At 61.4% G+C, this 218,147-nt stretch carries 230 protein-coding genes, 2 tRNA genes and 1 pseudogene (2 of these 233 only partly in view); 115 read left to right on the forward strand and 118 right to left on the reverse strand.

What is annotated here, in order from left to right; all coding sequences use genetic code 11:
* Positions 1–8, reverse strand: the 5' portion of a protein-coding gene (locus tag ABIE28_RS18890; RefSeq protein ID WP_354065630.1) for a TetR/AcrR family transcriptional regulator. It extends 556 nt beyond the left edge of the window; the window shows 8 of its 564 coding nt (coding positions 1–8); it begins with the start codon at positions 6–8; the stop codon falls past the left edge of the window.
* A gap of 60 nt (positions 9–68) precedes the next feature.
* Between ABIE28_RS18890 and ABIE28_RS18895 the strand changes: the two genes are divergently transcribed.
* Entirely contained in the window at positions 69–521 is a 453-nt protein-coding gene (locus ABIE28_RS18895) for a DUF2214 family protein (RefSeq protein WP_354065631.1), read from the forward strand.
* 197 nt (positions 522–718) lie between these two features.
* Here the strand turns inward: ABIE28_RS18895 and nth are convergent, their stop codons facing one another.
* Positions 719–1,408 (reverse strand): endonuclease III, encoded by a 690-nt coding sequence (nth, locus tag ABIE28_RS18900; RefSeq protein WP_354065633.1) that lies wholly within the window; start codon positions 1,406–1,408, stop codon positions 719–721.
* Between the two features lie 49 nt (positions 1,409–1,457).
* Here nth and ABIE28_RS18905 point away from each other — a divergent pair, with 49 nt between their 5' ends.
* From ABIE28_RS18905 to ABIE28_RS18915, 3 genes are all read left to right on the forward strand, one after another.
* Positions 1,458–1,943, forward strand: a complete 486-nt coding sequence (locus tag ABIE28_RS18905) for a DUF2244 domain-containing protein (RefSeq protein ID WP_354065635.1) — start codon at positions 1,458–1,460, stop codon at positions 1,941–1,943.
* Between the two features lie 72 nt (positions 1,944–2,015).
* Positions 2,016–2,885, forward strand: coding sequence for a methylated-DNA--[protein]-cysteine S-methyltransferase (locus tag ABIE28_RS18910; RefSeq protein ID WP_354065637.1), 870 nt, complete (start codon positions 2,016–2,018; stop codon positions 2,883–2,885).
* A 363-nt stretch (positions 2,886–3,248) separates the two neighbouring features.
* Positions 3,249–4,310, forward strand: a complete 1,062-nt coding sequence (locus ABIE28_RS18915) for an AI-2E family transporter (RefSeq protein ID WP_354065639.1) — start codon at positions 3,249–3,251, stop codon at positions 4,308–4,310.
* On the opposite strand, the gene ABIE28_RS18920 is transcribed toward ABIE28_RS18915, so the two are convergent.
* The 3 genes from ABIE28_RS18920 to dapB are packed head-to-tail and all read right to left on the reverse strand — an operon-like array spanning position 4,283 to position 6,177.
* Positions 4,283–4,897, reverse strand: coding sequence for a 2,3-bisphosphoglycerate-dependent phosphoglycerate mutase (locus ABIE28_RS18920; RefSeq protein ID WP_354065640.1), 615 nt, complete (start codon positions 4,895–4,897; stop codon positions 4,283–4,285). The two genes, ABIE28_RS18915 and ABIE28_RS18920, sit on opposite strands and share 28 nt — an antisense overlap.
* Positions 4,898–4,899: 2 nt before the next feature.
* Positions 4,900–5,346, reverse strand: coding sequence for an EVE domain-containing protein (locus tag ABIE28_RS18925; RefSeq protein ID WP_354065642.1), 447 nt, complete (start codon positions 5,344–5,346; stop codon positions 4,900–4,902).
* 3 nt (positions 5,347–5,349) lie between these two features.
* Entirely contained in the window at positions 5,350–6,177 is an 828-nt protein-coding gene (gene dapB / locus ABIE28_RS18930; protein ID WP_354065644.1) for a 4-hydroxy-tetrahydrodipicolinate reductase, read from the reverse strand.
* Positions 6,178–6,347: 170 nt separating this feature from the next.
* On the opposite strand from dapB, the gene ABIE28_RS18935 reads away from it, so the two are divergent.
* Entirely contained in the window at positions 6,348–6,698 is a 351-nt protein-coding gene (locus tag ABIE28_RS18935; protein ID WP_354065646.1) for a VOC family protein, read from the forward strand.
* Positions 6,699–6,738: 40 nt separating this feature from the next.
* On the opposite strand, the gene coaA is transcribed toward ABIE28_RS18935, so the two are convergent.
* From coaA to hisB, 8 genes are all read right to left on the reverse strand, one after another.
* Complete coding sequence (gene coaA / locus ABIE28_RS18940; RefSeq protein ID WP_354065648.1) at positions 6,739–7,689, reverse strand: type I pantothenate kinase; 951 nt, start codon at positions 7,687–7,689, stop codon at positions 6,739–6,741.
* A complete protein-coding gene (locus tag ABIE28_RS18945; RefSeq protein ID WP_354065650.1) occupies positions 7,689–8,006 on the reverse strand; it encodes a phosphoribosyl-ATP diphosphatase in 318 nt (105 codons plus the stop codon). The genes coaA and ABIE28_RS18945 overlap by 1 nt, the downstream gene beginning before the upstream one ends.
* A 116-nt stretch (positions 8,007–8,122) precedes the next feature.
* Positions 8,123–8,920, reverse strand: a complete 798-nt coding sequence (gene hisF, locus ABIE28_RS18950) for an imidazole glycerol phosphate synthase subunit HisF (RefSeq protein ID WP_354065652.1) — start codon at positions 8,918–8,920, stop codon at positions 8,123–8,125.
* Complete coding sequence (locus tag ABIE28_RS18955; protein WP_354065654.1) at positions 8,917–9,252, reverse strand: hypothetical protein; 336 nt, start codon at positions 9,250–9,252, stop codon at positions 8,917–8,919. Before ABIE28_RS18955 ends, hisF begins: the two co-directional genes overlap by 4 nt.
* Entirely contained in the window at positions 9,249–9,980 is a 732-nt protein-coding gene (gene hisA, locus ABIE28_RS18960; protein ID WP_354065655.1) for a 1-(5-phosphoribosyl)-5-[(5-phosphoribosylamino)methylideneamino]imidazole-4-carboxamide isomerase, read from the reverse strand. The genes ABIE28_RS18955 and hisA overlap by 4 nt, the downstream gene beginning before the upstream one ends.
* On the reverse strand, positions 9,977–10,615 hold the full coding sequence (hisH, locus tag ABIE28_RS18965; RefSeq protein ID WP_354065657.1) for an imidazole glycerol phosphate synthase subunit HisH: 639 nt from the start codon (positions 10,613–10,615) through the stop codon (positions 9,977–9,979). Before hisH ends, hisA begins: the two co-directional genes overlap by 4 nt.
* Positions 10,612–10,959, reverse strand: coding sequence for a DUF2628 domain-containing protein (locus ABIE28_RS18970; protein WP_354065659.1), 348 nt, complete (start codon positions 10,957–10,959; stop codon positions 10,612–10,614). The genes hisH and ABIE28_RS18970 overlap by 4 nt, the downstream gene beginning before the upstream one ends.
* A gap of 210 nt (positions 10,960–11,169) precedes the next feature.
* Entirely contained in the window at positions 11,170–11,757 is a 588-nt protein-coding gene (hisB, locus tag ABIE28_RS18975) for an imidazoleglycerol-phosphate dehydratase HisB (RefSeq protein WP_354065661.1), read from the reverse strand.
* A 281-nt stretch (positions 11,758–12,038) separates the two neighbouring features.
* Here hisB and hslV point away from each other — a divergent pair, with 281 nt between their 5' ends.
* Positions 12,039–12,596, forward strand: a complete 558-nt coding sequence (gene hslV / locus ABIE28_RS18980; RefSeq protein ID WP_354065662.1) for an ATP-dependent protease subunit HslV — start codon at positions 12,039–12,041, stop codon at positions 12,594–12,596.
* A 69-nt stretch (positions 12,597–12,665) separates the two neighbouring features.
* The gene (hslU, locus tag ABIE28_RS18985; protein ID WP_354065663.1) at positions 12,666–13,976 is read left to right on the forward strand and encodes an ATP-dependent protease ATPase subunit HslU; all 1,311 of its coding nucleotides are present in this window, start codon (positions 12,666–12,668) and stop codon (positions 13,974–13,976) included.
* 138 nt (positions 13,977–14,114) lie between these two features.
* Here hslU and ABIE28_RS18990 read toward each other — a convergent pair whose 3' ends face one another.
* Genes ABIE28_RS18990 through ABIE28_RS19000 form a run of 3 tightly spaced genes read right to left on the reverse strand, consistent with a single transcriptional unit; the run spans position 14,115 to position 15,820 of the window.
* Complete coding sequence (locus tag ABIE28_RS18990; protein ID WP_354065665.1) at positions 14,115–14,483, reverse strand: helix-turn-helix domain-containing protein; 369 nt, start codon at positions 14,481–14,483, stop codon at positions 14,115–14,117.
* The gene (locus ABIE28_RS18995) at positions 14,480–15,070 is read right to left on the reverse strand and encodes a Smr/MutS family protein (protein ID WP_354065667.1); all 591 of its coding nucleotides are present in this window, start codon (positions 15,068–15,070) and stop codon (positions 14,480–14,482) included. The genes ABIE28_RS18990 and ABIE28_RS18995 overlap by 4 nt, the downstream gene beginning before the upstream one ends.
* Before the next feature lie 30 nt (positions 15,071–15,100).
* Positions 15,101–15,820 carry a Tim44/TimA family putative adaptor protein gene (locus ABIE28_RS19000; RefSeq protein WP_354065669.1) on the reverse strand — a complete coding sequence of 240 codons (720 nt, stop codon included), beginning with the start codon at positions 15,818–15,820 and terminating at the stop codon, positions 15,101–15,103.
* A gap of 164 nt (positions 15,821–15,984) precedes the next feature.
* Here ABIE28_RS19000 and ABIE28_RS19005 point away from each other — a divergent pair, with 164 nt between their 5' ends.
* Both ABIE28_RS19005 and secB read left to right on the forward strand, forming a co-directional pair.
* The gene (locus ABIE28_RS19005) at positions 15,985–16,437 is read left to right on the forward strand and encodes an FxsA family protein (protein WP_354065671.1); all 453 of its coding nucleotides are present in this window, start codon (positions 15,985–15,987) and stop codon (positions 16,435–16,437) included.
* Positions 16,438–16,504: 67 nt separating this feature from the next.
* Entirely contained in the window at positions 16,505–17,014 is a 510-nt protein-coding gene (secB, locus tag ABIE28_RS19010; protein ID WP_354065673.1) for a protein-export chaperone SecB, read from the forward strand.
* Between the two features lie 48 nt (positions 17,015–17,062).
* Here the strand turns inward: secB and dnaQ are convergent, their stop codons facing one another.
* Genes dnaQ through ABIE28_RS19030 form a run of 4 tightly spaced genes read right to left on the reverse strand, consistent with a single transcriptional unit; the run spans position 17,063 to position 19,795 of the window.
* Complete coding sequence (gene dnaQ / locus ABIE28_RS19015; RefSeq protein WP_354065675.1) at positions 17,063–17,779, reverse strand: DNA polymerase III subunit epsilon; 717 nt, start codon at positions 17,777–17,779, stop codon at positions 17,063–17,065.
* Positions 17,776–18,372, reverse strand: coding sequence for a dephospho-CoA kinase (coaE, locus tag ABIE28_RS19020; RefSeq protein ID WP_354065677.1), 597 nt, complete (start codon positions 18,370–18,372; stop codon positions 17,776–17,778). The genes dnaQ and coaE overlap by 4 nt, the downstream gene beginning before the upstream one ends.
* A 2-nt stretch (positions 18,373–18,374) precedes the next feature.
* Positions 18,375–19,205, reverse strand: coding sequence for a shikimate dehydrogenase (locus ABIE28_RS19025; protein WP_354065679.1), 831 nt, complete (start codon positions 19,203–19,205; stop codon positions 18,375–18,377).
* Positions 19,202–19,795, reverse strand: a complete 594-nt coding sequence (locus ABIE28_RS19030; RefSeq protein WP_502913443.1) for a Maf family protein — start codon at positions 19,793–19,795, stop codon at positions 19,202–19,204. The genes ABIE28_RS19025 and ABIE28_RS19030 overlap by 4 nt, the downstream gene beginning before the upstream one ends.
* A gap of 442 nt (positions 19,796–20,237) precedes the next feature.
* Between ABIE28_RS19030 and hemE the strand changes: the two genes are divergently transcribed.
* The 8 genes from hemE to ABIE28_RS19070 all read left to right on the forward strand — a co-directional run bounded on the left by hemE (position 20,238) and on the right by ABIE28_RS19070 (position 28,892).
* Positions 20,238–21,263 (forward strand): uroporphyrinogen decarboxylase, encoded by a 1,026-nt coding sequence (gene hemE, locus ABIE28_RS19035; protein ID WP_354065680.1) that lies wholly within the window; start codon positions 20,238–20,240, stop codon positions 21,261–21,263.
* A 29-nt stretch (positions 21,264–21,292) separates the two neighbouring features.
* Positions 21,293–21,721 carry a protoporphyrinogen oxidase HemJ gene (gene hemJ, locus ABIE28_RS19040; RefSeq protein ID WP_354065682.1) on the forward strand — a complete coding sequence of 143 codons (429 nt, stop codon included), beginning with the start codon at positions 21,293–21,295 and terminating at the stop codon, positions 21,719–21,721.
* A gap of 240 nt (positions 21,722–21,961) precedes the next feature.
* A complete protein-coding gene (gene rho / locus ABIE28_RS19045) occupies positions 21,962–23,227 on the forward strand; it encodes a transcription termination factor Rho (protein WP_354065684.1) in 1,266 nt (421 codons plus the stop codon).
* 75 nt (positions 23,228–23,302) lie between these two features.
* Positions 23,303–24,589: a tRNA uridine-5-carboxymethylaminomethyl(34) synthesis GTPase MnmE gene (mnmE, locus tag ABIE28_RS19050; protein WP_354065686.1), complete on the forward strand. Its 1,287-nt coding sequence runs from the start codon at positions 23,303–23,305 to the stop codon at positions 24,587–24,589.
* 83 nt (positions 24,590–24,672) lie between these two features.
* Positions 24,673–26,535, forward strand: a complete 1,863-nt coding sequence (mnmG, locus tag ABIE28_RS19055; RefSeq protein WP_354065688.1) for a tRNA uridine-5-carboxymethylaminomethyl(34) synthesis enzyme MnmG — start codon at positions 24,673–24,675, stop codon at positions 26,533–26,535.
* Positions 26,535–27,182: a 16S rRNA (guanine(527)-N(7))-methyltransferase RsmG gene (gene rsmG, locus ABIE28_RS19060; protein WP_354065689.1), complete on the forward strand. Its 648-nt coding sequence runs from the start codon at positions 26,535–26,537 to the stop codon at positions 27,180–27,182. Before mnmG ends, rsmG begins: the two co-directional genes overlap by 1 nt.
* A gap of 24 nt (positions 27,183–27,206) precedes the next feature.
* Positions 27,207–28,007, forward strand: a complete 801-nt coding sequence (locus tag ABIE28_RS19065; protein WP_354065691.1) for a ParA family protein — start codon at positions 27,207–27,209, stop codon at positions 28,005–28,007.
* 9 nt (positions 28,008–28,016) lie between these two features.
* Positions 28,017–28,892, forward strand: coding sequence for a ParB/RepB/Spo0J family partition protein (locus ABIE28_RS19070; protein ID WP_354065693.1), 876 nt, complete (start codon positions 28,017–28,019; stop codon positions 28,890–28,892).
* An 85-nt stretch (positions 28,893–28,977) separates the two neighbouring features.
* On the opposite strand, the gene holA is transcribed toward ABIE28_RS19070, so the two are convergent.
* The 3 genes from holA to leuS are packed head-to-tail and all read right to left on the reverse strand — an operon-like array spanning position 28,978 to position 33,111.
* On the reverse strand, positions 28,978–30,000 hold the full coding sequence (gene holA, locus ABIE28_RS19075; RefSeq protein WP_354065695.1) for a DNA polymerase III subunit delta: 1,023 nt from the start codon (positions 29,998–30,000) through the stop codon (positions 28,978–28,980).
* Positions 30,000–30,506 carry a hypothetical protein gene (locus ABIE28_RS19080; protein ID WP_354065697.1) on the reverse strand — a complete coding sequence of 169 codons (507 nt, stop codon included), beginning with the start codon at positions 30,504–30,506 and terminating at the stop codon, positions 30,000–30,002. The genes holA and ABIE28_RS19080 overlap by 1 nt, the downstream gene beginning before the upstream one ends.
* Entirely contained in the window at positions 30,493–33,111 is a 2,619-nt protein-coding gene (gene leuS, locus ABIE28_RS19085) for a leucine--tRNA ligase (RefSeq protein WP_354065699.1), read from the reverse strand. Before leuS ends, ABIE28_RS19080 begins: the two co-directional genes overlap by 14 nt.
* Before the next feature lie 132 nt (positions 33,112–33,243).
* On the opposite strand from leuS, the gene ABIE28_RS19090 reads away from it, so the two are divergent.
* The 3 genes from ABIE28_RS19090 to ABIE28_RS19100 all read left to right on the forward strand — a co-directional run bounded on the left by ABIE28_RS19090 (position 33,244) and on the right by ABIE28_RS19100 (position 35,352).
* Positions 33,244–33,921, forward strand: a complete 678-nt coding sequence (locus ABIE28_RS19090) for a YggS family pyridoxal phosphate-dependent enzyme (RefSeq protein WP_354065701.1) — start codon at positions 33,244–33,246, stop codon at positions 33,919–33,921.
* A gap of 163 nt (positions 33,922–34,084) precedes the next feature.
* Entirely contained in the window at positions 34,085–34,768 is a 684-nt protein-coding gene (locus tag ABIE28_RS19095) for a response regulator transcription factor (RefSeq protein ID WP_354065703.1), read from the forward strand.
* 125 nt (positions 34,769–34,893) lie between these two features.
* On the forward strand, positions 34,894–35,352 hold the full coding sequence (locus ABIE28_RS19100; protein ID WP_354065705.1) for a cyclic nucleotide-binding domain-containing protein: 459 nt from the start codon (positions 34,894–34,896) through the stop codon (positions 35,350–35,352).
* A gap of 148 nt (positions 35,353–35,500) precedes the next feature.
* On the opposite strand, the gene ABIE28_RS19105 is transcribed toward ABIE28_RS19100, so the two are convergent.
* From ABIE28_RS19105 to rimM, 4 genes are all read right to left on the reverse strand, one after another.
* Positions 35,501–36,313, reverse strand: a complete 813-nt coding sequence (locus ABIE28_RS19105; RefSeq protein WP_354065707.1) for an exodeoxyribonuclease III — start codon at positions 36,311–36,313, stop codon at positions 35,501–35,503.
* A 316-nt stretch (positions 36,314–36,629) separates the two neighbouring features.
* Complete coding sequence (gene rplS, locus ABIE28_RS19110; RefSeq protein ID WP_354065709.1) at positions 36,630–37,181, reverse strand: 50S ribosomal protein L19; 552 nt, start codon at positions 37,179–37,181, stop codon at positions 36,630–36,632.
* A gap of 189 nt (positions 37,182–37,370) precedes the next feature.
* The gene (trmD, locus tag ABIE28_RS19115; RefSeq protein WP_354065711.1) at positions 37,371–38,063 is read right to left on the reverse strand and encodes a tRNA (guanosine(37)-N1)-methyltransferase TrmD; all 693 of its coding nucleotides are present in this window, start codon (positions 38,061–38,063) and stop codon (positions 37,371–37,373) included.
* Positions 38,060–38,596 (reverse strand): ribosome maturation factor RimM, encoded by a 537-nt coding sequence (gene rimM, locus ABIE28_RS19120; protein ID WP_354065713.1) that lies wholly within the window; start codon positions 38,594–38,596, stop codon positions 38,060–38,062. The genes trmD and rimM overlap by 4 nt, the downstream gene beginning before the upstream one ends.
* Before the next feature lie 115 nt (positions 38,597–38,711).
* On the opposite strand from rimM, the gene ABIE28_RS19125 reads away from it, so the two are divergent.
* The gene (locus ABIE28_RS19125; RefSeq protein WP_354065715.1) at positions 38,712–39,011 is read left to right on the forward strand and encodes a hypothetical protein; all 300 of its coding nucleotides are present in this window, start codon (positions 38,712–38,714) and stop codon (positions 39,009–39,011) included.
* Between the two features lie 37 nt (positions 39,012–39,048).
* On the opposite strand, the gene ABIE28_RS19130 is transcribed toward ABIE28_RS19125, so the two are convergent.
* The 3 genes from ABIE28_RS19130 to leuC all read right to left on the reverse strand — a co-directional run bounded on the left by ABIE28_RS19130 (position 39,049) and on the right by leuC (position 41,369).
* Positions 39,049–39,357 carry a hypothetical protein gene (locus tag ABIE28_RS19130; protein WP_354065717.1) on the reverse strand — a complete coding sequence of 103 codons (309 nt, stop codon included), beginning with the start codon at positions 39,355–39,357 and terminating at the stop codon, positions 39,049–39,051.
* 156 nt (positions 39,358–39,513) lie between these two features.
* The gene (locus ABIE28_RS19135) at positions 39,514–39,972 is read right to left on the reverse strand and encodes a metallopeptidase family protein (protein WP_354065719.1); all 459 of its coding nucleotides are present in this window, start codon (positions 39,970–39,972) and stop codon (positions 39,514–39,516) included.
* Entirely contained in the window at positions 39,963–41,369 is a 1,407-nt protein-coding gene (leuC, locus tag ABIE28_RS19140; RefSeq protein ID WP_354065721.1) for a 3-isopropylmalate dehydratase large subunit, read from the reverse strand. The genes ABIE28_RS19135 and leuC overlap by 10 nt, the downstream gene beginning before the upstream one ends.
* A gap of 218 nt (positions 41,370–41,587) precedes the next feature.
* Here leuC and ABIE28_RS19145 point away from each other — a divergent pair, with 218 nt between their 5' ends.
* Together ABIE28_RS19145 and ABIE28_RS19150 are read left to right on the forward strand one after the other, a co-directional pair.
* Complete coding sequence (locus tag ABIE28_RS19145) at positions 41,588–42,901, forward strand: lipopolysaccharide biosynthesis protein (protein ID WP_354065723.1); 1,314 nt, start codon at positions 41,588–41,590, stop codon at positions 42,899–42,901.
* 119 nt (positions 42,902–43,020) lie between these two features.
* Positions 43,021–44,187 carry a carboxylate--amine ligase gene (locus ABIE28_RS19150; RefSeq protein ID WP_354065724.1) on the forward strand — a complete coding sequence of 389 codons (1,167 nt, stop codon included), beginning with the start codon at positions 43,021–43,023 and terminating at the stop codon, positions 44,185–44,187.
* A 60-nt stretch (positions 44,188–44,247) separates the two neighbouring features.
* Here ABIE28_RS19150 and purH read toward each other — a convergent pair whose 3' ends face one another.
* The 4 genes from purH to htpX all read right to left on the reverse strand — a co-directional run bounded on the left by purH (position 44,248) and on the right by htpX (position 50,186).
* Entirely contained in the window at positions 44,248–45,834 is a 1,587-nt protein-coding gene (gene purH, locus ABIE28_RS19155; RefSeq protein ID WP_354065726.1) for a bifunctional phosphoribosylaminoimidazolecarboxamide formyltransferase/IMP cyclohydrolase, read from the reverse strand.
* Between the two features lie 214 nt (positions 45,835–46,048).
* Positions 46,049–47,647 carry a heparinase II/III family protein gene (locus ABIE28_RS19160; protein WP_354065728.1) on the reverse strand — a complete coding sequence of 533 codons (1,599 nt, stop codon included), beginning with the start codon at positions 47,645–47,647 and terminating at the stop codon, positions 46,049–46,051.
* 244 nt (positions 47,648–47,891) lie between these two features.
* The gene (locus ABIE28_RS19165) at positions 47,892–49,193 is read right to left on the reverse strand and encodes an RsmB/NOP family class I SAM-dependent RNA methyltransferase (RefSeq protein ID WP_354065730.1); all 1,302 of its coding nucleotides are present in this window, start codon (positions 49,191–49,193) and stop codon (positions 47,892–47,894) included.
* Between the two features lie 9 nt (positions 49,194–49,202).
* The gene (gene htpX, locus ABIE28_RS19170) at positions 49,203–50,186 is read right to left on the reverse strand and encodes a zinc metalloprotease HtpX (protein ID WP_354065732.1); all 984 of its coding nucleotides are present in this window, start codon (positions 50,184–50,186) and stop codon (positions 49,203–49,205) included.
* Positions 50,187–50,283: 97 nt separating this feature from the next.
* Between htpX and ABIE28_RS19175 the strand changes: the two genes are divergently transcribed.
* Entirely contained in the window at positions 50,284–50,484 is a 201-nt protein-coding gene (locus tag ABIE28_RS19175; RefSeq protein WP_354065734.1) for a DUF1674 domain-containing protein, read from the forward strand.
* A 14-nt stretch (positions 50,485–50,498) separates the two neighbouring features.
* Here ABIE28_RS19175 and ABIE28_RS19180 read toward each other — a convergent pair whose 3' ends face one another.
* The 7 genes from ABIE28_RS19180 to ccmA form a co-directional block, all read right to left on the reverse strand.
* On the reverse strand, positions 50,499–50,960 hold the full coding sequence (locus ABIE28_RS19180) for an SRPBCC family protein (RefSeq protein ID WP_354065736.1): 462 nt from the start codon (positions 50,958–50,960) through the stop codon (positions 50,499–50,501).
* A 38-nt stretch (positions 50,961–50,998) separates the two neighbouring features.
* Positions 50,999–51,145: a Flp family type IVb pilin gene (locus ABIE28_RS19185; RefSeq protein ID WP_354065738.1), complete on the reverse strand. Its 147-nt coding sequence runs from the start codon at positions 51,143–51,145 to the stop codon at positions 50,999–51,001.
* A 68-nt stretch (positions 51,146–51,213) separates the two neighbouring features.
* Entirely contained in the window at positions 51,214–51,747 is a 534-nt protein-coding gene (locus tag ABIE28_RS19190) for a DsbE family thiol:disulfide interchange protein (RefSeq protein WP_354065740.1), read from the reverse strand.
* Entirely contained in the window at positions 51,747–51,908 is a 162-nt protein-coding gene (gene ccmD / locus ABIE28_RS19195; protein ID WP_354065742.1) for a heme exporter protein CcmD, read from the reverse strand. The genes ABIE28_RS19190 and ccmD overlap by 1 nt, the downstream gene beginning before the upstream one ends.
* A complete protein-coding gene (locus ABIE28_RS19200; protein ID WP_354065744.1) occupies positions 51,905–52,666 on the reverse strand; it encodes a heme ABC transporter permease in 762 nt (253 codons plus the stop codon). Before ABIE28_RS19200 ends, ccmD begins: the two co-directional genes overlap by 4 nt.
* A gap of 118 nt (positions 52,667–52,784) precedes the next feature.
* The gene (gene ccmB / locus ABIE28_RS19205; protein ID WP_354065746.1) at positions 52,785–53,438 is read right to left on the reverse strand and encodes a heme exporter protein CcmB; all 654 of its coding nucleotides are present in this window, start codon (positions 53,436–53,438) and stop codon (positions 52,785–52,787) included.
* Entirely contained in the window at positions 53,435–54,070 is a 636-nt protein-coding gene (gene ccmA / locus ABIE28_RS19210; protein ID WP_354065748.1) for a heme ABC exporter ATP-binding protein CcmA, read from the reverse strand. The genes ccmB and ccmA overlap by 4 nt, the downstream gene beginning before the upstream one ends.
* A gap of 169 nt (positions 54,071–54,239) precedes the next feature.
* On the opposite strand from ccmA, the gene acnA reads away from it, so the two are divergent.
* From acnA to ABIE28_RS19235, 5 genes are all read left to right on the forward strand, one after another.
* The gene (gene acnA, locus ABIE28_RS19215; RefSeq protein WP_354065750.1) at positions 54,240–56,912 is read left to right on the forward strand and encodes an aconitate hydratase AcnA; all 2,673 of its coding nucleotides are present in this window, start codon (positions 54,240–54,242) and stop codon (positions 56,910–56,912) included.
* 118 nt (positions 56,913–57,030) lie between these two features.
* On the forward strand, positions 57,031–57,411 hold the full coding sequence (locus ABIE28_RS19220; RefSeq protein WP_354065752.1) for a VOC family protein: 381 nt from the start codon (positions 57,031–57,033) through the stop codon (positions 57,409–57,411).
* Between the two features lie 97 nt (positions 57,412–57,508).
* Positions 57,509–58,246: a DUF1223 domain-containing protein gene (locus tag ABIE28_RS19225; RefSeq protein ID WP_354065754.1), complete on the forward strand. Its 738-nt coding sequence runs from the start codon at positions 57,509–57,511 to the stop codon at positions 58,244–58,246.
* 260 nt (positions 58,247–58,506) lie between these two features.
* Complete coding sequence (locus ABIE28_RS19230; protein ID WP_502913413.1) at positions 58,507–58,917, forward strand: DUF2794 domain-containing protein; 411 nt, start codon at positions 58,507–58,509, stop codon at positions 58,915–58,917.
* Positions 58,918–58,932: 15 nt separating this feature from the next.
* Positions 58,933–59,394 carry a GNAT family N-acetyltransferase gene (locus ABIE28_RS19235; protein WP_354065756.1) on the forward strand — a complete coding sequence of 154 codons (462 nt, stop codon included), beginning with the start codon at positions 58,933–58,935 and terminating at the stop codon, positions 59,392–59,394.
* Here the strand turns inward: ABIE28_RS19235 and ABIE28_RS19240 are convergent.
* Entirely contained in the window at positions 59,391–59,891 is a 501-nt protein-coding gene (locus ABIE28_RS19240) for a GNAT family N-acetyltransferase (RefSeq protein ID WP_354065758.1), read from the reverse strand. The genes ABIE28_RS19235 and ABIE28_RS19240 overlap by 4 nt on opposite strands.
* A 101-nt stretch (positions 59,892–59,992) precedes the next feature.
* Complete coding sequence (locus ABIE28_RS19245; protein WP_354065760.1) at positions 59,993–60,763, reverse strand: Bax inhibitor-1/YccA family protein; 771 nt, start codon at positions 60,761–60,763, stop codon at positions 59,993–59,995.
* 204 nt (positions 60,764–60,967) lie between these two features.
* Here ABIE28_RS19245 and thpR point away from each other — a divergent pair, with 204 nt between their 5' ends.
* The 4 genes from thpR to rlmN all read left to right on the forward strand — a co-directional run bounded on the left by thpR (position 60,968) and on the right by rlmN (position 64,300).
* Positions 60,968–61,507, forward strand: a complete 540-nt coding sequence (gene thpR / locus ABIE28_RS19250; protein ID WP_354065762.1) for an RNA 2',3'-cyclic phosphodiesterase — start codon at positions 60,968–60,970, stop codon at positions 61,505–61,507.
* 218 nt (positions 61,508–61,725) lie between these two features.
* A complete protein-coding gene (locus tag ABIE28_RS19255; RefSeq protein ID WP_354065764.1) occupies positions 61,726–62,247 on the forward strand; it encodes an invasion associated locus B family protein in 522 nt (173 codons plus the stop codon).
* An 88-nt stretch (positions 62,248–62,335) separates the two neighbouring features.
* The gene (locus tag ABIE28_RS19260) at positions 62,336–62,839 is read left to right on the forward strand and encodes an invasion associated locus B family protein (RefSeq protein ID WP_354065766.1); all 504 of its coding nucleotides are present in this window, start codon (positions 62,336–62,338) and stop codon (positions 62,837–62,839) included.
* 255 nt (positions 62,840–63,094) lie between these two features.
* Entirely contained in the window at positions 63,095–64,300 is a 1,206-nt protein-coding gene (gene rlmN / locus ABIE28_RS19265; protein WP_354065768.1) for a dual-specificity RNA methyltransferase RlmN, read from the forward strand.
* Between the two features lie 190 nt (positions 64,301–64,490).
* Here rlmN and ABIE28_RS19270 read toward each other — a convergent pair whose 3' ends face one another.
* From ABIE28_RS19270 to ABIE28_RS19280, 3 genes are read right to left on the reverse strand one after another with little or no spacing between them, the layout of a single operon-like run.
* A complete protein-coding gene (locus ABIE28_RS19270; protein WP_354065770.1) occupies positions 64,491–64,649 on the reverse strand; it encodes a YqaE/Pmp3 family membrane protein in 159 nt (52 codons plus the stop codon).
* A gap of 52 nt (positions 64,650–64,701) precedes the next feature.
* Positions 64,702–65,346 (reverse strand): LysE family translocator, encoded by a 645-nt coding sequence (locus tag ABIE28_RS19275; RefSeq protein WP_354065772.1) that lies wholly within the window; start codon positions 65,344–65,346, stop codon positions 64,702–64,704.
* Positions 65,347–65,371: 25 nt separating this feature from the next.
* A complete protein-coding gene (locus tag ABIE28_RS19280) occupies positions 65,372–65,836 on the reverse strand; it encodes an Lrp/AsnC family transcriptional regulator (RefSeq protein WP_354065774.1) in 465 nt (154 codons plus the stop codon).
* Between the two features lie 130 nt (positions 65,837–65,966).
* Here ABIE28_RS19280 and ABIE28_RS19285 point away from each other — a divergent pair, with 130 nt between their 5' ends.
* The 11 genes from ABIE28_RS19285 to ABIE28_RS19335 all read left to right on the forward strand — a co-directional run bounded on the left by ABIE28_RS19285 (position 65,967) and on the right by ABIE28_RS19335 (position 78,592).
* Positions 65,967–67,190, forward strand: a complete 1,224-nt coding sequence (locus tag ABIE28_RS19285; RefSeq protein WP_354065776.1) for an argininosuccinate synthase — start codon at positions 65,967–65,969, stop codon at positions 67,188–67,190.
* A gap of 130 nt (positions 67,191–67,320) precedes the next feature.
* On the forward strand, positions 67,321–69,450 hold the full coding sequence (locus ABIE28_RS19290) for a putative bifunctional diguanylate cyclase/phosphodiesterase (protein WP_354065778.1): 2,130 nt from the start codon (positions 67,321–67,323) through the stop codon (positions 69,448–69,450).
* Positions 69,451–69,582: 132 nt separating this feature from the next.
* A complete protein-coding gene (locus tag ABIE28_RS19295) occupies positions 69,583–70,239 on the forward strand; it encodes a ferritin-like domain-containing protein (RefSeq protein ID WP_354065780.1) in 657 nt (218 codons plus the stop codon).
* Positions 70,240–70,250: 11 nt separating this feature from the next.
* Positions 70,251–70,910: a ferritin-like domain-containing protein gene (locus tag ABIE28_RS19300; RefSeq protein ID WP_354065782.1), complete on the forward strand. Its 660-nt coding sequence runs from the start codon at positions 70,251–70,253 to the stop codon at positions 70,908–70,910.
* Positions 70,911–71,241: 331 nt separating this feature from the next.
* Complete coding sequence (gene typA / locus ABIE28_RS19305; protein WP_354065784.1) at positions 71,242–73,056, forward strand: translational GTPase TypA; 1,815 nt, start codon at positions 71,242–71,244, stop codon at positions 73,054–73,056.
* A 92-nt stretch (positions 73,057–73,148) separates the two neighbouring features.
* Positions 73,149–73,757, forward strand: a complete 609-nt coding sequence (locus tag ABIE28_RS19310; protein WP_354065786.1) for a DedA family protein — start codon at positions 73,149–73,151, stop codon at positions 73,755–73,757.
* Between the two features lie 438 nt (positions 73,758–74,195).
* The gene (locus ABIE28_RS19315) at positions 74,196–74,486 is read left to right on the forward strand and encodes a YggT family protein (RefSeq protein ID WP_354065788.1); all 291 of its coding nucleotides are present in this window, start codon (positions 74,196–74,198) and stop codon (positions 74,484–74,486) included.
* Positions 74,487–74,498: 12 nt separating this feature from the next.
* Positions 74,499–74,792: a DUF167 family protein gene (locus ABIE28_RS19320; protein ID WP_354065790.1), complete on the forward strand. Its 294-nt coding sequence runs from the start codon at positions 74,499–74,501 to the stop codon at positions 74,790–74,792.
* Positions 74,793–74,840: 48 nt separating this feature from the next.
* Positions 74,841–75,413 carry a TetR/AcrR family transcriptional regulator gene (locus ABIE28_RS19325; RefSeq protein WP_354065792.1) on the forward strand — a complete coding sequence of 191 codons (573 nt, stop codon included), beginning with the start codon at positions 74,841–74,843 and terminating at the stop codon, positions 75,411–75,413.
* A gap of 76 nt (positions 75,414–75,489) precedes the next feature.
* Positions 75,490–76,275: an SDR family NAD(P)-dependent oxidoreductase gene (locus tag ABIE28_RS19330; RefSeq protein WP_354065794.1), complete on the forward strand. Its 786-nt coding sequence runs from the start codon at positions 75,490–75,492 to the stop codon at positions 76,273–76,275.
* A 172-nt stretch (positions 76,276–76,447) separates the two neighbouring features.
* On the forward strand, positions 76,448–78,592 hold the full coding sequence (locus tag ABIE28_RS19335) for a sodium-translocating pyrophosphatase (RefSeq protein ID WP_354065796.1): 2,145 nt from the start codon (positions 76,448–76,450) through the stop codon (positions 78,590–78,592).
* A 130-nt stretch (positions 78,593–78,722) separates the two neighbouring features.
* Here ABIE28_RS19335 and ABIE28_RS19340 read toward each other — a convergent pair whose 3' ends face one another.
* The 3 genes and pseudogenes from ABIE28_RS19340 to ABIE28_RS19345 form a co-directional block, all read right to left on the reverse strand.
* The gene (locus ABIE28_RS19340) at positions 78,723–79,232 is read right to left on the reverse strand and encodes a DUF8757 domain-containing protein (RefSeq protein WP_354065798.1); all 510 of its coding nucleotides are present in this window, start codon (positions 79,230–79,232) and stop codon (positions 78,723–78,725) included.
* A gap of 24 nt (positions 79,233–79,256) precedes the next feature.
* Positions 79,257–79,505 (reverse strand): annotated as a pseudogene (locus tag ABIE28_RS21170) (DUF8758 domain-containing protein); the annotation flags it as partial.
* Positions 79,429–79,935, reverse strand: coding sequence for a DUF488 domain-containing protein (locus tag ABIE28_RS19345; RefSeq protein ID WP_354065800.1), 507 nt, complete (start codon positions 79,933–79,935; stop codon positions 79,429–79,431). The gene ABIE28_RS19345 and the pseudogene ABIE28_RS21170, both read right to left, overlap by 77 nt.
* 460 nt (positions 79,936–80,395) lie before the next feature.
* Between ABIE28_RS19345 and ABIE28_RS19350 the strand changes: the two genes are divergently transcribed.
* Positions 80,396–81,202: an ion transporter gene (locus ABIE28_RS19350; protein ID WP_354065802.1), complete on the forward strand. Its 807-nt coding sequence runs from the start codon at positions 80,396–80,398 to the stop codon at positions 81,200–81,202.
* A 418-nt stretch (positions 81,203–81,620) separates the two neighbouring features.
* Entirely contained in the window at positions 81,621–82,172 is a 552-nt protein-coding gene (locus ABIE28_RS19355) for a dihydrofolate reductase family protein (protein ID WP_354065804.1), read from the forward strand.
* Positions 82,173–82,175: 3 nt separating this feature from the next.
* On the opposite strand, the gene ABIE28_RS19360 is transcribed toward ABIE28_RS19355, so the two are convergent.
* Positions 82,176–82,628: a MarR family winged helix-turn-helix transcriptional regulator gene (locus ABIE28_RS19360; protein ID WP_354065806.1), complete on the reverse strand. Its 453-nt coding sequence runs from the start codon at positions 82,626–82,628 to the stop codon at positions 82,176–82,178.
* Positions 82,629–82,701: 73 nt separating this feature from the next.
* On the opposite strand from ABIE28_RS19360, the gene ABIE28_RS19365 reads away from it, so the two are divergent.
* Positions 82,702–83,238 carry a cytochrome b gene (locus ABIE28_RS19365; RefSeq protein ID WP_354065808.1) on the forward strand — a complete coding sequence of 179 codons (537 nt, stop codon included), beginning with the start codon at positions 82,702–82,704 and terminating at the stop codon, positions 83,236–83,238.
* Here ABIE28_RS19365 and ABIE28_RS19370 read toward each other — a convergent pair.
* From ABIE28_RS19370 to ppa, 3 genes are all read right to left on the reverse strand, one after another.
* Positions 83,235–83,420 (reverse strand): hypothetical protein, encoded by a 186-nt coding sequence (locus tag ABIE28_RS19370; RefSeq protein ID WP_354065809.1) that lies wholly within the window; start codon positions 83,418–83,420, stop codon positions 83,235–83,237. The genes ABIE28_RS19365 and ABIE28_RS19370 overlap by 4 nt on opposite strands.
* Before the next feature lie 69 nt (positions 83,421–83,489).
* The gene (locus tag ABIE28_RS19375; protein ID WP_354065811.1) at positions 83,490–84,860 is read right to left on the reverse strand and encodes a serine hydrolase; all 1,371 of its coding nucleotides are present in this window, start codon (positions 84,858–84,860) and stop codon (positions 83,490–83,492) included.
* A gap of 106 nt (positions 84,861–84,966) precedes the next feature.
* The gene (gene ppa, locus ABIE28_RS19380) at positions 84,967–85,500 is read right to left on the reverse strand and encodes an inorganic diphosphatase (RefSeq protein ID WP_354065813.1); all 534 of its coding nucleotides are present in this window, start codon (positions 85,498–85,500) and stop codon (positions 84,967–84,969) included.
* Positions 85,501–85,645: 145 nt separating this feature from the next.
* On the opposite strand from ppa, the gene ABIE28_RS19385 reads away from it, so the two are divergent.
* The gene (locus ABIE28_RS19385) at positions 85,646–86,188 is read left to right on the forward strand and encodes a hypothetical protein (RefSeq protein WP_354065815.1); all 543 of its coding nucleotides are present in this window, start codon (positions 85,646–85,648) and stop codon (positions 86,186–86,188) included.
* A 12-nt stretch (positions 86,189–86,200) separates the two neighbouring features.
* Here ABIE28_RS19385 and ABIE28_RS19390 read toward each other — a convergent pair whose 3' ends face one another.
* Complete coding sequence (locus ABIE28_RS19390) at positions 86,201–86,641, reverse strand: tellurite resistance TerB family protein (protein WP_354065816.1); 441 nt, start codon at positions 86,639–86,641, stop codon at positions 86,201–86,203.
* A gap of 245 nt (positions 86,642–86,886) precedes the next feature.
* On the opposite strand from ABIE28_RS19390, the gene ABIE28_RS19395 reads away from it, so the two are divergent.
* From ABIE28_RS19395 to ABIE28_RS19405, 3 genes are read left to right on the forward strand one after another with little or no spacing between them, the layout of a single operon-like run.
* A complete protein-coding gene (locus ABIE28_RS19395) occupies positions 86,887–87,687 on the forward strand; it encodes an ImuA family protein (RefSeq protein WP_354065818.1) in 801 nt (266 codons plus the stop codon).
* Complete coding sequence (locus tag ABIE28_RS19400; protein WP_354065820.1) at positions 87,578–89,242, forward strand: Y-family DNA polymerase; 1,665 nt, start codon at positions 87,578–87,580, stop codon at positions 89,240–89,242. The genes ABIE28_RS19395 and ABIE28_RS19400 overlap by 110 nt, the downstream gene beginning before the upstream one ends.
* Entirely contained in the window at positions 89,239–92,691 is a 3,453-nt protein-coding gene (locus ABIE28_RS19405) for an error-prone DNA polymerase (protein ID WP_354065822.1), read from the forward strand. Before ABIE28_RS19400 ends, ABIE28_RS19405 begins: the two co-directional genes overlap by 4 nt.
* Positions 92,692–92,704: 13 nt before the next feature.
* On the opposite strand, the gene ABIE28_RS19410 is transcribed toward ABIE28_RS19405, so the two are convergent.
* The gene (locus tag ABIE28_RS19410) at positions 92,705–92,995 is read right to left on the reverse strand and encodes a 4a-hydroxytetrahydrobiopterin dehydratase (protein WP_354065823.1); all 291 of its coding nucleotides are present in this window, start codon (positions 92,993–92,995) and stop codon (positions 92,705–92,707) included.
* Between the two features lie 250 nt (positions 92,996–93,245).
* Here ABIE28_RS19410 and ABIE28_RS19415 point away from each other — a divergent pair, with 250 nt between their 5' ends.
* Positions 93,246–95,528: a putative bifunctional diguanylate cyclase/phosphodiesterase gene (locus ABIE28_RS19415; protein ID WP_354065825.1), complete on the forward strand. Its 2,283-nt coding sequence runs from the start codon at positions 93,246–93,248 to the stop codon at positions 95,526–95,528.
* A 144-nt stretch (positions 95,529–95,672) separates the two neighbouring features.
* Entirely contained in the window at positions 95,673–96,428 is a 756-nt protein-coding gene (locus ABIE28_RS19420; RefSeq protein WP_354065827.1) for an N-acyl amino acid synthase FeeM domain-containing protein, read from the forward strand.
* Here the strand turns inward: ABIE28_RS19420 and ABIE28_RS19425 are convergent.
* From ABIE28_RS19425 to hemC, 6 genes are all read right to left on the reverse strand, one after another.
* Positions 96,422–96,613, reverse strand: a complete 192-nt coding sequence (locus ABIE28_RS19425; protein WP_354065829.1) for a hypothetical protein — start codon at positions 96,611–96,613, stop codon at positions 96,422–96,424. The two genes, ABIE28_RS19420 and ABIE28_RS19425, sit on opposite strands and share 7 nt — an antisense overlap.
* Positions 96,614–96,713: 100 nt before the next feature.
* Positions 96,714–96,789: transfer RNA gene (locus ABIE28_RS19430), tRNA-Thr, on the reverse strand.
* A gap of 13 nt (positions 96,790–96,802) precedes the next feature.
* A complete protein-coding gene (locus tag ABIE28_RS19435) occupies positions 96,803–98,170 on the reverse strand; it encodes a heme biosynthesis protein HemY (RefSeq protein WP_354065831.1) in 1,368 nt (455 codons plus the stop codon).
* A complete protein-coding gene (locus ABIE28_RS19440; RefSeq protein ID WP_354065833.1) occupies positions 98,167–99,447 on the reverse strand; it encodes a COG4223 family protein in 1,281 nt (426 codons plus the stop codon). Before ABIE28_RS19440 ends, ABIE28_RS19435 begins: the two co-directional genes overlap by 4 nt.
* Positions 99,448–99,476: 29 nt before the next feature.
* Positions 99,477–100,217 carry a uroporphyrinogen-III synthase gene (locus tag ABIE28_RS19445; protein WP_354065835.1) on the reverse strand — a complete coding sequence of 247 codons (741 nt, stop codon included), beginning with the start codon at positions 100,215–100,217 and terminating at the stop codon, positions 99,477–99,479.
* Positions 100,199–101,143 (reverse strand): hydroxymethylbilane synthase, encoded by a 945-nt coding sequence (hemC, locus tag ABIE28_RS19450; RefSeq protein ID WP_354065837.1) that lies wholly within the window; start codon positions 101,141–101,143, stop codon positions 100,199–100,201. The genes ABIE28_RS19445 and hemC overlap by 19 nt, the downstream gene beginning before the upstream one ends.
* Before the next feature lie 134 nt (positions 101,144–101,277).
* Between hemC and tsaD the strand changes: the two genes are divergently transcribed.
* The 5 genes from tsaD (at position 101,278) to ABIE28_RS19475 (ending at position 104,689) form a co-directional block, all read left to right on the forward strand.
* Positions 101,278–102,333, forward strand: a complete 1,056-nt coding sequence (tsaD, locus tag ABIE28_RS19455; protein ID WP_354066485.1) for a tRNA (adenosine(37)-N6)-threonylcarbamoyltransferase complex transferase subunit TsaD — start codon at positions 101,278–101,280, stop codon at positions 102,331–102,333.
* On the forward strand, positions 102,323–103,309 hold the full coding sequence (locus ABIE28_RS19460; RefSeq protein ID WP_354065839.1) for an NAD(P)H-dependent glycerol-3-phosphate dehydrogenase: 987 nt from the start codon (positions 102,323–102,325) through the stop codon (positions 103,307–103,309). Before tsaD ends, ABIE28_RS19460 begins: the two co-directional genes overlap by 11 nt.
* Positions 103,310–103,313: 4 nt before the next feature.
* Complete coding sequence (locus tag ABIE28_RS19465) at positions 103,314–103,607, forward strand: YciI family protein (RefSeq protein ID WP_354065841.1); 294 nt, start codon at positions 103,314–103,316, stop codon at positions 103,605–103,607.
* A 5-nt stretch (positions 103,608–103,612) separates the two neighbouring features.
* The gene (locus ABIE28_RS19470) at positions 103,613–104,047 is read left to right on the forward strand and encodes an EVE domain-containing protein (protein ID WP_354065843.1); all 435 of its coding nucleotides are present in this window, start codon (positions 103,613–103,615) and stop codon (positions 104,045–104,047) included.
* Positions 104,048–104,284: 237 nt separating this feature from the next.
* On the forward strand, positions 104,285–104,689 hold the full coding sequence (locus ABIE28_RS19475) for a DUF1761 domain-containing protein (protein WP_354065845.1): 405 nt from the start codon (positions 104,285–104,287) through the stop codon (positions 104,687–104,689).
* Between the two features lie 47 nt (positions 104,690–104,736).
* Here ABIE28_RS19475 and ABIE28_RS19480 read toward each other — a convergent pair whose 3' ends face one another.
* From ABIE28_RS19480 to dapF, 4 genes are all read right to left on the reverse strand, one after another.
* Complete coding sequence (locus tag ABIE28_RS19480; RefSeq protein WP_354065847.1) at positions 104,737–105,357, reverse strand: septation protein A; 621 nt, start codon at positions 105,355–105,357, stop codon at positions 104,737–104,739.
* Between the two features lie 91 nt (positions 105,358–105,448).
* Positions 105,449–106,711, reverse strand: coding sequence for a signal recognition particle-docking protein FtsY (gene ftsY / locus ABIE28_RS19485; RefSeq protein ID WP_354065849.1), 1,263 nt, complete (start codon positions 106,709–106,711; stop codon positions 105,449–105,451).
* Positions 106,712–106,862: 151 nt separating this feature from the next.
* Entirely contained in the window at positions 106,863–108,128 is a 1,266-nt protein-coding gene (gene mtaB, locus ABIE28_RS19490) for a tRNA (N(6)-L-threonylcarbamoyladenosine(37)-C(2))-methylthiotransferase MtaB (RefSeq protein WP_354065851.1), read from the reverse strand.
* Positions 108,128–108,979 (reverse strand): diaminopimelate epimerase, encoded by an 852-nt coding sequence (gene dapF / locus ABIE28_RS19495; protein ID WP_354066486.1) that lies wholly within the window; start codon positions 108,977–108,979, stop codon positions 108,128–108,130. The genes mtaB and dapF overlap by 1 nt, the downstream gene beginning before the upstream one ends.
* A gap of 207 nt (positions 108,980–109,186) precedes the next feature.
* Here dapF and ABIE28_RS19500 point away from each other — a divergent pair, with 207 nt between their 5' ends.
* The 4 genes from ABIE28_RS19500 to rpsP all read left to right on the forward strand — a co-directional run bounded on the left by ABIE28_RS19500 (position 109,187) and on the right by rpsP (position 112,534).
* Entirely contained in the window at positions 109,187–109,582 is a 396-nt protein-coding gene (locus tag ABIE28_RS19500) for a (R)-mandelonitrile lyase (RefSeq protein ID WP_354065853.1), read from the forward strand.
* Between the two features lie 15 nt (positions 109,583–109,597).
* Positions 109,598–110,281, forward strand: coding sequence for a dihydrofolate reductase family protein (locus ABIE28_RS19505; protein WP_354065855.1), 684 nt, complete (start codon positions 109,598–109,600; stop codon positions 110,279–110,281).
* A gap of 243 nt (positions 110,282–110,524) precedes the next feature.
* Positions 110,525–112,108: a signal recognition particle protein gene (gene ffh / locus ABIE28_RS19510; protein ID WP_354065857.1), complete on the forward strand. Its 1,584-nt coding sequence runs from the start codon at positions 110,525–110,527 to the stop codon at positions 112,106–112,108.
* Positions 112,109–112,138: 30 nt separating this feature from the next.
* Complete coding sequence (rpsP, locus tag ABIE28_RS19515; protein ID WP_354065859.1) at positions 112,139–112,534, forward strand: 30S ribosomal protein S16; 396 nt, start codon at positions 112,139–112,141, stop codon at positions 112,532–112,534.
* Between the two features lie 291 nt (positions 112,535–112,825).
* Here the strand turns inward: rpsP and leuB are convergent, their stop codons facing one another.
* Positions 112,826–113,926 (reverse strand): 3-isopropylmalate dehydrogenase, encoded by a 1,101-nt coding sequence (gene leuB, locus ABIE28_RS19520; protein WP_354065860.1) that lies wholly within the window; start codon positions 113,924–113,926, stop codon positions 112,826–112,828.
* 205 nt (positions 113,927–114,131) lie between these two features.
* Here leuB and ABIE28_RS19525 point away from each other — a divergent pair, with 205 nt between their 5' ends.
* Positions 114,132–117,401 (forward strand): S41 family peptidase, encoded by a 3,270-nt coding sequence (locus tag ABIE28_RS19525; protein WP_354065862.1) that lies wholly within the window; start codon positions 114,132–114,134, stop codon positions 117,399–117,401.
* An 84-nt stretch (positions 117,402–117,485) separates the two neighbouring features.
* Here the strand turns inward: ABIE28_RS19525 and ABIE28_RS19530 are convergent, their stop codons facing one another.
* The gene (locus ABIE28_RS19530) at positions 117,486–118,751 is read right to left on the reverse strand and encodes a Glu/Leu/Phe/Val family dehydrogenase (protein WP_354065864.1); all 1,266 of its coding nucleotides are present in this window, start codon (positions 118,749–118,751) and stop codon (positions 117,486–117,488) included.
* A gap of 186 nt (positions 118,752–118,937) precedes the next feature.
* Here ABIE28_RS19530 and ABIE28_RS19535 point away from each other — a divergent pair, with 186 nt between their 5' ends.
* On the forward strand, positions 118,938–119,321 hold the full coding sequence (locus ABIE28_RS19535; RefSeq protein WP_354065867.1) for a GreA/GreB family elongation factor: 384 nt from the start codon (positions 118,938–118,940) through the stop codon (positions 119,319–119,321).
* 4 nt (positions 119,322–119,325) lie between these two features.
* Here ABIE28_RS19535 and ABIE28_RS19540 read toward each other — a convergent pair whose 3' ends face one another.
* The 5 genes from ABIE28_RS19540 to deoD all read right to left on the reverse strand — a co-directional run bounded on the left by ABIE28_RS19540 (position 119,326) and on the right by deoD (position 123,535).
* Positions 119,326–119,964: a CPBP family glutamic-type intramembrane protease gene (locus ABIE28_RS19540; protein WP_354065869.1), complete on the reverse strand. Its 639-nt coding sequence runs from the start codon at positions 119,962–119,964 to the stop codon at positions 119,326–119,328.
* A gap of 74 nt (positions 119,965–120,038) precedes the next feature.
* Complete coding sequence (locus ABIE28_RS19545) at positions 120,039–120,344, reverse strand: hypothetical protein (RefSeq protein ID WP_354065871.1); 306 nt, start codon at positions 120,342–120,344, stop codon at positions 120,039–120,041.
* 72 nt (positions 120,345–120,416) lie between these two features.
* Positions 120,417–121,235, reverse strand: coding sequence for a COG3904 family protein (locus ABIE28_RS19550; protein ID WP_354065873.1), 819 nt, complete (start codon positions 121,233–121,235; stop codon positions 120,417–120,419).
* Entirely contained in the window at positions 121,232–122,596 is a 1,365-nt protein-coding gene (locus tag ABIE28_RS19555; RefSeq protein ID WP_354065875.1) for a hypothetical protein, read from the reverse strand. The genes ABIE28_RS19550 and ABIE28_RS19555 overlap by 4 nt, the downstream gene beginning before the upstream one ends.
* Before the next feature lie 228 nt (positions 122,597–122,824).
* On the reverse strand, positions 122,825–123,535 hold the full coding sequence (deoD, locus tag ABIE28_RS19560) for a purine-nucleoside phosphorylase (RefSeq protein WP_354065877.1): 711 nt from the start codon (positions 123,533–123,535) through the stop codon (positions 122,825–122,827).
* Between the two features lie 173 nt (positions 123,536–123,708).
* Between deoD and argC the strand changes: the two genes are divergently transcribed.
* The 4 genes from argC (at position 123,709) to ABIE28_RS19580 (ending at position 126,468) form a co-directional block, all read left to right on the forward strand.
* The gene (gene argC, locus ABIE28_RS19565; RefSeq protein ID WP_354065879.1) at positions 123,709–124,659 is read left to right on the forward strand and encodes an N-acetyl-gamma-glutamyl-phosphate reductase; all 951 of its coding nucleotides are present in this window, start codon (positions 123,709–123,711) and stop codon (positions 124,657–124,659) included.
* A 374-nt stretch (positions 124,660–125,033) separates the two neighbouring features.
* On the forward strand, positions 125,034–125,639 hold the full coding sequence (leuD, locus tag ABIE28_RS19570) for a 3-isopropylmalate dehydratase small subunit (RefSeq protein ID WP_354065881.1): 606 nt from the start codon (positions 125,034–125,036) through the stop codon (positions 125,637–125,639).
* A gap of 5 nt (positions 125,640–125,644) precedes the next feature.
* Positions 125,645–126,073, forward strand: a complete 429-nt coding sequence (locus ABIE28_RS19575) for a GNAT family N-acetyltransferase (RefSeq protein WP_354065883.1) — start codon at positions 125,645–125,647, stop codon at positions 126,071–126,073.
* A 5-nt stretch (positions 126,074–126,078) separates the two neighbouring features.
* Positions 126,079–126,468 carry a RidA family protein gene (locus tag ABIE28_RS19580; protein WP_354065885.1) on the forward strand — a complete coding sequence of 130 codons (390 nt, stop codon included), beginning with the start codon at positions 126,079–126,081 and terminating at the stop codon, positions 126,466–126,468.
* A gap of 127 nt (positions 126,469–126,595) precedes the next feature.
* On the opposite strand, the gene ABIE28_RS19585 is transcribed toward ABIE28_RS19580, so the two are convergent.
* Positions 126,596–127,606 carry an LLM class flavin-dependent oxidoreductase gene (locus ABIE28_RS19585; protein WP_354065887.1) on the reverse strand — a complete coding sequence of 337 codons (1,011 nt, stop codon included), beginning with the start codon at positions 127,604–127,606 and terminating at the stop codon, positions 126,596–126,598.
* A 157-nt stretch (positions 127,607–127,763) separates the two neighbouring features.
* Here ABIE28_RS19585 and ABIE28_RS19590 point away from each other — a divergent pair, with 157 nt between their 5' ends.
* Positions 127,764–128,327, forward strand: a complete 564-nt coding sequence (locus ABIE28_RS19590; protein ID WP_354065889.1) for a hypothetical protein — start codon at positions 127,764–127,766, stop codon at positions 128,325–128,327.
* 8 nt (positions 128,328–128,335) lie between these two features.
* A complete protein-coding gene (locus ABIE28_RS19595; protein WP_354065891.1) occupies positions 128,336–128,698 on the forward strand; it encodes a glyoxalase superfamily protein in 363 nt (120 codons plus the stop codon).
* Between the two features lie 45 nt (positions 128,699–128,743).
* Here the strand turns inward: ABIE28_RS19595 and ABIE28_RS19600 are convergent, their stop codons facing one another.
* Together ABIE28_RS19600 and ABIE28_RS19605 are read right to left on the reverse strand one after the other, a co-directional pair.
* Entirely contained in the window at positions 128,744–129,934 is a 1,191-nt protein-coding gene (locus ABIE28_RS19600; RefSeq protein ID WP_354065893.1) for a BaiN/RdsA family NAD(P)/FAD-dependent oxidoreductase, read from the reverse strand.
* 183 nt (positions 129,935–130,117) lie between these two features.
* Complete coding sequence (locus tag ABIE28_RS19605; protein ID WP_354065895.1) at positions 130,118–131,206, reverse strand: hypothetical protein; 1,089 nt, start codon at positions 131,204–131,206, stop codon at positions 130,118–130,120.
* A 408-nt stretch (positions 131,207–131,614) separates the two neighbouring features.
* Between ABIE28_RS19605 and ABIE28_RS19610 the strand changes: the two genes are divergently transcribed.
* From ABIE28_RS19610 to ABIE28_RS19620, 3 genes are all read left to right on the forward strand, one after another.
* Entirely contained in the window at positions 131,615–132,664 is a 1,050-nt protein-coding gene (locus ABIE28_RS19610) for an aspartate-semialdehyde dehydrogenase (RefSeq protein ID WP_354065897.1), read from the forward strand.
* Positions 132,665–132,933: 269 nt separating this feature from the next.
* Positions 132,934–133,809 (forward strand): EamA family transporter, encoded by an 876-nt coding sequence (locus ABIE28_RS19615; protein WP_354065899.1) that lies wholly within the window; start codon positions 132,934–132,936, stop codon positions 133,807–133,809.
* Entirely contained in the window at positions 133,809–134,690 is an 882-nt protein-coding gene (locus ABIE28_RS19620; RefSeq protein WP_354065901.1) for an EamA family transporter, read from the forward strand. Before ABIE28_RS19615 ends, ABIE28_RS19620 begins: the two co-directional genes overlap by 1 nt.
* A gap of 66 nt (positions 134,691–134,756) precedes the next feature.
* Here the strand turns inward: ABIE28_RS19620 and ABIE28_RS19625 are convergent, their stop codons facing one another.
* The 3 genes from ABIE28_RS19625 to ABIE28_RS19635 all read right to left on the reverse strand — a co-directional run bounded on the left by ABIE28_RS19625 (position 134,757) and on the right by ABIE28_RS19635 (position 136,451).
* Complete coding sequence (locus ABIE28_RS19625) at positions 134,757–135,077, reverse strand: EF-hand domain-containing protein (protein WP_354065903.1); 321 nt, start codon at positions 135,075–135,077, stop codon at positions 134,757–134,759.
* A 105-nt stretch (positions 135,078–135,182) separates the two neighbouring features.
* Positions 135,183–135,422: an EF-hand domain-containing protein gene (locus tag ABIE28_RS19630; protein WP_354065905.1), complete on the reverse strand. Its 240-nt coding sequence runs from the start codon at positions 135,420–135,422 to the stop codon at positions 135,183–135,185.
* Positions 135,423–135,809: 387 nt separating this feature from the next.
* Positions 135,810–136,451 carry a carbonic anhydrase gene (locus ABIE28_RS19635; RefSeq protein ID WP_354065907.1) on the reverse strand — a complete coding sequence of 214 codons (642 nt, stop codon included), beginning with the start codon at positions 136,449–136,451 and terminating at the stop codon, positions 135,810–135,812.
* A gap of 72 nt (positions 136,452–136,523) precedes the next feature.
* Between ABIE28_RS19635 and ABIE28_RS19640 the strand changes: the two genes are divergently transcribed.
* Positions 136,524–136,730, forward strand: coding sequence for a DUF1737 domain-containing protein (locus tag ABIE28_RS19640; protein ID WP_354065909.1), 207 nt, complete (start codon positions 136,524–136,526; stop codon positions 136,728–136,730).
* Positions 136,731–136,735: 5 nt separating this feature from the next.
* A complete protein-coding gene (locus tag ABIE28_RS19645; RefSeq protein WP_354065911.1) occupies positions 136,736–137,128 on the forward strand; it encodes an ester cyclase in 393 nt (130 codons plus the stop codon).
* Between the two features lie 161 nt (positions 137,129–137,289).
* Here ABIE28_RS19645 and ABIE28_RS19650 read toward each other — a convergent pair whose 3' ends face one another.
* The gene (locus ABIE28_RS19650; protein ID WP_354065913.1) at positions 137,290–137,871 is read right to left on the reverse strand and encodes an NUDIX domain-containing protein; all 582 of its coding nucleotides are present in this window, start codon (positions 137,869–137,871) and stop codon (positions 137,290–137,292) included.
* Positions 137,872–137,982: 111 nt separating this feature from the next.
* Between ABIE28_RS19650 and ABIE28_RS19655 the strand changes: the two genes are divergently transcribed.
* The 6 genes from ABIE28_RS19655 (at position 137,983) to ABIE28_RS19680 (ending at position 142,816) form a co-directional block, all read left to right on the forward strand.
* The gene (locus ABIE28_RS19655) at positions 137,983–138,345 is read left to right on the forward strand and encodes a hypothetical protein (protein ID WP_354065915.1); all 363 of its coding nucleotides are present in this window, start codon (positions 137,983–137,985) and stop codon (positions 138,343–138,345) included.
* Positions 138,346–139,102: 757 nt separating this feature from the next.
* Positions 139,103–139,489 carry a succinate dehydrogenase, cytochrome b556 subunit gene (gene sdhC / locus ABIE28_RS19660; RefSeq protein ID WP_354065917.1) on the forward strand — a complete coding sequence of 129 codons (387 nt, stop codon included), beginning with the start codon at positions 139,103–139,105 and terminating at the stop codon, positions 139,487–139,489.
* A complete protein-coding gene (gene sdhD / locus ABIE28_RS19665; RefSeq protein ID WP_354065919.1) occupies positions 139,477–139,881 on the forward strand; it encodes a succinate dehydrogenase, hydrophobic membrane anchor protein in 405 nt (134 codons plus the stop codon). The genes sdhC and sdhD overlap by 13 nt, the downstream gene beginning before the upstream one ends.
* Positions 139,882–139,886: 5 nt before the next feature.
* Positions 139,887–141,698, forward strand: coding sequence for a succinate dehydrogenase flavoprotein subunit (gene sdhA, locus ABIE28_RS19670; protein WP_354065921.1), 1,812 nt, complete (start codon positions 139,887–139,889; stop codon positions 141,696–141,698).
* Positions 141,698–141,988, forward strand: a complete 291-nt coding sequence (locus ABIE28_RS19675) for a hypothetical protein (RefSeq protein ID WP_354065923.1) — start codon at positions 141,698–141,700, stop codon at positions 141,986–141,988. Before sdhA ends, ABIE28_RS19675 begins: the two co-directional genes overlap by 1 nt.
* Positions 141,989–142,033: 45 nt before the next feature.
* Complete coding sequence (locus tag ABIE28_RS19680) at positions 142,034–142,816, forward strand: succinate dehydrogenase iron-sulfur subunit (protein ID WP_354065925.1); 783 nt, start codon at positions 142,034–142,036, stop codon at positions 142,814–142,816.
* Between the two features lie 632 nt (positions 142,817–143,448).
* Here ABIE28_RS19680 and ABIE28_RS19685 read toward each other — a convergent pair.
* From ABIE28_RS19685 to ABIE28_RS19695, 3 genes are all read right to left on the reverse strand, one after another.
* Positions 143,449–145,008 (reverse strand): hypothetical protein, encoded by a 1,560-nt coding sequence (locus ABIE28_RS19685; protein WP_354065927.1) that lies wholly within the window; start codon positions 145,006–145,008, stop codon positions 143,449–143,451.
* Between the two features lie 87 nt (positions 145,009–145,095).
* Positions 145,096–146,037 (reverse strand): DMT family transporter, encoded by a 942-nt coding sequence (locus ABIE28_RS19690; protein WP_354065929.1) that lies wholly within the window; start codon positions 146,035–146,037, stop codon positions 145,096–145,098.
* A gap of 254 nt (positions 146,038–146,291) precedes the next feature.
* Entirely contained in the window at positions 146,292–147,221 is a 930-nt protein-coding gene (locus ABIE28_RS19695) for a tyrosine recombinase XerC (RefSeq protein ID WP_354065930.1), read from the reverse strand.
* A gap of 103 nt (positions 147,222–147,324) precedes the next feature.
* Between ABIE28_RS19695 and ABIE28_RS19700 the strand changes: the two genes are divergently transcribed.
* Positions 147,325–149,493, forward strand: a complete 2,169-nt coding sequence (locus ABIE28_RS19700) for a primosomal protein N' (protein WP_354065932.1) — start codon at positions 147,325–147,327, stop codon at positions 149,491–149,493.
* Between the two features lie 55 nt (positions 149,494–149,548).
* On the opposite strand, the gene ABIE28_RS19705 is transcribed toward ABIE28_RS19700, so the two are convergent.
* Positions 149,549–152,137, reverse strand: coding sequence for a calcium-binding protein (locus tag ABIE28_RS19705; protein ID WP_354065934.1), 2,589 nt, complete (start codon positions 152,135–152,137; stop codon positions 149,549–149,551).
* A 402-nt stretch (positions 152,138–152,539) separates the two neighbouring features.
* Between ABIE28_RS19705 and ABIE28_RS19710 the strand changes: the two genes are divergently transcribed.
* The 6 genes from ABIE28_RS19710 to ABIE28_RS19735 all read left to right on the forward strand — a co-directional run bounded on the left by ABIE28_RS19710 (position 152,540) and on the right by ABIE28_RS19735 (position 159,909).
* A complete protein-coding gene (locus tag ABIE28_RS19710; RefSeq protein ID WP_354065936.1) occupies positions 152,540–153,100 on the forward strand; it encodes a F0F1 ATP synthase subunit delta in 561 nt (186 codons plus the stop codon).
* Entirely contained in the window at positions 153,100–154,635 is a 1,536-nt protein-coding gene (gene atpA / locus ABIE28_RS19715) for a F0F1 ATP synthase subunit alpha (RefSeq protein ID WP_354065937.1), read from the forward strand. Before ABIE28_RS19710 ends, atpA begins: the two co-directional genes overlap by 1 nt.
* 23 nt (positions 154,636–154,658) lie before the next feature.
* Entirely contained in the window at positions 154,659–155,546 is an 888-nt protein-coding gene (locus tag ABIE28_RS19720; protein ID WP_354065939.1) for a F0F1 ATP synthase subunit gamma, read from the forward strand.
* Positions 155,547–155,570: 24 nt separating this feature from the next.
* Complete coding sequence (gene atpD / locus ABIE28_RS19725; RefSeq protein WP_354065941.1) at positions 155,571–157,010, forward strand: F0F1 ATP synthase subunit beta; 1,440 nt, start codon at positions 155,571–155,573, stop codon at positions 157,008–157,010.
* Positions 157,011–157,096: 86 nt separating this feature from the next.
* On the forward strand, positions 157,097–157,522 hold the full coding sequence (locus ABIE28_RS19730; protein ID WP_354065943.1) for a F0F1 ATP synthase subunit epsilon: 426 nt from the start codon (positions 157,097–157,099) through the stop codon (positions 157,520–157,522).
* Positions 157,523–157,737: 215 nt separating this feature from the next.
* Complete coding sequence (locus ABIE28_RS19735) at positions 157,738–159,909, forward strand: methyl-accepting chemotaxis protein (RefSeq protein WP_354065945.1); 2,172 nt, start codon at positions 157,738–157,740, stop codon at positions 159,907–159,909.
* Positions 159,910–159,914: 5 nt separating this feature from the next.
* Here ABIE28_RS19735 and ABIE28_RS19740 read toward each other — a convergent pair whose 3' ends face one another.
* The 18 genes from ABIE28_RS19740 to ABIE28_RS19825 all read right to left on the reverse strand — a co-directional run bounded on the left by ABIE28_RS19740 (position 159,915) and on the right by ABIE28_RS19825 (position 174,846).
* Complete coding sequence (locus tag ABIE28_RS19740; protein ID WP_354065947.1) at positions 159,915–160,601, reverse strand: aspartate/glutamate racemase family protein; 687 nt, start codon at positions 160,599–160,601, stop codon at positions 159,915–159,917.
* Complete coding sequence (locus tag ABIE28_RS19745) at positions 160,598–161,134, reverse strand: RNA pyrophosphohydrolase (RefSeq protein WP_354065949.1); 537 nt, start codon at positions 161,132–161,134, stop codon at positions 160,598–160,600. Before ABIE28_RS19745 ends, ABIE28_RS19740 begins: the two co-directional genes overlap by 4 nt.
* A 10-nt stretch (positions 161,135–161,144) precedes the next feature.
* The gene (locus ABIE28_RS19750) at positions 161,145–162,269 is read right to left on the reverse strand and encodes a divergent polysaccharide deacetylase family protein (protein WP_354065950.1); all 1,125 of its coding nucleotides are present in this window, start codon (positions 162,267–162,269) and stop codon (positions 161,145–161,147) included.
* A gap of 87 nt (positions 162,270–162,356) precedes the next feature.
* Positions 162,357–163,784: a S41 family peptidase gene (locus ABIE28_RS19755; protein WP_354065952.1), complete on the reverse strand. Its 1,428-nt coding sequence runs from the start codon at positions 163,782–163,784 to the stop codon at positions 162,357–162,359.
* A gap of 7 nt (positions 163,785–163,791) precedes the next feature.
* Positions 163,792–165,138: a murein hydrolase activator EnvC family protein gene (locus ABIE28_RS19760; protein WP_354065954.1), complete on the reverse strand. Its 1,347-nt coding sequence runs from the start codon at positions 165,136–165,138 to the stop codon at positions 163,792–163,794.
* Positions 165,139–165,245: 107 nt separating this feature from the next.
* A complete protein-coding gene (rlmH, locus tag ABIE28_RS19765; RefSeq protein WP_354065956.1) occupies positions 165,246–165,728 on the reverse strand; it encodes a 23S rRNA (pseudouridine(1915)-N(3))-methyltransferase RlmH in 483 nt (160 codons plus the stop codon).
* Positions 165,729–165,733: 5 nt separating this feature from the next.
* Positions 165,734–166,129 carry a ribosome silencing factor gene (gene rsfS, locus ABIE28_RS19770; protein WP_354065958.1) on the reverse strand — a complete coding sequence of 132 codons (396 nt, stop codon included), beginning with the start codon at positions 166,127–166,129 and terminating at the stop codon, positions 165,734–165,736.
* A gap of 177 nt (positions 166,130–166,306) precedes the next feature.
* Positions 166,307–166,948 carry a nicotinate-nucleotide adenylyltransferase gene (locus tag ABIE28_RS19775; protein WP_354065959.1) on the reverse strand — a complete coding sequence of 214 codons (642 nt, stop codon included), beginning with the start codon at positions 166,946–166,948 and terminating at the stop codon, positions 166,307–166,309.
* A gap of 5 nt (positions 166,949–166,953) precedes the next feature.
* On the reverse strand, positions 166,954–168,234 hold the full coding sequence (locus tag ABIE28_RS19780) for a glutamate-5-semialdehyde dehydrogenase (RefSeq protein WP_354065961.1): 1,281 nt from the start codon (positions 168,232–168,234) through the stop codon (positions 166,954–166,956).
* Positions 168,221–169,360, reverse strand: a complete 1,140-nt coding sequence (gene proB / locus ABIE28_RS19785) for a glutamate 5-kinase (protein ID WP_354065963.1) — start codon at positions 169,358–169,360, stop codon at positions 168,221–168,223. The genes ABIE28_RS19780 and proB overlap by 14 nt, the downstream gene beginning before the upstream one ends.
* Before the next feature lie 150 nt (positions 169,361–169,510).
* On the reverse strand, positions 169,511–170,554 hold the full coding sequence (gene obgE / locus ABIE28_RS19790; protein WP_354065964.1) for a GTPase ObgE: 1,044 nt from the start codon (positions 170,552–170,554) through the stop codon (positions 169,511–169,513).
* Positions 170,551–171,141, reverse strand: a complete 591-nt coding sequence (locus ABIE28_RS19795) for a GNAT family N-acetyltransferase (protein ID WP_354065966.1) — start codon at positions 171,139–171,141, stop codon at positions 170,551–170,553. The genes obgE and ABIE28_RS19795 overlap by 4 nt, the downstream gene beginning before the upstream one ends.
* Positions 171,138–171,656 carry a GNAT family N-acetyltransferase gene (locus tag ABIE28_RS19800; protein WP_354065967.1) on the reverse strand — a complete coding sequence of 173 codons (519 nt, stop codon included), beginning with the start codon at positions 171,654–171,656 and terminating at the stop codon, positions 171,138–171,140. Before ABIE28_RS19800 ends, ABIE28_RS19795 begins: the two co-directional genes overlap by 4 nt.
* On the reverse strand, positions 171,653–172,183 hold the full coding sequence (locus ABIE28_RS19805; protein ID WP_354065968.1) for a GNAT family N-acetyltransferase: 531 nt from the start codon (positions 172,181–172,183) through the stop codon (positions 171,653–171,655). The genes ABIE28_RS19800 and ABIE28_RS19805 overlap by 4 nt, the downstream gene beginning before the upstream one ends.
* A 123-nt stretch (positions 172,184–172,306) precedes the next feature.
* On the reverse strand, positions 172,307–172,573 hold the full coding sequence (gene rpmA, locus ABIE28_RS19810; RefSeq protein ID WP_354065970.1) for a 50S ribosomal protein L27: 267 nt from the start codon (positions 172,571–172,573) through the stop codon (positions 172,307–172,309).
* 14 nt (positions 172,574–172,587) lie between these two features.
* On the reverse strand, positions 172,588–173,310 hold the full coding sequence (locus ABIE28_RS19815; RefSeq protein ID WP_354065972.1) for a 50S ribosomal protein L21: 723 nt from the start codon (positions 173,308–173,310) through the stop codon (positions 172,588–172,590).
* A gap of 228 nt (positions 173,311–173,538) precedes the next feature.
* Positions 173,539–174,312 carry an MBL fold metallo-hydrolase gene (locus ABIE28_RS19820; RefSeq protein WP_354065974.1) on the reverse strand — a complete coding sequence of 258 codons (774 nt, stop codon included), beginning with the start codon at positions 174,310–174,312 and terminating at the stop codon, positions 173,539–173,541.
* Between the two features lie 84 nt (positions 174,313–174,396).
* Positions 174,397–174,846, reverse strand: a complete 450-nt coding sequence (locus ABIE28_RS19825) for a gamma-glutamylcyclotransferase family protein (protein ID WP_354065976.1) — start codon at positions 174,844–174,846, stop codon at positions 174,397–174,399.
* A gap of 107 nt (positions 174,847–174,953) precedes the next feature.
* On the opposite strand from ABIE28_RS19825, the gene ABIE28_RS19830 reads away from it, so the two are divergent.
* A tRNA-Ser gene (locus tag ABIE28_RS19830) sits at positions 174,954–175,043 on the forward strand.
* A gap of 154 nt (positions 175,044–175,197) precedes the next feature.
* Positions 175,198–176,400, forward strand: coding sequence for an MFS transporter (locus ABIE28_RS19835; RefSeq protein WP_354065978.1), 1,203 nt, complete (start codon positions 175,198–175,200; stop codon positions 176,398–176,400).
* A 129-nt stretch (positions 176,401–176,529) separates the two neighbouring features.
* Here ABIE28_RS19835 and ABIE28_RS19840 read toward each other — a convergent pair whose 3' ends face one another.
* From ABIE28_RS19840 to ABIE28_RS19850, 3 genes are all read right to left on the reverse strand, one after another.
* Positions 176,530–177,237: an orotate phosphoribosyltransferase gene (locus ABIE28_RS19840; protein ID WP_354065980.1), complete on the reverse strand. Its 708-nt coding sequence runs from the start codon at positions 177,235–177,237 to the stop codon at positions 176,530–176,532.
* A 219-nt stretch (positions 177,238–177,456) separates the two neighbouring features.
* Positions 177,457–178,344 carry a helix-turn-helix domain-containing protein gene (locus tag ABIE28_RS19845; RefSeq protein ID WP_354065982.1) on the reverse strand — a complete coding sequence of 296 codons (888 nt, stop codon included), beginning with the start codon at positions 178,342–178,344 and terminating at the stop codon, positions 177,457–177,459.
* 84 nt (positions 178,345–178,428) lie between these two features.
* Positions 178,429–178,752, reverse strand: coding sequence for a hypothetical protein (locus ABIE28_RS19850; RefSeq protein ID WP_354065984.1), 324 nt, complete (start codon positions 178,750–178,752; stop codon positions 178,429–178,431).
* Positions 178,753–179,134: 382 nt separating this feature from the next.
* Here ABIE28_RS19850 and ABIE28_RS19855 point away from each other — a divergent pair, with 382 nt between their 5' ends.
* The 21 genes from ABIE28_RS19855 (at position 179,135) to ABIE28_RS19955 (ending at position 200,482) form a co-directional block, all read left to right on the forward strand.
* Complete coding sequence (locus ABIE28_RS19855) at positions 179,135–179,980, forward strand: dihydroorotate dehydrogenase electron transfer subunit (protein ID WP_354065986.1); 846 nt, start codon at positions 179,135–179,137, stop codon at positions 179,978–179,980.
* Positions 179,974–180,915, forward strand: a complete 942-nt coding sequence (locus tag ABIE28_RS19860) for a dihydroorotate dehydrogenase (RefSeq protein WP_354065988.1) — start codon at positions 179,974–179,976, stop codon at positions 180,913–180,915. The genes ABIE28_RS19855 and ABIE28_RS19860 overlap by 7 nt, the downstream gene beginning before the upstream one ends.
* Positions 180,912–182,207: a hydantoinase/carbamoylase family amidase gene (locus tag ABIE28_RS19865; RefSeq protein ID WP_354065990.1), complete on the forward strand. Its 1,296-nt coding sequence runs from the start codon at positions 180,912–180,914 to the stop codon at positions 182,205–182,207. The genes ABIE28_RS19860 and ABIE28_RS19865 overlap by 4 nt, the downstream gene beginning before the upstream one ends.
* Positions 182,204–183,262 (forward strand): dihydroorotase, encoded by a 1,059-nt coding sequence (gene pyrC, locus ABIE28_RS19870; protein ID WP_354065992.1) that lies wholly within the window; start codon positions 182,204–182,206, stop codon positions 183,260–183,262. The genes ABIE28_RS19865 and pyrC overlap by 4 nt, the downstream gene beginning before the upstream one ends.
* A 243-nt stretch (positions 183,263–183,505) precedes the next feature.
* Positions 183,506–184,255, forward strand: coding sequence for an ABC transporter ATP-binding protein (locus ABIE28_RS19875; RefSeq protein WP_354065994.1), 750 nt, complete (start codon positions 183,506–183,508; stop codon positions 184,253–184,255).
* Positions 184,252–185,004 (forward strand): ABC transporter permease, encoded by a 753-nt coding sequence (locus ABIE28_RS19880; protein ID WP_354065996.1) that lies wholly within the window; start codon positions 184,252–184,254, stop codon positions 185,002–185,004. Before ABIE28_RS19875 ends, ABIE28_RS19880 begins: the two co-directional genes overlap by 4 nt.
* A complete protein-coding gene (locus ABIE28_RS19885) occupies positions 184,995–185,774 on the forward strand; it encodes a nucleoside phosphorylase (protein ID WP_354065998.1) in 780 nt (259 codons plus the stop codon). Before ABIE28_RS19880 ends, ABIE28_RS19885 begins: the two co-directional genes overlap by 10 nt.
* A 31-nt stretch (positions 185,775–185,805) precedes the next feature.
* A complete protein-coding gene (locus tag ABIE28_RS19890) occupies positions 185,806–186,813 on the forward strand; it encodes an ABC transporter substrate-binding protein (protein ID WP_354066000.1) in 1,008 nt (335 codons plus the stop codon).
* A gap of 57 nt (positions 186,814–186,870) precedes the next feature.
* A complete protein-coding gene (locus ABIE28_RS19895) occupies positions 186,871–187,638 on the forward strand; it encodes an ABC transporter permease (protein ID WP_354066002.1) in 768 nt (255 codons plus the stop codon).
* 411 nt (positions 187,639–188,049) lie between these two features.
* On the forward strand, positions 188,050–189,582 hold the full coding sequence (locus ABIE28_RS19900; RefSeq protein ID WP_354066004.1) for an ABC transporter substrate-binding protein: 1,533 nt from the start codon (positions 188,050–188,052) through the stop codon (positions 189,580–189,582).
* A gap of 8 nt (positions 189,583–189,590) precedes the next feature.
* Positions 189,591–190,919 carry an LLM class flavin-dependent oxidoreductase gene (locus ABIE28_RS19905; protein ID WP_354066006.1) on the forward strand — a complete coding sequence of 443 codons (1,329 nt, stop codon included), beginning with the start codon at positions 189,591–189,593 and terminating at the stop codon, positions 190,917–190,919.
* Positions 190,920–191,951, forward strand: a complete 1,032-nt coding sequence (locus tag ABIE28_RS19910; RefSeq protein WP_354066008.1) for an ABC transporter permease — start codon at positions 190,920–190,922, stop codon at positions 191,949–191,951.
* The gene (locus ABIE28_RS19915) at positions 191,951–192,892 is read left to right on the forward strand and encodes an ABC transporter permease (protein WP_354066010.1); all 942 of its coding nucleotides are present in this window, start codon (positions 191,951–191,953) and stop codon (positions 192,890–192,892) included. The genes ABIE28_RS19910 and ABIE28_RS19915 overlap by 1 nt, the downstream gene beginning before the upstream one ends.
* Positions 192,892–194,616 (forward strand): ABC transporter ATP-binding protein, encoded by a 1,725-nt coding sequence (locus ABIE28_RS19920; RefSeq protein ID WP_354066012.1) that lies wholly within the window; start codon positions 192,892–192,894, stop codon positions 194,614–194,616. The genes ABIE28_RS19915 and ABIE28_RS19920 overlap by 1 nt, the downstream gene beginning before the upstream one ends.
* The gene (locus ABIE28_RS19925) at positions 194,616–194,810 is read left to right on the forward strand and encodes a hypothetical protein (protein WP_354066014.1); all 195 of its coding nucleotides are present in this window, start codon (positions 194,616–194,618) and stop codon (positions 194,808–194,810) included. Before ABIE28_RS19920 ends, ABIE28_RS19925 begins: the two co-directional genes overlap by 1 nt.
* A gap of 25 nt (positions 194,811–194,835) precedes the next feature.
* The gene (locus ABIE28_RS19930) at positions 194,836–195,195 is read left to right on the forward strand and encodes a rhodanese-like domain-containing protein (RefSeq protein ID WP_354066016.1); all 360 of its coding nucleotides are present in this window, start codon (positions 194,836–194,838) and stop codon (positions 195,193–195,195) included.
* Positions 195,196–195,249: 54 nt separating this feature from the next.
* Positions 195,250–196,590, forward strand: a complete 1,341-nt coding sequence (locus tag ABIE28_RS19935; RefSeq protein WP_354066018.1) for an NtaA/DmoA family FMN-dependent monooxygenase — start codon at positions 195,250–195,252, stop codon at positions 196,588–196,590.
* Between the two features lie 6 nt (positions 196,591–196,596).
* Positions 196,597–197,817, forward strand: coding sequence for an acyl-CoA dehydrogenase family protein (locus ABIE28_RS19940; RefSeq protein ID WP_354066019.1), 1,221 nt, complete (start codon positions 196,597–196,599; stop codon positions 197,815–197,817).
* Positions 197,818–197,829: 12 nt separating this feature from the next.
* Positions 197,830–198,669, forward strand: a complete 840-nt coding sequence (locus ABIE28_RS19945) for an isocitrate lyase/PEP mutase family protein (RefSeq protein ID WP_354066021.1) — start codon at positions 197,830–197,832, stop codon at positions 198,667–198,669.
* 23 nt (positions 198,670–198,692) lie between these two features.
* Positions 198,693–199,088, forward strand: a complete 396-nt coding sequence (locus tag ABIE28_RS19950; protein WP_354066023.1) for a rhodanese-like domain-containing protein — start codon at positions 198,693–198,695, stop codon at positions 199,086–199,088.
* Positions 199,089–199,093: 5 nt separating this feature from the next.
* The gene (locus ABIE28_RS19955; RefSeq protein ID WP_354066025.1) at positions 199,094–200,482 is read left to right on the forward strand and encodes an NAD(P)-binding domain-containing protein; all 1,389 of its coding nucleotides are present in this window, start codon (positions 199,094–199,096) and stop codon (positions 200,480–200,482) included.
* 38 nt (positions 200,483–200,520) lie between these two features.
* On the opposite strand, the gene ABIE28_RS19960 is transcribed toward ABIE28_RS19955, so the two are convergent.
* A complete protein-coding gene (locus ABIE28_RS19960; RefSeq protein ID WP_354066027.1) occupies positions 200,521–200,970 on the reverse strand; it encodes an RrF2 family transcriptional regulator in 450 nt (149 codons plus the stop codon).
* 251 nt (positions 200,971–201,221) lie between these two features.
* Here ABIE28_RS19960 and ABIE28_RS19965 point away from each other — a divergent pair, with 251 nt between their 5' ends.
* On the forward strand, positions 201,222–201,674 hold the full coding sequence (locus ABIE28_RS19965) for a c-type cytochrome (RefSeq protein WP_354066029.1): 453 nt from the start codon (positions 201,222–201,224) through the stop codon (positions 201,672–201,674).
* Between the two features lie 40 nt (positions 201,675–201,714).
* A complete protein-coding gene (locus tag ABIE28_RS19970) occupies positions 201,715–202,335 on the forward strand; it encodes a site-2 protease family protein (RefSeq protein ID WP_354066031.1) in 621 nt (206 codons plus the stop codon).
* Here ABIE28_RS19970 and ABIE28_RS19975 read toward each other — a convergent pair.
* The 6 genes from ABIE28_RS19975 to murB all read right to left on the reverse strand — a co-directional run bounded on the left by ABIE28_RS19975 (position 202,332) and on the right by murB (position 208,974).
* Positions 202,332–203,126: a substrate-binding periplasmic protein gene (locus tag ABIE28_RS19975; RefSeq protein WP_354066033.1), complete on the reverse strand. Its 795-nt coding sequence runs from the start codon at positions 203,124–203,126 to the stop codon at positions 202,332–202,334. The two genes, ABIE28_RS19970 and ABIE28_RS19975, sit on opposite strands and share 4 nt — an antisense overlap.
* Before the next feature lie 7 nt (positions 203,127–203,133).
* On the reverse strand, positions 203,134–203,982 hold the full coding sequence (locus ABIE28_RS19980; protein ID WP_354066035.1) for an ABC transporter permease: 849 nt from the start codon (positions 203,980–203,982) through the stop codon (positions 203,134–203,136).
* Positions 203,979–204,980 (reverse strand): ABC transporter ATP-binding protein, encoded by a 1,002-nt coding sequence (locus ABIE28_RS19985; RefSeq protein WP_354066037.1) that lies wholly within the window; start codon positions 204,978–204,980, stop codon positions 203,979–203,981. The genes ABIE28_RS19980 and ABIE28_RS19985 overlap by 4 nt, the downstream gene beginning before the upstream one ends.
* On the reverse strand, positions 204,977–205,837 hold the full coding sequence (locus ABIE28_RS19990) for a substrate-binding periplasmic protein (protein ID WP_354066039.1): 861 nt from the start codon (positions 205,835–205,837) through the stop codon (positions 204,977–204,979). The genes ABIE28_RS19985 and ABIE28_RS19990 overlap by 4 nt, the downstream gene beginning before the upstream one ends.
* A 78-nt stretch (positions 205,838–205,915) precedes the next feature.
* Positions 205,916–207,670 (reverse strand): pyrroloquinoline quinone-dependent dehydrogenase, encoded by a 1,755-nt coding sequence (locus tag ABIE28_RS19995; RefSeq protein ID WP_354066041.1) that lies wholly within the window; start codon positions 207,668–207,670, stop codon positions 205,916–205,918.
* A gap of 317 nt (positions 207,671–207,987) precedes the next feature.
* Complete coding sequence (gene murB / locus ABIE28_RS20000) at positions 207,988–208,974, reverse strand: UDP-N-acetylmuramate dehydrogenase (protein WP_354066043.1); 987 nt, start codon at positions 208,972–208,974, stop codon at positions 207,988–207,990.
* Positions 208,975–209,189: 215 nt separating this feature from the next.
* On the opposite strand from murB, the gene ABIE28_RS20005 reads away from it, so the two are divergent.
* The gene (locus tag ABIE28_RS20005) at positions 209,190–211,298 is read left to right on the forward strand and encodes a mechanosensitive ion channel domain-containing protein (RefSeq protein ID WP_354066045.1); all 2,109 of its coding nucleotides are present in this window, start codon (positions 209,190–209,192) and stop codon (positions 211,296–211,298) included.
* A gap of 16 nt (positions 211,299–211,314) precedes the next feature.
* Here the strand turns inward: ABIE28_RS20005 and ABIE28_RS20010 are convergent, their stop codons facing one another.
* Complete coding sequence (locus ABIE28_RS20010; RefSeq protein WP_354066047.1) at positions 211,315–212,163, reverse strand: division plane positioning ATPase MipZ; 849 nt, start codon at positions 212,161–212,163, stop codon at positions 211,315–211,317.
* A 90-nt stretch (positions 212,164–212,253) separates the two neighbouring features.
* On the reverse strand, positions 212,254–213,435 hold the full coding sequence (locus ABIE28_RS20015) for an MFS transporter (protein WP_354066049.1): 1,182 nt from the start codon (positions 213,433–213,435) through the stop codon (positions 212,254–212,256).
* Positions 213,436–213,552: 117 nt separating this feature from the next.
* Here ABIE28_RS20015 and ABIE28_RS20020 point away from each other — a divergent pair, with 117 nt between their 5' ends.
* Complete coding sequence (locus ABIE28_RS20020; RefSeq protein WP_354066051.1) at positions 213,553–213,906, forward strand: ArsR/SmtB family transcription factor; 354 nt, start codon at positions 213,553–213,555, stop codon at positions 213,904–213,906.
* A 20-nt stretch (positions 213,907–213,926) separates the two neighbouring features.
* Here the strand turns inward: ABIE28_RS20020 and ABIE28_RS20025 are convergent, their stop codons facing one another.
* The 5 genes in view from ABIE28_RS20025 to ABIE28_RS20045 are tightly spaced (at most 23 nt apart) and all read right to left on the reverse strand, a layout consistent with a single transcriptional unit that may run on beyond the window.
* Positions 213,927–214,277, reverse strand: coding sequence for a RidA family protein (locus ABIE28_RS20025; RefSeq protein ID WP_354066053.1), 351 nt, complete (start codon positions 214,275–214,277; stop codon positions 213,927–213,929).
* A gap of 12 nt (positions 214,278–214,289) precedes the next feature.
* Entirely contained in the window at positions 214,290–215,345 is a 1,056-nt protein-coding gene (locus tag ABIE28_RS20030) for an ABC transporter ATP-binding protein (protein ID WP_354066055.1), read from the reverse strand.
* A gap of 23 nt (positions 215,346–215,368) precedes the next feature.
* Positions 215,369–216,115, reverse strand: coding sequence for an SDR family NAD(P)-dependent oxidoreductase (locus tag ABIE28_RS20035; protein WP_354066056.1), 747 nt, complete (start codon positions 216,113–216,115; stop codon positions 215,369–215,371).
* Positions 216,112–217,041: an amidohydrolase family protein gene (locus ABIE28_RS20040; RefSeq protein WP_354066058.1), complete on the reverse strand. Its 930-nt coding sequence runs from the start codon at positions 217,039–217,041 to the stop codon at positions 216,112–216,114. The genes ABIE28_RS20035 and ABIE28_RS20040 overlap by 4 nt, the downstream gene beginning before the upstream one ends.
* On the reverse strand, positions 217,041–218,147 hold the 3' portion of the coding sequence (locus ABIE28_RS20045) for a hypothetical protein (RefSeq protein WP_354066060.1). It continues 495 nt past the right edge of the window; the window shows 1,107 of its 1,602 coding nt (coding positions 496–1,602); its start codon lies off the right edge, out of view; it ends in the stop codon at positions 217,041–217,043. Before ABIE28_RS20045 ends, ABIE28_RS20040 begins: the two co-directional genes overlap by 1 nt.

Here is a 218,147-nt window from a genome sequence, read left to right on the forward strand (position 1 = left end):
GTTGACATCGATTACTTCTGATTCAATATATGTGAACGACGATAACATATCGTTCGGAGGGCTCGCAAATGGATATCGACCTGCTTTTGGCCATTGGGCACCATCTTACAGTGTTTACATTGGTGGGCCTGTTCGCCGCCGAATTCGCGCTGCTGCGGCCCGGGATCAGTCTCGGACTTGTTCGGCAGCTTGGCAGGATCGACACGGCCTATGGGATTGCCGCCGGAGCAGTGATCGTCGTTGGTGTGCTGCGCGTGATCTATGGATCGGCCGGCTGGCAATACTACGTCGGCAACCATGCCTTCTGGGGCAAGATGGTGGCCATTCTGATCGTGGGCCTGTTGAGCATTCCACCCACTATCGCGTTCCGGCGCTGGATCAAGGCGGGGCAGGGCGACGCGGGCTATGTCGTGCCGGTCGGCGAGATCAAGGCCAATCGCCGCTATGTGCATTTGCAGGCGGGGGTGTTGCTGTTCGTGCCGATCTTTGCGGCGATGATGGCGCGGGGGTATGGCAGCTAGAGGCGTGGTGAAGGAAGAATACCCCCACCCGGCCTCCCCCTGAAAAGGGGGAGGAGGTCGATCGAGTTTGGGGAGCGCCCTGAGACCTCATCCTGAGCCTGTCGAAGGACGAGGTCGGGTGAGTGGAGCGATCTATTAGCGCGATCTATTCCTCCCCCTGTCAGGGGGAGGTTAGGTGGGGGTATCCCCGCAAAAACTTAAACATGCTTGGCCAGCGGCTTGTTCGGCGGCGGGCTTTTGGGCTCGAAATTGCACCATTGGGCGATCTCGCAGCGCCAGCATTCGGGCTTGCGGGCCTTGCAGACATAGCGACCGTGCAGGATCAGCCAGTGATGCGCGTGCAGCATATATTTCTGGGGCACGACCTTGGTCAGCTTGAGCTCGACCTCGAGCGGGGTCTTGCCGATGGCCATGCCGGTGCGGTTGCCGACGCGAAACAGATGGGTGTCCACTGCGATGGCTGGCTGCTTGAACCAGATATTGAGCACCACATTGGCGGTCTTGCGGCCGACGCCGGGCAGGGCCTCAAGCGCCTCGCGATTATCGGGAACTTCGCCGCCATGCAGGTCGATCAGCATCTGGCTGAGCGTAAAGACGTTCTTGGCCTTGCCGCGATAGAGCCCGATGGTCTTGACCAATTCAGTGATGCGCTCGACGCCCAGCGCCACCATGGCCTGGGGCGTTGAGGCGAGGCGGAACAGTTCCTTGGTCGCCTTGTTGACGCCGACGTCGGTGGCCTGGGCCGACAGCACCACCGCCACCAGCAGGGTAAAGGCGTTGACGTAGTCGAGTTCGCCCTTGGGCTCGGGTTCGATTTCGTGGAAGCGGTCGAAAATGGCGTCGATGGCGGGCCTGGTCAGGGCCTTCACTTTTTTCACAGTGGCCATTCTCTCATCCCCGATTCTGCGCCTATAGTCAGTGTCTGAGAGTTTTGCCATGCCGATGCAAGCCACAACCACGATCCCATTGTTTTCCGCAGCGCTGAAGCCTGACCGATCGCCGCGCCTTGCTGGCGGCTGGATCACGCTGACGCTGGCAGCGATCGTCGCCATGCCGTTTGCCATCGTCGTGCCCGACACACTGCTGCCGATTGCGGTGGCCTTCATTGTCGGGACGGCGAGCCTGACCATGCTGTCGGTGCGGCAGTCGCGGCTGCAGCGGCTCACCCAGCATGTAACGCTGTGGGCGGATCAGCTCGAAATCGCTTCGATCGATGCCAAGGGCGCGCGGACGCTGCGGCGGTTCGATCCAAAGGCGGTACGGCTGGTGCTGCGGCGCAACGAGAACGAGCAGGCCACCGCCATGCATTTGCGCGCCGGCAAGGAAGACATGGAAATCGGCGGCTTCCTCAAGCCCGAGGATCGCTCGAGCTTTGCCAAGGCCTTCGGCACCGCCCTGCGCAAGGCGCGGCAGGCCGCCTGAGCACGGTCAAAACCGGGTCGCTTGCCCCAGTCACACGCCCTACATAGTCATCCATAACGCAATGGGTGACCCATGAACCAGATGACCGCCATGACCCCCGCGACCGATTACGAAACCATCCAGGCCGCCATTCGCTATCTATCCGAGAACGGCCCCGATGTCGCGGACCTGCCCGCCTTTTCGCGCGCGCTCGGCATGAACGAGCGCCAGCTGACCGATCTGTTCCGCCGCTGGTGTGGCCTCAGCCCCAAAAGCTTTGCGCAAGCGGTGGCGCTCGACCATGCCAAGTCGCTGCTGCGGAGCAAGGAGAGCGTGCTCGACACCACCTATGAGGTAGGCCTGAGCTCAACCTCGCGGCTGCACGATCTGTTCGTGACCTATGAAGCCATGCCCCCCGGCGTGTTCCGCGCCGGCGGCGAAGGGCTCGACATGTTCTGGGGCACCGCGCCATCGCCGTTCGGCACCGCCGTGGTGACGGCCACCGAATATGGCATGTCGGGTCTAGGCTTTGCCGATGACCAGACCAGCGTTGAGCAGGCCTTCGAAGACCTGGCCAATCGCTGGCCCAATGCCCGGTTCAGGCGAGACGACGCCCGCGTCGCCCCGATGATCGCCGAGGCGTTCGATCCGGCGCGCTGGTCGGCAGACCGGCCGGTGCGGGTGGTGCTGATCGGGACCGACTTTGAGGTCAAGGTCTGGGAGACGCTGCTCAAGATTCCGGTCGGGCAGGCGACGACCTATCAAAGCGTCGCCAACCATATCGGCCGGCCGACAGCCTCGCGGGCCGTGGGCGCGGCGGTGGGCAAGAACCCGATTTCATTCGTGGTGCCGTGTCATCGCGTGGTCGGCAGCACTGGCGCATTGACCGGATACCACTGGGGCGTGCCACGCAAGCGGGCGATATTGGGCTGGGAAGCCGGGGTGATTTCGGCGGCGCATTGAGGGGGGGCTTCTTCACCTCGCCCCTGAGGGGAGAGGGGGCTGCGTAGCAGCGGGTGAGGGGTTCGGGGGTTGGCGGGGGCAGAGTGGGTGGACGAGCACTGAACCCCTCACCCTGGCCCTCTCCCCTCAGGGGAGAGGGGACTGGTCCGGTGCGTGGGGGAGATGGTGCCTCACCGTTCCAACTCGCACGGCATATGTCCTCATGCCATTCGAGCGTAGCTCTCATGGCCTTCGCGACTAAAATCGCTCCACTGGAGCGATTTTGCCTTTGGCACGTCTCGAAGTTTCACGTGAATCCGCCGCGCGGGGTGGAACAATCACCTCGGGCGTGGCTTAGTCACCCAGGAAACACTGGGGGCGTCCATGCCGGTTACTACGCGGTCGATCATCATCGGGATTTTTCTTGTCGCGGCGCTGATCCTCGCCTGGCACCTGTCGCACATCCTTTTGGTGATCTTTGCCGGCATCCTGATTGCCTGCGTGCTCGACTCTGCCGTGCGGGCATTGGGGCGCATCTTGCCCGCGCCGCGCCCGGTGCTGCTGACCCTTGTCAGTTTTGCCATTTTGATCGCCATCGGCGTCGCGCTGTCGTTTGGCGGTTTCGGGCTGTGGCGGAGTCTCCAGGATCTGTGGCGGGTCCTCGTCAGCGAGGCGACGCGGCTTTACAATCAGCTTGTCGACATGGAGCTGGTCAACGAGGTCAATCGCAGCGACTTCGAAGCCATGCTGCGCAATATGCTGCCCGACCCCGGTGGCCTGCTCAATCAAGCGGGCTCGATCTTTGGCAGCACGATTGGCGTGATCGGCGATGTGGTGATCATCGTCTTCCTCGGGCTGTTCTTTGCCATCAACCCGGTTGGCTATCGCGATGGCTTCCTTCTGCTGATCCCCACCGCGCAGCGGCCCCGCATTCTCAATGCGCTCGGCGCTTCGGGCGAAGCTTTGCGCGGCTGGATGGTGACGCAGCTGGCCATGATGGTGCTGATCGGCTCGCTGGTCGGGCTGCTACTCTGGGCGCTGGGCGTGCCCAATGCGTTCGTGCTGGCGCTGCTCGCCGGCGCGCTGAACTTCATTCCGTTTCTGGGGCCGATCTTTTCGGCTGTGCCGGTGCTGCTGACGCTGGCCGCACAGGACACGCAAGTGCTGCTGATCGGCGCGATCGGGTTGTTCCTGATCCAGAACCTTGAAGGCTATATCCTGACGCCCATGCTGCAGCAGCGCATCATCAAGCTGTCACCGGCCTGGTCGCTGAGTGTGATGGCGGTATTGGGGAGCCTGTTCGGGCTGATGGGCGTCGCGCTGGCGACACCCATTTTTGCGGTGATCCGCACCATGGTCCTCAAACTCTATGTCGAGCCAAGGGACGAAAAGCCGATCCTGTTGGGACCGGCTGAGGATCAGAGTTCGATACGCGCTTCGAGCTGACCGTCGGCGCCAATGTTGTAGATGGTTGGCTGTCCGGTGCCGATTTCGCGCTTGAGGATTTCGTCGGGGGTCAGGCCTTCAATGGCCATGACCAGCGCGCGCAGGGAATTGCCGTGGGCGGCGATCAACACGGTCTTGCCGTCCTTGAGCAGCGGCACGATCTCGGCCTGGTAATAGGGCAGGGTGCGGGCTGCGGTGTCCTTGAGGCTTTCGCCGCCGGGAGGGGGAACGTCGAACGAGCGGCGCCAGATCAGCACCTGCTCTTCGCCCCACTTCTCGCGCGCGTCGTCCTTGTTCAGGCCCGACAGGTCGCCATAGTCGCGTTCGTTGAGCGCGATATTGCGGGTGATGGTGACGTTGAGAATGCCCATCTCTTCGAGCATCAGGTCGAGCGTGTGCTGGGCGCGGCGGAGCGACGAGGTGTAATAGAGATCGGGAACGATGCCCTTGGCCTTGAGCGCCTTGCCGGTGGCACGGGCTTCGCCAATGCCCTTTTCGGTCAGGTCCGGATTGCGCCAGCCGGTAAAGAGGTTCTTGAGGTTCCACTCGCTTTCGCCGTGGCGCACGAGGATCAGGGTACCGGTCATTGCTAGTCTCCGAGATTAAATTGGCTGCCGACATCCATGGCATCGGCGATACGGGAAAAGTCGGCTGCCGTTACCTTGAACAGCGACTTGCGGAAATACATGCCCCAATGGGCCGCGTCCGTGACGAAATCGAACTGCGGCAACAGCAGGTAGATATCGGCCTCCTGCGAGGGCAGGTAATGCGCCTTGCGCATCCAGGCCTCGGTGGCGCCCATCATGGCATTGGGTTCGGGCGGGCTATCGGCCACGGTGCCGATGGCGGTGAAGCGGCGCACCGCGTCCTTGCCGCCCAGCGTTTCGGTTGGTGAGTAATAGGCGAACCAGTCGCCGGGCCGCAGTTGCTTGACCGCTGAATGCTTGCCATGGGCGAACATGACAAAGCCGTCCGCCTGCCCAACCATCACATGGGCGCGGGCCGCAACGCCGATCCAGCAGGTCGGCGCGGCCATCGATCAGAGCCCCAGAACGTCGGTCATGGCGTAAAGGCCGGCCGGTTGGGCAGCGGCCCAGAGCGCAGCGCGGGCGGCGCCATTGGCGTAGATGGTGCGATCCTGCGCCCGGTGATTGAGTTCGATGCGCTCGGACTGGCCGGCGAGAATGACCATATGGTCACCGATGACATTGCCACCGCGCAGGGTGGCAAAACCAATGGTGCCGGCTTCACGCGGGCCGGTATGGCCGTCGCGGACGCGCACCGAGTGATCCTTGAGCGCGATATCGCGGCCCTTGGCGGCGGCTTCGCCCAGCATCAGCGCGGTGCCGGAAGGCGCATCGACCTTCTTGTTGTGGTGCATTTCCAAAATTTCGATGTCGTAATCGGCCAGCGCCGCAGCGGCCTTTTCGACGAGATTGGCCAGCACCACCATGCCCATCGAGAAATTGCCCGACTTGACGATGCGCGCGCCGTTCTCGCCAGCCCTGGCAATCGCTGCATCATCGGCTTCCGAACAACCGGTGGTGCCAATGATATGGACGAGGCCCCGCGCGGCGGCCTTTTGTGCCAGAGCGACGCTGGCGGCCGGGGCGGTAAAATCGATGATGGCGTCGGCGCCGACCAAAGCGGCGTCGATATCGTCGGTGATCGGAACGCCCAAGGCTTCGATGCCGGCAAATAACCCGGCATCAAGACCGATGGCGGGCGTGCCCGGACGGTCGACGGCGGCGTGCAGTTTGGCGACGGCGCCATGCAGTTCGAGGCCCGACAATGCGGCCACGGCGCGGATATTGGCGGCGCCCATGCGGCCACCAGCGCCAGCAACCACAACCTTTAATGCCGTCATGCCGTCTCTCCCGATCGCAAGGCTCGTCCAGTCCGGCGCACCGGACCACAGCGCGAATGCGGGCGCTGCATGCCCGGCTATAGCAGTGCCCCGACAAAACGCCAACAGCACTGCCCCATTGCTGTCACCGTGCTAAGGTTGTGCTTGGCAGAAGCAGAAGGACAAGTGATTTGACCATCACCAACGCGCTCGCCGGTGTCGCGGTGGAAAGCATCGACAACGCCCTCGATTTTTACGAGGCGATCTTCGGGCGGACCGCCGATGCGCGACCGATGAACGACGTCGCAGAATGGAAGCTGACAGGAGGCGGCTGGGTCCAGGTGTTTACCGATGCCGACCGGGCCGGGGCTTCATCCATCACCCTGATCGTCGATGATCTGGCCGAGGAACTGGGCCGGCTGGCGCTGCTGGGCTACAAACCCGTGGCCAAGGCGATGGGCGATTTCTTCAAGACCGCCAAATTCCGCGACCAGGATGGTAATCAGGTGATCTTGAGCCAGCCACAGGCCGGGACGTATTAGGGCAGCTTCACCTCTCCTTTTGGGGGAGAGGTGAAGAAAGCTACACCCGGCGCAGTTGGACCTTCTCGATCATGTGGCTCTTGCCCTTTTTGAGCACCAGATCAGCGCGGCCGCGGGTGGGGAGGACGTTTTCGAGCAGGTTGGGCAGGTTGATGGTCTTCCAGATCTGGCGGCCATAGTCGCCGGCTTCGGCTTCGCTCATTTCGGCAAAACGGCGGAAGAACGAGCTGGGATCGCGGAAGGCGGTGTCGCGGAGGCGGAAGAAGCGCTCCATGTACCAGGCTTCGAGATCGGCATTGTCGGCATCGATAAAGATCGAAAAATCGATGAAGTCCGACGCGAACAGGATCGGCTTGCCATCACGCGGCAATTCGCCGGGCTGGAGGATATTGAGCCCCTCAACGATCAGAATGTCGGGGCGGTCGATGGTGACCTCCCCGCCTTCCACCACGTCATAGACCAGGTGCGAATAAACCGGGACCTTGACCTGACCCTTGCCCGATTTGATGTCGGCGAGGAAGTTGACGAACCGACCGCGATCGTAGCTTTCGGGAAAACCCTTGCGGTTCATGATGCCGCGCTCGGTCAGCACGGCATTGGGATGGAGGAACCCGTCTGTGGTGACCAGATCGACCTTGGGGCTCGACACCCAGCGCTGCAGCAGCGCCTGAAGGATACGCGCGGTTGTCGATTTACCCACCGCGACCGATCCGGCGACGCCGATGATGAAGGGCACCTTCTGGTCGGGGGTTTCGAGAAAACGCGTCGAGACGTTGTGGAGGCCCTGGATGGCCTCGACATAAAAACTCAGCAGGCGCGTCAGCGGCAGATAGATCTCTTCGGCTTCTTCGAGCGAGATCGGATCGGATAGCGTGCGCAGCCGGGCGATGTCTTCGCGCGACAGGGTCATCTTCTCGTCGGCGCGCAGGGCACCCCATTGCGCCTTGGTGAAGTGGTGGTAGGGCGCAAGGACCGGGGGACGCTTAGCCATCAATTGGTTTCCTTGCGGGCAGCCTTTTCGGCGAGACCGGATTGGCCCGTGCGGGCGTCGAGTTCGGCCATGATCTCGCTCAGGGGCACATTGGCGGCCTTGAGCACGACCAGAAGGTGAAACAGCACGTCAGCCGATTCCTTGACCAGCTCGGCCCGGTTGCCGGTGACCGCGGCGATCACCGCTTCGGTGGCTTCTTCGCCGAGCTTTTGCGCGCATTTTTCCATGCCACGGGCAATCAGCTTGGCCGTGTAGCTGTCCTCGGGCGAGGCAGCGGCGCGGGTCGCGATACGGGCTTCGAGGTCTTCGAGGGTCATCGGATATTCCTTAAGCTCGACATCGCGTTTACCCGCTGTGTCATTCCCGCGAAAGCGGGAATCTCATGGGTGCAACCAAAGGGGGATTCCCGCCTGCGCGGGAATGACATTGTGGCCTAGGCCACCGCGTCCATCCGCACGGCGACACCATGGTCGCGCAGATATTGCTTGGCCTGGGGGATGGTGAAGGTGCCGAAGTGGAAGATCGAGGCGGCCAGCACAGCGCTGGCATGGCCTTCGATGACGCCATCGACCAGATCCTGCAGCGAGCCGACGCCGCCCGAAGCGATCACCGGCACTTCCACCGCATCGGCAATGGCGCGGGTCAGCTTGAGGTCAAAGCCGGACTTGGTGCCGTCGCGATCCATCGAGGTGACCAGCAATTCGCCGGCACCGCGCTCGACCATGCGGGCGGCAAACTCCACCGCGTCTAGGCCCGATGGCTTGCGACCGCCATGGGTGAAAATCTCCCAGTCGGAACGGTTATCGCCACCCACGCCCTGGGTCAGGCGCTGCTTAGCGTCGACCGAAACGACAATGCATTGATTGCCGAACTTGTCGGCGGCCCGCGAGATAAAATCGGGATCGCTGACGGCAGCCGAATTGATCGCGACCTTGTCGGCGCCCGCCAACAGCAGCTTGCGGATGTCTTCGATGGTGCGAACACCACCGCCCACCGTCACCGGCATGAAGCAATGTTCCGCAGTACGCGCCACGACGTCAAAAATGGTGTCGCGGCCTTCGTGGCTCGCGGCGATATCGAGGAAGGTCAGTTCGTCGGCGCCGGCCGCATCATAGGCCATGGCGGCGGCCACGGGATCACCGGCATCGATCAGATCGACGAACTGCACGCCCTTGACCACGCGACCGTCCTTGACGTCGAGGCAGGGAATGAGACGGGTCTTGAGGGTCATTGCAGTGCATCCTTGGCCTGACCATTCCGCCAGGCGAGAAAGTGGATAATCAGCATTATGAGCGCGACGATTGCTGCGCCACCGCCCAGTGGCAGCGTGAGCAGAGCCAGCCACCCAAGGACGAACATGAAGGACAGCGCACCGCCCCAATCCGATCCCATGATGAGGCACGGCTGGCTCTGCGCCTCATTGAGTGTGCAGCCATTGGCATCCGCCAAAAAGGACGCAGCCAATACGGAGAGCAGTGGCAGCAGCGTCAACAGCAATAGGACGGCAAGGATCCACCCATAGCGGGCCCAGGGGAAGGGGCGCGGGGGGATCGCCGCACTCATGCGGCCGACCGCAGCAAAGCGAGTGCTTCACGTGAATCAATGCGGCCGTCATAGAGTGCGCGACCGGAAATGGCGCCTTCGAGCACGGCGGCGTCAGGCTGGGTCAGGCGTTCGATATCGGCCATGGAGGCCAGTCCGCCCGAGGCGATCACCGGGATCGAGGTGGTGCGAGCCAGTTCGAGCGTGGAATCCCAGTTGATGCCAGCGAGGATGCCGTCGCGGTCGATGTCGGTATAGATGATGGCCGCAACTCCGGCGCCTTCAAAGCGCTTGGCCAGCTCGATGATCGAGAGCTCGGAGGTTTCCGCCCAGCCTTCGACCGCCACCATGCCCTTGCGCGCATCGATGCCGACGGCGACCTGACCGGGCCACTTCTGGGCCGCTTCCTTGACCAGCGCCGGATCGCGCACCGCGACCGTGCCGAGAATGACGCGGGCAAGGCCCTTGGCCAGCCAGCTTTCGATATGGCCGAGATTGCGGATACCGCCGCCCAGTTGCACCGGAAACTTCACCGTCTTGAGGATGGATTCGACCGCTGCGCCATTGACGCTCTCGCCGGCGAAGGCGCCGTTGAGGTCGACGACGTGCAGATATTGAAAACCCTGATCCTCGAACGATTTGGCCTGCGCGGCGGGATCATCGTTAAAGACGGTTGCCTGCTCCATGTCGCCCAGCTTGAGGCGCACGCATTGTCCGTCTTTGAGGTCGATGGCGGGGAAGAGGATCATGGGGTCCAGCTCAGAAAGTTTTCGATCAGCTTGAGGCCCAGCGCCTGGCTTTTTTCCGGGTGGAACTGGGTGCCGAAAATGTTGTCGCGGCCGACGCAGGCGGTCACCTGCCCACCATAATCGGTGGTGGCAAGCAGCGTGTCCGGGGTGTCTGTCACGAGATGATAGGAGTGCACGAAATAGGCGTGCAGCCCGTCGGGAATGCCGGCGAGCAGAGCATGGGGGCGGGTGGCCGAAATGGTGTTCCAGCCCATATGCGGGATCTTGAGATTGGCATCGCTTGGCGTCAGGCGCACCACCGCGCCGGGAATCCAGCCCAGGCCTTGGGTCACAGTCTTTTCGCGGCCTTCGCTGGCCAGCAATTGCATGCCGACGCAGACGCCAAGGAATGGCGTGCCACCGCGAATGACGCGTTCCTCGAGCACATCCACCATGCCGGGCACGGCATCGAGGCCCGCCTTGCAGTCGGCAAAAGCGCCGACGCCGGGCAGCATGATGCGGTCAGCCTTACGGACCTGTTGCGGGTCGGCGGTGACCAGGATTTCGGTATTGGTGCCTTCGGCGACGCGGCGGAAGGCATTGGCGGCGGAGGCCAGATTGCCAGCGCCGTAATCGATGATGGTCACGACGCTCATCGCAACGCCTCCAATTGAGCCAGATCGGCAGTGGCCGCAACGCGCTCGCCGCGATAGGTCCAGCCGCGCCAGGTCAGGGCATGACGGCGGAGCCCTGCGGCGGCAAAGCCGAGCCAGATGGCAGCGACGACATAGAGCAGGAACGCCGTGTCACCGCCGATAAAGTTTGACAGGACCACCAGCGCCACCACCTTGAGCAGCCAGGCGACCAGTTCCAGCCACAGGCCATGCACGACCAGAAAAACCGGCGGCAGCAACGCGGCGAGCCAGGAGAAAGCCTCCGGCACGGCAGCGGGCAGGTCGGGCCTGCCGGGCTTGGAATCGAAAATGGCGTAAAGGGTCATGGCGGCGTCCTTGCCGGTACGGACCAAAGATAGGGTGCGTTTAGAGGAATTTTAACGCGGGTGGAAGGGCAAGTGCCACGCCCCCGTGGTTCGAGGGTCGCTCCGCTCCCACCTCACCATGAGGACTACTGAAACACCACGTTGGAAGTAGCCCTCATGGTGAGGTGCGCATTCTTCATGCGCCTCGAACCACGAGGGCGTCGCACGATGCTAAAGCGTACCCTTGGTGCTGGGCACGCGATCGGCCTGGCGCGGATCGATTTCGACCGCCTCACGCAGGGCACGGGCCACCGCCTTGAACATCGACTCCGCCAGATGGTGGTTGTTGTCGGTGTAGAAATTTTCGATGTGCAGCGTGATGCCGGCATTCATCGTGAAAGCCTGGAAGAATTCGCGGAACAGTTCGGTGTCCATCTCGCCCACCTTGTCGCGCGAAAATTCGGCGCGGAAGACGAGGAACGGGCGGCCGGACACGTCGAGCGCGGCGCGGGTCAGCGTGCCGTCCATCGGCAGGTCGCAGGAGGCGTAGCGGCGGATGCCTTTTTTGTCGCCGAGTGCTTTCTGGATCGCCTGGCCCAAAGCGATGCCGACATCTTCCGCCGTGTGGTGGAAATCGATGTGCAGGTCGCCCTTGCAGGTCACGTCCATGTCGATCAGCGAGTGGCGGCTGAGCTGATCCAGCATGTGATCGAAAAAGCCGATGCCCGTCGCCATTGTGTGCGCACCGGTGCCATCGAGGTTGATCGAGACATTGATCTCGGTCTCGTTGGTCTTGCGGGCAATGGTGGCGGTACGCATGGCAAAGGTCTCCGACGTTCGGGGCTGCGTAGCAGATAGACACGATGGCGTGAAGATTGCGTTGCTGCCGCTTCACCTCGCCCCTCAGGGGAGAGGTCGGCGCGCAGCGCCGGGTGAGGGGTGCGATGTTGGTACATCGCGTGATGCTTCAACATCGCACCCCTCACCCTAACCCTCTCCCCTGAGGGGCGAGGGGACGCAGACTGATGGATCAGTTGCCACGCATTGCAATCGGGGCTGCGTGTCCTAAATATCACTCAACAGTTCTGGAGTACCTCCCTATGAGTGATAGCAATTTCCCCGGGTGGCACGGGACGACGATCGTCTCCGTGCGCAAGGGCAACAAGGTTGTGGTGGCTGGCGATGGCCAGGTGTCCATGGGCCCCACCGTGATGAAGCATACCGCCAAAAAGGTTCGGCGCCTGGCTGGTGGCAAGGTGATCGGCGGCTTTGCCGGTTCGACCGCCGATGCGTTTACGCTGTTCGAGCGGCTCGAAGCCAAGCTTGAGCAATATCCCGACCAGCTGATGCGCGCTGCCGTCGAACTCGCCAAGGACTGGCGCACCGACCGCTATCTGCGCAAGCTCGAAGCCATGATGATCGTGGCCGACAAGACCGATACGCTGGTTCTGACCGGCACCGGCGACGTGCTGACCCCTGACCACGGCGTCATCGCCATCGGCTCGGGCGGCAATTATGCGCACTCCGCGGCGCTGGCCCTGCATCAGGCGACCGAACTCGACGCCGAGGATATCGCGCGCCGCGCCATGAAGATCGCCGAAGAAATCTGCGTCTACACCAATGGCAATGTCACGCTCGAAACCATCGAGCTCGGCTAATTACTGGCGCTGGCCCGTCTGGGCGGCGCGCATGGGTCGGCTCCTGAGCGGCCCGGAAAGTGACGAACAATGACCGAAACCAATTTTTCCCCGCGCGAGATCGTTTCCGAACTCGACCGCAATATTGTCGGCCAGCACGATGCCAAGCGCGCCGTCGCCGTGGCGCTGCGCAATCGCTGGCGCCGCCAGCAGCTTGGCCCCGAAATGCGTCGGGAAGTGACGCCCAAGAACATCTTGATGATCGGGCCCACCGGCGTCGGCAAGACCGAAATCGCCCGCCGTCTGGCGCGTCTGGCGCAGGCCCCGTTCATCAAGGTGGAAGCGACCAAGTTTACCGAAGTGGGCTATGTCGGCCGCGACGTCGAACAGATCATTCGTGACCTGGTTGAAGCCGGCATCGCCGTGCTGCGCGACAAGCGCCGCGCCGATGTGCAGGCGCAGGCACATGCCAATGCCGAAAACCGCGTGCTCGACGCGCTGGTCGGCACCTCGGCGACGCCATCGACGCGTGACAGCTTCCGCAAAAAGCTGCGCAATAACGAGATCGATGACAACGAAATCGAGATCGAAATGACGCCGTCGACCAATACCGGCGGCTTTGAAATCCCCGGCATGCCCAATGGCGGCATCGGCATGATCAACCTTTCCGACATGTTCAAGTCCGCGATGGGCGGCCGTGGCGTCAAGCGCAAGATCAAGGTCAAGGATGCCTATGAGCCGCTGATCGCCGAAGAGGCCGACAAGCTGCTCGATCAGGAGCAGCTCAAGACCGAAGCCATCGAGCTGGTGGAAAACCACGGCATCGTCTTCATCGACGAAATCGACAAGGTCGCCCATCGCGAAGGCGGGGCATCAGGCGGTCCATCACGCGAAGGCGTGCAGCGTGATTTGCTGCCACTGATCGAAGGCACCACGGTTTCGACCAAGTATGGTCCGGTAAAAACCGACCACATCCTGTTCATCGCCTCGGGCGCCTTCCATGTCAGCAAGCCAAGCGACCTGCTGCCCGAACTCCAGGGCCGCCTGCCGATCCGCGTCGAGCTCAAGGCCCTGACGCGCGAGGATTTCATCCGCATCCTGAACGACACCGAGGCGAGCCTGATCAAGCAGTATGTGGCGCTGATGAGCACGGAAGGGGTGACGCTCGACTTCACCCAGGACGCCATCGAGGCCATTGCCGACGCTGCGGTCAAGGTGAACAACTCGGTCGAAAATATCGGCGCGCGGCGCCTGCAGACGGTGATGGAGCGGCTGGTGGAAGATATCAGCTTCGAAGCCCCCGACAAGCAGGGCCAGACGATCGAAATCAACGCCGCGTTCGTCGCCGAAAAGGTCGGCGTGCTGGCGCAGGATACCGATCTCAGCAAGTTCGTGTTGTAGAGAGCAAGAATACCCCCACCTAACCTCCCCCTGAAAAGGGGGAGAAATTCTATCGGGGCTTTCAACGATCTGGCCAGAAGCTGGATCAGTCCCTCCCCCTATCAGGGGGAGGCTAGGTGGGGGTATCCGGCAAGAACCCTACCGCCGCTTGCCCGACCGTCGCACCAGTTCATCGCGCAAGAACCGCAAATCCTCGGCATCGAGCTTGCCGATATCGACCGCCAGCCGGTTGGTCAGTTCGGTCGCCTCGGGCACCAGACCGCCGGTGTCGATCGTCACCTTGGGGTCGCTCATTTCGGCCAGGCGCTGCAGTTCTTCGGCTTCGTCCCAGATGACGTTAAAGAACGTGATCATGCGATGCAGCAGAAACCCCGTCGGTTTGCCGCGTTTTCCGTGTTCGAGCGCGGACAAGTAAGCGCTCGACACATTGAGCGCTGCGGCCATGTCCTTGAGGGAAATGCCCCGTTCCTCGCGCAACTGGCGAATTTTGGCGCCCAAGGGTGTCATGCGCGGCGCAGGCGCACGTACCACGCCCCCTCGCCACCATGGCCACGCGCCGCAACGCTCCAGCCAGACACCAGCATGGACAGCGATGGCTCATTGAGCCAGATCGGCAGCATGGTGCGCAGCACGCCGCGCTCGGTCATGGCCGCCACATAATCGTTGTCGGTCTTGATTCCCTTGCCGGTGATGACCAGCACGGTGCGGTCGCCCCGACTATAGCGAGAATGGATGAAGTGATGCAGGGCGCCGCGCGCTTCGGTCTGGGTCATGCCGTGCAAATCGATGCGGCCATCGATCTCGATGCGACCACGACCGACCTTTTTGCGAATCGCGGGATCGACCGCCTTTTCGGGCAGAGTGGCCGAGGGCAGGGGCGCCTGATAGGGCGGCAGGAAAGACGGGCGCGGTGGTTTGCGCTTGGGCGGTGGAGATTTGCTCACCGCCACGGGCGCGGGGTCCTCGGCCGGCAGGGGCAGGGGGACACCCCCCATTTTCAGGAGGCCCTTGCGGCGGAGGGGATCGACCGTCGAGGCGACGGCCGTCCAAAGATGGAAGTCGTGCGGAAGGCGTCTGGGATCACGCTTGGACATGGAATTGGACGCCGAACCGCCGGTTGTCGATCAGTCGAGCTGGCTGGTCGTGACAACCTTCCAGTTCGGATCGCGCGACTTGGGATTGCGGGCAAAAGTCCATTCGTCGGCAACGGTCTGCACCTGGTCGGCATTGCCTTCGACGAGATTTCCGTCCTTGTCGCGGGTGGCCGAAACCACTTCGGCATGGAAGCGGACGGTGACGAGCACGTTCTTCTTGTCGTATTCGGCGTCGGAATATTCGACCTTTGGCAGGCCGACAAAGGTGAAATCGACCGTCTGGCCGGCGGCTTCACGATCGGCAATGGCGCGCTGGAAGCCGTCGAACACGTCTTTTTCGAGCAGGTTCTTGAGCGTCGTCCGATCGCCGGCGGCATAGGCCGTCACGATCATCTCGTAAGCCTGCTTGGCGCCATCTAGGAAGGACTTTGGCGTAAAGGTCGGGTCGGCCTCGACCACTGACTTGAAACCGGCTGCCAGTTCGGCATTGCCCTTGGCAAACTGTTCGATCTCGGCCTCGGTCTTGCGGCTGCGGCGCTCTTCATCGAGATCAGGCGCGGCGGTGCCACGCGGGCGCATCGGCACGACCGTATCATCGGCAACCGTTGTCGTATCGTTGGCAGGCTTGCTGCGGTCCACTGGCGGACGTTCCGTACCGGTGCGGGTGCCGAGCACCGAGCGAAGACGGAACAGCACGAAGACTGCCACAGCAATCACGATGAGGGTGGGCAGATCGAAGAATTCATCCATGGGCTATGCACCTTACCTGAGCGCGTCACATAAAAATCGACGCGGCGACGCTCGTTGAGCGCGTCATTTGGCCTATATATAAGCAAAGCCTCACCCCAAAACCAGTTCACGATGGGGCGAGAGGCCGTTTTTGCCGCAGAGGCGTTAAGAAGGAAACCCAGACCATGGCACGATTTTTCGCTGTTGGCCTGCTTGTTCTGACAATTACCGAGATCGCGCTCTTTATAAAAGTGGGTCAGTGGATCGGTGTATTTCCCACGCTGGCGCTGATTATTCTGGCGGCAATCGCCGGAATGATGCTGCTGCGCCTGCAGGGTTTGGCCGTGCTCAGCCAGTTGCGCAACAATATGAGCAGCGGCCGCATGCCCGGGCGCACCATTGCCGACACGATGATGATCGGGCTGGCCGGCATGCTGCTGATCATTCCCGGATTCTTGAGCGATGCGGTGGCGCTGGCCCTGTTGCTGCCGCCGGTGCGCAACTGGATTTATGGCGGGCTGGCCCGTCGGGTGAAGGTTGTGGAAACCGCGACCTATCGCAACACGACGCGCGGCGATGATCCGCGGCTCAATGATGGCACGATCGACCTCGACGAGGACGACTACCGCCCGCGCTAACCTTGTCGCTCAGGCCCAAAGATGGTAGCCACCCGGCAACAATATCTCCGCAAAGGACCATAAGCATATGGCTGATGAAACTCAGGGCGGCGCTGCCCCCCAGGCTGCAAACCCACCCTCGATGAACCTCGTGGGCCAGTATGTCCGCGATCTGAGCTTTGAGAATCCGGGCGCACCGGCTTCCATCATGGCTGGCGGCGGCAATCCTGCGTTCAACGTCTCGATCTCGGTCGGCGTCAAGAAGCAGGCCGACGACCTTTATGCGGTCGAGCTGACCCTCAATGCCAAGGCTAATCGCGAAGACGCCGTGCTGTTCAATGTCGAGCTGGTTTATGGCGGCGTGTTCCGTCTCAAGAACATTCCAGAAGCCCAGCTCAGCCAGCTGCTAATGATCGAATGCCCGCGCCTGATTTTCCCATTCGCGCGTCAGGTTCTCGCCAGCGTCACCCAGCAGGGCGGCTTCCCGCCACTGATGATGGAGCCGGTGGATTTCTCGGCCATCTATCGCCAGAATCTGGCAGCGCTCGCCGCCAAGGGCCAGCCAGCACCAGCAGCCGATCCAGAGAAGCTGAACTGATCGATTGGTCAGATGATTTTGAAAAACCCCGGCATTGTCCGGGGTTTTTTATTGCGCAGCGACGCTGTCCGTTTCGGCATACTGCGCCCAGACCGATTCATTGCCCAGCGTCGCGACCAGCGCTTCGTGCGCAGCGAGTTCCTCGGCGGTGACGCGTGAGGGCAATGGGCTGGGGCGGAGCGCGACCTGGATGCGGGCGGCAATGGCGTCGGCGCCGGAAACGCGGGTTTCGGAGATTAGCGCCAGGCTCACCTGCTTGCCGCCGATCAGCTCGAGATAAACTTCGGCCAGGATCTCGCTATCGAGCAGCGCGCCGTGCAGCGTGCGGCGGGAATTGTCGATGCCATAGTGCTTGCAGAGCGCATCGAGGCTGACGCGGGCGCCGGGGTGTTTTTCGCGCGCCACCATGACCGTATCGATCACACTATTGCTCAGCCGTGACTGGCCGGCCTTTTCGAGCTCGGCATTGAGAAAGCCCATATCGAATGGCGCGTTGTGGATGACCAGCGTCGCATCGCCGATAAACTCGCGGAATTCATTGGCGACGGCACCAAACAGCGGCTTGTCGGACAGGAATTCTTCGCTCAGCCCGTGCACGCGGAACGCTTCCTCGGGCATCGAGCGCTGCGGGTTGATATAGACGTGATAGTTGCGGCCCGACGGAATGTGATTGATCAGCTCGACGCAGCCGATTTCGACCAGTCGGTCACCCTGGGACGGGGAGAGGCCGGTGGTTTCGGTATCGAGGACGATCTCACGGTTCAACTTTTTGGCCCTCTGGCTTTGATGCTGGCGACGAGCGCTGCGACCATCGCGATGGTTTTCTCGACGGGCATGCCCGTATCGAACAGATAGGTGGCCCTAGTCTTCTTGTCGGCCTGCGGCATCTGGCGGGCAAGGATGGTGTCGAGCTTATCCCCGCTCATTGCGGGCCGGGCGAGGGCGCGCTGGCGCTGGATGGCCTCGTCGACCCAGGTCACGGCAATGGCGTCAAACCCATAGTCGTAGCCGCTTTCAAACAGCAGCGGCACTTCGACGACCGCCAAAGGCTGACCACTGGCTTCGGCATCATCAAGAAATCTGGCGATCTGGGCGCGAACCAGCGGATGTACCACCGCTTCGAGGCGCTTAAAGCCGGATGGATCAGCCGCAAGTTTTTCAGACAGCAGGCCGCGGTCGATAACGCCATTGCGGGTGACGCCGGGAAACAGCGCTTCGACCGGCGCCGCGGCATCGGTGGAATAGAGATCGGCGACGGCCTGATCGGCGGAATAGACCGGGACGCCAAGGTCCGAAAAAGCCTTGAGGACCGTAGATTTGCCGGTGGCGATGGAGCCGGTGACGCCAATCCGCCACATGCTCAATGCCCCAGTGTCGCTTCGATGCGCGCCCGCAGTTCGGGCGTCACGGTTGGCCGCGTGCCAAACCAGGCTTCAAATCCGGGCACCGCCTGATGCAGCAACATGCCCAGACCGTCGACGGTTTTAAGGCCATGGGCCTCGGCGTCAGCCAGCAATGGCGTCAGAAGAGGGGTATAAACGATATCGGTCACCAGCGCCGTGGCAGGAAGGCGATTGAAATCGAGCCAGTCAAAGCGTGAGCCATGCATGCCGATGGCGCTGGTATTGACCACGAGGCTGGCCTGCGGCGCGAGCGTATCGAAAGCTGCAAAGTCATGCGCCTCGAACGGCCCCTCAATGCTATCGACCAGCGTCTTGGCATTGGCCAGTGTGCGATTGAGGACATGCACTTTGCCAAACTTGCGCGCCCGCAGCGCGACGAGGATGGCCCGCGCCGCACCGCCGGCGCCGATGACGATGGCATCGCCGGCATTGTCGGACCAGCCGGCCGCTGCTGCATCGAGATTGCCCAGAAAACCGAGATAGTCAGTATTGCTGCCCGCTATCTTGCCGTCGCGTAAGACCAGCGTATTGACCGCACCAATCGTTTTCGCCAGCGGATCGACGCTGTCGCAGAGCGCAAACACCGCTTCCTTGTGCGGAATGGTGACATTGCCGCCGGCGAACTCGCCGCTGCGCAACCGCTCGAAAAACGCCGGTAGCTCACCCGGGGCGACGTCGATGGCTTCGTAGCTGCCGTCGATCTGGTGTTCGGCCAACCATTGGCCATGGATCAAAGGCGAGCGGGAGTGGTTGATCGGATGTCCGATCACAAAGGCTTTGGTGGTCACGTCAGGGTCTCGGGCGCGACAGTGCTCAGGGCGGCGAGCAAAGCCAGCAGCGGCAGGCCCAGAATGGAAAAGTAGTCGCCGCTCACGGTTTCAAACAGCCGGATCGACGGCCCTTCAAGGCGATAACCGCCCACGGAATCAAGGATCGCATCGCCTTCGCGGTTGAGTACATCGTCGCGCTCGGCCTCGGAAAACTCGCGCATGGTGAGTTCCGCCGTCTGGATATCGGACCACAGCAAGATGTCGTCGCGCACCAAAGCGACGGCAGCGTGCAGGCGGTGGGTCTTGCCGCGCAGATAGTCGAGCTGCTGGGCAGCGGCTGCCCGGTCGACCGGCTTGTGCAAAAGTTCGGCGCCCAGACTCAGCGTCTGGTCGGCGCCGATCACAATGGCGCCGGGATTGGCCGCAGCGACCGCCGCAGCCTTCTTTTGGGCGAGCAATAATGCGACGTCGCGACCATCGCCGCCGGCCTCGATTGCGGCCGTTTCGAGGGCCCTCTCATCGATGGCTGCAGGGGTGACGGAAAACACCAGTCCGGCCTGCTCTAGCAGGGCTTTGCGGGTGTTACTCTGGCTGGCTAGGATCAACATGATGATGATGTTTTCCACACTGTCATCCACAGCTCAAGCCCAAGCTGTGATAATGACTCATGACTTTGGGCTTAGGCTCGACTTGTTCGACTTGGTTATCAAAACGTTAACAGTTCAGCCCGGACCCCGAGCCGTTCAGGGCTATGGATAGCTCTGGGGATAACCTCCAAATGCGTCAATCTCGTTGCCAAGCGTTTTTGCACAGCAGGATTCGAATCGTTGACTCGGGAGTCGTCTGGTTAAGGCTTCGTTAACCATTGTGGCGCGACACCGGAGCGAGGCGGGCCGATCGTTCGTTAACAGAGCATTTACCATTGTACTGCGCGCTTGTGCCGCCGCATGCCCAATTGTGGATGGCCGTGAATTGGCTCAAAACACCGCCATGATAATACTAATACGAAGTAAGAAAGACTCTTTAGGGGTTTTGGAAGGGAAGTAAGACGTGACCCACAAGCCCTTGCTGGCAACCGTTCTTGGCCAACGCCAGGAGCGTCCTCCGATCTGGATTATGCGCCAGGCTGGACGCTATCTGCCCGAGTATCGGGAAGTGCGCAGCCATACCAAAAACTTCCTCGAGCTTTGCTATACGCCAGACCTCGCCACGGAAGTCACGCTGCAGCCACTGCGTCGGTTCGATCTCGACGCAGCGATCCTGTTCTCCGACATTCTGGTCGTGCCAGATGCCTTGGGTCAGAACGTGCGCTTCGAGCAGGGCGAAGGTCCGGTCCTCGATCCCGTTTCAGCTCAAACCATCGCGGCGCTCAAGCCTGAGCGGGCTTTGGAGCATTTGGCACCAGTGCTGGAGACCGTCCGGCGGCTAGGAGCAGCCCTGGCGCCTGAAAAGACGCTGATCGGCTTCTGTGGCTCTCCCTGGACAGTGGCGACCTATATGATCGGTGGTCGTGGCTCGACTGATCAGGCGGCGGCGCGTTTGTTTGCTTTACGGCATCCCGAGGCCTTTGAAGCGCTGATCGATATTCTGGTCGCGACCAGCGTGGATTATCTGGTGGCGCAGTTTGAAGCGGGTGCCGATGTGGTGCAGCTGTTTGAAAGCTGGGCGCTCAATCTGGATGATGTCGCTTTTGAGGAAAGGGTGATCGGCCCCAATCGCCGGATTGTCGAGGGCGTGCGGGCCCGGGTACCCAATGCGCCGATCATCGGCTTCCCGCGTGGTGCCGCCGGTAATCTCGCGCGTTACGCCGCCCGGACCGGGGTCAATGCGCTAGGTCTTGATTATGCAACGCCGCTCGATTTTGCGGTCAAGCATTTGCCGAATACGCTGCCGGTGCAAGGCAATCTTGATCCGCTGCGGCTGGTGGCCGGTGGCGATCAGCTCGATGCCCGCGTCGATAGCATCATCGAGGCGTTCTCGGACCGGCCGCATATCTTCAATCTGGGCCATGGCATTGTGCCGGAAACCCCGATCGAGCATGTGGCGCGGCTGGTTGATCGCGTCAAAAACGGCTAAGGCCGCATTGGACTGTTGAGGAGTTCAAAATGTACGAATGGGTCAAGGCGTTTCACGTCATTTCGGTGATCGCCTGGATGGCCGGCATGATGTATCTGCCGCGGCTGTTTGTGTATCACGCGCAGTCCGAGGTGGGTTCGGACAAGTCCGAGACCTTCAAGGTGATGGAGCGTCGGCTCTATCGCGGCATCATCACCCCGGCGATGATTGCCACCTGGATCTTTGGTCTGTGGCTGGCTTTCGGTTTCGGGATTGTCGATTTTTCGATGGGCTGGATGTGGCTTAAAGCTGTGATGGTTCTGGCGCTGACCGGTATTCACGGCTGGTATGGCGGCCTGTTGCGCGCTTTCCAGCAGGACCGAAACACCAAGCCGCACACGTTCTTTCGGGCGATCAACGAGATTCCTTTCGTGCTCGCCATCGTCATCGTCATCGCGGTGATCGTTAAGCCATTCTGACCAAATCAATTATGACCTAGCAAATCGCGCTCCGGCGCGATTTGTGCTTTCCAACTGGTGGACGTTTCACGTGAATCCGTTCGGGATCGGGCGTTTCTGGCTTGAAAATGCCCCCGGATCACGCTACATGGCATTCAACGCATCCCAAATATCAAGCCGACCTCCCCGGTCGCTGCGCGGTGCCTACCCCTCCCAAAATAGACTAGCCGTCCAGATTTCCCTCAAGGGTTTATCCGCTACATGCAGAATATGAAGCTCAGCGAGCTCAAGGCCAAATCCCCGGCCGAATTGCTGGTGTTCGCCGAAGAACACGAGGTCGAGAATGCCTCGACCATGCGCAAACAGGAATTGATGTTTGCGATCCTCAAGGAACTGGCCGCCCAGGAAGTGGACATCACCGGCGAAGGCGTCGTTGAAGTTCTGCCGGACGGTTTTGGTTTCCTACGGTCCCCGGACGCAAACTACCTGCCCGGTCCCGATGACATTTATGTCAGCCCATCCCAGATTCGTCGCTTCGGTCTGCGGACCGGCGACACGGTCGAAGGCCAGATCCGGTCTCCCAAGGATGGCGAGCGCTACTTCGCGCTGCTCAAAGTAAACACGATTAACTTCGAAGATCCCGAGGCGGTTCGCCACAAGGTCAACTTCGATAACCTGACCCCGCTTTATCCTGAAGAACGGCTCCGCATGGAGTTGCCCGACCCGACCCTCAAGGATCGTTCGGCCCGTCTGCTCGATCTGGTTGCCCCACTGGGCAAGGGTCAGCGCGCTCTGATTGTTGCGCCACCACGTACCGGTAAGACGGTACTGTTGCAAAATATTGCACAATCGATCGCCACCAATCATCCCGAATGCTATCTGATCGTCCTGCTGATCGACGAGCGTCCGGAAGAAGTGACCGACATGCAGCGCTCGGTGCGTGGCGAAGTCATCTCCTCGACCTTTGACGAACCGGCATCGCGCCACGTTCAGGTCGCCGAAATGGTGATCGAAAAGGCCAAGCGCCTGGTCGAACACAAGCGCGACGTCGTGATTCTGCTCGATTCGATCACCCGCCTCGGCCGCGCGTACAACACTGTCGTGCCAAGCTCCGGCAAGGTTCTCACGGGTGGTGTGGATGCCAACGCGCTGCAGCGCCCGAAGCGTTTCTTCGGTGCTGCCCGTAACATCGAAGACGGCGGTTCGCTGACCATCATTTCGACGGCGCTGATCGATACCGGTTCGCGCATGGACGAAGTGATCTTTGAAGAGTTCAAGGGTACCGGTAACTCGGAAATCATCCTTGATCGCAAGGTCGCCGACAAGCGCATCTTCCCGGCGCTGGACATCACCAAGTCGGGTACCCGCAAGGAAGAGCTGCTGGTCGATCCCGATATTCTCAAGAAGATGTACGTGCTGCGCCGTATCCTCAATCCAATGGGGACGATCGACGCGATGGAGTTCCTGGTCGACAAGGTTCGTCAGACCAAGACAAATTCCGATTTCTTCGACTCGATGAACACCTAACACTCGTCGTATGATGTATTAAAAGAGCGGCATGCTGAAAGGCGTGTCGCTCTTTGCTTTATCGGGGGCTCCTGAATGACCGACACAATCGTAGCGCTGTCCTCCGGTGCACCGCCCTCCGGCGTCGCGGTCATCCGCCTCTCTGGCCCCAAAACGGCGGAACTGATCCGTGCTGTCAGCGGTCGCCTGCCGGAACCCCGCAAGCTGACACTACGCGCTATCGGCGCTGACAGTATGCTCGACCGCGGCCTCGTCGCCTGGTTCCCCGGTCCCCATAGTTTTACCGGTGAAGACTGTGCCGAATTACAGGTGCATGGCTCCCCCGCCGGCGTTCGCGCCATTCTCAAACTGCTGACGGAGCAGGGCGCCCGCCTGGCCGAAGCCGGCGAATTCACCCGCCGCGCCTTTGAGAACGGCAAGCTCGATCTGGTCGAAATCGAAGGCCTTGGTGATCTGCTCGATGCCGAAACCGAAAACCAGCGCCGCCAGGCTTTGGCCCGATTTGAGGGCGGGCTGTCGCAACGCATCGACGCCTGGCGAGATCAACTGCTCGACCTTCGCGCCGAGATCGAAGCGCGCCTCGACTTTTCTGATGAAGGCGACGTTGCTGACGAGTTGCCGCCAAGCTTTGGTACCAGCCTTCTATCCCTGAAGGCTGACATCACCGAAGCCCTGGCATCGGTGGAACACGGCCGCATCGTCCGCGAAGGCATCCGCGTCGCGCTGGCGGGTCCACCCAATGCCGGAAAATCCAGCCTAATCAATGCCTTGGCAAAGTCCGATATCGCCATCGTCACCGACGAAGCGGGAACCACGCGCGACGTGCGCGAAGTCCCGCTCGATATCGGTGGCCAGCTCTATATCCTGCTCGACCTCGCCGGCCTGCGCAGCACCGACAGCAAGGCGGAAGCCGAAGGCATTCGCCGCGCGCGGCAAGCTATCGAGCAAGCTGACATTACGCTCTGGCTGTCAGCCCCAGACATTGCCGCCACTGGAGACGAGGTTTCATCGGCCAACGCTATCCGTGTCGGCACCAAGGCCGACCTTTGTACCGTTGAAGGCGTCGACATCACCGTCTCTGCACAATCTGGCGCTGGACTACACGTGCTATTCGAGCGACTTGAAACCATCGGTCAAACTCTCGTCACGGGCGAACCATCCCTGCTGAGCAGAGAGCGCGATCGGCTCGCACTGGACGCAGCTATTTCCGCGCTCGATGCATCGCTCACACAGCTACCGACGCCGGAACTCGCCGCCGAAAGCCTCCGCATTGCATCGCAATCACTGGAGCGGCTGGTCGGGCGGCTGGATGCAGAGCGCGTGCTGGATCGGCTGTTCGCGAGTTTCTGCATCGGAAAATGATTCACGTGAAACACTCACGTGATGCCAGGTGAATTGATTCACGTGAAACATTGGCCTATTGAGCGCGACTGGAGAAAATGACCATGAGCGATTATGCCGTCATCGTTGTAGGAGGTGGCCACGCCGGCTGTGAAGCTGCGGCCGCCTCTGCGCGCCTGGGCGTTCCAACCGCTCTGATCACCCACAAGTTTGCCACCATCGGCGAGATGAGCTGCAACCCGGCTATCGGTGGTTTGGGCAAGGGCCATCTCGTTCGCGAGATCGATGCGCTTGATGGCCTGATGGGCCGCGTCGCCGATCAGGCCGGTATCCAGTTCCGCGTCCTCAACCGCCGCAAGGGTCCCGCAGTGCGCGGACCCCGTGCTCAGGCAGACCGCAAGTTCTATCGTAAGGCTATGCAAGCAGCGATTACATCGCAGGCCAATCTCGACGTCATCGAGGGGGAAGTCGACGATATCGAAGTGACCAACGGTGTTGTCAGTGGCGTCGTCCTGCTCGACGGTCGTCGCTTCGGCACCAAGGCTGTGGTTCTGACCACCGGTACATTTCTGCGTGGCCTCATCCATAGCGGCGATACAACGACGCCCGCCGGGCGCGTTGGCGAAAAGCCGGTACTTGGCCTATCGACGCGACTCGAAGCTCTGGGCCTTAGCCTGGGTCGCCTCAAGACAGGCACACCAGCCCGCCTCGACGCGGCCAGCATCGATTTCTCGGTTCTCGACGAGCAGCCCGGGGATAATCCGCCCGAGGCTTTTTCGGCATTGACCAAGGCGATCACCACGCCGCAGGTCTCTTGCCATCTGACCCGGACCACGGCCGAAACGCACCGCATCATCTCGGACAACCTGCATCGCTCGGCGATGTATTCCGGCCGTATCCAAAGCCGCGGCCCGCGCTATTGCCCGTCCATCGAGGACAAGGTCGTCCGTTTCGCCGACCGTGATAGTCACCAGATTTTCCTTGAGCCCGAAGGGCTTGATGATACGACGATCTATCCAAACGGCCTATCGACGTCCTTGCCAGCCGAGGTGCAGCAGGCGTTTCTCGAGTCCATGCCAGGTCTGGAAAATGTCCGCATTGTCCGGCCCGGCTATGCCATCGAGTATGACTATGTCGATCCCCGCGAACTGCGCCCAACGCTCGAAGTCAAGCGCCAGCCCGGTCTCTACCTGGCGGGGCAGATCAACGGGACGACCGGCTACGAGGAAGCGGGTGCCCAGGGTCTGCTCGCCGGTGCCAACGCTGCCCTGGCCGCCAATGGGGAGGACCCAATGGTTCTGTCTCGCACCGAGAGCTATCTCGGTGTGATGGTCGATGATCTGGTGACACGCGGCGTCTCAGAGCCCTATCGCATGTTTACATCGCGAGCAGAGTTCCGCCTGCACCTGCGCGCCGACAATGCCGATCAGCGCCTTACGGCGCTTGGCCAGAAGTTTGGTCTGGTCGGCGAAGAACGCGCCGACATGTTTGAGCAGAAGGCCGCGGCACTGGCGGCGGGCCGCACTCTGCTCACCAGCTTGAGTGCTTCGCCCAACGCCGCGCGTAAGGTCGGCATTGCCGTTAACGAGGACGGGAAGTCGCGTTCAGCCTTCGATCTACTGTCCTATCCCGATGTAAACGCTGCTGACGTCACCAAGCTTTGGCCGGAAGTCGGGAACATCGAACCAGCGATCATCGAGCAGTTGATGGTTGATGCGCAGTACGCCGTCTATCTGGATCGTCAGAAGAACGACATCGAGACCGTGCGTCGGGATGAGCAGAAGCCGATTCCGGACGCCATGGACTATGATTCCATTCCGGGTCTTTCCATGGAGCTACGGCAGAAGCTGCAGCAGTACCGCCCACAGACTATTGCCCAGGCGCAAGCCATGGACGGCATGACGCCTGCGGCAATCACCCTTCTCCTGGCGGTGATCCGTCGTGGCGAAATGCGCAAGGCCAGTTAATGAGCGAAACCGACATTATTGCCCGCTATGCGGAGCATTTTACCCGACCACTGGCCGACGTTGCTGCCGATCTGGAATCCTATGCTCAGCTGTTGCGCAAGTGGCAGGCGGTACAGAATCTTGTTTCACGTGAAACACTGGATGACGTCTGGACACGTCACTTTGCCGACAGCCTGCAGGTACTATCGCTCTTGAAGCAGGGCGATCATGCCTTTCTAGACTTCGGGAGTGGCGGGGGATTGCCGGCCTTGCCGCTGGCGATCGCGCTCAAAAGCCCGAATCACCATTTTACGCTGATTGAGCCAAACGGCCGAAAGGTCAGCTTCTTGCGGACGGTTGCCCGAGAACTCGGGCTGATTGTCACCGTGGAAGGTCGCCGCAGCGACCAGATTGATTCACGTGAAACACCGGCGCCAGATGTCATTACCTCCCGTGCACTGGCCTCTTTGCCCCAGCTTTGCAGCTGGATGAAGCCGTTTTTCGCGCCCCAGACGCGTGCCATCCTGCATAAAGGCAGGGAACATGTTGAAGAACTCGCCGAAACGAGTACGCATTGGGACTACGACGTGCTAATAACTGAAAGTGACACTGATCCTAGCGGTGTCCTGCTCACGCTCACAAATTTGAGTGCGAAAACAGTTAGTTAGCGGCGAACGAGCTGGAGGCCTAAATTGGCGCCCCGTATCCTGACACTGGCCAATCAAAAAGGCGGCGTGGGTAAGACCACGACTGCAATCAATCTGGCAACGGCGCTGGCCGCTATTGGCGAGCGCGTGCTGATTGTCGACCTCGATCCGCAGGGCAATGCCTCGACGGGTCTCGGAATCTCGCGCACAGACCGCGAAGTCTCGTCCTATGACCTGCTGGTCGGCGAGGCGACGGTTGCGCAGGCCGCGATCATGACCAGCGTGCCCAATGTGGCTATTGTTCCATCGACCATGGATTTGCTGGGCGTTGAGCTGACTATTGCCGGGCATGCCGACCGCGCGTTCAAGCTGCGCGATGCCTTCAAAAAGCTCAATGATCTGACAATCAATGAGCGCCCGGTGAGTTATATTCTCATCGACTGCCCGCCGTCGCTCAACTTGCTGACCATCAACTCGCTGGTTGCCGCCGATGCGGTTCTGGTGCCGTTGCAGTGCGAGTTCTTTGCGCTGGAAGGCCTCAGCCAGCTGTTGCAGACCATCGAGCAGATCCGCTCGACGCTCAATCCGCGTCTGTCGATCCAGGGCGTGGTGATGACGATGTTCGACAAGCGCAACAATCTGAGCGAACAGGTTCTGCATGATGTACGCAGCGAAATGGGAGATCTGGTCTATGACACGGTGATCCCGCGCAATGTGCGGCTCAGCGAGGCGCCATCCTATGGAAAGCCGGCGCTGCTTTATGATTTGAAATGTGCCGGCAGCCAGGCCTATCTGCGGCTGGCTACCGAAGTGATCCGCCGCGAGCGGCAGCTCAACGCGGCATAGGAGCCCGAGATGAACGACAAGCCCACACGTCTAGGCCGCGGTCTGGCGGCGCTCATTGGGGATATGGCGACCGTTGAGGGCGCCCGCGTCACTGAATCGGGTGGCGTCAAAAAGCTGCCAGTTGAATTTATCATTGCCAACCGAGCCAACCCGCGCCGTACATTCGATCCGGATCAGCTCGAAGAGCTGACCAATTCGATCCGCGAGAAGGGCGTGATGTCGCCGCTTCTGGTTCGTCCGAGCGAAGATCCTAATATTTTCGAGCTGATCGCTGGTGAACGCCGCTGGCGCGCGGCCCAGAAAGCTGGGCTGCATGATGTGCCGGTTATCGTGCGCGATGTGGACGACAAGGAAGCGCTCGAGCTCGCCATTATCGAAAACGTGCAGCGCGCCGATCTTAATCCTCTTGAAGAAGCAATGGGTTACGGCCAGCTGATCGAACAGTTTGACTATACCCAGCAGGACCTGGCGCAGGTCATCGGCAAGAGCCGTTCGCATGTCGCCAATACGCTGCGCCTGCTGCGTCTGCCTGAAGATGTACGCGGCATGGTGGCCAGCGGTACGCTGACGGCCGGTCACGCCCGTACGCTGATTACGGCTGAGGACCCAGCGACGTTGGCGCATCAGATTGTGGCCGGTGGCCTGTCCGTGCGTGAGGCTGAGGCTCTGAGCCAGCAGCGCGATATCGCCGGCACCAAGAAGCCAAGCGTGCCGCATGCCGATCGCGATGCCGATACGGTGGCGCTGGAGCGCCGTTTGTCCGACGCTTTGGGGCTTTCGGTGTCATTGGCGCATGGCGATCGCGGCGGAAAGCTGGAAATTCGCTACAAAACGCTGGAACAGCTTGATGGCATCTGCCTCAAGCTGACGGGCTATGCGAACTAGCTAAAATCGCAAATAGTTTCACGTGAAACTGCGACAGAATTGAAAAGGGCGCTCCATTGGGCGCCCTTTTTGTTTTTCCGGATGCCTAGTGCGTCGCCGCCATCATGCAGATGGCGAGGAGGGCGCGCCGCAGCGTGGGTCCGGCCAGGCCAGGGCGGCGGCGGCTGTCAGCGGTTGCCTGCAGAATGCGTTCGCAAGCCATGGCCAGGCGGTCGTCGGACCAGATGCGCAATTGCTGTTCGAGTGCCGAGGTGCGCGAAAAGTGTGGCTTGGGGCGTAGGCCGTCGAGGACCATGCGGGGGCTCTTGCCGGTATCGACTTCGGCACGCCAGCGGCGCAGATTGGCGAAATGGATGGTGCACATGGCAAGCAGGCGCTGCGGGTCGACGGCGGAGGACAGGGCGCGGTTGAGCGCCAGTTCCAGCTTTTCGGCGTGGCCACCGCCCGTCGCATCCAAAATGGCGTCGATAACCAGCATGCCATTGTCGGCACAGAGCAAAATGACGTCTTCGCGGGTCAGTTCCTTGCTCTTGGCGGCGTAGAGAGACAGCTTCTCCAGCTCGCGGCGCGTGATTTCGCGGTCATTACCGAGGATCTCACGCAGGGTGACGACGACATCGGCCTCGACGCGGATGCCCTGCTGGTTGAACGTCTCGCGAATAAGAGCCTGTAGCGTCTCATCACTGTCCGGGTAGCAGGGCAGGGCCCGGCCGAGCTTTGCGGCCTCCACGAGGGCCCGCAGGGCATCCTTGGGGGTGAGATTGCCGGCCTCGAGCACGATGGTGGCCCCACCGGGGTTATCGCGCAGCTCGGTGAGCGTCATGACCAGTGATTTGCCGGCGCCCCGCACGCGAACGATACGTTTGCCGCCAAACAGCGACATGGTGCGGGCCTCGACCGCGAGGATGGATGGGTCTGCGTCCACTTCGGAGCCATCCAGCACGACGATACTGGCCGATTCCGGGTCGTTGCCGCTCAGCTGGCGAATCAGGCGCTGGGCGGTTTCGCGGACCAGGCCAGCGTCTGGACCATAGGCGAGGAAAATGCCTTCGGTGAGGTCGGGACGCGCCAAAAAGCGCGCCACTTCATGCGCTTTAAGGGCTGTCATCAGCGGCTGAGCGACGCCAGAATAGCCAGACGCAGGGATTCCGCGGCAGCTTTTGCGGCCCGCTCGGCGGCGTCGGTCCGGGCAACATTGTTGGCCAGGACCTGGCTACTGGTGGTGTACTGCGCCGTCGCAAAGTGGCTCAAACGCACTGGTTCCACAGTGCGGCCGTCGCGATAGGTGACCACCAAAGTGGCCGTCACCGTCAGCTCGGTCAGCTTGTTGGGATTGTTCGTCCTGGACATGAGCGGCCGGTCGGTCGAAACGCTGACCGATACCCGCGCCAGCGGTGCGGTTTCGGAGTCGGACGAGCCGAACCTTAGGGCTAGTTCCTGATACACCACCTGTTCAAGCCGGCTATTGGGCTTTGCATAGGCGAAGTTCAGTAGGGGTTGCTCCGCCAGAGCGCCGCTATAGACCGGCGAAAAGCTGCAGGCGCCCAGCGCGAGGCTGGCCCCCAGCAGCATTGCGCCGAGTGCGGCGGGACGAGCGAGCCTAGACCACGACATTGACGATCCTGTCTGGAACAATAACGATCTTCTTGGGTGCCTTGCCGTCCAGAATGCGGGTGATCTCGTCCATTGACAAGACAAGTTTCTCGACCTCGGCGGCAGGCATGCCCTTTGCCACGGTGACTTCGCCGCGGCGCTTGCCGTTGATCTGGATCGGCAGGGTGACGGTATCGTCGACCAGCAGCGACGCATCGACTGCTGGCCATGGTGCGTCAGCCACGAGCCCGCTTCTGCCGAGCTCCACCCAGCAGGTTTCGGCCAGATGGGGCATCATCGGTGCCAAAAGCTGGATCAGGCGCTCCACGCCCTCTTCCAGCGCGCCCAGACGGGCGGCGGGAGCGGCGGCGGCGATGCCGGCAGAGCGAACCAGCGCGTTGGTCAGCTCATAGATCTGGGCCACGGCGCGGTTAAAGCGCAGGCCTTCGATATCGGCACCGACCGAATGGACGGCGCGATGCACGATCTTGCGTAGCGCAAGGCCTTCGGCGTCGTCGGAAGTGCGAACAATTCCAGAAGACTGTTTAATGATCTCGATGGTTTCGCCAAGCAGCCGCCAGACGCGCTGCTGGAAGCGGCTGGCGCCTTCGACACCGGCCTCGGTCCACTGGAAATCGCGTTCCGGTGGGGAGTCCGACAGCATGAACCAGCGCGCGGTATCGGCGCCATAGGTCGCGACGATCTCGTCGGGATCGACCACGTTCTTCTTGGATTTGCTCATCTTTTCGATCGAGCCGATGGTGATCGGCGCGCCCGAATTGATGTGCTTGCCGGTGCGCTCGTCGCCCGTGGTGTCAAACAGCACTTCGGTGGGGTTCACCCACTCGCCGGCTTCCGACTTGTAGGTTTCGTGCGTCACCATGCCTTGGGTGAAGAGGCCCTTGAACGGCTCGTCGAGTCCGACATGGCCGGTCGCCTTCATGGCGCGGGTGAAATAGCGCGAATAGAGCAGGTGCAGGATCGCATGCTCGACGCCGCCGATATACTGATCCACCGGCAGCCAGCGATTGGCGACTTCGGGAATGGTCGGGGTGTCGGCCTGCGGCGCGGTAAAGCGGGCAAAATACCAGGACGAATCAACGAACGTGTCCATGGTGTCGGTTTCACGACGCGCTTCGCCGCCGCATTGCGGGCAGTTCACGTGCTTCCAGGTCGGATGGTGGTCCAGCGCATTGCCGGGCTTGTCGAAGGAAACGTCATCGGGCAGCACGACGGGCAAGTCCTTTTTGGGCACTGGAATGGTGCCGCAGACCTCGCAATGGATCACCGGGATCGGCGCGCCCCAATAGCGCTGGCGCGATACGCCCCAGTCGCGCAGGCGATAGTTGATTTCGACCTTGCCCTGGGGCTGGCCATCAACGCTGCGGGCGGCGAAATGCTCGCCAATGGCTTTCTTGGCGGCATCGACGGTCAGGCCATCAAGGAACCCCGAATTGTAGATGGTGCCGGGCTCGGTGCCCGCTTCGGTGCCAACGGCATAGCTTGCCGCGTCGGCGCCGGTGGGCAGCACGACGGGAATGACGGCCAGGTCATATTTGCGGGCAAAGTCCAGATCGCGCTGGTCATGCGCCGGGCACCCGAAAATGGCGCCGGTGCCGTAATCCATCAGCACGAAATTGGCGACATAGACGGGCAGGGTGGCGCCCTCGATCACCGGATGCTTCACGTGAAGCCCGGTGAACACGCCCTTTTTATCGGCCTTTTCCAGCGTTTCGGTCGCCGTGCCCTGACGATGGCATTCGGCGATGAACTCGGTCAGCTCGGGATTGCCGGCCGCCAGCTGAGTGGTCAGCGGATGGTCAGCCGACAGCGCCAGGAACGACGCACCGAAAATGGTGTCGGGCCGGGTGGTGAAGACTTCAAGGCTGGTGGTGTTGGTCTTGTCAGACGCAATCACTTCAAACAGCAGCCGCAGGCCTTCGGACTTGCCGATCCAGTTGCGCTGCATGACGCGCACTTTTTCCGGCCATTCGGTCAGCCCGTCCAGACCGTCCAGCAGCTCTTCGGCCATGTCGGAAATCTTGAAGAACCACTGCGTCAGCTCGCGCTGTTCCACAGGCGCGCCTGAGCGCCAGCCCTTGCCGTCGATGACCTGCTCATTGGCCAGAACGGTCATATCGACCGGGTCCCAATTGACCTTGGACTGCTTGCGCGTGACGAGGCCCGCTTCCATCATGTCGATGAACATCGACTGCTGGTGCTTGTAGTATTCGGGCTCGCAGGTGGCGATTTCGCGCGTCCAGTCGATGGCAAGGCCCATGGATTTGAGCTGCGTCCGCATGGTGGCGATATTGGCGCGCGTCCAGGTGCCCGGATGGGTCTTGCGCTCGATGGCGGCGTTTTCAGCGGGCAGGCCGAAGGCGTCCCACCCCATGGGGTGGAGCACATTCTTGCCCTTGGCGCGATAATAGCGCGCCACGACGTCGCCCATCGAGTAATTCCGCACATGGCCCATGTGGATACGGCCAGACGGATAGGGGAACATCTCTAGGACGTAGTAGGGCTCGCGCGGATCATCATTGCTGCTGACAAAGCTCTGGCGTTCGTCCCAGACCTTCTGCCATTTCGGTTCCATTTCGCGCGGATTGTAGCGTTCGCCGCTCACTGTATTCGTCCCTTGGATTGATTTGCCGCAGACCTGCGCAAAACTGGCGCGCTGCTTGCGTTTGTGGGGTTTTTTAGCTACCGGACCATCACCAGAAATCCCCCCCAAGGTCAACAAGAACAGGGCGAAAGCATGGACTCCGGCGCCATCAGCAGACTTGCCGCCATCCGCGAGCGCATTTTGAGCGCTCATGCCCGGTTTGGCGCGCCACCCGAAAGCGTTGAACTGGTGGCGGTCTCCAAGACCTTTGCCGCCGACGAAATCGTGCCGTTTCTCGAAGCAGGGCAACGCGTGTTTGGCGAGAACCGCGTGCAGGAAGCCAATGATAAGTGGCCGGGGCTGCGCGAGCGCTTCCCGGACGTCAAACTGCATCTGATCGGGCCGCTGCAGACCAACAAGGCGCGCGAAGCCGTGGCGCTGTTTGACGTGATCGAGACGGTCGATCGCGACAAGCTGGCGGGTGTGCTGGCGGCCGAGATGGCGCGGGCAGGGCGGCCTCTGCCGTGCTTTGTGCAGGTCAATATTGGCCTTGAGGACCAAAAGGCTGGGATTGCCCCGGCCGAGACCGTGGCCTTTGTTGAACGCTGCCGCACAGAGCATGGTCTGGAGATTGTCGGCCTGATGTGCATTCCGCCCGATGGCGTGCCGCCGGGGCCCTATTTTGCCCATCTGGCAACGCTTGGCCGGGCGGCGGGTGTGCAAAACCTTTCGATGGGCATGAGCGGCGATTTTGAGACCGGCATTGCCATGGGGGCGACCCATGTGCGGGTTGGCTCGGCGCTATTTGGACATCGGCCAGCGCAGGTCTAATCAAACGCTGCGATAAATTGCCACTGATGGCCCGCTAGACTGCAACTTCTGGTGCCGTTTCTTCGTTCCTACACGAAATAACGCCGATGTGATTGGCTGGTCAAAAACAGGTCGCAATATTGTGACCGTTGGGCAGGTCGACGCAAAAAGACCGGAGAAAACAATGAACAAGCGACGCATCCTGCTGGTGGACGACGACGCGGACCTCCGCCAAACGCTGGTCGAACAGCTCGAAACGCATCGTGAGTTTGAGATTCTGCAGGCTGGTACGGCCAATGACGCCCTCAAGGCGACGCGGGAAAACAATATCGATCTGATGATCCTTGATGTCGGCCTGCCGGATATGGATGGCCGCGAGGCGGTCAAAGTGTTGCGCACCGAGGGCTATAAAAGCCCGATCCTGATGCTGACCGGCCATGACAGCGACGCGGACCAGATCCGCGGGCTTGATTCGGGCGCCAATGACTATCTCACCAAGCCGTTCCGCTTTCCGGTTCTGCTCGCGCGCATCAATGCGGCACTGCGCCAGCATGATCAGAGCGAGGACGTGGTCTTTACCATCGGCCAGTACAGCTTCCAGCCATCGGCCAAGGTCCTTGAGGCCAATGATGGCAACAAGGTTCGCTTGACCGACAAGGAGACCTCGATCCTCAAATACCTCTATCGCCAGGGTCCAAAGACCATCACGCGCGATGTGCTGCTCAAAGAGGTCTGGGGCTACAATAACCGGGTGACCACCCACACGCTCGAAACCCATATCTATCGCCTGCGCCAGAAGATCGAACGCGATCCCTCCAATGCGCGTCTGCTGGTGACGGAAGAGGGCGGCTATCGCCTCGTACCGTGAAAGCGGTGGATGGCGGCCGCGCTCGCCCCATTCCATACAAAATCGAGTACAATTGCTTTTGAAATGCCCTATAGGATGATGTGGCTCCGCTTCGGCGGGGCCAATGCGCATCCGGATTGGGGTATATGATCAGGGACGATGCGGCCGAGGCGCTGGCGCAGGCCGAATTCTTCGATATCTGCGACGACGAGCAAAAGCGCATGTTGGCTTTTGCCGGCGATTTGCGCCGTTTCGAGCCCGACGACGTGGTCTATCAGGCCGGCGACGTCCCGCTGGGCGCATTTGTCTTGACCGAAGGCACGCTCAAGGCCCGCCCGGAAGGCGCCGGGGGCGGCAAGCCCTATGCGGTGTCGGAACCCGGTAGCGTGGTGTCAGCCATGGCGCTGATCCTGGCCAAACCCCGCCCAATCACCATTACCGCCGTCACCCAATGCACCGCGCTGTTCGTGCCGCGCAGCGCGTTCCTCAAGCTGGTGCAGCAATCGCCCGAATTGGCGCAGCGCGCCGTGTCGCGGATCGAGCAGCAGCTCGGCAACTATCTCGGCGCCCTCGAACCCTCGCGCCGCCGGATGAAATCTGACTGATTTTCGGCACCCTCTTCACCTCTCCCTCTGGGGGAGAGGTCGACCCCCTTGGGTCGGGTGAGGGGGCCTTTTCTAGATGCGGTGCTGGGCAAGGCCCCCTCACCCGTCGCTGCGCTCCGACCTCTCCCCAAGGGAGAGGTAAGCAAGATCAAACCCCAGCAAACCGTGCAATCACCGGGACGTGGTCGCTCGGCTTTTCGGCCCAGCCGCGATAGGGCTTGAGGATCTCGGCGCCGATGCAATGCTCGGCGATGTCGGCCGTGGACCAGATATGGTCCAGTCGGCGGCCCTTATTGGCATTTTCCCAGTCCGCGCTGCGATAGCTCCACCAGGAATAGAGCTTCTGGTCATAGGGCACGTGCTTGCGCACCAGATCGGTCCAGCCATGGCCGCCATTGAGGATGGCGTCGAGCGCTTCGGTTTCGACGGGGGTATGGCTGACGATCTTGAGCAGCTGCTTGTGGCTCCAGACGTCGTTTTCATGCGGCGCGATGTTGAAATCGCCGGCAATCAGATGCCCGCGCTGAAAGATGGGGTCGTTGAACCAGGTGGTCAGCTCGGACAGGAACCCCAGCTTGTGCTTGAATTTGGGGTTGATCGCCGGATCGGGCTCATCGCCACCAGCAGGGATATAGAAATCGTGCAGCGTCACCGGGCCGTGGCCGAAATCGGTCAGCGCCGAGACGTGGCGCGATTCCGGGATCTCGCAGAACACCCGGCTCGACACATCGGTCAGCGGGAATTTCGAAACGATGGCGACGCCATGATAGCCCTTCTGGCCATGCACCGCCTGATGGGGATAACCGGCCTCGGTAAAGGCGTTGCGCGGGAACTGGTCGTCCGTGCACTTGATCTCCTGAAACATGATCACGTCTGGCGTGTGCTGGGCGATGAAGTCGAGCACCATCGGCAGGCGCAGGCGGATCGAATTGATGTTCCAGGTGACGATCGAAACGGACATGTGGGACTCGGCTAGCGGGCAGGGGCTTTCTTATCGCGGAGCCGGCCGAACACGTAAAGCCGGAAATGGCACGCTCAATGCTAACAATGTGCTGACCAATTGAGGGGGATTGCGGTGCCGCGCCCTCGTGGTTCGAGGGTCGCGGCGCTCCCACCTCACCATGAGGGCTGCTCTTGGCGCGGTGTTCCAGTAGGCCCTCATGGTGAGGTGCTTTGCCCTTCGCAAAGCCTCGAACCACGAGGGCGTTTCACGTGAATCAGCCAACAAAAAACCCGGCCTTGCGACCGGGTTTTTCAAATTCAAATTGGACCAGGGCTTATTCAGCCTTGGGTGCCTCTTCGGCAGCGCTGGCCTGGGCAGCGGCGGCAGCAGCTGCTGCGGCTTCCGCGTCCTTGGCTGCCTGCTCGATGGCGAATGCCTCGGCTGCTGCAACCTTCTCGGCTTCGCGGGCTTCCTTGGCAGCGATTGCTGCGGAGCGTTCGCCAGCTTCGATCTTCTTGGTGCGCGAGTTGGTCGATTCGAAAATACGAGCCGATTTACCGCGACGATCGCGCAGGTAGTACAGCTTGGCGCGACGAACCTTACCGCGCTTGAGAACTTCGACCGATGCCACGTTTGGCGAGTAAAGGGGGAACACGCGTTCCACGCCTTCGCCATACGAGATCTTGCGGACGGTGAAGCTGGTGGTGATGCCGCCGCCATTGATGGCGATAACAACGCCTTCATAAGCCTGCAGACGTTCCTTGGCGCCTTCAGTGATCTTTACCCAGACCTTGATGGTGTCGCCGTGGGTGAATTCTGGCAGTTCGCGCTTGGCGGTGATCGCTGCGACCTGTTCGGCGCCGATCTGTTCGATGATGTTGGTCATGTCGATTCCGTTCTGAATCTTTTCAAAGGAGCGTTTATTCGACCCGTGAGGGTCGATCGCCCGGTCTTGGTTGGTAACGGAGGTTGGTCGTCTTTTTATTGGTGCGAGCCGGGTCCGATTAGCCCAACGTCGCGATAGTGGCGCGGCTATAGGCGAAAACGGCCCAAGAGTCTAGCGTTTCGGACACTTTTATGACTTTGGCGGCCCAAGTAGATCCGGGCGTCGTGTCCTGGTCAGCCCCAAACTCTGTTCGACGCGCCATTTGCCGATCTTGCCATGGTCGCCCGAGGTCAGCACTGCGGGGATGTCGACACCCTCAAAACTCTGCGGGCGGGTATATTGGGGGTATTCCAGCAACCCGTTCTCAAAGCTTTCGTCGGCATGGCTGTCGGCGCCGCCGAGCACGCCTGGGATCAGCCGTACAATGGCTTCCAGCAGCACCATGGCGGCAACTTCGCCACCGGCTAGCACATAGTCGCCAATCGAGATTTCCTCGAGCCCACGGCCGTCTATGACGCGCTGGTCGATGCCTTCAAAGCGACCGCATACGATCACCGCGCCGGGGCCGAGTGCGAGCTCGCGGGCCCGGGCCTGCGTTAGTGGCTTGCCGCGCGGCGACATCAGGATGCGGGGGCGGGGATCGCCATCGGGCGAAACCGTGTCGATAGCCTTGGCCAAAATGTCGGGCTTGAGCACCATGCCGGCGCCGCCACCCGATGGGGTATCGTCTACCGTGCGATGGCGGTCGGTCGCAAAATCGCGCAACTGCGTCGTTTCAAGCGACCAAAGGCCGTCGGCAAGTCCCCGGCCCAGCACCGAAGCCCCAAGAGGCCCGGGAAACAGGTCGGGAAACAGCGTGATGATGGATGCCGAAAAACTCAATTGGGCTCTTCTTCATCTTCGGGCGCATCGAGTGGCACCACGATGATGAGATAGCCTTCGTCGATCTTGATGGTCGGCACGACGGCCTTGGAGAATGGATAGAGGAACGTGTCGCCGCTTTGCGGATCACGGATTTCGATCAGGTCGCCGGCGCCAAAGTTTGGAATGGCCGACACCTTGCCGATTGTGATGCCGTTTTCCAGCCGCGCATCGAGCCCGATCAGGTCGGTGTGATAGAAATCGTCCTCGTCGTCGATCTCTGGCAACTTGCTGCGATCGACGAACAGGCTGACGCCGTTGAGCTGCTCGGCAGCGGAACGATCGTTGATGCCCTCGATGTGAGCAACGACTACATTTTTCTGCAATCGCGGCTTGATCAGCTTGATGGTCAGGCCCGGACGATCGGTTGCCAATGGACCATAGGTGCCAATCGCCAGCGGGTCCTGGGTGTGTGTGGTGATCCGGACACCGCCCTTGATGCCATGGGCGGCCCCGATCTGGCCGACAAAAATAGAATTGGTCTTGTTGTTCATGCTTGCTCCGGCGCTGGCAGCGGTTCTTAGCAGGCCGTTGCGCCGTTGGGAATTGCGACGGAACCAAGTGTGCGCTGGCGCGCTTGTTCTGCCACAGCAATTTGGAGCGTTACAGATGGCCAAGACTCTTACCGACCGCGAAGACATCCGCCAGTGGGCCGAAGCGCGTGGGGGCAATCCCATGTTGATGGATACCCCGGACGGCACCGGCTCGCGGACGCTGTTGCAGCTGACCTTTGGCCAGCACGCGATCAATACCGATGGCAATGAAGGCCCGGATCGGCTTGGCGGTTTCCAGCTGGTGAGCTGGGACGAATGGTTCGCGGCGCTTGATGAAAACAAGCTGGCGGTCGTCGTATCGGACGATCCGGCCGGCGGTAGTGAAGCAGAATTTGAATTTGTGGCGCGCGATTAGCGCGCTCTGCCACTACCAACCGGCCCCGGAACGACGATCACTGTGGAGTGGCCAGAGAATTCAGCCCATTTTCATAGAGACGCATGGTGGTTTCGATGTCTTCGATATGCATGGTCAGGCCCTGCTCGACAGCTTCATACTGACGGCGAAGCAGGTCACGGCGCGATAGCAGGTCGAAGCGTTCGCTTTCCAGTTCCTTGACGGCAAGGTCGATCCGGTCGCGATGCGAAGCCAGGCGCTGCACCATGGGCGCCGCCTGCTTTGCGGCGTCCTGCATCACGGCTTCCATCTGTTCGAGTTCTGGCTGCACGATCTTGAGGGCAGTCTTTGACCGCATGTTGGTCATTTCAACGAGCTCCATATCTTTACTTGTTGCTGTTCAACGCTCGGAGGGCTGAGAAGTTGAGCAAGGATATGAAGATTTAGCGTATTAAGGGGAAATCCCAAGATTTACCCAATGTTTACCTTAACATTTCAAATGCTAGGCACCTCGGGAACCATATCAATTCTGGGGCTTTTGCGGGTCCTGCCGACTATTAGCGTCAGCGGCGCGCTCGATCTCTTCCATGTCGTCGTCGGAAAAGCCGAAGTGATGGCCCAGTTCATGGATGAGCACATGGGTCACAACTTCGCCCAGCGTATTGTCATCATGCTCGGCCCAATAGTCTAAAATCGCGCGGCGATAAAGAAAGACTGTATTGGGCAATTGGCCGGTATGGGGCACGGCGCCGTCTTCGGTCAGGCCAATGCCGGTGAATAGCCCCATCAACTCGAAGGGGCTCTCCATGCCGAAATGGGCGAGGATGTCGTCCTCGGCAAATTCGGCGACCGAGCAGGTCACGTCAGCCGCCAGCGATTTGAATGGTTCAGGCAGCTCGCTCAGCGCCTGGCTGGCCAGCGCTTCAAGATCGTCGAGGGTGGGCGCGAACCGCGCCCCCCAATCTGGCTGGCTTACTGCCACTCGCGGATGTCGACGAAGTGGCCGGCAATTGCGGCGGCTGCGGCCATGGCAGGGGACACCAGATGGGTGCGGCCCTTAAAGCCCTGGCGGCCTTCGAAATTGCGGTTGGAGGTGGAAGCGCAGCGTTCCTGCGGCTTGAGCTTGTCCGGGTTCATGGCCAGGCACATCGAGCAACCGGGCTCGCGCCATTCAAAACCGGCATCGAGGAAAATCTTGTGCAGGCCTTCGGCTTCCGCCTGATCCTTGACCAGACCCGAGCCGGGCACGACCATGGCGTCAACGCCCGCAGCAACCTTGCGATCCCCGATCACCGCAGCGGCAGCGCGCAGATCTTCGATACGACCATTGGTGCACGAGCCGATGAACACGCGTTCCACCGTGATGTCGGTGATGTTGGTGCCGGGCTTGAGGCCCATATAGTCGAGCGCCCGCCACTTGGAAGCACGCTTGTTTTCGTCCTGGATGTCGTCTGGGTTCGGCACGACGCCGGTGACCGAGATGACGTCTTCAGGCGAAGAACCCCAGCTGACGATTGGCGGGAGCTTGGCTGCATCGAGGATGACGACCTTGTCGTAGACCGCGCCTTCGTCGGTATAGAGGGTCTTCCAGTAATCGACGGCCATATCCCAGGCCTGGCCCTTTGGCGCGCGATTGCGGCCTTCGACATAGTCGAACGTGGTCTGGTCGGGGGCGATCAGGCCGGCGCGGGCGCCGCCTTCAATGGTCATGTTGCAGACCGTCATGCGGCCTTCCATCGACAGCGAGCGGATCGCTTCGCCAGCAAATTCGATGACGTGGCCATTGCCGCCGGCAGTGCCGATTTCGCCGATGATGGCGAGGATGATGTCCTTGGCGGTGACGTGCGGTGGCAGCTGGCCGTCAACACGCACCAGCATGTTCTTGGCCTTCTGCTGGATCAGCGTCTGGGTGGCCAGAACGTGTTCCACTTCCGAGGTGCCGATACCATGCGCCAGCGCGCCGAAGGCGCCATGGGTCGAGGTGTGGCTATCGCCGCAAACGATAGTCATGCCTGGCAGGGTAAAGCCCTGCTCGGGGCCAACGATGTGCACGATGCCCTGACGCTTGTCGAAGGGGTCGAAATATTCGATGCCGAATTCGCTGGTATTCTCGGCCAGTGCAGCGATCTGGATCGCGCTTTCTGGGTCGGGATTGGGCAGCGAACGGTCGGTGGTGGGTACGTTATGATCGACAACGGCCAGCGTGCGCTCAGGATGGCGCACCTTGCGGTTGTTCATGCGAAGACCTTCAAAGGCCTGCGGGCTCGTCACTTCATGGACCAGATGACGGTCGATATAGAGCAGCGAGGTACCATCCTCGTTGTTCTGTACCAGATGGTCATCCCAGATCTTGTCGTAGAGCGTGCGGGCCTTGGTCATAGCGGTATTCCGGCAGGGGAAGTTTGGAGTGGTTCTAAGCCGCAAATGGGCTGAGGGTCAAGTATTACCGTACTCGCCGGTACGGTTGAACTGAAATCGTCTTGTACCGTCCTAGGGTAATCCGGGCGGGCGCACTTAAACAAATTCTAACTGCTCGCCGCGCAGGATCGTTTCGATCCGCCATCGGGACTGCGGACGCGTTTTTTCCGGAGATGGGTGTGGCTTCCTTAGGTCGGATGATCGCGCCGCTGATTGGCCTGATGGGGGCACGACTGGCGGGCGCGGGCTTTGGCTTTTTGAGCCAGCTGGTGCTGGCGCGCGCCTTTCCGCCCGATCAGGTGGGCGTGGCATTTCTCGCCATCAGCGTCACCACCTTCATGAGTCTGGTCATCACCGGCGGCTATCACACCATCGGGTTGACCTATCTGGCGCGGTTTCAGGCTTTTGGCCGTCCGGGGCTGATCGCCTCGTTTCTGGCGGCAGCGCGCAAGGACATGATCATTCTCGCTATGATTGCGGTGATCGTCGCCAGTGGCTTGTGGTTCATTCCGGCCGATCCGGGGCTGGTGGCGGCCGGGTTCTGGGGCACGATTGCTGCGGTGCCGCTGGCAGCGATCCGTCTCAACAATAGTGCGGCCAATGCACAGCGCCGCTTTGCACTCTCTTACGCGCCCGACTTTGTGTTCCGCTCGGCGCTGCTGCTGGCGCTGGTGGGGCTTTTGGTGCTGTTCGGGCTGACGCAATCGACCTGGCCGGTGCTGGTGGCGCTGCCCGTGATCGCTTTGATCGTGGCCATCGGGCAGGCCATGCTGCTGGGTGCCGACAATGCCTGGCCGCTGCAGCCGCAACCGGTCAATCGCGATATGCGCGTATTCTATCGCCGCCGCGCCATTGCCATGCTGGCGGTGACCATTGCCGGCGGGGCAACGGCCGATCTCGTCGTGATGATCGGCGGGCTGTTCCTTGAGGCGGGTGACCTCGCCGTGCTGGGCGTCGCCATCCGCATCGCGGCCCTGGTGGGCTTTTTCGCCATGGCCTCACAACAATTCGTGCTGCGCGATCTGGTGACAGCGCGCAGCTCGCAGGAGCAAGGCGCGGTGGACATTCTGCTGTGGCGCACCAATCTGGCCGGGGCGGGTACCATGCTGGTGGCGATCATCGGTACGGCGGTGCTGGGGCCTTGGATCCTGTCGCTGTTCGGGCCGCACTATGCCGCTGCCTATTGGCCGATGCTGGTGTTCTTGCTCAGCCAGGCGGTGCGGGTTTTGGGCGGCATGAACGCGCAATTGCTGGCGCTGAGCGGTCATCAGGTGCGCAGCGCCGTGCTGTGCATTCTGGCCATCGCTGCTCTGGTGGTTGGCGCGCTGCTGCTGGCGCCGTTCTGGGGCATTATGGGCATTGCCTGGGCAACGCTCGCCGCCGAACTGTTCTGGGCTGTGGGACTGGGCGTACTGACCCAGCGATTGGAGGGGCGCAGGGGCGACTTTCTCGCGGGGTTGTTCACACATCAACTATTAATCCCAAGGCGCTAGTGTTTCGCTGGGCGCCGACTATGAGCGCGATATGGGTGGCGTAGCGTGGTTGAAGCTGGTCGGCAGCATGGCGTTTTGGCAGGCGGGATTGCTCTCGTTGGCAAGGGTCAGGCTTAGCCATGGCGACCGACCATTCCATCGCCGGCGTCATCGTGCTGGGCGGCAATTATGGCAGCCTCGCCGTCATACGCAGCCTCGGCCGGCAGGGTGTGTCGGTGGCCTTTCTGGGCGACAAGCTCACGGTCGCCGCCAATTCGCGTTACATCACCCATTTCTCGCCATGGGCGGGCGTGCAGGAAGCCGATCCGGTCAGCGCGCTGCTCAGCTTTGCGCAGAGCCATGGCCTCAAAAACTGGCTGATCTGCCCCTGCGCCGATTTTGAAGTGCAGTTGGTCGCCGAAAACGCCGAAGTACTCGGCAAGCAATTCATCCTCCAGACCATGGATTGGCCATCGCTGCGGGCGCTCAATGACAAGGGCGAGCTTTACGAGCTGGCCGAACGGCTGGGGCTCGATTATCCGCGCGTCTATGCCTCCGATGCGGCGCCCGATGGGCTGACCTATCCGGTAGTGCTCAAACCCAGTTCGACCCAGACCATCAACGCGCTGACCCGCGACAAGGCGTGGCGCGCCAATACTGCCGAAGAGTTTGCCCATAAGCAGGCCGAGGCGACCCGCCTGATGGGCAGCCATGGCTTTGTGGTGCAGCAGCTCATTCCGGGCGATGGCACGACGCAGCTGTCATACGCCGGGTTGTGGGATCATGGCCGCGAAATCTGCCAGATGACGGCGCTGCGCCTGCGCCAGTTGCCGATCCAGTTCGGCACCGCGCCCTATGTGCAAAGCAAAGAACTGCCGCGCGCCACGAGCGAAGCGCGGCGACTGCTCTCGGCGGTGGGCTACCACGGGCTGGTCGAGGTCGAGTTCAAGCACGACCATCGCGACGACAAGCTCAAGCTGCTCGACGTCAATACCCGGGTCTGGGCATGGATCGGGTTGGGCGAAGCCACGGGTGTGGATTTTCCATATCTGGCGGCGCGGCTGGCGGTGGGCGATGCAGTCCCCTCAGACATCACCCCGCATTACGGCGCGTCCTGGAGACGGGCTGTGCCCAATATCCTCTCGAGCGTGCAGGGCTTGCTGCAGCAGGGACAACCGGGTCTCTCGGCGGGCCGGTCGATCTTTGGTACGGCGCATCCGGCGGTCTTTGCGACCGACGACATGATGCCGGCGATCAGCGAAGTGCCAATGCAGGCAGTGCGCCGGTTCAAGGGTCACAGTCACTAGAAAAAAGCCCTCATGGTGCCGCGCACCACAAGGGCTTTTGTGTCTCGAGTGATCGTAGATTTAGTGGCGGAAGTGCCGCATGCCGGTCATCACCATGGCAATTCCGGCCGCGTCGGCTGCCGCAATCACTTCGTCATCGCGCATCGAACCACCGGGCTGAATAACGGCGGTGGCACCCGCTGCGACGAGGGCTTCAAGACCATCGGCGAAGGGGAAAAACGCGTCGGAGGCGGCGACCGAGCCCTGCGTCAGTGCGCCTTCAATGCCAGCAGCCTTGGCCGCGTCGATCGACTTGCGGTGGGCGGTGAGGGCTGAATCAACGCGGCTCATCTGGCCAGCACCGATGCCGACCGTCGCGCCGGCCTTTACATAGACGATGGCGTTGGATTTGACGTGCTTGGCGACCTTGGCCGCGAGGCGCAGGTCGGCCATTTCGGCGTCGGTCGGCTGGCGCTTGGTCACGACCTTAAGCTCGCAATCGTCGACATTGCGGTTGTCGCGGCTCTGCACGAGCAGGCCACCAGCCACCGACTTGACCACAAGGCCATCTGCCTTGGCATCGGCCAGACCACCGGTCAGCAACAGGCGCAGGTTTTTCTTCGCCGCAATAATGTCCTGGGCTTCCTGCGTCGCCGAAGGCGCCACGATCACTTCGGTGAACACCTTGACGATTTCGGTCGCGGTGGCCGCGTCGATTTCACGATTGGTGGCGACGATGCCGCCAAAGGCCGAGACCGGATCGGTGCGCAGCGCGTGCTGATAGGCGGTCAGAAGATCGCCACCAACGGCAACGCCGCAAGGGTTGGCGTGCTTGATGATGGCAACGGCCGCGACTTCATTGGCATCGAATTCCGAGACCAGCTCGAAGGCCGCGTCGGTGTCGTTGATGTTGTTGTAGCTCAGGGTCTTGCCCTGCACCTGGGTGGCGGTGGCGACGCCACGGCGGTCGTCGCCATTGGCGTAAAAGCCCGCCCATTGATGCGGGTTTTCGCCATAGCGCATGACTTCGCGCAGGGTGCCGGCAAAGCTGCGATAGGGGATTTCGGGATAGTCGATGGCCTTGGCAAACCAGGTCGAGATGGCGCTGTCATAGGCTGCCGTGCGGGCATAGGCCTTGGCCGCAAGCTTCTGGCGCAGCTCGAACGGCACGCCGCCGGTGGTAGCGATGGCTTCAAGGATTGCCGGATAATCGGCAGGATCGACGACGACCGTCACATAGGCGTGGTTCTTGGCGGCGGAGCGCACCATGGCCGGGCCACCGATGTCGATGTTTTCGATGATCTCGTCATAGGACGCGCCCGAGGCGACGGTCTTTTCAAACGGGTAGAGGTTGACGGCGACCAGATCGATGGCGCCGATCTGGTGCTCATCCATGGACGCGGCGTGGTCGGCCTTGTCGCGCACGGCCAACAGGCCGCCATGCACCTTGGGGTGGAGCGTCTTGACCCGACCGTCCATCATTTCAGGGAACCCGGTCAGGTCGGCGATGTCGCGCACGGGCAGGCCGGCATCGCTGATCAGCCTATGCGTGCCGCCGGTGGACACCAGCTCGACGCCCGCCGCGCTCAGTCCCTTGGCAAACTCGGCCATGCCGGATTTGTCGAATACCGAAAGCAGCGCCCGCCCGACCTTGACTGTCTTGCTCATGAGATATGTCGCCCTGTGATGAGATTTCCGCGCTCGCTAGCACGAAGCGGGGGTGGAGCCAACCGGATATGTCGGTATGAGCACCATGCTTGTTTTGCCGCTGGCGCTTCCCTCGGACTTGATCCGAGGGCCTGTCGCCGCTTGTGCCGTGCTGACAGTGACCCTCGGGTCAAGCCCGAGGGAAGCGCAGGGGCATATATAGGCAGGTGGTGAGCTAAGCCTGCTCCAGCGTAAAGATCCACGCCACTTCAGCATCCGCCACAGCATCAGTCTCCAGCACCAGCTGGCGGGTTTTCTGCAGGCCGACATAGGCGGACTGGCGCACGCTTTCTTCATCGCGCAGGCTCGCGCCTTCCCAAAGGAAGCTCCACACCGCGCCATTGGGCAGCACCAGCCGCACGATGCCGTCACCCCTATTGCGGCGCACCATGATGCCGGGCGCCAGATGGAAGCGGATCGACAGCAGACCGGAGGGCGTGCCCTTGCCGACCACGCGGTCCTGTCCGACCAGCGTCGTGCCGCCCGACAGCAGGGTAATGTGGCGATCAAGTTCGACGCCGTGGCGCTTGGCATAGCCATCGGTGGCCATGGTCAGGTGATTGTCGGTGGGGTCCAGCGTCATATTCGACACTTTGGCACCCTTGGCGTCTTCGGCGTCGATGGTTGGCGCCGAGTGGGCCACGCCCTGGCGGAACAGGGCTTTGCTATCGGGCAGGTCGGACGGAGCCGGACCGCAATTGCCGACGATCAGTTCGCTGCCATGCGAAAATTCAAAGGCCAGTGCGCCAGCGTGGATGTCGCCGGCAAATTCGGGTTCGGGCAACAGCCCCGAATCAGCGATCACCACGCCATCGCCTTCGCGCAAAATGCCGTAGCCGCCGAGCAGGCGCGAGCGGCGTTTGCGGTTGGGACCATTGGACTGAATGGCGATCAACACGTCATGCGGCAGCTGGCCGCCGCCATTAAAGTAGCCCGGCTCGCCGCTCGAAAGGGTAAGCGCATCGAGGCTTTCATGCATGCGGTCGATCTGGGCGGCCAGTTCATTGGCGGCTTCCGATTTCACCGTTCCTGCCACACGGCGGACGCTGATCAGATCAACGATCAGCTGCAGCTGCAGCTTTGGATTGCGCGACAGGTGAAGACCATCGCGGTCGATCTGGGTGGCCAACAGCTTGTTGAGCTGTTCGACGCGCAGCGGCACATCGGCGCGCTCGTCCTGATCGCAATATTCGGCACCGAGCAGCGCGATGGAGGCAAACAGCGCGTCGGCGGGATCGCGCGCCAAACGGCCGCGCACCTTCAAACTCTGGATTTGTGCGCCGAGCACACGCTGGATGGTGCGGCCTTCCTGAACGCTGGCGCCATCGAGCAGCAGCGGCAGATGGCGCAGCCAGTTCAGCACGCGTTGCGCGCAGAGGCCCGGCGCCCAGCTTTCATGGTCGAACTGGCCTTCGCGGCCAATCCAGTCGAGCACCAGCATGCGGGCGAACTGGCGTTCACCGGCGTCGCGCACGTCGCGGAAATGACGCAGCCAGGAAAAGCCATGCAGGTTCAGCCACCAGTCGAGATGATCGACATCGAGGCTGAAGGGCGAAGCGCCGCCGGTTTCGACCAGCTTTGAGGCCAGCAGGTAGCGGCCCGACATCATGTCGCGCACCGCTTCGCGGTCGGCGGGGCGGAATTCGGGGAGTTCACCGGCAAAGGCATTGTCCGCCAGACTACGCCAGCTCCAGCGCAGAATGGGCAGGGTCACCATGGCATCGGCAAAGCCCAAGGCGGCACGACGCAGGGCACTGGGCAAACGGGGCGCCATCAGCACTCCCGCACCTGCTGCGCGCTAAACGCCAGCTTCACATCGTTCGTGCCCGTCAACGACCCATACCTCGTTCGGCGCTGTCCCCCGATAGCGCTCGATCTTACACTTAAAATTGAAGTCCGTCAGAAGACTTCGGTGACTGCAAAAAGCCTTACGTGATTTGGGTCATCCAAATCGCGGAATTTAGGCTTCTTGTCACAAGGACTTGGGGATAAGCCGGGCGCTGGCCTTTGCGCGAGTCTTAGCGGCGACGGAAACGCGCCACGAAGAACCCATCCATGCCGCCGTCCCGACCGCCTGGCGCCATGCCCGGATGGGTGCGCACCAGACCGCGATCGGTCACGGCAATCTCAAGACCGGGCAATTCGTCCTTGCTGACGGGCCAGAGTTCGAGCCCCGGCAGGGTGTCGAGTGCCCACTGCACCTGCTGCTCGCCTTCGGCTGGCTCGAGCGAGCAGACGCAATAAACCAGCGCGCCACCCACTTCGAGGCAACGGAAGGCATTGGTGATCAGCGCCCGCTGCAGCCGCACGCGGCCGGCGACGTCGCCCACCGAGCGATGCCAGATGACCTCTGGATGGCGGCGGAAGGTGCCGGTGGCCGAGCAGGGCGCATCAAGCAGCACGCCGTCATAGGGCGAATTGGGCGCGAAAGTGCCAGCGTCAGCGACGATGGTTTCGGCCTGATAGTTGAGCCGGGTCAGGTTCTCTTTGAGCCGGGTCATGCGGTTGGCGTCGCTATCGAGCGCCGTCACCAGATAGCCGGCCTTGACCAGCTGGGCGGTCTTGCCGCCGGGTGCGGCACACAGATCGAGCACGCGGCCACCAGCCTTGGCGCCGAGCAGGCGTGCCGGAATAGCCGACGCTGCGTCCTGCACCCACCACTGGCCTTCGGCAAAGCCGGGCAGGGCGTCGACCGGCCGGTCGCGCTGTTCGATGCGCACGGTGTCGGCAATCACGGTTTCGGCGCCCAGCGCGTCCTTGAGGTCGGCATCGTCGGCCTTGAGCGTCAAATCGAGCGGCGCGCCGTCCAACAAAGCGGTGGAAAAGCCGTTGATGGCGTCCTCGCCATAGGCCTCAAGCCAGGTGTCGCCAAAGGTGTCGGGAATCAGCAGGTCATCGCTGAGCATGCCGAACTTGGCCGAATTGGCCTGCGCGCTGCGCAGCACGGCGTTGACCAGACCCGACAGATGCCGTGCCTTGGGATCGCGTTTGACGGCTTCCACCGCGAGGAACAGCGCCGAATGGGCACCGATCTCAGGCATGAAGACCAGCTGCGCCAGCGACAAGCGCAGCACGGCTTCAAAGGTACCGGATTTGCCCGGCATACCCTTTTCGAGCAGCGCGTGAATGATGAAATTGAGCTGGCCCTGGCGGCGCAGAGCGGTGGTGATCAGCCGGTTGGCCAGCGCACGGTCGCGCCCATCCGCCAGATCGGCAGCGGTCAAAGGAACGAAGTTATCGCCGGCCAGGACGGCCTTGAGCCGTTGAGCCGCAACGAGGCGGAGCTTGAGCCCCGCCGGATCAGGTTTGTTATGCGCCACGCTTGTTCTTTATCCCCAGGGACCGCGTTGTCCGCCGTCATCGTCGGTCCGTCCGACGGTCGGCACGCGCCAGCCGCCGCCATTGGCGCGACCGGTATTGGTCGGCGCAGGGCGAGGCTGAGGCCTGCGGCCCTTATCGTCCACCTGCATTAAAGCTGCAAGCTTGCGCAGCGCTTCGATGCGATTGCCGGTGTCGGGATGGGTGGAAAAGAGGTTGTCCATCCGCGCGCCCGACAGCGGATTGATGATGTACATATGCGCCATGGCCGGGTTGCGCTCGGCGCCGACATTGACGGTGCGGCCTGCAATACCGGCGATTTTCTGCAAAGCCGAGGCCAAGGCCAGCGGATCGCCGGAGATTTCGGCGCCGCCCTTGTCGGCTTCGTATTCACGCGTACGGCTGACCGCCATCTGCACCACCATGGCAGCGACCGGGGCGAGAAAAACCATCAGCAGCGAACCAATGCCGCCCAGCGGATTGTCGCGATTATTGCCGCCGCCAAAGAACAGGCCGAACTGCGCCAGCGCCGAAATGGCACCGGCAAAGGTCGCCGTGATGGTCATGGTCAGCGTGTCGTGATTGCGGATATGGGCCAGCTCGTGCGCCACTACCGCCGCGACTTCGCGGGTTTCGAGCTGCTGCAACAGGCCGGTCGATACCGCAACAGCAGCGTTTTGCGGATTGCGGCCGGTGGCAAAGGCATTGGGCTGGTCGGACTGGATCACATAGACGGCGGGGGTCGGCAGGCCAGCCTTGCGCGACAGGATATCGACCATTTCATAGAGTTCGGGAAAGCGGCTGCGCTCGACGGGCACGGCATTTTGCATGCGCAGCACCATCTTGTCGGAATTCCAGTAGCTGAAGGCGTTGGTGCCCAGCGCAAAGATGAAGGCGATCATCATGCCGCCCGTGCCGCCGATGAAATAGCCGACCGCCATGAACAGCGCCGTGAGCGCTGCGAGCAGGACAGTGGTCCGAACAGTATTGAACATCTTGAGCCCTTGGGTTCGCGTTCCTAAGCAATTATGTTGTGTGCCCAAGGGTTCCATGCAAGCGGCATGGGCAAATCGTCATTTCGGATTTCTTGCAATGAGCGACGACATTCCACAAGAGGCGCCAAAGCCGCCTCTCACCGAAGCTGCCAAGCGCGCCCTCGCCGAGGCCGAAGCGCGCCGCCGCGAGATCGACGCCAAGGGCGCTTTCGCGCCGAAGGAACAGGGCGGCCGCGGTGGGCTGGAGCCCGGCCGCTACGGCGACTGGGAAATCAAAGGGCTGACCAGCGATTTCTAGGGGGGGGCCCCAATCTATCGCGCGGCTAACCGCGCTAAGTTTTCCAGAGATGCGGTCATGCCATCGGCGTGATCCTTGGCGCTGATACCTTCGGGCACATTCTCCGCAATGATCTCGACCACTGTGCCGCCTACGGCGGGCGTCAGTACCCAGTGCATGGTCATCGTGCCGGCAAAATCCGGATCATCCGATTCGAAATCGACCGCCTGTGTCACGCGTTGATTAGGCACCAGATCAATTAACTGTGCCTCCACGATATCCTGATTGTCGCCGCTCTTGCCCGTAATCGCGGTGTCGTCATAGCGCAGCGACATGCGGTAGTGGCCGCCGGGGCGTGCGTCGAAGCTGAGCATTTCGCCGGTCATGCCGGTGGGCGGAAGCCACTTTATCAGCGCGTCGGCAGACACCATCGCGCGATAGATCAGTTCGGGAGAAGCCTCGATGAGGCGGCTGGCTCTGTCGGTGCGACGGGACATGCTGCAAGTGTCCCTGACGGTCAGGCCCGAGTCAAAGCCTAAAACCCCACCACATCGCCGAGGCTATAGCCGGCGGCGGAGACGGCGACCGTCATGGCGACGGTGAGGATGGCGGCGATCAGGCCGTATTCAACCGGGGTAACACCAGCTTCGTCAGAACAAAAACGCAGTACAAGATTGAGCATGGAGACTTCCGGCACTTGATAACGGAAGCGACACTGCCTGACCGTAGCTGAACGAAATCTGAACAGTGTCAGCGACGTGCGGCCGCAATGGCGGGCAGCAGTTCGGCCTCAAGCGATTTGGCGTCGAGCGGGCCGACATGCTTGAAGGTGATGATGCCTTGCGCGTTCACCACGAAGGTTTCCGGCACGCCATAGACGCCCCAGTCGATCGACACGCGACGGTCGCGATCCATGCCGACGGCGTCATAGGGATTGCCCAGTTCGGCCAGGAAAGCCCGCGCATTTTCGGGCGCATCAGCCTGATTGATGCCAAACAGCCGCACGCCGGTGACGTCCTTGAGAGCGGTCAGCAGCGGGTGTTCGGCACGGCAGGGAATGCACCAGCTGGCAAACACATTGACCACAGTGACTTCGCCACTCAGGGTTGCCGTATCAAAGCCCGGCACGCCCAGTTCCGGCACCGGCGCCATGGCAAAGCTTGGCGCGGGTTTATCGATCAGCACCGAGCGCACCAGACCCGGATCGCGGTCGAGCGACATGGCAAACACGGCCACGAGGCCCACGAGCAGAATCAGCGGCAGGGCAAACAGCAGATAGCGCATCAGCTGGCGGACCGGCGCGGATCGCGCGCTTCGAGTTCACTAAGCTTCTTGCCCGTGTTGCGGGCATCGAGCAGCGTCCAGGCGATCAGGCCACCAACGGCAATAGCAACGCCGAGATAGGCCCAGATGATGAAAACGGCATGCGGCCCGAGGTCGATCATGCTGACGCTCCCTGTGCCAGACGGCGCTGCATGGTCATGACGCGACGGCGCTTGATCTCGGTATGCATGGCCTTGAGCTGCAGCGTGACGAACAGGACTGTAAACGCGAAAAACATCACGAAAAGTGGCGTCAGGATCGAGCCTGGCATGGTCGGGCCATCAGCGCGGAAGACGCTGGCGGGCTGGTGCAGGGTGCTCCACCAATCTACCGAGAACTTGATGATCGGAATATTGACCGCGCCGACAAGCGTGAACACCGCGATGACGCGGGCGGCGCGCAGCTGGTCGTCAAAGGCGCGCCATAGCGCGATAATGCCGAGATAGATGAACAGCAGGACCAGGGTCGAGGTCATGCGGCCGTCCCATTCCCAGAACGTGCCCCAGGTCGGGCGACCCCAGAGTGAACCGGTGAACAGGGCCAGCGCGGTGAACAGCGCGCCCAGGGGAGCAGCCGCCTTCATCGAGACGTCGGCCAGCGGATGGCGCCAGACCAGTGTGCCAATCGCCGAGATCGACATGGTGACGTAAACGAACTGGCTCAGCCAGGCATTGGGCACGTGGACATACATGATGCGCACGGTGTCGCCCATCTGGTAGTCCTGCGGCGAATTGAAAAAGGCAAACCACAGCCCGACCGCAAACAGCACGGCTGTCAGGATGGTCAGGGGCCATAACAGGGGTTTGGTCCAGGCAACGAACTGCCCCGGATGCGCGATCCGGTTCCACCAGCTCTGTTTGGGTGCGGTGTCTATGCTCATATGTTTAGGTAGACCTCATCCTGAGCCTGTCGAAGGACGAGGTCGTGGCACGCAGGCCTCCACTCGCCCGACCTCGTGGTTCGACAAGCTCACCATGAGGTCTCGGGGCAGTCATGCTCTAATCTTCAGCCGAGCTTATCGCAAGGGCGGCGGCGAAGGGAGCCAGTGCGACCGACATGAGGCTCAATGCCGCAAGAAACAGCAAAGCGGCGTTCGATTGGGTCGCGGTGATGCTGCCCACGCCAAAGATCAGCACCGGAATCGAGAGCGGCGCGATCAGGATTGGGGCGATCAGTCCGCCCCGGCGAATGGCCACGGTCACTGCCGCGCCCACGGCGCCAAAGGCCGCCAAAGCGGGGGTCCCCAACAGCAGCGACAGCAGGGTGCGCCAGAAGGTTGCCATATCCATCGCCAGCAGCACGGCGAGCAGGGGGCTGGCGACAATGAGCGGCAAAGCGGCGATCAGCCAATGGGCGATCAATTTTGCGGCAACCACGGCGCTGAGCGGCAGATCGGCATGGCGCAGCAGCACCAGCGAGCCATCCTCGTGGTCGGGGCGGAACAGGCGGTCGAGCCCGAGCAGCATGGCGAGAAACGCCGCGATCCAGACAATGCCCGGCGCAATGCGGGCCAATAGCGCCTGATCGGGCCCCACGGCAAAGGGGACGATGGCGCCGACGATGACAAAGAACAGCACCAGCGTCAGCACGTCGCCGCCGCCGCGCAGCGTCAGTTGCAGTTCGCGCATCAGCATGGCCCGGAACGCGGTCATGACCTTTCCCCCAGAACAAGGGTCTTGATGCGGTTCGGGTCGGGTAAGGTGATCGGGTCATGCGTCGCCGCCAGCACCAGCCCGCCCATATCGAGATGCCGGTCGATCAGCCGCGTGACCAGTTCATGACCCTCCACATCTAGCGCTGCGGTGGGTTCATCGAGCAGCCAGAGGGGGCGATAGCTGACCAAGAGCCGCGCCAGAGCGAGGCGACGGGATTGGCCCGCCGACAGATAGCCCGCATCAAGCGTTGCCAAGGGGCCAAGACCCACTTCGGCCAGCGCTTCAGCCACCGACATGCCGGTCGAACCGTTGACCTCGGCCCAGAAGGCCAGGTTTTCCGACACGCTCAGGCGCGGCTTGATGGCGTTGCGGTGGCCGCAAAAATGCAGTTGTGGTCCAGCATCGTCCTCGACGCCTTCGAGCGCAAACGATCCGGTCAGCGGGGCGACGATGCCCGCCAGCGTCAGCAGGAGCGTCGTCTTGCCGGTTCCATTGGGTCCGCGCAGCAAAAGGCATTGCCCTGAGGCCACCGAAAAGCTCAGATCAAGGCCCAAATCCATACCACCACGCCCATGGCTCAGGCCTTGGGCGCGCAGGAGAAGCGGTGGAAAGACTTGCCTATGCGTCATGGCCCCATCTCGTAGTGAACCAGTGGTCGGGCTGGCAAGCCCAATCGCAACCTTCTATATGTCCTTGTAGTTTGGAGTCATTCCAGCAAAGGCGGCGCTGTTGAGCGGTGAGTGGGACTTTGTCCCGGGCCGGCGCGCCTGCCGCAACCGACACAAAAGGGCGGAACCTATGACCTCGGTAAACAGCTTCAAGTCGAAATCGACCCTGACGGTGGGCAGCAAGACCTACACTTACTATTCCATCGCAGAGGCGGAAAAGAACGGCCTCAAGGGCGTTTCGGCGCTGCCGTCGTCGATGAAAGTGGTGCTGGAAAACCTGCTGCGCTTTGAAGACAACCGAACCGTCACCAAAGCCGATATCGAGGCGGTGGCGACGTGGCTTGTGACTCGCACCTCCGAACACGAAATTTCCTACCGCCCAGCCCGCGTGCTGATGCAGGATTTTACCGGAGTGCCCGCCGTGGTCGATCTCGCCGCGATGCGCGACGCGACCGCCAAGCTCGGTGCCGATCCGCAAAAGATCAATCCGCTGGTGCCGGTCGATCTGGTCATCGATCACTCGGTGATGGTCGATAGCTTTGGTACGGCCGCCGCCTTCGGGCAGAACGTCGAGCTCGAATATGAGCGTAATGGCGAGCGCTATGAATTTTTGCGCTGGGGCCAGTCTGCTTTCGATAATTTCCGCGTCGTGCCCCCCGGCACCGGCATTTGCCACCAGGTGAACCTGGAATATCTGGCTCAGACCGTCTGGACCAAGGACGAGGACGGCGAAACCGTTGCTTACCCCGATACGCTGGTGGGCACCGACTCGCACACGACCATGGTCAACGGCATGGCCGTGCTCGGCTGGGGCGTGGGCGGCATCGAAGCCGAGGCGGCGATGCTCGGCCAGCCCGTCACCATGCTGATCCCCGAAGTCGTTGGCTTCAAGATGACCGGTCGCATCAATGAAGGCATTACCGCCACCGATCTGGTGCTGACGGTCACCGAAATGCTGCGCAAGAAGGGCGTGGTCGGCAAGTTCGTCGAATTTTACGGCCCCGGTCTCGACTATCTCAGCCTCGAAGATCAGGCGACCATCGGCAATATGGCGCCCGAATATGGCGCCACCTGCGGCTATTTCCCGGTCGATGCCGATACGCTCAAATATCTGACCACATCGGGCCGCAGCCCGGAGCGCGTGGCGCTGGTTGAGGCCTATTCGAGGGCGCAGGGCATGTTCCGCGAGACTAATTCGCCCGATCCAGTGTTCACCTCGACGCTTGAGCTCGACCTCTCGACCGTCGTGCCATCCATCTCCGGTCCAAAGCGTCCGCAGGACCGCATCGAACTGGCTTCGGCCAAGTCAAAATTCATTGAACTGCTGCCCAAGGAATTCGGCAAGGCCGACGATCCGGCCGTCGCCGTCGATGGTCAGGACTATACCCTGACCCATGGCGATGTCGTCGTGGCCGCCATCACGTCCTGCACCAACACGTCCAACCCCTCCGTGCTGGTCGCGGCAGGTCTGCTCGCCCGCAAGGCGCGGGCGCTGGGTCTCAATCGCAAGCCATGGGTCAAGACCTCGCTGGCGCCCGGTTCGCAGGTTGTGACCGACTATCTCGATAGCGCTGGGCTTTCGGCAGATCTTGATGCTGTCGGCTTCAACCTTGTCGGTTATGGCTGCACCACCTGCATCGGCAATTCCGGTCCGCTGCCGGCCGAGATTTCCAAGGCCGTGCAGGCTGGTGATCTGGTCGCGACGTCGGTTCTGTCGGGCAACCGCAACTTTGAAGGCCGCATCAATCCGGACGTGAAGGCAAACTTCCTCGCCTCACCGCCGCTGGTTGTCGCCTATGCGCTGGCCGGGTCGGTCAAGGTCGACATCACCACCGAGCCGCTCGGCATCGGCAGCAATGGCCAGCCGGTCTATCTCAAGGATATCTGGCCGACCAATCAGGAAGTCGCCGAGATCGTGCGCACGCATGTGACCAAGGAGATGTTCCAGGGGCGCTATTCGGACGTCTTCAAGGGCGACACGCACTGGCAGAACATCGCCATCGAAGGCGGCGAGACCTATGGCTGGAATTCGAGCTCAACCTATGTGCAGAACCCGCCATACTTTGAAGGCATGACCATGGAGCCAAAGCCGGTGACCAATGTCGTCGGGGCCAAGGTTCTGGCACTGTTCCTTGATTCGATCACCACCGACCACATTTCACCGGCCGGTTCGTTCAAGGCCTCGACGCCCGCCGGCAAATATCTCGAGGAACGCCAGGTCGCGCCACGCGATTTCAACTCCTATGGCGCCCGTCGCGGCAATCATGAAGTGATGATGCGCGGCACCTTCGCCAATATCCGCATCAAGAACCAGATGCTGCCCGGCGTTGAAGGCGGCTACACCAAGGGTCCCGATGGGTCGCAGATGGCGATCTACGATGCCGCCATGGCCTATCAGGCTGCCGGCACGCCGCTGGTGATCTTTGCCGGCAAGGAATATGGCACCGGCTCCTCGCGTGACTGGGCGGCCAAGGGCACGAACCTGCTCGGTGTGCGCGCCGTCATCGCCCAGTCGTTCGAGCGTATTCACCGCTCCAATCTGGTCGGCATGGGCGTCATTCCGCTGCAGTTCAAGGATGGCGAAAGCTGGCAGACACTGGGCCTTGATGGGTCGGAAACCGTCGACATCGAAGGCGTCACCGAGATCGCGCCGCGCGCCAAGGTCAACGTCAAGATCACCAAAGCCGATGGCTCGGTGCTCAATGTCGAAACGCTTTGCCGCATCGATACCGCCAATGAGCTCGACTACTACAAGCATGGCGGCATTTTGCAGTATGTGCTGCGCAGCCTCGTCGCGGCATAGGTCCAAAGATGATTTGAAATGGCGGCCTGCGGGTCGCCATTTTCGTTTCGGCCACGGCTCCTGACACGCTTTGGCGTGTCCGGATGCGACCAAGGCCGCTCAATGCGAAAGGCTTTCCATGCTCGATCATATCGTTCTGACCGTTTCTGATCTTGAGCGGTCCAAGAAGTTTTACGAACTGACGCTCGCGCCGCTGGGCATTGCGCATGGCGTCGATTATTCGGGTCCACATGGCCATGCCGATATGGTGGGCTTTGGCAGCCAGCGCCGGATGTATTTCTGGCTCAAGCAAGGCGAGGCCAAGTCGAGCGCCGTGCATTTCGCCTTTGTCGCCGAAACAGCCAAAGCATTGCAGGCTTTTTACGATGCGGGGCTTGCCGCAGGCGGTCGCGACAATGGCGCGCCGGGGCCGCGCGACAAGTATGATCCGCGCTATCACGCCGCCTATGTGCTTGATCCTGATGGCTATAATCTTGAGGCGGTGTTTCGCGACTATTGAGGCCTTGTCGCCGCGATAGGACATTGTGCCCATAATTTGGGCCTCTCACCCTCTTTTGACTGGCGAGTGTCTGTGATCGCGGCTTACAACCTTGGCCATGACGATCAGACCTCTCCTCGGCCCGGTTCTGGGCATTGTCACGCTCGCGCTGCTGGCCCTGCCGGCTGGGGCCGACACGTCGCAAACCCGTCCCAAGGCGGTGGTGGAACTGTTCACCAGCCAGGGCTGCGCCTCATGCCCACCGGCCGACGCCCTGCTGACTAGCCTTGCTTCGAAGGGTGATATCGTCGCACTGGCCTATCACGTCGACTATTGGGACTATGTGGGCTGGGAAGACACCTTTGGTGACCCGACCTATTCGGATCGCCAGCGCGCCTATGCCAAGGGCTGGGGCTCGACCCGCATCTATACGCCGCAAATGGTGGTCAATGGCGCCGAAGGCGTCGTCGGCTCGCGGCGCGACGAGGTGCATGACGCGCTTGATGGCGTCAGCCTGCCGCTCGACGTGACGATCACCCAAAGTGGGGACATGCTCAAGATCGACGTGCCGGCCAACCGGGCGCTCGGCAATGCGGTGATCTGGATGGTCAGCTATCTCGACCGCGCCGATGTCGCCGTCGAGAAGGGCGAAAATGCCGGCAAATCCATGGTCTATACGCAGGTCGTGACCGGCCGTCAGGCGCTGGGCATGTGGGAAGCCTCCACCGGCGCCAATCTCAAATTGCCCCTGCCTGCCGTGCTCAATGACGGCAGCACCGGTATTGCCATTCTCGTGCAAAAAGAGCGCAACGGCCTGCCGGGTCCAATCCTGGGCGCTGCCACCTTCGAGCGATAGGCCAAAAAAATCCCGTCCTTGGGGGCAAGAACGGGAGTGACTGACTGGTCAACTAGATAGGGTTGGCTGGCACCCGGACGTCTGGGTTTGGGGGCTCGGTCGGCCCGGATGCCAGCCCTGGAGGCAATGGTTGTAGGGTGACCCTGCATTCGGGCGGGCTCAGGGAAAAACTGTGACCAAATTGGGGTATTTGCATTTCCCCGAACCGGCCTTGCATAAGCCGCCAATTCCCGCAATCATGACAGTCGTTTGACACCACGTTGTCCTGGAGTGACCCCAAGTTGCAGGGCCGCACGCCGAATGACCGGACGGTAAGTCTCTCGCTGGTGCAAGCCAGTGACGCTTCAGCGAGCCCGGCGCAGAGCAAAGTTCCCGCCATTGTCGCCTTCGATCGCAAGGAACTGGCGCTGATTCTCAATGTCTATGGTCGCAAGGTCGGGCTGGGCGAGTGGCGCGATTACGCCATGGATTTTTTGCGCGAACGGGCGGTGTTTTCCATCTATGCGCGCGTCTCCGAACGCCCGCTCTATATCGTTGAAAAGACCCCCAAGCTGCGCAACAAGCAGGGGCAATATGCGGTGACCAACCAGCAGGGCCGTATCCTTAAACGCGGGCATGACCTCGCTCTGGTGCTGCGCGTGCTCGATCCGCAACTGGCAATCGTTGGGTGATGCTTGGCTGATACGATGCTAGTCCGTCCCGCCAGGCGCGATGACGTCGCGGCCATGAGCCGGGTGCTCAGTGCGTCCATTACGCAATTGTGTGCCGCCGACCATCACGATGATCCCGACGCCTTGGCCGCCTGGACCCGCAACAAGAGCGTCGAGGGCGTCACCGCGATGCTCGACAATCCAAACCTTGAAATGCAGGTGGTCGAGCGCGACGGCGCTGTCATCGCAGTAGGCGCAGTCACCCATGATGGCAGCGTGGCGCTCAACTACGTATCGCCACAAGCGCGCTTTACGGGCGCCAGCACGCTGCTGCTGACCCAGCTTGAAGCCTCGCTCAAGGCACTGGGTCATGCCGAAGGGCGCCTTGAAGGCACCCAGACGGCGATGGACTTTTACCTCCGCCGCGGCTGGCTGCCCGATGGCCCACAAGCCGTCGGCCGCAAGGTCAACGGCTACCCGATGCGTAAGGTGCTCTAAAGCGTCAGCTGCATGTGGACGATATCGAGCCAGCGGTCGAACTTGAGGCCGAGTGCGTTGTAATAGCCGACCTTGTGGAAGCCGAGGCGTTCGTGCAGCACGACCGAATTGGCGTTCTCGGCGGTGATGACGCCGATCATCTGCTTAAAGCCCTTGGCGCGGGCCTGGGTGATGATTTCGCCCAGCAGCACCTTGCCCAGGCCTTTGCCGACCGCGTCCTTGTGGAGATACAGCGTTTCCTCGCAGGTGAAACGATAGGCCGGGCGCGGGCGGAACACCGAGGCATAGCCATAGCCCAGCACGCTGCCATCAGCGCCTTCCACCACGATTGTGGGGTGGTCCAGATCGAGCATGGTGCCGAACTTTTCCGCCAGCTTGTGTTCGCTGGCCAGTTCGGTGTCGAAGGTGGCCGTCGAGTGCAGCACGTAGTGATTGTAGATGGCGGTGATGGCGGGGACGTCGGCCCAGCGGAAGGGGCGCATTTGATAGTCGGTCACGGCAGCAATCCAGGCAAAAGAAAAGACCGCAGCCTTTGTAGGCTGCGGTCCGAATATTCGTCCAACCAAATTGCTTGATCCTGCGATCAAGCGAACATGGCTTACTCGCGGTTGCCGAACAGGCGGAGCAGCATCATGAACAGGTTGATGAAGTCGAGGTAGAGGCTCAGTGCGCCCATGATGGCGCCCTTGGCGAGCACGTCAGCGCCGTGCGACTCCGAGTAGCCTTCCTTGATCTTCTGGGTGTCGTAGGCGGTCAGGCCCACAAAGATCAGCACGCCAACAGCCGAGATGATCCATTCCATCATCGAGGACTGCAGGAAGATGTTGACCACCGAAGCGATGATCAGGCCGATCAGGCCCATGAACAGAAAGCTGCCGATCTGGGTCAGGTCACGCTTGGTGGTGTAGCCGTAAAGGCTCATGGCACCAAAGGTCGCGGCGGTGATGAAGAACACCTTGGCGATCGACGCGTCGGTATAAACCAGGAAGATCGAGCTCAGCGACAGGCCCATGATGGCTGCGAAGGCCCAGAAGGTGGCCTGTGCGGCTGGCACGGAAAGCTTGTTGATGCCAAAGCTCAGCACCAGCACGAAGGCCAGCGGAGCAAGCATGACAACCCACTGCAGCGGGCTTGCGAACAGCAGGTAACCCCACTGGGTGACATACTGGCCATTGGCCAGCTGGCCCACGGCGGCGGCAGGATCGGTGGTGATGGCGGCAGCAGCGGCAAAGTATGCCGCAACGCCGGTCACGATCAGACCGATGCCCATGTAATTGTAAACGCGCAGCATGTAGCTGCGAAGGCCCTCGTCGATGGCCAAGGCCGAGCCGGCCCGCGCACCGAGGGTCTGACGGTCATATTCAGCCATAGTCGGTTTCCTTTCCCAATTGGAATGCGGCTCTAGCACCGCCGGTGGGCATTGGTTTGCCACTTGCCGGTCAATATGGATGCGAGCACAAGTGTTTACAAGACTTCATGCCGCACTGCGACGAATCGACTGGCCGGCCAAGGCCACTGTGCTAGGCTCAAAGGCGAATCGCGTCACTGAATCCTTGCAGAAGAGGAGGGCCTCATGCCCCGGCTCTTTACCGGCCTCGAAATTCCGGCCGATGTTGGATTTGCGCTTTCCCTCAAGCGCGGTGGGTTGACTGGGGCGCGCTGGATCGACCCCGAAAACTATCACATTACATTGAGATTTATCGGCGATGTGGACCACCATGTGGCCGACGATGTGGCCGATAGCCTTGACCGCTTGTCGAGTTCGCTGCGCTTTTCGGTGCGGCTGACTGGCCTCGGCAGCTTTGGCGGCGACAAGCCGCGTTCGCTCTATGCCGGGGTCGAGCCGAGCGAGGCTTTGACGCGGTTACAGGCCGCGCAGGAGCGCGTGCTGCAACGGGCGGGCCTGCCAGCCGAGGGGCGCAAATTTGTGCCCCATGTCACCCTGGCGCGGCTGCGCGGGGCAGGGCCGGAAGAGGTGGCGCGGTTCCTCTCGGAAGCGGGGCGATTCGAGCCTTTGGCCTTCCAGGTCGGGCGGTTCGTGCTGTTCTCGAGCAAGGATTCGGTGGGGGGCGGTCCCTATGTGGTGGAACAGAGTTATCCGTTGGTTGCCTGATCACAGTCACGCAAGTGTTAGCTGATTGTTAACCCCAACGGCGCAAACCGGAGGTAACGGGGCTGCGTTCGCCAAATTCCCGCCGCGATTGCCTCGCTATTGATGCAAATACGGTTGGATGTGGCGGCATTTGACATCTTGGTAACCATGTTCGGGGCAGACTTCGCGGGCAGCCTCCTCCAAACCCGGGACCTTCAAGAATGGGGAAGACTTTGGCAATGACGACGAAAACCGGTGGCCTTGCAGTTGGGCTCGCGGTCGGCGCGATCATGATTATGGCACCCGTTGCGCAAGCGCAGCAGGCGACAGAACTCGGCACTTTCAATGCATGGACAGCCTGGCGGGCCACCGACGCCTCGGGCGTGATCTGCTATGTGTCGGCCACGCCGCAGAAAAGCGAGCCAGCTGGCGCCAATCGCGATCCGATCCACTTCATGATCATCCACCGCAAGGGGATGGGTACCAAGAATGAAGTGCAGACCATTATCGGTTATCCCTATAACACCACCAATGCAGGCGCGAGCGCGTCTGTCGATGGTCGATCCTATCCCATGGTCACCGAAGGGTCGGCTGCATGGCTGGCGTCGACCGGCGATGAGAGCGGGTTCGTGACGGCATTCAAGGCCGGCAGCAGCCTTGTGATCAAGGGCACCAGCCAACGCGGCACCAATACGACTGACACTTATTCGCTCTCGGGCGCCACTGCGGCGGTCAACGCCATCGACGCGGCCTGCAAGTGATTTTTGGGTTGCCCCAATCGGGCGATCAGCCATATCTGGGTGGAGGGTCCGCGCGGCCCTTCGCCCTTTGCCGTTTCGAGAGGCCCTGATGTTCAAGTCCGCCGTGGCGCTTTCCCTTGTCGCCAGCCTGAGCTTTACCGCCGTCGCCCACGCGCAGCAGGTGCGGCTATTGGGTGAGCATCGTGCCTGGTCCAGCTATGCGGCCAACGACGCGAACGGCGCCGTTTGCTTTGCCATGGTCAAGCCCGATACCGTGACGCCACGGCCCGATGGCTATACCCAGGCCTATATCTACATCACCAACCGCCCGGCCGAGCGCGTGACCACCGAGTTCAACCTCGTCGCCGGTTTCACCTTCCAGCCCGACAGCATGGCGACGATCAATGTCAGCGGAAAAGTGTTCAACCTGTTCACCCAGAACGACGCCGCATGGCTCGACGACACCAGCCAGGCCTCAGCGCTGGCCAGCGCCATCCGCGCTGGCTCGTCCATGGTCGTCGAAGGCACCACCTCGGCCGGCATCAAGGTGACGCAGAATTACTCGCTCTCGGGCGCCACTGCCGCCCAGCAGTCGGCTGGTTCGGGCTGTTAAGCGTTTCGCATCCGCGATCGGTCCCCTCGCCCCTCAGGGGAGAGGGCTAGGGTGAGGGGTGAAGGCCCCTCGGCTTAAGCACCACGTCTGAACCCCTCACCCGGCGCTGACGCGCCGACCTCTCCCCTCAGGGCGAGGTGAAGGGCGCTCCGCACCTGGCGCACATCGGCCTCCCGCTAGCGTGACTTTGCCTAAACTCTCCCCATATGCTATTGGCCGCGCCACTCCCGCAGTTTCCGGACCTTTCGCCACGCCATGAGCATTGCGCTGAACCTTGACCATTCGACCGCCCTTCGCCCTGCTGCGACCAGCCGGCCGTCGCTGATCGGCCTCAGCAAGCCACAGCTGGCCGAGGCGCTGACCACAGCCGGTATCGCTTCCGACAAAGAGGCGCGCATGCGCGCCAACCAGTTGTGGAACTGGCTCTATGTCAATGGCACCACCGATTTCGAGCGCATGACCAATGTGGCCAAGCCCGTGCGTCAGCGGCTCAGCGATACGTTCAATCTCGACCGCCCGGAAATCGTCACCGAACAGGTGTCGACCGATGGCACGCGCAAATGGCTGTTCCGCTTCCGCGATCCGGCAAATCCGAACTACCCGCCGGTTGAAGTCGAAACCGTCTATATTCCCGAGCAGGATCGCGGCACGCTCTGCGTCTCTTCCCAGGTTGGTTGCACGCTGACCTGCTCGTTCTGCCATACCGGCACGCAAAAGCTGGTCCGCAACCTGACGGCTGGCGAAATTCTTGGCCAGATCCTGATGGCGCGCGAGCGTCTCGGTGATTTCCCCGGCGGTTCGCGTCCCGACGATGGCGGCCTTGTGCCGGCCGAGGGCACCCGCGCCATCACCAATATCGTGATGATGGGCATGGGCGAGCCGCTCTATAACTATGACAACGTCAAGCAGGCGCTGCTGATCGCTTCGGCTGGCGACGGCATGAGCCTGTCCAAGCGCCGCATCACGCTCTCGACTTCGGGCGTCGTGCCCTTCATCGAGCCGACTGGTCGCGAGATCGACGTCATGCTGGCCATTTCGCTGCATGCCACCAACAATGATCTGCGCGACGTGCTGGTGCCGATCAACAAGAAGTGGCCGCTCGAGGAATTGCTCGAAGCCTGCCGCACCTATCCGGGCGTGTCGAACGCCCGCCGCATCACTTTTGAATATGTGATGCTCGACGGCATCAATGACAGCGATGCCGAAGCGCGCGAACTGGTGCGGTTGCTGGCTGGCATTCCGGCCAAGATCAACCTCATCCCGTTCAACCCCTGGCCCGGCGCCAACTATGGCACCTCGCCGTCGTCGCGCATCGAACGCTTTGCCGACATCGTCAACAAGGCCGGCTATGCCAGCCCCGTCCGCACCCCCCGCGGCCGCGATATCTTCGCCGCCTGCGGCCAGCTCAAGAGCGAAAGCGAACGCCTGAGCAAGAAAGACCGCGAAGCACTGGCTGGGTAGGATTGTTCCCTCTTTTCACCTCGCCCCTCAGGGGAGAGGTCGACGCGTCAGCGTCGGGTGAGGGGTGCAGTGCTTCAGCATCCACCCCCCATCAGCATGGCAATGATGCCAAGCTGAGAGATATCGCGCCTTGTGACCCCTCACCCTAGCCCTCTCCTCTGAGGGGCGAGGGGACCTGTTCGGTGGCATCCTACTTCCGCGTGATCACCCAGACAGCGTGGATCAGGCCCGGAAAATACCCCAGCAGGGTCAGCAGGATATTGAGCCAGAATTGCAGGCCCAGGCCGACCTGCAGGAAAACGCCAACTGGCGGGATGATCACCGACAAGATGATGCGAACGACGTCCATGGATTGCCCCTTGTTTTAGAGCGAGGCAAACGAATGGATCGGCGAAACGTTCCTACTTGCGACCTTCGGCCAGCAGAATAGTTGCCGCGAACGCCAAGAACACCGCAGCAAAGCTCCAGTTGAGCGCTTTGGCCACCCATTTGTTTGTCTGCAGCGTTTTGGTCAGCCATTCGGCGAAGAGCACGATGCCGATGACAATCGGCAGCGAGATCAGCACGAATTCAAAGCCGAGGAAGACCAGCTTGCTGGCGGCGGCCGGATCGTCGGCCGAAACGAACTGGGGCAGGAAGGTCACGAAAAACAGCGCGACCTTGGGATTGGTCAGGTTGATGCCCAGCCCGGTCATGTAGCTTTGCGCAAAGCTGGGCTGTTTGCCGCCGGCCTTGGGCACCAGCATGCTGCCGCTATCGCGGATCGCCTGAATGGCCAGCCAGATCAGGTAGAGCGCGCCAACGATCTTGAGGGCCCAGAAGGCAGCAGGGGCGGCAACGATCAGCACCGAAATACCAAAGGCCACCAGCATCGTGTGGACCGCAATGCCGGTCAGCGCGCCCAGCACCGTCGCAAAGCCATGGCTGCGCCCCCAGTTGATGGTGCGCGAGATAAACAGCGCCATATCGGGGCCCGGGGTGATCGCCAGCACCAGCGCGGCGACGGCAAAGGTCAGCATAACCGACAGATCGGGAAGAAAGGCCATAGTCTACTCCAGCGCGATCGTCCGCCTAAATCGGCAGCTCGTTGCTTTTCTTGATGGTTTCCATCGGCACATCCGTCTTGACGCTTTGCACGCTGGGAATGCGGGTCAGGTGGTCGGACTGGAAGCGCCAATAGGCATGCAGATCTGCTGTAACAACTCGCATGATCGCGTCGCATTCGCCAGTGGTCAGATAGCACTCGACCACCTCGGGGAATTTGCGCACGGTTTCGGCAAATTGCTGGGTAATGGCGGCGTCCTGCGTCTTGAACCAGACGCGCACGAACACCGTCAGCCCCAGCCCGACAAGCGGGCCGTTGAGCACGGCGACATATTGGCCAATGACGCCGCTTTCTTCGAGCAGCTTTACCCGACGCAGGCAGGGGGAGGGGGAGAGCCCCACTTCATTGGCCAGCTCAACGTTGGAGATGCGGCCATTGCGCTGCAGGGAGCGCAAGATACGGCGGTCAATGGCATCCAGTGTTTCTGGCATGAAGTGCGGCCTATCAATAAACTATTGGCATATTCTGCCAGAAAGTTCCGCCAATGTGAAGGAATCGCAAGATTGTTGCGTGGCGTCTGGCTTATCCTGTCGGCATACTAGTTCTGGGGACTTAAATCTCGTGGCAAAAGACATCAAGAAGGTCGTGCTGGCCTATTCGGGCGGGCTCGACACCTCGATCATTCTCAAGTGGTTGCAGGAAACCTACAATTGCGAAGTGGTGACCTTCACCGCCGATCTGGGGCAGGGCGAAGAGCTCGAGCCCGCGCGCAAGAAGGCCGAAATGTTCGGCATCAAGGATATCCGCATCGAGGACCTGCGCGAAGAGTTCGTGCGCGACTTCGTGTTCCCGATGTTCCGCGCCAATACGGTATATGAAGGCCAGTACCTGCTCGGCACCTCGATTGCCCGTCCACTGATCGCCAAGCGTCTGGTCGAAATCGCCCAGGAAACCGGCGCCGATGCCATTTCCCATGGCGCGACCGGCAAGGGCAATGACCAGGTTCGGTTCGAACTGACCGCCAATGCGCTCGATCCCTCGATCAAGGTCATCGCGCCATGGCGCGAATGGGACCTGCGCAGCCGCACCCAGCTGCTCGACTATGCCGAGCGCAACCAGATCCCGATTGCCAAGGACAAGCGCGGCGAAGCCCCGTTCTCGGTCGACGCAAACCTGCTGCACACCTCGTCGGAGGGCATGGTGCTGGAAGATCCAGCCGTGCCGGCGCCAGACTATGTCGCGCAGCGCACGGTCAATCCGGAAGACGCACCAAACGAAGCCGAAATCATCGTCATCGGTTTTGAAAAGGGTGACCCGGTCTCGATCAATGGCGAAAAGCTGTCGCCCGCCGAATTGCTGACCAAGCTCAACGAGCTGGGCGGCAAGCATGGCGTCGGCCGTCTCGATCTGGTTGAAAACCGGTTCGTCGGCATGAAGTCGCGCGGTCTTTACGAGACCCCCGGTGGCTCGATCATTCTGGTCGCCCATCGCGGCATCGAATCGATCACGCTCGACCGTGGTGAAGCTCACCTCAAGGATGAGCTGATGCCAAAGTATGCCGAGCTGATCTATAATGGCTTCTGGTTCTCGCCAGAGCGCGAAATGCTGCAGGCCCTGATCGACAAGAGCCAGGAATATGTGACCGGCGACGTGACGGTGAAGCTCTATAAGGGCAGCGCCAATGTCATCGCCCGTAGCTCGCCATACTCGCTCTATTCGATGGATCTGGTGACCTTCGAAGAAGGCGCAGTCGCCTACGACCATAAGGACGCCGAGGGCTTCATCCGCCTCAATGGTCTGCGTCTCAAGACCTGGGCGGCCCGTAACGCCAAGGCACGCGGCTAAATCTGGCGAATTCGTGGTGGGCGGCAGTCACTTGTTGCCCATCACCCATCCCGCTTAAATACTCGTTAACGGGTAACGTCTAGCGTTCGCTCCAGCGTCGTGCCCAAGCATTGGTACTGGAGAAGAACGAGTGCGCGCAGAAGACGCCGTTAGCGTTGGAGAGTTGGCCGAGGCCGTGCTGCTCGATGCTGCGCTCGAAAACATCCCTTATGGCTTTTGTGTTTGGTCCCCCCAGTTCCGACTGGTGATGTGGAACAAAAACTGGCGCGACATCTATGGCTTCACCCTCGAAGACGTACGCCGGGGCATGACGCTCGAAGACGTGGTGCAGCTGTCCCACAAGCTGGGCAACCACGCGTCGCAGGATGCCAGCGCCTTTTACGAGAGCTATACCAGCGAGCTGCTGGCCAATCGCGATGGCGAGCGGGCGCGCAGCCGCGAAGTGGTGCATGGCGGGCGGACCATTGAAACCGCCAATATCTATTCCGACAGCCTTGGCTGGGTGGTCACCCACGAGGACATTACCGACGAGATCAAGCGCACCGAGGTCGTTCAGAAGCGCAAGCTGGAGCTGGAACGGCAAAACATCCGGCTCGACGCCGCCGTCAATAATATCAGCCAGGGCCTGTGCATGATGGACGCCAAGGGGCGGTTGGTCATCTGCAACGAGCCCTATGCGCGGATTTACAATCTTCCGCTCAACCTGCTCAAGCCCGGCACCCAGCTCGAACGCATCCTTGGCCATCTGTTTGATGAGGGTATGAGCGCTGGCGGCACACGCGAGGAGTATATCGCCTGGCGTCGCGACGTGATCTCACGCCGCGAATATGGCAAGACCGTCCATGAGTTGGGCAATCGTACCATCATGATGCAGCACCATCCCATGAAGGATGGCGGCTGGGTCTCGACCCATGAAGACATTACCGAGCAGCGCCAGAACGAAGCGCGCATCCGCCACCTGGCGCGGCACGATGCGCTGACCGACCTGCCCAACCGTATCGAATTTCTGGAGCAGATGGCCAAAACCGAAGCTGGGCTCAGCCGCGGCGAAAAGGCGGCCGTGCTCTATATCGACCTCGACCACTTCAAGGCGGTCAACGATACGCTGGGCCATGCGGTGGGTGACGAGGTCATCAAGCAGGCCTCGGCCCGCCTATGGGGCACGACGCGCGAGACTGATGTTCTGGCGCGGTTGGGTGGTGACGAATTTGCGCTCCTGATGCGGCCTATTGAATCGGCCAGCGATGCCGCCAAGATTGCCGATCGCATCATCAAGTCGATCGGTACACCAATGGTGATTGGTGGCCAGCAGATCGAAATCGGCGCCAGCGTCGGCATCGCGGTGGGGCCGGGCGACGGGGTCAAGACCGATACCCTGGTCAAAAATGCCGATCTGGCGCTCTACAAGGCCAAGAGCGAAGGCCGCTCAACCTACCATTTCTTTGAATCGGGCATGGATGCAGAACTCCAGCAACGCCGCTCGATTGAAGCTGGCTTGCGGCTGGCGCTGCAGCGCAATGAACTGCGCCTGATGTATCAGCCGCTGCTGGGACTGGACGAAAACCGCGTCACCTGTGTCGAGGCGCTGCTGCGCTGGGATCACGAGGGGCGCACCATTTCGCCCACCGAATTTATCCCCATCGCCGAAGAAACCGGGCTGATCGTTGCCATCGGCGAATGGGTGCTGCACGAAGCGATCCGCACCGCCGCGACCTGGCCGGGCGATGTCCGCGTGGCGGTCAACCTCTCCTCGTTGCAGTTCAAGAGCCGCGAACTGCTCAGCGCCGTCAAAACCGCGCTCGCCGATGCCCGCCTGCCGGCAACGCGGCTGGAACTGGAAATCACCGAGTCGCTGCTGCTGGCCGAAAACGACGCCAATCTGCAGGTGCTGCACGAATTGCGCGCCATTGGCGTACGCATCTCGCTCGATGACTTCGGCACCGGCTATTCATCGCTGAGCTATCTGCGAAGCTTCCCCTTCGACAAGATCAAGATTGACCGCTCCTTCATGCGCGATCTGACCAGCCGGGTGGATAGCCAGGCTATCATCAAGGCCGTCATTGGTCTGGGTCAGTCGCTGGGCATGTCGACGACCGCCGAGGGCGTCGAAACCCAAGAACAGCTCGATATGGTGCGGGCGCAGGGCGCTTCGGAAGTGCAGGGGTTCCTGTTCTCGCCGCCGCTGCCACCAGCGGCTCTGGCGCATCTGCTGCATTCCGATGCCGTCAAATCGCACCTCAACCAGAAAAAAGCCTCCTGACGCGGGCGTACGGTTCTGGCGCGGGTTTAGTTTCGCGCACATTGTCACATAAGCCTCTGTTCTGACCGAAACCTGCCGGCGGGCGATCCCGTAGCTTTGCTTAGTTGCACAGCTCCACGGGAGAATTCGACCATGACCAGCACGTTCAGCCTATCCCGGCGTCACCTGCTAAAATGGACTGGCGCTGGCGCCACCATTGCCGTTGCAGGCTCGCTTCTGCCCAATTTCGGTATTTCGGCGGCGCTTGGTGCCGAACTCGGCGACGGCGATATCGGCGTTCTCAATTACGCCTATGCGCTCGAGCAGCTGGAGGCGGCTTTCTACACGCAGGTGCTGAAAACCCCCTTCAACCGCATGGAGCCCAATGATCAGGTCATCCTGACGCAAATCCGCGACCACGAGATCGCCCATCGCGACTTCCTCAAGAAGGCCCTTGGCCGCAATGCCATCCCCGGCCTTGAAGTCGATTTCTCGGCCGTCAACTTCTCCAGCCGCAGCAGCGTGCTGGGCACGGCCGATGTGTTCGAAAACCTTGGCGTCGCCGCCTATAATGGCGCCGGCCAGCTGATTTCCAACCCCGCCTATCTGGTTGCCGCCGGCTCGATTGTGTCAATCGAAGCGCGCCATGCTGCCGCCATTGCCGATCTGATCCGGCCTTACAGCGCCGAGTCCGTCGGTCGCGGCAATGTCGATGCCAAGGGCCTCGATGGCGCTTTGCTGCCGTCCAAGGTGCTCAAGGCCGCCGCGCCGTTCATCGTGACGCCCGTCACCGCTGCAACCCTGCCGTAAGGATCGTCATCATGACCAACCAGAACCCCATTCTGCACGATATCGAACCCGAACTGGCCGATACCATCGTGGCCAGCCGTCGCGACATCTTCACCAAATACGCCAAGGCCGCCGGTATTCTGACCAGCGCGCCGCTGGTGCTGGCGCTGGCCTCCAACCAGGCCTTTGGCCAGTCGCTGCCCAAAAAGATCGAGGATGTGCTCAATTTCGCGCTGACCCTCGAATATCTTGAAGCCGCGTTCTATGCGCAGGGCAACAAGGCGCGTGGCCTGATCCCGTCGAAATATCGCACTGTGTTCAAGACCATCGGCCAGCACGAAGACGCCCATGTCAAACTGCTCAAGGGCGTGCTCGGTTCGGCAGCGGTCGCGGCGCCTGCCGTCGATTTTACCGCCGGTGGCAAATATGCCGACGTGTTCTCCAACTTCGACACGTTCCTGGCCCTCAGCCAGACGTTCGAAGATCTGGGTGTGGCTGCTTACAAGGGCCAGGCCGGCAATCTGATCGGCTCGGGCGAAATCCTCACCGTGGCGCTGCAGATCCATTCGGTCGAAGCCCGCCACGCTGCCGAAGTCCGCCGCATCGGCCTCAAGATCGGCTGGGACAGTGCCTTTGACAAGCCACTGAGCAAGAGCGCCGTGCTCGCTGCCGCGACGCCGTTCCTCGCCTGATCCCTCTAATCGACCTGTGGTTCGCCTCCCAGGTTGTGTGTGTGATCGCCGCGTTCTCTCCGGGGACGCGGCGATTGCGTTTTTTTGCTAATCGTGGGTATTTCGGCGCGCCAGCGAGTAACCAAACGCGACACAATCGTGGCTTTGCAACCCACCTCTGCGTCTCGGGCGCTTGTCGATTTGGCTTTGATGCTGTAATAGCCGCGCAAATGCGCCAGCCTGCCCCTATTGCGGCTGGCGTTCATGTTTCCGCATGATTTCAGCCAAGCCGCGCTCCGAACCACTTCCGGGGCCTTTTTTTGGGATCATGCCACCAGAGGCACTATCCCTTATGTCCTTGCGCAATATCGCCATTATCGCCCACGTTGACCACGGCAAGACCACGCTGATCGACGTGCTGCTCAAGCAGTCCGGCTCCTTCCGTGAAAATGAACGCGTTGAAGAACGCGCCATGGACAGCAACGATATCGAGCGCGAGCGCGGCATCACCATTCTGGCCAAGGTCACGTCGCTGCTTTGGAAAGACACCCGCATCAATATCGTCGACACCCCCGGCCACGCCGACTTCGGCGGTGAAGTCGAGCGCATCCTGTCGATGGTTGACGGTGTGGTTCTGCTGGTCGACGCGGCCGAAGGCCCGATGCCTCAGACCAAGTTCGTGCTTGGTAAGGCTTTGGCCCAGGGCCTTCGTCCCATCGTTGCGATTAACAAGATCGACAAGTCCGACGAGCGTCACCTCGAAGTTCTCGAAGAAATCTTTGACCTGTTCATCGCGCTCGACGCGACCCCGGAACAGCTCGACTTCCCAGTGCTGTACGGCGCTGCCAAGCTCGGCTGGATGGCCAATGAGCCCGATGGCGCGCGCGAAAGCCTGGCACCACTGCTGGACAAGGTCATCGAGCACGTTCCAGAGCCAAAGGTCGAAACCGGCCCGTTCCGCATGCTGGTCACCACCATCGAGCGCAATCCTTTCCTCGGTCGTATTCTGACCGGCCGCATTTTCTCCGGTTCGGTCAAGGCCGGCGAAGCGATCCACACGCTCAACCGTGATGGCAAGATCGTCGAAAAGGGCCGCGTCTCCAAGGTTCTGGCCTTCCGTGGCCTTGAGCGTACCCCGATTGACGAAGGCGTGGCGGGCGACATCGTCGCTATTGCAGGTCTTGAAACCACCACTGTGGCCGACACCATTTCGGTGCCACAGAACATGACCCCAATCCCATCCAAGCCGATTGATCCGCCAACCCTGTCGGTGACCTTCCGCATCAATGACGGCCCGCTGGCCGGTCGCGAAGGCGACAAGGTGCAGTCGCGCGTTATCCGTGAACGCCTGATGCGCGAAGCCGAAGGCAACGTCGCCATCAAGGTGACGCCAGGCGACGACAACGACTCCTATGACGTGGCTGGCCGTGGCGAATTGCAGCTCGCGGTTCTGATCGAAAACATGCGCCGCGAAGGCTTTGAGCTCACCATCGGTCGTCCGAAGGTGCTGTTCAAGGAAGAGAACGGCGTCAAGCTCGAGCCAATCGAAGAAGTCATCATCGACGTTGATGACGAGCACACCGGCGCGGTCGTGCAGAAGCTGACCGAGCGCAAGGGTGAACTCACCGACATGCGCCCGTCCGGCGTTGGCCGTACCCGTATCCGCCTGCTCGTGCCAACCCGTTCGCTAATCGGCTACCAGGCTGAACTGCTGAGCGATACGCGCGGCACCGCCATCTTCAACCGTCTGTTCCACGACTTTGCCCCGTTCAAGGGTGAGCTGGCCAGCCGTCGTACCGGCGTTCTGATCTCGAACGGCACCGGCCAGTCCGTTGCTTTCGCGCTGTGGAACCTGGAAGATCGCGGCCCGATCATGATCGACGCTGGCGTCGACATCTATGAAGGCATGATCATCGGCGAGCACAGCCGCGAAAACGACCTTGAAGTGAACGCGCTCAAGGGCAAGCAGCTGACCAACATCCGCACCACGTCCAAGGACGAAGCGGTTCGCCTGACCACGCCAAAGAAGCTGACCCTCGAGCAGTCGATCGGCTACATCGCCGATGACGAGTATGTGGAAGTGACCCCCAAGTCGATCCGCCTGCGCAAGATGTGGCTCGATCCAAATGATCGCAAGCGCATGAGCCGCGCCTCGAAGTCCGCATAATATCAAAGGGCCCCACGGAAACGTCGGGGCCCTTACTCTTTGTTGGGGTTTGATCGCCATGTTGCCGACAAACGCACAAGGAGAATGACCGCATGACTGATTGGATTATCCAGACCATTTCCGAACTCGGCTATCTGGGTATCTTTCTCGTCATGCTGGCGGAATCGATTTTCCCCCCGATCCCGTCCGAGCTGATCATCCCGTTTGCCGGCTATGCCGCCGCCAATGGTGATCTCAACCTCTTCGGCGTGCTGGCTGCCGCCACCATCGGCGCCGTAGTGGGCATGTTGCCTTGGTATTATGCCGGTCGCCTGTTCGGGCTCGACCGTGTCCGCTACCTCGCCGACCGCTTTGGTCGCGTCATGGCTTTCAATGCCGACGAAATCGACCTGGCCGTCGGCTGGTTCACCCGTTTCGGGCCCATCATCGTGCTGTTCGGCCGCCTGATCCCGCTGATCCGCACGCTGATTTCCATTCCGGCAGGCCTGTCGCGCATGAGCCTGCCCGTGTTCCTCGCCGCCTCGACCACCGGCGCCCTGATCTGGAACATCTTCCTCACCATGGCCGGCTATATCCTTCACGAACACTACGAGATGATCGAAGTCGTGCTCGACCCGCTGAGCTATATCGTTCTGGGCTTGGTCATCGTGCTCTACCTGCTCAAGGTCGCGTTCTGGAAGCCGAGCAAGGCCAAGGTTTGATCGCCTCTTTTTCACCTCGCCCCTGAGGGGAGAGGTCGACGCGAAGCGGCGGGTGAGGGGTTCAATGCTGGTGGCGACACCGAGACTCCCACAAGCTCTGAACCCCTCACCCTGACCCTCTCCCCTCAGGGGAGAGGGGACGACGGAGCCGATGCTCGTCTCGCAAAATGCAACGCCCCTCGCATTCTGCGATGCAGCCCAGCCTCGCAAAACGCGAAAATTCACGACACCTTAATCTCTGCCGCCCGATTTCCGGCACACCCCCACTTGGCACGGCAGTTGCAATGATGTCGGTGTCCGGAGTTTGTATTGCGTCCCGGATGTCAGTCATTGGGGCCTCGTTCCGTGCGACCGGAGCGGGGCCCTCATGTCTATAGGCCGCCCTTGCCGCCGGGCGCGTCAGCCATTAGATAAATCAGCGCAAATAGGGAGACTGCAATGAAGGCCGTACTCGACGTGATCATGGTCATCCTCCAGCTCTATTGGTGGGTTCTGCTGATCATGATCATCATGAGCTGGCTGATCTCGTTCAATGTGATTAACACGCGCAACCAGTTCGTTGCCGCCGTGTGGCGCATCGTCAATCAGTTGACCGAGCCGCTGCTCAATCCGATCCGCCGGGTCATGCCGAATTTCTCGGGGCTCGATATTTCGCCGATCATCCTGTTCCTGGGAATCTTCTTTATCCAGCAGCTCATCGTGCGCTATGGCTATGCCTACATGCCTTAAGGTATTGGCAGCATGAGCGCCTGCTATGGGCTCAGCCCCACGGGGCTGAGCCTTTTTGTTCGGGTCACCCCCAATGCGGGCCGCGATGTCATCGAGGGCGTTGAAACCCGCGACGATGGCACTGCCGTGCTGCGGCTGCGCGTCAAGGCGGTGCCCGACAAGGGGAAGGCCAATGCGGCGGTGGTGGCGCTGCTGGCCAAGGCGCTGGGCGTGCCCAAATCGGCGGTCAGCGTCGTCAGCGGCGAAACCGCCCGGCTCAAAACCATCGCCATTGTCGGCGAACCGGATCTGACGATCTTACAGTGACGGCCGGGATCTCTTATATGATGGGTAGCATCATTGAGGAGCCTTGCCATGAAAGTGTCCCGCGAACAGGCCAGCAAGAACCGCGCCCATGTCGTTGACGTGGCCGGCGAGCAGTTCCGCGCGCATGGCTTTGACGGCATTGGCGTTGCCGATCTGATGAAGGCGGCCGGCCTCACCCATGGCGGGTTCTACGCCAATTTCGGCTCCAAGGATGATCTGGCGGCAGAGGCGGCGACCCATGCGCTGCTCCAGACCACCGAACGCCTCAAGGCGCGGGTGACCGACGCGCCGCAACCGCTCGATGATCTCGTCGATGTCTATCTGTCGGCCACCCATCGCGATGACCTTGCCGATGGCTGCGTGCTGGCGGCGCTGGCCAGCGATGCAGCGCGCGGCAGCGACAAGCTCAAGGCCAGCTTTGAGGGCGGGGTGGAAGGCTATCTCGACCTGCTGCTGCCAATGATGTCGGGCACAACCGAGGCCGACCGCCGCGAACAGGCCATGGGCGCGCTGTCGACGCTGATCGGTGGGCTGATCCTGTCGCGCACGGTGGTCACCCCGGAACTCTCAAAAGACCTGCTTGCAGCAGCTGGAAAAGCCGCCCGAACAAATTCGCGCTGAGACCTTGCCGTTATAAATTACGATCATCATATAAACAAAGCGGGACGCGAGCCCGCTCTGATTTATGGAGTGTATGATGACGTCCCCCCTTCTCCCCGGCACAGCATTGGTCACCGGCGCATCGTCCGGCATTGGCGCGGTCTATGCCGAAAAGCTGGCCCAGCGCGGCTATGATCTGGTGCTGGTTGGCCGCAACGCCGCCAACCTGACGCTGCTGGCCGAAAGCCTCACCGCCCAGACCGACCGTCGCGTCGATGTGCTGGTGGCCGATCTGGCCGATAGCGCCGGCATTGCTGCCGTCGAAGCGCGGTTGCGCGACGATGCGAGCCTGACGCTGTTGGTCAACAATGCCGGCCTTGCCGCCAACGGTCCGCTGACTGAAGTTGCTGCCGACGCCCTCACCGATATGCTGACCGTCAATGTCGTGGCGCTGACCCGGCTGGCCGCGGCCGCTGGGGCCGCCTTTTCTGCCCGCAAGCGCGGTGGCATCATCAATCTCGCCTCGGCCATGGCGTTCCTCGATACGCCGCGCACCGCCGCTTATGGCGCGTCCAAGGCCTATGTGCTCAATCTCACCCTGTCGCTCGATCTCGAACTGTCGCCAAACGGCGTGCAGGTGCAGGCCGTGTTGCCCGGCTATACGCGCACGCCGATGATTGCCGGTGGTGCCAATCTGCCGCCCGAAGCCGTCATGGAAACCGCCGATCTGGTCGATGCGGCCCTGACCGGGTTTGACCGCCGCGAACTCGTGACCATTCCCTCGCTCGAAGCGGTTTCGGCCTATGACACATGGGCCAGTGCGCGCACAGCGCTACAGCCATTCCTCTCGCTGGCCCGTCCGGCAGCCCGCTACGCCGCCTGAAACACCTCTGCCCCCTCCTGCGACAAAACAACGCATTTTCCATTGCTTAACCAGGCAATCGCGCTAATCTCGGCGCTGGAGGGGGCTCCGACGAGAGCAGCCCGCGACGGGTTGGAGGAGACCCGCCACGGTTTGCGTGGATCCCCTGGAGGCAATCTAGAGGGACTATTCTATGACTTTGGCACTTTGGCTGATCGTCGTGTGTGGCGGTCTGTCTATCGTTTATGGCGTGATCACCACGCGGCAATTGCTGGCGGCTGATGCCGGCTCGGCGCGGATGCAGGAGATTTCGGCGGCGGTGCGTGAGGGTGCATCGGCCTATCTCAAGCGGCAATACACCACGATCGCCATCGTGGGCGTCGTGATCCTGATCGCGGCCTATTTCCTGCTCGGCATTTATGCCGCCATCGGCTTCCTGCTCGGCGCGGTGCTGAGTGGCGCGGCCGGCTTTATCGGCATGAACGTGTCGGTGCGGGCCAATGTCCGCGTGGCACAGGCGGCCATCGGCTCGCTCGCCAGGGGGCTCGATCTGGCCTTCAAGTCGGGCGCGGTCACCGGCATGCTGGTGGCGGGGCTGGGCCTGCTCGGCGTCACGCTCTATTTCATCGTGCTGACCCAGTTCCTCGGCTTTGCCCCCACCAGCCGCACCGTGATCGATGCGCTGGTAGCGCTGTCGTTTGGCGCCTCGCTGATCTCGATCTTTGCCCGTCTCGGCGGCGGCATCTTCACCAAGGGTGCCGATGTCGGCGGCGATATGGTGGGCAAGGTCGAAGCCGGTATTCCCGAAGACGATCCGCGTAACCCGGCCACTATTGCCGATAACGTGGGCGACAATGTCGGCGACTGTGCCGGCATGGCGGCTGATCTGTTTGAAACCTATGTGGTCACCATCGTTGCCACCATGGTGCTGGCCGCCATCATCCTGCCCGAACAGTTCAAGCTGATCGGCATGGTGCTGCCGCTGGCCATTGGCGGCGCCTGCGTCGTCACCTCGATCATCGGCACCTATTTCGTCAAGCTCGGCGCCTCCAACAACATCATGGGCGCGCTCTACAAGGGCATTATCGCCACCGGCGTGCTGTCGCTGATCGTGCTGCTGCCGGTGCTGTGGCTGGTGTTTGGCGATCTCAATGTCGTCATTGCGGCCACCGACAAGACGTTTACCCCATGGAGCCTGTTCTGGTGCGGCGCAGCGGGTCTGGTGATTACCGGGCTGATCATCGTCATCACCGAATATTACACCGGCACCAATCGGCGCCCGGTCAATTCCATCGCCGAAGCCTCGGTCACCGGCCATGGCACCAACGTCATCCAGGGCCTCGCCGTCTCGCTGGAATCGACAGCCCTGCCGGCTCTGGTCATCATTGCCGGCATTATCGTCACCTATAATCTGGCGGGCCTGTTCGGCATCGCCTTTGCCGTGGCGACCATGCTGGCGCTTGCCGGTATCGTCGTGGCGCTCGACGCGTTCGGTCCCGTCACCGACAATGCCGGCGGCATTGCCGAAATGGCCGGGCTCGATGCATCGGTGCGGCACAATACCGACGCGCTCGACGCGGTGGGCAATACCACCAAGGCCGTCACCAAGGGCTATGCCATCGGTTCGGCGGGTCTGGGCGCATTGGTGCTGTTTGCCGCCTATACGCAGGACCTGATCTACTTTGCCAACCTGCCCGACGCTCCGGCCATCTTTAAGGGCATGGGCACGCTCACCTTCTCGCTGGCCGACCCTTATGTCGTGGTGGGTCTGCTGTTTGGTGGCCTGCTGCCGTTCCTCTTTGGTGGCATGTCGATGACCGCCGTGGGCCGCGCTGCCCAGTCAGTGGTGGTCGAGGTTCGTCGTCAGTTCAAGGCCGATCCCGGCATTATGGCCGGCACGTCCAAGCCCGACTATGCGCGGGCCGTCGATATGCTGACCAAGGCTGCCATTCGCGAAATGATCGTGCCTTCGCTGCTGCCGGTGCTGTCGCCCATCGTGGTGTTCTTCCTGATCAACTGGATCGCCGGTCCCGCCGCAGGCTTTTCGGCGCTCGGCGCCATGCTGATGGGCGTCATCGTCACCGGGCTGTTTGTCGCCATCTCGATGACCGCCGGCGGCGGCGCCTGGGATAACGCCAAAAAGAGCTTTGAAGATGGTTTCACCGACAGCCACGGCGTCGTCCACCACAAGGGCAGCGACGCCCACAAAGCCTCCGTCACCGGCGACACCGTCGGCGACCCCTACAAGGACACGGCAGGCCCTGCCGTGAACCCCATGATCAAGATCACCAATATCGTGGCGCTGCTGCTCTTGGCGGTATTGGCGCACCTCGGTTAACGCGGCATCCCTTCCTTCACCTCTCCCTTCGGGGGAGAGGTCGGCGCGCAGCGCCGGGTGAGGGGGCCTTGGTCGGTCGAAAAACAAGAAGGCCCGGAGCAAACTCCGGGCCTTTCTTCAATTCAACAGATCAAAAATTAAAAGCCTCTTGCTCAGTTGCATCCACTCTCAGAACGCCAAGTAGCTGCCACGTTTGGGGTCTTTTAGCCTGATTTCCGACCGCGAATAACATCCCACGCTGCGGGTACTCCACATTGAATGTGTGGTCCATCCAATCGAGTACCTCCGCTTCTGACATGCCGCGTTTCCGGCCAGCAAAATACATAGCGTGCGCTTCCCAATCACCGTTTGAAAAGTTGTGCGCGCTGTCTGCGTCTTGGAATTTGAACCGAAATTCGTACGGTGTTGGTTCGAGGGCCGCTAGGTCTTCGTCGAAGAAAGAAGTCTGAGCAGCCGCAAGTTTGTAAGATGCGCGCTCTTCTTCCAGTTGATCGACGGTCTTCTTCTTATAGATAAATTTTGGAAGTTTCGGGCGGACCAGCGCTAACGAATTACCTCTCGCCGCCGCCTGCTCGACCGAAGGCATAACAAGTGGATTTAATAGCTTGGAGCGTTCCGACTTAGGCATCTCTTTGCCCACAGAAATGCTGTCCTCATATACGCGACAGCTCTCGCGCCTATTGTCGTGAGGTGGAGGTCCATAGCTGAAATCTACAAAATCCCATCTCTTGAACGCATTTCCTTCTTTCAGATGTCTAAACCGAACTGGGTATAGTCGCTTAAAATAGCCTTCGGGAGTTACACCAGCGCAACAGACCGTCTCGCCGTGCTTGGCGCTACGCTGCGGCAACGCCTTCACGAGTATGGTAACTCGGCATTTTTGCAGCGTTCCGGATGTATCGCTGGGGATCATCTGCAAACAAATGAAGAGTTTCGAAATCTTGCATAGCTTGCGCAACCAGCGATCGGTGGCATGTTTTTGGATCGCGTTCGAAGCATAGCAAGCACGTAGGCTTTTCTCCAGCAGCAACTACCAAAAGCTCAAGTGCCGCCCTTGCGGCAGTTGAATTTAGATGAGTTGAGTATATCGAACGAAATTCATCAAACAAGCCAGCTCGAGCTGCTTCTCTGCCTGGCTTTGGATCGCCAAGATCGACGTAGTGAATGTATTCAATACCTTCGGCTTCGAGCCTCGCTGAAAGCGATTTTTTGGAGAAACCCTTTTTCCGGGAGAGGGCGATCGCTCTGACATCAGCAAGCCGGCGCACGCCCACTGCTTTGAGGGTCGCAACGAACTGATCTATGTCGGTTCCTTCGTATCCCACAGTGTAAACGACGCTCATAATAGTCCCCAGTACTGTACTTCTGTAGGCGGCCCGAAGGCGCAAAAAATCTGCAAATCAAAATTTGACAAGCGAACGTAAGAAAGTGGTCTCATAAAAGAAACCTCTGTTACTGGTGCATATGCAAATTGCATAAGAATGGAACATCTATGCCACTGCTACGTGCCAAGCCAGTGCCTCACGTGGGCTTGGCCGCTCGGGCCGCAACATCCAGACCGTGGATGACCTTCAGCATGGATTCCGGCCTGCGCCGGAATGACCCGGTGGGGAAATGGACCTTAGGAGTTCACCTCAGGGCGCTCCATTGGAGCGATTTGCCCTGCGGAATGGCTGCAAGCCCGCAACGGGGCGACGGGAGCCCGTGGTTTGCTCCAGAACCTCCCCACCCCCCCAAAAACACGCCGGTTGACGAATCCCCTGCTTTGCCCTTTGCCTCCCCGCAACAGCAGGGGGCCGGTCTATGCGTCAGAAACTCGTGGGAATCTTGAGTTCAAGCCAGTGGGAGCGGGTGATCATTGGGGTGATCCTGGTCAATTCCATCGTGCTGGGGCTTGAGACCGATGCGGGGATGGTGGCGCGGTTCGGGCCGTTGCTGAAGGCGCTGGATATGGCGATCCTGGGCATTTTCGTCGTCGAGATCACCCTGCGCATCTATGCCTTCGGGCCGCGCTTCTTCCGCGATCCGTGGAGCCTGTTTGATCTCAGCATTGTGGTCGTGGCGCTCATTCCCGCCTCGGGGCCGTTCCAGGTGCTGCGCGCCTTGCGGATTTTGCGCATCCTGCGGCTGATTTCGGTGATGCCGTCGCTGCGCCGGGTGGTGGGCGGGTTGATCGCCGCGCTGCCGGGCATGGGCTCGATCATGGTGTTGATGCTGATGCTGTTTTACGTGGCGGCGGTGATGGCCACGAACCTGTTTGGCGCCAGCCATCCGGACTGGTTCGGCAGTCTTTCAGCCTCGTTTTATACGCTGTTCCAGATGATGACGCTCGATTCCTGGTCGTCGGGGATCGTGCGGCCGATCATGGAAACCTATCCGTTGGCCTGGCTGTTTTTCATCCCGTTCCTGCTGCTCTCGACCTATGCGGTGCTCAACCTGTTTATCGGTGTCATCGTTTCGGCCATGCAGGAGGAGACCGAGGCCACAGCTTCCGCCGACCGGCAGGCGCTGCAGAATGAAAGTGCGCTGGTGCTGGGCGAGCTCAAGGCGTTGCGCGGCGATGTTGCGGCGCTGCGGGCGCAGCTGGAGCAGCCGCCGCGCCAGAACTAAAATACGATCTTATCCTCGCGGGCAAAAGCTGCTCCATACTGGCCCCCATCTTTCCGGGATACGAGCGGCGCTGCAGCGACCGGTGTCCGGCAAGACTGCCGGGAGGGGGAAGGTCGCGCTTCGCCCTGGGCTGTGTGGATGCGCGTTGGGGCATGGGCTACGGCCGATGCCCGGCGGCAATCCGCCTTCCGAGTAAAGACCCGGCGCCCCGAGGCGGTTTGCGTCTCACTTTTTTATCTTACCAGAGGCGAAAGCCGCCTCGGGGCTCCGCTCGTTGTCACCCGGAAGCCATTGGCTCACCGGGCATTCAGCATGGGCGAAACAAAATTGTTGCGCCGCAATGTCGAACACTTCCCCTGCCATTCGTCGTGTTGTCAGATGGCCCGCGCGCCGCGGTCGAAATATTTGGGAGAAGCCTATGCGTAATGTCACAGCCGGACTGTTCTATTCGATTGATGGCGTTGCCGAAGCGCCCAACGAGTTTCAATACGACAGTTTTGACGCCGAATTGGGTGCGCTGCTCGGCGCCACCATGGCCGATGTCGATACGGTGCTGATGGGCCGCGTCGGTTATGAGCAGTGGGCGAGCTATTGGCCCAATGCCACCCAGGACGGCGATTTCGCGGGCTTCATCAATAATGTGCCCAAATTTGTCGCCTCCGACACGCTGAGCGGGCCACTGGCCTGGAGCAATGCCACTTTGATCGATGGTGATCTGACCAGCTTTGTGACCGATCTCAAGGCGCAGCAGGGCGGCACGATTGCGGCCATGGGCGGCATGTCGCTGGTGCGCCAATTGCTGCTGGCCGGGCTGATGGATGAGATGACGCTGATCATTCACCCTGTGATTGGCGGCAGGGGACGGCACCTGTTCCTGCCCGATGATCCGCGCACCCGGCTGGTGCTCAAATCCAGCCAGCAGACCAGCAAGGGCAATATCGTGGCCACCTACGCCAAGCGCCCCGACTGAGGTCTAGCGGTGGTGGGCGGCGTCCTCATGGGACTGCAACCCGTCGATCACGCGCTGCATCAGGCGCAAGAACTGGGCGCGCTCGCCAAGCTGTAGCGGGGCGAGCGCCAGAGCGTTGATGCCGGCCACGACCGCCTCGACCGTTGCCACCTTGCCCAGGGCCAGCGGCGTCAGCGCCACCAGCGCGCTGCGCTTGTCCTCGGGCGCGGTGCGGCGGGTTATCATGCCGTCGCGTTCCATGCGCTTGAGGGTTGCGGCCATGGTGGGTTGTTCGACGGCGGCGCGATGCGCCAGCTCTTTTTGTGTCATGCTGCTGCCATCGGCCAGGGCAAAGATTACCGGCATATAGGCGGGCGCAATGCCACTCGGCGTCAGGCGCCGCTCCAGTTGGTGGGTGAACAGGCGGGCCGCCCAGTTGGTCATGTAGCCGGCGGAAGTCTCGCGCGTCAGGGCCATATACATAGCTTGCTATTTAAATAGATAGTGTGCTATTTATATGACTTCGGAAGCTGTACCGCAAGGAGTCGCCATGTCGCTCAAAAGCAGTTCAACCCGTTATGGTAGCGTCGCCATCACCATCCACTGGCTGACCGCTTTGGCGATCCTGGGCATGTTGATCAGCGGGCTGTCCGCCGGCAATACGAGTGATCCACAGACCGAATTTGCGCTGCTACGCGGCCATGCCGTGATGGGCAGCGTGATCGGGGTGCTGACGCTGTTCCGCATCATCTGGTGGGTGTTTATCGACCGCCGCCCCGCCGATCAGGTGGGCATGTCGCGCGCACAGGCGCTGGCGTCCCATGTGGTGCATTACGGGCTTTACGTGGTCGTTTTGGTGCTGGTGTCGAGCGGTCTTGCCACGGTGATTTCGACCGGAGCCAATCTGCAGCTGTTTGGCGCAGCGCCGTTGCCGCTGCCCAATTTTGAGCTGGCGCCGCCCTTCACGGTCCATGCCATTCTGGCCTGGCTGCTGATCGTGTTGTTGATCGGCCATATCGGCGCGGCGCTTTATCACCAGTTCGTCAAGCGGGATCGCCTGCTGGCCCGCATGGGATGGGGTCGCTAATTCTGGTGGCGATAGGTCCACCACAGTGTGGCGATCCCCGCCAGACCGACCAAGATGCCGATATAGAGCCACTGGCTCTGCCCGGACATGGCGCTGCCCGCCATCACATTGGCGCCCTGCAGGGTCCACAGCACGCCAAAGCCCAGCAGGACGAGGCCGACGATCATCAGCAAGATTTTCATGATCACTCTCCCGAGTTGAAAGGAGAGGCTGCGCCCGGTCAGGCCCGGGCGCAAATCACGAAAGCGGTGTCAGCGCTTGCTGCCGGGAATGTCGAGACCGTTCTGATGCAGCACAAGGCCGGTGGCCGCGCCATCGGGGCCTGTCTCGAAGGTCAGCTGCGCATCGACCACCTTGTAGAAAAATTCGGTGTCGCTTTCGGGGAAGACTTCAAACGGGTCCTGCCCGGTCAGCTGGGCAAACAGCTTGTTATCCTCAGTGGTGATTTCCATGGTAAATTCGGGGCCAAGCACATAAGTGCCGGCATAGTTCTGGAGCAGCGCCGGATCGATTTCGACGGCGACGCGCGGCGCCGGGATTTGCGCCATCGGCAGGCTTGGGTCGAGGATGTGCATGCCGATATCCTCGATGCCGAAATTGCCCGAGACGTTGGACAAAACGACCACGGCATTTTTGCTGGCCGGGTCATAGCCGGTGAAGCTGCGATAGCCGTTGGTTTGGCCGTTGTGCCAGATGATGGCATCGTCGCCGCCCTGCGCGATGATCCAGCCCAGTCCGATCTTGCCGCCGGGGCTATCGGTGGGACGCGTACGTTCCAGCATTTTGGCAAAGGCGGGCGCGAGGTCGGTCTGGGTGGCGCCGCTGGCGGCGGCGATGAATTTACCCAGATCGGCGGCCGAGCTGCGGATCGCCCCGGTCGGCGCAAAGACATCAAAATCCCAGTTGCTGACGGCATTGCGCTCGGCGTCGTGGCCCGGTGTCAGCCGATCCTCCAGACCGGGTGGCGTGCCGACCGCTGACTCCGTCATGCCGAGGGGCGCAAATATCCGCTGCTCCACCAGTTCGGCATAAGGCTTGCCGGTCACATGCTCCAGCGCTTGCCCAAGCAGGCCAAAGCCGAGATTGGAATACTGGAACTTCTCCCCGATCGGCCGGGTCAGCTTATAATCGGCCAGAAAGGCATAGAGTGCCTTGGCGTCATAGTTTTTGTAGGGGTTGTCGAGACTGTCGGGCAGGTCGGTGGGAATGGCGGGCAGACCCGAACTATGGGTGGCCAGATCAAATGCGGTGATCTGCTTGCCGTCGTATTCGGGCAGCACGGTGCCTTCGGGCAGATACTGCACGATGGGCGCATCGAGGTCGACGCTGCCATCAAGCGCCAGTTGCGCCAGAATGAGGGTGGTAAAAAGCTTGGTGATCGAGCCCGCTTCAAAAATGGTGTGCTCGTCGATCTTGCGGGGATCGTCCAGCCCAAAGCTGCCGCTTGAGACAAAGCGGGTCTGGCCGTTTTCGATAATGGCGGTGGCAATGCCGACGCTCTGCTCATCGCGGACGATGCGGTCGTCCAAAATCTGCTGGATGGTGGCGTCGTCGAGGCGGTCCTGAGCGTGGGTCATGGTGGGGACCATCAGCAGGGCCAGGGCGGCAAGGGCGAATCTCATAAGGCCTCCGTCATCGGTTGGCCGATCGTGGCGGCCCGATGCGGCGAGGATGAGGCAGGCGCCGCGCGCTGCCCGGATGAACGGGCAGGGCGCGACGCAGATTGGCTTACTTGGACTTGTTGTGCAGTTCGATGGAGTCGAGAATCACCTTCTTGGCGTCCTCATAGCCGCCGACATGGGAAATCTTGGCCCACTTGCCGGGCTCGAGATCCTTGTAGTGGGTGAAGAAGTGCTTGACGCGTTCGACCTGGATTTCCTGCATGTCGCCGATGTCCTTGATGGCATCATACATGCGGGTCAGCTTCTGGACGGGCACGGCAAGGATCTTTTCGTCCTGGCCACCATCGTCTTCCATAAACAGCACGCCGACCGGGCGGCAGCGCACCACGGCGCCGGGCACCAGTGGACGCGAGTTCATCACGATGACGTCGAGCGGGTCGCCGTCGCCGCACAGCGTATGGGGCACGAAGCCGTAATTGCCGGGGTAACGCATCGGCGTATAGAGGAAGCGGTCGACGAAAAGCGCGCCCGATGCCTTGTCGATTTCGTACTTGATCGGCTCGCCGCCCATCGGAACTTCGATGATGACATTGAGGTCGTCGGGTGGGTTCTTACCGGTTGGGATGGCGTCGATGTTCATTTTGGCTGTAAATCTCGTTCATCGGGGGAGACGATAAAGTGGCTGCGTTGTGCCCAACACCGGCCGCAAAGGCAAGCCAGTTTCCCATTTTGCTGCCGATCTGGCTTTGCGATCAGAACGGTTCACCCTTGCGGAGAAATGCCGGATGAAACTGTTGCTCGCCGCTTCCATCGCCGTTCTTGGCCTCGCGACCCCCGCCTATGCCGCCTTTAACAGCGCCTATACCGACATCAATCTCGATGAGTGCCTGGTGCTCGACGCCGACGATTTCGGCGTCGTCTGGGCCTGTCCGGGCTATAAGGGCTATCCCCTGATGGTGACCGAAGGCGACCTGCGCTACTCGCTGATCTATGGTTTTGGCGCCAAAATGGGCGATGGCCAGACGCTGTCGCCGTTCAACACTATCGGGGCAAAGCTGGAATGGCGGCTGTCCAATGCGCTGGGCCGCTGGATGCCGGTGGCGACCATTGTGCGCTATCACACCGCCGATCCTGAAACGGGCGAGGACAAGGGGAAGGTGCTGGTCGTCACGCAACTGGTCGAGGGCAATACCTGCCACATCGCCTATGTGGACGCGGTAGCCAATGCCGATGCCAATGTGCTGGCGCGCGAGGCGGCCGATAAATCCGGCACGTTCGACTGCGACAAGGACGAGATCGAAACGATTGGAAAATTCACCGCCTGGTAGCAGCGGGGCGGATCAGGCCTTTTCGGCCTTGCCGATCTGATTGCGCAAAATGGTGCGGTCACGGCTCGAGACGCCAATCAGTTCGGCAATGCGCCAGACCAGATTGTCTTCAAGCTCGTGATTGTTCTTGTCGGCAAACACCACCAGCCACATCATGCGGATGATTTCGATACGGTCATCCATTTCGAGCTGGGTGATCGACGAGGTGAATTTGTAAAAATCCACCGCCTCGGCATCGCGCAGCGCCGCTTCCTTGATCAGCTTGTCCACGGACGGCTCGTCCATGTCATAATGATCCATCAGCGCGGTTTTGATCGCCTGGCGTTCTTCATCCTTCATCTGCCCGTCGACGGCGGCCAGATGCACCAGCAGCGCAGCGACGGCCAGCTTGGGGTCGTTGTTGGACAGGGCGGTTTCTGGCTTGTTGAACAGGCGGGTAATGGCCTCGAACATGGCGCAAGCCTCCTTGCTGGAGCGGGTTGAACGGCGATGAGGTGCACGCCGGAAGGCAAGCCATCCAGCGTTAGCAGCCTGCCCGATTTCCGTGAATGGGCTGTGACCCCTGTCACGCGGTCTTGACCGGGCTTGATGCGGAAGGGTCACACAAGGACGGATGGGGACACAACAAAAAGGACTCGACTCCGGGAACATCAGGAGTCATCATGTTCCTGTTTTGTTCACATCAGAAGGTGGTGCGCATGTCCGCCCCCGACCGCCTCCAGCGCATCGCCGCGCTGCGCGACACCATTGCCGATATCGAGCGCAAACCCGCGCTGGCCGAGGCACGGGTGGTGGTGGAGGCCGAGGACGGACGCTTTCCCAAACTGGCCGGTGGCCTGCTGCAGGAAGTGTTCACCGATGACCGGCGCAATACCGGGGCAAGCCTTGGTTTTGCTCTGGCGCAGATGGGAGGGTTGCTGACGCAAAGGCGTATTGCGGTGATCTATCTGCAGCTGGCCGACGAGGCGCAAAAGCTCGGTCTGCCCTATGGGCCGGGTCTTGGCCATTTCGGCATTGATCCCGGCGCGATGGTGCTGGTGCGTCCGGCCAACATGGCCGAACTGCTCTGGGCCGCCGAGGAGGCCATTGCTTGTCGGGCGGTGGCCGGCGTGGTCGCCGACATTGCCGGGCACCAGAAGCTGCTCGATTTTACCGCCAGCCGACGCCTCAGCCTCAGGGCTGCTGAGGCCGGCAGTTCGATATTTCTGCTGCGCTACGGCACGCAACGACAAAGCAGCGCGGCGCAGTTGCGCTGGCATCTGCTGCCGGGGCGCAGTGGACGAAAACAATATGATGATCGGGCACCCGGCCCGGCGCGCTGGCAGGTGCGGCTCGAACGCGGATCGCTTGTCAGACAGCATGCCGAATGGGTGCTCGGATGGACTGAAAATGGATTTTCAAACTTCACTCCTCGACATGGGCAACCGGTCCGACCGGCCACGCCGCTTTCTGGTGCTATTCCTGCCAACCTGGCCCACCGACTACCTGAAACGGGTTGATCCAACGCTTGCCGCCCCCTTGGCGCTTTACGAAAAAATCAAGGGCGGCCTCAGGATCGTTGCACTGGATAGCCAATCCGGTCAGGCCGGGGTCAGGCTTGGTCAAAGTCTGGCCGATGCGCGGGCTCTGGTGCCGGCGCTGGTCGCCAAGGAGATCAATCGCCCGCAGCTTGAGGCCGGCTTTGCCGATTTCGTCGACTGGCATTCCAATGCCAGCCCCATGGTCGCGGTGATGGAGGATGTCGGCCGGTTTGGCGACCTTGTGCTCGATATAACCGGGGTGGATCACCTGTTTGGCGGCGAGGCGCCGATGCTGCGCCTGTTGCTGACGCGGTTGCGCCTGCTGGGCTATACCGTGTCTGGCGCCATTGCACCGACGATTGGTGCGGCCTGGGCGATCAGCCACTTTGCCCGCAGCCAGGTGGTTGCGCCGGACGGCCTTGCCACATTGCTCGATACACTGCCGGTCGCGGCCCTTCGGCTCAATGAGCAACAGGTGGCGACACTGGCCCAAATGGGGCTGACGAGCATCGGGCAATTGCGTCAGCGGCCGCGCAAGCCGCTACAGGCCCGGTTCGGGCTATCGCTGCTGACCCGCATCGATCAGGCCTATGGTGCCATCAAAGAGCGGATGACGCCGCGCCTGCCGATAGCCGAATATCATGTCGAGCGCCGCTTTGCCGACCCGATCGGGCTGATCGACGATGTACTGGCCTGCGCCAATGATCTTGCTATTCAACTGAGCTATCGGCTTGAGGCGGAGGGCAAGGGCGCACAGGCCTTTCACCTGTTCCTCTATCGCGTCGACCACAAGGTCATGTCGCTGTCGGTCAATTCGGCCCGGGTGACGCGCGATCCCCATCACATAGCAAAGCTGTTCGCCCATCGGGCCGAGCGGCTTTCGGGCGAATATGATGCGGGTTTTGGCATAGACATGATCCGGCTGGCAGCCAGTTCCATTGACGGGCTCAATGCTAGCCAACTTGGTGCCTTTACCGACGAGGAGGGCACCGAGGATCTCGATCAGCTCAATGATCGCATGGCCAGTCGTCTGGGTCCCATGGCGGTGTTGCGCACCCAGATGGTGGCCAGCCAGATGCCGGAGCGTGCGGCGCGACTGGTTCCAACTCAGGCCGGCAATCCGGTTATGGCGCCTATACGGCCGCTTGTCCGCCCGCTGCGGCTGCTGCCCTCGCCGGAATATGTTGCGATCAGTGCCGAAGTGCCCGATGGCCTGCCCGCGTCGATGATCTGGCGTCGCCAGCACTATCGGCTGGTCAAGGGCGAGGGGCCGGAACGGCTCGAAGCGGAGTGGTGGCGCTTTGCGGAGCGGCTGGAACTGGTGCGCCCACCCCTACCCAAGACACCTGAACCCGGTGATAAACCGGTCACCCCGCCTTATCTGCCCGACCTGCCCTTGCATGAGCCGGAGGGACGCGTGCGCGACTATTATCGCGTCGAAGACGAGGACGGTCGCCGTTTCTGGGTGTTTCGCTTGGGATTTTACGGCGGCGAGACAATGCCAAGCTGGTACCTGCATGGGTTTTTCGCATGAGCCAGGTCATCGCTCTGCCGCGGAACCGTTCTGTCTCCGTGCCGCCCAGGCCGGTGGCCGATTATGTTGAGCTGATCGGCACCAGCAATTTTTCCTTCCTGCGCGGAGCATCTCACCCCGAAGAGCTGGTTTCGGCAGCGATCCATCTGGGCATGGCCGCTTTTGGGCTGTGTGACCGCAATAGCTTTGCCGGCGTGGTGCGTGGTTATGTGGCGGCGCGCGATCACGAGAAGCGCCCCGACCATTTCCGTTATCTCGTCGGTGTTCGGCTTTGCTTTGTCGATGGCACGCCCGATATCATCGCCTATCCGACAAATCGCGTCGCCTATGGACGGCTGTGCAAGCTTTTGACCGTCGGCAATCAGCGCGGCGAAAAGGGCAAGCCGGTGCTGCATTTCGCTGATCTGTTTGGCGCGGGCAGTGCTTCATTGGGTGAGCAAGGGCCGCCGGAGAACTACGCCCAGGGCCAGCTTTTCATCCTGATGCCCGATGAAACAGATTGGGGCCTGACCGAGAAAACTCTCGATCAGCTCAGCCGTGCAGTTCCCGGGCAGGTGTGGGTTGCTGGCACGCCGCGTCTCGACGGGCAGGATCGCGCAAGGCTCAACCGCGTGGCGGCCCTCGCCCGACGGCATCAGGCCCAGATGATCGCCAGCAATGACGTGCTCTATCACGAGCCAAGTCGGCGTATTCTCGCGGATGTGGTCACCTGTATCCGCGAACACACGACTTTGGAGGAAGCTGGCTGGCTGTTGTCGGCCAATGCCGAACGCCATCTCAAGCTGCCGTCCGAAATGGTGCGGCTGTTCGCCGAACATCCCGATGCCATCGCCCAGACCCGACTGTTTGCCGACCGGATCGGATTTTCACTCGGCCAACTCGAATACAACTATCCCGAGGAAACCATCGGCAATGGGGAAACCGCCCAACAGACGCTGGAGCGCCTGACATGGGCGGGTGCCGCCATGCGTTTTCCCGAAGGGCTGCCGCCGGGTACCGGCGAACAGATTCTTGATGAACTCAAACTCATCGATGAAAAGGGCTATGCCGCCTATTTCCTGACCGTGCAGGATATTGTGCGCCATGCCCGCTACGACCTTGGCATTTTGTGTCAGGGGCGCGGGTCGGCGGCCAATTCCACGGTCTGCTATTGCCTCGAAATCACCGAGGTCGATCCGCGCAAAGCGACGTTGGTGTTTGGCCGTTTCATCTCCACCGAACGCGATGAGCCACCCGATATCGACGTCGATTTCGAGCACGAACGGCGCGAGGAGGTGATGCAATATGTCTACAAAAAGTATGGCGGAAAGCGCACGGGCCTGACCGCCAACGTCATCTCCTACCGCTCCAAAAGTGCCATCCGCGAAGCGGCCAAGGTGTTTGGTGTGTCCGACGATACGGTCGCCGCCTTCAACCAGCTGCATTGGGGCTGGGGCTCGGGTGTCGATCTGGCCAAGGTCAGGACGCTGGGGCTGAACCCGGATGATCCGGTGCTGGCGCAGATGTTTGAGGTGGTCAAAGTGTTGCGCGGTTTTCCGCGGCATCTGTCCCAGCATGTAGGCGGCTTTGTCATCACCCGGGATTCGCTCGAAAGCCTCGTGCCGATCAGCAAATCGGCCATGGATAGCCGCACCATCATCGAGTGGAACAAGGACGATATCGACGCGCTCAAGATCCTCAAGGTCGATGTGCTGGCACTGGGCATGCTGACCTGCCTGCAGCGCGCCTTTGGCCTTTTGGACAAGCACTATGGTCGCAAGGTCAAATTGGCCGAGCTGCAAAACGAGGAATACAAACACTCCGAACGGGCCAAGCCTGTCTATGAGATGACCCATAGGGCCGATACGATCGGGGTATTCCAGATCGAAAGCCGGGCGCAGATGACCATGCTGCCCCGCCTCAAGCCCAAGGAATTTTACGATCTCGTCATCGAAGTCGCCATCGTTCGGCCCGGTCCGATCCAGGGCGGCATGGTGCATCCCTATCTCAGGCGCCGCGAGGGCAAGGAGCCTTGGCAAGCCGATCCCGATGACCCGCTAGACCAAGTCCTGAAAAAGACCTTGGGCATTCCGCTGTTTCAGGAACAGGCGATGCAGATGGCGATCAAGGGCGCTGGTTTTACCGCCGGCGAAGCAGATCACCTGCGCCGCGCCATGGCGGCTTGGCGGCGCACTGGCAAGATCGGAGTTTTCCGCGACAAGTTCATCAATGGCATGATGAACAATCCGCGGGCCTATAGCCGCGAATTTGCCGAGCGCTGCTTTTCGCAGATCGAGGGTTTTGCCGAATATGGCTTTCCCGAGAGCCACGCGGCGAGCTTTGCCCTGCTGGTCTATGCGTCCTGCTGGGTCAAATGCCACTACCCGGACGTCTTTGTCTGCGCGCTGCTCAATTCGCAACCCATGGGCTTTTATGCGCCAAGCCAGTTGGTGCGAGACGCCACCGAGCATGGCGTCAAGGTGCTGCCGGCCGACATCAATGTGTCCGAAGAGGACTGCGCGCTGGAGGAAACTGATCATGTCGCCGCCGACCATATCTGGCCGCGACATGCCGCAATGGCCACCGATATCCATACACAGAAGGCGCTGCGTCTAGGCCTACGCATGGTTGAGGGACTGCCCAAGAAGGATAGCGAAAAAATCGTTGCCCAGCGCGGCACGGGCTACACTTCGGTGCGCGATTTGTGGCTCAGAACCGGTGTGCCGGTGGCCAGCCTTGAAAAGCTGGCGCGGGCCGACGCCTTTTCCTCGCTCGGTCTTAATCGGCGTGAAGCGTTGTGGGCGGTCAAAGGCCTGATCGGCACCTATGGCGCCGATACGCTGCCACTATTCGAGAATAGCGGGCCGGTCGAGACGGCGCTCGATCAGTCCGCCGACTTACCGCTGATGGCGCCGGGCGAAGAGGTGATCCACGATTATGCCACCATGTCGCTGTCGCTCAAGGGGCACCCGGTGCAGTTCCTGCGCCCCATGCTCAATGCACGCGGCACGACACGCAGTGCCAATCTGGACACGGTCGATCCCGACGTGCGTATTGAAGTGGCCGGATTGGTGCTGGTGCGGCAACGGCCGGGCACGGCCAGCGGGGTGATTTTCGTCACGCTGGAAGACGAAACCGGCGTTGCCAATATCGTGGTCTGGCCAAAACTGTTCGAAAACGACCAGCTGCGCAAAACCCTGCTGTCGAGCCGCATGCTGGCGATCAAGGGCAAGGTGCAGCGCGAGGGATTGGTCATCCATGTCATTGCCGAAGACATGGTCGATCTCACCCCTGACCTGCTCGAACTCTCCCACGGCCAAGATATCGGCGATGCGGTGGTTGCCCGAGCCGATGAAGGTAAGTCGGGGCCACCTGAAGGACATAGCCGCGACCGCAGCGTGTTGCGCGAGATCGAAATGGCGCGCCGTCGCGCTTATGCCGCTTTGCCGGGAGGGCGGAATTTTCACTGATCGGGAGGTGGGCCTACGCCAGGATGGCGTCGATGGTTTTGGCCAATGCAGTGTCCTTGGCGGTGATGCCGCCGGCGTCGTGGGTGGAGAGGCAGATGGTGACGCTGTTGTAACTGTTGGACCAATCGGGGTGGTGGCCGGCCTTTTCGGCGGCCAGTGCGACGCGGCTCATGAAGGCGAAGGCTTCGGAAAAATCCTTGAACTTGAAGACGTGCTCGATGGCGCCCCTCGTCTCGTCCAGCACCCAACCATTGAGGTGTTCCAGGGCCTCGTCCAGTTCCTTGCGGTTCAATTTGGTGACCATGGCGTCCTCCTGTTGTGTTGCTGGCATTCAGAAAATTATCCGTCACTGTTAGGGAGATAAAGCGACACCAACATGGCAAGTTTCGTTGCGCATTATCCACGCCCTTGCCGTTAAGCGCATATTTACCCTGCTCCTAGGAATAAAGCCCGAACAGCACGCTAATGCGCCTCGGCAAGGCGTTCTTAATTCCTGACTGGTTCTGATAGGAGCGAATAAGGGGACGTGTGTGTTTACCTCGGCGCGAACTACAATGCCGGCGATCGACTATGTATCGATCATCCGTTCGGTCTATAGCGACCGGCGTGCGCTGCTGGCTGCCGCTTTTGGCACGGCTTTCGCCGCAGGCCTGTCTGCCTACAAGACCGATTCGCTGCCCCTATGGATCATCGCCGTCGCCTTCGTGCTCGTTGGACTGTTGCGTTACGCCACCGCCCGCGCCTTTCTCCGCGCCGCAATCGATAGTGACGATGCCGATGCCGCCGAACACTGGGAACACCGTGCGGTGTTTAATGGTGCCATTGCTGGCGTCGTTTATGGCGCCTGGTGCTTTATCTCGATGGTGTTCGTGCGCGATCCGTTCGTCGAACTGACCGCCGCAACCCTGACCACGGCCGCTATGGTGGGCTTGGTCGCGCGCAATTTCGGGCTCGACCGTCTAGTCACCATCCAGATGGCGCTGGTCATGCTGCCGCTCTCGGCCGGCTATGCGCTGCATGGCGATTTCTACCACATCATTCTGGCGCTGCTGCTGGGCATCATGCTCACCAGCTTTCGCAAGCTGGCCGCCGATACGCGCTCGATCTTGCTCAGCGCTGTGCATGGTCGGGTCGAAGCATCGCGCCTTGCCACCGAACTCGATATGGCGTTGACCACGCTTGAGCATGGCCTTTGCATGCTCGATGAACGCGGCGTTATTTCGATTGCCAATGAGCGGGCCGTGCGTCTGTTCACGTTGCTGGGCGTCAACGAGCTCGTCGGCATGCAATTCTCCGGCGTGCTCGGTACTCTGGGCGCCAATGGTCATCTGCCGCGCACCTCGGTCGACCGCCTGCTCGACATGGTCGCACAGGGCAATTCGGGCAAAGTCCTGCTCTGCCTTGCCGCCGGTACCTATTACGAAGTCACTGTCAGCACGCGCCTTGAACGCAGCGTGCTGCTGTTTGAAGACATCAGCGATCGCATTGCTTCCGAAGAGCGCATCAATTTCATGGCGCGCCACGATACGCTGACCGGCCTGCCCAATCGGACCTATTTCACCGAGCTGGCGACCGAAGACATGGATGCGCGCCGCTTTGCCAATGCGCCGGAGCGTCTCGTTTCACTGCTGCTGATCGACATCGACGACTTCAAGCACGTCAACGACACGTTCGGCCATATCGTGGGCGACGAGTTGCTGATGAAGGTCTCCAAGCGCCTGCGTCAGGCGCTGCCACCAGAAGCCGTTCTGGCGCGACTGGGTGGCGATGAATTTGTCATCTATCGCGGTGCCGTGGGCGATGTGAACCATGCCGAAGCCGATGCGGCTGCGGTCCTCAAGGCGTTCACCAACCCGTTCCTGCTCGATGGGCTGACGCTCACCGCCACGATCAGCGTGGGTCTGGCGACCAGCACCATCGCCAAGGAAAGTCTTGACGATCTGATGACCAAGGCCGATCTGGCGCTCTATTCGGCCAAGGGCGAGGGCAAGGCGCGCAGCCAGGTGTTCCACGCCCAGATGGACATCGACTATCACTATCGCCAGCGGCTCAAGGCCGATCTGCGCGAGGCGGTCCGGCTTGGTGCGCTGACACTGGCCTTCCAGCCGCTGCTCGATATCAACAGTCGCAAGGTCGAGACCTGTGAAGCGCTGGCGCGCTGGAACCACCCTGAACTGGGGATGATCCCGCCCTCGACCTTCATTCCGCTCGCCGAAGAGATGGGGCTGATTTCCGACATCACCGCCTGGGTTATCGACCGCGCTGCTGCCCAGTGCAGCCAGTGGCCGGGCGATGTGGGCGTGGCCGTCAATATTTCGGCGCGCGACTTCCGGGCCATCGATCTGTGCCGACTGGTCGATCTGGCGCTCAAGAACTCCAATCTCGATCCATCGCGCTTTGAGATCGAAGTCACAGAAACCGCTGTCATTGAAGAGCGCGAGATTGCCCATCGCGTGCTGACCAGCCTGGCCGCCAAGGGCGTGGCCATTGCGCTCGATGACTTTGGCACTGGCTATTCGTCGCTGAGCTATCTCAATGCGCTGCCGTTCACCAAGCTCAAGATCGACCGCTCGTTTGTCTCCGAGATCGCCACCGATTCGCGGGCGCTGCGACTGTTGACCAATGTGGCTCGCCTTGGCCGCGATCTGGATCTGACCGTGATCGCCGAGGGCGTTGAAACCGAGGCACAGCTTAACGCCATGCTGGAGCACACCCAGGTGCAGCAGGTGCAGGGCTATTTCTTCAGCCGGCCGCTGACCGAACGCGACATTGGCGAGCTGATTTCGCGGCTAAATGCCGGGCAGGTGGTGCCCCATGCAAAACGTCGGCATGGTTAACGCCCCTTAAGATATTCCGCGTACTGGGAATTTCCCCCTAGGCAATACACCTAAACCGCGCTGCGACAGCGCGCCGCGTCATTTTCCTGATTCAGTTATGGCTAACGAAAGGTTAACATGGCTCCCACGACGGGGGCATTGGTAATGAGTGCGGCTAGCCAATCGAACGGTGCGACTTCACGCTTCGCACTAACACTTATCGATCTTCTCGATCGGGTTCAGTATCGACGCGTATCCGTCGATGAGCAGCTCGACCCGGTCTATCGCCTGCGTTACGAGGCTTATCGGCGCGAGGATTTTATTCCGATCAACTCGCAGGAGATCACGCGGGACGCCTATGACGCGGCGGAGAACTGCTACTGCTTTGGCGTCTATATCGACGACAAACTGGTCAGCTCGATTCGCCTGCATTTCGTCACGCCCGAACAGCGCACCTCGCCGAGCCTGACCATCTGGCCCGATGTACTGGGGGGAATTCTGGACAAGGGTGAGACCTATCTCGATCCAAGCCGCTTTACCGCCGACCGCGATGCGACCCTGGCCTTCCCGGCCTTGCCCTATCTGACATTGCGCACGGGCGTGATGGCGAGCGAATATTTCGGGGCGACCTATTGCCTGTCATCGGTCCGCCCGGAGCATGCGCCATTCTACAAGCGCGTGTTCGGCTCTACTCAGTTGGCCGGCGAAGGTACCTGGGGCGAGCTGGCTTTCCCGGTCTGCCTCTACGCCACCTATTTGCCAGTGACGCTGCCGCGCATTATCGAGCGCTATCCGTTTTTCATGTCGACCCCTGAAGAGCGCGAGAGCCTTTTCGGCACGCAGGCCAGCGCCGTGCAAGCCATCGCCCCCACAGCCCGGCAGGCCCATCGCCTGCGCCTCGTCGGAGCCGAAGGCTACTGATCGTCGCCTTCGTCCTCGTCGTCGTCTTCAAAGCACTGCCAGAAAAAGCGGTTCAGCTGCTCGTCGGCAGCGGACTGTTCGGCGCGCGCCCTAATCAGCTCAGCCTTTTGGACCGCGTATTTCTGGCGATCGGCCGGGGACAGGCTCTTGGCGGTCGTGTCGTGACTGCGGAAATCGATTGGCATGCTGTTCCACACAAATGGCGTTCACGGCAGGGTTGTCTACTGCCCCAAGCCTGATGATGCTCGTTATGCAAGAAAACGACAGCAATTTCAGGGGGAGGAATGGTGCCGCATAGGTGACTCGAACACCTGACCCCATCATTACGAATGATGTGCTCTACCAACTGAGCTAATGCGGCAACGGGTGGCCTTTTACGTCGGCTTTATGGCCGGTGCAAGAGGCAACGGAAGCTCTGCTGGCAATTGAGTGCTCGGAGCCTGTTCCGCTAGCCGTCCGGTGACGGTCACCGGCACTTTCCATTCAAAGGCGTCGAGCTTGCCGGTGATGGGGGAAATGGGCTCCCATTCGTCGCTCACGAGGCCATCCGCGGTCCATGCCGGGTCGCGCGGGGCGCGGACGGCGCGGGCCAGCCATTCGCGCGACTTGCCCTGATCGCCGCTCTGGCCTTCCTCGATTTCGGCCATCAGGCTGGCAACGCCCTGCGTCGCATCGGCCCCGGCAAAGGGGATAAGCGCGCTGCGGGCAGCCGGCCAATCATAGGCGTCGATGGCGGCGCGGGCCAAAGCCATGCCGGCGGCGCGGTGCGGCGGTGGCGTATCAATGATTTCGCCCATGCGCTTGAGCCGGTCGACAGCCGATGCGCCGGGCTGGGCGTGAGCATAGAGTGCGGCAATGTCGGGATGGCCGGTGGCGCGCCAGATGCGGCGCAGCAGGCTCATCGCCTTGCGGGTTTCGCCACGATTGATGTGGATGCGCGCGGCGATCAGGGCGGCCGGCACGAAGTCTGGCAAAAGCTTGAGAGCTGTCAGCGCATGGTCGAGCGCGGTCAGCGGATTGCTGTTCTCGGCTTCGCGAGCCCGGGCGGTTTCGATTACCGCCTGACGACGACGCTTGCGGGCGCGGTCCTCGCGGCTGGTGGCATTTTCCACGTTGACCATGGCTACGGCCTCGGCCCATTGGCCGCGTCGGGTCAGGTCATCGAACACCGCATTGGCGGCCCATGCGGTCTGTGGCGCCAGCGCCAAGGCCTTGCGGGCAAAAGTCAGCGCCGCGTCGGGGCGGTTCTGCACATTGGCCTGATCGTAAAGGCCGGTGAGGGCGGCGACGGCGGTCTTTTCGCTGGCGATCAGGGCGCGGTAATGTTCGCGGGCAGCGGGCATGTCACCCAGCGCCAGATCGGCACGTGCTTCGAGCAGACGCGCTGCGGTATTGGTTGGCAGGCGGGCCTGTGCGTCACGGGCCAGCGAACGGGCGCGGGCAGGGTCGCCAGCCTGCAGCGCCACAAAGGCGTCCGAAAGCGCTTCGACGCCCTGTTCGCGACGGCGTTCACGGCTGCGACGTGCCATGTGCCGCGGCGCAGAAATGACCCGGCGGACGATGGCCCAGATGGCGATGACCACGATGGCGATCAGGATGAAGATAAAGATCGCGGCGCCGAGGCTGGGCTGCATGCGATAGCCGGCCGCTTCGAGCGTCAGGGTGCCGGGCAGGGAAATCAGCCAGGCAGCGAGTGCGGTCACAACCAGGCTGCCAACAATCCAGGAGGCGAGTCTGATCATCGGGCGGCCTCACCGGAAAGGGCGCTGTTGCGCAGGCTGTCGAGGAAGCGCGTGGCATCGGCCTGCGTCTTGACGAGGCTTTGCAGGTCACCCCCAGCGCTGATCATCGGCGCGGGCAGGGACGCGAAGAGGCTCTCGGCGGTCACGAAATCGCGGCGGGCAATGGCGCCGTCGAGACGCGACATGATGGCTTCCGGGGTATCGCCCTCGATTTCGCCGGTCGGGCGCAGGGCGATGGCCGAGCGGAACCAGTCGAGCGCACCATCCTGCCACTGGGCCTGCGGATCGGCCGGGCGACCGGCCAGCATGGCGGGCAGCGCATCGGCAAAGCGGCTGGCAATAACGTCGGGGCGGGTGAGGCCGGTCTCGGCGGCATTAGCGATGGCGGTGGGAATGGTCGCACTCGGCACTGCAGCGCGCAGCGCACCCAGTTCGGTGCCATAGGGACGACCGGTGGCGAAGGCGGTTTCAAAGCCGGAGAGAATCAGCGGGAGCTGCAGCACGGCGCCAATGTCGGTGGGCTGCGCGGCGAGCGTGGCCGTTGTCTCGGTCATGGTGGTGTCGAGCGTGCGCAGACCCGCTTCTGCCGTGCCGACGCGGGCACCAAGTTCGTCCAGCCTTGTGCCAAGCGCGGCGAGGTCGCTGCGCAGGCCATCGAGCGTGGCGGTGTCGGCCGCTGGAGCCGGCGTTGCCGCCAGCGTATCCATCCGCGTCATCAGAGCGGCGATTTCGGTCTCGATGCCGGTCAGGTCAGTCGGCTCGGAAGGCGCGGCGACTGGTGTTGCTGCTGGCTCTGCCGATTCGATCGCGCTGATGCGCTGGTTGAGCGTCGCCAACTCGCTTTGGGTGGTCTGGGTGACGGTTTCCAGCTCAGGGATCGAGGAGGCAAACTGGGCAATGCGCGGGTCTGCGGCTGGCGCCGGCGCGGGTGTCGTTGGCCAGAGGCCGACTGAAGCCAGTCCATAGGCAGCAACAAGACCAATCGCGCCACCAGTGATGGCGGCACCAAAGGCAAAGCCGGACGATTTGGCAGGCGCAGCAGGCGTAGGCGCAATTGGGGGCGGTGGCAAAGAGCTCGGCATTTCGGCGGTCTTGGCAGCAGCAGGCTGGCTCGCCCGGGTTTCGGCTGGCTTGTCCTTGGGCTCGGTGGCGGCGGGCTGATCCTTGGCGTCCGTCTTGGCAACGGTTTCGCGCGCCTTGAGATCGAGGACGGGCGGCTTGACCGGTCCGGTCTTGGGATCGGTTGGCTTGGATTGAGTGCCCTTGGTATCCGCCATCGCAGCTTTATCCTCTTCGTTCGGGCCGATCATGGCCCAGTTTGCTCGCGGGCAAAAGCCAAAGCCAGCGCCATCATCGCATCTTCGTCGGGCCAGTCGGCCAGGCTGATGCGATTGAAGTGCGCGCCGAGCAGCGGTTCTGCCACCGCTTCGGACATGCACAACATGGCAACCCGGCTGCGTCGTTCGCGTTCCAGCCCGTTTGCCAAATCGGCAAATATCGCCGCCGACCGCCGAGAATAAGCGAGCACGGCGGTAATATCGCCGCCGAGACCGGCCAGAACCGCCTCTGGCAGTGTATCCACGGCGACCATTTCGTAGAGCATTGAGGTCGCGACCATGACGCCCAGCGGCGCCAGCGCCTTGGCAAGATCGGCACTCTGGTGCTTGCCGGCGGGATAAAAGATCGGGCCCGGCACGCGAGCGATGGTCATGGCGTTGATCAGGTCCTGAAAGGCCCCGGCGGCGCTGCTGACGCGGGCAAAGCCAGCCTGATTGGCCTCCATCGCCGTGCGATCACCCACGGCAAACACCGGCAGGTGGCGATAGTGGTCGACCACGCCGCGATCGGTCATGGCGCGGACGGCATTGGCGCTGGTCAGCACCATGGCAGTAAAGCCATCGGGCGGCGGCAGGCTGGTGTCGAGCGTCTGGCGCACCATCAAAGGCGCGGCGACGGCGTCGATCCCCAGCGCCGTCAAACGCGCCAGCGTCGATTGTGCATCGGGTTCCGGCCGCGTCACCAGCATTTTCATGATGTGGCGGCCCATTGCGCCAGCCATTCCGTGCCGGCCTGCGCAATCAGGTCGTCGCCGACCTGGCGGCCAATGACCAATGGATCGCTGCCGGTGGCCTCGCTATCGAACGCCGTCTTGCCATCAAGGCTGAGGATCTGGCCCTTGAGGCTCAGCACGCCGTTCTCAAGGCGGCTGAGGGCGCCGACCGGTGTGCGGCAGGAGCCATCGAGCACGGCCAGCATAGCGCGTTCGGCGGCAATGGCGGTGTGGGTTGGCTGATGGTCAAGCGCGGCGATCAGCCCTTCCATGCGCGCGTCATCGCTGCGCACGGCAATGCCGATGGCGCCTTGCGCCGGGGCTGGCATGAAGATTTCGGGATCGAGCAGGGCTGTGGCGCGGTGGCCTTCGCCAAGGCGATTGAGCCCGGCCTGCGCCAGCATGGTTGCGTCAGCCACGCCATCGAGCAGCTTTTGCAACCGCGTACCGACATTGCCGCGGAACGGCACAATTTCGAGATCAGGGCGCTGCCGCAAAACCTGCGCGGCGCGGCGGATCGATGAGGTGCCGAACTTGGCGCGCTCCGCAACGTGATCAAGGCTCTGCACCTTCACCGACATGAAGGCGTCGCGCACGTCTTCGCGCTCGAGGAAGGCCACCAGCTTGATGCCCTCGGGCAGGCGCGTTGCCACGTCCTTGGATGAATGCACGCCGATATCGACGCGGCCCGACAGCATGGCTTCGTCTATTTCCTTGGTGAACAGGCCTTTGCCGCCGATTTCGATCAGGCTGGCATTGGAGGCCTGCGTGCGGTCGCCGCCGGTCGAGATCACTTCGATGGTGATATCGTCCTCGGGCACACCATGGGCCTGGCTCAGCAGCTTGCGCACCAGCCTGGCCTGCGCCAGAGCGAGGGGGCTACCGCGAGTTCCGATGCGAGCGAAGGGTGGTGGCGATTGCAATGTCTTTGCGTCCTATAGTAGGCAGAGGCACGAATTCTAGTCGCGTCGCTGCTGCGGAAAAACGGTTCCCATTTTAAGCGCGATGCCCCTCAGGGAGTAACCAGTTCGTCGTGACCGGGCAAGCGCCAGCCACCATCCTTGGCATAGAGACCAGCTGCGACGAAACCGCGGCGGCCATCGTCGTGCGCGATGAATTCGGCAATTCAACGATTCTGTCCAATGTGGTCCGTTCCCAGCTCGATGAACATGCGGCATTCGGCGGCGTGGTGCCCGAGCTCGCGGCGCGGGCTCATGTGACTTATCTCGATCATATCATCGCCCAGGCCTGCCGCGAGGCCAATGTGAAGCTGGGCGATGTCGATGCCATCGCAGCAACGGCCGGTCCCGGCCTGGTCGGCGGTGTGCTGGTGGGGCTGACGACCGCCAAGGCGCTGGCGGCTGCACTCGACAAGCCGCTGATCGCCGTCAATCATCTCGAGGCCCATGCGCTGACGGCGCGGCTGACCAATAATGTGCCGTTCCCCTATCTGATGCTTTTGGTGTCGGGCGGCCATAGCCAGTTCGTTCTGGTGCGTGGTGTCGGCGACTATGAGCGCTGGGGCACGACGATCGACGACGCGCTGGGCGAAGCCTTTGACAAGGTGGCCAAGCTGCTCTCGCTTGGTCATCCCGGCGGTCCGGCAGTGGAGGCCATTGCCAAGAGTGGCGACAAGCTGCGCTTTAAATTTCCCAAGCCATTGCTGCGCGAACAGCGGCTCGATTTTTCCTTCTCCGGCCTCAAGACCGCGGTGCGGCTGCAAGCGGAAGCGCTGGCGCCGCTGAGCAATCAGGATGTCGCCGATATCGCGGCCAGCTTCCAGCATACCGTCGCGACCATTATCGAAGTGCGGTCGCGCCAGGCGCTGGAGCGGTTCAGGGCAGAGTTTCCCAACGAGCCGATGCGGCTGGTCGTGGCGGGTGGCGTTGCCGCCAATCGCAGCATTGCTGCAGCGCTCGATGGTTTGTGCCGCGCTGTCGGCGCTGACCTCATCGTGCCGCCGATTGCGCTCTGCACCGACAATGGCGCGATGGTGGCCTGGGCCGGTGCCGAACGCTTTGCATTGGGTGGCCATGATGGCCTCGACTTCGTGGCGCGGCCACGCTGGCCGCTTGATCTCGATGATATGAAGGTGACCGCAGATGGCATTTGATCGGGTCAGCGTCATCGGCGGTGGCGCCTGGGGCACGGCATTGGCGCAAGCTGCCGCAATGGCGGGGCGTCAGGTATCGCTGGTGGCGCGTGATGCCGCGCAGGTCGATGAGATCAATACCAGCCGCACCAATCGCCGCTATCTCGGCGAACAGCAACTGCATGCGGCCCTGACCGCAACGACTGAAGCGGGCGAAGCCGACATCATCATTCTGGCCGTACCGGCGCAGTCGAGCCGCGCTGCTCTGGGTGCGCTCGATCCGGCATTGCTGGCCGGTAAGCCGGTGATCCTCTCGGCCAAGGGGCTCGAAACCGGCACGCTGGATCGCCAAAGCGAAATTCTTGCCGATATGGCACCCGATGCCATTCCGTTCGTTTTGTCCGGCCCCAGCTTTGCCGCCGATGTGGCAGCAGGTCGGCCGACGGCGGTGACGCTGGCGGGCGATGATGCCGACCAAACCTCCGCAGTCGCCGCCGCTTTGGCTGGCCCGAGTTTTCGCCCCTACGCGGCCGATGACCGGATTGGCGTCGAAATCGCCGGGGCGCTCAAGAATGTCTATGCGCTGGCCTGTGGCGCGGTCGATGGGGCCGGGCTTGGCGCGTCGGCCCGCTCGGCTTTGATTGCGAGGGCCTATGCCGAAATGGCGCGCATGGTGTCGGCCATGGGCGGTTCGGCGACGACGCTGACGGGCCTTGCTGGGTTGGGCGATCTGACGCTGACGTGCACCTCGGTGCAGTCGCGCAATTACCAGTTCGGCATGGCGCTGGGGCGTGGCCAGACGGTCGAGGCTATTCTGGCCAGTGGCGCAAAGCTGGCCGAAGGCGTCGCCACGACGCCGGTTGCCGATGCTCTGGCGCGCAGTTTCAAGATCGAGGCACCGCTGGTCGAGGCGGTGCAGGCCGTGCTCAGCGGGCAGGCCGATATTGCTAAAGTGGTGGCGGGTTTGATGTCCCGGCCGCTCAAACGAGAGGATTGATTGCATGCTGTTTGCCATGATCGCCAAGGACAAGTCGGGCATTATCGAAAAGCGTCTGGCCGCGCGGCCGGTGCATTTGCAATATCTCGATAGCCTTGGTCAGACCCTGCGCCTGGCTGGCGCCCTGCTCGATGCCGGCGGCACGCCCGAAGGGTCGCTGGTGGTGGTCGAAGCGGAAACGCTCGAAGCCGCAACGGCGATTTTCAACGCCGATCCGTTTGTCGATGCCGGCATTTTCGAGAGCATCGAAATCAAGCCGTGGCGCCTGGCCTATGATCACATGTCGCCAAAGGCCTGATCGCAATGGCCTATTGGTTGATGAAGTCCGAGCCCAATGTCTTCTCGTTCGATGACATGGTGGCCAAGACCAAACGCGGCGAACCCGAGCAGTGGCATGGGGTGCGCAACTATGCGGCGCGCAACAACATGAAAGCCATGGAGCTGGGCGACGAGGCGTTTTTCTACCACTCCAATATCGGCAAGGAGATCGTGGGCATCATCAAGGTGATCGCCCTCGCCCATCCCGACGATACGGCAGACCTCAACGCCAAGGGCCAGGTCGTCTGGGAATGCGTCGATGTCGAAGCGGTCAAGCCCCTGCCCAAGCCGGTGACGCTGGCAACGGTCAAGGCCACCCCGGAACTGTCCGAACTGGAACTGGTCAAGCTATCGCGGCTGTCCGTGTCAAAAGTGTCGGCCGAGGAATGGGCGCTGATCTGCAAGATGGGTGGGCTGTAATAGTCCCGCATCCACCGCACCCACCCTCCCCCTTGAGGGGAGGGAAGCGAGATAGGACTTAGCTTGCTAAGTCCGTGATCGAGCAGGGTGGGGGGATCTCTACGAGCGTGCGGTGCGCGTGACTCACCCCCTCCCTTGATCCCTCCCCTCAAGGGGGAGGGTGTCGACTGATAGTCTTCCGCTCAGCACGTAGCAGCGCTAACCTCTCCTCGCGCCCGTTGGCGCAGGGGACGCAGCATGATCTCACATTTTGCCGTCAATTGGCTGGCCGTGATCCTGGCGACAGTCGCCAGCTTCGCCTTTGGGGCGGCCTGGTATATGGGCCTGTCCAAGCAATGGCTGGCCGCGCTCGGGCGCACCCGCGAGCAGCTGGGGGTGGGCTATACGCCGTTTATCTGGTCGGTGGTGGTCGAACTGATCATGGCCTATTTCCTGGCCCTGCTGACACCAGCGCTGGCCGGCGAAGTCACCGTCGTCAGCGCCATGATCGTCGCCGCCCATATGTGGTTCGGGTTCGTTCTGACCTCGATGATCATGAACCATCGCTATGAAGGCATGAAATGGTCGCTGACCGCCATCGACAGCCTGCATCTGCTGGGCGTGCTGTTGATCCAGGGCGCGGTAATCGGGGTGTTTGGGTAAATACCGGGACCACTCTTCACCTCTCCCTTCGGGGAGAGGTATAGGGATCAGCTCTCAACCACGATCGGTGGCACATGCACTGGCTCTGTGGCCGGCGCATATTTGTTCAGCAGCGAGACCTGGCTGATCGAGAAGATCACGGTTAGCGGCATGACGCCCCAGACCTTGAAGGCGACCCAGATATCGGTCGAAAAATTGCGCCACAGGATCTCGTTGATCACCGCCAGAACGATAAAGAACAGGCCCCAGTTCAGCGTCAGCTTGCTCCAGCCTTCGGGGCGGAGTTTGTAGACGTCGCCGAACACGTATTTCAGCAGCGAGTGACCAAACAGCAGGCCGCCCAGCAACACCGCGGCGAACAGGCCATTGGTGATGGTCGGCTTGATCTTGATGAAAGTGTCGTCCTGCAGCCAGAGCGTCAGGCCGCCGAAGACCAGCACCACGACGCCGGTTACCAGCGGCATGACGGCGATCTTTTTGAGGATCACCCAGGTCAGGATCAGCGAAATGATCATCGCGCCCATGAACCAGGCGGTTGCCATAAAAATGTCAGAGCGCGCATTGGCGACGAAAAACACCACCAGCGGACCGAGCTCGAGGCCCATCTTGATGAGCTGGGGGCGAAGCTCGCTCCAGTTGATCTCGGGTTCGGCGGCTTTATCGGTCATGGCAAATCTCTATTCAGCAACACAGGCAATGTGAGGCGTCGCTCGCCAGCATGCAAGGCGCCAATAGCGCACAAGCATGTTCGGAATTGGGCTAATCACCCGCAATCGCCCGGGCAAATTCGCTCGCGGTAAAAGGTTCGAGGTCGCCGACGCTTTCGCCGACGCCGATGAAATGCACCGGCAGGCCGAACTTTTTGGCGATGGCGACGAGAATGCCGCCGCGTGCCGTGCCGTCTAGCTTGGTCATGACCAGCCCAGTCACACCAGCGCGCTGGCCGAAGATTTCGACCTGTTTCAGCGCGTTCTGCCCGGTCGTGGCGTCCAGCGTCAGGATCGTTGCGTGCGGCGCGGTGGGGGCGACCTTCTTGATGACGCGGATGACCTTTTCGAGCTCGTTCATCAGCTCGTCGCGGTTTTGCAAGCGGCCAGCGGTGTCGATGATCAGCACATCGCGGCCTTCGGCCCGCGCCTGGGTCACGGCATCAAAAGCGAGGCCCGAGGCGTCCGAACCGGCCGGGCGGCTGATAACCGTAGCATTGGTGCGCTGGCCCCAGACCTGCAATTGCTCGATGGCGGCGGCGCGGAAGGTATCGCCGGCCGCCAGCATTACCGACTTGCCCTCGGCGGCAAATTTTTGCGCCAGCTTGCCGATGGTGGTGGTCTTGCCCGAGCCGTTGACGCCGATCATCAGGATGACGAAAGGCTTTTGGCTCGCGTCGATGGTCAGCGGGCGCGCCACCGGGCCGAGCACTTTTTCGACTTCGGCGGCCAGCACGGCGCGCACGTCTTCGCCCGACACGTCCTTGTCGAAGCGGTCGCGGCGCAGCGTTTCGGTGATCGCCATGGCCGTGTCGATGCCCAGATCGGCCTGGATCAGCACGTCCTCGAGTTCGTCGAGTGTCGCCGCATCGAGCTTGCGCTTGGTGAAAACCGAGGTGATCGAGCCGGTCAGCTGGTCTGACGAGCGCTTGAGGCCCGAGGCAAGGCGGGTGAACCAGCTCTGGCGCGGCGCTTCGACGGGCACTTCCACCACAGCCGGCGGATCGAGCGGCACGAAAACTGTAGCCTCTGGCTCGGGCACTGGTTCCGCCACGGGCTCAGGCTCAGGCTCAGGTTCTGGCGCGATGACCGCTGCGGCCTGCTCTTCGAGGTCCTCGACATAGTCGGGCGTGGTTTCGGGCGGGCCGGGCAGGGGGAAATCTTCGGGTGCGGGCACGACATCAGGCGGGGGCACTGGCGTTGGCAGCACTGGCTCTGGCGGCGTCACGACCGGCTCAGGTGGGCGCGTCTCGGGTGGCGCAGGCGTGTCGACACCGAACAAACGCTTGAAAAATCCCGGCTTTTTGTCGGTCATGTTTTTTGCCTTCAATTGCCACGCCCTCGTGGTTCGAGGCTCGCGAAGAGCGCGCACCTCACCATGAGGACTACTCTAAATTCAACGCTCCGGCAGCCCTCATGGTGAGGTGGGAGCGTAGCGACCCTCGAACCACGAGGGCGTGCCCCGATCAAGCCGCTTGCTGCAGCGTCTTGCCCACAAGACCCTCGCCAGCAACTCCGGTCACCCGCATGGTCACCAGTTCGCCCGGTTGCGCATCGTGCGCGGTGACGGGCAGAAACTGTTCGGTGCGGCCGATGCCATTGAGTTCGACCAGCACGTTTTCGAGCTTGCCGACGCGCGAATTGCAGAGTTTTTCGAGCTGCGCATTGCCGGCCTGCCGCAAAATGGCGGCCCGCTGCTTGGCAATGTGCTTGCTGACCTGCGGCATGCGCGCGGCCGGAGTGCCTTCGCGCGGCGAATAGGGGAAAACGTGCAGATAGGTGAGGTCCGCCTCGGCAACGATACGCAGCGTGCTGTCAAACATCGCATCGGTCTCGGTGGGAAAGCCGGTGATGATATCGACGCCAAACACCATGTTGGGGCGCAGCGAGCGCAGCTTGGCGACAATGGCCAGCGCATCGTCGCGCGAATGACGGCGCTTCATGCGCTTCAGAATCATGTCGTCGCCCGACTGCAGCGATAGGTGCAGATGCGGCATCAGGCGGCGGTCGCTGGCGATGGCGTCATAGAGCGCATCATCGGCCTCGATGGAATCGATCGAAGAAATGCGCAGGCGCGGCAGGTCGGGCACGTGGCGCAGGATCGCCTGCGTCAGCTTGCCGAGGGTCGGGCTGCCGGGCAGGTCGGGGCCATAGGAGGTGATGTCGACCCCGGTCAGAACGATTTCGCTATAGCCGTTGGCGACGAGTTTTTTGACCTGGTCCACCACCATGCCCATTGGCACCGAGCGCGACGGACCACGGCCGAACGGGATGATGCAGAAGGTGCAGCGGTGGTCGCAGCCATTTTGCACCTGAACGAAAGCGCGGGCGCGACCATCCATGCCCTCGATCAGATGACCAGCGGTTTCCCGCACGCTCATGATGTCGTTGACCTGAACCTTGTCATTGAGGGGGGCACCAAACACCATCGGGGCGTAGCTGGTCGCCTTGAGCTTGTCTTCATTGCCGATGACGAGATCGACTTCGGCCATATCGCCAAAGGAGCGCGCCTCGATCTGGGCGGCGCAGCCGGTGACAATGATGCGGGCTGCCGGATTGTCACGGCGCGCCTTGCGCACGGCCTGCCGGCCCTGACGCACGGCTTCGGTGGTGACGGCGCAGGTATTGATGATGATGGCGTTATCGAGCCCGGCCTTTTCGGCTTCGGCTTTCATCACTTCGGCTTCGTAGGCGTTGAGTCGGCAGCCAAATGTCAGTGTTTCGACAGCCATCAGGCCGCGGCCTCATCGCGCGTCCAGGCGCCGGTAGCTGGATCAAAGGTGCCAGCCCATTCCAGTTCGGACGGGCCAGTCAGGGCGACGTGGTCATTGTCGCGCCATTCAACGATCAGATTGCCGCCGGGCAGGGTGACGGTTGCCTTGCGGGCAGTGCGGCGGGTGCGGGCGCCATTGACCAGCGCAGCGCAGGCCGCGGTGCCGCAGGCTTCGGTCAGGCCCGCGCCGCGTTCCCAGGTGCGCAGGATGATGCGGTCGGGCGCCAGAACCTGGGCGATGGAAATATTGGCGCGCTCGGGGAAAATGGGGTGGTTTTCGAGCATGGGACCGAAGCGGTCGAGCGCAAAGCTCCACACATCGTCATTGACCCAGAAGGTGGCATGCGGATTGCCCATCGAGGCGACCGATGGCGAGTGCAGGATCGGCGCATCGATCGGGCCGATCTGCAGTTCGATCTGGCGGGTATCGATAAACTCCTCCGCCAGCGGAATGTCGAACCAGGCAAACTTTGGTGTGCCCATGTCGACCGTAAACTGGCCATCGTCGAGTTGCTCGCCAAACAGGATGCCGGCAATGGTCTCGTAGGTGAAGCTCGTCTCGCCGGTCTGGGTGGCCAGATATTGGGTGACGCAGCGCATGCCGTTGCCGCAGGCCTGCGCCAGCGTGCCATCGGAATTGATGATCTGCACGTAGGCGATGGTGCCGGGCGTACGCGGATCATGGATGGCCATGATCTGGTCGAACTTGGTGCCGGGCGCCCCATTGATGGCAATGGCTGCGGCGGGCGTGACACGACCGGCGTGGCCGCGCATGTCGGCCACGATGATCTGGTTGCCCAGCCCGTTCATCTTGATAAACGGCACGCCGCTCACGAGGTCGCCTCACCCAGATTGGTTTGGAATTTCTTCTATATGGCCGATGCCACCACAAATTGCCAGTGGCGGCGAAATCCGCCTCATGAGGTTGATCGCGTCTTATCTCCGGATGGCTCTCTGCCTACATATAGATCTGAACCACGGTCACGTTGAGTGACGCCACAATGAAAGAGCCTTGAAATGGATATTTCCCGCGCTGGCAGCAAACCATCCGCCCGGGGGCCTGCCGAGTGGTTCAGTGGCACGGTTCGGCTCGACCCGCTGTTTGCCGCCGAAGCGCCATCGGCCGCCGCCGCCAATGCCGTGACCTTCGAGCCCGGCGCGCGCACCGCCTGGCACACGCATCCCCTCGGGCAATTGCTGATCGTCACCGCTGGCGTCGGTCGCGTGCAGCGCGAGGGTGGACCGGTTGAAGACATCCGCCCCGGCGACGTGGTGCGGTTCGCGCCCGGTGAAAAGCACTGGCACGGCGCGGGACTGACCACCGCCATGACCCATATTGCCATTCAGGAAGCCGTCGACGGGGTGGCCGTGACCTGGATGGAGCATGTCAGCGACGCCGACTATTCGGCCTAAAGGGGAGCTTTGACCATGAAACCGCACGTGATCATGCATATGGCGTCCAGCATTGATGGCACGATCGTGCCTAAGGACTGGCCCATCGCAGCGCTCGATGGTCTCAACGACGCCTATGAGGACATCCACCGGGCGCTCAAGGGCGATGCCTGGCTGGTTGGCCGCGTGACCATGGCCGAGTTTGCCGAAGGCGCGCCCAGACCAATGACGACAAGCGAGCGTTTCCCGCGCAAAACGTGGAAAGCGCCCGGCGCAGCGTCGGGGCCTTACGCCATTGCCGTGGATCGCGAAGGCAAGCTGCATCTCAACATCAGCCACGCCAATGGCGATCCGCTCATCGTGATCCTGACCGAAGGCGTGTCCGACGATCATCTGGCCGAGCTGCGGCGAGACGGGATTTCCTACATCTTTGCGGGGGCGACCGAACTCGATCTGGCTCTGGCGCTCGATATTCTGGCCGATGAATTTGCCATCATGCTGCTGCTGCTCGAGGGCGGTGGCGGCATCAATGGCAGTTTCCTCGACGCTGATCTGATCGACGAAATCAGCCTGATGTTGTCGCCGGTGGCCGATGGCAATCCTGGGCCGTCGACTTTTGATAACCGGATCACGCCGGCAAAAGCGCTCAAGCTGCAATCGGTGACACAGCTCGATGGTGGTGTGCTGCACATCCGCTACGCGGTTATTCGCGCCGAGTGAGGCGCCGCAAAGCCGCGCCACAGGCCGCCTTCCTTGACTCCGGGACGGGTTTCCCCTAAACGCACCCCATTCATCAGGCTTTGTCCCTGACCAGCCGACCGGGACCCCTCAAGGGTATAAACCGATCCCGGAGGCCACCATCCGCCAGCGCGTTGCGCCCGCGGGTGGGTTTGGCGTTTTGCCCGATGGATACCATATGGCTCACTGGACGAGCGACGCGACCGTGAGCGAAAAGGACCAAATATGTTTGACAGCTTAAGCGACCGGCTTGGCAAAATCTTTGAAGGACTACGTGGCCGCGGGGCGCTCAACGCCGCCGATGTCGATGCAGCTCTGCGCGAAATCCGCCGCGCGCTGATCGAAGCCGACGTATCCCTCGAAGTTGTCAGGGCCTTTGTCGAGCAGGTCAAGGATCGTGCCGTTGGCGCCGAAGTCACCCGCTCGGTGACGCCGGGCCAGCAGGTCGTCAAGATCGTCCATGACGAGCTGGTCTCGGTCCTGGGCTCCACCGCGTCCCCGATTGATCTCAATGCCAAGGCGCCGGTTACCCTCCTGATGGTGGGTCTGCAGGGTTCGGGTAAGACCACGACGACGGCCAAGATTGCCAAGCGCCTGACCGAGCGGAACAAGAAGAAGGTTCTGCTCGCTTCGCTCGATACCCGCCGCCCCGCTGCCATGGAGCAGTTGCGTGTGCTGGGCGAGCAGGTGGGTGTTGATACCCTGCCGATCGTTGTCAGCGAAACGCCGGTCGAGATTGCCCGCCGCGCCGAGCGCGAAGGCCGTCTAGGCGGCTATGACGTGCTGATCCTCGATACTGCGGGCCGCACCCATATCGACGAAGAGCTGATGGCCGAAACGGTCGCCATCAAGGACATCGCCAACCCGCACGAAATCCTGCTGGTTGTCGACGCTCTCACGGGTCAGGACGCGATCAATGTTGCGCGCTCGTTCGACGGGCGCCTCGATGTGACCGGTATCGTCATGACCCGCGTCGACGGCGATGGCCGTGGCGGCGCTGCGCTCTCGATGCGCGCGGCGACCGGCAAGCCGATTAAGCTGATCGGCGTCGGCGAAAAGATGGATGCGCTGGAAGATTTCCATCCCTCGCGCATCGCCGACCGCATCCTGGGCATGGGCGACATTGTTTCGCTCGTTGAAAAGGCCGCCGAACACGTCTCTGCCGAAGACGCGCAGAAGATGGCCAAGAAGCTCAAGAAGGGCTCCTTTGATCTCGAAGATCTGCGCGCTCAGCTGCTGCAGATGAAAAAGATGGGTGGCATGGGTGGCCTGATGGCCATGATGCCCGGCGTCGGCCAGATGAAAAAGGCCATGGCCAATTCCAATGTCGATGAGAAGGTGTTCGATCGCCAGATCGCCATCATCAATTCGATGACCAAAAAGGAACGGGTCAATCCAGACCTGCTCAATGCCAGCCGCCGCAAGCGTATCGCTGCCGGCGCGGGTGTCGAGGTTTCCGAAATCAACAAGCTGGCCAAGCAGCACCGCCAGATGGCCGACATGATGAAAAAGGTCGGCAAGGGCGGCATGGGCGCGCTTGGCGGCATGTTCGGCGGCAAGATGGGTCAGATGATGGGCGGCATGCCCGACATGAGTAAGATGGACCCCGCTCAGCTTGAGCAGATGGCCCGTCAGGCCGGTATCGACCCCAATTCGCTCAAGGGCCTGCCATCGGTGCAGACGCCCCAGCTTGCCGAAAAACTGCCGACCGATGTCGGCGCTCTGTTCAAGTCCTCCGGAACCGGTCTGCCCGGTCTCGGTTCGGCTCCCCGTTTCCCTGGCCTTCCGGGCCTGGGCAAAAAGAAATAGTCGTTTCAACCAAACCCTAGGATACCAAAAATGGCCCTTAAGCTCCGTCTCGCCCGTGGTGGCACCAAGAAGCGCCCATTCTACCATATCGTCGTTGCTGACGCCCGTTCGCCACGCGACGGCCGCTTCATCGAAAAGCTGGGTACATTCAACCCACTGCTGGCCAAGGACGCTGAAAACCGCGTCGTGCTGAACACCGAACGTGCCAAGCACTGGCTCGAAGTCGGCGCCCAGCCAACCGACCGCGTGCTGCGTTTCCTCGACGTTGCCGGCCTCGTCAAGCGCGAAGCCCGCAACAACCCAGACAAGGCAAAGCCAGGCGAGAAGGCCACCCAGCGCGCTGAAGACAAGGCCGCCAAGGTCGCCGCTGCCGAAGAAGCCAAGAACGCCCCAGCTCCAGTCGCAGAAGAAGCTGCTGCCGAGTAATCCATGGCGTCAGCCAATAAAAAAGCCCCGGCGCGCAAGCGCCGGGGCTTTTTGTTTGGTGCGGTGGGCGGGGCACTATCGTGCCAAATACCCGATCTGTTCCTCCCCTTTTTCAGGGGGAGGTTGGGTGGGGGTATTTTCGCTTCTGGCTAAGCTCAGGCCTGCCCGACCTCGTGGTTCGAGGCTCGCAAGGGCTCGCGCCTCACCATGAGGTCTCAACAAGAGCGGCAGAAAAAGTAGCCCTCATGGTGAGGTGCGCCGTTTGGCGCCTCGAACCACGAGGGCGTGGCACTAAGCCTTGAGCTTCGCGAGAATCGCCGCACCCATTTCCTGGGTGCCAACCGTCTTGCGGTTTTCCTGGGCGATGTCGGCGGAACGCAGGCCATCGGCCAGCACGCCGGCAATCGCGCCTTCGACGCGGTCGGCCAGTTCGGTCAAACCAAACGAATAGCGCAGCGCCATGGCGTAGGACGCGATCATGGCGATCGGGTTGGCAATGCCTTGGCCGGCAATGTCGGGAGCCGAGCCGTGCACAGGCTCATACATAGCCTTGCGCTTGCCGGTCACCGGATCTGGCGCGCCGAGCGCTGCCGATGGCAGCATGCCGAGCGAACCGGTCAGCATGGCCGCAACGTCCGACAGAATGTCGCCGAACAGGTTATCGGTCACGATGACGTCGAACTGCTTGGGATTGCGCACCAGCTGCATGGCGCAGTTGTCGGCGAGGATGTGGTTGAAGCTGACATCGGCATAGTCCTTGGCGACGCCGCGCACCACTTCGTCCCACAGCACGCCCGACTTCATGACGTTCTTCTTGTCGGCCGAGTGGAGCTTTTTGCCGCGGGTCAGCGACAGATCGAAGGCAACGCGCGCGATGCGGTCGATTTCGTAGGTGTCGTAGACCTGGGTGTCGATGCCACGCTTCTGGCCATCGCCGAGGTCGATGATTTCCTTGGGCTCGCCGAAATAGACGCCGCCGGTCAGTTCGCGCACGATCAGGATATCAAGGCCTTCAACCAGTTCGCGCTTGAGCGCGGAGGCATCGGCCAAAGCTGGATAGCAGATGGCGGGGCGCAGGTTTGCGAACAGGCCCAAGTCCTTGCGCAAGCGCAGCAGCGCGGCTTCCGGACGCTTGTCGTAGGGGACATTGTCCCACTTGGGGCCGCCCACGGCGCCAAAGATCACGGCGTCGGCCTTGAGGGCCTTTTCCATGTCGTCTTCGGAAATGGCTTCGCCATGCGCGTCATAGGCGCAGCCGCCGGCAAGGCCGGTATCGGTCGAGAAATCGGTCAGGCCTTCGGCGTTGGACCAGTCGATGATTTTTTCCACCTCGACCATGATCTCGGTGCCAATGCCGTCGCCGGGCAGCAGGAATAGGGAGTTGGTGGCCATGTCGGATCCTCGCCGTACTGGTGGTTACGCCTGTTTGGCGCGCACTTAGCGCTATTTGCAATGCGGACGCAAGCGGGCGGCTGATTACAATCGATCGGCAGAAAACTTTCCTAGATTCATCAAGTGTTTACGGGGCGTGGGCTTGTTTGTCGCCAAAGTGCCCGAGCCATGATTGCGGCTCGGCGTCGAGTTTGGGGGATTTGCTATGGTGATGCGACGGACGGCCATTTCGGTGATGGCTCTGCTGGTGGCGATGGTGCCGACTCTGGCACAGGAGGCTACGGGCGCTCTGTCGATGGGCGAGCAGCCGCGCTGGATCCGCTATCCGGCCATTGCGCCCGATGGCGAGACACTGAGCTTTACCCATCGCGGGCAGGTCTTTCTCGTCGATGCCGAAGGCGGTCTTGCCATTCCGCTGACGGCCAAGGGCTCCTACAGCTATGGTGCGGTGTGGTCTCCCGATTCCGAACGACTGGCCTTTGCTTCCGATGTTGGCGGCAATGACGACATCTATATTTCCGATTTTTCCGGCACGCTGCAGCGCTTCAGCTGGTCCTCGGCCCGCGAAGTGCCGACCAGCTTCACGCCCGATGGCAAGTCGATCCTTTATACCTCGCTGGGTCTGGGCGATGCCGAGCGCAGCGTGCAGGGCGCGCTATCGCTCAAGCCGCAGCTTTACGCGGCCAATACCGAGAGCGGCCGCGAAACCCTGGTTCTGCCGAATTCCGCGGTCGATGCGCGCTGGAACGGGGCGCAGGACAAGCTGGTCTATGTCTATGATCCATCGCTTGATCCTGGCGAACGCCAGCATCGCGTCGCGGCCAATGCCCGCCAGATCTGGATCTACAATAATATGTCTGGCAACCACGAGCGCGCCTTCGCCGTCGATGGCGTCGATCGGATCAACCCGATCTGGAATCAGGACGGGACGCGCCTTTACTACCTGTCGGAAGCCTCGGGCTGGCTCAACGCGTGGCAGCTCGATCTTGCCAGCGGCACCGAAAAGCAGTTGACCTTTTTTGAGGGCACGCCGGTGCGCGATCTGTCGGTCGCCGACGATGGCACTATCGCTTTTGCCTATGATGGCCGCATCTATGTGAAGGGCGAGGCCGATGAGGCGCCGCGCGCCATCGAAATCCTGACGCTCGACCAGAGCGCCAGCATTGATGCCAATGTTCTGGCCAACGCTGCGACCGAGTTCGTCACCTCGCCTGACGGAGACCGCATGGCCTTGGTGGCCAGTTCCGATGTGTTCCTGCTCGATCGTGCGGGCAATTACCGGCAGATCACGGCAACGCCCGGCCAGGAGCGCAATGTGGCGTTTTCGCCGGATGGCTCGACGCTGGTCTATGCCGGCCAGCGCGGCCACGAATGGGGGATTTACGCGGTCGATCTGCAGATCGCGACCAGCGATGATCCGCTCGCCATTCGCTATGATGAAGTGCCGCTCTATGTTCCCGAGGAAGGCAACGCCTTCCAGCCGCAGTTCTCGCCCGATGGCAAGCTGCTGGCCTTCATCTCGGATCGCCGCGAGGTCAAGGTGCTCGATCTTGCCAGCGGCGCGGTCACAGCGCTGTTTGGCGAGACAGACTACAATTCGTCCTATGGCGACGGTGACCTTTGGTTTGCCTGGTCGCCCACCTCGCAGGATATTCTGGTGCAATGGCGCTTCATTGGCGGCTTGGACACGGCCAAGGTTGCCGTTGTGCCCGCCGATGGTAGCGCTCCGCCAAAAATGATCAGCCAGGGCGTCACCAATTTTTCGCGTGGTGTGTGGAGCCTTGACGGCACGCAGGTGATCGGGCTGACCGACCTGTTCGGCTTGCGCTCGGCGCAATTGCATGGCTTTACCGAAGACCTCTATCGCCTCTACCTGTCAGAGACGGCGCGGCAGGACTTTCTCTCGATCAGCGAGGGCAATTTCCCGCTCAGCGACAGCGAAAACGAGGACGCTTCCTACGAGCCTCTGCGTTATGCTATCGACACGCAGCGCGCCGCCCGCCTTGGCGAACGTTTGACTGGCGATGGCGCTTCGTTTGTCTTTTATGCGCCGCTTGCAGACTACGCCAACATGCTGCTGGTCAGCGCCCCGGACGACGATACCCTCAATATCGAGGTGCTCAATCTGCGCAGCGGCGCCCGAACACTGCTGCAGACGGTCGAGGCACCAGGCTATGAGGCCATGTCGTTTGTGTCGGCCTTCAACCAGCTCGATATCAAGCTGAGCAACGCCGTGCTGTCGGTGCCGATCTTTGATCCCGACGGGCTCTCGACATCGCCGGCCAGAATTTTCACCACCGTCAATCCGGACCGCCGGCGCGCAGCGGCCTTCGAGCAGGCCTGGGCCGACCTCAAATATCGCTACTACCAGCGCGAACTGGAAGGCCGCGACTGGGAGGCAATCGGCGCCAAATATCGGAGCTATCTTGGCTCGATCGCGACCAGCCGAGAGCTGAGCGAACTGGTGGCAGCCATGTTTGGCGAGCTGTCGGCGTCCCACCTCTTCACACAGTTTTCCGGTTCCGAAGGCAGCCGTCTCGGTTTTGGGACCGAGAACGACACGCTGGGTGTCTATCTCGACTATGGCTATGAAGGCCCCGGCCGACTGATTGCCGACGTCTTGCCGGGCGGACCGCTCGATCGGTCGGGTCTGGGCGTGGGGGCGGGTGATATCATCACCTCGATCAATGGCGTGCCGGTTCCCGAAGCGGGTGGGCTGGAGCGCCTGCTCGACATCAATCTGGGCAAGCGGGCGCTGATCGGCGTTGTCACTCAGGGGCAGGACGAAGAGCGTTTCATTTACGTCACGCCAATCGACTATTATGACCAGCTCAAGCTGGCCAAGGAACGCCTGCTCGATGCACGCGCTCAGTTGGTCGACAGGGTGTCCAATTCCTGCGTGGCCTATCAGCACGTGGCGGCGATGGATAACAGCTCCTACCTCAAGGTGCTGGGGCAGTTGACCTCCTCGCGCGATCTGGCCAAGGCGACCGTGATCGACATCCGCTCCAATGGCGGCGGCAATCTGACCCGTGAGCTGATGACCATGCTGTCGGGCAAGTCCTATGCGCAGGTTGGCCGCAATGGCGATCCCGTGCTGACCGAACCGAGCAATCGCTGGCTCTGGCCGAGCGCGGTTGTGGTCGACAGCTTCTCCTATTCCGATGCGGCGATTTTCCCGCAGGCCTATCAGGATGCCGGAATTGGCAAGCTTGTCGGCGATACGCTGCTCAATACCGGCACCTATGTCTCCCAGAACCACAGCAAGCTGGTGCCCGGCTTCATGTATGCCATCCCCATCCTGCCGATCCGTCGTCTCGATGGCTCCTATTATGAGAACCACGTCATCGAGCCCGATATTGCTGTGCCGTTCGATCCCAACAATGTGGGCATCAACACCGATCCGCAGCTCGAAGCGGCCGTTGCGGCGCTGATGGCCGAGATCGGCCCCGACAGCGATTGCCGTCTGCCTTAGGGCAGCCGGACACATTGCAGCAGACAAAAAGAAAGGCGCCCGATGGGCGCCTTTCGCATTTCAGCAGCTTGTGCCGGAAAGATCTTAGCCGACGAAGTAAGGCTGGGTGCCGTGGGCTTCGATGGCGGTCGACAGGCGACCAAGCGCGTGGATATAGGCCGCCGAACGGACCGAAACCTTGCGCTCCTGGGCGATGTCCCAGACGGCGCGGCCTTCGCGTTCCATCATCTTCTTGAGGCGGGCATGGATCTCTTCGAGGTCCCAGTAAAAGCCCTGACGGTTCTGTACCCATTCGAAGTAGGACACGGTCACGCCACCGGCATTGGCCAGAATGTCTGGCAGAACGACGACGCCCTTTTCATTGAGGATCTTGTCGGCTTCGGCGGTGATCGGGCCGTTGGCCAGCTCGACGACAACCTTGGCTTTGATCGAGGCGGCGTTCTTGACGGTGATCATTTCCTCGAGCGCAGCTGGAACCAGCACGTCCGCTTCGACACCGATCAGATCATCTGCAGGAATGACCGTAGCGCCCAGTTCGGCGGCCAGATCGGCCACGCGCTTGCCGGCATTCTTGCCAGCGATCAGCGCAGTCACATCAAGACCGTCGGCCTTGTAGATGGCGCCGGCGGAGTCCGACACGGCGACGACAGTGTTGCCATCGGCCGCAGCCAGCTGGGCAAAATACTGACCGGCATTGCCAAAGCCCTGGATCGCAACAGTGCGCGAACCCGACAGGCCCAGCTCGGCAGCCAGATGCTGGACGAGATAGAAGCCACCGCGTGCGGTTGCGTCATTGCGGCCCAGCGAACCACCCAGGGCGATTGGCTTGCCGGTGATGACAGCCGGGGTCACCGAACCGGTGATCTGGTTATACTCATCGGCCATCCAGCCCATGATCATGGCATTGGTATAGACATCTGGCGCCGGAATATCGCGATCTGGGCCGACGGTGCGGGCGAAAGCCTGCATGTAGGCGCGCGACAGGCGCTCGAGTTCGGACTTGGAGAGCTTGCGCGGATCAACGCGCACGGCACCCTTGCCGCCGCCATAGGGCAGGTTCATCACGGCGCATTTGAAGGTCATCCAGAACGCCAGCGTCTCGACTTCCTCGATTGTTGAATCGGGGTGGAAACGGATGCCGCCCTTGGTGGGGCCGCGGGTGTCGTCATAGCGGCAGCGCCAGGCCAGGAACGACTTGCGCGAGCCATCGTCCATACGGATCAGCAGGCTCGTTTTGGTGGTCTCTCGAGGGTATTTGAGTTTTTCGATGACATCCTGATCGATCTGGAGATGGCTGGCTGCCTCCTCGAGACGAATGAGTGCACGGTCGAGTAGGTTGTCGTCGGACATGGTTACCCTCATGAACAGAAATTGTGCAAAGCGCAAAAATATGCGGCAGATGATCTCGCACGATGTTTGGCTTAGGTCAATAAGGCTGACCAAAATTGCGCGTTTTGCGACCATGGGGCCTATTGACGGTGCAGTTTGGCCGTCGCAAAGATCAGATCAGCCTTAAAGCTGCGGAACTTGCCCCAAGTGTTTCCCACACAGCCTCTGCCCGACATTCTGGTCAATTCAGACGACTATAATCGCGTCATGCTGCTCGCCGAGCGCGTCAGCGTGACCATGCCTTATGTATCGGCCTATCTTGAGCGCGAATTGGGGCGGGCTGAAGTCTGTCAGCCGTGGGACCCGGCGGGCGTTTCGATGGGCCATCGCGTCATGTTCCGGCTCGATGACGAGCCACTGACCCGCATCGGGCGGCTGATCTATCCGCATCGTGATATCGGCGAGCGCGGTGGTGTGCCCATTCTGGGGCCGGTCGGTGCGGCGCTGATCGGCATGCACCGCAATGCCACGATCGAATGGCTCGACAAGGGCCGCTCGCGCACCGTGACCGTGCTCGACTACGGCTGGTAAGGCCTCAGACGAAGCCGTTGCCGTTATAGACCACCCAGAGATAGAGCGTGGCGGTCAGCGCATGGGCGATGCCGAGGTAAAAGACCGACCGCGTGCGCCAGGCAATGGCGCTCCACAATAGTCCTAACAGGCCCGCACCCGCGACCAGTGCCATCCAGCCCCCGGGCAGGGTGATGCCAAGGCTCATCCCCAGCGGCACATAGGATGCGGTGAACAACAGCCAGCCCAGCCAGAATCCGAGGCGGGGCCGGTTGTCAAACACCGTCAAAAACCCGCCGCGCCAGGCGGCTTCGAGCAAGGGCGCGTGGATCACGGCGGTGGCCGCGGCCAACAGGGCGCCGTTTGAGGTCAGCATCACCGTATGCGGGGCAAACACCACGAAGCCGGTCACGGCAACCTGAACCAGCAACAGTCCGGGCACCCACCAGTCGCGCCAGGCGAGGCGCTCGGAAAACAGCCGCCCGTCATGGCGTTTCCAGACGTGAAAGGCGATGACCGGCAGGCAGAAACTGATCCAGTACAGCGCCAAGGACGCAAAAAAGCCGAGCCGGCTGAGGCTTTGGGTCAGGGCCGGCACGGCAAAATACAGGGCCGTAATCGCCGCGATGGCGTGAACGACGAGGGCGATTTGGGGCCGGCTCATGGCGGGTCTCTAAAGTTCAGGCGCGGTGAGCCGGCATTGTTCAGAAGTCAGGCCGATCGGCAATGCCGATCTGGTCAGGAGACGCGATGTTCGTCGCGGCGTTCGACAAATTCGAAATCGTCGGCGGCAGTGCTGATCTGAAGGGCCAGCTTCTGGCGGTCGAGTTCGGCGAGCCATGCGGTCCAGGAGACCGGGCTCATGCCGTCGTCCAGGCTGGTCTTGCTCACGGTGTCGTGGTCGTGGCGCTTGAAGCTCAATTTAAGCTGGGCACGCTCTTCGCCGAAGCGATTGCGGACACGGGCGATGGCTGGAATGCCATTTCTGTCGGTCACCCAATTCTGGATGTCACGGTGTCGGGTAAGCATATGCGTTTGAGTCATGGTGGCCTCCCATTAAGTTGTTCTTAACAAAGTCAAACGGGCCCGATCCTCCTCGGGTTCCGCTTGTAGCCCTCAATCTTGCGTGAGTTCGGTGACCAGCCTGAGTTCGGTCATTTCCTCCGGGGTAAAGTAATAGAGCTGGTTCGGCGGGGTTTGCAGCGCATGCAGCCAGATCGCCGGATCGACGCCGGTCTTGGTGAAATGACTGATGATCGTTGCGGTGGTCGATTGCGCGTCGCTCATGGCGGTGCCCGCGACGCGCAGCGCGTTTTGCGGATCTCCGGTCAGCGCTGCCGCATAGATTTGGTGCACCCCGATGGCCGCGCGCGGGCTGGCAATTCGGTCGATGCCGGAGCCGAAAATGATGGGGCAGGATGAGGCACAAAGGGAACCGGCAGCGACCTTGGTGGCAAGGCCCTTTTCATGGATCAGACTGCCGATGGCGAGCGCATCCATAACCGATCCTCCGGGCGAATCGAGAACCACAGTCTTAACGTATTCGCCGCGCGCGGCAATCTCGCTCGCAAAACGTTCCGCCGAGCCGATGTCAATCGAGCCGGTCAGGTGCAGTTCGCCGCCGGTGCCGAGCCCGATTTCGAGCGGTTGTTCCAGAAGGTCGGGGCTCGTGGTAACATCAGGCCGCGCGCCATCGCCGGGGCCAGCGGGGTCAAATGGCGGCAGGATAGGTTGGCCGGGCGTCAGCAGCGCCGCGCCTTCATTGGCTGTCATTTCGCGGAAGTCGACAAAGAGCACCGCGGCCGTGCCGATCAGCAGGGCAAAGAACGCCACCCGCAGGATGGAGCCATCCTCGATGGCAGCCATGCGCTCGATCAGCCCGCGATAGAACGGGCCGTCAACAGTGCGCGCCCGCTCGTTGGCCTCTGTCTTCATGCCGGGCGCGGATTTTCGGTGCGCTTGCGCTGCGCCGCGTCGATCGGCGTCACGGTGCCATCATCGGTTTGCACCGGCATGATTTCGGCCACGGCAGGCGTGTCGATGGGTTCGGGTTCAACCGGTTGGGCAATGGGCACCGGTCTGGGCTTGCCGGTCGAGACATCAATGCCGGCCGCTTCCATCTGGCGGAATAATGCCAGCGCCCGCAGCATTTCGGCGGCGGTGATGTTTTCGGCTTCCTCCAGCGATTCCGAGTCCGCGCGCATCGCGTCGTTGACGATCATCAGCACCAGAACGAGCACCACGGGCAGCAGGTCGATGGAGATGGCGCCGGCCCAGCTGGGGATGAAGTCCTGCCAATAGCGAATGACCGCTTCGGCGCTCGACAGCGGCACGTAGCGGCGCTGCTCGACCGATGGAGTGGCCAGGATTTCGTCGGCGGCAGCACTGAGCGCAGCCGATTGCGCGGCGACCGAAGCGCGCACGGTTTCCATCACCTGATCCTGCCGATTGGCGAGATCGGCGCTCTGCCCATTGGCAACCGGGGCGATAAAACCGGCACTGAGATCAGCCGAAGCGCGTTTGACCGAGGCGGCAACGTCGGTCTGCTGCAGGGCGGAAATGACGGCGGACAGCTGGACCGCTTCAGTCTGGAAACTATCGGCGCGCGGTGCGACCGAGCCGGGCGTCGAGACCAGTTCGCGCATGGTGGCGAGGCGCGCCGAGCCCTGTTCGAACAGCAGCGCCACCTCGTCGCGCGAGCCGGTAATGGTGGAGGCCAGCTGGTTCATCTGCGTGCCCATCTGGGTCAGCAGCTGCACCACGCTGCCCGAACCGGTCGTGCCGGTCAGGGCGCCGGATTCGCGCTCATCGGCGGCAAGACCCGAAAAGCGTTCGGCCGCGCGCTGCACGTCGGGCAGCAGGCTCTGGCTGGCCAGCGCATTGGCATGGGCGCGGTCGAGGTCTTCGGCATAGCCCTGCAGCGTCACGGCCATATGCTGTTCGGTGGCGGCGGACCCGGCCAAAGCGGCCGCATTGAGCCAACTCGACATGGCAATGATCATGGCGCAGCCGATGGCCATGGTGACGAATAGCCCGACACGCTGCACGCCCGAGGTCACGAGCGGCACGAACCGCATCATGAAGCTCCAGAAGGCGTAGATCGCCACCGACACGGCCGCCGAATAAATGATGGCGGCAAAGAACACGAAGGTCGCGCTGCCATCGAGCAGGCCGCGCACGCCCAGATAGGTATAAACGCCGGACGCCAGAGCCAGCACGGCCAAAGCAAAGCGGGACATCGTCTCAACGCTCTTGACGGTCTCGTTGAGGCGGTAGGCGTTCGGCTTGAGCTGCATGTGTGTGTCTGGCCCCGATGTTAACGGGAGATTAACACAGCGATGGCGGCGAGATGTGGGCGGATTTGGGCACGGTTAATAACGGTGGTGTGAGCAAAGAATACCCCCTCCCAACCTCCCCCTGAAAAGGAGGAGGGACAGATCGGTTTTGGGGGGGTCTTTTCGGACTCACCAGACATATTACTCCCCCTATCAGGGGGAGGCCAGGTGGGGGTATCCCCTCAAAAACTAAGCCTCGATCGCTACTTCCAACGCCACCGTCACCATTTCCTTGAGCGAGGTCTGGCGTTCGGTGGAGTCGATTTCTTCCTTGGTGATCAGGCAGTCGGTCATGGTGCAGATGGTCAGCGCCCTGACGCCAAAGCGGGCGGCCAAAGTGTAAAGCGCGGCGGCCTCCATTTCGACGCCGAGCACGCCGTGTTCGGGCAGCTTGTCGTAACCTGCCAGGCCATCGGCGTGGTAGAAAATGTCCGAGCTCAGCATATTGCCGGCGTGGAAGCGCATGCCCTTTTCCTCGGCCTTGGCGGCGGCGGCGCGCAGCAGGCCGAAATCGGCGACGGGCGCGAAATTGTAGGCGCCGAAGCGATCCTTGACGATGGCGCTGTCGGTGGAGGCAGCCTGCGCCAGCACCAGATCGCGCACCTTGACCTTGGCATTGAGCCCGCCACAGGTGCCGACGCGGATCAGCGTCTTGAGGCCATAGACGTTGATCAGCTCATGCACATAGATCGCCAGCGATGGCTGGCCCATGCCGGTGGCTTGCACCGAAACGCGCTTGCCCTTATAGGTGCCGGTATAACCAAGGCAATTGCGCACCGAATTGACCAGTTGAGCCTCGTCGAGGAAGGTCTCGGCAATCCATTTGGCACGCAGTGGATCGCCCGGCAGCAGCACGGCATCCGCATAGTCACCCGGCTTGGCGTGGTTATGGGGTGTCATGGTCGGTCTCCTCGATTTTTTGTCCGGTTGGTCAAAATACTGGCATTGCGCGCGGCCAACAGCAAGTGGCGCAAATCAGAGCTCTGTTTGCTGTAGCGGACAAGAAAATGCCCAGCGTCTTGACCTTGCCATGTGGTGGGTCCATTTACGCTGCCGATAATGGAGATTTGCCAATGGCCGCCAAGATTTTCATCGACGGAGAAGCTGGAACCACGGGTCTGCAGATCCGCGAGCGCCTGGCCGGTCGGCGAGATCTCGAAGTGCTCTCGATTGCCGCTGACAAGCGCAAGGATCAGGACGAGCGCAAGCGCCTGCTGAACGCCGCCGATGTCGCGATCCTCTGCCTGCCCGACGATGCGGCCAAGGAAAGCGTGTCGCTGATCGACAATGACACGACCCGCGTCATCGATGCCTCGACCGCCTATCGCGTCGATCCGAACTGGGCCTATGGCTTTGCCGAAATGGACAAGGGCCAGAGCGACAAGATCGCCAAGGCGCGCTTCGTTTCTAATCCGGGCTGCTATCCGCAGGGTCCGATCATCACCGTGCGCCCGCTGATCGATGCCGGCATTCTGCCTGCGTCCTTCCCGATCACGGTCAATGCCATTTCCGGCTATACCGGCGGCGGCAAATCGATGATTGGCGAATATGAAGCGGCCGGTGCCAGCGCCAGCAAGGTCATGCCTTATGGTTTGACCTTCCAGCACAAGCACGTCGCCGAAATGGTGAAATACTCCACGCTCGACCACGCGCCGCTGTTTGTTCCTGCCGTGGGCGATTATGCGCAGGGCATGGTGACTTTCGTACCGTTGCAGCTGCATCAGCTCGACAAGGTGCCAACCGGCCGCGAGATCCACGCCGCGATTGCCGATCATCTGGCCGGGATCAAGGACAGTTTCGTGACGCTGGCGCCTTACGAAGAAATCGCCAAGACGCCCGAGCTCGATCCGCAGACCTACAACAACACCAACGCCATGAAGCTGCACGTGTTCGCCAATGACGCGCGCGCCCAGGTGCTGCTGGTTGCGGTCTACGACAATCTCGGCAAGGGCGCCTCGGGTGCTGCCGTGCAGAACCTGAACCTGATGCTGGGCGTCAGCGCCAAGGACAGCGTTGCGGCCTGAGCGTCTCAAAACGTGATGCACTGAGCCTTCACTCGTCCACCCTCCCCCCTTGCGGGGAGGGAAGCGAGATAGGGGTTAGCTTGCTAACTCCGTGATCGAGCAGGGTGGGGGTATCTCTCCGAGAGTGCCGAGCTCGTTACTCACTCTCACCCTTGATCCCTCCCCGCAAGGGGGAGGGGGTCGACTGACAGAACCCGCACCTCACACGAGGGCTGTTCTTGGTGCGGCGTTGGAGTAGCCCTCATGGTGAGGTGGGAGCGTAGCGACCCTCGAACCACGAGGGCGTGCCCAGCCGAACGCATTCTCCCAAACGCGACTTGACCAAAAGCCCGGTTTTGCGCGATTACCCTTGGCCAAAGCGAGGTTTTCGAGCCATGGACAAATTCATTACCCATACCGGTGTCGCGGCGCCCCTGCCGATCATCAATATCGACACCGACATGATCATCCCCAAGCAGTATCTCAAGACCATCAAGCGGACTGGTCTGGGCACGGCGCTGTTTTCGGAAATGCGCTATAATGAAGATGGCACCGAGAACCCCGAATTTGTCTTGAACAAGCCGGGTTACCGTCAGGCGTCGATCATCGTGGCCGGCGACAATTTTGGTTGTGGTTCCTCGCGCGAGCACGCGCCATGGGCGCTGCTCGATTTTGGCGTGCGCTGCGTGATCTCGACCAGCTTCGCCGACATTTTCTACAATAACTGCTTCAAGAACGGCATCCTGCCGCTGGTCGTTTCGCCAGAGCAGCTCAAGCTGCTGCTCGATGACGCCGAGCGCGGCTCCAACGCAACCCTCACCATCGATCTGGAAGCCCAGACCGTTCGCGGCCCCGATGGCGGCACCATCCATTTCGATATCGACCCGTCGCGCAAGCAGATCCTGCTTGAAGGCCTCGACGATATCGCCGGCACGCTCAAGTCCGATCCGTCGATCACGACGTTCGAAACCAAGATGGCGTCCGACCGCCCCTGGCTCTAAGCGCCGTGGTCGACATTCACTACGAGCCCGAGCTCTCCCCCGAGAGCCGGACGGCCGTGCTGGATGGGCTGATTGCCTTTAACCGCAGCCAGACGCCCGATTTTAAGGGCGCCTATGGCTCCATTGGTCTGATGCTCAAGCATCCCGATACCGGGTTGGTCGAGGGTGGGCTGACGGCGCGGATGGGTTTTGGCTGGATGTTTGTCGAATTGCTGTTCGTGCCCGAGCGTCTGCGCGGGCAGGGCGTCGGGCTTGATCTGATGGCCGAGGCCGAGCGCGTGGCGCGCGAGCATCAGCTGGTCGGCATCTGGCTCGATACTTTCGCGTTTCAGGCGCGTGGGTTTTACGAAAAGCTCGGCTACGTCGTGTTCGGCGAAATCGAGAACTATCCGCCCGGCTCGAGCCGGTATTTCCTCCGCAAACATTTGAGTTGATCGACATGGTCCAGCGCGTCTCCACCGGTTCGCCTTTCGAAGCCACCTTCGGCTATTCCCGCGCCGTGCGGCACGACGACACCATCTATGTGTCGGGCACCACCGGTTATGACTATGCGACCATGACCATGCCGGATGATATCGGCCAGCAGGCCGCCAATGCGCTGGCCACCATCGACAAGGCCCTCAAGGAAGCCGGCTCGTCCATCCAGGACACCGTGCGCGTGGTCTACTATGTCGGCGACCGCAATGACGTGAACGCGGTCGTCGCCGCCGTCGGCCCCGTGTTCAAAGACATCCGCCCGGCTGCGTCCATGCTGATCGTCCAGATGATCGAAGCGGGCATGAAGATCGAGATTGAAGTGACGGCGCGGATCGGGGCGGCGAACTCGTAAGGGGATACCCCCACCCAGCCTCCCCCTGATAGGGGGAGGCGCTGATCGAGTTTGTCTCAATAGCGGTTCACGCGCCGATGGTATTCCTCCCCCTTTTCTAGGGGAGGTTAGGTGGGGGTATTCTTGCTTACCCCCGCGCCGCCACCCCAAACGCCTCAGCCACCAACGCATAACTCCGCCGCCGCAGCTCATAGCTATGCACCGTCGTCGTGATCATCACCTCGTCGGCCTCACAGCTCTCGGCCTTTTCCGCGATCGTATCGCGCACCGTCTCGGGCGAACCCACAATCCACAGTGTCGACTGATGCGCGATCACCGATTGCTGCTGCGGCGTCAGCTCGCGGGCATGCGCCTCTTCCGGTGACATCAGTTTGCGCTGCTCGCCGGTGGTAAACAGTGCCCAGCTCACCGCCTGCGAGCGCGACAGGTATTGCGCCTCCTCATCGGTGGGGGCGCAGATCACCGACACACACAACATGGTCTTGGGCTTGGGGAAGGCGTCGGTGGCGTTGAACGCGTAGCGATAGGCCTCAAAGGCTGGCGCGGGAGGCGTGTGGCTGAAATGGGCGGCAAAGGCGTAGCCGATGCCCAATTGCCCCGCCGCCTGCGCGCTGGCGCCAGACGAGCCGAGCAGCCACATCGGCGGCAGGCGCATACCGCCGGGCGACACCGGGACGTGCGAAAAGGGATGTTCGGGCGGAAAGCTGTCCTCGTCGAAGGCCATCAGTTCGGCGAGATAGGCGGAAAACTCTTCGCCGCCGCCACTGCGCAGCGCCCGCATGGCATAGCCGTCACCACCAGGCGCGCGGCCCAGTCCCAGATCGATACGACCGGGATAGAGGCCTTCGAGCGTGCGATAGGCTTCGGCGATGCGGAGGGGGGCGTGATTGAGCAGCATGACGCCGCCCGAACCGACGCGAATGTTTCTGGTATGCGCCGCAGCACTGCCGATCAGAATTTCCGGCACCGACGAGGCGATGGACGGCATGCCGTGGTGCTCAGCATACCACAGCCGCGTATAGCCGAGCCGGTCGGCTTCCTGCGCCAGAAGGATGGTCTCGGCCATTGCCTGCGCCGTTGTCGTGCCCTCGGCAATCGGGGCGAGGTCCTGCAATGACAGGGCAAAGGGAGCGGCCATGGCGAAATCCTTTTGGTGCGACTGTGCCGCGTTCTATCGGCAAAAGACGATGACGGCGAGATAGCAACGCTAAGATTCCGTTCATTGCAATTTTAATCAAACCTTGCCGATCGGCGCCGGTCTGGCTCAATCGGAGATTGACGCAAGGAGCAACGCCATGAGCCACATCTATCAGCGCATCTGCATGGTCATCGCTCTGCTGTTGCTCGCGGTTCCCGCGGCGCAGGCGCAGTTCAACTTCCTACCCGAAATTCGCGGTGGCATTGTTGCCCGTGGCGTCGATGGCGGTGGGGATCTGTTTGATCCCGAGCGGATCGGTAATGCCAATGTCGAACTGCTGTTTAACGCGCCTGACCTCAATGCCTGGACGGTCATCGGCGAGCTGCGGCCCCATATCGGCGCAACCATCAGCCTGCAGGGGCAGGACTCTTACGGCTATGCGGGCCTCAGCTGGACCTTCCAGGCGCCGGTTCTGCCGGTCTTTATCGAAGCCAGCGCCGGTGGCGTTGTGCATTCCACCATGTTCTCGGCCGAGCAGAACGATCCGGCGCGCAATTTCGGCTGCGGCATCGGCGCCCGCATCGCCGGCAGCGTCGGCCTCAACATGCCCTTAGGCACATCGCTCATTGCGACGGTCGAACACCTTCCCGATTTCGGCAGCTGCGGTGTAACGGATCGCGCGGCCACCAATGTTGGTGTGCGGCTGGGTTTCCGGTTTTAGGAGCGATCATGGCCTTCACTCGCACCGTCCCGATTCTGCGCAGCTTTGATGAAGCCAAGGCGCGGGAGTTTTATCTCGACTGGCTCGGTTTCACGATTGATTGGGAACACCGCTTCGAGCCCGACCTGCCGCTCTATCTGCAGATCAGCCGCGACGGACTGGTGCTGCACATCTCCGAACATCACGGCGACGCCACGCCGGGCAGCCATATTCGGGTCGAGATGACAGACCTACGGGCGCTGCATGTCGAACTGACGGCCAAGCGCTACAAGAACAACCGCCCCGGGTTGGAAACGCCATCCTGGGGCGGACTGGCGATGACAATCACCGATCCCGCGGGGAACAGGATTACGTTCTCGCAAGGGAGGTGAACAGGGGGAGTTGGCGCCGCGCCACGAGGGCGTGCCCCAAAACCCCTATGCCGCCTGCCCAGCCGCGAACCCCGAAGCCCAGGCCCACTGGAAGTTATATCCACCCAGCCAGCCGGTCACATCAACCACTTCGCCGATGAAATACAGCCCCGGCACCTCGCGCGAGGCCATGGTCTTGGCGTCCAGATCGCGCGTATCGACGCCGCCCAGTGTCACTTCGGCGGTGCGATAGCCCTCCGAACCGACGGGTTTCAGCGTCCAGCTCTTGAGCACGGCTTCGACGGCGGCGAGCTTTTTGTCCGAGAAATCGCCGACCATGCCGGGCATGTAGAGTTCGTCGCCGAGCAGTTGCGCGAGCTTTTTGGGCAGCATGCCGCCCAGTACCGTCTGCACCTGCACCTTGGGATTGGCCTTGCGAGCGGCGCGCAGCGCTTCGGCGGCGTCCTGGCCGGGCAGCAGATCAACCGAAATGGCGTCGCCTTCGCGCCAATAGGACGAAATCTGCAGGATTGCGGGGCCCGACAGGCCGCGATGGGTGAACAACAGAGCTTCCTCGAACGCCGTCCTGCCGTGCTTGACGATGGCGTCCGTGGCGATGCCCGACAGTTCCTTGAGCTTTTCGAGCGCCCCGGTTTCAAAGGTCAGCGGCACCAGCGCCGGGCGGGTGTCGGTCAGCCGCAGGCCGAACTGGGTGGCCAGCTGATAGCCAAGCCCGGTCGCGCCCATTTTGGGGATCGACTTGCCGCCGGTGGCAACGATCAGGCTGTCGGAGGTGATCGACGAGGTCGACAGCTGAATAGAAAAACCGGTGTCTTCCTTGGTCACGCTTTCGACCGACGTTTCCAGCACCAGCGTCGCGCCGGCCTTGCGCAGTTCGCCGAGCAACATGGTGTTGATCTGTGTGGCCGGGCCATCGCAGAACAATTGCCCGAGGGTCTTTTCGTGAAACGAAATGCCATGGTCGCGCACCATGGCGATGAACATGTCGGGCGTGTAGCGGCTGAGCGCCGACAGCGCAAAGCGCGGGTTCTGGCTCAAAAACCGGTCGCGACCCTTGTCGATGGTGGCGTTGATATTGGTGAAGTTGCAGCGCCCGCCGCCCGAAATGCGGATCTTTTCGCCGGCATAGCGGGCGTGATCGACCACCAGCACCGAGCGACCGCGCTTGCCCGCCTCGACGGCGGCCATCATGCCAGCGGCGCCGGCACCGAGGATTACGACATCATAGTGGGGCATGGGTGATCCTTTGGTGGCACGCCCCCGTGGTTCGAGGCTTTGCAAGAGCAAAGCACCTCACCATGAGGGCTACTCTTGATGCGGCTTATCCGCAGCCCTCATGGTGAGGTGCGCGTTCGTCACGCGCCTCGAACCACGAGGGCGTAGCACGATAGTGGGCCACTGATTGCGTTAAAGAGGCTCTTAGTCGAAGTGCCACACCGCGCCAAGGGTAACCTTGGTGGTTGGTGTGGAGTAGCGCCAGGTGCTGGGGCCTTCAAAGCCGTCGAGACGACCGATCACGAGGCCTTCGGCGCGCAGGCTCGTCTGGCCCCACAGCGCATATTCAACGCCACCACCCGCCGCATAGGCGCCGTTGCCTTCAGCGACGCCGACACCGGCAGCGGTATAGGCGAAGATGCCTTCAAACGGCACGACGCCGAGGCGGGCAAGAACCAAAGCGTCGCCGCCCTTGTCGCCCGACGTGTCGAAGTTAAAGCCCAACTGGGCTTCCACACCGGCGCGGAAATAGTCGTTGAGCGCCCAGTTGTAACCGGCAAAGCCGCCGAGCTCGAAGCGGCTGAGGTGCCAGCCATAGCCGTAGTTCTTGAAGAAGTTGAACTGTGGATCGGTGAAGCCGCCGATCTGCACACCCGCGTAGGGGCCGGTAAAGCTGGTGACGGGGCCGGAATTGAACGTGGTCTTGGCCGGGCCGCCGTCGAGCTGCCACACGGCTGCCGAGCTGATGCGCATGGCCGAGATCGCGTCGGAATTGTTGCCATTGGGCACGTCGCCGAGCTGACCGATACCGGCCGCTTCAAGGCGCAGCGCCATATTGTCGGTCACCATGACTTCGGCACCCATGCCGAACTCGCCGGCCCAGCCTTCGCCAACGCGGCCGACCCCGCCCAGCAGGTAAATCAGGCCATTGTCGCCTGCGGCAAAGCCGAGGCGGGCCACGGCCATGGCGCGCAGATAGCTCGAGCCCGAGAAATCGGTGGCGATGGTAGCCTGCAATTCGCCGCCGATAATGACGCCGGGCGCAACGGGCTGGTTCCAGCCGACAATGCCGCCAATGTCTGGGCGGATATCTTCGCCGCCGACGTGGAAATTGTTGTGGCGCGACGAGATGGCGCCGATCAGCACGCCGGCATAAAGCCCGTCAAAGGCGCTTGGCGCGGTCATGTCCGCCGTCAGGTCCGGGCTGAAATACAGGTTGTTGTTCTGGGCTTGCGCCGGGCTGGCGATCAGCGCCGCAACAACGACTACACCAGCAAATCCACCAATACGCATGCCTGAACTCTCCGCCTTGCGCTATTGCGCGCAAAACTCATTAATACTGCAACAATTTTATCCGCCCGCGCTGCCTTATCACAGTTGCTGTGGCAATTGGGCATCTTTTGAAACCAGGCTGTCGCAGGGGCCTGCGCCAAGCTGATTGACTCTTTCCTATTTGAGAGTATGACAAGTCCTGCTTTTCAACCAAAGCAGTCAATCGATGCGCAGCGTTTTCGACATTGCCAAGCAGGCATCCGCCCGGCTCACCGCCGGCGGCGTCGCTGCCCTCATGACCAAAACCACCAAAACCGTTTGAAGCTTTTCCCCGGGTCCACTCCCCGACGGGGAGAGGCTCAAAAGCACTGACCGCGACGCAAAGACGTCGCGCGGGGGCGGAATTTGGTAGGAACTGGAGTTCTAGGAATGGGTTATCGCGTCGCTGTCGTCGGAGCCACGGGCAATGTGGGCCGTGAAGTTCTCAATATTCTGGCCGAGCGCAAGTTCCCCGCCGATGAGGTGATCGCGCTCGCGTCATCGCGTTCGATCGGGCGGGAAATTTCCTATGGCGACAAGATCCTCAAGGCAAAGAACCTTGATGATTTCGATTTCAAGGGCGTCGATTTCGCCATCATGTCGGCCGGTGGCACCATTTCCAAGGAATGGGCGCAGCGCATTGCCGCTTCTGGCTGCATCGTGATCGATAATTCCAGCTACTGGCGCTACAATTCGGACGTGCCGCTGGTGGTGCCTGAAGTGAACGGCAATGTGCTCGACCGCTGGCTGGCCGATCCAAAGCGCCTCAACATCATTGCCAATCCAAACTGCTCGACGGCCCAGCTGGTCGTGGCGCTCAAGCCCCTGCATGACTTTGCCAAGATCAAGCGCGTCGTCGTGTCGACCTACCAGTCCGTTTCGGGCGCCGGCAAGGAAGGCGTCGACGAGCTGTGGAACCAGACCAAGGGCATTTTCGTCAATGACAGCCCAGGGCAGGGCAACAAGTTCCCCAAGCAGATCGCCTTCAACGTCATCCCGCAGATCGATGTGTTCATGGAAGACGGCTACACCAAGGAAGAGTGGAAGGTCCTTGCTGAAACCAAGAAGATCCTCGATCCCAAGATCAAGGTGACCTGCACCGCCGTGCGCGTGCCGGTGTTCGTGGGCCATTCCGAAGCGGTCAATATCGAGTTCGAAAACCCGATCTCGGCCGACGAAGCCCGCGACATCCTGCGCGAAGCGCCCGGCATTTCGGTGATCGACAAGCGCGAGGCCGGTGGCTACGCGACGCCGGTTGAATCGGTTGGCGAATACGACACCTTCGTGTCGCGCATTCGCGAAGACAACACCGTCGAAAATGGCCTCGCCATCTGGGTCGTGTCGGACAATCTGCGCAAGGGCGCAGCGCTCAACACCATCCAGATCGCCGAAGAACTGATCGCCCGCGGCCTGCAGCCCCGCAAGGCCGCAGCGGCGTAAGAACTCGGATTGGATTTGGCGCTATCCATCCCCTTCCGTCATTACCCGGCTTGTCCGGGTAATCCATGGCTCCACTCCCGCTGAAGGGTGGATCGCCCGGACAAGCCGGGCAATGACGGTGGAACGGATGGGCATGGGGAATGCTCCACATCCGCGGTGTCCCCCGGGCTTGACCCGGGGCCCATCCTGCGATCTCAAGATGGGTCCCGGGTCAAGGCCGGGATGACACCGTATATCTGGCGCGTTGCTGCGCCGACCTGGATCCTCAAATGCCCCCTCGCGACATAGCTTTGGCCCTTGGTGTTGTCCTCGTCTGGGGGCTCAATTTCGTGGCCATCAAATGGGGTGTCGATGAGATCCCGCCCTATATGCTGACCGCTCTCCGCTATATCGGCTGTGCGCTGCCGGCAGTGTTTTTCATCCGCCGCCCCAAAGTGGGCTGGATGACGCTGATCCTTTATGGCTTGACCGTGGGCGTCGTGCAGTTCGGCCTACTGTTTACCGCCATTAAGCTGGGCATGCCGGCGGGGCTCGCCAGTCTCGTCATGCAGATGCAGGTGTTTTTCACCATGGCGCTGGCCATTCTGGCGCTGGGCGACCGCCCGTCGCCGGTGCAGTTTGGCGGCGCGGCCATTGCGCTGATCGGGCTGGGCACAATCGGGGCAGAACATGTCGGCGGGGCTGTGCTCGTGCCGCTGCTGCTGACGCTGGTCGCAGCGTTTTTCTGGGCCATTTCCAACATTATCACCAAGCGCGCCGGCAAGATCGACATGCTGGCCTTTGTGGTTTGGGGCGCTTTGGTGCCGCCACTGCCGATGCTGGCGCTGTCGTTTATTTTTGAGGGTCCGCAGGCCTTTACGGGGCTGCTGTCGCTCAGCCCGCAGGCGATCTTTTCGGTGCTGTTTATTGCCTATGGTTCGACGCTGATGGGCTATGGCGCCTGGGCGGTGCTGCTTGGTCGCCATCCGGCCAGCATTATCGCGCCGTTCTCGCTGCTGGTGCCGGTGGTTGGCTTTGCCGCCGCTTTCGTCTTTCTCGGCGAAGGCGTCACCATGCTTGAGATTGCCGGTAGCGTGCTGATCTTTGTCGGGCTGGTGCTCAACGTTTTCGGGCCGCGCCTGCTGGCCCGGCGAAAGCTGGCCTGATGCCGCTTCGTCACGTTCTGCTGGCGCTGTTTGTCGTTGCCATCTGGGGCTTTAATTTCGTCGTCATCAAGCTCAGCGTCGAGGCGCTGCCGCCAATTCTGGCCGCCGCCCTGCGGTTTTTCTGCGCCGCGCTGCCGGCGGTGTTTTTCGTGCGACCGCCCAAGGCGCCGTGGTGGCTGGTGGCCGGGTTCGGGCTGGCCTTTGGCTTTGCGCTCTACTCGTTCCTCAACCTCTCGATTGCCTGGGGCATGTCGGCCGGCCTGAGTTCCCTGGTGCTGCAGTCGCAGGCGTTTTTCACCATGGCGCTGGCCTTTGTCATTCTGGGCGAACGGCCGCGCCGCATGCAGGTGATCGGCGCGCTGATCGCCTTTGCCGGCATTGCCATCATCGCCACCGAACGCATGGCCGCGACGGCGCTTTTGCCCTTGGGCATGACGCTGATGGCGGCGGTCAGCTGGGGTCTGGCCAATGTGCTGACCAAAAAGGCCGGGCGCGTCAATGCGGTGGCCTTCACCGTCTGGGGCGCGCTGGCGGCGCCCATTCCGCTATTGGGCCTGTCGCTCTGGGTCGAGGGGCCGCAAACCGTGCTTAGCGCATTGGCCGGTTTTGGCTGGCGCGAAATGGCGATCATCGCGTTTCTCGCCTATCCCGCCACCATTCTGGCCGGGGCGATCTGGAGCTGGCTGCTGGGCCAGCATCCAACCTCCGCCGTGGCGCCGTTTACGCTCCTGGTGCCAATCACTGGCCTGCTGTCGGGCTATCTGGTGTTTGGCGAAACCATCACGCTGATCGAAGTGGGCGGTGGACTGCTGGTCATTGCCGGGCTGATCGTTACCGTCATCCGCGGTCGGGCGAGCGAGCCGCGCGTGCGCTTCGACTAAAAAACAAGCCGCCACACCTGTGCGATGTGGCGGCCGTTCCGTAGTCAAAGCATGTGTGCGATCAACCTAGTTGGCGATCGTTTCCGGTGTGCCCGGCGACACATCGGTCGGGGCCGCTGCCGGGGCGTCAAGCGTGCCGCTTGGCGTGGCCGGAATAGCCGATGGCTGCAGGCTATTGAGTTCTTCGGGTGTGAGGCCGCCGCTATTGTCGGCATCGGCCGCATCGAATTCCTGCTGGGTCAGATCAGGCCAGGCGACCTGAAGCTCGACAAAGCTGAGCTCGCCATTGCCGTCGGTGTCGACGTCGGCGAAGCTGGTGGGGGTCTGCGCCATGACGGCGCTGGCGGACAGAGCGAGAGCAGCAAGGCTCAGGGCAATTTTATGCATAGTCAAATTCTCCGGTCGTAACCGCGGGGACGCGGCCGAGAGAAAAGCCACCCCAGAAGGATTGGGGTGGCCTCTTGGGCGCCCGCCGAGCGGGCGTTTACGTCTTTAGCCGGCCGGTGCGGCGGCAAGAGCTGCATACTCTTCAGCCGACAGTTCACCATTGCCGTCGAGGTCCGCCGCGTTGAAGGCCTCTTCTGTCAGGTCAGGCCAGGCAGCCTGTGCTTCGACCAGGGACACACCGCCGCTGGCGTCTGCGTCAACGGTTGTGAAGTCGGTTGCCGCCTGTGCGAAGGCAGCGGTCGAAAGGCCGAGAACGACGAGGGACGAGAGGATGATCTTCTTCATGGGAGTGGAGCTCCAATGTTGGGGAGATGAAAGCGGCGACCGGTTAGCCGATCCCCGACGGGTTGCTCTCCTGCAGCCCGTGAGACAAACAATGACTTTGCAATGTGTCTCGGCCGGGCCCAAAATTGGACGCTGGCCGGGGCATTATTGGGCAAATTCCGGGCAGTATGGAACAGAAAAAGGCACAGTGTATTGGCCAAATAAACTGGCCGACTGTGCCTTCTATAGAGCATCTATTCTAGCAACGGCGTTGCGCCAATCGGCATGATTTTAGAACTGCTACGAATATTGCTGTGGGACTTGTTTGATTTGTTCTATCACGCGGCCGTGAAGGGCGGGTTGAGCACTTCACGGCGCAGTGATCGGCAAGAACATCGCCTTAAAACGTCAGAGTTGGGGGCGAACGAAATCGCCGCTCTCGTTGTTCATGACCCACAATTCGCCGGTCGAAATGTCAAACCAGGCGCCATGGACGGCCAATTTGCCCGCTTTTTCGAGTTCGGCGACATAGGGGAAGGTGCGCAGGTTGCGGATCGAGTTGCGAATCGAGATGCGCTCGAGCGCGGTCTGCTGTTCGGTGGCCGTCATCATCGAATTGGTGCCGAGCTGGCCGGGCAGTTCGCCCAGCATGCTCATCCATTTGCCGATGAAGTCGCCGGCATCAAGCGGACGCGCATCAGGATTGAGCGCCGCCTTGATGCCACCGCAGCGGCCATGGCCCATCACCACGATATTGGGGATGTGCAGCGCCTTGACGGCAAATTCGATGGCCGCCGAGGTGCCGTGCTGGCCGCCATCGGGCTGATAGGTGGGGACCAGATTCGCCACGTTGCGCAGGACAAAGACTTCGCCCGGCGCGGCGTCGAAGATCATTTCGGGTGCGGCGCGACTGTCGCAGCAGGCAATGATCATGGTGGTGGGGGTTTGGCCGCCGTCGGCAAGTTCGCGATAGCGGTCTTTTTCCCGCAAATAACGACCAGCCATGAAGTTGGCGTGGCCCTTGAGCAGGTGTTCAGGAAAGCTGTGCATGGGCTCTCGAATATCGGTAAGATCGCGCAAGATCAACAGCGGCGCGAGAGGCGCCGCACATTGGGGCTATGCATGCTTATCTACCGCTTTCTCACCGGCGAGGACAACTCGGCCTTCTGCCATAAGGTAACCAAGGCCCTCAGCGAAGGCTGGCAGCTGCATGGCTCGCCCAGCTACGCGTTCGACGCGGAAGCCAAAATCATGCGCTGCGGCCAAGCGGTGACCCGCACCGCCAAGGACCAACCCTATGATCCGGATAAAAAGCTGGTGGATTTCTAAAGCCAATGACCAGCGCCGAGCTCGCGGAAATCTACCGGGGCTATATTGCCTGTCTCAACGGGCAGGACTGGGCGCGGCTGGGCCAATATGTCGGCGACAACGCCCAGCATAATGGCAAGCGGCTCGGGCTGTCTGGCTATCAAACCATGCTGGAAGGCGATCACCGCGCTATTCCCGACCTGCTGTTCGATATCCGCCTCCTGGTGGCGGAGCCGCCCAATGTTGCGGCGCGGCTCTATTTCGACTGCACCCCGAAGGGCGATCTCTTCGGCATCCCCGTCAACGGCCGCCGCGTGCAGTTCACCGAGAACGTGTTCTATCGCTTTGTCGATGGCCGGATTGAAACGGTGTGGTCGATCATCGATACGGATGCCATCCGGGCGCAGGTGAAGGGCTAGGCCTGCACTAAACCCCTGAGACCTCATGGTGAGCCCGTCGAACCACGCGGTCGGGCACTCCATCTAGCCGCATGCACCACGCTTCCCTCGGGCTTGACCCGAGGGCCACTCTCCACCCGGCACAACGGGGAAGGTGCAGTGGGTCTTGGCGGTGTGCGCTCCTAAACCGCCCCAGACAGCTTCAACTTCAACGCCTGTAGCATCAAAATCGTCTTCCCATCGCGGATCTCGCCGCTCTTGATCATGCCGAACACCGCGTCGAACCCCAGTTCCAGCACCTCGATATCCTCGCCCTCATCCTCTAGCCCACCACCATCGGCGACTTTTTCGCCCTTGGTATAGTGGGCCAGGTAGCAGGCGCATTTCTCGGTCAGCGAGCCGGGGCTCATATAGGCGTCAAACAGAAATTCCAGCGCCTGCGGTTCATAGCCGGTTTCCTCGATCGCCTCGCGCCGCGCCGCAATGGCCGGGGCCTCGCCATCGAGAAGTCCGGCCGGTGCCTCGATCAACCATGCCTTATCGCCATTGAGATGCGGCGGCAGGCGGAACTGGCGGGTGAGGATCACCGTGCGCTGGTTTGGCTCAAACAGCAGCACGGCGGCGGCGCTGCCGTGATCATAGACTTCGCGCGACACCGTCTGCGTCCTGCCGTCATTGCGGCCATGGGTGACCTCATAGCGATCCAGCCGCCCCCAATTGCGGGCCAGTTCGGTGACGGTCTCGATGCGGATAGTATCGTCCATGTGTGGCTCCCGGATTGGCTTGGGTATGCAATAAACCAGCGCGCCTCGCTACAGCCATTGAATGGCCATTCTGCGATGGTCTTGGCGGCGCTCTCAAATCCGGATCAATCCATGCGCCGTCTCGCCCTCTGCTTCGTCATTGCCCTTTCGACCATCAATCCAAGCATGGCGCAGGAGCCGGCCGACAGCTGGACCGCCCAGAAATGCGCTGCCTATGCCGACGCATGGGTGCAGGCGCTGGACATGTTCGGCAGCGACGAAATGAACTTTGCCTTCATGGCAGGCAATGAAAACTTCATCGCCAGCGGCTGTTCGGGCCCGGCCGAGATTTGCCCGCAATCGGACCAGGAACTCGAAATCGCCAACGCGCTGACCCTGGCGCTGATGAATGCCGGCACGGCCAGCACCTTCTTGCCGTTCAAATGCCCCATGCCGGAATCGGCGGCGGATGGCTGGACTGGGCCGGGGTTGTAGGGCGCGTTACAGCGGCGGTCTGCAAAGTATAGAATACCCCCACCTAACCTCCCCCTGAAAAGGGGGAGGAACAGATCCAGTATGAGGCACCATCCCGCCCAACCACCGACCAGATTCCTCCCCCTATCAGGGGGACTTCGAACCGGCCGAAGGCAAAATCACGCCGGTGGCGTGATTTTAGGTGAGAAGGCCGTGAGGCCTATGGCCGAGCGGCAGGTGGGGGTATCCTCTTCAAAACCATCTCCCAAGTACACCGCCCCTCTTCACCTCGCCCCTGAGGGGAGAGGTCGGCGCGCAGCGCCGGGTGAGGGGTTCACGGGTCAGTTCAAGCAATGCGGCCGCTCCGCCCGTGAACCCCTCACCCTAACCCTCTCCCCTCAGGGGAGAGGGGACCGACCGGTGAGCAGACGACATACATGGCCGTTCCATTCGCTTGCTGCTTCGACGCCGTGGGTGGCCAGGCCGCTCTAATGCCTGAACTGCCCACCGCCTCACCTCGCCCCTGAGGGGAGAGGTCGCTGCGCAGCAGCGGGTGAGGGGTTCAGCGGTCGAGTAAGGCACAAAGGCCGCCACCCCCCCAAACCCCCACCCCAATGCGCACCGCGCACATCCCGTTCGCTCCACGAACAAAGTGCGGAATGCGCCAAAAGTAGCCCCCCGGATCAAGTTTCCCGCTTTGATTTTGTAATATTTGAGCGCTAGAAGTCTCGAACCATTCCAAACTGCAAGCGGCAAAGCCGCACGCCAGCGAGGCTTCATGACGGTTCGCTCCCGCCCACTCTCTCCCCACCTGCAAATCTACCGTTGGACCATCACCATGGCCACGTCGATCCTGCACCGCGCCACCGGTATCGCGCTTTATGTCGGTACCGTGCTGCTGGTGGTGTGGCTCGGCGCAGCAGCGGCCGGCCAGGATGCGCTCAATGTAGTCAATTCCATCTATGGCAGCTGGTTTGGCCAGCTGGTGATGTTTGGCTACACCTGGGCGCTGTTCCAGCACATGATGAGTGGGCTGCGCCATTTCATCTGGGACTTTGCCGTGATGATGGAGCCGGGCCGCCGCGAAGCGCTGGGCTGGGCCACCCTTATCGCTTCCACCGTCCTGACCCTGCTGGTCTGGACCGTTTTTGTATGGGCAGCATGATGCGCGAACAGGTCATTACCCGCGACGTCGTCGCCAATCCAAAATCGGTTTATGGCGACAAGAAAGCCTCGACCCGTCACTTCATCACCCAGCGGCTGACCGGGGCGATCAATGTCGTCTTTATCGGCTTTCTGATCTTTGTCGTGGTTCGCCTTGCGGGTCAGGATCGCGCCGATATGGTCGAAACGCTGGGCAATGGCTGGGTCGGCATTCCGCTGGCCGCGCTGCTGCTCATCGTCACCGTGCATATGCGCAACGGCATGCGCGACACGCTGGAAGACTATTTCCACGGTCGCACCTACAGCCTCTACATGATGCTCAACACGCTGTTCTGCATCATCATCGCGGTGGCCGGTGTCGCCTCCATTCTCAAGCTCGTCTTCTGGGGTTAAGCCTGATGGCTCAATACGAACTCATCGACCACGAATTCGACGTGGTGGTGGTTGGCGCCGGTGGCGCGGGCCTGCGCGCAACGCTCGGCATGGCCGAACAGGGCTTCAACACCGCCTGCATCACCAAGGTTTTCCCGACCCGTTCGCACACCGTCGCGGCCCAGGGCGGCATTGCGGCATCGCTGCAGAATATGGGTCCCGACAGCTGGCAGTGGCATATGTACGACACCGTCAAGGGGTCGGACTGGCTCGGCGACAATGACGCCATGGAATATCTGGCGCGCGAAGCCCCGGCTGCGATCTATGAGCTTGAGCATTACGGCGTGCCGTTTTCGCGCACTCAGGATGGCAAGATTTATCAGCGCCCGTTTGGCGGCCACATGACCGAGTTCGGAGATGGCCCACCGGTGCAGCGCACCTGCGCCGCCGCCGACCGCACCGGCCACGCGATCCTGCACACGCTTTACGGCCAGAGCCTGCGCCACAATGCGCAGTTCTATATCGAATATTTCGCGCTCGACCTGATCATGGGCGACAATGGTGCCTGCGAGGGCGTGATTGCCTGGAAGCTCGATGACGGCACGCTGCATCGCTTCCGCGCCAAGACCACGGTGCTGGCCACCGGCGGCTATGGCCGCTCCTATTTCTCGGCGACTTCGGCCCATACCTGCACCGGCGACGGTAATGGCATGGTGGCGCGCGCCGGCCTGCCGCTGCAGGACATGGAATTTGTGCAGTTCCACCCCACCGGCATTTATGGCGCCGGCGTTCTCATCACCGAGGGCGCGCGCGGCGAGGGCGGGTATCTGACCAATTCGGAGGGCGAGCGCTTCATGGAGCGCTATGCCCCCAATGCCAAGGATCTGGCATCGCGCGACGTCGTATCGCGTTGCATGACGCTCGAAATCCGCGAAGGCCGTGGCGTTGGTCCGAAGAAAGACCACATCTATCTCCACCTCGATCATCTCGATCCAAAGGTGCTGCATGAGCGGCTGCCGGGCATTACTGAGAGTGCAAAGATTTTCGCCGGTGTCGATCTGACCCGCGAGCCGATCCCTGTGCTGCCGACCGTGCACTACAATATGGGCGGCATCCCCGCCAACTATCATGGCGAAGTGCTCAACCCGACCGAAGACAATCCCGACCGCGTCGTGCCCGGCCTGATGGCCGTGGGCGAAGCGGCCTGCGCTTCGGTGCATGGCGCTAATCGTCTGGGTTCCAATTCGCTGACCGACCTTGTGGTGTTCGGCCGTGCCGCCGCCATTCGCGCCGGTCAGGTGATCGACCGCAATGCGCCGATCCCGGCCATCAACAAGGCGCAGGACGACAAGATCCTCGCCCGCTTCGATCGCCTCCGCAACGCTGCGGGCAGCCAGCCTACCGCCAAGCTACGCGATGAAATGCAGCACACGATGCAGGCCGACGCGGCCGTGTTCCGAACCTCGGAATCGCTGCAGAGTGGCGTCGCCAGCATGAGCGAAATCTATTCGCGCCTGCATGATGTGGCCGTTACCGACCGTTCGCTGATCTGGAATTCCGATCTGGTGGAAACGCTGGAGCTGGAAAACTTGATGGCCAATGCCATGGTCACCGTCGTCAGCGCCGAAGCCCGTCACGAAAGCCGTGGCGCCCATGCGCATGAAGACTATCCGAACCGCGATGACGTGGTGTGGCGCAAGCACACGCTGAGCTGGATCGATACCGATACCGGCGCGGTGAAGCTCGGCTACCGCCCGGTGCATGTCGATCCGCTGACGCCAGAATCCGAAGGCGGCATCGATCTCAAAAAGATCGCGCCAAAGGCCCGCGTTTACTGATGCGCGCCGCCCTCTTCGCCTCGGCCCTGTTGCTGACTGCCGCAACGCCCAGCTTTGCCGCGGCGCCGACAGCCGCGCAGAAGGACGAGTTCTACAAGGTCTGCATGGGAATCGCCCAGGACGCGACGCTCTGCGGCTGCAAGGCCGATGCGGCGCTGACGCTGATCGATGAGCGCTTCATGGATGTGGTCATCAAATCGATGAAAGGCGGCTCGCCCGCCGCCGGCGATTACGTGGCCTACAATACCTACGTCGCCAAATCGAACCAGATCTGCAAGCCGAACTACTAGGTTTCTGCGCCGGTTGAGCGGCGTTCAAAAAAGGAAGACCGACCCATGGTCGAACTGATGCTCCCCAAGGCCGACCGGCCGCAGAAAGGCAAGACCTGGGCCAAGCCCGCCAACGCCAAGCGGCTGCGCGAGTATCACATCTATCGCTACGATCCCGACCAGAGCGCCAATCCGCGCATCGATACCTATTTCGTCGATCTCGACGATTGCGGGCCGATGATTCTCGATGGTCTGCTGTGGATCAAGAACAAGGTCGATCCCACGCTGACTTTGCGCCGCTCATGCCGCGAAGGCATTTGCGGCTCGTGCTCGATGAACATCAACGGGCTCAATACCCTGGCCTGCACCAAGGGCATGGATGACAGCAAGGGCCCGATCAAGATTTACCCGCTGCCGCATATGCCGGTGGTCAAGGATCTGGTGCCCGACCTGACGCTGTTTTACGCCCAGCACCGCGCTATCGAGCCATGGCTCAAGACCACGTCGCCGACCCCCACCAAGGAGTGGACCCAGTCGGTGCCGCAGCGCGCCAAGCTCGACGGGCTCTATGAGTGCATCCTCTGCGCCTGCTGCTCGACATCGTGCCCGAGCTATTGGTGGAATGGCGAAAAGTATCTCGGCCCAGCGGCGCTGCTGCAGGCCTATCGCTGGCTGATCGACTCGCGCGATGAAAGCACCCAGGAACGCCTCGACGACCTCGAAGACCCCTTTAAGCTCTATCGCTGCCACACTATCATGAACTGCGCCAAGGTCTGCCCCAAGGGCCTGAACCCCGCCAAGGCGATTGCCGAAATCAAGAAGATGATGGTCGAACGCAAAGCGGCGTAAGTCTTTTTGCCACGCCGATTTCCGAAAGCCCGTGGACCTGTGTCCACGGGCTTTTTCTTTTTCCGCCCCACAGTCGCTGCCCTCGGACCTGATCCGAGGGCCTTTCATTGTCCAGCACGCGTGGTGAGTGGTCCTCGGATCAAGTCCGAGGACAGCGTGGTGGGGGCGGGCAGATTCGTCCAGATTGCTACCGGATCACCTCTCCCCTGAGGGGAGAGGTCGCCACGCAGTGGCGGGTGAGGGGGTCAGACGTGGTGCCTTAGCTGAAGGGTTTGTCCCCTCACCCTGACCCTCCCCCCGAAGGGGCGGGGGGACGCAGGTTGTGGGCTCGATATGTAATGACAGACCACAACTCTGCCCCTCGAACCATCCCAACCACCGGACCCACCCTCCCCCTTGAGGGGAGGGAAGCGAGATAGGAGTTAGCTTGCTAACTCCGTTATCGAGCAGGGAGGGGGTATCTCTCCGCAGACTTAATGCTCGTGGCCCGCCCCCTCCCTTGATCCCTCCCCTCAAGGGGGAGGGTGTCGACTGACAGTTCGAGTGCTGACTATTTCGAATAGACGCCACCGCAAAACAAAAACGGCGGAGTTTCCACCCCGCCGCCTCAAACTCAAACCAACCCGCAAACCCTACTTCGCGGTGCTCGCGTCGATCAGCATGATGGTGCCGTCTTCGAACGCTGCCTTGCAGTCGACGCTGTCGCTCTTGAGGTCGTCGTCGAGCATGTAGGATGCAGCGCCCGGGCCTTCAAAGCGTGGATCGTCGCAGACGTCGTCGTCGGCATAGTCGGAGCTGTTGTCGCCGAAGTCGATGTGGTCGCTGTTATAGGGCGCGCCGGCGGCATATTCGGGCGTGTAGACCGTGCGGATGCTGACGGTGCCGGCTTCCACCAGCGTGCGGCAGTCGGTGGCGTCGCCGTAAAGGTCGTCGCTCAGCAGCTTCTTGTTGGTGCCGGCGCCTTCAAAGCGTGGATCGTCGCATTCGCCGTCATTGGCCCACTTGCTCCAGTCCTGACCATAGTCAAAGGCGGCAATCGGGGCCTTGGCTTCGCCGCCATTAAAGGTTGCGGTGCCGGCAGCGACAGCGGCGCGGCAGTCGGTGGCGTCAGCGCCGATATCGCTCTGCAGCGGGTCGCTGGCAACGCCCGAACCCGAAAAGCGTGGGTCGTCGCATTCGCCGTCCTTGGCCCATTCGCTGCTATCGGTGCCATAGTCGATGTCGCCCGAAATGACCGGCGTTGCCGAGCCCTTGTCGCCATTGAAGGTCACGGTGCCCGCTTCGACAGCAGCGCGGCAATCGGTGGCGTCGCGGCCGATATCGATATCCTGCAGTTCATAGGCGGCGCCGGTGCCCGAAAAGCGGGGGTCATCGCATTCGCCATCATTGGCCCATTCGCTGGTGTCGTCGCCATAGTCGATGGCGTCGGTGCCCGCGCTGGTGCCGGTTGCGGTGGCCGGGGTGTCGCTGCCATCCTTGAGGGTCACGGTGCCGGCTTCATAGGCGGCACGGCAATCGGTGGCGTCCTTGAGGCGGTCGGCGTCGACCAGTTCGGTGGCCGAACCGGTGCCTTCAAAGCGTGGGTCGTCGCACTCGCCATCCTTGGCCCACTCGCTGCTGTCGTCACCAAAGTCGATTTCGGTTGCGGTCGCTGGGGGCGCGACAGTTGGGGTCGAGCCCGAACCGACCAGCGTTACGGTGCCAGCCTCAAAAGCGGCGCGGCAGTCGGTGGCGTCCTTGAGGCGGTCGGCTTCGACGCGCTCGGTGGCAGCGCCCGTGCCTTCAAAGCGCGGATCATCGCACTCGCCATCCTTGGCCCATTCGCTGCTGTCGTCGCCAAAATCGACGCCGGTCGAGGTCGCGGCAACGTCGGCCGTGGCGGCTGCGCCAGCCGCATCGATCAGGGTGATGGTGCCAGCCTCAAAGGCGGCACGACAATCGGTGGCATCCTTGCCGATATCGGCATCGACCAGCTCGACCGCGACGCCTTTGCCTTCAAAGCGTGGGTCGTCGCATTCGCCGTCTTTGGCCCAATCGCCAGAATCATTGCCGAAATCAATGCCGCTGCTATCGACGGCGGCCGACACCTGGCTGTTGGCGTTGATCTTTTGGGCCCAGGCTGGTGTCGCAAGACCTGCCGCGAGCACCAGAGTGAGCACCGCGCCACCAGTTATCCTGTTGAATGCGTTCATTGCTTGTCCCTTCCCAGATGTCCTTCAGCAAGTCGTGAAGGGACAATATAGCGGCTTTGCGGCGGCGGACAGCTGGCAACAAAAGAATTAGCGGCCCTGTCGGCGCGCTTTATTCTCTGCCCTGGTAAACAACACCGATCCCGCCAGCACCAGCACCGTGCCAATGCCATGATAAATGGTGAAGGGCTCGGACAAGACGATCACGGCGATGACGATGGTGACCACGGGCCCGAGCGCTGCCGTCGAGGAGGTGGCGCGCGCGCCGATGCGGGCCATGCCGGCATTCATCAAAAAGCTCGGCAGCACCGTGCCCAGCACGCCCAGCGCCAGACCATAGCCCCAGATTTCAGGGGTGAGGGTGAAGTAGCTTTGCGGTCCGGCGATGATGAGGTTCTGCCCGATGGCAAAAACGCCAGCGGTCGACATGCCGATACAGGTGAACAGCCCCGCGCCGATCACAACCATCTGCCGCTTGGCCAGATGCTGGTAGAGCGCGAAGGTAATGGCCGAACCCAGCACCAGCAGGGTGCCCAGCACCAGGCCATCGGGGTTTACCGCCATGTTCCAGCCAAAGATCACCAGCAGCCCGGCATAAGACACCAGCATGGCCGGGACCACGCCCCACACCATGCGGTCGCCGAAAAACCAGACGCCGAACAGCACGATGAAAAACGGGTAGGTGAACAGCACCAGCCGCTCATATTGGGCCGAGATATAGTTCAGGCCCAAAAAGTCGAGATAGCTCGAGAGGTAATAGCCCAGCACGCCCACGGCCATGCTGGCCAGCACGATGCGGGGCGTGAGCAGGCTGCGCAATTTGTCCTCACGCCGCAAAATCGTGACCAGAATGACGAGATAGACCGGTAGTGCCACCAGCATGCGCAGGCTCAGCAACATCTCGGACGATACGCCATGGGCGTAAGCGAGCTTGATGAAGATGCCCTTGGTGGAAAACAGGATCGCCCCAGCCACGGCAAAGGCATAGCCGGTCGGGTCGATATGGGTCTGGGATGGGGTCGTGATGGACATGGATGGTTCCTGAGAGGCCCACCATGTCAGTCACCGACCGCCAATGGCGGGCCGGTGAGACGAAAAGCTGGACGTCAGCGCTCGTTCCGGGCCCGAAGGGAGCCAGAAAGAAGGAGCAGTGCGGCAATGATCACTGACGTGTGCATGGCTCAATTGATACGCAAGCCAGATTGGCGCTGCAAGTCGGCCAATCGGTTATCCGTTCGGCACCTAAAACGCGCTCGATGCTAACAATGTGTCAGCATTTACCAGCACTAGCCGCGGGGATGCGCCTTGCGGTAACTCTCCAGCAGCCGGTCGGTATCGACAGCGGTATAAATCTGGGTGGTCGATAGGCTGGCATGGCCCAGCAGTTCTTGAATGGCGCGCAGATCGCCGCCACGGCCCAGCAAATGGGTGGCAAACGAATGCCGCAGGGCATGCGGCGTCGCCGAGGGCGGCAGGCCCAGCGCACTGCGCAATTGCACGACGCGCAGCTGGATCAACCGGGGCGACAGCACGCCGCCTTTGACGCCGCGAAACAGCGGTTCATCGGGGGCGGCGTGGAACGGGGATAGCTTGATATAGAGCTCAATAGAGCGGCGGACATTGTCGATCAGCGGCACCAGCCGGATCTTGCCACCCTTGCCGGTGACGCGCAGCGCCTCGCCTTCGAGATCGCCGGATGTCAGCGCCAGCGCTTCGGAAATTCGCAAGCCGGCACCATAACATAGCGACAGCACCGCCATGTCGCGGGCAGCCACCCAGGGGCGTTCTTCCATGTCTTCGGTGGTGGTGATGGTGGCGCGGGCCTCGATCACGGTCAGCGCCTTGGGCAGCGATTTTGGCAGTTTGGGCGTGCGGATAACGTTGAGCGCTTCGGTGCTGACCACGCCTTCGCGCTCGAGATAGCGGAAGAAACTCTTGAGCGCCGACAGCACCCGCGCCAGTGACCGCGATCCAAGGCTTTCGCTGCGGCGTTGCGCCATGAAGGCGCGGATATCGGCACCACGCAATTGGCGTAGCGTCACAAGGGTCACCGCGCCCCCGGCATGTCCGGCCAGAAAGCTCAGGAACTGGTCGACATCGCGGGCATAAGCCTCAAGCGTGTTGTCGGCGAGCCGCCGAACCGAGCCCAGCTCCCGCTGCCAGGCAGAAAGCTGGAAACGCACGAAATCATCGGTGGCAAAAGCGGAATCGACCATGCCCGCACTCTCCGCCCGGCCGGTAAATCCATTGTTAAGCAACCCCGCTTTGGCAGAATCACTTGCGCTCCCTATGTTTCAGATGCGAACAGAACGGGCACAAATGCAGATAAGTCCAGACATCGTTTCGGTCATGGTGGGGGTCGCCGTTGAAGGCCCCTATAGCTACCGCGTTCCCGCCGGCATGGTGGTGACGCGCGGCTCGATCGTGGCTGTGCCGCTGGGCCCGCGCCTGACGCTGGGCGTGGTCTGGGGGCCGCCCAAGGACATGATTGCGCACAATCGGTTGCGGGATATCTCGCAGGCCTATGATGTGCCGCCGCTCAGCGATGAGCTGCTCAAGCTGGTCGATTGGGTGGCGCGCTATACGCTGGCCGCGCCCGGACAGGTGCTGCGCGCCGTGCTCCGTTCGACCGAAGCCCTCGATCCGCCCCGACCCGTCATCGCCTTCCGCCGCACCGGCCGCGACCCGGAAAAGCTGACACCGGCGCGGTTGCGGGTGTTGGATATGTTGACGGACGACATGGCCTGGCCCAAGGCGGCGCTGGTCGGCGCGACCGGCGTTTCGCCATCAGTCATTGAAGGGCTGGAGCGGGCAGGGGCGGTCGAACAGCTCGAAATTCCCGCGCCGCCGGTGGTCATGCCGCCTGATCCAGAAGCGGCAGTTGCCACGCTCTCCGACGCGCAGCAGAAGGCGCTTGATGAAATTCTGGCGCTCGACCCGCACCAGTTCGGCGTCGCGCTGCTCGATGGCGTCACGGGCGGCGGCAAGACCGAAGTGTTCTTCGAGGCTGTGGCCGATACGCTGCGGGCAGGGCGGCAAGCCTTGATTTTGTTGCCGGAAATCGCCCTGACCAACACGTTCATCGCCCGCTTCACCAAGCGTTTCGGCGAGCGCCCGGCCGAGTGGCACTCCGACATGACGCCGTTGCAGCGGGCCAAAGTCTGGCGCGGTGTGCTCGACGGCACAGTGCGCGCGGTGGTCGGCGCCCGGTCGGCTCTGTTCCTGCCGTTTCGCGAGCTGGGCATGCTGGTGCTCGATGAGGAACATGACGGCGCCTACAAGCAATCGGACGGGATAACGTATCATGCTCGCGACATGGCGGTGGTCCGTGCCCATCTCAGCAACGCCCGCGTCATCCTCTCATCGGCCACCCCATCGGTCGAAACCCGCAACAATGCCAATACCGGCCGCTATGCCCATGTCCTGCTGACCAGCCGCTTTGCCGAAGCAGCGATGCCCAATATCACCACCATCGACATGCGGATCGACGGCCCGGAAAAAGGCGAGTGGATCGCACCTTTGCTGGCGCGGGAAGTGTTTGCGGCGCTCGATCGGGGCGAACAGGCGCTGCTGTTTCTCAACCGCCGGGGCTATGCCCCGCTGACGCTCTGCCGGTCCTGCGGCCACCAATATCAATGCCCCGATTGCTCGGCCTGGATGGTGGAACACCGCTTCCGTGGCGTCCTCATGTGCCACCATTGCGGCCATGAAATCCGCACCCCAAAAGTGTGCAGCGCCTGTGGCGAAGCCGAATCCCTGATTGCCGTGGGACCCGGCATTGAACGCGTCGCTGAGGAAGCCGCCGTGCGTTTCCCCGACGCGCGCCGGGTGATTCTGTCATCCGACATGGGCAGCAACGCCCAGTTGCGCGAGCGGTTTTCCGAGATCGAGCGCGGTGAGTTCGATCTGATCATCGGCACGCAGCTGGTCTCCAAGGGCCACCATTTTGAAAAACTCTCGGTGGTCGGCGTGCTCGATGCCGATCTGGGCCTCGCGCATGGCGATCCACGCGCCGCCGAAAAAACCTTCCAGATTTTGACGCAGGTCGCCGGTCGTGCCGGCCGCGCCTCCAAGACCGGCAAGGCGTTCCTCCAGACCTACCACCCCGATCACGCCGTGATGAAAGCCATGGTGACCGGCGACCGCGAGGCGTTTTATGCCCACGAATTGATGGCGCGAGAATCGGGCGGCCTGCCGCCATTCGGGCGTTTGGCTGCGCTGATCATCTCGGCCAATGAACACGAACCCGCCATGGCCTTCGCCAAGAAGCTGCTCTCCGCCGCGCCTATGGCCGACGGCGTACGCCTGTTTGGCCCAGCCGACGCGCCAATCGCCATGGTGCGTGGTCGTCACCGGGTGCGGCTGCTGGCCCAATCGGGCAAAGACTTCGACCTCTCCGGCTATGTCCGCTTCTGGCTGGCCTCCGCCGAAAAAGTCACCGGCAACCTGCGCGTCCAAGTCGACATCGACCCTATGAGCTTCATGTAGCCAACAAAAAGCCCCGCCGGTGTCCCGACGGGGCCAAGTTGGTCTTGGAGGATACTTAGAGCAGGAAGTCGCCGCTGTTCAGATTGATCAGCCCGCTCAATTCGATATGGAAATCGGCGATCTTGTCGCCATTGGTGTCGCCCATGATGATGGTCTTGTCGTTGGCGGTGCCGCTGACATTTTGCTGCGACCAGATCAGTTGACCCGGCGTGCCACTGAATGTCGTGCTCTGCGCCGCCTTGAACGTGAAGGCGTCGTCGCCTGACGTCTTGCTATTGGCGTCGATGGCTCGAAGATCGATGATGTCGCTGCTGTCGAAGTCCTTGATGACATCGCGGGTCGTGGTCTTCGTGCCAAAATCCTTGATACTCTCGAAGCGGAACGTGTCACGGCCTGCGCCGCCGGTCATGATATCGCGGCCGAGACCACCGATCAGGGTGTCATTGCCAGCCCCACCGATCAGCACGTCATTGCCTGCGCCGGCCTCGAAGTAATTGTCCGATGCATTGCCCACCAGATAGTCGGCGAACTCTGTGGTCCTGAGATCCTCGACATTCTTGATGGTGTCGGTGCCGCCGGTCGCGTCGATCGCCTTGCCTGCTGCAACGCTTTTTGTGCCCTGTCCGACATTGGCAGATATGGCGCTGGTCGAGAGATTGACGATCACACCATGCTTGCCGGACGTATCCGTCGAGGCGGGTGTTTCGAGGAAATACTCGATCCGGTCGCGACCTGCACCACCATCGATTGTGTCATTGCCTATGCCGCCTTTGAACCGGTCATTGCCGGCTTCTCCGTAGAGCTTGTCGTTACCGTCGCTGCCGCGCAGATTATCGTCGCCAGCACCGGCATAGATGATGTCGTTGCCGCCAAAGCCTTCGAGGTTATTTGAGCCGCTATTGCCATAGATGACGTCGTTGAAATTTGTGCCTGAGATGTCCTCAATGCTGACGAACTTGTCGACCGTGCCAAAGCCATCAATGGCGGTCAGCGACTTCACCGTCTTGAGGCCCTTGCCGATGTCCGCAGAAATCAAGGCCGCCGAGAGATTGACGATGACGCCCTGTTTGCCGCCGTAATCTTGCTCGAACTGGTAGTCGACCTGATCGCTGCCTTTCTTGCCGTCAAATGTGTCTGCGCCGGCAAGGCCTTCGAAATAGTCGTTACCCGCGCTGCCATTGAACACGTCAGCATAGCGGCTGCCCTTGATGCCTTCGATATTGATTATGGTGTCGGTGTTGCCAAAGGTGTCGATGATTTTGCCTGTGGCAGTATCAACGCGGATGCCCTTGCCGCCATCTTCTTCAGCGTAGGAAATCTTGTCCCAGCCAGCGCCGCCGTCGATAAAGTCATTGCCCTTGCCGAGGTCAAAGTAATCGTCGCCATTGCCGCCATAGAGCTTGTCGGTGCCAATCCCGGAATTGAAGTAGTCGTCGCCGTCATCGCCGCGCAGCGTGTCATTGCCGTTGCCGCCATCGAGATTGTCGTTGCCGCCGCCGCCGCTGATGTCGTCATTGCCGTCGTCGCCACGCAGACGGTTATCGGCGTCGCTGCCACGCAGCACGTCATCGCTACGGGTGCCGCGCACGTCCTCGATGCTTTTGAGGGTATCAATCTTGCCGAACGAGTCGATGGCAGTGCCGGCCTTCACGGTCATGGAGCCTTTGCCCACATCGGCAGTGATCGCGCTCGACGACAGGTTGACGATAACGCCACCAGTGCCGCCGACACCGGCTTCCCGGTGATAGTACACCCCGTCACGACCCTTGCCGCCGTCGATGGTGTCGGCGCCATCATTGCCGGCAAACCAATTGTCGCCGTCTGAGCCGGTCAAGCGGTCAGCAAGCTTGCTGCCTTCCAGCTCATCGATTTTTTCGTAGGTCTCGATATTGCCAAAGGTGTCGGTACCCTGGCCGGTCTTGAGGTTGGCGACGACGCCTTCCGACCCGTTCTCGAACCTGTACGATATCGTCTCCCAGGTGTTGTCGGAGCCGCGATAGGTATCTGCCCCGCCATTGCCACTCCAGTAGTGGTAGTCTGCGGTGCCGCTGCTGATGAAGGTATCGTTGTTGTTCGAGCCACCGGCTTCGATGATATTTTTGACGGTGTCGATGTTGCCGTGCGTGTCCGTGAACTTGCCGGTCTTGAAGTTCAGAATGGCGCCGCCGCTGCCTGTCTCAAGCGAATAATCGAGATAGTTGCTGTCCCCCTTGCCGTCGAAGCTGTCGGCATACGGGGTGCCAATAATGGTATCGAAGCCAGCGTGGCCCACGACGGTCAGCGATTCCTTGAGAACCGTCGAGTTCAGCAGATTGATGAACTGCTCCTTGGTGAACGGCCCGTCCAGCAATGTCAGTATCTGCTGGAAACTTGTGGCCGAGGGCGGGGCCGTGAAGGCGTTCAACTTGAAAATGCTGCCGTCCGGGCCGGTCAGCTCAAAGCCGGTAATCGTACCGGCGGTCAATTGGCGGCCAGAAGCGGCTACCAGGCCTGTGCCGGTCAGAATCAGAGAATAGCCGTTCCAGGCGATCACCGCCGTGTTGGCCGCGGCGCCGAACGGGGTAGTAATCGCTCCATTATCCAAAACGTCCTGCAGCGATTGCGGCCAGTATCCCTGATCCGACGTAAACGTCATCTTTGCCATGGCAAGCCCCTCCTCGGGAGGCGTGATGTCGGCCGCCTTAAGTTATCGCGGCAATTTTACTACAATAAACGAAATATTAACCTTCGTCTATTGGAGGTGTTTTCTTGGAATTTGATGATCTCTCAAGCAAATAACCAAAATAGACGTTTTGTCTCTTTGGTGGTCTTGGCCGATCCAACTGAGCCTATGCGGAGCGCATTTGCCCCTGCGACACTTTCGCCGCATTTGAATCGGTGCCCCAAGCCTTGCAAGCCGCGCAAGGCTTGTGCTAGAGCGAGCGCGACTTTGAAGGGGTCTCCGGACGTCCCCTTTTCCAGACCAGAACAAGCGTCGGCAACCGCCCGGTTTTCCTAGTGAAATATGGCGGGCTAGCAGGCAGGCAACCAAGAGGGTGTAGCGGCATTGGCAGCGCAGAATTCAGTGCTTACCCACATCGCCCGGCCATATGCGTCGGCACTGTTCGATCTCGCACAGAGTGAGAACCAGCTGGCATCGGTCGAGACGTCGCTTTCCGACGTCTCTCGTTTGATCGGGGAGAGTGCTGACTTTGCGCGCTTCCTCCGCTCGCCAGTGATTACCAGTGACGACAAGGCCAAGGCGCTCGATGCGTTGCTGGCCAAGGCCAATACGAATGGCCTCGTCACCAACTTCCTCAAGCTCGTGGCCAAGAATGGTCGTCTGTTTGCGCTCGATGCCATCATTGTTGGCTTCCGCGAACTGGCTGCTCAGGCGCGTGGCGAAGTGACGGCCGATGTGACCTCGGCGGCGCCGCTGGGTGCCGATCAGGTCAAGGCTCTGGCCGAAACGCTCAAGGGCAAGATCGGCAAGACGGTCACGCTCAACCAATTCGTCGATCCGTCCTTGATTGGCGGCCTTCAGGTGAAGGTCGGCAGCCAGATGATCGATAGCTCACTCAAGACAAAACTCGCTGCGATGAAGATCGCCATGAAAGAGGTCGGATAATGGACATCAAAGCCGCGGAAATCTCTGCGATCCTCAAGGACCAGATCAAGAATTTCGGCCAGGAAGCCCAGGTTTCCGAAGTCGGTCAGGTGCTTTCCGTCGGCGACGGTATTGCCCGCGTTTACGGCCTCGACAATGTGCAGGCTGGTGAGCTCGTCGAGTTCCCAGGCGGCATCAAGGGCATGGCTCTCAATCTTGAAACCGACAATGTCGGCGTCGTGATTTTCGGCAATGACCGTTCGATCAAGGAAGGTGACGTCGTCAAGCGCACCGGTTCGATCGTTGACACCCCGGTGGGCATGGGCCTGCTTGGTCGCGTTGTCGACGGTCTGGGCAACCCGATCGATGGCAAGGGTCCAATCGTTCACACCGAGCGCCGTCGCGTTGACGTCAAGGCGCCTGGCATTCTGCCACGTAAGTCCGTGCACGAGCCAATGTCGACCGGCCTCAAGGCCATCGACGCTCTGATCCCAATCGGCCGTGGCCAGCGCGAGCTGATCATTGGCGATCGTCAGACCGGCAAGTCGGCTATCATTCTGGATACTTTCCTCAACCAGAAGCCAGCCCACGACGCCAACGCCTCCAACACCGACAAGCTGTATTGCATCTATGTCGCGATCGGCCAGAAGCGTTCGACCGTTGCCCAGTTCGTCAAGCAGCTCGAAGAGTCCGGCGCCCTGCCATACTCGATCGTTATCGCTGCTACCGCATCCGATCCTGCACCGCTCCAGTACATCGCGCCGTTCACCGGCTGCGCTATCGGCGAGTTCTTCCGCGACAATGGCATGCATGCCGTTATCGCCTATGACGATTTGACCAAGCAGGCCGTTGCCTACCGTCAGATGTCGCTGCTGCTGCGTCGTCCACCAGGTCGCGAAGCTTACCCAGGCGACGTTTTCTATCTGCACTCGCGTCTGCTGGAGCGTGCTGCAAAGCTGAACGAAGAGCATGGCCTCGGTTCGCTGACTGCGCTGCCCGTGATCGAGACCCAGGCCAACGACGTGTCGGCCTATATTCCGACCAACGTGATTTCGATCACCGACGGCCAGATCTTCCTCGAAACCAACCTGTTCTTCCAGGGTATCCGCCCGGCCGTTAACGTCGGTCTGTCGGTGTCCCGCGTGGGTGGTTCGGCGCAGATCAAGGCGATGAAGCAGGTTGCAGGCTCGCTCAAGGGTGAGCTGTCGCAGTACCGCGAAATGGCCGCCTTTGCTCAGTTCGGTTCCGATCTCGATGCCTCGACCCAGCGTCTGCTGAACCGCGGTGCTCGTCTGACCGAGCTGCTCAAGCAGCCACAGTTCTCTCCGCTCAAGACGGAAGAACAGGTTGTGGTGATCTTTGCTGGCGCCAACGGCTATCTCGACTCGCTGCCCGTCAGCAAGGTCGCCGATTTCCAGAAGACCGTGCTGTCCGCATTCCATGGCAAGTATGGCGACGTCTTGAAGGCCATTGCGACCGACAAGCAGATCACCGACGACACCAAGGGCAAGCTCAAGTCCGCTCTGGACGAGATCAAGAAGACCTACGCGGCCTAAGGGCTTAAGGAGACGACGAACTCATGCCGTCGCTAAAGGACCTAAAAAACCGGATCGACTCGGTCAAATCGACTCAGAAGATCACCAAGGCTATGCAGATGGTTGCGGCGGCCAAGCTCCGTCGCGCCCAGGAAGCTGCCGAGGCTGCACGCCCTTACGCCGAGCGTATGGGCAAGGTCCTGGCTGCGCTGGGCGCCGTCTATGATGGTCAGGAAAACGCACCTGTGCTGCTGGGCGGCACAGGCAAGGATCAGGTGCATTTGCTGGTGGTTGCCACCGGTGAGCGCGGCCTGGCCGGCGGTTTCAACTCGTCGATTTCCCGCCTTGCACGTGAACACGCTGCAAAGCTGATCAGCCAGGGTAAGACGGTCAAGTTCTTGACCGTTGGCCGCAAGGGCCACGATATCCTGCGCCGTCAGTATCCGCAGCTGATCGTCGACACCTTCAATTTCCGCGAAATCAAGCAGGTCGGGTTCACCCAGGCCCAGCAGGTTGCGGACAAGGTGCTGGAGATGTTCCACGCTGGCGAGTTCGACGTTGCGACGCTATTCTTTGCCAAGTTCGGTTCGGTCATCAGCCAGGTGCCAACGGCACAGCAGCTGATCCCCGCCAAGCTGGACGTTCCAGCCGGTGAAGGCGCTGCCGAAGCTTCGGCTGTTCCTTACGAATACGAGCCGAGCGAAGAAGCCATCGTTGAAGACCTGCTGCCGCGCAATATCTCGGTGCAGATCCTCAAAGCCCTGCTCGAAAACAGCGCCTCGTTCTATGGTGCGCAGATGTCCGCAATGGACAATGCGACCCGGAACGCCGGCGAAATGATCGGCCAGTTGCAGCTGAGCTACAACCGCCAGCGCCAGGCTCAGATCACCAAAGAACTCATCGAAATCATTTCGGGCGCGGAAGCGCTCTAAGCATCGAAGCGAAGGACGAAACAAATGGCAGAGAAAAAGGCCGGTCGCGTATCGCAGGTCATTGGTGCCGTCGTGGACGTCGTGTTCGACGGCCACCTGCCCGCGATCCTGAACGCCCTCGAAACCACCAATAACGGCCAGCGTCTGGTCCTTGAAGTGGCACAGCACCTCGGCGAAAACGCCGTGCGCACCATTGCAATGGACACCACCGAAGGCCTCGTTCGCGGCGCCGAAGTGATCGATCTGGGCACCGCTATCCGCGTGCCAGTTGGTGAAGCGACCCTAGGCCGCATCATGAACGTGATCGGCGAGCCAATCGACGAAGCTGGTCCAATCTCGGGTGACTCCACCCGCGAAATCCACCAGGACGCACCATCGTTCGCTGAACAGAACCCTGAATCGCAGGTTCTGGTCACCGGCATCAAGGTCGTTGATCTGATCGCTCCATACGCACGTGGCGGCAAGATCGGCCTGATGGGCGGCGCCGGCGTGGGCAAGACCGTTCTGATCCAGGAACTGATCAACAACGTCGCCAAGGCGCACGGTGGTTACTCGGTGTTCGCTGGCGTGGGTGAACGCACCCGCGAAGGCAACGATCTGTATCACGAAATGATCGAATCGGGCGTGAACAAGGACCCCGCAGAGAACGGTGGCTCGGCCGCTGGTTCCAAGTGCGCTCTTGTTTTCGGCCAGATGAACGAGCCCCCAGGGGCGCGTGCTCGCGTGGCTCTCACCGGTCTGACCGTTGCTGAGAACTTCCGTGACCAGGGCCAGGACGTGCTGTTCTTCGTGGACAACATTTTCCGCTTTACCCAGGCTGGCGCTGAAATGTCGGCTCTGCTGGGTCGTATTCCTTCGGCCGTGGGTTACCAGCCAACACTGGCGACCGACATGGGCCAGATGCAGGAACGCATCACGACCACGAACAAGGGCTCGATCACTTCGGTGCAGGCCGTGTACGTGCCCGCCGACGATTTGACCGATCCGGCACCAGCAACCTCGTTCGCGCACTTTGACGCCGTGACCGTTCTGAACCGCGCCATCTCGGAAAAGGGTATTTACCCAGCCGTGGATCCACTGGCTTCGAACTCGCGTATTCTCGATGCCAACGTTGTTGGCCAGGAGCACTACGACGTGGCTCGCCGCGTTCAGGAAGTGCTGCAGAAGTACAAGGCGCTGCAGGACATCATCGCGATCCTGGGCATGGACGAGCTGTCGGAAGAAGACAAGCTGGTCGTGGCCCGTGCTCGTAAGGTTGAGCGCTTCATGAGCCAGCCGTTCGACGTGGCTGAAGTGTTCACCGGTTCGCCAGGCGTGTTCGTTCAGCTCGAAGACACCATCAAGGGCTTCAAGGGCCTCGTGGCTGGCGAGTACGATCACCTGCCAGAAGCTGCTTTCTACATGGTCGGCACCATCGAAGATGCCGTCAAGAAGGCGCAGAAGCTGGCCGCACAGGCTGCCTAATTAGCCCAACTTGGGCTCGTCGTTCGCGACGGGCCCTGTGCCTACGCCCGAAACGTTCGGGCTTGCTCCGCTAAGGGACCAAAAATATGGCTGAAGGCCTCAAGATCGAGATCGTGTCGCCTGAGCGGCTGGTACTGTCGGAAGTCGTGACCTCGGTCACAGTGCCCGGCACCGAAGGCTATTTCACCGTGATGAACGACCATGCGCCGTTCATGACGACGCTGCGTCCCGGTTTTATCACCGTGAACGGCACTGGCGGCCATGACGCCATCTTCTTCGTCAAGGGCGGCTTTGCCGACGTTTCGCCAGAAGGTCTGACGATCCTGGCCGAGCAGTCAGTGCCTTATGCCGAGTTCGACCACGCTGATCTGGCGACCCAGATCAAGGCAGCCGAGGCCGAGCTTGCTGCTGCACCGACCCCAGAAGACAAGTCCTATGCTCAGGACGTGGTGAGCGCGCTGCTGAACCTGGCAATCGAAGCCGGTCAAATCAATGGTGGCCACGTCCACTAAGCCGCAAATCATCGCTGAATTTGAAAAGCCCGCGGACAATGTTCGCGGGCTTTTTGTTTTCGGTCCTATGGGGCGATGTGGTGATCAAAAAATAGGCAGATTGTTGTAGTTGATAGGATAATTGGCTCGATAAAGACTAGCTTAAGAATATTTCCCCAAGATCATGCGCGAAACCGCGTGGTGGCCCAGAAGGGTCCGAGCCAAGGGAATACAGAATGCCCTCTCTGCTTGGCAGAATCCGACTGACCTCCGCCATCGCCGCTATGGCCGTTTGCTCAATTGCTATCGCGATTGCCGCAGTTCTGGCGGGGTTGTTCGTCAGCCTCTCGGGCACAGCTCAACAAAACGCCCTCAAGGAAGTCGCCGGCGCCACGCGCATTACGGCTGCCATCCTTCAGGTGAATATGCCTAACCTCGAAGTGGAATCCGACGAAGCCGGCAATGTCGAAGCGCTCACCCTGCGCTCCATGCCGCGCTTCCGCAGCCACGATGTCATCGACACACTGGCGCGCGTCTCAGGCCATGACGCGGTGATCTATGTCTATGACGCGGAGACCAGTGCTGACCTCACGGTGGGCACGACCAGCCTCTTTGCTGCCGATGGCTCGCGCTTGCTCGATGCGCCCATTTTGGCGGGTACGCCGCTGTTTGACACCCTGATGGCCGGTGAAGCCGTCCGCACGGAATCCGTGGTCACCGGCGTCGACTACTTCATGCAGTATCAGCCGATTGAAATGGCCGATGGTACGGTGATCGGCGCGCTGCAGATTGCCGTCGATCGGGCGCCTATCGAGGCGGTGATCGGGCACAACCTTCTCATGCTGCTGGGCGTCGGCAGCGTGGCTTTGGTGGCGATGGGTTTGCTGGCGATAGTCGTGTCGCGCGTGCTGACACGACCGATCCCGAAGCTTTCCGATGCCATGAGCGCGATTGCACAGGGCGATCTTGAGCGCGAGGTGCCCTACACCGACAATAGCAACGAGATTGGCAGCATGGCACGGGCCGTTGCGGTGTTCCGCGCCAACTCGCTGCGCGTTGCCGAACTGGGCGCCGAGACGGACCGACATCTTGCGGTTGCCGCTGACCATACCGGCCAGCTCGATGCCATCTCGCGTTCGCAGATGGTCGCTGAGTTTACGCTCGACGGCAAAGTGCTCGCTGCCAATGCGCGCTTTCTTGATTTGCTTGGTTACCAGCTTGCCGACGTGCGCGGGCAGGACAATGCGCTGTTCCTGTTTGACGGCGATGTGCAGAGCGAACGCTATCGCCAATTCTGGCTGGATCTGGCCGCCGGCGAGTTCAAAAGCGGCGAATACCGCCGGGCGACGCGTGATGGCGGTGAGGTGTGGATCCAGAGCACTTTCACGCCGATCCTGGGGCTTGATGGCCAGCCCTATAAGGTGGTGCAGTTTGCCACCGACGTCACCGCGCGGCGGCAAGCGGTTGCGGCAGTCGGCGCCGGTCTGGCGCAACTGGCCGAGGGCAATCTGACCGGGCGCATCGACACGGCATTTGACCCTGAGTTTGAAGACCTGCGCCATGCGCTCAATGGGGCGGTGACACGCTTTGCCGATGTGGTCGGTCAGTTGCGCAGCACGTCGCGCTCGATCCGCTCGGCCACCGGCGAAATCCTGGCCGGCGCCAATGATCTCTCCGAACGCACAACCAAGCAGGCGGCGACCATCGAGGAAACCTCAGCGGCCATGGAAACGCTGGCCGATACCGTTGCCAGCAATGCACGCATGGCCAAGGACGCCGCGGGCAAGGCAAATGCGGTGTCGCGGACGGCGGAAGACAGCGGCGCGGTTATGGTCGAGGCGAATGCCGCCATGGAACGCATCACGGCGTCCTCGAGCAAGATTTCCAGCATTATTGGCATGATCGACGACATCGCCTTCCAGACCAACCTTCTGGCGCTCAACGCATCGGTCGAGGCGGCGCGTGCAGGCGACGCTGGGCGAGGTTTTGCCGTGGTGGCGCTCGAAGTGCGGCGACTGGCTCAATCGGCCGCCAGTGCCTCCGCTGACGTCAAGCTGCTGGTCGAGCAATCAGGCAGCGAAGTGCTGGGCGGCAGCAAGCTCGTATCGGAAGCCGCAACGCGGCTGGCCGCCATGCTGGATGTGGCGCAACAGAATAGCGTTCTGGTGGAAGCCATCGCGCAGGCCAGCGGGGAACAGGCGGTTGCGATCGAGGAAGTTTCGATGGCGGTGCGTACGCTCGACGAGATGACGCAACACAACGCCGCTCTGGTCGAGCAGACCAATGCGGCTATCGAACAAACCGAAGCGCAGGCCAAAAATCTTGACGGGATGGTCGATATCTTCGTGATCGAAGAGCGCGCCCTTACCCCCGAGATGATGACGCAGATCGAGCGCTGGGTCGCCTGACGGCGTTAGCTCAGCGCCGCGCCGACCAGCGCCTTGGCGTGCAGGTCGGTGGTGTCGTAGACCGGCAGCGGGCTGACGGAATCATCGATCAGCATGGTGATCTCGGTGCAGCCGAGGATCACCGCTTCGGCGCCGCGTGCCGCCAGACGTTCGATAGCAGCAACATAGATGCGGCGTGATTCTTCGCGCACGATGCCGCGGCATAGCTCTTCATAGATGATGCCGTTGAGGTTGGTGCGGTCGACGTCGGGGATCAAAGATTTGAGGCCGCGTTCTGCCAGCCGGTCGCGGTAGAAATCCATTTCCATGGTGAAACGGGTGCCAAGCAGGCCCACGGTTTCAAAGCCATCGGCCAGCAGGGCATCGCTGGTGGGATCGGCAATATGGACGAAGGGGACGTCGATCGCGGCGGTGATCTGGTCGGCCACGACATGCATTGTATTGGTGGCAAGCCCGATCACCTCGGCGCCCACATCCTGAAGGCCGCGCGCGACCCTGGCCAGTTGCGCACCGGCGCCGGTCCAGTCACCTGCCGATTGCATTTCGGCAATCGGGGCGAAGTCAACCGAGTGGACGATAACCGGCGCGGAGTGCAACCCACCCAGCCGGGCAGCGGTTTCCTGATTGAGCACGCGATAGTAGTGCGCGGTCGATTCCCAGCTCATGCCTCCAATGAGGCCGATGGTCTTCATGCCTGCGCGAAGCGTTCGGGGATGTCGGCGAAAGCCTCGACGATCTTGTCGTAGGCGTCCTTCTTGAACGGCACGATCAGCGATGGCGTGCGGGTCAATTTTTCCCAACGCCAGGCGTCGAACTCAGCGCGGAATTTGCCGCCACCGGGGGCCGTAACGTTGATTTCGCTTTCCTTGCCGGTAAAGGCAAAGGCGAACCAGCGCTGGCGCTGGCCGCGATACTTGCCCTTGAGGGCAACGCCGAGCGCTTCATCGGGCAGGTCATAGTAGATCCAGCCTGGGGCTTCGGCGAGTAGGCTCACTGACGAGATGTTGGTTTCTTCGTGCAGTTCACGCAGAGCCGCCTTGAGCGGGTCTTCGCCCTTGTCGATGCCGCCCTGTGGCATCTGCCATGGGGCACCGGCCTTGGCGCTGTTTTCCGGGTCATCTTCGCCCTTGCGGCGGCCGATGAGCACGTTGCCGTCGCTGTTGAACACCGCCACCCCAACGCAGTCACGATAGGGCAGGCTTTCACGATCTGGACGAGCAGGCATGGGACTATCTCTATTTCATCAAGGCGCTGGCAGGCACCAGCACAATGCCCTTGGACTGCAGTTCGCGCGACCATTCGCTGATCGCCGCAATCGATATGGGCAGAGCGCTGACAATACCAATTGCGTGGCCATTCTCCAGTGCCTTGGCCTCAAGGCTGGCAAGCGCTGTGAGAATGGATTGGCGCGAGGGATTGGCGTCGATCATCAGGTCGGCGCGCGAATAGGGCACCTTGTTGCCACCGGCCAACTGGCTGGCCACCGAGCGGTTCGACGAACCATCGTCGATATAGCCGAGACCGCGGGCGCCGATTTCCTCCATGATGGGCGAGAAGTCTGTGGCGGAGGCGGTAAAGCGGGCGCCCATATTGTTGATGATGCCGACATAGCCGCCAAAGCGGGCCATCAGCCAGAACAGCTTGTCGAGATTGGAGCGAGGCGTCTCGCCGGTCAGCAGGGTCTGTGGGCCGGGGTCGTTTTGCGGGTAGTCGAAGGGCTCGAGCGGGATCTCGAGCAGCACTTCATGGCCGGTCGACCGCGCGGCGGCGACGGTATTGGCCAGCGTCTTGCCATAGGGCGCAAAGGCCAGCGTCACGTCATCGGGCAGTTGGTCGATGGCTTCGAGCGAGCCTTGCTCGTTGATGCCCAGGCCGGTGACGATGATGGCGACCATCGGCATGCCGCTGGCAATGGCTGAAGCGGCGGGGCGGGAGTAGGTCGCAAAAGCGGTCTGGCCGGTGGCCGAAATGCGCGGAATGCTGCCGTCGCCGGTTTCCTCGCTGAGATCGGGCAGGGCGCCGAACTTGTCGGGCAGGCCGGCGATGGAATTGGCGGGCGACGTCCCAACAGGCACCGTGGTGAATGAGCTTTCGGCGGGATATTGCTGCGGGTCGGCTGTGATGGTCACCGGGCCATTGTTGACGGCATTGGCGACGGAATTACCATTGCGCGTCGAGGTGATCGCGACTTCCTTGCTGGGGCGCCCACCATTGGGATCGTCGGTGAGCACCAGACGCAGCGCGAAACCGGCGCCGATCAGGATGAGCAGGCCAAACAGAATCCGCGCGATCGGCAGGTGCCGTTTCTCGCCCGGCTTGCGCTTGCGACCAGTCAGTGGCGTCGTCAGATCATTGGCCATGGTTCATCAATTCCGCAGCGCAGAAACAGTTGGGGCGCGGCAGCGAATCAGCGGCCGCGCCCCAGAAAATTCATAACACACCCGTTCCTATTCGGCTTTTGGCGGGTAGGCGTCGTTGGTCTCTTTGCCGTCGATCAGACGGATCGCGTATTGCAGCTGATCGTCGTCAGCCTTTTCGGCCGGCACATAGACCGAGGAACCAACGGTGGTTTCTTCCTGGCCTTCGATGGTGATGTGACCAGCAAGGCCGGCTTCACCGATGATCTCATCGCGACCCTGGAATTCGGCAGGGACGGTCTGCTTGATCTCGATATCTGGCGTGATGCCGAGAGCCTGGATCGAACGATTGTCCGGCGTGTAGTAGCGCGCGGTCGTCAGGCGCATGGCGCCATCTGGGCCAAGCGAGATGATCGACTGCACCGAACCCTTGCCGAACGAGCGGGTGCCGACCAGCGTTGCACGCTTGTGGTCCTGCAGGGCACCGGCGACGATTTCAGACGCAGAAGCCGAACCGCCATTGATCAGCACGACCATTGGCACATCGGCGATCAGGGCGTCGAGCGCATCTGGCTGGGCGTCGTAGCGGGCGCTTTCCTCAGGAATACGGCCGCGGGTCAGGACGACGGCACCCTGCTTGAGGAAGGCATCGGCCACGTAGACCGACTGATCGACCAGGCCGCCAGGATTGTTGCGCAGATCAAGGATGATGCCCTTGGGCGCGACGTTGTTGCGGGCGGCGTAGATGTCCTTGATGGCCTTTTCGATGCCGACAAAAGCCTGCTCGGAGAAGCGGCTCAGGCGGATCAGGGCGACGTCGCCTTCGCCTTCAGTCTCGCCGCCTTCCATGCTCCAGCGCACGGCGCGCATGGCAATGGTCGCACGGGTCAGCTCGAAATCGAGCGGATCAGGCACGCCTTCGCGAGCAATGGTGATCTTGACCGAAGTGCCCAGCTTGCCGCGCATCTTGGAGACCGCGTCATCGAGTGTCAGGCCCTGCACCTGCACGCCATCAATGGCGACGATCAGGTCATTGGCCATGATGCCGGCCTTGGCGGCCGGGGTGTCATCGATGGGCGAGACGACCTTGACGATGCCGTCTTCCATGGTGACTTCGATGCCGAGACCGCCAAATTCACCTGAAGTGTCCTGACGGAAATCGTCAGCGTCAGCAGGTGGCAGATAGCCGGAATGGGGGTCGAGCGAGGTCAGCATTCCCTGAATGGCGGCGCGGATCAGCTCCTGCTCATTTGGGGGATCGACATATTCGGCGCGGATGCGGTCGAAGATTTCGCCGAAGAGGTTGAGGTCGGCATACACTTCGAGCGGATCGCGCGGCGCTGCCGCGTTCTGCTCTGGCGTGGGCTCGGTCTGTTCGCCGCTCGGCGCAGGGCTTGTTGCAGGAACGGGCGTTTCTTCCGCGGGAGCGGGGGCTGGCGTTTCCTGAGCAAGCAGCAGGCCGGTGGGGACCGAAAGCGCCAAGACAATGGCGAGCGTGCGAAGAGGAGTCAGGCGCATGAGGGTTCTATCCACTCTGTGTCGGGTTTGCCCACCATCCGGTTGGATCGACGGGCTCGTTGTTTTGGCGGAGTTCAATATAGAGGGTCGGCTGGGCGGCGCCAGCATTGGTGGTCACGGTGCGCCCAATTGTGCGTGATCCCATGGTGCCGACTGGCATGCCCATTTGCACGAACTGGCCGATATCGACGGTTATGGTTTCAAGGCCCGCCAGGAGCGCCGTGTAGTTCTGGCCGGTATTGAGAATGATGATTTGGCCGTAATTGAGGTAAGGGCCTTTATAGAGCACCCAGCCATCGGCCGGAGCCACCACTTGGGCATCAGCGCGGGTCATCAGCGAGATGCCGTGGCTAAGCCCGCCGAAGCCGTCGCTGGTGCCAAAATCGAGCACGTTGACGCCATTGGCCGGCATTGCGAGGTGACCCCGCGCGGCGGCGAAGGGAATAGCTGGCTCGGTGCGGGCGGTATTGGCGAAGGCGACCTGAATTTCGGCGGGCGTGAACACCGGCACGTTCGGATCGGCAGGGGCGCCCGTGGGCGAGGTTGCGGTCGAAACAGAGGTCGCCCTTTGCGACAGGCTGCCAATCAGCTCCTGCAGGCTCGTGGCGCGTTCGGCGAGGGCAATGGCTTCGGCTTCTTCGGATGCAAGCTGGTCGGTGCGGATGTCGATGCCCTGCTTGCGCGCGGCAATCAGCGTCGCGATGCGAAGCTGTTCTTCTTCGAGCACGGAATAGTTGGCGCGCAGCGTGGCCTCTTCGGCAAGCGCTGCCGTCTTGATGTCGGTCAGCGCCTTGAGGTCGGTGGTGACGGCATCAGCCTTGGCGCGCAATTGCGGTACGATGGCCGAGATCAGGATGGCGCTGCGGGCAGAGCCCAGCGCGTCGTCGGGATCAACGATCAATGGCGGTGGCGGATTGAGGCTGATGCGTTCGAGGGCGGCCAGCACATTGGCGATTTCGGCATTGGAGCCATCAAGTCGGCCACGCACGTCGAGTTCGGAAACGATCAGGTCGGAGAGGCGCTCTTCGACGTCGGCGACTTCGATTTCGGCGAGTTTGACGCGCTGCGCGGCGGCGATCAGTGCCGCGTTCTGGCGGGTGCGGTCGCCTTCCATGTCGGCGATTTCAGCCTTGAGAGCGTCGATGCGCTCTTGGTTGAGGCTGAGCGAGGCTTCGATGGCCTCAAGATCGGCTTTGGTCGGGACGACAGGTTCGGCGGGAATGGCAGGCGCCGCCTCGGTTTCAACCGGCGCCGGGGTGGCTTCGGTCTGGGCCAGCAATGGCAGAGCAGCGGTGCTCGCCAGCAATAGGCCAGCCAGCATCAACCCGATTTTCTTGCCCGGCCCGATAGCCATGTCCTCTCCAATTGCGGGCGCGCGCCCGAATCAATCCGTGCACCATATCAAGCCGCCCCCCAAGCAGAGGTTAACGCTGCTTAACCATAGCGTGAATGTAGCGAAGGCTAGTCGCCGCGGTGGTAGGGATGGCCGGAGAGTATGGTGGTTGTGCGGTAAAGCTGTTCTGCCAGCATGATGCGCACCAGCTGATGCGGCCAGACCATGGGCGAGAAGCTGACCACAAGGTCGGCGCTCTTGACGAAATCGGGGTCGATGCCGTCGGCGCCGCCAATGACGAAGTTCACTGCCGGGCGGCCATCGTCGCGCCAACGGCCGATCTGGTTGGCAAAGGCCTCCGAGCCGATGCCTTTGCCGCGCTCATCGAGCGCAACAATGATGCCATCGGGCAAAGCAGCGCGCAGCGCCTTGGCCTCGTCCGCCTTGCGGCTGGCCGAAGATGAGGCGCGCGATTCGGTCAGTTCGATGATGTCAAAGCCCGTTAGCGCCAGCGGCTTGCCGCCGCCGACGGCGCGATCGAGATAGCGGGCAACCATCTCGCGCTCCGGCCCGGCCTTCATTCGGCCGACGGCCGCTATGGTGACGCGCACTTGGCTTAGTGCGCGTCGGCGGCGAAATCAGCCTGCCACATCTTTTCGATGTTGTAGAATTCGCGGACTTCCGGACGGAAGACGTGGACGATGACGTCACCCGCATCGACCAGCACCCAATCGCAATGGGGCAGGCCTTCAATGCGTGGCTTGCCGTATCCGGCATCGCGCAAGGCAGTCACCAGCTGATCGGCAACGGCGCCGACATGGCGCTGCGAACGACCGGAAGCAACGACCATGTGGTCGGCCAGCGAGGATTTGCCGATGATGTCCACGGCAACGATTTCCTCGGCCTTGGCATCGTCAAGGCAGTCGAGGATCACATCGATCATGGGGCGCTCGGGGGTGCCAATAGGGGCGGCTTCGGGCTTGGAAATGGTGTTTTCGGGCAGCGCGGCCATCAGCAATGGCCTTCCGCCCATGCGAGTGCATGGGTCATGCTTGGATTAGGCATCCTTGGTTGTTGATCGGAATGAGCAGGCGTTTTGTGAAACGGCAAGCTTTCAGTTCCTGTTCGGGTGACAGTATCACACGCCACCAATATGCGCTTTTGGTGACAGTTTCGCAAGATTGGCCATTCATTTTGGCTTAACGTGTTGCTTGCGTGCCCTTATGGCCGATGACGAGAGCGGCGACTGACGCCCGCGCAGATAGGCCCAGGCGGGTGGCGCGAGCGATGCCAAGCGCGGCGCGTCGGCTTCATCGATGCGCCAACGGGAGAGCGCATTGGCTGCCATCGAGGCCGGTGCACGCCGTCCGGAGCCGGGGCGAACATAGACCGCGATGGGCACCATATTGGCAATATCGCGCCAGCGTTCCCAGCGGTTGAAGTCGACCAGATTGTCAGCACCCATGATCCAGACGAAGCGCCGGTCGGGCATGGACTTGGTCAAAAAGCGGATGGTTTGCCAGGAATAGGTGAAGCCATGCGCCGCTTCAAAACCGGTGACGCGCACCTTTGGATCGGTCAGAAGCTGGCGGGCCGCGAGAACGCGCTCCGAAAGCGGCGCGAGTTCTGAATGGTTTTTCAACGGGTTACCCGGCGTCACCATAACCCACAGCGCGTCCAACTCCAGCCGGCGCAGTGTCTCCTCGACGACCAGGCGATGGCCTTCGTGGATGGGATTGAAGCTGCCCCCAAATAATCCGATGCGCATGCCGGCCCCGGAGGGCGGCAATTCGGTGATCCCGGCGATGCGGATTGGATGGCGCAGGGTCAAATGGGTCAGGGTCTCGTCTGGCCGTTACCACGGACGCGATATTTGAAACTGGTGAGCTGTTCGACGCCGACCGGACCACGCGCATGCATCTTGCCCGTGGCGATGCCGATCTCGCCGCCAAAGCCGAATTCGCCGCCATCGGCGAACTGGGTCGAGGCGTTGTGAACGAGGATGGCGCTGTCGATTTCGTTGAAGAATTTTTCGACGGCGGCTGGGTCCTCGGCGATGATCGCTTCGGTGTGGTGGCTCGAATAATGCTCGATATGGGCGATGGCATCTTCGATGCTGTCGACCACTTTGACCGAAATGATGGCGTCTTCGTACTCGGTGCGCCAGTCCTGCTCAGTGGCCGATTTCGTTAACGGACTGTTAGCATTGACCACAGCATCACCGCGAATTTCGCAGCCTTTTGCTATCAACGCGTCAAGGATTGGATTGAGGTGGGTCGCCACCACATCTTTGTGCACGAGCAGCGTCTCGGCAGCACCGCAAACGCCGGTGCGACGCATCTTGGCGTTGACGATGACGGGAATGGCTTTGGCGAGGTCGGCGGACTTGTCGACATAGACATGGACCAGACCTTCGAGATGGGCAAAGACCGGCACGCGGGCTTCGTCCTGCACGCGGGCAACGAGCGTCTTGCCACCACGGGGCACGATGACGTCGATATTGCCGTCGAGGCCCTTGAGCATTTCGCCGACTGCCGCGCGATCGGTGGTGGGCACCAGCTGAACGCATCCGACGGGCAGGCCGGCGAGGTGCAGGCCATCGAGCATGCATTCGACAATGGCGTGGCTGGAATGGAAGCTGTCGCTGCCGCCGCGCAGGATGACGGCATTGCCCGACTTGATGCAAAGCGCGCCGGCATCGGCGGTCACATTGGGGCGCGATTCAAAGATCACGCCGATAACGCCGAGCGGCGTGCGGACGCGTTCGATGTGCAGACCATTTGGACGGTCCCATTCGGCAATGACGGTGCCAACAGGATCGGGCAACTCGGCAATGGTTTTGACGGCTTCAACGATCCCGTCGATGCGGGCATCGGTCAGCAGCAGTCGGTCGAGGAAGGCCTTGGAAATACCCTTGGCTTCGGCCGCCGCCATATCCTTGGCGTTGGCGGCAAGGATCTTCTTGCGATGGGCATTGATGGCGCCGGCTGCCGTGGTCAGCGCCGTGCGTTTTTGTTCCGGCGTCGCGATGGCGAGTGCCTTGGCACCGATGCGGGCATTGCGCCCGATCTCGGCCATGATGGTTTCGGTCGAAATTGTCGTTTCAGCCAAGCTCATGGCTTTCCTCCTTGGCACCAACCAGCACCAGATTGTCACGATGTACAAGGGCGGCGCGATTGCCGGCGCCGAGCAGTTCAACAACAGCGTCGCTGCGCTTGCCCATGACGAGCCGCGCTTCGTCGCTATCGAGCCCGGCAAGGCCACGGGCAATTTCGCGGCCATCAGGATTGATGACGGCAATGGCGTCGCCGCGTTCGAATTCGCCGGTCACCTTGGTGACGCCGATCGGCAGCAGCGATTTGCCGGTGAGCAGGGCCCGGGCGGCGCCAGCATCGACCTGCAGCGTGCCCGAGACGGCGAGCGTGCCCATGATCCAGCGTTTGCGCGCCTGGGCGCGGCTCTGGGCGGGATGGAACAGCGTATGGCGGCCGCCCTCGGTCAAAGCCTTGAGCGGATGGCTCTCTGTGCCCTTGGCGATGATCATAGCGGTGCCGGCCTGGGTCGCGATCTTGCCGGCCTCGACCTTGGTGGTCATGCCGCCGCGCGACAGGTGGCTGGCAGCGCCACCGGCCATGGCTTCGATGGCAGGCGTGATCGAGCGCACGACAGGCAGGTGCTCGGCATTGGGGTCTTTGGCGGGCGGCGCGGTATAGAGCCCGTCGATATCGCTGAGCAGCACGAGGCAATCGGCTTCGATCATGGTCGCGACGCGGGCCGAGAGGCGATCATTGTCGCCATAGCGGATTTCGGCGGTGGCAACGCTGTCGTTCTCGTTGATGATCGGAATGGCGCCGAGACCGAGAAGGGTGGCGATGGTCGTGCGCGCGTTCAGATAGTAGCGGCGCTCTTCGGTAATGTTCGGCGTGATCAGGATCTGCCCGGTGACGATCTGGTGGCGACCGAGCGCCTCGGCCCAGGCCTGCGACAAGGCAATCTGGCCGGCGCTGGCGGCGGCCTGCGATTGCTCGAGCGTCAGCGCAACGGCTGACAGGCCCAACAGGCTCCGACCCAGCGCGATGGCGCCGGACGACACGATCACCACGTCGCGGCCATCGGCCTTGAGGGCGGCAATGTCGGATGCCAGATCGGCCAGCCAGGCAGCACGGAGCTTACCCGTCTTGTCGACGAGCAAGGCAGAGCCGATCTTGATGGTCAGGCGCTTATAGGGCGCAAGGGCGTTCATGGGGCGACGCCCTCGTGGTTCGAGGCTCGCCAAAGGGATCGCACCTCACCATGAGGGCTACTGAAGTTACGCACGTTCACCAGCACCCTCATGGTGAGGTGCGAGTGAAACGAGCCTCGAACCACGAGGGAGGGGCCTAGCACGGTCATCTCATGGCGCCCAATTGGGTTCCACTTTCCGACGGGCCGCTTCGAGCCTGGCGGCCTTTTCGGCGTCCAGTGTTTCGATCACGCCGTAGAGCACCATGTCCATGCCCTTGCCGGTGACGCCCGAGATTTGCAGGACGTCGGCCTTGCTGATCTTTTTGAGAATCTTGACCTTTTCCTTGAGGTCATCGGGCTCGATGGCATCGATCTTGTTGAGCACAATGATTTCGGGCTTTTCGCCGAGACGCTCGTCATAGGCAGAGAGCTCGTGGCGAATGGTCGTATAGGCGTGCTTGACGTCGTCCTGCGTGCCATCGATGAGATGGATCAGCACGCCGCAACGCTCGATATGGCCCAAGAAACGGTCGCCGATGCCGGCGCCTTCGCTGGCGCCTTCGATCAGGCCCGGAATATCGGCCAAAACGAAATCGCGCTCACCAATGCTGACCACGCCCAGATTGGGGTGAAGCGTGGTGAACGGATAGGCGGCGATCTTTGGCTTGGCAGCCGAAACGGCGGCAAGGAAGGTCGACTTGCCGGCATTGGGCAGGCCAACGAGACCGGCGTCTGCGATCAGCTTGAGGCGCAACCAGATCCACTTTTCAACGCCGGGAATGCCCGGATTGGCGTGGCGCGGCGCCTGATTGGAGCTCGTCTTAAAGTGCGCATTGCCGAAGCCACCATTGCCGCCCGAGAGCAGCACGGTGCGCTGACCGACTTCGGTCATGTCGGCGATCAGCGTTTCGTTGTCGTCTTCAAACACCTGCGTGCCGACGGGGACGCGGAGCACGGTTTCGGGGCCATTGGCGCCGGCGCGATCCTTGCCCATGCCGTGGGTGCCGGTCTTGGCCTTGAAGTGCTGCTGGTAGCGATAGTCGATCAGCGTATTGAGGCCGTCGACGCATTCGATGACGATGTCACCGCCGCGTCCGCCATTGCCGCCATTGGGGCCGCCGAATTCGACGAATTTTTCACGCAGGAACGAAACGGCGCCAGCGCCGCCATCGCCCGAACGAACATAGACCTTGGCCTGGTCGAGGAATTTCATTTGTCTCTGGCCTTCCAGATATCGCGCTCCGCAATTTCCGGGCGCAGAACCGGGTCCCGGTTTTGCTGGAAACGCGCGCGCGTTAATTCAGTGTCGATATGCTCCACCTCGGCGCCGCGCGCAAGGCAGAGCAGGGAAGAGCGTCCGGTTTCGGTAAATCCGAGCCGCATTTGAATGGCGAGCGATGCCGCATTGAAGTGGTAGACGCCCGAATAAACGGTATCTGCGGTGCTGGCTGCAAAAAACCACTCAAGGCTCGCCCTAACCGCCTCGGTCATGATGCCTCGATCCCAAAAGGGACGGCCCAGCCAATAGCCTATAATGGGACCTTGGGGCCCGCGATGGAACCCCACATGGCCCGCAAGACCCTCGCCGGGCAGGTCGATGGTGAAATTGGTTTCCTCCACCGGCAGGTTTGGCACGCGCGTTCGCAGCCACGCCTTGGCATCACTGAGATGATAGGGAAACGGCACCCGCGCCAGATTGCCCGCCACCCCAAAATCATTGAGATAGCGCGCAATCGGTTCGGCATCGCCAAGCTGGGCCTGACGCAGGATCAAGCGCGGCGTCTGTACGATCGGGTTCATCGTCTTGCTCGCATGTGCCAGCTTTCGCGGGTGAGGCGGGACACGACATGATCCACATTGTGCTGCAGGCACTGTGAGAACCGCATTTCCCGTCCCGTCGTTACGAAACCAAGCTTCTTCTGTACCGCAAGGGATGCGGCATTGTTGTGGTGAGCGCTGGAGGTGACGACTTCTGCGTCGCAATCGGCAAAATGCCAATCGAGCAGGGCGGTGGCAGCTTCAGTGACGTAGCCACGGTTCCAGTGTGGTCGAGCGACCCAGAAACCCAGCTCGTTGAGCAGCGAGACGCAGCCTATGACGCCCTTGCCCGGCAGGTCGATGACGAGCAGCGACTGTTCCGGCGTCGGTGGGCGGGCCTGGCGCAACCAGTCGCGCGCCATGGCCAAGGTGTAGGGATACGGCACGGGCGTGAGGAAACGGGCGACGTCATAGTCGCCCACGCCCAAGGCATAAAAGGGCGCGTCATCAAGGCTTGGCTCCCGCAGGATCAGCCGCTCTGTGGTGATGGGCGTCATCTTGAAAAATCCTGCCACATCAACATCATCGTCTGACCGGCGAGGTTGCCTTCGGTCTCGATGTGTTCGCCTTTTTCGACGAATCCGACTTTGCGCAGGACGTTGCGCGACCCCGCATTGCGGAGCAGCGCGCGCGAGCGCAGGGCCGGAAAACCGGCCGCTTTGGCACTGGCGACGACGGCCGTGGCCGCCTCGGTGGCATAGCCCTGACCCCAATGGGGTTCGCCAAACCAGTAGCCCAGTTCGGGCGTCTGAGGATCGGTCAAGGTCAGGCCGACAATGCCGATGAAGGTGTCGCCATCGGCCAGCACGGCAAAGCAATGCTCGCTATCGCTGGGCACAATGGTGTCGACGAAAAAGCGCGCGTCATCCTCGGTATAGGGGAAGGGCAGGCGCGACATCATCTCGTTGAGACGTCGGTTATTGGCGAGCGTGGCAATGGCTTGGACATGGGCCGCCGCTGGTTTTGTCAAAACCAGACGTTCCGTCTGAAGGGAGACTGGGAGGCGGTCCTTGATGCTGTCCATTTTGCTGCTCTGCTTCACAATGCGAAAAGGGGGACCGGTAAACCGGTCCCCCTAGGAATTTGTGCATTGTGCGAACACATGCCGGGGAACTGGTCACCGGCTGGGTTCACGAAACCTGCCGGGTTATTCGGCGGCCTCTGCCGGGTTGACAGATACGAACACTTGCGAGTTTGCGCGGGTGCGGAACGACACGTGGCCATCTACGAGTGCGTAGATGGTGTGGTCCTTGCCCAGGCCAACGCCCGTGCCGGGGTGCCATTTGGTACCGCGCTGACGGATCAGGATGTTGCCGGCGATGACGGCTTCGCCGCCAAACTTCTTGACGCCGAGACGACGGCCAGCGGTATCACGACCGTTGCGGGATGAGCCGCCTGCTTTTTTGTGTGCCATGGTGCTCTAGCTCCTTACTTCGTCTTGTCTTCGGCCTGAGCGGCCGCAGCTTCCTGGTCGACCTTGGCGCGCGGAGGCTTGCCGGCAACCAGATCCTTGGCCTGCTGGACCCACTCGTCACGCTCGATGCGGCCGTGGAATTCCAGCTCTTCGTCGAACTTGGCGACGTCGGCCTTCTTCCAGGCAGCGATCTGGGTGAGGCTGGTGACGCCTGCGGCGATCAGCTTCTTTTCCAGAGCTGGGCCAACGCCACCGATCAGCTTGATGTCGTCGGTGAAATCGGCAGCTGGCTTTGCAGCCTTCTTTGCTGCTGGTGCCTTGGCTTCAGCAGCTGGTGCGTCGGCCTTTGCAGATGCCTTCTTGGCAGGAGCGGCTTCGGTCACGGATTCGGTGGTCTGCGCAATGCCGACTGCCTTGATGGTTGGCTTGGCGCCGCCCGTCAGGATTTCGGTGATGCGCACGGTCGACAGCAACTGGCGGTGGCCGTTGCGGCGACGATAATTGTGGCGACGGTTCTTCTTGAAGATGATGACCGTCTTCTGCTTGCGGGTTTCAAGCAGTTCGGCAGCGACGAGCGCGCCTTCAACGATCGGAGCGCCGACTTCGTCGCCAACCATCAGCACCTGGTCGAAGGTGACGATCGTGCCGGCTTCGGCATCGAGCTTTTCAATCTTGAGAACGTCGTTGGCGGCAACCTTGTACTGCTTGCCACCGGTTTTGATCACGGCAAAAGTCATAGCTTAACCTGAACGCGTCAAACGCCAGGTCCCATTGTGTCGCGCTCTGTGGCGCCGCAGGCTGAAAGCCCAAATCCTGCGGTCTTCGACATGCTGCCAGTGTTGAAACTGGCGGGCAGCCTCGAACAGCGTTTCCAAACAAAGGAAAACGCGCCAGACCAGCCAGCGCGCATTTCCGGTGGCGCTTATCGAGGCAAATGCCCCAAGAGTCAAGCGCTCTGGGCCGTTTTAGCCGCCCGTTGGATACCAGTCGCGCAGGCGAACCTCAACACCGTCATCGACATTGCTTTCGACCGAGGAGAGGTCACTTTCCCCGTAATGGTAGGGATAGACGATCCTGGGCTTGAAAGTGTTGATCGCTTCGACGGCTTGCTCGGGCGTCATGGTATAGGGCAGGTTCATCGGCAGGAACGCCACTTCGATGCCGGTCAGTGCCAGCATTTCGGGCGTCGGTTCGGTGTCGCCCGCGACGTAGACGACCTTGTCGCCCAGCGTGATCAGGTAGCCATTGCCAACGCCAACCGGGTGATACTGCATCCGGTCGGGCGTGGTGTTGTGCGCGGGAATGGCGGCGATGGAAATGCCGTTGAGCTCGCCGCTTTCGCCATTGGCAATGGCTTTAGCGTTGGTTTTGAGCGTCTCGGGCAGCTTGTCGAACACTTCCTTGCTGGTGAGGATCGGCGCATCACCGGCAATGGCTTCAAGCGTCGGGACATCGAAATGATCGCCATGGCCGTGGGTGATCAGGATGGCGGTGGGCGCGGGCAGGCCCGCATATTGTGCCGCGCCGCCAACGGGGTCGACATAGATGACCTGGTCGCCAAAGCCGAGCAGGAGGCTCGCGTGGTGCACCGGGTGAATGGTGATGTCGCCCGCGGCGGTGGTTACGGTATCGCCGGTCAATGCTGTCTCCTGGGCCCAGGTCTGCGTGAACAATCCGGCGCCCAATGACACCAGTGGCAAGGCTGCCAGTCCGACAACCATACTGCGTCGCTTTACCATCGTTTTCTCCCATTGTGATTGATCTGCGTTCGGAGAACGCAAGACGACGGCGGTGGGTTCGGCTTTCCCACGCAAATGTGAGCGTCAGCCCGGCCGCCCAGCACTAAGGCGTTGCCGCAAGGCGGTGGCAGTATTGGTCTCTGTGCCGAGGACGGTGGCCTTGTGATCGGAGGTCCAGGTGGCAAGCGACCAAGACGGCGCATCCGGCGCTATGGTGATGACCGGGAGATAGGCTTGCGCTGCGACCGGGTGGTTTCCAACCAGAACGGTGATGGTATCCCGCCGATATTCATCGCCCTCGAACGCATCGAGCACCGCGAGATCGAGATCGCTCAACTGGTTGATGAGCAGCCCATGCGCATTGCCATCTGGCGCCGGAACCAAAGCTGGATAGACGTGGTGAGGATAGGGCACGGCGCGGTATTGCGGGGCGGTGGCGGGTTGCAGGGCCTTGGTGTCGATCGGCCTGCCGAGCACGGCGCTCAGCACGTCGGCATCCTGCAGCGTTCCATAGGCAAACAGCACAGCGAGCACCCAAAGGTCGATGAAACCCCAAAAGGGGTGTTGCGGCCTGCCTATTGCTATGTCATAAGCCCGCCCGTGTCGACCACACGCGCCCTAGCGGCGGTTATCGACCTCGCGGAGAGGTGGCAGAGTGGTCGAATGCACCGCACTCGAAATGCGGCATGGGGGCAACTCCATCGGGGGTTCGAATCCCTCCCTCTCCGCCAGTTTTCCCTTAGCCGAAATCGTTGCGATACGGTCCGAACGAAAGTCGGACTGAAAACCGCTGGCATCGCTGATTGAGGCGATCTATCAGGGCTTGTCGCAGGGTTTGCGACGGCTTGGGCGGGGGCGGGTTTCCTGTCATTCGGGAATACGTCATTGAGCGTCGCAGCAAATCCGTCCGCGGGACATGTCGCCGGGAAAACCACACTCTCTGTCATCGTCGCGGTGAGCATATGCCACTGCATCAATGACGTGATGCAGTCGCTGTTGTCGGCAATCTACCCCATTCTCAAAGAGAGCTACGATCTCGACTATGTCCAGATCGGGCTGCTGACGCTGACGTTTCAATGCGTTGCGTCGCTGTTGCAGCCGGCGATCGGCATTTACACCGACAAGCGCCCGCTGCCCTATTCCCTGCCGGTCGGCATGGTTTCAAGCCTGATCGGTCTGATTATCCTGGGCTTTGCGCAGACCTATTGGCTGTTGTTGGTCGGCTCGGCTTTTGTGGGGCTGGGGTCGGCAATATTTCATCCTGAATCCAGTCGCGTTGCGCGCCTCGCATCGGGTGGGCGGCACGGGCTGGCGCAGTCGCTGTTTCAGGTTGGTGGCAATGCCGGGTCGGCAATCGGCCCGCTGCTGGCAGCCTTCGTGGTCTTGCCGCGCGGTCAGTGGAGCATCAGTCTTTTTGCCATCGGATCGCTGGTCGGCATCTTTATTCTGTGGCGTGTCGGCCGCTGGTATGCCGAGCACCGTCGCGCCAATGCGGGGAAGGCGCCCGCGAGCACGGCACTGATCTTTGACAAGCGCACGACGTTCTTTGCGCTCGCCGTGCTGACCATTCTGACGCTGACCAAGAACGCCTATATGGCGAGCCTTTCGAGCTACTATACCTTCTTCCTGATCGATAAATTCCAGGTCGATGTGCAGGACGCGCAGCTGCTGCTGTTCGTTTATCTCGGGGCGTCGGCACTGGGTGTGTTCATGGGCGGGCCAATCGGGGATCGGTTCGGCGCCAAGTTCGTGATCTGGTTCTCCATTCTCGGCGTGCTGCCGTTTACGCTGGCTTTGCCTTATGCGGACTTCCAGTGGACCGTGATCCTGACGGTGATCATCGGGCTGATCTTCTCGTCCGCGTTTTCGGCCATTGTCGTGTTCGCGCAGGAGCTGATGCCCGGACGGGTGGGCATGATTGCCGGTATTTTTTTCGGCTTCGCTTTCGGTGCTGGCGGCATTGCTGCGGCAGCGCTGGGCGCACTCGCGGACGTTACCAGCATTCAGCACGTGTTCTGGATCACCTCGTTCCTGCCACTCGCCGGCTTGCTGACCATCTTCCTGCCGAAGATGGACAAGGTGCGCTAGGATGATGGGGCCATTCGCGCCAGACAGAGCTGGCGTCCAGCCTGTTTGAACAGCATCTGACCTTTAGACAAACAAAAAGGCCAGCACGCCCGAGGGGTGTGCTGGCCTGAAGTTTTGGGTGCGTCGGTCTTACTTGTTTGGCGTCGCGAAGTCGGCGATGCCGCCGTGGGCGGAGGACCACTTGGCGGGTTCGTTGAGGAAGGCCTCGACTTCGTTGAGGACGCCAGCGTCGAAGTGGCCCATTTCCTTGGCGGCTTCGAGAATGTCCCACCAGGTTGCCAGATAGTGCAGCTCGACGCCGAGGTCGGCCATCAGGGTGCGGCTATTGGGGAAGATGTCGTAGAAGAACAGCACGAAGCAGTGGTCGACGCGGGCACCGGCATCGCGCAGGGCTTCGCAGAAGTTGACCTTGCTGCGGCCGTCGGTTGCGAGGTCTTCGACCAGCAGGGTGCGCGCATTGGCGACGACTTCGCCCTCGATCTGGGCGTTGCGGCCGAAACCCTTTGGCTTCTTGCGGACATACTGCATTGGCAGCGACAGCTTGTCGGCTATCCAGGCCGCAAAGGGGATGCCAGCGGTTTCGCCGCCGGTGATGACGTCGATCGATTCATAACCGATTTCGGTGACGATCTTGTGCGCGGCGAAATCCATCAGGGCCGAACGCAGGCGCGGATAAGAGATCAGCTTGCGGCAATCGACATAGACCGGGCTGGCCCAGCCGGAAGTGAAAACGAACGGCTGTGCGGCATTGAACTGGATCGCATCGATTTCGAGCATCATGCGAGCGGTCTGTCTCGCGATGTCTTTGTGGTCTTGCGACAGGCGCAGTGGGCTCATGTCCGTTTCCTTACTCGGGTCAAAATAAGGTCGCGCCAAAAAGCCCCACAGGATGTAATCCTAGGCTCTGTACAGCTGATTTTGAGTGCAACCGGCTCGCTATAGCCTCGGCTGACCATACGCGTCAATCGCGGTCCAAGTTTTTGGACAAGATTACTCAAGCTGGTGTTGTGTTCTCCACACTACAGCAGTTTTGGTCTTCCCGGATGGCCTGCGCCGTCAGTCGTCCCGGCGCTGCGCAAGGATGGTGCGGAAGCGGTCGGCGGCGGCGCTGCCCTTCTTGGCGATCTGCCACTGACGGGCCAGGATTTCCTCGAACGAGCGGACCGCCTCGGGAGCCGAGGTCGCGAGCGCGATGCCGGACGAGATATTGGCCTGATCGCCGAGACGATAGGGGCTGAGGGTGACGGCGGGTGCGTCGGGCTTTTCAAAAATCTGGAAGGTCTGGGCGGGCGGCATGCCGTCGACAACGCCGATCTGGAGGCCAATGGGCTGACGCTCCATCAGGTCGATCAGGCGCTCGATTTCGCGGCTGGCGGCGGCGCGGCGTTCTTTCTTGACCTTGTCGGGCAGATCGAATTTTCCGACCAGACCGAAGTGCAGCATGCGCTCGACATCCTGCGTGCCGACGACGCTGACAATCGGCACGCGGCGCTTGGCGGCAGAGGCGCGGCGCTGATTGAGGATGTCGAGGACGGTGTCGATATAGGTAATTTCGCCAGGCGTATCGGGATGGTCCTCGGGGATTGCCTCGATCAGCATCAGCCGCAGGTAGCCCATATAGTCGTCTGACAGCAGGAGCGACGACACCGGGGCAAAGTTGCCCAGCACGTGCGTGGCTTTTTCCTCGAGCTGGCGCATGCGCTCGAAGAACGAGATGGCATTGTTGTAGTATTCCACTCCCACCCCGAGCAGGGATGGGAGCGACACTTCGAGCAATTCGGAGAGGGCGTCGAGGGTCTGGATCTTGACGATTTCGCCCTTTTCCAGCCGATAGACAGCGGCGCGGGAAATACCGATTTCGGCGGCAATTTCCTCGGCCGTCAGGTTTTTGCCGAGGCGATAGGCCCGCAGGCGCAACCCGATCTCTTCAAACTGAATGGCCATCGTTCCCGCTTCGTCTAAGTTTTGATACCTCAGATGTAGCGCAGGCTGGCAGCCGTTGGTAGTGCTTGTGCCGTCGACTAACTTCTATTGCTGGACAGGCGCGGCCGTCAGGTCAACCAGGGCAAGCTGGTTGAGGAAGGCGAGCTGATCTGCATCGGAGCCGGCAAGGGCGCTCTGGCCGGAGGCGACCAGTTGGCGCAGGACGGTGATCGAAGCCTGAGCGAGGTCCACCGGCAGCGGCATGCCGTCGTAAAATGAGACAAACCGCGCGGCCGCTGCGTTCAGCAGCACGTAGAGCGCACTGTGTTGGTCGTCCGTGCGCTGCAGTTCTGAACACTTGCGCTGGAACTCTATGTAGGTCCCAATTCCGCCGCTCTGCTCGAGCAACCAGCTTTCAAGATTTTCCATCTTCGTCTCCCATCCGCCTGTGCGGCAGACTAAGTGCTGTAAAAGAGATTTGTATCAAAACGGAGACTGAAGGAAAAGAGGGGCGAGGCTGCGGTTTGGCGAAAAATTTGACATTGCGCCACGCCTGACGGCCTCAATGCCGAAATTACTATTGATTATCAGTGTGTAAGATCAGGCGCAGGCTGGAGTTTGGCATCGGGTCCCCTGTCGCCGCAGAACTGTCCGCATCGCCGCCCGCTTGACAATTCCCTGAAATCCCGCTCAATCTCAAAATTGAGACAACGCGGTGGTTTGTGCCGTTTACGGAACCTTCTGGCCAAATTGAAGCTGCCCGACAGGGGTGGCGACTGTTGAGCCGGGGAGCGATTCACAAGGGTTTTCAATGCAGTCCATGCTTGCGCCATCGGTTCATGACAGCTCTGCGCCGCAGGGTGATGTCGATGATGTGGTCGCGACTGTGGTGTCGCATCAGCGGGTCAATGCCGAATACAATCTGCTGGTGCTGGCCGCGCAGGCGCCGGCCTGCAATGCGGTGGCCGGGCAGTTCTTCAATCTCGAATGTCCTTCTGACGGGGATGATCAGCCGTTCTTCCGTCGGCCGATGAGCACCTACAAGGCCGATCCGGTTCGCGGCGAGGTCGAGTTTTTGTACAAGGTCACCGGCGCGGGGACGCGCGGCCTGGCAACCCTCAACGCAGGCGACGAGATGCGGATCCTTGGTCCGCTTGGTCATGGCTTCACGCTCGATCCGGCATGGAAAAATATCGTTATTCTGGGGCGCGGCGTTGGCTTGGCGACCCTGGCCCCGCTGGCCGAACTGGCGGCAGCAAATGGCGTTGGCGTGACCGCGATCATCAGCGCCCGTGGGCCTGAGCAGGTGATGTCGGTCGAACGGTTTTCGGCGCTCGGTGCGCGCATCGAGACGGTGCTCGACAGCGATGGCAGTAGCGCGCCAGATAATGTCGAGGCGGTGCTGCGCGCGCTGCACGGGCAGGGCTATGCCGATGCGCTGTTCACCTGTGGCTCGAACCGGCTGATGCTGCTGATGCAGCGCCTTGGGGCTGAACTGAACATTCCGGGGCAGGTGGCCATGGAGCAACATATGGCCTGCGGGCTGGGCATGTGCTTCTGCTGCGTGCGCAATTTCAAGGTTGGCGACAAGGTCGACAGTCGACGCGTCTGTTGGGATGGTCCGGTATTCGATCTGCAGGAGGCGCTCTCTTGGTAGTCGATCTCAGCGTCAATGTTGGCGGGCTGAAGCTGGCCAATCCGGTGATGCCGGCGTCAGGCACGTTTGCCGAAGGGCTGGCGGGCGTGATCGCCTTCGACAGTCTTGGCGCGATGGTAACCAAGACCATTACGGCTGAGCTGCGTGGGGGCAATCCAACGCCACGCGTGGCCGAAGTGCGCAATGGCATGCTCAATTCGATCGGTATTCCGTCCAAGGGCATCACCTATTTTCTCGAGCAAACGCTGCCGTTCTATCGGCAGTTCAACAGTCCGCTGGTGGTCAGCATTTCGGCGCCCACCATGGATGCGTTTGCCGAGGCGGCTGCGCTGCTCGATGTCGATGGCATCGCGGCCATCGAAGCCAATATTTCGTGCCCCAATATCGAAGAAGACGGCAAGGCGTTCGCCATGAACGCGGTTTCGACCAGCCAAGTGGTGACCCGCCTGCGGGCCGCGACCTCCAAGCCGATCTGGGCCAAGCTGACACCCAACACCGGCGATATTTCGAGCGTGGCGCGCGCGGCCGAAGAAGCAGGTGCCGATGCGCTGGTGGTGGCCAATACCATCCTCGCCATGTCGATCGATATCGAAAGCTTCCGCCCGACGCTGGGCAATATCATGGGCGGCATGTCGGGCCCGGCGGTCAAGCCGATCCTCGTGCGCATGACCCATCAATGCGCCAAGGCCGTGCGCATCCCGATCATCGGCTGCGGTGGCATTTCGACGACCGAAGACGCGGTCGAATATATGTTGGCTGGCGCGACGGCGGTGCAGGTTGGCACGGCGACCTTCCTCCGCCCCAAGGCGATGATCGAGATCATTGCGGGTCTGTCGACGTTCTGCGCGCGCAAGGGCATTGGCCGGGTGGCCGAGTTGACCGGCGCCGTGGTGGAACTTGATATGGAAATGAGTGCATCGGAGGCGTTGCCGTGAGCCTCACCACGTCGATTGCCAACAGCAATGATCTGGCGCCCGAAGACCTGGCGCAGTTGCTCTTTGACCGGCTGACCGCCGAGACCTTCGATGGCGTTGGTATCACCCGCGAATGCTATGCCGATGGCGAGAATGCCGCGCTGGCGATTTTCCGCACGGTGGCCGAGGATTTTGGCCTCGTGACCGATATCGACCCCGCCGGCAATCTGATTTTCCGCTCGGCGCATGACGATGGCGTGCAGCCCGCACACTATACTGGCTCGCATGCCGACTCGGTGGTGCAGGGTGGCAATTTCGACGGCGCGGCCGGCATCATTGCGGGGTTGCTCTGCCTGATCAAAATCAACCGCAGCGAGACGCGGCTGCGCAAGCCGGTGCGCGTTATCGCGCTGCGGGGCGAGGAAAGCTCGTTTTATGGGCGTGCCAATATCGGTTCGCGCGCCTTGTTCGGACAGTTGCAGCCGGCCGATCTGGCAGCCAAGTCGCGTGGCGTGGGGCGCACGCTGGGCGAGGCCATGGCCTCTGTTGGTATCGATGTCGGTCCGATCAGCCGCTCCGAGACGCTGTTTGATCCGCGTCAGGCGCTGAGCTATCTCGAACTGCATATCGAGCAGGGCCCGGTAATGATCGCGCGCAACCTGCCGACGAGCGTCGTCACCGGCATTCGTGGCAATGTGCGGCATCGACGGATTGTCTGCGTTGGCGAGGCTGGGCATTCGGGCGCGGTGCCACGTTGGCTGCGCAAGGATGCGGTGTTTGCTTTTGCCGATCTGATCCAGCGGCTCGATGAGCACTGGCAGATCCTGCTGCAGCGCGGGCTCGATCTGGTGATCACTTCGGGCATCGTTTCGACCGAACCGGACGAGCACTCGATCAGCCGAATCCCGGGCGAAGTCGCGTTCAGCTTTGAGATTCGCAGCCAGAGCCACGATACGCTCGAGGCGTTCTATCAATTGTTCCGCGCAGAATGTCGCACCATCTCTGCCCTGCGCTCAGTGCAATTCGAGTTCGACGAGCGGGTCGATACCGAACCGGCGCGCATGGACCCGGCCATCATCGCCAAGCTGACGGCTGCCTCCGAAGCCCTTGGTCTTACAACTGAATTGATCCCGAGCGGCGCCGGACATGATGCTGCAGTGTTCTCCAATGCCGGTATTCCGTCCGGCATGATTTTTGTGCGCAACGCCAACGGGTCGCACAATCCGCAGGAGCAGATGGAAATCGCGGACTTCATGGTTGGCGTCGATGTGCTGTATCACGCGCTGATCAGCGAATCGGAACCCGTAACATGACCAACCTCACCTTCCGCCGCCCCGATGATTGGCACGTGCATTTCCGCGATGGCGCGGTGCTGCAGCATGTGGTGCCACTGACCGCTCGCCAGTTTGCGCGCGCCATCGTCATGCCCAATCTGGCGCCGCCTGTGACGACAGCCGCTGATGCCGCCGCCTATCGCGAGCGAATTCTGGCAGCGCTGCCGCCAGGTGTCGATTTCCAGCCGTTGATGACCTGCTATCTGACCGACCATACCGATGCGTCCGATCTGATTGCCGGGTTCCGCGACGGCATCTTTACGGCGGCCAAGCTTTATCCGGCTCACGCCACGACCAATTCGGCGCATGGTGTCAGCTCGATCGACAAGATCCAGGCGGTGCTCGACGCTATGGCCGAGTTCGGCATGCCGCTGCTGGTGCATGGCGAAATCACGCGCAGGGAAGTCGATCTGTTCGACCGCGAGAAGTACTTCATCGATGAAGTGCTGACGCCATTGCTGCGGCGCCATCCGACGCTGCGCGTGGTGATGGAGCACATTACCACCGAAGACGGCGCGCAGGTCGTTGCGTCCTATCCCGAGCGGATGGGCGCGACCATCACGCCACAGCATCTGCTCTACAATCGCAACGCGATGTTTGAGGGTGGGTTGCGGCCGCACCTTTATTGCCTGCCGGTGCTCAAGCGCCGCAAGCACCAGTTGGCGCTGCGCAAGGCGGCAACGTCGGGGCTGTCCAACTATTTCCTTGGGACCGACTCCGCACCGCATCTGCGCCACCTCAAGGAGGCCTCGTGCGGTTGCGCTGGTGTGTTCAGCGCGCCGGTCGCCATCGAAGCCTATTTGCATGTTTTTGCCGAAGAAAACGCCCTCGACAAGTTCGAGGCCTTTGCCTCGCTGAACGGGCCGACCTTCTACAAAATGGCGCCGAACGAGGAACGCGTCACCTATACGCTGACGCCGGGTGAGACTGTTTCCAATGTGAAGATCGACGATGCCGGCGAGTTGGTGAGCCTGTTCTCGGGCGAAACCCCCTCCTGGCGGGCACTGGCCGATGCGCTGGAGCCGGGCAAATAATGAGCCCCTGCATCGACTTAACCACAATCGCAAAATCAGCCGCCGTCGGGGCGGCTGGAAAGCGCCGCGCTGTGGGCCTTTCAGGCCTGTGCACAAGCGCTCTAAGGGCCTGCGCTATCTTGTCAGACCGGGCCCTGCAGGGCTTGACAATATCCCTAAATCGACGGCCATTATCTCAATAATTATATGAAAGGCCATTTTGTCCAATTTTTTGGACAGACTGGCGATCTGGAGTGGAATGCCATGGTGCTTGTTCAAGCAAAGGATGTCGCAAAGACGTTTCTGTCGCGCAACGGCGAAACCGTCGAGGCTTTGGCGCCAACATCGATCGACATCCGTGAGGGCGAGTTCCTCAGCCTGATCGGCCCATCGGGTTGCGGCAAGTCGACCTTGCTGCGCATCCTGGCCGGGCTGATCAAGCCAAGCGGTGGTACGCTTGAGTGGAAGAACGGCGCCCCCACCAAGGGCAATGATATCGGCTTCGTGTTTCAGGAAGCTGTGCTGCTGCCCTGGCTGAACATTCTGGACAATGTCCGCTTCCCGCTCGATGCCTTTGGTACCCCGCGCAAGGATGGCGATGAGCAGGCCCGTCAGATGCTGGCGCTGGTCGGTCTCAAGGACTTTGCCAAGGCCCTGCCAAAGGAGCTTTCCGGCGGCATGCGCCAGCGCGCTGCGATTGCCCGCGCTCTGGTCTATCGTCCGCGCGTCGTGTTGATGGACGAGCCGTTTGGCGCGCTCGATCTGCTCACCCGTGATCGGATGAATGACGAGCTGCTCCAGATCCGTCAGGAAGTCGGCGCGACCATCGTTTTCGTGACCCACTCGATCGAAGAAGCTGCCTATCTCTCTGACCGCGTTGCGGTGATGTCGGCCCGTCCAGGCCGTATCCGCGCCGTACACACGATCGACCTGCCCAAGCCGCGCTCGGAAGCGACCAAAGACCTCGCCGAGTTCTACACGTGGCTGTCGACGCTGCGGAAGGAACTGAAATGAGCCTTCTCACTTCCCGCCCGGTCATGGCGGTCTTTACAACGCTGATCCTGATCGCAGCGTGGTGGGGCTATGTGACGGCGTTCAACGTACCGCCATTTATCCTTCCGCCGCCACAGGCCGTGTTTGCTGAACTGGTTCGCCTGTTCGGCACGGGCGCCATCTGGCCGCATCTGGGCCATACGCTGGGCATCATCGTTGCCGGTTTCGCGCTGGGTTCGCTCGGCGGGTTCGGCCTCGGCTTCATCCTTGCCAAGTCGCCGCGGATCGAGCGCATCGTCGCGCCGTATCTGTTGTTCTTCCAGACCGCGCCCAAGATCGCTCTGGCACCGCTGTTCATCCTGTGGTTCGGCCTTGGCCTCACCTCCAAGATCGTGCTGACCGTGTCGCTGGTGTTCTTCCCGGTTATGATCGGCACCATTCTGGGCCTGCGTTCGGTTTCGACCAATCTGCAGAACTTCTGCGATATCCTAAAGCTCAGCCGCTGGCAGCGCCTGCGTCTGGTTGAACTGCCAGCCGCCGTTCCGGAAATCTTTGCTGGCCTCAAGGTCGGCGCTATCCAGGCAACCATTGGCGCCATTCTGGCCGAGTGGCTGTCGGGTGGCACGGGCCTTGGCTATCTGATGGTTTTTGCCGGCACGACTTACAAAGCGCCGCTGCTGTTTGCCATGGTGCTGGTCACCTCGGCGCTCGGCATCCTGATCTACCAGACGCTGGCGCTGGCCGAGAAGTGGTTGCTGTCATGGCGCTAGTTGATCGTTCCGCAGCCTGGCCCTGGCAGGGCGACAAGCCCGTCCATATTCCGCGCCCTGATGTGGTGCCGGCAGGCTTCCTGCTGCCGGGCGATCCGGCGCGCGTCGATATGGCCGCCTCGGTGCTCGAAGATTTCGTCATTGTCGGACAGAACCGCGAATTCCGCATGGGTCTGGGTCGCCACAATGGCGTGACCATCGGCGTCTGCTCCACCGGCATTGGTGGTGCATCGACCGAAATCGTCGCCGTGGAACTGGCAGCCCTCGGGGTTCGCGCCATCATCCGCACCGGCGGCATGGGCGCCATGGCAGCTGATCTGGAACTGGGTGATTTCGTCATCGCACAGTCCGCCATCGCCAATAGCGCCTGCGCGCGGCCCTATGCGCCGGGCACGGAAAACGTCGCTGCCGATCCAGACGTGGTGCGCTATCTCGATGAAGCGCGTCAGGCCCGTGGCCTGCGTGGTCGTCTGGGCATCACCGCGACTGCCGATGGCTATTATCGGGCGCAGGGGCGTCCGGACCATCGCGGTGGCGATCCCATGCCAGCCATTCTCGACGGCCTTGCCGCGCGCGGTGCCGATGGCATGGAAATGGAAGCCGAAATCATCTTCGCCGTCGGCGCAGCCCTTAACGTCAAGGCTGGTGCCGTCATGGCCGTCCACGCGCATCGGCGCAGCGATGGCTGGCTCGAAGATTACGAAGAAACTCAACGCAACGTCGTTCGCATCGGCGCCGATGCCCTCGTTCGCGCTCTGGGCTCAAACTGAAATTCAGTCATCTAATATACGGAGGAATACCATGAATCTGATTTCGAAGCTTTTGAGGGGCGCTGCCACGCTGGTAGCCGCATCCGCTTTCGCATTCACCGGCGCGCAGGCGCAGGATCTGCAGCACGTCACCATCCAGATCGACGGCGCTGCTGTTCCCTACTATCTGCCGCTCTATGTTGCCGATCACTACGGCTACTTCAAAGACGCTGGCCTTGAGGTCGAATTCCTCTATGCCAACGCTGCTGATATCCTCAACAACGTCGCCGTCGGCAACGTGCAGTTCGGCTTCCCCAATGGCGACTCGGTGATCAATGCCCGCGCCAACGGCCTGCCGATCAAGGTTGTGCACACCACCTACCAGCAGGGCATCGGCGCGACGCTGTTCAAGACCGCCAGCGGCATCAAGACCCCAGAAGATCTGGTCGGCAAGCGCGTTGCGGTGACCAGCTATGGTAGCCCCAACTACATCCAGCTGCAGGTCATGATGGCCAAGGTTGGCAAGAGCATCGACGACGTTCAGGTCGAAATCATCGGCACCGGCGCCATCCTCGACGCACTCAAGGCCGACCAGGTCGACGCCATCGTGTTCTCCATGCTGCGTTACTATGCGCTGCAGGGCGAAGGCATCGATGTCGGCATGATCCGTTCCGACGACTACCTGCCCAGCAAGGGCAACGTCATCGTGACTTCGGAAAGCTACCTGGGCGAAAATCCAAAGGTTGTCGCCGGCTTCATCGAAGCGCTCAACAAGGGCATCCAGCATATCGTCGACGGCAATGTCGCTGACGAGGTCAAGATGTCGGTTGCCGACTACACCCCAACCTTTGCCGGCCAGGAAGAGCTCGTCACCGAGATCATCTCGGAAGTGTTCGTCAAGACGCTGTGGCAGAGTGCCGACACCGCCGCCCACGAACTGGGCTATGGCAACCTGCCAGCATGGCAGGCCGCTATCGACACCGCCGTCGAATACGAAGTCATCCCAGCCGGTTTCTCGGCCGCTGACCTCGTCGTCGAAACGCCGTCTTCGATTCAGTAAGCCAATCTTGCGACCCGGTGGTTTGTCCACCGGGTCGGCATCTCAATGGAGCTTGTCATGCGGGCCATCATCTCACTGGTTATCTTCCTGGCGCTGTGGAGCCTGGCACTCGTTGTGTTCAACGTGCCCAGCTATCTGGTGCCGTCGCCGTGGCAATTGCTCGAAAAGACCTGGTTCCTGCTGACCAAGGCCAGCCTGCTGTCCCATATTCCGGTGACGGTGTTTGAAATTGTCGCGGGCTTCGCCATCGGCATCGTACTCGGCATTGCTGCCGCCGTGCTGTTCGTGCGCTATCCGATCGTTGAAAACCTGCTCAACCCCCTGATCGTCTTCGTGCAGACCGCCCCCAAGATCGCCATCGCGCCGCTCTTGCTGCTGTGGCTCGGGCTGGGCGTTACGCCAAAGATCGTTCTGGTGGCTATCGTCACCTTCTTCCCCATCCTGTCGAATATGCTGAGCTCGCTGCGCTCCCTGCCGCCGCAGCTGCAGGAGTTCGCCACCATCCTCAAGCTGTCGACCTTCCAGCGCATCTGGCGCATCGAGCTGCCGCAGTCGCTGCCCATGCTGTTTTCTGGCATGAAGGTTGGCGCGACGCTGGCCGTCACCGCCGCCGTGATCGGCGAACTGATGGGCGCCAAGGCCGGCCTTGGCTATCTCCTCAGCCTCGGCCAGGAAACCTCGGACGTCAGCCTCGTGCTGGTCTCGGTCTTTATCCTCTCGATCATCGGCTACCTGCTCTACCTCGCCATCGTCATCGCCGAACGCCGCATGCTCAGCTGGCACGACAGCACGAACGACGCCTATCAGCTGTCGGCTGAGGGGTAAGGAATATTGGGCGGGTCATTCTATGGCCGACCCATTGTCGTATCTTCCAAACGACCGCTCAAAATAATGCTCGGCGTTTGTGAGGCGTGACATTGCCTCACAACCGGTGCGTCACTGACTAGCGTTCTCCCTGCAACTTGCTCTGGGACGCGAACGCTGAGGCGACGATGTTTTGACCTCCGTTGCTTCGGGTTGCTGAAAACACCGCGCCGATCTGGCTGGATCTCCACTCCCTCCCGTCCGCCTCACCCCTCACAAAACAGCTAACTCCAAACGCTGCGAATTTTGGAACGGCGTTTTCTATGTGCCGGTAGCCGACCGAACTTCTTTAATCCTATAAAAAAGATAGGATTTATCGAATATCAATCGGTGAGCATGATGGTTGGCATTTCTCGTAGACATTTCAATATCTTGGCGGCCGCTACAGCGCTTTCGACCTGGGCCGCGCCGCTCACAGCCTTCGCTGAAGCCAGTGGCACGGTCACCGAATATGCCAGTGAGCCAGCAGTGCTCACGCCGATTGATCGCAATGGGCCCGAGACGATCTCGGCCAAGATCATCGAAGGCCTGCTCGATCATGATGCTGATCTCAATGCTATCCCCGCGCTCGCTACGAGCTGGGAGCAAAGCGAGGACGCACTACGCCATACCTTCCATCTGCGTGAAGGTGTGAAATGGCATGACGGGAAGGATTTCACCTCTGCCGACGTCGCCTATTCGGTTTTGACGCTCAAGCAGACCCATCCGCGACGCAAGGCGACGTTTGCCAATCTGGTCGATGTCGAGACGCCTGATCCATTGACGGCGGTCCTGGTGTTCTCAAGCCCAGCGCCTTACCTCTACGGCGCTTTGGGCACCGGCACGCCGATCTTCCCAAAGCATCTCTATGAAGGCGTTGAACTCGCGACCAATCCGGTTCAGAGCGCACCTATTGGAACCGGTCCATTCGTGTTCAAGGAATGGGCGCGCGGCAGCCATGTGCTGCTTGAGCGCAATCCCAACTATTGGGCGGAAGGCGCGCCGCATGTCGAGCGTATCGTCCTGCGCTTTATCCCCGATATTGGCGCTCGTGTTGCGGCGCTCGAAACGGGCGAGCTCGACATTGGTGGCCCCGGCGTGCCGCTAGCTGACATCAAGCGGCTCAAGACTGTGTCGAACCTAGTGGTTGTCGACGACGTCAAAAATTTCGGCGGCGCGCATATCCAGTTCTTCTTCAATCTCGATATCCCGGTGTTGCAGGATATCCGTGTGCGGCAGGCTATCGCCCACTCGCTCGACATTCCCCAGATCATCACAACGGTATTCCAGGGGTATGCCAAGGCTGCGCCGTCGGTGATCGGGCCGAACCTGCCGGCGTTCCACGACGACACCATCAAGCCCTATGCCTACGATGTTGCGCTGGCCAACGCGCTGCTAGACGAGGCAGGGCATCCGCGTGGTGCCGATGGCATCCGTTTTTCCCTGCGCATCCTGCACAACGCCTTCTCAGAGCAGCCAGGCAAGGTTGCGGAGTTCCTGCGGTCGGCGCTTGAACCAATTGGCATTCGCGGGGAAGTGGTCAACTACGACTACGCGACTTACGTCACCAAGGTTTACACCGAGCGTGAGTTCGACATCGAAGTCGAGCAGTTGGCCAACGGGTATGACCCGACGGACGGCGTGCAGCGCGGCTATTGGTCCAAGGCCTTCAAGCCAGGCGTACCTTGGTCAAATGCGGCCCATTACAGCAATGCGCGCGTCGACGATATCTTTGAATCGGCCAGTGCGGAAGCCGATCCCGACAAGCGCAAGGCGCTCTATCTGGAACTGCAAAAGATCGTCTACGAAGAACTGCCATCGGTTGGCATCGCGGCACCCGAGAGCTTTGCCGTCTACAATGCCCGCCTCGACGGCGTGCTGGACAATCAGTCCAGTTCACGTGCGTCAGTTGTGGCCAAGAGCTGAGGCGGATCATGTCCAGCAAACAGCTCAAGCTCGTCACATTTCCGCTCACCGGGTCCGCCTCGCAGGCGTGGCGGCACCCGGAGGTCACTGCTCATGATGGCCTCGATATCAACTACTATATCGAGTTTGCCCAGTTGGCGGAACGGGGGCGGCTGGACGCGCTGTTTCTCTACGATGGTGCGGGGCTGCGCATCGACAACCCTGAAATCACCCAGCGCGTCTGGAGTGTTTCGGCGTTCGAGCCGGTCACGCTGCTATCGGCGATCGCAACCCATACCCAGCATATCGGCCTGATCTATACAGCCAGCGTCTCTGACAACGAGCCATCTGTTCTGGCCCGCCAGTCGGCCTCGCTCGACCATGTCAGCAAGGGGCGAGCCGGATGGAACATCGTCACGACACCCGGACCTGGTGCGACCAATTTTGGTATTCCAGCCGACGAGGACCATGACGAGCGCTATGTCCGAGCGCGTGAGTTTTACGATGTCGTGTCGGGGCTGTGGGACAGTTTTGAAGACGATGCGTTGGTCCGCGACAAAGAGAGCGGCATTTTCACCGACCTCTCCAAGGTGCACAAGCTCAACCATCACGGTAAATACTATACGTCCAAGGGTCCGCTGCGGGTGGAGCGTCCGCCACAGGGGCATCCGGTTATCGCACAGGCCGGCAGTTCTGGCGTTGGGCTCGACTTTGGCACTGCCGTCGCCGACGCGCTGTTTAGCGTCAACCTCTCGATCCAAGCGGGCCGCAGCTATTTCAAGGACGTCAAGGCGCGGGCCGTCGCGCATGGTCGCAACCCCGAAGACGTCAAGATCATCTCGGGTGTCGGCATCGTCTGGGGCGAAACGCAGGAAGACGCTGAGCGGCGTTTCGACGAGATCACCGCACTCTGGCCGTTGGAGGTGGCGCTCGGCAATCTCGGCATGAAGCTGGACAAATACGACCTCGATGGTCCGTTCCCGGACGCACCAGAAGTCGGCTTTTCGCAAGGCAAATCGCAGGCCATCATCAACTATGCGCAGGAGCAGGGGTGGACCGTTCGCCAGACGGCCTATCGGTTGGCTGCGAGCCTCGGTCACCGCATTCTCGTGGGGACGACCCAGTCGATTGCCGATGATTTCGAGACCTGGCTCAACACGGACGCCACGGATGGCTTCGTGCTGATTTTCCCACACGCCAAGAAAGGGCTCGAGCAGTTCGTCGACAATGTCGTGCCGGAATTGCAGCGGCGCGGACTGTTTCGCACCGAGTATGAAGGCAAGACGCTGCGTGAAAATCTCGGCCTACCGCGGCCGCAAAACCGCCATGTCAAAGCGGCCCAGCAGGCGGCAGAATAGATGGCTCTCTTTGATGAAGTGACTGCAAGGCTGGACAGCGGAGGTGCCCAACGCCTGCTTCGCCCCTTCGCCATCGTTGGCAAACGGTCCCTTCATGCCGTGCCGACAGTGCTTGGCATTGTGGTGCTGAATTTTCTGCTGCTGCAACTGGCACCGGGCGATGCGGCAACGGCAATTGCCGCGGAAAGCGGCGCAGCGACCGAGGAGATGCTGACCAATCTGCGGATGCAGTTCGGGCTCGACCTGCCGGTTGTCACGCAGCTATTCCACTATCTCAACGACCTTGCCCATTTCAGCCTTGGCATCTCGCCGCGCTTCAATGTGCCCGTGACGCAGATGATCTTTGAACGACTGCCGGGCACTTTGCTGCTGATGGGCACCGCGCTGGTCATCGCCGTTATTCTCGGCGTTCTGGCTGGCACCGTGATGGCCAGTTTTGCTGGCAAGTTGCCGGATCGCATTCTGTCGGTCGTGGTGCTGGCGTTTTATTCCATCCCGGCCTTCTGGATCGGGTTGATGCTGATCGTGCTCTTTTCGGTGACGTTGGGATGGCTGCCGAGCGGCGGGTCTGGGCCAGCCTGGTCGGATCAGACGGGCTTTGCCTGGGTGCTGGAGCGGCTGCGCTACATGATCCTGCCAGCCATCTCGCTGGGTCTGCTGTATGTGGCGATCTATAGCCGCATCACCCGCGCCTCGATGCTGGAAGTCCGCAATCAGGACTTCGTGCGCACGGCGCGTGCCAAGGGATTGCGGCCGCGCGAAATTACCTTTCGCCATATCCTGCGCAATGCGTTGATCCCGGTGACGACACTGGCGGGACTGCATTTCGGCGGCATCCTTGGCGGGGCCGTAGTGGTCGAGACGGTCTACAGCTGGCCGGGACTTGGTCGGTTGGCGGTCGAGTCCGTCATGGCGCGCGATTTCAAGGTGCTGATAGGCATCCTGCTGTTTTCCTCGCTGCTGGTGGTCTTGGTCAACATCCTGATCGACCTGCTGCACTCCCTGCTCGATCCACGCATTGAGGGATTGTGATGACCTCGCTCGATAAGTCCTCCGGGCTGCAAAGTGGTGACTGGGTCAATGTGCATCTGCCGGAATCGACCCGCACCGTAGCGAGCCTGCCTACCGCTCCATCCGGCAGCCGGGCGCTTAGAAACTTTCTGACCAACCCAGCAGCCATTATCGGCGTCGCCTATCTCGGGTTTATCGCCGTTCTGGCGGTGGTCGCACCGCTGTTATTTCCACGCGATCCCTTTGCGATTGTTGGTCAGCCTTTGCTCTGGCCGGGCCAGTTGTCCAACTTCCCGCTTGGCACCGATGGTTATGGTCGCGACCTGCTGACCGGTCTGGTGCATGGAACGCGGGTGTCATTGCTGGTGGGGCTCGCCGCGACGGCGCTGAGTGTGTCGCTGGGCCTCGTTGTCGGGGCGTTGGCTGGCTATTTCGGTGGGGTAACGGACGCGATCCTGTCGCGCATCACCGAGATCTTCCAAACGCTACCAAGCTTCGTGCTGCTGATCGTTTTGGTCGCCATCACCTCGACTTCGGTGACGATGATCATCATCGCGGTGGGGCTGATTTCGTGGCCCAACATTGCCCGGCTGGTGCGAGCGGAGTTCCGGTCGCAGCGGCAGGCCGAGTTCGTCACCGCCGCGCGGAGTCTCGGCTATGGCCATGTGCGCATCATCTTTTCGGACATCCTGCCCAATGCGCTGCCGCCTATCGTAGTGACAGCATCGGCGATGATCGCTTCGGCTATCCTGATGGAGTCAGCCCTGTCGTTCATGGGGTTCGGCGACCCCAATGCAGTGTCGTGGGGCACCATGATCGGGGCAGGCCGCGAGTATCTGCGCACCTCCTGGTACCTCACAGCCATCCCCGGCTTTGCCATCGTGCTGACTGTCCTCGCGATGAACCTGGTGGGCGATGCGATCAACGACGCGCTCAATCCACGCCTGCTGGAGGCTCGCTGATGTCCACTCTGCTGAAAGTCGACAATCTCTCCATCAGCTTTCCCCGCTCCAATCCGGTGAACAGGCTGAGCTTTTCTATCGCTGCCGGCGAAACGGTGGCCGTCGTTGGGGAGTCTGGGTCTGGAAAATCGCTGACGGCATTGGCCGTGATGGGACTGCTGCCGCAAGCGGCGAGGATTTCGTCGGGGTCTATCCAGCTTGATGGGCGCGATCTCGTGACGTTGTCTGAGGGCGAAAAGACAGATCTACGCGGCAATGCCGTGTCGATGATTTTTCAGGAGCCAATGACGTCGCTCAATCCGGTGATGACAATTGGTCAGCAGATTGCTGAAGTGGTGCGGCGCCATCGCGGAGCGTCCAAGCGGCAGGCCTGGGAGCGTGCCGTCGAAATGCTCGAGCGTGTTCACATTCCTGATGCGCGCAACCGCGCCCACGACTATCCGCACCAACTGTCGGGTGGCCAGCGTCAGCGCGTCATGATTGCCATGGCTATCGCTTTGGAACCGCGCCTGTTGGTCGCCGACGAACCGACAACCGCGCTCGATGCAACCGTTCAGGCGCAGGTTCTGGATCTGCTGGATAGCCTTCGGCGCGATCTGGGTATGGGCCTGCTTCTCATTACCCATGATCTTGGCGTGGTAGGGCGTTGGAGCGATCGCGTCGTGGTCATGCATCACGGCGAAAAGCTCGAGGAGTTGACGACGGACAATCTCGATGTGCCGGGCCGCCATCCCTATACGCAGGGGTTGATGCAAGCCTCGGTGCGGCTGGCTGATGGTGTGCACTACAGCGCAACATCGCTGGCGGAGATCAAGGTGTCGCGGCGCGAGGGCGGCGGAGACTATGCCTATCTGGTCAAACCGCCCCAACACCGCAGCGTCGTGCCGCCAATTGCCCCCAAGGCAATCTTGCAGGTCGACGATCTCAGCGTCGACTATCGGTCTCGATCTGGCCAGAAACGTGCGCTTGATGGCGTGTCGCTGACCCTTAAGGAGGGCGAGACACTCGGCATTGTCGGCGAGTCCGGTAGTGGCAAGTCGACCCTCTCCAAGGCGATCATGAAGCTGGTGCCGTCGTCAGGCAGCATCAATTTCCGCGGTCAGGATATCACGAGCCTTTCCGTGCGCGCGTTCCGGCCGCAGCGTCGTCACCTGCAGATGATCTTTCAGGACCCGTTTGGCTCGCTCAATCCACGCAAGAGCGTGCAGCAAATTCTTGAGACGCCACTGGTCGTTCATGGTTTCAGAGATCGTCTGGTGCGCCAGCAGCTGGTGCGCGAGACGCTCGATCATGTCGGGTTGCCCGCTGGTGCTGCCGAACGGTTTCCGCATGAATTTTCCGGCGGACAGCGCCAGCGCATCGGTATCGCGCGCGCGCTGATCCTGCGGCCCTCGCTGGTGATCTGCGACGAGCCGGTTTCGGCGCTTGATGTGTCGATACAGGCGCAAATCCTCAACCTGCTGGTCGATCTCAAACAGGAACTCGGCCTTTCCTATCTGTTCATCTCGCACGACCTGGCTGTGGTGCAATTTATCTCCGACCGCGTGTTGGTGATGAAGGACGCGCGCATCGTCGAAACGGCCGATCACCGCCAAATCTGGCATGCGCCGCAGAGCGATTACACCCGCAAACTCATCGCCGCCGCCAGTGGAGGCGATGCCGCCCCACGCCGCGTGGCACAGCGTCGACCCGAACTGGACGTTCGGACACTGGAACACCTTTGATGACGTTTCCTACCCTACCGATCACCCCCAATGCCGAACGGAAAGCCATGGTCGATGGCCTGAGGGACGTCGGCGAGACGCTGCCAATTCGCATCGCCTGCAACTTCAATTTCGGCACCCGGTTCATCATCGGGCCCGGTGCCAATCTCGATGCTGGCAGGATTGCCGCCCGCATCACCAAGCCTGCTGCCTGAACTTACTCAAAGAGGAAACTGACCAATGACCACGCGTACCCATACCCGCCTTGATGGCCCTGCCGCTCTTGCCGCCTTTCACGAAGGCGCTCTGCTGATCGACGTTCGCAGCGAGGCCGGACGCCAGAAGAACGGCGAAGCGCATGGCGCCATCGTCATACCAAAGACTGACGTTGTCGACGCCGTGACCAAGCGACTGGCGCGCACCAATTCCGAGCAGAAGATCGTCATTTTCTGCGGTTCGATCAAAGGCTCCGAGCCGATCATCGACCAGCTCGAAGCCGCTGGTGTCAGCAATATTTATGACGTCGACGGCGGCTTCGACGCCCTTACTGGCGAGAACGGCCTGACGCGCATCGAGCGCCCGGCTGCAGTCGCGGCGTAACGTACTGGCGGGGCGGTCAACCGCGCCGCCTCCATCTATCAAGGGAGTGCCGCCATGAGTGCAAAACGCCAGATCCGGCTAGCAGCCTTTATTTATTCCGGCCAGACCGCGCAGGCTTGGCGGCACCCCGATATTACCGCGCATGACCAGCTCGAGATCGAGTATTTCGTCGACTATGCCAAGACCGCCGAGGCCGGGCTGTTCGACACGCTGTTCCTCGCGGATTCAACCATTGTGCCCAAGGCTCCAGACCATGTGCTGGAGACTCTGTGGAGCACCAGCCAGTTTGAGCCGGTCACGCTGATGGCTAATCTGGCAGCACACACCGAGCATGTGGGCTTCATCTACACGGCGTCAGTGTCGGACTATGATCCGTCGCTGCTGGCCCGGCAGGCCGCCTCGCTTGATCATCTGAGCCACGGCCGCGCTGGATGGAACCTCGTGACATCCAACGGGCCCGCCACCAAACGCCTTGGCATTGCCGAGGATGAGGAACACGGCGAACGCTATGAACGTGCCTACGAATTCTATCGGGCGACGACCGCCCTGTGGGACAGCTTTGAAGACGATGCCTTCATCGTCGACAAGGAACGCGGCGTTTATCTCGATGTTGCCAAGCTGCACCGGCCCAATATTGAGGGACGTTGGTACAAGGTCACGGAGCCATTGCGCATCGGGCGACCGCCACAGGGGTATCCGGTTATCGCCCAAGCCGGTAGTTCCGAGACAGGGCGTGATTTTGGCGCGCATGTCGGCGATGCGATTTTCTGTTCGAACCTGTCGCTCGAAGGGGCCAAGGCTTTCTATAAGGACGTCAAAAGCCGGGCCGTCAAACATGGCCGCGAAGCTGATGACGTCAAGATCATCACCGGCACCGGCGTCATCTGGGCGCAAAGTCAGGCCGAGGCCGAAGAAAAAGCCGACCTCATTGCGAGCCTGCACCCCATCGATGTTGCGGTGCGCAATCTTGGCATCGATCTCACGGGCTACGACCTCGACGAACCATTCCCCGTAGAGAACCGCAATGCACATGGACCGGGCACCGGCCGTGCCCAGGTTATCACCGACTATGCCGTGGGCAATGGCTGGACGATCCGCCAGACTGCGCAGCGCCTTGCCTCAACCCTGACCCATCGGTTGATTGCTGGCACCACTACCCATATTGCCGACCAGATCGAGGAGTGGTTCGAGGCCGAAGCAGCTGATGGTTTTGTCATCATGTCGCCGTTCCTGCTCAATGGCTTCCGGGACTTCATCACTCATGTTGTTCCCGAACTGCAGCGGCGCGGCCTCTATCGAACTGAATACGAAGGCAAGACGCTGCGCGAAAATCTGGGCCTGAAACGTCCTGAAAATCAGTACGTGCGCTCTGCCCGCGCACAGGCAGCGGAGTAGAACGCGATGACCCAACCTCTGCCACTACGCCGCCCAGCTCTCGATATCGGGTCGACGCTCCCAGAAGCCCTTCTGGCTGAGTTTGCCGCTGCATCGTCACGACGCGACGCAGAGCGCGCGCTGCCCTATGAAGCTGTCGAGCAGCTCAAACAAAGCCGCTTCGGCGCTATCCGTTTGCCGGTGGAGTTAGGCGGGGCCGGCGCAACGCTCGAAGAGAGTGTCGGTGCGATCCTGCAGTTGGCCATCGCCGATAGCAATATTGCCCATATCTGGCGCAACCACTTCATGCTGGTCGAACGTCTGACCCTGCATGGCGTGACCAATCCTGTGCTGCGCCAGCTGCGGGATGATGTTGCCAATGGCGCTTTGATCGGCCTGGCGGGCGCAGAAGCCGTCCGTACGCAGGCCGGTGGCTCGATTGCCTCCGGTAGCAAGGTCGTTGCCGATGGCGAAGGGTACCGTTTCTCGGCGCGGAAGGTCTATTCAACGGGGTCGATCTTTGCCGACTGGATCGTCACCTATGGCGAGCTTGAAGACGGCACGCGCGTCAACATTGTGGTGCCGCGCTCCCGCGAAGGGATCACGTTGATCGATGACTGGGACGGCATGGGCCAACGCCTCACCGGCACTGGAACGACCATATTCGACAATGTGGCCATCGCGGCCAATGAGATCGTTCACCCGAGCGATCTCAAGCCGCACCTCAATTTCATGAGCTCCACCATTGCGCAGCTGGTGCTGACGACCGTTATCTCTGGCATTGCAGCTGCCATAGCGCGGGACGCGACCGCCGTGCTGCGCAATCGCGATCGTACTTTTTACTACGCCCCCACAGAACTGGCCAAGGAAGACCCGATCCTGCTGACCTTGTTGGGACAGTTGGAAGCGGAGGCCTTCGGCGTCGAGGCAATCGTGCTTTCGGCCGCTCGATATCTTGACCGCGCGGCGTTGGCGATCGATGGCGCTGAAGACGCGCTGCCGGCCGTCGAGGCCAGTGCTCTGGCAGCCGCCAAAGCCAAGGTCGTGGTTGATGCATTGGCGCAACGAGCAGGCGGGGCGCTGTTTGACGTTGCCGGCGCATCGGCGACGCTGCGCAGCCTCAATCTTGATCGGCACTGGCGCAATCTGCGCACCGTCGCCTCGCATAATCCAGCAAGCTACAAGGCCTTTGTCGTCGGCAATCATGTGCTGAATGGCGTGCCTGTTCCTGCCCAAGGCCTGTTCTAGGGAGCAGTACCGATGACCACACCTGTCGATAACCGCCGCGCCGACCGTTTCTTTGCGTTGCATGAAGGCTTCTTTGTCATCCCCACAGTCTGGGATCGACTTTCGGCACTTGCCGCGCATCAAGCCGGCTTTGATGCCGTCGCAACCTCGAGCGCCGCCCTGGGCTACGCCAATGGCTATCTCGGCAGCGAGCGTCAGCCCTTTGCCGAGGTGCGCGATCGCTTGGCCGCCATTGTCGAAGCGGTGCCAATTGCCGTCTCCATCGACATGGAAAATGGTTATCCGGAATGGACCGGCGATGTTGGCGACAGCGTCAGGAGCATCGTTGATGCCGGCGTCGTCGCCGCCAATATCGAGGATAGCAACGGCGACCACAGTGCTCCATTGGTCGATGCCGATGACCATGCCCGCGTCATCGCTCGTGCCCGCAAGGCGGCCGACAGCACCGGCCAGCGGTTCTTTATCAACGCCCGCACCGACATCTTCCTGTCATCACCGCTGCCACCCGTCGAGGACGCAACCGCGGAAGCCATTCGTCGGGCCAGGATTTATGCGGCGGCCGGCGCAGACGGCGTCTATGTGCCGGGGCGCAATCTAAGTGATGCCGTTGTTGAGCGGCTGGCAGCCGAGATTCCTGTGCCGATTACAGTTCTGGCCCCTTCGCGGCCCTACGCGCATTGGGCGGCGCTGGGTGTTCGTCGTGTATCGCTGGGAACGTCCGTTATCCGCTCTGCCTATGCCGCGATTGTCGGCCAGCTGAGCGCAGCGCGAAGTGGCATTGATACCGCGCCACTGGTCGATATCGATGCGGCGCTTCTTGATGCTCGGCAAGAGCTTGCCAAGTCAGCCTAAGCCTAAATTGAACAGGAGATGTCATGGCAGCCCTGATTAGTGAAAACCACAAGGGACAGGCAGAGCAATTTCCTCTGCTGATTACCGCCGAACAGTCGATGGCCGCGTTGGCCGATGGTGCGTTGCTCGTCGATATTCGCGCTGGTGCGGGACGGGTGCAGCAGGGGTATTTTGGGGTCGGCATTGCGGTTGAAAAGAGCGATCTGCTGACGGCATTTTCGCCAAGTTCACGGCTACGGCGACAGGATTTGCCCAGTGGAAAGCCCATCCTCTTCTTCTGTTCGAGCGATGTGACAGCGATGCGGTTTGTTGAACTGCTGCGGGGGATCGGCGTTGCCAATGCCTGCAACGTGGCGGGCGGCTATCAGGCGCTGTTGCATGCCGGAATTCCACTGGCCGGGACTGTGGACGGGAAATAGCGGGCATGTCCCATCACACCAAGGCGGCGCCCGCGTCGCCGTTTTCTACGAGCACACCATCCTGGGTTGCCTCGGGTGACCCGCTTGATGTCGTCATCGTCGGGGGTGGGCAGAGCGGATTAGCGATTGCCTTTGCGCTGAAGCTGGCAGGAATTGACCGTATAGTGGTGCTGGATGCGGCGCCACGCGGTGGCGTTGGGATTTGGACCACCACCGCGCGCATGCAGACGCTTCGCACGCCAAAATCCATACCTGGTCCGGAGCTTGGCCATGTTGCGCTGTCGTTTCGCAGCTGGTTTGTTGGACGCTTTGGCGAGGCCGAGTACGACGCCATCGACCTTATTCCGGTCCGCACCTGGCAGGATTATCTCGACTGGTTTCAGGCGGAACTTGGCATAGAGGTCCGCTATGGCCATAGGGTGGTCGGTGTCGAGCCGGGATCGCTTGGCGTTCGCCTGAGGGTCGAGACGACGTTGGGACCGCACGAATTGATCTCCCGTAAACTTGTCTTGGCTACGGGCATCGATGGGCTGGGTGGGCCCTACATACCGGACGACATCCTGACCCGTTTCGCCCCTGAGCAGTACGTCCACACGGCCGATAGTGTCGACTACGCGCGCTTTGCGGGGCGAGACATCGGGGTGGTTGGTGGATCGGCATCGGCATTCGATGCGGCAGCAACGGCGCTGCAATCGGGTGCGCGCTCGGTGCACTTGCTCAGCCGTTCGCGCGAATTGGCTATCGCGTCTGAAGGACTGGTTCTGCCGGGTTTTACTCCGGTGCAGACGCTGCATCATCTCCATTCGGATGCTACGCGCTGGGACATCGTATCGACCGCACGGCGACGTGGTTCGGTACCGGCACGGTCCGTGGCACGCGCCAAGGCCTACGCCAACTTCCACCTGCATCTCGGATATGGCACGGACCGTCTCTCGCAGGCGCAAGGCGGCATCGGCTTGTCGACCAACGGTGGTCCTGTGCATCTGGACAATCTGATCATCGGCACAGGCTACCGCACCGATCTGGCACTACGTAGCGAGCTCGCGACGGTGCTGCCAGCGACCCTGTTGTGGAAGCACTGCCATATCGGCCCCAATTCTGCTGACGCTTACTGGGGCGAGTGGCCCTACCTTGGGTCGGGGCTGCAATTGCTGCCGCGCGACCCCCACGCTGATGGCTGGGTGGAGGCCATCCACGCCTACACTTACGCCGCCATCCTCAGCCACGGACTGCATGTTGGAGACATCGCGACGGCTCATATTGCCGTGCCACGACTGGTGGCGGCCATCACTAGTGATCTCTTTCGGGCTGATCAAGCAGTCTATGCCGAGCGCGCGTTGAGCGGCGCCCACAAACTCGCCACCCTCTATGCACCGACGGAGCGCGCATCATGAGCCATGATCAGCTCACCAGAGGCCTCATCGAAACCTGATCACTCAGGGCAAGGTATTTCCAGCAGGTCGTCGAGTTGCATCTGGGCCAGAACATCGGCCAGCGTCTTGTTGTCGAGAACATCGCAGATCGCCTGACGCACTTCGAGCATCATGCGACGGACTTCGCACGACTTCTCGTCACAATCATCACAGCGCTCATAGCGAGATGAGCTGGCGCAAGCGATGGGCGCCAGCGGTCCGTCAATAGCGCGAACGACAAGGCCCATATTGATCTGTTCAGGGGCACGAGCGAGCCGGTAGCCGCCGTCCTTGCCCTTGCGACTGACAACAAATCCGGCGTTGCGCAACTCGCCGAGAATAGCTTCGAGAAACTTCCGCGGGATGTCGCGTGCCGTGGCAATATCGCTGAGCGAGATCATTTTTTCTGGCTGAGCACCGGCCAAAAAACTTAGCGCTTTCAGGCCGTATTTGCCCTTTCGAGTCAGCATTAATCGACGCCCACCTAAACCTGGATTTCTTATCCTATAAAATCTCTAGGATAAAAAGGGTGGGCGAAGAAAAATACCGCTTGCTGTCGGTCGTTATACTTCCGCTTCCAGCAAGCTAAGTAACGCATGGCTCGACATAATTCGATGCGGGCATCGACTTTTGGTTTTTTGCCGCCTAAGCTTTTAATCGTTCTAATTTAGACCATGACGCTGGGATCAGGAGGCGACTTGGCTAATAACGGGAGGAACCAATGAACCCCGATTTCAACAAAACCTCGATGCGCCAGATCATGGCTGTCGGCCTTGCTGCCGGTACGTGGCTGGGGCTTTCGGCTTTTGCGGTTGCGCAAGGCGATGCCAAGCCGGTGGAGCATCCGGCGACTTATACTGCCGATCAGGCCGACCGTGGGGAGACGGCCTACAAACGTTACTGCGTTGAGTGCCACGGCGATGACTTGCGCGGTGGGTTGCTGGGTGGGGCGCCGCTGCGTGGCCAGAGCTTTGAAAGCAAATATGTCGAGGGACCCGCCAGCTCCTTGTTCGAAGTCATGAGCGAGACCATGCCGCCGGATGCGCCTGGGCGTTTTTCGGCCAGCGGCTATGCCGACATGATGGCCTATATCCTCAAGCGCAATGGATTTGCCGAGGGCGCGCCACTGCCGTCCGACGTCGACGCGCTTTACGATCTGACCATTATCAAGTGATCGCCTTTGGACGCGGTTCTCTCCTTGGGGAGGGATCCGCGTGATCGGCTCGGAACTGACGCTGCAACTGGTGGCGCTGCGCCTGTTGGCGGGCGTCGTGATGTTCACCGCGCAGGGCGCTACCATTGCCGCAATCGCGGGGCTGCTCGGCGACAAGGGGCCGCGCTATGACGGCCGGCTGACGCTGATGCCCTTGCGGCAGATCGATCTGCTGGGGCTGGCCTCGACCATGTTGACCGGGTTTGGCTGGGGGCAACCGGTGCAGGTTGATCCGGGCCAACTGCGGTTCGGGCGCTGGGGTCTGGTGATCGTCGCCTTGGCGGGCAGCGCGGTGCTGCTTCTGATCGGCTATCTGATCCTGTTTCTGACCATTCCGCTGCTGACCATGCTGCCCTATTCGGCTGGGGTGACGGCGGCCGCCTTCGTTCGCGTTACGGCGCGCTTGTGTGTGTGGATGTCGCTGTTCACGCTCTTGCCGATTCCGCCTTTGGCCGGTGCCCATCTGCTCGCGGCGGTGGGTATCAAGCTGCCGCGTTCGGTGGGCGTGTGGATCGGCGTTGTGCTGCTCGTGGCGTCATTTTTCGGCATTACCAGAATGGTGCTGACGCCCGCCTACAACATTATCGCTCCGCTGGTGATCGGCACCGAACTGGCCGGTTAGTCGATCGGCTTGACGCCGTAGCGGTCGAAAATGGCCGCAGTGGTGCCGTCAGCGTCAAGCGCTGCGAGTGCGTCGGTGATGGCGCGCTTGAGAGTGATGTCGCCCTTCCACAGCCCGAAGACCAGATGATAGCGGGCGAGTTGCGGCGATACCCAGGCCACCGTCAGGTTGTTGTCTTCCGCCAATGCCGCCGCCAGCATGGCCTCGGTGACGCCTGCCTCGAACTTGCCCGAGGTTACGCCTTCGGCAAGGGCTGCGGGCGTTGAAACGACATGGGTCTTGGCGCCCTCGGCGCGCAGGTAGCTGGCCAGCCCGATGCGGTCGAGACCTGGGGCGAGGGTAAGCGCGCCGACATTGAGGTCCTTGAGCGAGGCCAGTGGCTTGGGCGAAATCATGGCCCAGCCGGTGTCGGAATAGGATGGGCCGGTTTCGAGGAATGAGCGGGTTTGGTCGGAGTCGACGACCCCGCCGGCGATCACCTGGCACTGGGCGCGATTGAGGTTCCAGTTGCGCGGGTTGAAGTCACGGCCCATGGCATTGTTGGTGTAAATCCCCAGCGACACATTGAGGCGCTTGGCGACGGCCTGCAGCAGTTCGATGTCAACGCCGGGCCGTTCTGGATCGCCCGTCACCAAGGGCGGATAGCTGGGTGGCACGCAGACCTTGAGCATGGCGGTGGAGTGCACTTCGGACAGCGAGGTGTCCGGCGGCAGCAGGGCAACCGCAAACAGCAATAGCAGAACGAGGCCCACACCCGAGAACTGGCGCAGTACGCCTAGGAAACGGGCCATCGACGCCTCACGCCCGGCTGAAGTCGCGAAGGGCGATGGCGAACAGCACGACCCCCGAGACGGCCATGACCGTGACCCCGATCCATGGCGAGAACTGGTGGTAGTTGATCAGCGCGCCGCGCAGGGCATCGACCGCATAGGTCAGCGGGTTCCACTCAACGATGGTGACCAGCCAGTCGGGATAGACCACGCGGGTCTGGGCGCGGGACAGTGCCGGATCGAGTGGAAAGATTGAGCTTGAGGTGAAATAGAGCGGCAGGATGACGGCGTTGGAGAAAATGCCGAAGCCTTCAAAGGAGCGGATGCGGTTGGCGATCACCACGCCGAGGCAGGTGAGCGAGAAGGCCAGCATGGTCATCAGCACCAGCGCCCACAAGATATTGCCCCAGGTCAGCGGCACATCGGCGAAACGCGCCAGGACCAAAGCGAGGCAGCCGTGGAGGACTGCGACGGTGGTGCCGCCCAGGACCTTGCCGAGCAGTACTGTGGCGCGGGAAAGGGGCGAAACCAGCACCTCGCGCAGAAAACCGAATTCGCGATCCCAGATCACCGAAACGGCCGATTGCACCGAGGTGAACATGATATTGAGGGCGATGACGGCGGGGAAAATGAACTGCAGATAGGTGAAGGGCACGACGAAGGTGACCTCGCCATAGACCTCGCCGCGGAAGTAGGGATTGAGCCCGATGCCCAGGATCAGCACCCAGAGAATGGGTCGGCTGACGCCGCCGATCAGCTGGCCACGATCGCGCATGGCGCGCATCACTTCGCGCAGCCAGAGGCCATATAGCCCGCCCAGTTGCACCAGCAGCCATGGCCGGCGTTTGGCTCGTATGCGTGCAGAGGCCATGCTCATCGTGTGTGTTCCCCCCCTCGGCGGCCAAAGGCGGCGGTGCGCTCGCGGACGTCGGCGGCGCGGTCGCGCAGTTCGCGTCCGGTCAGTGACAGGAAGACCGTTTCAAGGCTCGGGACCTCCTTGGTGAGCGCCACGACGCGCGTGCCAAATTCGGCAAGGAAGGTGGCGACGAAGGCTTCGTCGGAATTGAGCGCGATCTCGGGGCCGGTTCGATGCACCACGCGGTCGGCGTAGCGTTGCAGAATGTCGGCGCGATCCTGATCGGTGGCGGGAACGACGCGCAGCAGTTGTTGCCCATGCGCATTTCGTAGCGTGTCCGGTGTATCGATGGCGAGCACTTTGCCGTGGTCGATGATGCAGACCCGGTCGCAGTTTTCGACTTCTTCGATGTAGTGGGTGGTGACGACGACGGTCAGACCCAGTTCGGCCTGCAGGCGATGGATATAGCCCCAGATGCGATTGCGGGTTTGTGCGTCGAGCCCGACGGTGGGCTCATCGAGCAGCAGGATTTCGGAATCGTGGATCAGGGCGCGGGCGATTTCGAGGCGCCGCTTCATGCCGGACGAGAGAGTGCGTGCGGTCTTATCGGCCCAGTCGGTCAGCTCGACCAGCGCCAGCATCTCGTCGATGCGTTCCTTGCGCAGCTTGCGCGGTACGCCGAAAACCAGACCGTGCAGGTTAAGGTTTTCACGGACGGTCAGCCGGTCATCAAGGCTGGGTTCCTGAAAGACGATGCCCAACCGACTGCGAGCCTCAAGCGCGGCGCGCACCACATCGCTGCCCGCGACCTCGGCGACGCCGCTATCGGGGGCGAGAATGGTGGAAAGGATGTGCATCAGGGTGGTCTTGCCGGCGCCGTTTGGGCCGAGCAAAGCGAAGAGTTCGCGTTCGCGCACGTCGAAGCTGATCTCGTCGAGGGCGAGCGTGCGGCCATAGCGTTTGGAAACGGCGTCGACGCGGATGGCGGGCGTGGTCGATAGCGTTGGACTATCCGTCATGGCGCTACCGTTGCCGGAAAATCGAAGCTCTCAAGAATTTCCGCCAATGTGCCGTCGGCGCTGAGGGCGGTGATGGCCTGATCGACGGCGTTGCGCAGGAATGTGTGGTTGGACAGCGCAATCGCGCCGACGCCAAGCGAGGTTGGCGGTAGTGGCGTTGAGGCCATGGTGTGGAAATTGGCGTAGGCTGGGTCGCTGCGTTGCTTTGCCCAAAAACTTGGCGCCCAGACGAGGGCAACATCGACGGTGCCGTCCACCAGAGCCTGCAGCGCCACGTCATTGGTGCCGTAGGGATAGGTCGGCCAGCGCTTTTCGATGGGTAGGGCGGTGAGATAGGAGACGAGACGCAGGTGGGCCAGACTGCCCATGGTCGCGGCGATGGCACGAGATGGTGCAAGGTCCGCAAGCTGTTTGAGGTCTGGACCGGCGGTGACGAAAATGTATTGCGTTTCGTAATAGGCGCGCGTCAGCGTCAGCCAGTTTTCGTAGCCCTCGGGGATCAGCTTGAAGCCCATATGGATGTCGCAATGCTCGAGCATCACGGCATAGACCTTGGTGATGTCCTCGGAGAGCATGTCGCTTTCGACCACATAGCGTTGTGGTTCGAGCAGGAGCGCGGCGGCAATCGCGTCGGCGATTTCGCCGGCCACTTCCCAATCGGGATCGCGGTGGTCGATGCAATAGCGAAGCTGGGATTCGTCCAGTCGCCGGCCGACGTTCCACTGGCCATCGGCAAAGGGCGTGTCGAAGAATTCTGGCTGCTGGGCCGAAGCTGGCAGCGTCATGGCCATAGGGGCCGTCAGTGCGAGGATCAGAAGCGAACCCGCCAAGCGTGAGAACGTGGAGGCTACGCTCAAAACCAAACCTCATTGGTATGCCCGGACGGAACCGGAAAAATCCGATCCGTCCGGGCAGTTTCTAGACGCTCTGGACTATCAATCCGGAAGCGCGAACACGTAGAGGGTCGCCGGGTTGTCACGTGGAAGTTTTACTTCCGGCGTGAGCGAGGACAGCCGACCCAGACCCGATGCGAAGTTTGCAACGATGGCGATATACTGCTTGCCGTTGGCTTCGTAGGAAACCGGGAAGGATTCCAGCGAGTTGCTCAGCTTGCCGCTCTCCCACAGCTTTTCGCCGGTCTCATCGTCGAAGGCCATGAACTGACGATCAAGGCTGCCGACGAACACCAGGCCGCCTGCGGTTGGCAGGGTCGAGCTGGTAATGGGCGGACGCTGACGGTACATCCACTTATCCGACAGATCGGTCAGATCGATGGCGCGCACCTGGCCGATATTACCATCGCTGTCTGGCGTTGGAACGCGCGAGAAGGTCGCCATGCCGCCACCGGTATAGATGGTGCCTGGATCAAGCGGGTTCGGGGTGGTGTTGGAGCAGAATTCCACGGTTGGCATGTAGAGCGTCTGCGTGCGTGGGCTGTAGGACGTTGCCTGCCATGCGCGACCACCGGGGTCGGCCGGGCAGTTGAACGTGGTTTCGCCGATTTTTGGAATAACGTCCGGGTTAATGGTCTTCTCGCCGGTTTCCTGATCGATCGACAGAACGATGTTCTGCGGCACGGTTTCCTTGGCCCACAGCCATTCGCCGGTGGTCCGGTCGAGGGCTTCGACGATGCCGATCTTGCCGCTGGTCACGACCATCTTGCGTTCTTCGCCCTTGAACGGCAGGTCGATGAGCAAGCGCTCATAGACGTAGTCCATGTCAAGGCTGTCGTTGGCAAGGTACTGGTGGTACCACTTGAGATCACCGGTCTGGGGATCAAGGGCAAGCGTGGAGTCGGTATAGAGTGCGTTGTTGGTGACGCTGGTATCCGAGCTTGCAGGCAGCAGGCCGCTGATTTCGGCAACCCATGGATAAGGCTGGCCGACACCGGCAAAGATCAGGTTCTGGTCGGGATCGTAGGAGCCGGCAATCCACGCCGAAGCGCCATGACGGCTTTCGAGCGGAAGACCATTCCAGCTATTGCCTTCTGGCGTATCGCCACGGGCAATGGTGTGGACGCGCCACAGTTCAGCGCCGGTTTCAGGATCATGGCCGGTAATGAAGCAACCGCCGGGCTGGCCGTTGCCGCAGTTGGTCATGCCCTGGATGATGACGCCATCGGCCACGATCGGACCGCTGGTATAGCCCCAACCCTTATTGTAATCGGCGACCTGCTGGTCCCAGACCAGCTTGCCTGTCTTGATGTCGAGCGCGATGATATGAGCGTCGCGCGTGGCAATGATCAGGTTGTTGCCGTAGATGGCTTTGTTGCGCTCGCCGCTTGGAGCCACCTTGTCTGGCAGTTCGTGCTGGTATTCCCAGATCAGATCGCCGGTTGCGCCGTCGAGCGCCTGGATCAGGTGCGTCGAGTTCTGGATGTAGATGATGCCGTCATGGACAAGCGGAGTCTCCTGCGAGCGCCCGCCTGGCGTCATGCCCCAGGCCCAAGCCAGCTTGAGGTCCTTGACGTTTTCCTTGTTCACCTGGTCGAGTGGGCTGTAGCCCCAGCCGTCAAAAGTACGGCGCCACATCAGCCAATCGCCATCGGGCGGGTTGAGCAGCATTTCGGCCGTGACCGGTGTCACTTTGTCGATCGCGTTGTCTTGCGCAGTAGCTGTCTGGACAGCCAAAAGCGTCGTCACCGAAGCGGAGATCGCAAGGATCGCCGTTAATTTTCGAATAGCCTGCATAAGTGGCTCCCCCACCAAAAATGAACGGGACTAGCGTCCGGGCTCTTTTTTAAAAGGCTGAGCCGATTAGCAATTCACGCTAGCTTGTATGGAACGTAGGCGCATCCAACGCCGCTCGTCAACTAGTCGAACGAAGCAAGGGGAAGTAAAACCGCAAAGCTAAACAGTGGTGAGCCAAGAAATTTTTCTTGTGGCGCGATGTCGAGTGCCAATCCGGAGCGGTGTTTGTAACCCGACCAATTCGGTCGCAATTGTGCCGTGGTGGGGTTGGGTTTTAGTCCGGCCCGGCGTGGTCGAAGACTGGCACAATCAAGAGATCAGAGCTCTATTGGCTCCTGGATTAGATCGACGCCGAAGCGCTCTTTTACCGAGCGCCTGACGGTTGCAGCGAGCTGCTGAATATCGCGGTAGGTGGCCCCGTCATTGTTCACGAGGATCAGGGCGTGGTTGGGATAAACGCCCGCGCCACCTTCCTGATGTCCCTTGAGCCCGCAGGCATCGATCAGCCATGCGGCGGAGAGTTTGACGCTACCATCGGGCTGCGGATAACGTGGCACACCGGCAATAGCTTCGGCCAATGCAGGATGCACAATGGGGTTGTGAAAGAACGAACCGACATTGCCCAGTTCGCGCCAGTTGGGCAGCTTTGAACCACGCACGCTGAGCACACGCTCCATGATGGCGGGCGCCTCGACATCGGGCGGCAGGCTGTCCAGTCCGGCATAGGACAGGACCGGCACCCAAGGCGAGGGCAGGGCCAGTGTCACATTAAGCACGATGAAGCGCCCGGCAGCGCGCTTGAAGGCACTCTGGCGGTAAGAGAAATGGCACTCGGCGCGGTCAAAACGACGCTCGCGTTTGTCGACGGTGTCCCAGACCACCAACGAGTCCAAACGGTCGGCCAGCTCAACGCCATAGGCGCCGATATTCTGGATGGGTGCCGCGCCAACTGTGCCCGGAATACCCGCCAGATTTTCCAGTCCCCAATGGCCCTGCTCGATGGTCCAGGCGACAAATTCCGACCAGTCCTCGCCGGCCTGCGCCGTCACCAGCGTGGTGCCGTCGTCCCGTTGTTCGGCAAAGCGCCCCTTGCTCGCCATGATGCCGACAACCGCTTCGACCATGTCATGCAGGACCACATTGCTGCCGCCGCCGATGATGTGCAGCGGCAAGCCAACCGAAGCTGCAAACGCCGACAGCTCAGCCACCTGATCGGGGAAGGTGATCTGTGCGCCATAGCGGGCCTGTGCGGTCAGTCCCAGCGTGTTGAAGGGCGACAGGTCGAAATTCGGTGTTGGGAGCATGATCACCGGTGTGGTTTGCAATCGAAAAGGGCAGAGCAGCATGACATGGCGCGAACCCTGCCTGGCCGCAAGCGGTTAGTGAGGCTTTTGTGGAACTTGGCGCCATCGCGCCAGATGGTGCCCTGATCGGCAGGCTCGGTTATATAGGTGCCTGGTAAGAGGCCCGGTTCGGGCGGATGGTCTTGAGTTTTATGCGTCTAATCCGGGTTGCAGGTATGAAGTTCTTTGCGTCATGGGCTGTGTTGGCGGTCACTCTGCTACTGGGTGCTCAGGCCATGGCGCAGGATGCGCCGGTCGTGGACACGCGAACCGAAGCGCTGCAGCGGTTGATCGTCGTGCTGGAAAACGATGAGCTCCGTACCGAGATCTTGGATCAGCTGCGGCAGATGACGCCGGACGCGGCGGCGGGTGTCGTGAGCGAAAGTCCCAGCGATCTGGCGCGGGCCGCGCCGCGCGAAGAGGGGAGCCCTGAGCTTGGCGTGGTCGAGGCGATCTCGGACTGGTCTTCGGGCTGGGTCGAGCAATTGCCGCGCACCACTTTTGGCATTCCCATCGACCAGAAGGCGTCGCAGGCGGCGTCACAGGTCAGTTCGAGAATTGAAGCGGGCGTCAAAAACGGCGAGCTGGCCCAATTTGCCCTATGGGCCATTCCAAGCCTGATCGTTGCTGTTGTTGGCGGCCTTGCGATCCGACGGCTCGGGCGGGGCCTGACGGTTGCGAGCAAGCCAGTGCGCAAGGGCCGGCTGGTGCTTGGACTAGTGCTCAAGACCACCGCCTATTTCGCGTTCCTGCTGTTCATCGGACTTGGAGTTCAGTTCTTCAATCCGACTGATGTGGGCAGTCGGGTGTTCATGACGCTTGCGGTGGGTGTTCTCGCCTCGATGTTTTCAGCCGACATTGCCATATCGGCACTGTCATCGCTGGCTGGCTGGCGGGGCGTGCGTCTGGTCAACTACTGTCAGAAGCGGTTCTATCGCTGGTGGCTGGCCATTCTGCTGCTCTCGACTTATGCGGCGCTGTGCAATGATCACGTGGTGCGGCGGGTCATCGGCTGGTCGGCTGCGGACATGATTTCTTTTGTGGTCAACATCATCGCCGCCAGCGTCACGTTCTTCTTCGTGGTGCGGCACCGGGCGGCGCTCGGAAACCTGATCTTTGGCAAGACCATCACCGGACACCGGTCCGAAAACGCCTTTGCCAGCGCGACACGGCGGCTGTCGCGCTATTGGCATTGGCTGGTCTATGCCATCCTGATCCTCAGCGTGATGAGCCTGATTGCGGGGCAGCGCAACAGCGATGCCTTTACGCAGATGCTGTGGTCGCTCGGGTCGATCCTCGTGGCCTTCGTGGTTGGGGTATTGGTGCAGCGCGCGCTGTCGGGCTGGCTGGAGCGGCCACGCCGGTTGCGCGGTGCGGTGCGTCAGGCGGTGCTTGCCGGGGTCGTGCGCATGTTGCGGATTGGCGCCAATGCCACCATTGCGCTGCTGACGACGGTCATCATCGCCCGCATCTGGGGTTTTGATCTGTGGGGCTGGTTGTCGCGCGATGGCCAGCAACTGGTGCGGCCGATCTTGGCGGCCGGTGTCTGTGCCGTCATCGCCTGGCTGATCTGGATCGCGCTCGATGCCTGGATCGCCAGTGCCCTGACGCCGACCGATGCCTTTGGACGGCCGCGGCAGCGTTCCAATCGCGTGCAGACGCTGTTGCCGCTGGTGCGCAACGGCATGATGATCTTGCTGGTGTTGCTGGCAGGTATCGCGGTGCTGGCCAATATCGGGGTCAATGTCACGCCGCTGATCGCCGGTGCCGGTGTGTTCGGTCTGGCGCTGAGCTTTGGTTCCCAGCAACTGGTGCAGGACGTCATTACCGGCGTCTTCATTTTGGCTGAAGACACGATTGCCATCGGCGACACCATCAATACCGGTGATCGAAGCGGCGTCGTGGAAGGCATTTCGCTGCGCACCATTCGGCTGCGCGATGCCGATGGGGCGCTACACTCAATCCCGTTCTCGACGGTCAAGGCGCTCAAGAACAGCTCTCGCAATTTCGGCATTTTCCGGCCACGCTATTCGATCCCGGCATCGGTGGATCCTGAGGTGGTGATGCAGGTGATGCGCGAGACGGCGGCGGAGTTGCGGGCCGATCCCAAATACGCTCAGTCGATGAACGGCGACCTGCACAATGTCGGCATTGAGGAAATCAATGCGGGCTCGGTGGTGGTCAGTGGGTCGCTGCGCACGGCGCCGGTGCGGCTGACACAGTTGACGCGGGCCTTCAACGGCAAGTTCCGCGCCGGGCTGGCCGAGAGGGGTATCGTGCTGTGATGGCGAGCCTCTTCGGCTAGGCGGAGAGGCGCTTTGGTTCAGTTGCCTCGCTACGCGATGGCAGGCGCAAGGCGGCGACGAGGCTGCGATATTCCTGACGTGCATTGACGTGTGACATGGTTGGGGCGCCGCCGAGCAGGCTCGCCTCCAGCGGATCAAACACCGTCATGCCGATAGGAAAGAGCGAGCGGAAAATGACGCGCTCGGCAATGCCATCGGCGACGCGGCAGCCAAGACGGGCGGCAACGCGTTCGATTGTGTCCTGCACCTGGCTGGCATTGCGCGAGCCCAGGTTTGAAATGCGGTTGCGCATCAGCACCCAGTCGATTTTCTCGCCGTTTTCGGCGAGGCGTTCGGCGCGGGCGCGCTGCACATTGCGTGAATAGGGGCTGGTTTCAATCGGCTCGCCGCTGACCGCGTCGACGCGGGCCAACACATCGAGATCGATCATGCTGTCATTGATCGGGGTGACCAGCGTATCGGCAACGCCATGCGCCAGACGGGCGAGATTGCCATCAAAGCCGGGCGTGTCGATGACAATATAGTCGACTTCGTCGCGCAGGCCGCCCAGCGCCTTGGTGAAAATATCGAGTTCGGCGCGCTGGTTTTCGCGGATGGAATCGCCCCAGGCGGTGGGCAGATGCACATGCTTTGGCATGGGCACCTGATGACCGGTGGTTTCGACGGTATTGCGGCGATTGCGGACATAGCGCGTCAGGGTCTGCTGACGGCTATCGACGTCGATTGTCGCGACGCGATGACCCTGATGCAGCAGATAGACGGCCAGATGCAAAGCCGTCGTCGACTTGCCCGAGCCGCCCTTTTCATTGCCCACGGCAATGATGTGCGCACCGGATTGCACCATGTCCCACTCTCCAAATCAGGGCCCGATCGCCCGGACCCCATCAAGTGACCACATGGTTAACAAACGACTAACATCAGTCCCGAATTAAGCCTAACCCATGCCGGCCAATGCGGCCCGTGCGGGGCGGCGGGTGGCGTTAAAGCCCATGCCTAAAAGCGATAGCGCGGGCAGCAGCGCACCGATCCAGCCGAGATCGCTTGGCGTGCCATATTGCAGCACCAGCCCACCGATCAACGACCCGGCAGCAATGCCGAGATAAAGCGCAGAGGCATTGAGCGAGAGCACGAGCGGCGCGTTGCCGGGCGAGAGGCTCAGCAGGTGGCTGGCCTGAGCCGGTGGGAAGGCCCAGCCGGTTGCGCCCCAGATTACTACCAGCACGAAGAAGGCGACGGGCACGATCCCGTGCGGCAGATGCGGCACCACAGACATGGCGGCGAGCAACAGCACATTCATCGACGTGGCGCCGACAACGGTGCGGCGAGCGCCAACCCGGTCGGCCAGTTGGCCACCGGCAGCGTTGCCGATAGCGGCGCCGATGCCGAAGGCCAGCAATACCGCGGGGATCAGTTCACGCGGCAGGCCGATGGCCTCGGTGGTGATGACAGCCAGATAGATGATGACGGTAAAGGCGCCGGCCAGATTGAGCAGCGTTGTCACCAGAGCGCCGCGCACGCCGGGCAGGGCGATGGCCGCCACGCGCTGGCGAATACCCAGCTGTGCGCCCCGCAGGCCAGATGGCAGCATAATCCAGATCGAGAGCGCAGCAATGACGCCGAAGCCTGCCACCATGAAATAGCTGCCGCGCCAGCTGGCAAAACCGGCCACGAGTGCACCCAGTGGTGCGCCAAAGGCCACGGCCATCGAGGTGCCGCCGACGATCACCGAAATGGCGCGGGCGCGGTGGTCAACCGATGAAATGGCAACGCCGGTGGCCTGTGCGGTGGCGGTGTAAAGTCCAGCCGCAAAGGCCATCAGCACGCGCGCGGCCATCAGATCGGCATAGCCATAGGAGCAGGCGGCCCAGATGGCGCCGGCCGAAAAGATCAGGGCCGTGGTGGCCAAGATGCGGCGGCGATCAGCCGTGCCGGTCAGCGCCGCGAGGATGGGCGAACCGAAGGCGTTGGCCAGCGAGAAGGCTATGACCAGATAGCCGGCCTGCGTCAGCGACACCCCGGTGGAGTCGGCGATCTGCGGCAACAGGCTCGATATAGCAAAGCTCTCGACGCCGATGGCGAAGGTGCCAACCGCCAGCCAGATGAGACGGATATCCATGACAGGATCCTTAGTTCAACACTCATTGAACAATTGAACCTCCGCAATGGCAATGTCAACAGAAGTTCAAAGAGTGTTGAACATTGAAGCGGGCGCAGAGCTGCGCTACATTGGGGCATGACCTATCTGCCACAACCTGAAACCGAGCAAATTGCCTTCGCCAACGTGCTGACCGCGCTGGGCGATGAAACACGGCTGGCCATTATCGGCCGTCTGGCGCGCAATGGTGAATTGGCCATGGCATGCGGCCAGTTTGGTGAGATCTGTTCCAAGACCGCGCTCAGCTATCATCTGTCAAAGCTGCGCGAAGCGGGTGTGGTGCATGTGCGGCCCGAGGGCACCAAGCGCCTCGTGACCATCCGGCGCGCCGATCTCGATCAGCGCTTTCCCGGGTTTCTCGATTCCATCATTGCCACCGCCCAGCATCTGCCGATGCCGGGCGAGGACGGGTCTGAAGGCGACGTCGCTTAGCTGGCGACGCCGATCTGGGTTCAGTCGAGAGCGGCGATGGCGGTCATTTCGACGCGCAGGTCTGGCACGGCCAGACGGGCTTCAACGGTGGCGCGGATCGGCATGTTGGCCGTATCGAGCCAATCGTCATAGACCTTGTTCATCGCCTCGAAGTCGGTGATGTGGGCCAGATAGATATTGATCGACAGCAGCTTGGCGCGGCTGGAGCCGCCCTTGGCCAGCAGGTCGTCGATCTTGGCCAGAACTTCCTGGGTCTGGACTTCAATCGTGCCCTTCGCCGTATCGGCTGTCTGGCCCGCAATGTAGAGCGTGTTGTTGTGCGAGACTGCAGCGGCAAAGCGCTTGCCGGGTTCGATGCGTGTGATGGTCATGGCGTAATCCTTTTAGTCAATGCGCAGGCCAGTTGCCGCGTCGAACAGATGCGTGGTTCCGGCAATCGGTGCAAGAAGAAGTTTGTCGCCGGGTCCAGCGGTAACCCGCTCGCGCAGGGCGATCATCACTTCGTTTCCGGCGAGCCGCGTCACGATCTGCGTTTCGGCGCCGGTCGGTTCGACGGTGAGGATTTCGGCAGGAACGCCAGCGTCTGAAATGGCAAAATGTTCGGGGCGAATACCGAGCATGACGTCGCGCGGGGCGGTTGTCGTCTGGTGCGATCCGAGCGGGAATACGGTGCCATCGGCGGCCACAAAACCGTCCGCGGTCTGCGTGCCGGTGAAAAGGTTCATGGCGGGGGAGCCAATGAAGCCTGCGACGAAGAGGTTTGCCGGGCGGTCATAGAGTTCGAGCGGGGTGCCGATCTGCTCGATGATGCCGTCATGCATGACGACGATGCGATCGGCCATGGTCATGGCTTCGATCTGGTCATGGGTGACATAGACGGTCGTGGTCTTGAGGCGGGCGTGGTTTTGCTTGATCTCGCTACGCATCTGCACGCGCAGCTTGGCATCAAGATTGGACAGCGGCTCGTCAAACAGGAACACGGCGGGACTGCGCACGATGGCGCGACCCATGGCGACGCGCTGACGCTGGCCGCCGGAGAGCTCCTTGGGCAGACGATCGAGATAGGGCGTGAGGCCCAGGATATTGGCCGCGCGGGCGACGCGTTCCTGCCGTTCTTCGCGCGACATGCCTTTGAGGCGCAGCGCGAAGGTCATGTTCTGCTCGACCGTCATATGCGGATAGAGCGCATAGGACTGGAACACCATGGCGATGTCGCGGTCCTTGGGGGCGAGGTCGTTGATGACCTGGCCGGCAATGGAAATCTCGCCGCTGCTGATTTCCTCAAGGCCCGCGATCATGCGCAGCAGGGTGGACTTGCCGCAGCCGGATGGTCCGACCAGCACCAGGAACTCGCCGTCGCGGATGTCGACCGACACGCCCTTGAGCACCTCGAGCTTGTTGTAGACCTTGCGCACGTCGCTGATCGTGACTGCACCCATCGTGTCGTTCTCCAAAGGCTGAACTAGTAAGTGGCGCGGCCGCCGGACAAGTCGAATACCGAGGCAGTCGTGAAGCTGTTTTCGCGGCTCACCAACCAGCCGACCATGCTGGCGGCTTCGTCGACTTCGAGGAAACGGCCACGCGGAATACGGCTCAGCATGTAGTCGATGAATTCGGGCTTGAGCTCATCGAGAATGCGGGTCTTGGCGGTCGCCGGGGTGATGGCGTTGACGGCGATGTCGTGCTTGGCAAGTTCCTTGCCCAGCGCCTTGGTCATGGCAATGACGCCGCCTTTGGCTGCGGCATAGGCGGAGGCGTTCGGATTGCCCTCCTTGCCGGCGATGGAGGCGATGTTGACGATGCGGCCGTAATTGGAGGCCTTCATGTAGGGCACGACGGCACGGTTGACGTAGAAGGTGCCGTTGAGGTCGATATCGATGACCCGGCGCCATTCGTCAGGATCGTATTCGTCGAGCGGCGCATTCTTGCCGGCGATACCAGCCGAGTGCACCAGAATTTCGATGCCACCATGGCTTTTGGCGACCGATGCTGCTGCAGCAGCGACGGCGTCGCAATCGGCGACATCGACGACCACGACCGAGGCGGCTTCGCCGAGCTTGGCCTTCGCAGCGGCGAGAACCTTGGCGTCAATGTCCCAGAGGCTGACGCGGGCGCCGGAGGCGACCAGACGGGCGGCAATGGCCAGGCCAATGCCCTGTCCACCACCGGTGATGATGGCGGTCTGGTTGTTGAGATCGTAGGAAATCATGGATTTTCGCCCAGTTGAAGGCCGGTGATGCCATAGAAGCGAGCGGCATTGCCCGCAAATAGCGCCAGCGATTGATCGTCGGTCAGGTCGGCAAAGGTTCGTCTAAAGCTCTCGTAAGTCTGCCCGAAACTGGCGTGCTGTGTCACCACCGGATGGTCACTTGCCAGCATGCATCTTTGCGGTCCGAAAGCATCAAGGCAGGTCAGGGACACATCGCGCAGGCTGGCCTCGGTCCAGTTCGGATCATAGGCCACGAGGTCCGATATCTTGAGCACAAGGTTTGGCGCGCGGGCCAGAGCCTTCAGCCCCTTGGCCCAGTCGCTCATGCCGTCTGGTGTGCGGTCAAACGGGGAACCGCAATGGTTGAGCGCGAAGGCGGTGTCCGGGAAATCTGCGAGCAGGTCGAGTGCGTCTTGCACCTGCCAGGGCGAGATGAGCAGATCAAAGGATAGCCCGTGTCGGCCAAGCGCCGCCATGCCACGACGCCAGTTGGCATCGGCCATGCGATGCCGGTCCAGGACGGCTGAGCGGTCTGGGTCCGGATGCCAGCTCATGATCTGGCGAATGCCGGCCACGCGACCATGGGTGGCCATGGATTCGAGCAACGGCTCCACATCGGGATCGGCGAGGTCGGCAAAGCCGACATAGCGCGCGGCAATGCCGGACGGACGGGACAGGCTATCGAGCCAGGCGATTTCCCCGAGCGGATCGGTTGCATCCCAATTGGCTTCGATATGCACGCTGGCAACGACATTATAGCCGCTGGTATCGCGCAGATAATCGTCCGGCAGGCAGCTGCGCGCCAGCACGGGGTCCTGCTGGCCTCGCAGCCACGGATGTCTATCCAGCGCCCGATCCCAGAGATGATGGTGGGCGTCCACGATTGGTCCGCAATAAAGACCGTCGCTGTCGCGCAATGTGCTCATCATCGACCCATATATACGCGGCGAGCGATCTGCTCGGCCAGTGTCAGCCAGCGGCGCGCAATGGCGTCGGCGCTTGCCGTTGCGGCAGTCAGGGCTTCGTTCTGCAGCGCCGCCAGCCGGTCTGCGGGCAAAGTGGCGGACGCGTCGAGTTCTGCGGCGATGGCAAGGAAACGGTCGGCGGCGTGGTCGCCGCCCAGTCTCGGGGCGAGTTCTGTTGCGACGAAATCGTCCCAGCGCAGTTCCGGGTTCCAGGTGAAGCGGGCAAAGGCCAGATAGCTCAGTTCCACGGTGGCGCTATAGTCGGAGGCCTCGCCCCAGACCGTCAGGCCCTGCATGCCCAGCTGTTTGCCGCGGCTGGCCATATCGGCGAAGTCGCGCCCGTTAAAGGCATAGCGCTCGGTGCGATTGTCGCCATTCCATTGGCTGGCAAATTGGCAACGCAAGACGTTGGGTTGGGTCGGCAGCGTGGCGACATAGTTGGGGTCGAGTTCGCTGCGCAGCCGCTTCCAATAGCTGCGATTGGCGGTGTGCTGATAGAGTGCGCCCTGCGGCAGCGTGGACTGGGCCGAAGTTGCGACCGGGTCCAGCAGATTGTCCCACTGCATTTCGCAATAGATCCAGAGGTCGGGGCGCTTGGCTTTAGCCGCCGCATAGAGCCGGGGGAAATTGATGGCCATGTCGGTGTGGGACCAGGAATCGCCATGTGCGTCATCGCGACGGGCGGCCTCTTCGTCATTGTCCCGACGGGCGCGGCAGCGGTCGCAGTCGCAAACGCCGTAGTCGCCGCTTTCGATATTGATGCCACCGATCTCGAAGGTTTCGGCCAGCCATGAGACGGCTTCTTCCATCCAGTCCATGGTTTCAGGCGCGCTGGGGCAGGCGCTCATCGTGTAGTCGGAATGGGGGAAGTTGAGCCGGAAGGCGAGATCGGCGATCTGGAAGCCGACATCCTTGGTCATCTTGGCGGCGTGCTGCGGATTTTCTTTCAGCCAGGTCGAGAGGTTGTAGCGGTGATCGCCCTCCCAATAGACGCCGCCATAGGCGCCAATGGCGATGCCGGGAATGATGCGCACGCCGCGCTCATTGGCATATCGACACAGCTGTTG

Origin of the sequence: Devosia sp. 2618, from assembly GCF_040546815.1 — a bacterium.
Lineage (GTDB): Bacteria > Pseudomonadota > Alphaproteobacteria > Rhizobiales > Devosiaceae > Devosia.

What these genes read in the sequence shown, in the direction of transcription:
- ABIE28_RS18895 (WP_354065631.1), top strand. Translation starts at nt 69, where the DNA reads ATGGATATCGACCTGCTTTTGGCCATTGGGCACCATCTTACAGTGTTT.
- nth (WP_354065633.1), bottom strand. Translation starts at nt 1,408, where the DNA reads ATGGCCACTGTGAAAAAAGTGAAGGCCCTGACCAGGCCCGCCATCGAC.
- ABIE28_RS18905 (WP_354065635.1), top strand. Translation starts at nt 1,458, where the DNA reads ATGCCGATGCAAGCCACAACCACGATCCCATTGTTTTCCGCAGCGCTG.
- ABIE28_RS18910 (WP_354065637.1), top strand. Translation starts at nt 2,016, where the DNA reads ATGAACCAGATGACCGCCATGACCCCCGCGACCGATTACGAAACCATC.
- ABIE28_RS18915 (WP_354065639.1), top strand. Translation starts at nt 3,249, where the DNA reads ATGCCGGTTACTACGCGGTCGATCATCATCGGGATTTTTCTTGTCGCG.
- ABIE28_RS18920 (WP_354065640.1), bottom strand. Translation starts at nt 4,897, where the DNA reads ATGACCGGTACCCTGATCCTCGTGCGCCACGGCGAAAGCGAGTGGAAC.
- ABIE28_RS18925 (WP_354065642.1), bottom strand. Translation starts at nt 5,346, where the DNA reads ATGGCCGCGCCGACCTGCTGGATCGGCGTTGCGGCCCGCGCCCATGTG.
- dapB (WP_354065644.1), bottom strand. Translation starts at nt 6,177, where the DNA reads ATGACGGCATTAAAGGTTGTGGTTGCTGGCGCTGGTGGCCGCATGGGC.
- coaA (WP_354065648.1), bottom strand. Translation starts at nt 7,689, where the DNA reads ATGGCTAAGCGTCCCCCGGTCCTTGCGCCCTACCACCACTTCACCAAG.
- ABIE28_RS18945 (WP_354065650.1), bottom strand. Translation starts at nt 8,006, where the DNA reads ATGACCCTCGAAGACCTCGAAGCCCGTATCGCGACCCGCGCCGCTGCC.
- hisF (WP_354065652.1), bottom strand. Translation starts at nt 8,920, where the DNA reads ATGACCCTCAAGACCCGTCTCATTCCCTGCCTCGACGTCAAGGACGGT.
- ABIE28_RS18955 (WP_354065654.1), bottom strand. Translation starts at nt 9,252, where the DNA reads ATGAGTGCGGCGATCCCCCCGCGCCCCTTCCCCTGGGCCCGCTATGGG.
- hisA (WP_354065655.1), bottom strand. Translation starts at nt 9,980, where the DNA reads ATGATCCTCTTCCCCGCCATCGACCTCAAAGACGGACAATGCGTGCGC.
- hisH (WP_354065657.1), bottom strand. Translation starts at nt 10,615, where the DNA reads ATGAGCGTCGTGACCATCATCGATTACGGCGCTGGCAATCTGGCCTCC.
- ABIE28_RS18970 (WP_354065659.1), bottom strand. Translation starts at nt 10,959, where the DNA reads ATGACCCTTTACGCCATTTTCGATTCCAAGCCCGGCAGGCCCGACCTG.
- hisB (WP_354065661.1), bottom strand. Translation starts at nt 11,757, where the DNA reads ATGCGTACCGCCACCATTGCCCGCAAGACCAACGAGACCGAGATCAAT.
- hslV (WP_354065662.1), top strand. Translation starts at nt 12,039, where the DNA reads ATGAGTGATAGCAATTTCCCCGGGTGGCACGGGACGACGATCGTCTCC.
- hslU (WP_354065663.1), top strand. Translation starts at nt 12,666, where the DNA reads ATGACCGAAACCAATTTTTCCCCGCGCGAGATCGTTTCCGAACTCGAC.
- ABIE28_RS18990 (WP_354065665.1), bottom strand. Translation starts at nt 14,483, where the DNA reads ATGACACCCTTGGGCGCCAAAATTCGCCAGTTGCGCGAGGAACGGGGC.
- ABIE28_RS18995 (WP_354065667.1), bottom strand. Translation starts at nt 15,070, where the DNA reads ATGTCCAAGCGTGATCCCAGACGCCTTCCGCACGACTTCCATCTTTGG.
- ABIE28_RS19000 (WP_354065669.1), bottom strand. Translation starts at nt 15,820, where the DNA reads ATGGATGAATTCTTCGATCTGCCCACCCTCATCGTGATTGCTGTGGCA.
- ABIE28_RS19005 (WP_354065671.1), top strand. Translation starts at nt 15,985, where the DNA reads ATGGCACGATTTTTCGCTGTTGGCCTGCTTGTTCTGACAATTACCGAG.
- secB (WP_354065673.1), top strand. Translation starts at nt 16,505, where the DNA reads ATGGCTGATGAAACTCAGGGCGGCGCTGCCCCCCAGGCTGCAAACCCA.
- coaE (WP_354065677.1), bottom strand. Translation starts at nt 18,372, where the DNA reads ATGTGGCGGATTGGCGTCACCGGCTCCATCGCCACCGGCAAATCTACG.
- ABIE28_RS19030 (WP_502913443.1), bottom strand. Translation starts at nt 19,795, where the DNA reads ATGTTGATCCTAGCCAGCCAGAGTAACACCCGCAAAGCCCTGCTAGAG.
- hemJ (WP_354065682.1), top strand. Translation starts at nt 21,293, where the DNA reads ATGTACGAATGGGTCAAGGCGTTTCACGTCATTTCGGTGATCGCCTGG.
- rho (WP_354065684.1), top strand. Translation starts at nt 21,962, where the DNA reads ATGCAGAATATGAAGCTCAGCGAGCTCAAGGCCAAATCCCCGGCCGAA.
- mnmE (WP_354065686.1), top strand. Translation starts at nt 23,303, where the DNA reads ATGACCGACACAATCGTAGCGCTGTCCTCCGGTGCACCGCCCTCCGGC.
- mnmG (WP_354065688.1), top strand. Translation starts at nt 24,673, where the DNA reads ATGAGCGATTATGCCGTCATCGTTGTAGGAGGTGGCCACGCCGGCTGT.
- rsmG (WP_354065689.1), top strand. Translation starts at nt 26,535, where the DNA reads ATGAGCGAAACCGACATTATTGCCCGCTATGCGGAGCATTTTACCCGA.
- ABIE28_RS19070 (WP_354065693.1), top strand. Translation starts at nt 28,017, where the DNA reads ATGAACGACAAGCCCACACGTCTAGGCCGCGGTCTGGCGGCGCTCATT.
- holA (WP_354065695.1), bottom strand. Translation starts at nt 30,000, where the DNA reads ATGACAGCCCTTAAAGCGCATGAAGTGGCGCGCTTTTTGGCGCGTCCC.
- ABIE28_RS19080 (WP_354065697.1), bottom strand. Translation starts at nt 30,506, where the DNA reads ATGTCGTGGTCTAGGCTCGCTCGTCCCGCCGCACTCGGCGCAATGCTG.
- ABIE28_RS19090 (WP_354065701.1), top strand. Translation starts at nt 33,244, where the DNA reads ATGGACTCCGGCGCCATCAGCAGACTTGCCGCCATCCGCGAGCGCATT.
- ABIE28_RS19095 (WP_354065703.1), top strand. Translation starts at nt 34,085, where the DNA reads ATGAACAAGCGACGCATCCTGCTGGTGGACGACGACGCGGACCTCCGC.
- ABIE28_RS19100 (WP_354065705.1), top strand. Translation starts at nt 34,894, where the DNA reads ATGATCAGGGACGATGCGGCCGAGGCGCTGGCGCAGGCCGAATTCTTC.
- ABIE28_RS19105 (WP_354065707.1), bottom strand. Translation starts at nt 36,313, where the DNA reads ATGTCCGTTTCGATCGTCACCTGGAACATCAATTCGATCCGCCTGCGC.
- rplS (WP_354065709.1), bottom strand. Translation starts at nt 37,181, where the DNA reads ATGACCAACATCATCGAACAGATCGGCGCCGAACAGGTCGCAGCGATC.
- rimM (WP_354065713.1), bottom strand. Translation starts at nt 38,596, where the DNA reads ATGAACAACAAGACCAATTCTATTTTTGTCGGCCAGATCGGGGCCGCC.
- ABIE28_RS19125 (WP_354065715.1), top strand. Translation starts at nt 38,712, where the DNA reads ATGGCCAAGACTCTTACCGACCGCGAAGACATCCGCCAGTGGGCCGAA.
- ABIE28_RS19130 (WP_354065717.1), bottom strand. Translation starts at nt 39,357, where the DNA reads ATGACCAACATGCGGTCAAAGACTGCCCTCAAGATCGTGCAGCCAGAA.
- leuC (WP_354065721.1), bottom strand. Translation starts at nt 41,369, where the DNA reads ATGACCAAGGCCCGCACGCTCTACGACAAGATCTGGGATGACCATCTG.
- ABIE28_RS19150 (WP_354065724.1), top strand. Translation starts at nt 43,021, where the DNA reads ATGGCGACCGACCATTCCATCGCCGGCGTCATCGTGCTGGGCGGCAAT.
- purH (WP_354065726.1), bottom strand. Translation starts at nt 45,834, where the DNA reads ATGAGCAAGACAGTCAAGGTCGGGCGGGCGCTGCTTTCGGTATTCGAC.
- ABIE28_RS19160 (WP_354065728.1), bottom strand. Translation starts at nt 47,647, where the DNA reads ATGGCGCCCCGTTTGCCCAGTGCCCTGCGTCGTGCCGCCTTGGGCTTT.
- htpX (WP_354065732.1), bottom strand. Translation starts at nt 50,186, where the DNA reads ATGTTCAATACTGTTCGGACCACTGTCCTGCTCGCAGCGCTCACGGCG.
- ABIE28_RS19175 (WP_354065734.1), top strand. Translation starts at nt 50,284, where the DNA reads ATGAGCGACGACATTCCACAAGAGGCGCCAAAGCCGCCTCTCACCGAA.
- ABIE28_RS19180 (WP_354065736.1), bottom strand. Translation starts at nt 50,960, where the DNA reads ATGTCCCGTCGCACCGACAGAGCCAGCCGCCTCATCGAGGCTTCTCCC.
- ABIE28_RS19185 (WP_354065738.1), bottom strand. Translation starts at nt 51,145, where the DNA reads ATGCTCAATCTTGTACTGCGTTTTTGTTCTGACGAAGCTGGTGTTACC.
- ABIE28_RS19190 (WP_354065740.1), bottom strand. Translation starts at nt 51,747, where the DNA reads ATGCGCTATCTGCTGTTTGCCCTGCCGCTGATTCTGCTCGTGGGCCTC.
- ccmD (WP_354065742.1), bottom strand. Translation starts at nt 51,908, where the DNA reads ATGATCGACCTCGGGCCGCATGCCGTTTTCATCATCTGGGCCTATCTC.
- ABIE28_RS19200 (WP_354065744.1), bottom strand. Translation starts at nt 52,666, where the DNA reads ATGAGCATAGACACCGCACCCAAACAGAGCTGGTGGAACCGGATCGCG.
- ccmB (WP_354065746.1), bottom strand. Translation starts at nt 53,438, where the DNA reads ATGACCGCGTTCCGGGCCATGCTGATGCGCGAACTGCAACTGACGCTG.
- ccmA (WP_354065748.1), bottom strand. Translation starts at nt 54,070, where the DNA reads ATGACGCATAGGCAAGTCTTTCCACCGCTTCTCCTGCGCGCCCAAGGC.
- acnA (WP_354065750.1), top strand. Translation starts at nt 54,240, where the DNA reads ATGACCTCGGTAAACAGCTTCAAGTCGAAATCGACCCTGACGGTGGGC.
- ABIE28_RS19220 (WP_354065752.1), top strand. Translation starts at nt 57,031, where the DNA reads ATGCTCGATCATATCGTTCTGACCGTTTCTGATCTTGAGCGGTCCAAG.
- ABIE28_RS19225 (WP_354065754.1), top strand. Translation starts at nt 57,509, where the DNA reads ATGACGATCAGACCTCTCCTCGGCCCGGTTCTGGGCATTGTCACGCTC.
- ABIE28_RS19235 (WP_354065756.1), top strand. Translation starts at nt 58,933, where the DNA reads ATGCTAGTCCGTCCCGCCAGGCGCGATGACGTCGCGGCCATGAGCCGG.
- ABIE28_RS19245 (WP_354065760.1), bottom strand. Translation starts at nt 60,763, where the DNA reads ATGGCTGAATATGACCGTCAGACCCTCGGTGCGCGGGCCGGCTCGGCC.
- thpR (WP_354065762.1), top strand. Translation starts at nt 60,968, where the DNA reads ATGCCCCGGCTCTTTACCGGCCTCGAAATTCCGGCCGATGTTGGATTT.
- ABIE28_RS19255 (WP_354065764.1), top strand. Translation starts at nt 61,726, where the DNA reads ATGACGACGAAAACCGGTGGCCTTGCAGTTGGGCTCGCGGTCGGCGCG.
- ABIE28_RS19260 (WP_354065766.1), top strand. Translation starts at nt 62,336, where the DNA reads ATGTTCAAGTCCGCCGTGGCGCTTTCCCTTGTCGCCAGCCTGAGCTTT.
- rlmN (WP_354065768.1), top strand. Translation starts at nt 63,095, where the DNA reads ATGAGCATTGCGCTGAACCTTGACCATTCGACCGCCCTTCGCCCTGCT.
- ABIE28_RS19270 (WP_354065770.1), bottom strand. Translation starts at nt 64,649, where the DNA reads ATGGACGTCGTTCGCATCATCTTGTCGGTGATCATCCCGCCAGTTGGC.
- ABIE28_RS19275 (WP_354065772.1), bottom strand. Translation starts at nt 65,346, where the DNA reads ATGGCCTTTCTTCCCGATCTGTCGGTTATGCTGACCTTTGCCGTCGCC.
- ABIE28_RS19280 (WP_354065774.1), bottom strand. Translation starts at nt 65,836, where the DNA reads ATGCCAGAAACACTGGATGCCATTGACCGCCGTATCTTGCGCTCCCTG.
- ABIE28_RS19295 (WP_354065780.1), top strand. Translation starts at nt 69,583, where the DNA reads ATGACCAGCACGTTCAGCCTATCCCGGCGTCACCTGCTAAAATGGACT.
- ABIE28_RS19300 (WP_354065782.1), top strand. Translation starts at nt 70,251, where the DNA reads ATGACCAACCAGAACCCCATTCTGCACGATATCGAACCCGAACTGGCC.
- typA (WP_354065784.1), top strand. Translation starts at nt 71,242, where the DNA reads ATGTCCTTGCGCAATATCGCCATTATCGCCCACGTTGACCACGGCAAG.
- ABIE28_RS19310 (WP_354065786.1), top strand. Translation starts at nt 73,149, where the DNA reads ATGACTGATTGGATTATCCAGACCATTTCCGAACTCGGCTATCTGGGT.
- ABIE28_RS19315 (WP_354065788.1), top strand. Translation starts at nt 74,196, where the DNA reads ATGAAGGCCGTACTCGACGTGATCATGGTCATCCTCCAGCTCTATTGG.
- ABIE28_RS19320 (WP_354065790.1), top strand. Translation starts at nt 74,499, where the DNA reads ATGAGCGCCTGCTATGGGCTCAGCCCCACGGGGCTGAGCCTTTTTGTT.
- ABIE28_RS19325 (WP_354065792.1), top strand. Translation starts at nt 74,841, where the DNA reads ATGAAAGTGTCCCGCGAACAGGCCAGCAAGAACCGCGCCCATGTCGTT.
- ABIE28_RS19330 (WP_354065794.1), top strand. Translation starts at nt 75,490, where the DNA reads ATGACGTCCCCCCTTCTCCCCGGCACAGCATTGGTCACCGGCGCATCG.
- ABIE28_RS19335 (WP_354065796.1), top strand. Translation starts at nt 76,448, where the DNA reads ATGACTTTGGCACTTTGGCTGATCGTCGTGTGTGGCGGTCTGTCTATC.
- ABIE28_RS19345 (WP_354065800.1), bottom strand. Translation starts at nt 79,935, where the DNA reads ATGAGCGTCGTTTACACTGTGGGATACGAAGGAACCGACATAGATCAG.
- ABIE28_RS19350 (WP_354065802.1), top strand. Translation starts at nt 80,396, where the DNA reads ATGCGTCAGAAACTCGTGGGAATCTTGAGTTCAAGCCAGTGGGAGCGG.
- ABIE28_RS19355 (WP_354065804.1), top strand. Translation starts at nt 81,621, where the DNA reads ATGCGTAATGTCACAGCCGGACTGTTCTATTCGATTGATGGCGTTGCC.
- ABIE28_RS19360 (WP_354065806.1), bottom strand. Translation starts at nt 82,628, where the DNA reads ATGGCCCTGACGCGCGAGACTTCCGCCGGCTACATGACCAACTGGGCG.
- ABIE28_RS19365 (WP_354065808.1), top strand. Translation starts at nt 82,702, where the DNA reads ATGTCGCTCAAAAGCAGTTCAACCCGTTATGGTAGCGTCGCCATCACC.
- ABIE28_RS19370 (WP_354065809.1), bottom strand. Translation starts at nt 83,420, where the DNA reads ATGAAAATCTTGCTGATGATCGTCGGCCTCGTCCTGCTGGGCTTTGGC.
- ABIE28_RS19375 (WP_354065811.1), bottom strand. Translation starts at nt 84,860, where the DNA reads ATGAGATTCGCCCTTGCCGCCCTGGCCCTGCTGATGGTCCCCACCATG.
- ppa (WP_354065813.1), bottom strand. Translation starts at nt 85,500, where the DNA reads ATGAACATCGACGCCATCCCAACCGGTAAGAACCCACCCGACGACCTC.
- ABIE28_RS19385 (WP_354065815.1), top strand. Translation starts at nt 85,646, where the DNA reads ATGAAACTGTTGCTCGCCGCTTCCATCGCCGTTCTTGGCCTCGCGACC.
- ABIE28_RS19390 (WP_354065816.1), bottom strand. Translation starts at nt 86,641, where the DNA reads ATGTTCGAGGCCATTACCCGCCTGTTCAACAAGCCAGAAACCGCCCTG.
- ABIE28_RS19395 (WP_354065818.1), top strand. Translation starts at nt 86,887, where the DNA reads ATGTCCGCCCCCGACCGCCTCCAGCGCATCGCCGCGCTGCGCGACACC.
- ABIE28_RS19400 (WP_354065820.1), top strand. Translation starts at nt 87,578, where the DNA reads ATGGATTTTCAAACTTCACTCCTCGACATGGGCAACCGGTCCGACCGG.
- ABIE28_RS19405 (WP_354065822.1), top strand. Translation starts at nt 89,239, where the DNA reads ATGAGCCAGGTCATCGCTCTGCCGCGGAACCGTTCTGTCTCCGTGCCG.
- ABIE28_RS19410 (WP_354065823.1), bottom strand. Translation starts at nt 92,995, where the DNA reads ATGGTCACCAAATTGAACCGCAAGGAACTGGACGAGGCCCTGGAACAC.
- ABIE28_RS19415 (WP_354065825.1), top strand. Translation starts at nt 93,246, where the DNA reads ATGCCGGCGATCGACTATGTATCGATCATCCGTTCGGTCTATAGCGAC.
- ABIE28_RS19420 (WP_354065827.1), top strand. Translation starts at nt 95,673, where the DNA reads ATGAGTGCGGCTAGCCAATCGAACGGTGCGACTTCACGCTTCGCACTA.
- ABIE28_RS19425 (WP_354065829.1), bottom strand. Translation starts at nt 96,613, where the DNA reads ATGCCAATCGATTTCCGCAGTCACGACACGACCGCCAAGAGCCTGTCC.
- ABIE28_RS19435 (WP_354065831.1), bottom strand. Translation starts at nt 98,170, where the DNA reads ATGATCAGACTCGCCTCCTGGATTGTTGGCAGCCTGGTTGTGACCGCA.
- ABIE28_RS19440 (WP_354065833.1), bottom strand. Translation starts at nt 99,447, where the DNA reads ATGGCGGATACCAAGGGCACTCAATCCAAGCCAACCGATCCCAAGACC.
- ABIE28_RS19445 (WP_354065835.1), bottom strand. Translation starts at nt 100,217, where the DNA reads ATGGGCCGCCACATCATGAAAATGCTGGTGACGCGGCCGGAACCCGAT.
- ABIE28_RS19460 (WP_354065839.1), top strand. Translation starts at nt 102,323, where the DNA reads ATGGCATTTGATCGGGTCAGCGTCATCGGCGGTGGCGCCTGGGGCACG.
- ABIE28_RS19465 (WP_354065841.1), top strand. Translation starts at nt 103,314, where the DNA reads ATGCTGTTTGCCATGATCGCCAAGGACAAGTCGGGCATTATCGAAAAG.
- ABIE28_RS19470 (WP_354065843.1), top strand. Translation starts at nt 103,613, where the DNA reads ATGGCCTATTGGTTGATGAAGTCCGAGCCCAATGTCTTCTCGTTCGAT.
- ABIE28_RS19475 (WP_354065845.1), top strand. Translation starts at nt 104,285, where the DNA reads ATGATCTCACATTTTGCCGTCAATTGGCTGGCCGTGATCCTGGCGACA.
- ABIE28_RS19480 (WP_354065847.1), bottom strand. Translation starts at nt 105,357, where the DNA reads ATGACCGATAAAGCCGCCGAACCCGAGATCAACTGGAGCGAGCTTCGC.
- ftsY (WP_354065849.1), bottom strand. Translation starts at nt 106,711, where the DNA reads ATGACCGACAAAAAGCCGGGATTTTTCAAGCGTTTGTTCGGTGTCGAC.
- mtaB (WP_354065851.1), bottom strand. Translation starts at nt 108,128, where the DNA reads ATGGCTGTCGAAACACTGACATTTGGCTGCCGACTCAACGCCTACGAA.
- dapF (WP_354066486.1), bottom strand. Translation starts at nt 108,979, where the DNA reads ATGAACGGGCTGGGCAACCAGATCATCGTGGCCGACATGCGCGGCCAC.
- ABIE28_RS19500 (WP_354065853.1), top strand. Translation starts at nt 109,187, where the DNA reads ATGGATATTTCCCGCGCTGGCAGCAAACCATCCGCCCGGGGGCCTGCC.
- ABIE28_RS19505 (WP_354065855.1), top strand. Translation starts at nt 109,598, where the DNA reads ATGAAACCGCACGTGATCATGCATATGGCGTCCAGCATTGATGGCACG.
- ffh (WP_354065857.1), top strand. Translation starts at nt 110,525, where the DNA reads ATGTTTGACAGCTTAAGCGACCGGCTTGGCAAAATCTTTGAAGGACTA.
- rpsP (WP_354065859.1), top strand. Translation starts at nt 112,139, where the DNA reads ATGGCCCTTAAGCTCCGTCTCGCCCGTGGTGGCACCAAGAAGCGCCCA.
- leuB (WP_354065860.1), bottom strand. Translation starts at nt 113,926, where the DNA reads ATGGCCACCAACTCCCTATTCCTGCTGCCCGGCGACGGCATTGGCACC.
- ABIE28_RS19525 (WP_354065862.1), top strand. Translation starts at nt 114,132, where the DNA reads ATGGTGATGCGACGGACGGCCATTTCGGTGATGGCTCTGCTGGTGGCG.
- ABIE28_RS19530 (WP_354065864.1), bottom strand. Translation starts at nt 118,751, where the DNA reads ATGTCCGACGACAACCTACTCGACCGTGCACTCATTCGTCTCGAGGAG.
- ABIE28_RS19540 (WP_354065869.1), bottom strand. Translation starts at nt 119,964, where the DNA reads ATGAGCCGGCCCCAAATCGCCCTCGTCGTTCACGCCATCGCGGCGATT.
- ABIE28_RS19545 (WP_354065871.1), bottom strand. Translation starts at nt 120,344, where the DNA reads ATGACTCAAACGCATATGCTTACCCGACACCGTGACATCCAGAATTGG.
- ABIE28_RS19550 (WP_354065873.1), bottom strand. Translation starts at nt 121,235, where the DNA reads ATGAAGACAGAGGCCAACGAGCGGGCGCGCACTGTTGACGGCCCGTTC.
- ABIE28_RS19555 (WP_354065875.1), bottom strand. Translation starts at nt 122,596, where the DNA reads ATGCAGCTCAAGCCGAACGCCTACCGCCTCAACGAGACCGTCAAGAGC.
- deoD (WP_354065877.1), bottom strand. Translation starts at nt 123,535, where the DNA reads ATGACACCCCATAACCACGCCAAGCCGGGTGACTATGCGGATGCCGTG.
- argC (WP_354065879.1), top strand. Translation starts at nt 123,709, where the DNA reads ATGGCCGCCAAGATTTTCATCGACGGAGAAGCTGGAACCACGGGTCTG.
- leuD (WP_354065881.1), top strand. Translation starts at nt 125,034, where the DNA reads ATGGACAAATTCATTACCCATACCGGTGTCGCGGCGCCCCTGCCGATC.
- ABIE28_RS19580 (WP_354065885.1), top strand. Translation starts at nt 126,079, where the DNA reads ATGGTCCAGCGCGTCTCCACCGGTTCGCCTTTCGAAGCCACCTTCGGC.
- ABIE28_RS19585 (WP_354065887.1), bottom strand. Translation starts at nt 127,606, where the DNA reads ATGGCCGCTCCCTTTGCCCTGTCATTGCAGGACCTCGCCCCGATTGCC.
- ABIE28_RS19590 (WP_354065889.1), top strand. Translation starts at nt 127,764, where the DNA reads ATGAGCCACATCTATCAGCGCATCTGCATGGTCATCGCTCTGCTGTTG.
- ABIE28_RS19595 (WP_354065891.1), top strand. Translation starts at nt 128,336, where the DNA reads ATGGCCTTCACTCGCACCGTCCCGATTCTGCGCAGCTTTGATGAAGCC.
- ABIE28_RS19600 (WP_354065893.1), bottom strand. Translation starts at nt 129,934, where the DNA reads ATGCCCCACTATGATGTCGTAATCCTCGGTGCCGGCGCCGCTGGCATG.
- ABIE28_RS19605 (WP_354065895.1), bottom strand. Translation starts at nt 131,206, where the DNA reads ATGCGTATTGGTGGATTTGCTGGTGTAGTCGTTGTTGCGGCGCTGATC.
- ABIE28_RS19610 (WP_354065897.1), top strand. Translation starts at nt 131,615, where the DNA reads ATGGGTTATCGCGTCGCTGTCGTCGGAGCCACGGGCAATGTGGGCCGT.
- ABIE28_RS19615 (WP_354065899.1), top strand. Translation starts at nt 132,934, where the DNA reads ATGCCCCCTCGCGACATAGCTTTGGCCCTTGGTGTTGTCCTCGTCTGG.
- ABIE28_RS19620 (WP_354065901.1), top strand. Translation starts at nt 133,809, where the DNA reads ATGCCGCTTCGTCACGTTCTGCTGGCGCTGTTTGTCGTTGCCATCTGG.
- ABIE28_RS19625 (WP_354065903.1), bottom strand. Translation starts at nt 135,077, where the DNA reads ATGCATAAAATTGCCCTGAGCCTTGCTGCTCTCGCTCTGTCCGCCAGC.
- ABIE28_RS19630 (WP_354065905.1), bottom strand. Translation starts at nt 135,422, where the DNA reads ATGAAGAAGATCATCCTCTCGTCCCTCGTCGTTCTCGGCCTTTCGACC.
- ABIE28_RS19635 (WP_354065907.1), bottom strand. Translation starts at nt 136,451, where the DNA reads ATGCACAGCTTTCCTGAACACCTGCTCAAGGGCCACGCCAACTTCATG.
- ABIE28_RS19640 (WP_354065909.1), top strand. Translation starts at nt 136,524, where the DNA reads ATGCTTATCTACCGCTTTCTCACCGGCGAGGACAACTCGGCCTTCTGC.
- ABIE28_RS19645 (WP_354065911.1), top strand. Translation starts at nt 136,736, where the DNA reads ATGACCAGCGCCGAGCTCGCGGAAATCTACCGGGGCTATATTGCCTGT.
- ABIE28_RS19650 (WP_354065913.1), bottom strand. Translation starts at nt 137,871, where the DNA reads ATGGACGATACTATCCGCATCGAGACCGTCACCGAACTGGCCCGCAAT.
- ABIE28_RS19655 (WP_354065915.1), top strand. Translation starts at nt 137,983, where the DNA reads ATGCGCCGTCTCGCCCTCTGCTTCGTCATTGCCCTTTCGACCATCAAT.
- sdhC (WP_354065917.1), top strand. Translation starts at nt 139,103, where the DNA reads ATGACGGTTCGCTCCCGCCCACTCTCTCCCCACCTGCAAATCTACCGT.
- sdhD (WP_354065919.1), top strand. Translation starts at nt 139,477, where the DNA reads ATGGGCAGCATGATGCGCGAACAGGTCATTACCCGCGACGTCGTCGCC.
- sdhA (WP_354065921.1), top strand. Translation starts at nt 139,887, where the DNA reads ATGGCTCAATACGAACTCATCGACCACGAATTCGACGTGGTGGTGGTT.
- ABIE28_RS19675 (WP_354065923.1), top strand. Translation starts at nt 141,698, where the DNA reads ATGCGCGCCGCCCTCTTCGCCTCGGCCCTGTTGCTGACTGCCGCAACG.
- ABIE28_RS19680 (WP_354065925.1), top strand. Translation starts at nt 142,034, where the DNA reads ATGGTCGAACTGATGCTCCCCAAGGCCGACCGGCCGCAGAAAGGCAAG.
- ABIE28_RS19685 (WP_354065927.1), bottom strand. Translation starts at nt 145,008, where the DNA reads ATGAACGCATTCAACAGGATAACTGGTGGCGCGGTGCTCACTCTGGTG.
- ABIE28_RS19690 (WP_354065929.1), bottom strand. Translation starts at nt 146,037, where the DNA reads ATGTCCATCACGACCCCATCCCAGACCCATATCGACCCGACCGGCTAT.
- ABIE28_RS19695 (WP_354065930.1), bottom strand. Translation starts at nt 147,221, where the DNA reads ATGGTCGATTCCGCTTTTGCCACCGATGATTTCGTGCGTTTCCAGCTT.
- ABIE28_RS19700 (WP_354065932.1), top strand. Translation starts at nt 147,325, where the DNA reads ATGCAGATAAGTCCAGACATCGTTTCGGTCATGGTGGGGGTCGCCGTT.
- ABIE28_RS19705 (WP_354065934.1), bottom strand. Translation starts at nt 152,137, where the DNA reads ATGGCAAAGATGACGTTTACGTCGGATCAGGGATACTGGCCGCAATCG.
- atpA (WP_354065937.1), top strand. Translation starts at nt 153,100, where the DNA reads ATGGACATCAAAGCCGCGGAAATCTCTGCGATCCTCAAGGACCAGATC.
- ABIE28_RS19720 (WP_354065939.1), top strand. Translation starts at nt 154,659, where the DNA reads ATGCCGTCGCTAAAGGACCTAAAAAACCGGATCGACTCGGTCAAATCG.
- atpD (WP_354065941.1), top strand. Translation starts at nt 155,571, where the DNA reads ATGGCAGAGAAAAAGGCCGGTCGCGTATCGCAGGTCATTGGTGCCGTC.
- ABIE28_RS19730 (WP_354065943.1), top strand. Translation starts at nt 157,097, where the DNA reads ATGGCTGAAGGCCTCAAGATCGAGATCGTGTCGCCTGAGCGGCTGGTA.
- ABIE28_RS19735 (WP_354065945.1), top strand. Translation starts at nt 157,738, where the DNA reads ATGCCCTCTCTGCTTGGCAGAATCCGACTGACCTCCGCCATCGCCGCT.
- ABIE28_RS19740 (WP_354065947.1), bottom strand. Translation starts at nt 160,601, where the DNA reads ATGAAGACCATCGGCCTCATTGGAGGCATGAGCTGGGAATCGACCGCG.
- ABIE28_RS19745 (WP_354065949.1), bottom strand. Translation starts at nt 161,134, where the DNA reads ATGCCTGCTCGTCCAGATCGTGAAAGCCTGCCCTATCGTGACTGCGTT.
- ABIE28_RS19750 (WP_354065950.1), bottom strand. Translation starts at nt 162,269, where the DNA reads ATGGCCAATGATCTGACGACGCCACTGACTGGTCGCAAGCGCAAGCCG.
- ABIE28_RS19755 (WP_354065952.1), bottom strand. Translation starts at nt 163,784, where the DNA reads ATGCGCCTGACTCCTCTTCGCACGCTCGCCATTGTCTTGGCGCTTTCG.
- ABIE28_RS19760 (WP_354065954.1), bottom strand. Translation starts at nt 165,138, where the DNA reads ATGGCTATCGGGCCGGGCAAGAAAATCGGGTTGATGCTGGCTGGCCTA.
- rsfS (WP_354065958.1), bottom strand. Translation starts at nt 166,129, where the DNA reads ATGGCCGCGCTGCCCGAAAACACCATTTCCAAGCCCGAAGCCGCCCCT.
- ABIE28_RS19780 (WP_354065961.1), bottom strand. Translation starts at nt 168,234, where the DNA reads ATGAGCTTGGCTGAAACGACAATTTCGACCGAAACCATCATGGCCGAG.
- proB (WP_354065963.1), bottom strand. Translation starts at nt 169,360, where the DNA reads ATGAACGCCCTTGCGCCCTATAAGCGCCTGACCATCAAGATCGGCTCT.
- obgE (WP_354065964.1), bottom strand. Translation starts at nt 170,554, where the DNA reads ATGAAATTCCTCGACCAGGCCAAGGTCTATGTTCGTTCGGGCGATGGC.
- ABIE28_RS19795 (WP_354065966.1), bottom strand. Translation starts at nt 171,141, where the DNA reads ATGAACCCGATCGTACAGACGCCGCGCTTGATCCTGCGTCAGGCCCAG.
- ABIE28_RS19800 (WP_354065967.1), bottom strand. Translation starts at nt 171,656, where the DNA reads ATGACGCCCATCACCACAGAGCGGCTGATCCTGCGGGAGCCAAGCCTT.
- ABIE28_RS19805 (WP_354065968.1), bottom strand. Translation starts at nt 172,183, where the DNA reads ATGGACAGCATCAAGGACCGCCTCCCAGTCTCCCTTCAGACGGAACGT.
- rpmA (WP_354065970.1), bottom strand. Translation starts at nt 172,573, where the DNA reads ATGGCACACAAAAAAGCAGGCGGCTCATCCCGCAACGGTCGTGATACC.
- ABIE28_RS19815 (WP_354065972.1), bottom strand. Translation starts at nt 173,310, where the DNA reads ATGACTTTTGCCGTGATCAAAACCGGTGGCAAGCAGTACAAGGTTGCC.
- ABIE28_RS19820 (WP_354065974.1), bottom strand. Translation starts at nt 174,312, where the DNA reads ATGGTAAAGCGACGCAGTATGGTTGTCGGACTGGCAGCCTTGCCACTG.
- ABIE28_RS19840 (WP_354065980.1), bottom strand. Translation starts at nt 177,237, where the DNA reads ATGAGCCCACTGCGCCTGTCGCAAGACCACAAAGACATCGCGAGACAG.
- ABIE28_RS19845 (WP_354065982.1), bottom strand. Translation starts at nt 178,344, where the DNA reads ATGGCCATTCAGTTTGAAGAGATCGGGTTGCGCCTGCGGGCCTATCGC.
- ABIE28_RS19850 (WP_354065984.1), bottom strand. Translation starts at nt 178,752, where the DNA reads ATGGAAAATCTTGAAAGCTGGTTGCTCGAGCAGAGCGGCGGAATTGGG.
- ABIE28_RS19855 (WP_354065986.1), top strand. Translation starts at nt 179,135, where the DNA reads ATGCAGTCCATGCTTGCGCCATCGGTTCATGACAGCTCTGCGCCGCAG.
- pyrC (WP_354065992.1), top strand. Translation starts at nt 182,204, where the DNA reads ATGACCAACCTCACCTTCCGCCGCCCCGATGATTGGCACGTGCATTTC.
- ABIE28_RS19875 (WP_354065994.1), top strand. Translation starts at nt 183,506, where the DNA reads ATGGTGCTTGTTCAAGCAAAGGATGTCGCAAAGACGTTTCTGTCGCGC.
- ABIE28_RS19880 (WP_354065996.1), top strand. Translation starts at nt 184,252, where the DNA reads ATGAGCCTTCTCACTTCCCGCCCGGTCATGGCGGTCTTTACAACGCTG.
- ABIE28_RS19885 (WP_354065998.1), top strand. Translation starts at nt 184,995, where the DNA reads ATGGCGCTAGTTGATCGTTCCGCAGCCTGGCCCTGGCAGGGCGACAAG.
- ABIE28_RS19890 (WP_354066000.1), top strand. Translation starts at nt 185,806, where the DNA reads ATGAATCTGATTTCGAAGCTTTTGAGGGGCGCTGCCACGCTGGTAGCC.
- ABIE28_RS19895 (WP_354066002.1), top strand. Translation starts at nt 186,871, where the DNA reads ATGCGGGCCATCATCTCACTGGTTATCTTCCTGGCGCTGTGGAGCCTG.
- ABIE28_RS19905 (WP_354066006.1), top strand. Translation starts at nt 189,591, where the DNA reads ATGTCCAGCAAACAGCTCAAGCTCGTCACATTTCCGCTCACCGGGTCC.
- ABIE28_RS19910 (WP_354066008.1), top strand. Translation starts at nt 190,920, where the DNA reads ATGGCTCTCTTTGATGAAGTGACTGCAAGGCTGGACAGCGGAGGTGCC.
- ABIE28_RS19915 (WP_354066010.1), top strand. Translation starts at nt 191,951, where the DNA reads ATGACCTCGCTCGATAAGTCCTCCGGGCTGCAAAGTGGTGACTGGGTC.
- ABIE28_RS19920 (WP_354066012.1), top strand. Translation starts at nt 192,892, where the DNA reads ATGTCCACTCTGCTGAAAGTCGACAATCTCTCCATCAGCTTTCCCCGC.
- ABIE28_RS19925 (WP_354066014.1), top strand. Translation starts at nt 194,616, where the DNA reads ATGACGTTTCCTACCCTACCGATCACCCCCAATGCCGAACGGAAAGCC.
- ABIE28_RS19930 (WP_354066016.1), top strand. Translation starts at nt 194,836, where the DNA reads ATGACCACGCGTACCCATACCCGCCTTGATGGCCCTGCCGCTCTTGCC.
- ABIE28_RS19935 (WP_354066018.1), top strand. Translation starts at nt 195,250, where the DNA reads ATGAGTGCAAAACGCCAGATCCGGCTAGCAGCCTTTATTTATTCCGGC.
- ABIE28_RS19940 (WP_354066019.1), top strand. Translation starts at nt 196,597, where the DNA reads ATGACCCAACCTCTGCCACTACGCCGCCCAGCTCTCGATATCGGGTCG.
- ABIE28_RS19945 (WP_354066021.1), top strand. Translation starts at nt 197,830, where the DNA reads ATGACCACACCTGTCGATAACCGCCGCGCCGACCGTTTCTTTGCGTTG.
- ABIE28_RS19950 (WP_354066023.1), top strand. Translation starts at nt 198,693, where the DNA reads ATGGCAGCCCTGATTAGTGAAAACCACAAGGGACAGGCAGAGCAATTT.
- ABIE28_RS19955 (WP_354066025.1), top strand. Translation starts at nt 199,094, where the DNA reads ATGTCCCATCACACCAAGGCGGCGCCCGCGTCGCCGTTTTCTACGAGC.
- ABIE28_RS19960 (WP_354066027.1), bottom strand. Translation starts at nt 200,970, where the DNA reads ATGCTGACTCGAAAGGGCAAATACGGCCTGAAAGCGCTAAGTTTTTTG.
- ABIE28_RS19965 (WP_354066029.1), top strand. Translation starts at nt 201,222, where the DNA reads ATGAACCCCGATTTCAACAAAACCTCGATGCGCCAGATCATGGCTGTC.
- ABIE28_RS19975 (WP_354066033.1), bottom strand. Translation starts at nt 203,126, where the DNA reads ATGGCCCGTTTCCTAGGCGTACTGCGCCAGTTCTCGGGTGTGGGCCTC.
- ABIE28_RS19980 (WP_354066035.1), bottom strand. Translation starts at nt 203,982, where the DNA reads ATGAGCATGGCCTCTGCACGCATACGAGCCAAACGCCGGCCATGGCTG.
- ABIE28_RS19985 (WP_354066037.1), bottom strand. Translation starts at nt 204,980, where the DNA reads ATGACGGATAGTCCAACGCTATCGACCACGCCCGCCATCCGCGTCGAC.
- ABIE28_RS19995 (WP_354066041.1), bottom strand. Translation starts at nt 207,670, where the DNA reads ATGCAGGCTATTCGAAAATTAACGGCGATCCTTGCGATCTCCGCTTCG.
- murB (WP_354066043.1), bottom strand. Translation starts at nt 208,974, where the DNA reads ATGCTCCCAACACCGAATTTCGACCTGTCGCCCTTCAACACGCTGGGA.
- ABIE28_RS20005 (WP_354066045.1), top strand. Translation starts at nt 209,190, where the DNA reads ATGAAGTTCTTTGCGTCATGGGCTGTGTTGGCGGTCACTCTGCTACTG.
- ABIE28_RS20010 (WP_354066047.1), bottom strand. Translation starts at nt 212,163, where the DNA reads ATGGTGCAATCCGGTGCGCACATCATTGCCGTGGGCAATGAAAAGGGC.
- ABIE28_RS20015 (WP_354066049.1), bottom strand. Translation starts at nt 213,435, where the DNA reads ATGGATATCCGTCTCATCTGGCTGGCGGTTGGCACCTTCGCCATCGGC.
- ABIE28_RS20020 (WP_354066051.1), top strand. Translation starts at nt 213,553, where the DNA reads ATGACCTATCTGCCACAACCTGAAACCGAGCAAATTGCCTTCGCCAAC.
- ABIE28_RS20025 (WP_354066053.1), bottom strand. Translation starts at nt 214,277, where the DNA reads ATGACCATCACACGCATCGAACCCGGCAAGCGCTTTGCCGCTGCAGTC.
- ABIE28_RS20030 (WP_354066055.1), bottom strand. Translation starts at nt 215,345, where the DNA reads ATGGGTGCAGTCACGATCAGCGACGTGCGCAAGGTCTACAACAAGCTC.
- ABIE28_RS20035 (WP_354066056.1), bottom strand. Translation starts at nt 216,115, where the DNA reads ATGATTTCCTACGATCTCAACAACCAGACCGCCATCATCACCGGTGGT.
- ABIE28_RS20040 (WP_354066058.1), bottom strand. Translation starts at nt 217,041, where the DNA reads ATGAGCACATTGCGCGACAGCGACGGTCTTTATTGCGGACCAATCGTG.